The following is a 229740-nucleotide window of genomic DNA, read 5'->3' as shown; positions in this document are numbered from 1 at the left end:
TGGCTCGACGAACCGGACAGCCACGGCGAGTCCACGGCCTGCTTCTGGCCCGACCCGCGTGACTACACGGCGGCCGCCTCGCTGCTGGCGGCCCACGGTGTCCCGCTGGTCACGCACGCCATCGGCGACGCCGGAATCAGGTACGTGCTGGACACCTACGCCGAACTCGCCGCCACCCGGGTCCCGCACCGGGTCGAACATCTGGAGACCATGCCGTCCGAGCTGATCGGCCGGTTCGCCGAACTGGACGTGACCGCGAGCATGCAACCCACCCACTGCACCAGCTACACCCGCGCCGACCACACCGACAACTGGTCCAGCCGCCTCGGCAAACGCCGGGCCGACCGCGCGTTCCGGGCCCGTGACCTGCGTGACCGTGGCGCCCGCCTGGCCCTCGGCTCGGACTGGCCGATCGCGCCGTTCGACCCGCGCGCGATCCTGGCCGCGGCCCGACTGCGCCGCCCGGCGGGGGAGCCGGACGTCGAACCGGTCCTGCCCGAGCAGGCGCTGACCGCCCGGATGGCGCTGGAGGGTTACACGAGCTCGGCCGCCGCGGCCGCCGGTCTGTCCCGGTCGTCCGGCCGGCTGCTCCCGGGCTACCGCGCCGACCTGACGGTCTTCGCCCTCGACCCGCTGACCACCGGCCCCGACGAACTGGCCGAGTCCCCGATCCCGCTGACCGTCGTCGCCGGAACCATCGCCCACCGCACCGGATAGCCGGGACGGGCGCCCAGTAGGTTCGGTACCGTGCCCCGACCTGTCGCCCCGCTGCTCTCCCGGGAGCAGATCGCTTCGGCCGCCCTCGACCTGATCGACGAGACCGGCACGTTCACGCTGCCCGGCCTGGCCCGGCGGCTCGGCGTGAGCGCCTCATCGATCTACCACCACTTCCCGGGCGGCCGGGAGGCGATCATCGAGGCGATCCGCGGCCATCTCACGGCCGGTCCGGCGCCCGCGACCGGCACCGACTGGCAGACGTACGCCCGGGAATGGGCCCGCGAATACCGCCGAGCCTTCGCCCGGCACCCGAAGGTCGTGCCGATGCTCACCGCGCAGACCGTCAGCGACCCGCGCACCCTGGCGACCTACGAGGCCCTGGCCCGGGTGCTCCGGGACGCCGGTTTCCACGAGGAGGAACTGCTCCACGCGGTGACGATCCTGGACTGCTTCATCCTGGGTTCGGCTCTGGACGCGGCCGCCCCGCTGGACGTCTGGGCCGCCTCGGACGATCCGGAGTCGGCTCTCGGCGCCGCGATCCGGACCGCGAGCCCCGAGCCGGAGAGACGTTCCGAGCGCTCCTTCGAGATCGGCCTGCGCGTCCTGCTGACCGGTCTGGCCGATCTCCGCACCTGACCGGGTCTTCTCAGCCGGGCGGGTCCTGGACGGCTGCCCTGATCCGGGCAGCCTGCTCCAGCTGCATCGTGCGGCCCAGTTCCAGGAAGCCGGTGACCAGGCGTAACTCCTCGACGGTGTAGCGGGTCAGCAGGCGGTGCCCGGCCTCGGCGATCGGACCGTAGAGCCGGTCGACCACCTCGACGGTCTCCGCGGTGACGGTGACGACCGCCCGGCGACGGTCCTCCGGGTCGGTGTCACGGCGCAGATGACCGGCCGCGACCAGCCGTTGGATGGCCGCCGTGGTGGCGGCCGGGCTGAGCCGGGCGGCTCCGGCGAGAGCACCCGCGGTCATCGCTCCGGCCGCTTCGACCAGCCCGAGAATCCGCAGGTCGGTGCGGTTGACCCCGAGCACCCCGGCGGCCGCCTCGTCGACCTCGTCGGTGGCCGCTCCGAAGCCTGCGGCGGCGTCGGCGGCGGCCTCCAGCGGGGTGCGTTCACCCGGCGGCCCGGCGGGCCGGCGACCGGTCAGAGATTGTTTCGACACTCGAAGGAATATACCGTACGGTTGGCGAAAAGCTTCGATCGTCGAAAGGTTTTCCGATGGCCACCGCTCTGCGCCTGCCCGGCTGGCTGCCCGCCGCCAATCGGGTGGTCCGGGTCCTCAACCGGCTCGGGCTCCGTCTCGGCACCGTGCACGTGCTCACCGTCCCGGGGCGCCGCTCCGGCCGGCCCCGCCCCACGCCCGTCTCGCCATTGACCGTCGACGGCCGTCGCTACGTCGTGGCCGGGCTCCCCGACGGCGACTGGGCCCGCAACGTGCGCGCGGCCGGCCAGGGCGAACTCGCCTCCGGCCGTCGCCTGGCCCGGGTCCGGCTGGCCGAGATCACCGATCCGGGGGAGCGGCGGGCGGTGGTGCGCGCGTTTCCGGCCGAGGTTCCGCACGGGGTGCCGTTCTTCGTCCGGATCGGCCTGGTCGCCACCGGGACCGCGGACGAATTCGCGGCCGCCGCCGACCGGGTGGCCGTCTTCGAAATCCTCACTATTCCGACCTAGTGGACAAATGATCTCTAGCCTGTAAGAATGGCGCTCTCAACCAGCAGAAAACTCACGTTCCCCGCCGTTCTCGCTGTTTCCGCCGGGCTCGGCCTGACCTCGATCGGCGCCCTGCCCACCCCGGCACTCGCCGCGACATCCGTGATCGCGGGCGTGCCCAAACCGCCCGACCGGCAGAAGCAGCTGGAGAAGGCACTGATCACCGAGAAGGACGTGCCGGCCGGCTACCTCAAGCAGGACACCGGCGGGTTCGCCGAGATCATCGCCGAAATGCTCCTGGCCCAAGACCCGGAGACCAACCCGTGCGAAGCGGCCGGCAGCGTCTCGTCCCTGTCGGCGACCGGTCCGGCCGTCGGCGCGGGCGACCCGGTACCGACGATCCCACCCGGGACCACGCCGGCCACATCCGCCCCGTCGGCCCCGGAACCGATCAAGGCCAGCCCGCCCCCGCCGCCCGTGGTCGAACCGGACACCGCCGTCCCGCCGACCGCCAGCGCCGTCTTCGTCCACGACAAGACCGGCGCCGTCGCACTCGAACTGCTGTCGGCGGTCGGTGACGACGCGGCCGCGGCGACGGTCGACCAGGTCCAGGAGATCCTGGACGAGTGCCCGCAGATCGAGGTCGAAAGCTTCAAGATCACGACAAAGCCGCTGTCCTGGAATCCGTCCCTCGGCGACGAATCGATCACCGCCACCCTGGACCTGCAGGCGCGCTTCTTCGGCATCGACATCTCGGCCCACTTGGCGTTCGCGCAGGTCGCATACCGCGACGTCGCCCTGTCGGTGGCCTTGATCGGCGCCGACGACCCGAAGGACCGCGAACTCAAGAAGATCACCCGAACCGCCGTCCGCAAACTGGTCACCACGTCCGGCATCCACACCGCCGGCTGAACCCCGAAACCCCGAAGGACACCCCGCACCGGGGACGCTCGGCAACAACGGTGGGGCTCTCCCCGCTGTCTCAGAGGCCTTGAGGCGGCGGGGAGAGCCTCACCGCATTTCGGGCCGCCGCCCACCCGGCCGGTCTCGCCCACGTCCGCTCGCCGCGCCTTTCGTCCCTTGCTGTGGCGCCCCGCGTTGGGCCTGCCGCGTCATGTCGTCCTTCTCGCTTCGCGGTGTGTCCTCTCCGCGGTGTGCCCTTTGCTTTGCGCTTCCTGCGTTCGTCCGCTTGGGGCATTCTCGGCGTCTCGCCGGGGCTGCCTGTCGCCTGTGCGTCTTGCCTCGCCGGCTGCTCGCCGCTGCTGCATTCGGGTGGCGAGTGATGGCGGCGGCGCGGTGAGTGAGAGGGCGGAGCCGGGGTGCGTGGCTTCTGGAAGGTATCCGTACTAAAACCTTCGGTGACCTGGGCCGATACCAGGCGCGACACGCGAATGTGATCGCTCTCACTTCCACTGTGTTGAATGCCTGCACCGGGGCCTGACACCCTGTGGCCGCTGCCCGGGAGGCGTGGTTCGGCGTCGGTTTTGCGCCAAGATACTGCGCGGCGGTCGATGGGTCGCCGGTTGATCGAGCTGGAGGAGTCCGGGTGGACGGGCGTGACGGCGGGCTGCCTGTGGATCCGGTCTCCGGGGAGCAGCGCAAGCCCTCGCGGGCGGACAGTCTGCGGCTCACCCGCATGCCACAGATCCCGCGGAGCACACCGTTTCCCGGCCAGACAGGTGGTGCGGCGAATCCACCGACTCCCGCCCGATCGGTTCCGCAATCCGACACGGCAAGCCCGCAGCAATCCGAGGAGCCGGATCCGAGGCGGCGGGCTGCGGCGGCAGGTGTGGAGTCGGTCGCCGGGGCTGGGCGCCGACGCCCGTGGGGGTGGATCGTGGCAGGCGCAGCGGTTCTGCTTGCCGTGCCGATCGTCCTGGTCGGCGTCTATCGCAACGTGAACCGGGAGCCCACTGCGGCAGCGGGCCCGCTCGGCTCGGTCGAGTCGGCTCTCGATGCGGCGGCGCCGGGCGCACTCCCATCGGCGCCGGGTGTCCTCCCCACGGTCACGAGTGGCGCGCCCGCAGCGTCCGGCCGGCCGTCGGCCGGGGGACCGTCGGGTGTCCGCCCGTCGGGTGTCGGTGGGCCGTCGGTCAGCGCGTCGACAGCCGGTGCTGCTCCGAAACCGAGCGTCACCGGTAAACCGAACCCGTCCGGGGCGAACCTGGCTCTGCAGGGCACGGCGACGGCCTCGGCGTCCGAAGGTGACCCGTGGCAGCCCGCGAACGCCATCGATGGTGATCCGTCCAGCCGCTGGTCGAGTGGCTTCTCCGACGACCAGTGGATCCGGGTCGACCTGGGCGGCAACTGGCAGATCTCGGAGATCGTCCTGGTTTGGGAGCACGCCTACGGAACCGCGTACCGGGTGGAGACGTCGCGCGACGGCATGGCCTGGACCCGCGCCTACGCGACCACCACTGGGACCGGCGGCACCGTGCGGATCGCCGAGAAGTCGGTCGCTCGATACGTGCGGATGCACGGCACGAAACGGGTCAGCATCTACGGATACTCCCTCCTGGAGTTCGAGATCCGCTGATCACGACCCGCCCACCCTAGCTCGCCGAACGCCAGTCGACACATGTGACCGTCCGTAGTGGAGCGCTGCCCGTCAAGCATCTCCACCCTGCGTGACCATCGATGGGTACCCCATCGAGGGGTGCCCGGAATATTTTTTCGGGCACTTTTCATACGTGCTCTGAGCTGCGGTTTTGGCGCTCCCCGACGAGGCGATTCGGGATGCTTCCGGACGAGAGCATTGAACCCCTCGGCGTCTGTCGCCCGTATGGCCCCCCGACCGACGGCATGGACGTCCAACGACGAGGAGTGATTATGAGGGCGCGCTCGTACCGACGTAACAACCCGGACAACCGGCGGAAGACGATCGGCGCGGTGGTGGTCGCCGGAGTTCTCGTGGTCAGCGGTGTGGCAGGTGTCCAACTCGCCAACGCCAGCACCGACGCGAACAAGGGCGCCCAGGCGAAGGCCGCCGATGTGATCACGGTGAACGGCCAGCAGTTCGACGTCGCCCAGTGCACCGAGCTCCAGATCGACGGCGCAGACGTGATCTGCAACGGCGAGAAGCTCGCCCCCGTCGAGCAGCAGGCTCCCGGTGAGGCGGCCGCGGAGGCGGCGGTCGCGCTGGAGGCGGCATGTGACACGTTCGCCGCCGATGTGGCCGCGGCTGCCGGTGAGGCCGGAGCCGAGGACGCCGCCGGCGCCGCTGAGGAGGCCGCCGAGGACCCGGCCGCCGCCAAGGCCGCGAACCGGGCGCTCGCCAAGAAGTACGTCAAGATCTTGAAGGCCGCCAAGAAGGAGAAGGAGAAGAAGGGCAAGGGCAAGAAGGAGGAGGCTGCCGAGCAGGGTGCCGCCGAGGAGCAGGGCGCGGCCGAGGAGGGTGCCGCCGGTGCCGGTGAGGTGGCCGACGCCGCTGCCGCTGTCACCGCTGCCCAGCAGGCGTTCCTGCAGTCCTGCCTGACCCTGGCCGACGCCAAGGCGGTGGCCGCCGCGGCCGGTGCCGGTGACGCGGGCGCCGAGGAGCAGGGTGCGGCCGAGGAAGGTGCTGCCGAGGAGCAGGGTGCCGCCGGCGAGGGCGCTGCCGAGGAGCAGGGTGCCGCCGGCGAGCAGGGTGCGGCTGAGAAGGCCAACGGCCAGGCGGCGGGCACCAAGCGCGGCTGACCTGGTAATACCCCAAATACCGTGACGGTGGTCCGGGCGACGAGGCGGCGCCCGAACCACCGTCACATTTGTCTGTCCGCAATCGGAACGGGCAGCGGTCGGGAAGGCCGGCCGCGGCGGCGGTCGGGAGATCGGAACGGGCAGCGGTCTGGAGATCGGGTCCGGCGGCGGCCGGGAAGGTCTGACCCGGCGGGCGGTTAGGAAGGCCGGGACCAGCGGCTCCAGCCCGGCGGTCGCGTTTCGGCCGGGTGCCGGGCCTGCCTCGCGTGGATTGCCACGGTTCTTTTCGTAGCCGTACCAAATCCTTGGTTTGGCATCTAAGATTTCAGTTGTGGAGAGCATCGGACGTCACCTGCTGAGAGATGCGGCATATGGGCGGCTGCGCGGCGCGATCGTCGACGGCACGCTCGCGCCCGGGGCCGCGTTGCGGCCGGATGACCTGGCCGAGCGGCTGGGGCTGTCGCGAGCGCCGATCCGGGATGCGATCGCGCGTCTGACCAGCGAGGGGCTCGTCGAGACGAAGCCGCAGAGCTACACCCGGGTGACCGAGGTGGTGGCCAAGGACGTCGAGGACGCGGCGGCGGTGCTCGGGGCGATGCACGATCTCGCGGTGCGCAACGTCGCCGCGACGCTCACCGAGGACCTGGTGGCGGCGATGCGGGCGGCCAATGCCCGGTTCGCCGCCGCCGTCGCCGAGGGCGACGTCGAGGCGGCTCTCGCCGCGGACGACGAGGTGCATGCCATCCCGCTCGCTGCTTACGGCAACGCCGCGGCTTCGGGCACGGTCGACAGATACACCTCTCTGGTACGCCGTGCCGAGCGCCTTCTTTTCACATCACCGCAGGCGGGCCGTTCCGTCCGGCTGCACGACGACCTGATCTCCGCGCTGGCCGCGCACGACGTGGCCCGGGCCACCGCGGTGAACGCCGAGATCTGGAGCCATCTCCATCCGCTGACCGAGGGGCGTTCATGAGCTTGTCCGATTTTCCCCGTCATCCGCTGCTGTTCGGTCCGTCGCCGGTGCATCGGCTCGACCGGCTGACCCGTCACCTGGGCGGCGCCGAGATCTGGGCGAAGCGGGAGGACTGCAACTCCGGCATCGCGTATGGCGGTAACAAGACCCGCAAGCTGGAATACCTGGTGGCGGACGCGATCGCGCAGGGCGCCGACACGCTCGTGTCGATCGGTGGTGTGCAGTCCAACCACACCCGGCAGGTCGCCGCGGTCGCCGCCGCCACCGGCCTCAAGTGCGTGCTCGTGCAGGAGAGCTGGGTCGACTGGCCGGACAGTGTCTACGACAAGGTCGGCAACATTTTGATCAGCCGGCTCGCGGGCGCCGACGTGCGGCTGGTCAAGGCCGGGTTCGGCATCGGGTTCAAGGAGAGCTGGGAGGCCGCGCTGGCCGACGTCGTCGCCTCCGGCGGCACGCCTTACGCGATTCCGGCGGGCGCGTCCGATCACCGTCTCGGCGGGCTGGGGTTCGCCGGTTGGGCGTACGAGGTGATCGCGCAGGAGCAGCAGCTGGGGGTCTTCTTCGACACGGTCATCGTGTGTTCGGTGACCGGAAGCACCCAGGCCGGCATGATCGCCGGGTTCTCGGCCGCCGGTGGGCGCCCACGCCGGGTGGTCGGGATCGACGGTTCGGCCAAGCCCGCCGAGACACGCGAGCAGGTGGCCCGGATCGCCCGGAGCACCGCCGCGCTGATCGGCGCCCGGGAGCTGACCGAGGACGAGATCATTCTCGACGAGCGGTACCACGCCGGGGTCTACGGCATCCCGGATGAGACGACGCTCGACGCGATGCGGCTGGCCGCACGGACCGAGGGCATGGTCACCGACCCGGTCTACGAGGGCAAGTCGATGGCCGGGCTGATCGACATGGTCGAGCGCAGGGAGATCGGGGCCGATTCCAAGGTGCTGTATGCGCATCTCGGCGGGCAGCCGGCGCTCAACGGATACTCCGCGCTGTTCTCCTGATCGCTATCTTTGCGGGATGCCGGTTCGTCATGCGGTTCCCGGGGACGCCGTCGCGCTCGCGAGGGTGCATGTCCACACCTGGCAGGCGGCCTATGCCGGGTTGATCCCGCAGGACTATCTGGATTCGCTCGATCCCGCGCAGCGCGAGCCGGGGTGGCGGCAGTGGCTGGAGGGGATCCGGCCGCCCGGCGCCATCCTGGTCTGGGCTGACGGCACGGCGCCGCCGGTCGGGTTCGTGGCGATCCAGCCCAGCCGTGACCCGGGTGCGGAGGCCGGCGAGATCACCGCGATCTACCTGCTGCCGGCGTATCAGGGGACCGGCGCCGGGCGCGAGTTGATGACGGCGGCGGTCGACCATCTGACCGCGGCCGGGTTTCGCCGGGCGACGCTGTGGGTGCTGGCGACGAACGTCCGGGCGCGGCGGTTCTACGAGGCTGCCGGGTGGCTTCCGGACGGCGCGTCGAAGGTGGACTCGTCGCGGGGGTTTCCGCTGGACGAGGTGCGTTACAGCCGTGGCCTGACGCCTCAGGGCTTGCGGCCGACCGCTCCGTAGATGGCCACCTGCTCGGCCGGTGGGCGCTGGTGGGCCGGGACCTCGGGCAGCCACTCGGAGACCGGGACGATGCCGGGGCCGATCAGGCCCAGACCGGTGAAGAACTCGGCGAACTCGGCGCGGGTGCGCGGATGCGCGTCGGACCGGCCCTGGGCGATCATCTGGCGGGCCACGGCGGCCGTCTCCGGGCTGCTGTAGTCGAGCGTGAAGTTCGACGCGGCCAGGTAACTGCCGGACGGCAGGGCGGCCAGCAACTCTCGGACGACGTCGCGGGCCTGCTCGTGATCGGCGATGAAGTGCAGCACCGCGATCAGGACCAGCGCGACCGGCCGGCCCAGGTCGAGGGTCTCCTTGAGCTGCGGGTGGCCGAGGATGGCGCGCGGATCACGCAGATCGCCCTGCAGATAGCGGGTGGCGCCCTCCGGGTTGCTGGTGAGCAGGGCGCGGGCGTGCACACCGACCATCGGATCGTTGTCGACGTAGACGATCCGGGCGTGCGGAACCCGGCGTTGCGCGACCTCGTGCGTGTTGTCCGCGGTCGGCAGGCCGGTCCCGATGTCGAGGAACTGGTCGACCCGCGCCTCCTCGGCCAGGAAACGCACCGCACGTTGGAGAAACGAGCGATTCTCCCGAGCCGAGAGCCGGACCGTGGGGTGGGCCCGCTCGATCATGTCGCCGGACTCGCGGTCGGCGGCGAAGTTGTCCTTGCCGCCCAGCCAGTAGTTGTAGCGGCGGGCCGGATGCGCCGTCGACGTGTCCAGCCCGGCCGGCACCGTCTCGTCCACCACAGATGCCCCCTGATCCGTGTCGATGTCCCGCGACTTTACCGTAGATCCACTTTGGAGCCGAGGTTTCTTTCTCGTTGCACGCTGATGACTTCCGGCCTACTGTGCCGGTATCCCCTCATTCGACAGTCATCGATTCCCCGATCGAGTGTCGAAGCGCTTCGACATCCCCGAAGGAGCACCCGTGCGCAGACTCCGTCTCGCCCTGTCCCTGCTGCTCGCCGGCGTCCTGCTGGTTCTCGGGCAGGCCCCCGCCCAGGCCGCCGTCTGGTGGTCCTCCGACCAGTGGGGCAACTGGACCAGTGGCGGCTACACGCTCTACAACAACATCTGGGGCAGCGGCGCCGGACCGCAGACCATCTGGGCCAACTCGACCAGCAACTGGGGCGTCTGGGCCAACCACCCGAACACCGGCGGCATCAAGTCCTACCCCAACGCCAGTCGTAGCGTCGGCATCAAGCTCAGCGCCCTGCGCAGTGCCACCAGCAGCTTCAACGTAACCGTGCCGACCAGCGGGGTCGCGTTCACCACGGCCTACGACATCTGGGCCAACGGAACCAGCTACGAGATCATGCTCTGGATGAACAAGTACGGGGCCGTCGGGCCGCTCGGCACGTTCCAGACCGCCGTCACCGTCGGTGGTCACAGCTGGAACGTGTACTCCGGCTCCAACGGTGCCAACCAGGTCTTCTCGTTCGTGCGGACCAGCAACACCAACGCCGGCACGGTCGACATCCGCGCGGTCCTGAACTGGATCAAAACCCGCGGCTGGTACGGCGACGTCACGCTCAGCACGATCCAGTTCGGCTACGAGATCACCTCGGCGAGCGGCGGCAAGGACTTCGTGACCAACAGTTACTCGGCCTCGGCTAGCTGACGCACAGTTCATCCATAGCCTCCAGTGTTTGCATGGTGGCGTAACACCCACCGAGCGGCATATCGGAGGAAACGTGACTTCAAAGCACTATCCGACGCATCAGGGGCGTCCGCTCCCCAATCCGGACGAGGAGGTCTTCGACCAGGGCCTCGGTTTCGACCTGGACACCCTGATGGGTCGGCGGCAGATCCTGCGAGCCTTCGGCATCGGCGCGGCGACCCTGGGTCTGGCCGCCTGCACCTCCCCGTCCTCGTCGTCCGGCACGTCGTCGGCCGCCTCGGCGACGGCGGGTTCCTCGGTCTCGGCCGACGAGATCCCGGACGAGACCGCCGGCCCCTATCCCGGTGACGGCTCCAACGGCCCTGACGTGCTCGAACAGAGCGGGATCGTGCGCAGCGACATCCGTACCAGCTTCGGCGACGCCGACGGTACCGCCGAGGGCGTCCCGATGACCCTCGAACTGACGATCAAGGACCTGGCCAACGGCGGCGCCGCGTTCGCCGGAGTGGCCGTCTACGTCTGGCACTGTGACCGGGCCGGGCTCTACTCGATGTACTCCGAAGGCGTCACCGAGGAGAACTACCTGCGTGGCGTGCAGATCGCCGACTCGGCCGGGAAGGTGAAGTTCACCAGCATCTTCCCGGCCTGCTACACGGGGCGGTGGCCGCACATCCACTTCGAGGTCTACCCGGACGAGGCCGCCATCACCGACTCGACGAAGGCGATCGCCACCTCGCAGGTCGCCATCCCGAAGGAGTACTGCGACACCGTCTACCAGGAGAAGGGCTACGAGTCTTCGGTCACCAACCTGGCCCAGCTGACCCTCGCCACGGACAACGTCTTCGGCGACGACTCGGGCGCCAGGCAACTCGCCACGGTCACCGGTGACGTGGCCGGCGGGTATGCGGTGTCCCTCAGCGTGGGGGTCGACACCGGAACCACCCCGGCCGCGGGTGCCGCCCCGCCGGGAGGTGGCGGGCAGCCGGGCGGTGCGCCGCCCAGCGGTGGCCCCGGCGGCGGCCCGGGTGGCGGCGGCCCGGGCGGGACCCCGCCGTCGGGCGCACCGCCGGCGTGATCTCTCGGCCGGCTCGGGCACCCGCCCGGGCCGGCCTGCTCGTGGTCAGAGGACCTTGGTGCCGTACATCTCGCCGAGCGGGTCGGCGATCAGTTCGATGCGGGCGCCGTCCGGATCCCGGAAGTAGACCGAGACGTCGTTGTGGACCGCGTGCTCGACGGCCGCGGCGGTGAGGCGCTGGACGATCTCGGCCCAGCGGCTCGGTTCCACCGAGATGGCCAGGTGGTGCAGGCCGCCGAGGACCTCGGCGTAGGGGCCCAGGTCCAGGCCGGGCAGGTCGAAGAAGGCGAGCAGATTGCCGTTGCCGATGTCGAAGAAGAAGTGCGACGAGCCCGGATAGTCGCGGTTCTCGATCAGCTCGGTGAGTGGGAAACCGAGCAGGTCCTGGTAGAAGCGGACGGTCTGCTCCACGTCGCTGCTGATCAGCGCGGTGTGGTGGAGGCCCCGGGCGGTGGACTGCGGGCGCTCGCCCGGCGGCCGCAGGTGTTCCTCGCGGATCCGGTGGCGCGTGGCCTCGAGCGCGGCGAGATCGGTCTGAGTGTCACCCATCCCTGGATCTTGCCTCGTCGGACGCCGTCCGGTCCCGGCGAGGCCGGACTTCGGCGGCACCCGGTGATAACGACGCGGGCCACGGTTCCGGAAATCGTTCGGAACCTTGACAGAACATTGGCGTCGGTGGATGAATGTGTTCGACCCTGTGTGAGCCCGTTCGGTCTTGCGGGGTTCCGGTCGTCCTGCCGGTCCTGTTCGTCCGCTCTCAGCCTCCGTTGTCCGGCCTGTCCGCCGCGGCCAGGCGGTTCATGGTCGCGCAACTCGGTGTGCCCGTTCCCCTGAGGAGTCCGATGCGCCGATTCGTCGCCCGTACCTCCGTGTTGCTCGCCATGGCCGCCACCGGCCTGGTCGGCTTCGCCGCGCCCGCGGCGGCGGTCGTTCCGAAGACACCGCCACTCACCACGCCTTGGACCAGCCAGGTCTCCACCACCAACCCACTGCCGGAGTACCCGCGGCCGCAGATGACCCGTCCCGACTGGCAGTCGCTGAACGGCGAGTGGCAGTTCCTCAACCCGGCGACCGACTCCGCCGGCAACGTCAACCGCAACGCGGCACCGCCGATCGGGCAGACCCTGCCGGAGCGGATCCTGGTGCCCTATCCGGTCGAGTCGGCGCTGTCCGGGATCATGCGCAACGACAACCGTGACCTGATGTTCTACCGACGGACGTTCACCGTGCCGTCGGGCTGGGCCGGCCGGCGGGTGCAGTTGCACTTCGGCGCGGTCGACTACGAGGCCACCGTGTGGGTCAACGGCACCCAGGTGACCACGCACAAGGGTGGTTACGACAGGTTCGAGGTGGACATCACGCCGCAGCTCAACGGCGGGACCAACGAGATCGTGGTCCGCGTCTACGACCCCACGAACGGCCGTGGGGAGGAGCAGCCGTCGGGTAAGCAGGTCGACAACCCGAGCGGGATCTTCTACACGCCGACGTCCGGCATCTGGCAGACCGTCTGGCTGGAACCGACCCCGGTCTCCTCGATCTACTCGGTCGACATCTACCCGAACATCACCGCGAACACGGTTCGGGTGCGTGTGTTCACCCGCGGGAACGTCACCGGGCACAGCGTGTTCGCCGAGTCCATGGCCGGGACCACGGTCGTGGGCAGTGCCACCGGCGGATTCACCGACTTCACCGTTCCGGTGCCCGATGCCCGGCGGTGGTCGCCCGATGATCCGTACCTGTACCACCTACGGGTCTCGCTCCGTGACTCCGGTGGCGTCGGCGTGGACCAGGTGACCAGCTACTTCGGGATGCGCGAGGTCGGCACCAGACTGGTCAACGGCGTACTGCGGCCCACCTTGAACGGGGAGTTCGTCTTCCAGGCCGGCACCCTCGACCAGGGCTTCTGGCCGGACGGGCTGTACACCGCTCCGACCGACGCCGCGCTCGCCTTCGACCTGCAGAAACACAAGGACCTGGGCTTCAACATGGTGCGCAAGCACATCAAGGTGGAGCCCGCCCGCTGGTACTACCACGCGGACCGGTTGGGCCTGCTGGTCTGGCAGGACATCCCGTCCGGCGGCGACGACACCAAGTCGGCCGCGCAGATCGCCGAGTTCGAGACCGAGGCCCGGGAGATCGTCGACGAGCACCGCTTCTCGCCCGCGGTCATCACCTACGTGCCGTTCAACGAGGGCTGGGGCGAGTGGAACCTCGCCGAGACGCAGCGGGTCACCCGGAATCTGAAGAACTACGATCCGACCCGGCTGATGAACGCGCACTCCGGGTTCAACTGCTGCGCCTCGAAGGGTGATCCCGGCACCGGGGACATCATCGACTGGCACGTCTACACCGGGCCGGACGCGCCGCTGCCGTCGTCGACGCGGGTGTCGATCCTCGGCGAGTTCGGCGGGCTGGGCCTGCGCACTCCGGGGCACGAGTACAGCCCCAACGGACAGTTCTTCGCCTACGAGCAGATGTCGAGCAACGCGCAGCTCAACGACCGGTTCACCGGGATGATCCGGGACTCCGAGCGCCTGATGACCGCCAAGGGCCTCTCCGGTTTCGTGTACACCGAGATCACCGACGTCGAAGGGGAGTACAACGGGCTGCTCACCTATGACCGTCAGGTGCAGAAGGTGGACACCGGCCAGGTGCGCGCCGCGATGACGAGCCTGATCCGGGCGTCACGGAACCAGAACTCCGCGGCGCCGCTGACACTCGGGCAGGTCCGGTCGTTCCAGGTGACGACATCCGGCTACACCGATCGTCATCTGCGGCATTCGAACTCGGTGGCCCGGACCGACGTGATCAGTGGCGACGGGGCCCGGCAGGACGCGTCGTTCCGTACCGTGGCCGGGTTGTCCGATCCGCGGTGCTACTCGTTCGAGTCGGTGAACTTCCCGGGCCGCTACCTGCGGCATGCGAACAGCCTGGTCCGGATCGACGCCGACACCGGTGGTTCGTTCGCGGCCGACGCCACCTGGTGCTCCCGGCCGGGCCTGGCGGCCGGCGGGGTCTCGTTCGAGGCGGCCAACCAGCCCGGTCAGTACCTGCGGCATGCCAGTGAGCAGGTGCGGATCGACCCGAACACCGGTGGTTCGTTCGCGGCCGACGCGACCTGGAATGTGTCGAACCCGGCGTTGTGGCGTAGTTCGGTGCTGCTGCCGTTCGATGTGCGGCGGTCGTTGCAGGTGACCACGTGGGGATACACCGACCGATACCTGCGGCACGCCGACAGCCTGGGCTGGACCGAGGTGGTGAATGCCGGCAGCAGCGCGCTGCTCAAGGCCGATGCCACGTTCACCCTGCGCCGGGGCTTGGCCGACTCGTCCTGCTACACCTTCGAGTCGGTCAATCTGCCCGGACAGTACCTGCGGCATTCCGCCAGCCGGATGCGGCTGGCGGCGAATGACGGGTCGGCGTTGTTCGCGGGTGACGCCACGTTCTGTACACGGCCGGGGCTCGGCGGGGTCGGCGTGACCTTCGAGTCGATCAACTTCCCGGGTCGGTACCTCCGGCACTTCGACGCCCAGGCCTGGATCGCATCCGGCACCGGATCCGGATTCGACCGGCCGCTGACCCTGAGCGCCGACAGCAGCTGGACCGTCGCCGCTGCCTGGACCCCATAACCGGCCATCCCCTCCGGAACGGCCGCTCGCGCGGGTCGCGGGCGGCCGTTCGGCGTGGCGGGCGTGGAGCGAAAACGAAGAGTCTTTTCGGACTGGTCCCATCGAGGTGTCGAAGCGGTAAAATGGGCGACCATGGGAGCGCTCCCAAATCTGCTCCCATGCCGGCCGGCGACTCCGCCGGGTGGCTCCGACTGCGACGGGGGAGGACCTGTTGCGCTACGGGCAATTCGACGATGAGCAGCGCGAGTACGTCATCGAGAGGCCGGACACACCGCTGCCGTGGATCAATTACCTCGGCACGGACGCCTACTTCGGGATCGTGTCCAACACCGCGGGTGGCTACTCGTTCTACCGTGACGCCCGTCTGCGGCGGCTCACCCGTTACCGCTACAACAACGCGCCGCTCGATGTGGGCGGCCGTTACGTCTACGTACGCGACGACGTCAGTGGTGACTACTGGTCGCCGTCCTGGCAGCCCACCCCGGAACGCGAATTGGACGACTACGAGTGTCGGCACGGGCTGTCGTACACCAGGATCGGTTCGTCCCGGCGCGGGATCCGGGCCGAGACGCTCTATTTCGCGCCGCTGGGGGAGACCCTGGAGGTCTGGCGGGTCCGGGTCACCAATGAGCGCACCGACAACGCCGAGTTGTCGCTGTTCTCGTCGGTGGAGTTCTGCCTGTGGGACGCGCAGGACGACGCCACGAACTACCAGCGGAATTTCAACACCGGCCAGGTGGAGGTCGTCGACGGCGTCATCTACCACAAGACCGAGTACCGGGAACGCCGCGACCACTTCGCCTATTTCGCCTGCTCGGAGCCGCTCGCCGGGTTCGACACGCAGCGTGAGGCGTTCCTCGGCGCGTACCGGGGCTGGGATCGGCCGGTCGTCGTAGAGAGCGGTCTCTCGAAGAACTCGGTCGCGCACGGATGGCAGCCGATCGGCAGCCACCACGTCCGGCTGCGGCTCGCGCCGGGTGAGACGCGCGAGGTCGTCTTCGTCCTCGGCTACGCCGAGAATCCGAAGGACGACAAGTTCGATCCGCCGGGCTCGCAGACGATCAACAAGACCCGGGTCAAGCCGGTCATCTCCCGGTGGCTGCGGCCCGAGGTCGTCGATCAGGGGTACGCCGACCTGCGCGCGTATTGGGACCGGCTACTGAACACCCTGCACGTGACCACGCCGGACGGCGACACCAACCGCATGGTCAACGTGTGGAACGCCTACCAGTGCCTGGTCACGTTCAACATGAGCCGGTCCACGTCGCTCTATGAGACGGGCATCGGCCGTGGCATGGGCTTCCGCGACTCGAACCAGGACCTGCTCGGGTTCGTGCACATGATCCCGGAGCGGGCTCGGGAGCGGATCCTGGACATCGCCGCCACCCAGAAGGAGGACGGCGGCGCCTACCACCAGTACCAGCCGCTGACGAAACGCGGGAACAACGACATCGGCGACGGCTTCAACGACGACCCGCTGTGGCTGATCCTGGGCGTGGCGGCGTATCTCAAGGAGACCGGCGACCACACGTTCCTGGACGAGCGGGTGCCGTTCGACAACGTGCCGGGCAGTGAGGTCCCGCTCTACGAGCACCTGCGCCGTTCACTGAAGTACACGCTGGATCGGCTGGGCCCGCACGGCCTGCCGTTGATCGGCCGCGCCGACTGGAACGACTGCCTGAACCTGAACTGCTTCTCCGACACTCCGGGCGAGCCGTTCCAGACGACCGAGAACGCGTCCGGTGGGGTCGCCGAGTCGGTGTTCATCGCCGGCCTGTTCGTGCTGGCCGCCAAGGAACTCGCGGTGATCGCCGGGCTGCGTGGGCAGGACGGCGAGGAGGTCGTCTACCGGGCGGCCGCCGAGAAGATGGCCGGCACGATCACCGAGCACGGCTGGGACGGGGCCTGGTTCCGGCGGGCGTACGACTTCTACGGCAACGTGCTCGGCTCGGGCGAGAACGACGAGGGTCAGATCTTCATCGAGCCGCAGGGCATCTGCGTGCTCGGCGGGGTGGGCCTGGAGGACGGGCTCGCGGTGAAGGCGCTGGACAGTGTGGCCGACCGGCTGGCCACCCCGCACGGGATCGTGCTCCAGCAGCCGGCCTTCTCCAGTTATCGGATCGAGTTGGGGGAGATCTCGTCGTACCCGCCCGGGTACAAGGAGAACGCCGGCATCTTCTGCCACACCAACCCGTGGATCATGATCGCCGAGACGATGGTCGGCAACGGGGACCGGGCGTTCGACTACTACCGGCGGATCAACCCGTCGGCCCGGGAGGGGATCAGCGAGACGCACCGCACCGAGCCGTACGTCTACGCGCAGATGATCGCCGGCCGGGACGCGCCCACCCACGGCGAGGCCAAGAACTCGTGGCTGACCGGCACCGCGGCCTGGAACTTCGTGGCGATCAGCCAGTGGATCCTGGGCATCCGGCCGGACTTCGGCGGCCTGCGGATCGACCCGGTGCTGCCCACCGGCTGGCCCGGGTTCACCGCGACCCGCGAGTTCCGTGGCGCGACCTACGAGATCACCGTGACCGGTAGCGGCCGGGTCGACCACCTGCTCGTCGACGGTGTACGGGTGGAGGGCGCCCTGGTCCCGCCGGCCGAGCCGGGCGCCGTGGTCCGGGTGGAGGCGATCCTGGGCTGATTCCATTCACGCCGGACCGTTATCTTCCTCGCGGTGGAACGGCGTGTCGCGAGCCGGATGCGCACCGTACCGTGTGGAGGGTCGGACAGTGCCGTCGGCGGGTATGGAGGGGCACCCGGCTCGCGGAGGAACCAGTGAACGAATGGACCAGATTCGGTGCGAACAGTCCGATCCCGGCCCGGTTGCGCAGCCGCCGTCGGCCGGTGATCTGGCTGTTCGTGGGTGTGCTGCTGATGGTGGGCGCGATCCGGCTGATCGGTGAGCACAAGCCCGCCGCCGCCGGTGTGATCGGGTTCGCCGGCGGCGTGACGATCCTGGTCCAGACCGGCAAGCTGATCTCCCGGACCAGGACGCTGCGCGGGCGGCCCCGGCTGGCCGCCCGCCGCGGCTGGACGTACCGCGCGGAGGATGCCGCCCTGCCCGCCTCGACTCGGCTGGAGCAGTTCCTGCGGGATGCGCCGCCCGCGTTCGCGGTGCTCACCGGCACCGAGAACGGGGTGCCGTTCGTGGTCTTCGACCAGACCCGCGACATCGGCGGCCACGACACGTTCTACCTGGCCAGGCTGCCCCGGCCGCTACCGGTGGGCCGGGTGTCGATCGCCGACGGGCAGTTGATCGGCGGTGACATCGGCACACCGGAGGTGGCGGCGCTGTTCACCCGCGAGCTGTTGCAGCGGATCGAGGAGGCACTGCCCGGCTGCGGTTACGTGGTCACCGGCGAGTGGGTCAACACACCGGTCACCGCTCTGCTGAGCCCGCGGCCCCGGGAGATCGAGCAGCGGATCGACGCGATGACCCGGGTCGCCGCCCTGCTGTCCGACGCCGCCGACGAGTTGACCGCGGCGGGGTGATCCTCAACGCCTGGGCCTGCCGTCCCGTCAGGGCCGATCCGGGGCGCCGGCTCGACTAAATCTCAAGACCGCCGTGCGGTCGTCGAAGAGCACCGGTGTGCGCCGGCCCGGGAACCTCCTGACCGGCCGGGACGCCACGTCGTTCCGGCCGGCCCCGGCGCGCGTCGGCCGTACCGTATCGGTGGGTTTCGCCGTCGTGGCGGTGAGTTTCGCGCTCGGGTACGTGTACGGCGGGGCGTCGGTCCGCACCGGTCTGATGTTGCTCTCCGGCATGGTCGCCGCGGTGGCCATCGCGGTCGGCCTGCGCCGGCACCGGGTCACCGACCAGCGGCCGTGGGCGCTGGTGATCATCGCACTGCTGCTGCTCACGACGGCGAACGCGGCCTGGTTCCACGCCGCGCTGGAAGACATCGCCAAGCCACCGGATCTCCTGGTCGTGCCGCCGCAACTGGGCGGCTACGTGTTCATGCTGGCGGCCAGCCTGCTGATCGTGCTGCGGCACGCGCCCCGCGACGCGAGTGGCACCATCGACGCCGCGGTGTGGGGGATCGCCCTGGCCGCCCCGTTGTGGGAGTTCGCGTTCCGGCCGCGCATGCTGGGCGCGGGCATGGGCACGGCGGGACTGTTCCTGGTGCTCACCCAGCTGTTGGTGCTGCTCGGCATCTGCGGCGCGCTGCTGCGGGTGGCCCGGACCAGCGCGGCCGGCCGAACCTGCATGAACTACCTGTTCGCATCGCTGGGCTGCACGATCCTCGGCATCGCACTGGTCAACATGGGACCGGTCTCCGGCGAGAACGCGTCCCTGCCGGCCCTGTGCTTCGCGATCGGCTACCTCGCCCTCGGCGCGGCCGGACTGCATCCGAGCGTGAAACAGCTGAGTGAGCCGGCCCCCGACCTGGCGCCGCCCACCCCGCGACTCCAACTCGGGCTGCTCGGCACGGCGCTGCTGCTGATCCCGCTGTGCGGCGGCCTCGGCCAGCTGCTGGGCCAGCCCGCGGACGGGCTGCTGTTGACCATCGCGCCGCTGCTGAGCATCCCGCTCGTGCTGGTCCGGATCAGCCGGCTCAAACACGCGCTGCTCTACCAGGCCACCCACGACGAGCTGACCGGCCTGGTGAACCGGCGGCACCTGTTCACCGAGATGCAGAAGGCGATCGCCGCGCACGCCGGTGGGGCGCCGGGTGACCTGGCGCTGATCTACTGCGACCTGAACGGGTTCAAGCCGATCAACGACGAGCACGGGCACGAGGCGGGCGATGCGATCCTGCGCGCCACCGCCGCCCGGATCACCGACGCGGTCCGGGCCGGGGACGTGGTGGCCCGGATCGGTGGCGACGAGTTCCTGATCTTCTGCGCCGAGGCGGACGACGCCACGGCCCGTGCGCTCGGTGACCGGATCGCCCGGTCGATCGCGGTGCCGGTGGCGTGGGGCGGCCGCGACCTGGTCGTCACGGCCGCCGTCGGCACCGTCACCCGGACCGAGCGCCGCATCGTCGCGCCGGACGAGCTGCTCGCCGCCGCCGACGAGCGGATGTACGCCGACAAGCGCGGCTCAGCGCAGCGCCGGCAGCACCTTCGCACCGAACGCCTCGACGAACGGGCCCAGGTCCTGCCCCACATGGTGCAGGTAGATCCGGTCGAAGCCGAGGGCCGCGTAGCCTCGTAGCCACTCGACGTGCCGTTCCAGATCGGCCGAGATGTTCACGACCTTCGCCACCTGCTCGACCGTGACGTTCTCGGACACCACGTCGAACTCCTCGGCGGTGGCCAGGTCCCAGCAGACCGGCGGTACGAAGATGTTGCTGCGCCACTGGTCGTGGGCGATCGTCTCGGCCTCCTGCTGCGAGCCGGCCCAGCTCAGATGCACCTGGAGACAGATCGGGCCGCGGCCACCGGCGTCCCGGTAGGCGGCGATCATCGCGCGCAGATGCTCCTCGGGCGCGTTGACGGTGACCAACCCGTCGGCCCACTCCGCGCACCAGGCGGCGGTGGCCGTGCTGATCGCGGCGCCGATCAGCGGCGGGGTGACCTCCGGCCGGGTCCACAGCCGGGCCCGGTCGACGGTGATCAGCCCGTCGCGGGACACCTCCTGCCCGTCGAGCAGGTCACGGATGACGTCGACGGACTCGCGCAGGCGGGCGTTGCGGACCTCCTTGCGCGGCCACTTGGCCCCGGTGATGTGCTCGTTGCTGAACTCGCCGGACCCCAGCGCTGCCCAGAACCGGCCCGGAAACATACTGGCCAGAGTGCCGATCGCCTGCGCGATGATCGCCGGGTGGTAACGCTGGCCCGGTGCGTTGACCACCCCGAACGACAGGTTCGTGGCCTGGAGCGCGGCACCCAGCCAGGACCAGGCGAAACCCGACTGGCCCTGGCGGGAACTCCACGGCGAGAAGTGATCGGAACACATCGCGGCGTCGAAGCCGGCGCGCTCGGCCGCGATCACCGCGTCCAGGAGCGCGCCGGGTGGGATCTGCTCGTGCGAGGCGTGGATGCCGTACTCGGTCATGGCACGCCTACATACCCACTACTCCGGTGCCATGACCAGGATTCCGAGGCACATCTCGTCGCTGGTGCCCTCGCCCCACACCACGTACCGCGAGGGCAGTTTCTGCAGCTGGGGCAGTTGCTTGCGCAGCGTCGCGTCGTGGGTGCAGGTCACCCGTACGTCATCGCCCTTATTGATCTTGATGGGCTTGGCCAACGGCACGAGCGCCTGATCGTCGAAGTCGTACTGCGGGACGTCGAGCAGGGTCTGCGCCTCGGCCGTCCCCGGGTTGAGCTCCACCTTGATCGCCCGGCCCAGCAGGTGCATGTGGCCGGCCGCCAGGTAGACCGTGCCGCCCTGCTCGACCGGCTGGTCGCAGCTCTGCGTGTTGCCCGGTTTCGGGGGCGCGCCCTTGTTGCACCACTGGTTGAGCTGCTGGACCTGCTCCGCCGAATCGGCGCCGAACCGCTTGCCGACATCGGCGACCGCGGTGTCCCGGTCGCAGAGCGCACCCGTCCCGCCGGGCTCGCAGGGCAGCTCGATCGGGGCCATCACCAGCCCCGTCTCCAACGGCTTGAGCCCGGCCGCCGAGGAGATGCGCATCTGCATGCCCGACGCGTCCGAGCCGGGGCCGCCGGCGCCCGCGCCGAGCAGGTTGTAATGCACCTGCATGACCAGCTTGCTACCGGGCGGCATGGTGAAGCCGAACCCGGCCGGCATCAGCGTCTCGCCGGCGCCCGGCGCCCAGTGCGCCACCCAGGCGGTCTGACCGTCCACACCGCTGTCGCCGAAACAGGTCCAGCCCTCACCGGCCGTCTCGGCATCCACCTTCTCCGCGGCCTTCGCCTGCTCGGGGTCGAGCCGGTAGAAGATCGCGTGGTGCACGATCGCCGCGTTCTGCGGACGGAACTGACTGCCGGTCAGGTAGGCCGACTCGGTCAGCCCCGGGTCCACCAGGAAGCATCGATACTCGTCGGTGCCGCCGTTCGGCGCGGCCGGGGTGTACGGCGTCTTCAGCCCCACCTCGATGAAACGCTCGCTCGCGCGCAGCGGACTGGCCGGTGGCGCGGAGCCGGAGGCGCTGTGGCCGGTGTGCGGACTGGCCGGCGGCGCGACCGAGGTCGGCTCCGGATCGGTGGTGCCGCACGCGGCCAGAAGCAGAGTGGCGGCGACCGCGGCGGCGGTGGCGGGACGGGCGAACCTCATGCTGGCCTCCACATGGCCGGACGGTGAGTCCGCCTCATCCTTTCAATCGCCGCCCTCCACCGCATATCCGTGGTAACCCGGACGATACCCTGCGAATGGATCATCAGGGTGGTTTCAGGGTCCTACACTCGGCTGCACCTCTGCTGTCTGGATCGGCGCGATCTCCGGCTCGGTGGGAGCGGTGTCGCTGCGGGCCAGTGTGAACGCCCCGACGCAGAAGAGGATCATCACGATGGCGGCCACCACGCCGAGCACCACCCAGAGCGCGGTGCGCGAGGTCGGCCGGTGCGGCGCCGGCGGGACGGCCGGTGCCGTCGGATACGGCGTGGCCGCGGTGACCCGCGGCAGGTCGGTCTGGGTGTCGGCGGCGGCCACGATGCTCTCCGGGTCGCCGAGCCGCTCCAGGATCGTGCGGACCTCGGCCTCCGACTCCGCGCCCGACTCGGCCCGCGCGATCTCAATGTGCTCGCGCAGGTCGCCGAGCAGCTCCTCACGACGCCCGGCGGGCAGCCGGCCGGCGGCCCGCTCCACCCGTGCCAGGTAGGCGGTGACCAGTTCGTCGGTCTGGGTCATCTCAACTCTCCGTTCCCAGGATGCGGTCCACACCGCTGCGGAAGGTGACCCACTCGGTGCGGAAGTGGGTGAGAGCCGCTTCGCCGTCCGCCGTGAGGGTGTAGTAGCGCCGCGGCGGGCCGGCCGGAGCCTCCCGCCAGGTGGTCGCGATCCGGCCGTTGCGCCGCAGGCGCGACAGCAACGGATACATCGTCCCCTCGCTGGTGATCATGCCGAGACCGTTGCTGAGCTGCTGAACCAGCTCGACGCCGTAGAGCTCGCGCTTGTCCAGAAGCGCGAGCACGCAGTACTCGATGGTGCCCCGGCGCAGGGCCGTGGTCAGTGCCGCTTCATCTGTCACGCCCACAAGGTACCTTGCGTCGCAAGGTACTCGCAACAGCAAGAGGGGCCGCCCCGGCGGCCCCTCTTGGCGGATCAGCCGGTGATGCGGAACGTGGCGTCGGCCTTCTCGGTGGTGGTGCTGATCGGGTCGATGCGCAGCAGGTAGTTGTAGTGCCGCAGGTAGCGGGTCGGGTAGTTGTACGACTGGAACGACGACCAGGAACTGTCGGCGAGCCCGGCCACCTGCTTGAACGTGGCGTCCGCGGCGAACGTCGCGGTGCCGTCGTTCGCGGCGAGCTGCCCGTCGTAGGAGTAGTGCCGCAGGTAGTAGCCCGGATAGTTGACCGACTCGAAGGAGACGTAGCCCGAGCTGTTGGCGAGGCCGGGGACGATCCGGAACTGCGAGTCGCGCAGCGGGCTCACGTCGGCGTCGATCCGTACGTCGAAGTTGGCGTGCCGTACGTAGCGGGTCTGGTTGTTGTAGGACTGGATCCGCTTGAGTGTCGTCGTGCTCGCGCCCCACTTGGCCAGCACCCGGGTCTCCTCGGCGGCGGTCAGGTTCAGGATCGAGCCGTGCCGCTTCTTGGTGGTGCCGAGGCTGTAGTCGGTACGGGTGGCGAAGTTCGCGGTGCTGCCCAGGTTGGTGGACCGCACCGGCATGTACCCGCGGCCGGTGGCGTACTGGTCGACCCAGAGATGCCACTCGTTCGCGCCGTTCGTCTGCGCCCACATCGGGCCCTCGACGACGTTGCCGCCGGTCGCTCCGTTGGAGATGCCGAGGTGCTGGAGGTCGCCGATCTTCGTCCAGGTGCCGAGGATCGAGTTGCCGCCCTCGACGGTGATCTGCCCGTCGGCTGACGCCCGGTAGTAGCGGTAGCCGCCCAGGCTGTTCGCCACCTCGATGATCTGGGTGTCGATGATGCCCTGGCCGGATCCCCTGTCGATGTAGAGGGTCGGGGCCGTCACGGTACGGAAGTCGCTGGTCCGGACGTACCAGATGCGGTGCTTGGTGACGCCGTTGAGCAGCGAATTGGTCGCCCAGTAGATGACGTAGTCGTTGGTGGCCGGATTCCAGATGGCCTCCGGCGCCCACGCGTCACCGGCGCCGGAGATGCCGCCGGCCACGTTGATCAGCCGCGGGACCGACCAGTTGACCAGGTCGGTGGACTCCCAGACGACCAGGTTCTTGCTGCCCTTGCTGGAGGCGTCACCCCACGAGGTGCCGCCGGCGATCCGCAGGTCGGTCGCGATGATCCAATATTTGTCGCCGTTGGGGGAACGGACGATGGCCGGGTCGCGGACACCCTTGGTGCCGACCGTGGACAGCAGCACCGGGCCGCCCGCGTTGAGGTCGGTCCAGTTGCGACCGTCCTTGCTGTGGGCGAGGTAGATCTGCTCACCCTGCGCCGACTCGCCGATGAAGTGGGCCATCAGGTAGCCGGTGAACGGGTCGAGGGCGCTGGCGGGGGCGGCCAGGCCGGCGATGACGAGGACGAAGGTGGCCAGTAACGCGCTGATGCGACTGAGGACTCGGGGCATCGAAACTCCGATTGTTAGCGCTAACGCACGGGGGAATGTTTCGAAGTGTTGATGCCCGTAACTTTCTTGTCAAGAAGTGGGCTGTTCTGACGTCAGCACTCGGTCACGTTCACCGCGAGGCCGCCCCGTGCGGTCTCCTTGTATTTGTCCTTCATGTCGGCGCCGGTCTCCTTCATGGTCTTGATGACCTTGTCGAGGGAGACGTGGTGGCGGCCGTCGCCGCGCAGGGCCATCTTCGCCGCGGTGACCGCCTTCACCGCGGCCATGCCGTTGCGCTCGATGCACGGGATCTGCACCAGGCCGCCGACCGGGTCGCAGGTCAGGCCCAGGTTGTGTTCCATGCCGATCTCGGCGGCGTTCTCCACCTGCTCCGGCGTCCCACCGAGCACCTCGGCGAGCCCGGCCGCGGCCATCGCGCACGCCGAACCGACCTCACCCTGACAACCCACCTCGGCCCCGGAGATGCTGGCGTTGCGCTTGAACAGCATGCCGATCGCCCCGGCCGTCAGCAGGTAGCGGACCACACCCTCCTTGTCGGCGCCCGGCACGAAGTCCAGGTAGTAGCGCAGCACGGCCGGAATGATCCCGGCCGCGCCGTTGGTCGGGGCGGTCACCACGCGGCCACCCGCGGCGTTCTCCTCGTTCACCGCCATCGCGTAGACCGTCAGCCACTCCATCGCCAGCTCGCCCCGATCGCCGGCCACCCGCAGCTGACGGGCCGTCGCGCCGGCCCGGCGCCGGACCCGCAGGCCGCCCGGCAGCACACCCTCGGCGTACAGGCCGGCGTCGATGCAGTCGCTCATCACCTGCCAGATGTCCAGCAGGCCGGACCGGATCTCCGACTCGGTGCGGTGCACACCCTCGTTCGACAGCATCAACCGGGAGATCGACAGTCCCGTCGCGTTCGCGTGTTTCAGCAGCTGAGCGGCCGTGCCGAAGACGTAGGGGACGGTCGTGGGCTCCGGACGTACCACCGAGAGGTCGTCCGCCACGACGAACCCGCCGCCGACCGAGAAGTAGACCCTGCGCAGAATCTCCGCGCCGTCGGCGCGCAGCGCCGTGAACAGCATCCCGTTGGGATGCCCCGGCAGCACCTTACGGCGATGCAGGACCAGATCGACGCCCACCTCACGCTCACGCAGCAGCCGCAACCGGCCGTCCGCCCGGATGCGAGCGGCCCGCGCATCCGCGGTGATCACGTCCACCGTCTCCGGGGTGTCACCCTCGAGACCGAGGAGTACGGCCTTCGGTGTGCCGTGCCCGTGCCCGGTGGCCCCGAGAGACCCGAACATCTCGGCGCGAACCGTGGTCACATGATCGTTTCCGGCCAGATGACCGGCGAAGAGGCGGGCCGCCCGCATCGGCCCCACGGTGTGCGAGCTCGACGGGCCGATGCCGACGGAGAACAGGTCGAAGACGGAGATGTGCTGCTCAGGGCTCACGATGCACTCCTTTGTGCGTCGACGGCCGGGGGAAGCCGACGGGGATGGTTACGTGAGCGAGGGTGTTCTCGGTTCAGCGGAGGTCAGTCGCAGACGCTGGACATCGGGTTCTTGCGGGCCACCACGATCGGCAACTCGTGCCGCCGGTGATGGTCGGCGTGCAGCCAGCGCATCATCGGGTACATCACCAGCAGGAACCGGGCGGTCATCCAGGCCCGGGCGTACGAGCCACGCCGCAACCGCCCGATGTGCTGGGCGTAACCACGCTCGGTCATCAGCAGGTAGTGGCGGAAACCCATGAAGTCGCCCTTGACCCGGCGGGACGACGTGCCGGCCACCAGTGTCCGGGCGTACCGCACCGAGTAGCCGCCCTCCCGCAGGTGGATGCCGAGATCCAGGTCCTCGTGGAACTGCTCGTCGGCGCAGAGGGTCGCCGCCACCGCCAGCCAGGTCGGGCGGCGGATCGCCATGTTCGCGCCGAAGACCCAGTCGAGCCGCCCGTTCGGAACCGTCCACAGGCCGCGGATGATCGCGTCGCCGCGGGCCGCCACGCGGGGCAGGGTCACGTCGTAGTAGCGGACCGGGCCGGTCGCCGCGTCCACCGACGGATCGCCGAACGTCGCCTCCACCGCGGCCAGATGACCCTCCGACAGCCTGGTATCCGCGTCGATCCGGACGATCACATCACCCGTCGCCGCGTTCAGCCCCCGGTTGCGGGCGTGCTGCACACCCTGCCGGTCCTCGCCGAGGACGATCACCCGGTCCTGGAAGCCGCGCAGGATCTCGGCGGTCCGGTCGGTCGAGTTGTTGTCGACCACGATCACCTCGTCGGCCGCCCGGGACTGCGCCAGAACGGCCTCCAGGCAGGCGCCGATCATCGATTCTTCGTTGTACGCGGGAATGACGACGGAAATGCGCAGCCCTGACATCGATCCTCCGATGCTCGTCTTGGCGAGCATGATTCCGCGCAGGTCGTGGACGCGGCTACCGCCGCCGGGCGACCAGTGGGTGGAGGTTGGATGAGCGGCCGGAGACCCGTGGGGTCAGGCGGTGATCGGTGTCCAGGTGGCGAATTTCGGGAGACGGTTGTCTCCGGACGAGCGGCCGCGCAGGCGCCGGTTGATCCACGGCAGGACGTGCTCGCCGTAGTAACGCGCCTCGCCCAGGATGCGGAAGGCCGGCGTCGGGCCCGGGTCGAGAGCGTGTGGCGCCGCCGGGTGGCCGAGAGCGCGCAGCACCAGCGAGGCGACCCGGCGGTGGCCCGCCGCGTTCAGATGGAGGCGGTCGGCCGACCAGTAGACCCGGCGGCGCAGCTCGATGTCGCGGAAACAGTCGACGAACGTCACGTCATAGCGGGGGAGCAGCTCGGACACCGCGGCCGTGAGGATCTCACCGCGCTGCCGGAAGGTGCTGCCGAACGGCAGGTGGTCGGACGGATCGGCGCCGCTCAGCACGACCAGGCGCACCCCGGCCGCGGCGCAGCGCTGGACGGCCTGCTCGGTCAGCTCGATCAGACGGTCCAGCGAGACGCCGCGGCGCAGCATGTCGTTGCCGCCGCCGTTGAAGGTGATGAGCGTCGGGGCGGGGGCCAGCGCCAGGGCGGCGGGAAGCTGATCGTTGACGATCGGCTCCAGCAGGCGGCCGCGGATGGCGAGATTCGCATACTCGACCGGGCTGTCCGAGATCTCGGAGAGGCCGGCCGCGACCAGATCGGCCCAGCCCCGCTCGGTGCCGTCGGGGAGGGTGTCACCCAGGCCCTCGGTGAAGCTGTCGCCGATCGCCACGTACCGCGTCATGGGATGGACGCTATCCGACCGAACGGTCGCAAACCCAGGGGTCGGGACGGCGACCTGCGTCACGAATGCCACAGGTCGCCGTCGTGGGAAAGTCAGGCGGGCCAGTCCACGCTGAGGTACTGCGTCTCCTGGAACTCGCGCAGCCCGTCCCGGGCGCCCTCCCGGCCCAGGCCACTCTGCTTGACGCCGCCGAACGGCGCCGACGGATCGGAGACCAGTCCGCGGTTGATGCCGACCATGCCGGCGTCGATCGCCTCACCCAGACGCAGGGCGCGGGCCAGATCACCGGAGAAGACGTACGCCGCGAGCCCGTACTCGCTGTCGTTGACCCACTCCAGCAGCTCGTCCTCGTCGGTCCAGGTGGTGATCGCCGCGACCGGCCCGAAGATCTCCTCCTGCAGGATCGCCGCGTCGGCCGGCACGTCGACCAGCACGGTCGGCGGGTAGAAGTGGCCCGGCGCGTCGGGCAGGGTCGCCTGGTGGCTGATCCGGGCGCCGGCCGCGACCGCCTCGTCCACCGTGCGGGTCACCCGGCGCAGCGCGGCGGCGCTGATCAGCGGCCCGATGGCCGACCCGTCGGCGGCCGGACCGACGGTCAGCTTCTCCACGGCCGCGCCGAACCGGGCCACGAACGCCGTCTTCGCCGAGGCGTGCACATAGAACCGGTTGGCCGCGGTGCAGGCCTGCCCGCCGTTGCGGAACTTCGCGATCATCGCCCCGGCCACCGCCGCGTCCAGGTCGGCGTCGTCGGCGACGATGAACGGCGCGTTGCCGCCCAGCTCCATCGACGAGTTGACGACCCGGTCGGCGGCGTGCCGCAGCAGCACCCGGCCGACCGCGGTGCTGCCGGTGAACGAGATCTTGCGGACCCGCTCGTCGTTCAGCCAGGCGCCGACCACCCCGGCCGAGTCGGTGGTGGTGACCACGGTGATCACGCCGTCCGGCAGGCCGGCCTCGGTGAGCAGGGCGGCGATGGCCAGTGCGGTGAGCGGGGTCTCGGCCGCCGGTTTGACCACCGCGGTGCAGCCCGCCGCGAGCGCCGGGCCGATCTTGCGGGTGATCATCGCGGCCGGGAAGTTCCACGGCGTGACCAGCGCGGCGACACCTACCGGGCGGTGCGTGACGAGGGTACGGGTACCACCGGCCGGGGACTCGCCGAAGTCACCACCGGGCCGGACCGCCTCCTCGGCGAACCACCTGAAGAACTCGGCCGCGTACGTCACCTCGCCGGCCGCGTCGGTCAGTGACTTGCCGTTCTCCCGGCTGATCAGGGTGGCCAGCGAGTCCCGGTCCCGGATCATCAGCTCGAACGCCCTGTGCAGGATCTCCGAGCGGCGGCGGGGCGGGGTCCGGGACCAGGAGCGGAAGGCCTGGTGGGCCGCGTCGACAGCGTGCCGCGCGTCGGAGATGTCACCATCGGCCACGGTGCCGACGACGTCGAGTGTCGCCGGGTCCACCACGGGGAACGTCATCGGATCTCCTCGAAAGCGGCCGCGATCACGTCGAACGCGTCGTTGAGCAGGGCGTCGCCGATCGTCAGCGGCGGCAGGAAACGCAGCACGTTGCCGTAGGTGCCACAGGTCAGCACGATCACGCCCTGACCGTGGGCGGCCCGCGCGACGTCCCGGGCCAGTCGCGGGTCGGGTTCCGTGCCGCCGGAGCGGACGAGCTCCACGGCCAGCATGGCGCCTCTGCCCCGTACCTCCCCGATCCGATCGTCTTTGTCCTGGATCGCCGTCAGGCGGGCCTTGACCAGCGTCTCGATCTCCCGCGCCCGTTCCACCAGGCCGTCCGACTCGATGGTCTCGATCGCCGCGAGCGCCGCCGCGCAGGCGATCGGGTTGCCGCCGTAGGTGCCGCCGAGGCCACCCTCGTGCGGGCCGGACATGATCTCGGCCCGCCCGGTGACCGCGGACAGCGGCAGCCCGCCCGCGATGCCCTTGGCCGTGACGATCAGGTCCGGCACGACGCCCTCACGCTCGCAGGCGAACAGGTCGCCGGTCCGGGCGAACCCGGTCTGCACCTCGTCGGCGACGAACACCACCCCACCGGCGCGGCACCACGCGGCCAGCGCCGGCAGGAACCCGGGGGCCGGCTCGATGAACCCGCCCTCACCCTGAACCGGCTCGATGACCAGGGCGGCCAGGTTCTCCACGCCGATCTGCTTCTCGATCTGGTCGATGGCGCGGGCCGCGGCGGCCGCACCGTCGACGACACCGTCCCGGTACGGGTACGACCCACCGACCCGGTAGACCTCCGGCGCGAACGGCCCGAACGTGTGTTTGTACGGCTTGTTCTTCGCGGTCATGGCCAGGGTCAGGTTGGTCCGGCCGTGGTAGGCGTGGTCGAACACCACCACCGCGTCCCGCCCGGTCCACGCCCGCGCGATCTTCACGGCGTTCTCGACGGCTTCGGCGCCGGAGTTGAACAGTGCGCTGCGCTTGTCGTGGTCACCCGGGGTGAGCCGGTTCAGCGCCTCGGCCACGGCCACGTACCCGTCGTACGGCGTGACCATGAAGCAGGTGTGGGTGAACGCCGCGACCTGCTCGGTCACCGCCGCCACCACCCGCGGGTTCGCCGCGCCGACACTGGTCACGGCGATGCCGGAGCCCAGGTCGATCAGCTGGTTGCCGTCGACGTCGACGACGATGCCACCGTCGGCGCGGGCCGCGAAGACCGGCATCGTCGTGCCGACGCCACCGGCGACCGCCGACGTCTTGCGGGCCATCAGTTCCTGGGACCGTGGGCCGGGAAGTTCGGTGACCAGCCGGCGCTGTTGCTCGATACTCACGCGTCCCAGTCTCGGGCCGGGTGCCATGCCCGTCCATTACCGTTGTGGCAGCCTGACTATGCCTGGGAGGCATGATGGAGCTGCGGCATCTCCGCTATTTCGTGGCGACCGCCGAGACCGGCACGGTCAGTGGCGCCGCCGCCCGGCTCCACCTCACCCAGCCGGGGCTGTCACGTCAGCTGCGTCAGCTGGAGAAGGACCTCGGCGTGGCACTCTTCGACCGCTCGGCCGGCCGGCTGGAGCTGTCGACCACCGGGCGCGCGCTTCTTCCGCAGGCCCGCGACCTGCTGCAACGTGCAGATGATCTGAAGGTTGCGGCGTCCTTCCACGCGGTCGGTCGGTTGGCGCGACTGACCATCGGTGCGCCCACGGTGACGTTGACCGACGTGGTCGCGCCGTTCATCGCCACGCTGGCGCCGGACGATCCGACCACCGATGTGCTGGGCGCCGACGGCCTGTCGCCGGCGGACACCTTGCGGCAGGGTGCCGACCTGGCGGTCGGGACGATTCCGGCGTCCGCACCGTTTCACGAGATGCCGCTCGCGGTCCTTCCGGTCTGGGCTTACGTCCCCGCTGATCATCCGTGGGCCGGCCGGGGACGGGTGCGGGTCGCGGACCTGCTCGAGGAGCCGCTGATCCTGCTTCCCCCGGCGTTCACGGCTCGTCAGGCCTGGGAGTCGGCGGTCCAGGGGGTGCCGCGGGAGGGGATCGAAGCCGCCAACGGGACCGTCGCCCAGGCTCTCGCCGCCGCCGGCCGGGGGATCGCCGTCGCCTCCGACGACCCGCGGTTCGGCCTGGTCCCGCTGGCCGTCGAGGCGGACGGCCGTCGACTGTCGATCAGGCTGCGCGCGGCTTGGGACTCCCGCCACGCCGCAGCCGTCACGATCGAGGGCTTCGCCGCCCGCCTGGGCCGCTTCACCCGCGACCGCTACGACGCCCCCGCCTCTTGACCTGGCGAATCGCCGCTCATATCGTTTGGGTCCAAACAAAAGGAGGGCCCGTGACGATCGACCTGGTCGTACTGGAAGCCGACCGCGCCGCCGACGACGTGGTGGCCCTGCGCCTGGCCCGCCCGGACGGCGCCGGGCTGCCCGCCTGGACCCCCGGCGCCCACATCGACCTGCACCTGGGCGAGGACCTGGTACGTCAGTACTCGCTCTGCGGCGACCCGGCCGAGACCACCGCGTACCGCATCGCCGTCCTCGCCACCCCGGACAGCCGAGGCGGCTCCAAGGCCGTGCACAACCTTCGCCCCGGCGACCGGGTCCGGGTGAGCGAGCCCCGCAACCACTTCCCGTTCGAACCCGCCGACCACTACGTCTTCGTCGCCGGCGGCATCGGCATCACTCCACTGCTGCCGATGATCAAGGCGGCCGAGGCCGCCGGCGCGACGTGGGAGCTGGCTTACGGCGGCCGCCGCCGTTCCTCGATGGCGTTCCTGGAAACCCTTCAGTCGTACGGGCCACGCCTGCACGTGGTCGTGCAGGAGGAGGTGGGCCCGCTCGACCTGAACGAAGTGCTCGCCGGTTATCGGCCCGGCGCCCGGATCTACGCCTGCGGCCCGGAGCCCCTGCTGGCCGCCCTGGAGGAGCGCTGCACCGGTCTGCCGCTACATCTGGAACGGTTCACCGCGGCCACCGTGGACACCAGCGACGACACCGAGTTCGAGGTGGTCCTGGACCGCTCCGGCCGGACCCTGACCGTCCCGCCCGGCCGTTCGATCTTCGAGGTGGTCCGTGCGGCCGGAGTGAACGTCCTGGGTTCCTGCCTGGAGGGCACCTGCGGCACCTGCGAGACCGAGGTTTTGGACGGCGCAGTCGACCACCGGGACACGGTCCTGACCGCCGACGAGCGCGAAACCGACGAGTGCATGATGATCTGCGTCTCCCGAGCCCGCTCCACCCGCCTGACCCTCGACCTCTGACTTTCCGCGAGCCGACCTCAGGTCGGGCCCGGGGGTGCCGATTCGCTCCGGCATGGATCGCGTTGACCTGGACGGCCGCTGGTTCGGCTCGGGACACAGCACCCTGACCGACCCGGCCGCGGCCGGCACCGAGGCGGCCATCGCCGCGCTCGATGGCCGTACCCCCGTGGTGGTGTTCGTCTTCTGTTCGGTCGGCTATCACGTGCCGGAACTCTTCGACGGCATCCGGGAGCGGTGCGGGCCGGACACCGTGATCGTCGGGTGCACCACGTCGGGGCAGCTCGGCGGCGGTTCGGTGAGCCGGGACGGGGTGTCGGTCACCGCCTGGGGCGGGAGCGGGTTCGCCGTACGCACGCATGTCTCCCGGAACGTCAGCGACCGCCTGCGGGACGCCGGGGTGGAGGCGGCGTCCTGCCTGGGTGCCGTCGACCAGCCGCACCGGGCGCTGCTGATGCTCTGCGACGGGCTGACCGGCAACCAGCACGAGATCGTCCGCGGCGCGTTCTCGGTGGCCGGCGCGGTCGTGCCGCTCGTCGGCGGGTGCGCCGGCGACCATCTCACCTACGTTCGCACCTACCAGTTCCACGGCGGCCGCGACGGTGTCGAGATCCTCTCCGACGCGGCCGTCGGTGTCGCGATCGGCTCGGACGCACCGCTCGGGGTCGGCATCGCCCACGGCTGGCGCAAGCAGGGCGACGCGATGATCGTGACCAGCAGCCGCGAAGGACGCGTCTACGAACTGGACGGCGAACCGGCCCTGGACGTCTTCCTGCGCCGGCTCGGCATCGACGAGTCGATCCTCGACGACGACGAGGCGTTCCGGCACGCGGCGTTCCTGCACCCGCTCGGTCTCTCCCGCCGCAGCGGCGAGGACATCCGGGTCATCCACGACGGCGACCGGGCCGACCGTTCGCTGTTCTGCCTGGCCGACGTGCCGCAGGGCGGTCTGGTGTGGCTGATGGAGAGCGACATCGGAGCACTCACCGACGCGGCCGGGCAGTCCGGTGAGCGGGCCGTCGACGCGCTCGCCGGCAACGAGGCGCTCGGGGCGATCGTCTTCGACTGCGCGGCCCGGCGGGTGACCATCGGCGAGGACGGGATCGGCGCGGAGAACGACGGTATCGCCAAGGCGATGCCGAACGTGCCGTACGGCGGTTTCTACAGCACAGGTGAGATCGCCCGGGTACGCGGCGCGCTGGGTATGCACCACTTCACCGTGGTCACGCTCGCGCTGTCCTGAAAGGGGGTCGAGGTGAACCACTGGTCCACGCATCAGCTCACCGAGTTCTTCGCCGCGGTCTGTGAATCCCAGGATGAACGCGCCGCCATCACACTCGCCGTGGAACGCGCCGCCGAGGTGCTGGAGGCCGAGGTCGGCGCGGTACTCCGCGGCGACCGGGTCGAGGTGGCCCGCGGCGTCGACCGCGACCTGCTCGACGGCGCCCTGCCGACCGGGCCGGAGGCCATGCTGTCGCTGCCCGGACTCGACGACCTCAACATCTGGTCGGCCCGGTTCGGCGCCGAACCACGCGGATCCCTGATGGTGGCCCGCGCCGGCGACCCGCTCGATCCGGAGGAACGGCAGCTTCTGCAGGCCATGGCGCAGACCCTCGGCCTGGCCCTGTCGAACATCGCCCTGCTCACCGCGGAACGCCGGCTGCGCGAGGAACGCGAACGGGAGTCCGCCGAACGCCTGGCCCTCGTGCAGTCGCTGCGCGAGGCCCGGCACGACTCGTTGACCGGCCTGCCGACCCGGGTGCTGTTCCTGGAGATCCTCGCCGAGAAGCTGTGCCAGGCCACGCCGACCACGGTGCTCTTCATCGACCTGGACCGGTTCAAGGCGGTCAACGACAGTCTCGGCCACCGTGCCGGCGACGACCTGCTCGGTCACGTCGCCGCCCGGATCCGCGACTGCCTGCGGCCGGATGACACCGGCGCCCGGCTCGGCGGCGACGAGTTCGCGGTACTGCTCGACGACACCGGCCCGGAGACCGCGGTCCCGGTCGCCTGGCGGATCATCGAGGCGCTGCGCCGCCCGTTCCGGATCACCGGACGCGACGTCTTCATCGGCGCCAGCATCGGCGTGGCCACCGGCACCTCCGGATGCGACGCCGACGACCTGCTCGGCAACGCCGACGTGGCGATGTACCGGGCCAAGAAGGACGGCCCCGGCAAGGTCGTCGTCTTCGAACCGGCCATGCACGCCGAGGCCCTGGCCCGTCTCACCCTCACCGCCGACCTCAAGCAGGCGCTCGCCTCCGACCAGTTCCGGCTCATGTACCAGCCGCTCATCCGGCTCGGCAGCGGCCGGGCGACAGGTGTCGAGGCGCTGATCCGCTGGAACCGGCCCGGCTTCGGGCAGGTACCGCCAGCCGGGTTCCTGCCGTTGGCCGAGGAGAACGGGATGATCGCCGACATCGGTCGCTGGGTGCTCCGGGCGGCCGGCGAGCAGGCCGCACGCTGGCGGCGCACCATCCCGGAACTCACCCTCAACGTCAACGTCTCCGGACGGCAGCTCACCGATCCGCGGTTCGCCTCCGACGTCGAGCAGACCCTCGCCGACTGCGGGCTGCCGGCCGCCGCGGTCACCCTCGAACTCACCGAGTCGGTGCTGATGGCCGATCCGCGTACCGCGGTGGCCTGCCTCAGCGACCTTCGCGACCTCGGGGTCGGCCTGGCCATCGACGACTTCGGTACGGGCTACTCGTCGCTGTCCTACCTCCAGCGGCTCCCGGTCGACGAACTCAAGATCGACCGGGCGTTCATCAGCCGGGCCGAACCCACCGCCGCCGACCTGGCGGTCATCCGCACCGTCGTCGAACTGGCCCGCACGCTCAAACTGCGTACCGTCGTCGAGGGCGTCGAAACCGAGGAGCAGCACGTGGCCATGCGTGAGCTGGGCTGTGACTACGGCCAGGGTTATCACCTGTGCCGGCCGATCGAGCCGCAGAACGTCCCGGCCGCCTTCGTGGGGCCGCTGACGACCTGACGCGGGACCCCCGTCGATCGTTCCCGGTGATACGTTGCGGTGATCATCGATGGACGGGGGAGTCCGATGGAATTGCTGAACAGGCGTGGCGTGCTGCGTGCCGGGGTGGTCGCCGCCGGGGTGGCGGGCGGTGTCGCGGTCACCGCGGGCCCGGCCGCCGCGGCCGCGGCCGACAAGGGCTGGATCTCGGTGCTCGACCACTACCGGGACGCGCAGGGCGGGGAACGTGACGACGCGGGCGCGATCCAGGCGGCGATCTCCGCGGCCACCGCGATGCGGCCGGTGCGCAGTGTGCTGCTGCCGCCCGGTGACTACACGGTCGACCGGGAGATCCTGGTCCGCGGGCTCGACGACGCGGCGATCAGCGGGCACGGCGCGACGATCACCCTGACCGGGGCGGCCGCCACCACGAGCGGCGCCAGTGCGGTCCTCAAGATCACCGACAGTCACCGGTTCGAGATCTCCGGGCTGACCATCGTCGACACCGAGGGCACCCAGCCGTACAACGGTGTCAGCATCGCCCGGAGCAGTCGCGGCACCCTCGACGGCGTGACCGTGTACGGGGTGAAGTGGACCGGCCTCGGCGTCTTCGACACCACCCCGGGCGCGTCCACCGACATCGCCATCGTCAACTGCACCGTGGTGGGGACGAAGTTCGGCATCTCCACCAACGGCCACGACGTCCGGATCATCGGCAACCATGTGGCGATGTACTGGCCGTCGACCGCGGAGGCGGCCGCCAAGGGTGGCGTGTGGAGTGCGCCGTCGGACTACTACGACGGCATCAACGTGCTGTCCGGCTCGGACCGCACCACGGTCACCGGCAACACCATCACCGAGTGCGGCCAGGCCGGGGTGTACACACAGGACTGCACGAACCTCGTCGTCTCGGCCAACACGGTCACCGGCTGCCAGCTGCGCGGCATCGAGATCGACGGCGGTACCGGCGTCGCCGTCGGCGTGACGATCAGCGGCAACACGGTGGCCGACTGCAAAGGCCAGATCAACCTGGTCCGGGGCCGTGACGTCAGCGTCGTCGGCAACCGGCTCACCAACACGTCGTCGGCCCGGGCCGCCAGCCTGATCGCGGTCAACATCGGCAGCTCGCACGTCACCGTCGTGGGCAACCACGCGACCCAGGCCCACCCGACGTTCCCGGCGGTGTACGTGATCGCCGACGCCACCGACGTGACGGTGGCCGCCAACGAGGTGGTGGCCGGGACGCCGTACCAGGTCCCGGCCTCGGTGGCGCTGCTCTACCGCAGCGCGGCCGGCCAGTTCACGGTCGGCGGCCGGCTCGTCGCGACCAAGGGCCTGGGTGTCGGCAACGCCGTCGCGGCGACCACCCCGGGCAAGGTGGTCAGCAAGGTCGAGGTGTTCTCCGCCACCGGCGCCAGCCTCGGCTTCGTGCCCGTCTACCAGTCGATCTCCTGATCGGCGCCGCCGGGCCGGCGACGGTACCGGCCCGGCGGCATCCCGAACCGGCGCTTGAACGCCGCCGCGAACGCGAACTCCGACCGGTAGCCGACCCGCCCGGCCACGGTGCCGGCCGTCAGGTCGGTCCGCCGCAGCAGCCCGGCCGCCACGGTCATCCGCCACCAGGTCAGATAGGCCAGCGGCGGCCGCCCGAGCAGGCGGTGAACCGGCGGGCGAACGGCGCCCGGGACAATCCGCCCTCCGCGGCCAGGGTGGCGACCGTCCAGTCGCGGCCCGGATCGCGGTGCACGGCGTGCAGCGCCGCGGCGATCACCGGGTCGGCCGGCGCCGCCGCCCAACCCGCCGGGCGGTCACCGTCGCCGGACAGGCAGGTCCGCAGCAGGTGTACGAGCATCGTGTCCAGCAGAGCCGGGATCAGCGAGTCACTGCCCGCCCCGGGTTCGGTCAGCTCGGCCGGGTGTCCGGTGTGTCGGCGAGGGTGTGGCCGTCGCCGTGCGGGCGGAAGACGATGTCACCCTCACCCCAGCTTCACCGGCTCGGACCGGGCCCGCAGCAGCACGCACGAACCCCGCAGCATCACGTGGAACCCGGCCGAACCCGGCATCGGCGCGAACTCCCGGGCCCGTCCCCGGGCCCGGCGAGGTTCTGCTGCGGGTGGCCGCCACCACGTTCAACCCGTCCGAAGCCGGTCTGCGCCGTGGGCTGCTCCGGTCGATCGTGCCGGTCGAGTTGCCGTCCACGACGAGGCCGAGAACGGCCGCCTCCCCGGAAAGACACTGCTGCTCCCGTAGCGGCTACCCGGCGTGCGCCGCAGCGGCGTCGACCAGCTCGGCGAACAGGGGTGAACCGGTGTCCTCGGGATGCCACTGGACACCCCGGTACCAGCCGAAACGGCCGGACAACCGGATCGCCTCGACGGTGCCGTCGGCGGCCCGGGCGGTGACCTCCAGGTCCTTGCCGAGCCGGCCGAGCGCCTGATGGTGGTAGCAGGACACGGTCTGCCCGCCGACCTCGTGGATCAGGTGGCGGTGCGGCACCGGCATGTCCTGGATCAGGTCACCGCCGCGGGCCACGTTGACCACCTGGGTGCCCCGGCAGATCGACAGCAGCGGCACCCCGCCGTCGATCGCCACCCGGGCCACGGCCAGGTCGAACGTGTCCTGCACCTGGTCGACGTCGTAGAGCGAGGGGTGATCGGCCTGCCCGTACCAGCGGGCGGCCAGGTCGCCACCGCCGGGCAGCAGCACGCCGTCGGCGACGGCGAGCCGGGCCCGGACCTCGTCGTCCGCGGCGATCGCCGGATGGATCACCACCGGCTCGCCGCCCGCCTCGAAGATCGCCTCCACCAGGGCGGACGCGGCCACCTCGGCCCGGTACCGCAGCGCCGAGGCGCTCGCCGAGAACCGGGCCGGTACGGCGATCACCGGTCTAGCCATGGTTGATCCACACGGTCTTGAGGTCGGTGTACTGGTCCATGGCGTGCCGGGACTTGTCGCGGCCACTGCCGGAGAGCTTCACCCCGCCGAACGGGACGGACATGTCGCCCTCCTCGTAGCAGTTGACCCAGACGGTTCCGGCGCGCATGGCCCGGGCGACCCGGTGCGCCCGGCCCAGGTCGGCCGTCCACACCGCGGCGGCCAGGCCGAACTCGGTGTCCCGGGCGAGTTCGATCGCCGACGCCTCGTCGTCGAACGTCTGCACGGCCAGGACCGGCCCGAACAGCTCCTCCCGGACCAGCACGTTGTCGGGCCCGGTGTCGGTGACGACGGTCGGCTCGAGATAGGAGCCGCCGCGGCGGGACTCTCCGCCGCACCTGATCGTGCCGCCCTGGGCGATCCCGGTGGCGAGCCGCCCGAGCACCCGGTCGAGGCCACGACGATCGACGAGCGGGCCCATCACGGTGTCCGGCAGCAGCGGGTCGGCGGGCCGCCACCGGTCCGCGGCGGCCACCACCGCCTCGACGACCTGATCAGAAACGGACCGGTGGACCAGGAGACGGGCTCCGGCCGTACACATCTGGCCGGCGTTGAAGAAGACCGCCCACGCCGCGGCCGCCGCACCGAGATCCGGCGCGTCCGGGAAGACGATGTTCGGTGATTTGCCGCCGAGTTCCAGGTGGACCCGTTTGAGATTGCTGTCGCCGGCGTAGCGCAGAAAATGCCGTCCGACAGGTGTGGAACCGGTGAAAGTCAGCACGTCGACGTCCGGATGTTCGCCGAGCCGCCTACCGACGGTGACGCCGTCGCCGGACAGCACGTTGAACGCGCCGGCCGGCAGTCCGGCTTCGGTGCCGAGCGCGGCGACCTTCTGCATCGACAGCGGCGACTGTTCCGCGGTCTTGAGCACGACGGTGCATCCGGCGGCGAGGGCGGGCGCCATCTTCCAGCCGCCGATGGTGAGCGGGAAGTTCCACGGCACGACGGCCGCCACCACCCCGGCCGGCTCGCGGGTGACCAGGGCGATCTCGCCGTCGACGGTCTGCGGGGCCTCGCCCGGGATCTTGTCGGCGAGGCCGCCGTAATACCGCAGGCACCTGATCAGCGCCCGCAACTCGATCTCCCACGCGTGCCGGATCGGCTTGCCCATCTCCAGCGTGACCAGCAGCGCCAGCTCGTCCCGGTGCTGTTCGACCAGATCCGCCCAACGCAGCAGGGTCTCACCCCGTTCCCGGGCGGCCAGTCGTGGCCACGGTCCGTGATCGAAGGCTCGCCGTGCGGCGGCGACCGCCGCATCGGCATCGGCCGCATCCGCCCACGCCAGCTCGCCGAGCGCGGCACCGTCACGCGGCGTGACGATGGTGCGCGAGGTGGCTGCCGCGCGTTCCTCTCCGCCGATCCACAGACCCCGCGGCGGTCGTACGGCCTCCGCACGCTCGATCCAGGAAACGTGATCCATGCTCAGAACGTCTTCGACAGGTCGGGCTTGCGGATGCCCCGGAACTCCCAGTCGCCGCCCTGAGCGGTGGAGAGCACCTCCTCACTTTCGGTCGGCTGGGCGCCGACGTCGGTCCGTACCCCCGACGGGCCCTCAATGATCTTGTTGCGAAGCAACCCGAGCCCTTCCACCTCGACCTCGACGACGTCGCCGGGGTAGACCGTCCGGGAGATCGCCGGAGTGCCGGAGAGCAGCACGTCCCCGGGCTGGAGGGTGATCGTGCGGGCGATGTCGGCGACGAGGTAGTGCATGTCCCACTTCATCTCGTCGGTATTGCCGTCCTGTTTGGCGACGCCGTTGACGAGCGTGCGGATGCCCTTGCCGCGGAAGTCCCAGCCCTCGACCACGCCCGGGCCGAGCGGGCAGAGCGTGTCGGCGCCCTTGACCCGCAGCATCGACCCGGAGTCGGTGTCCCGGAAGTCGTGCAACCCGTAGTCGTTGCCGACGGTGTAGCCGCGGATGTAGTCGCCGGCCTCGGCGGGGGAGATGTTGCGGGCGGTCCGGCCGATGACGATGCCGATCTCGCCCTCGTAGTTGAGCCACTTGCAGCCCAGCGGTCGGACGACGGCCGAGCCGTGCGCGTTCAGCGCGGAGATCGGCTTGTGGAAGTAGGTCGGCGCGGGCGGCAGTTTCGTCATCATCTCGGCGACCCGCGACGAGTAGTTCAGATGGACGCAGATGATCTTCGACGGGGCGACCGGCGGGAGGTGTCGGGCCTCGTCCACGCCGATCGACCGGCCGTCCCCGGCGACCAGCGTGTCCCCGTGGCGGACGACGTCGACAGCGGTGCCGTCGAGCAGGATGCGGCGGGTCTCTCTCACAGTGAAGTCCTTTGCGGAGCGGGGAAGGGGCCGTCGAACCAGACGTGGACCTGGCCGGTGCCGACGGAGTTCTCGTACTCGCCGTACTGCCTGCCGCGCGCGGTGCAGTCGCCCTCACCGAGCGCGCCGAGCATCATCAGGTAGTGCCCGAACCGGGCCTCCGGCTTGAACCGGTAGTACTCCGGCATGGTGTCCAGCACCCGCCGGTGGTCCCCGGCGGTGAACCAGTCGAGTCGTTCCATGTCGGCGGCGTACGCCTCCGGGGTGAAGATGTGTTCCACCCCGGCCGCCTCGTGATCGCGCAGCTGCCGAAGCGGCCAGAAGGTGTGCGACATGGCCCCCGAGGCGATCAGCAGCACCTTCCGGTCGGACTCCCGGATCGCGTCGCCGAGGGCCCGGCCGAGGCGCAGGTTGTCCTCGGTGTCGGCGGTCTGGCACACCCCGATGGAGATCCACCGCTTGTCCGGCAGCCCCTGCCCGAGGAACTCCCACACGTTCGTGGTGGCGTAGAAGATCGGCAGGTGGTCGTCGTCGATCGGGGTGATCCAGGTGCCGTGGTCGTCCGCCTTGCCGGCGATCAGGTGTGCGAGGTCCGGGTCGCCCCGGAAATCGTAGGGTCGCCGGCACATTCCGCGCGGCAACTCCTCCGAGGTGAACAGCCCGTGCCGCCGTTCCTGGGCGGTGACGACGAACTCGACGGTGGTCGCCCAGTGCGAGTCGAGCACCACGACGGTGTCGTAGTCGACGACGTCGAAGACCTCCTTCCGCAGCTGCTGGAGGCCGGTGACCAGGGTGCTCTCCCGGCCGTTGTTCAGCTCCCGGCGGGTTTCCTCGGGCAGCACGATGGTGGGCACGTGGGCGATCAGCCCGGCCCCGACGATCTCGCCCATGTCAGGCCTCCTCGGGTGCGATGACGGTGTTCTTGACGTCGCAGTAGAAGTCGAACGACCAGGTGCCGCCCTCCCGCCCGATCCCGGACCGCCCGTTGCCGCCGAACGGCGCGCCCAGGTCGCGGACGAAGAAGCAGTTCACCCAGACCGTTCCGGCGTTCAGCCGGGCCGCCTTCGACGGGTCGGCGGTGACGAGTGTCGCGGCCAGTCCGAACCTGGTGTCGTTGGCCATCGCGAAGCCCTCGTCCTCGGTGGCGAACGTCTGCATGGTCAGCACCGGCCCGAACACCTCCTCGGTGACGATCTCGCTGCCCGGCTTCGGATCGACCAGGATCGTCGGCCGGAAGTAGAGGCCGCCCAGTTCCTCGTTGGGGCCGCCGCCGAGGACCACCCGTGCCTCGGCCCGTTCGACGAAGCCGCTGACCCGGTCGAAGTGCGCCCGGCTGATCAGCGCGCTCACGTCGGTCCGCTCGTCCCGGGGATCACCCTGGACCAGCGCTTTCGCCCTGGTGACGAGCCGGTCCAGAAACTCGGTCGCGAGTGACTCGTGCACGATCAGGCGGAACGCGCCCAGACACACCTGGCCGGCGTTGTCGAACTGCTCGACCGCCAGTCGCACGGCCAGGTCCAGGTCGGCGTCCTCGAGGACGAGCAGCGGCGACTTGCCGCCCAACTCGAACGAGAGCGGCACGATGTTGGGCGCCGCCGCGGCCGCGACGGCCCCGGCCGTCGGCACCGACCCGGTGAAGGACAGCCGGTTGATGCCCGGGTGGCGGGTCAGCGGTGCGCCGGCTTCCCGACCGGTTCCCTGTACGACGTTGAGCACGCCCGCCGGCAGTCCGGCGTCGTGGGTGATCTCGGCGAGCAGGGAGGCGGTCAGGGGCGCCCATTCCGGTGGCTTCAGCACCACGGTGTTCCCCGCGGCCAGTGCCGGGCCGATCCGCCAGGTGGCCAGCATCAGGGGGGCGTTCCACGGAGTGATGACCGCGGTGACGCCGGCCGGATCGTAGGTGATCTTCTGCCGGTGTCCGCGTACCTCCATGTCCGGGTGTCGAAGTCGTTCGGCGTAGTCGGCGAAGAACCGGAAGTTCATCGCCACCCGGGGCATCACGCCGCGCCGGTGTGAGCGCAGCAGCGAGCCGTTGTCCCTGGTCTCGACCCGGGCCAGGTCTTCCAGCCGGTCCTCGATGCCGTCGGCGATCCGCCGGAGGACCGCGCCCCTTTCCGGCGCTGTGCGGGCGGCCCAGGCCGGAAAGGCCTCCCGGGCGGCTGCCACCGCGGCGTTCACTTCGGTCTCTCCGCCGGCCGCGATGTCGCCGAGGTACGCCTCGTCGATCGGCGAGAAATCGGAGAATGTCTGATCCGAGGCGATCCGGCGGCCGCCGATCCAGTGCCGGGTGTCGACCTTGACGCCCTCGACCTCGATGAATGTCATGCCAGCCTCGCCAGGGTCGCTCCGCCGTTCCAGACCACACCGACCTGCCGGTAGTAGCCGCCGATCACCTCGTGCACCTCCAGTCGGGCCAGCTCCTCGGTCGGCGACTCGAAGAGCTTCAGATCCACGTCGCCACGCCAGGCCTGCCCGCCGGCGAACTCGCTCGCACCGGACGAGATCAGCTCGGCGAAGGCGTCGTCCCCGGAGTCGATCCCCGGATAGACCCGGTGATGGGCCATCGGATGCCCGTTGACGAAGCCGTTGGTCGGTGACTCCTCGCGCAGCGTCAGCACCGCCTCGGCCAGTCGCCGGTCACCCGCCGCGAGCGTCGCGCCGAACAGGCCACCCGGCCCGATCTGCGGCGCCGCATGTGCGAACGGGTGCGGCCGGGTCTGCCACATGCTGCCGAGCTTCTTCGGGTAGCCCTGGTGCACTCCGCGGGCGACGGCGAAGTCCTTGTCGACCCAGATGAAGACGCAGCGCGAGAAGGTCTGCTGCTGGAACTTGCAGCGGACCACCACGAAGGCCTCCTTGTACTGCGAGCGCACCGGGTCGAGCAGTTCCGCCCGATCGGTCGAGCAGGACTGCCAGTCGGCCCAGATCAACGCGACCGCGCCGGGGTCGGAGTCGGCGAGTTCCAGCGGCGCCGGCAGCAGCTCGGCGACGCGGGCCGGGTCGGTGCGGTACTCGACGGTGAGCAGGTCACCGGAGTAGTGCCAGGGCGGGCTCGGGATCAGGCTCGAGGACCCGGTGGCGGTGCGCGGATAGAAGAAGCCCCGCATGACCGTCCCTTCAATCGTTTGGATGCGAACGATAGGCTGCGGAAGGGCTCGCGGCAAGGTCTGGGCAGGGGCTTCACTTCCCGCTATCGTACGGGTCCAAACGAAAGGGGTGGCCATGACGGTGCCACTGGAGGACGTCGACCTGGACGACCTGGACCGGTTCGCGAACGACGAGGCCTGGGGGCAGTTCGACACCCTGCGCCGTGACTCACCGGTGCACTGGACCCCATCGTCGCTGGGTGACGGGTACTGGTCGGTGACCCGGTACGCCGACATCGCCACCGTCGACCGCGACCCGGCCACCTTCACGTCGATGAAGTTCGTGAACCTGGAGGACGTCGACGACGACCTCCAGGACCTGCGCCGCTCGATCCTGGAGACCGACGGCACCCGGCACACCGCGCTGCGCAAACTGATCCAGCGCGAGTTCAGCGCCCGCAACCTGCGCCAGTACGAGGACTTCCTGCGCGGTCTCACCCGGGTCACGGTGGACAACGCGCTCGCTCTCGGCGGCTTCGACTTCGTCAAGGAGGTCAGCGCCGACTTCCCGATCCAGGTGCTGGCCCGGCTGCTCGACGTGCCCGAGTCGGACACCGGGCAGCTGATCGACTGGGGCAATCAGCTGATCGGCAACACCGACCCGGATTACTCGGAGTTCCTGCTCACCGACCCGGGCAGTGACCGGTACAAACACCTGCCGTTCCGGTCACCGGCCTCGATCGAGGTCTTCGAGTACGGCCGCGAGCTGGCCCGTGAGCGCCGCGGCGGCGACGGCCGTGACCTGGTCAGCGTCCTGGTCAACCGGGTGCCCGAGGACGGTGAGCCGCTCACCGCGACCGACTTCGACAACTACTTCCTGCTGCTGGTCGTGGCCGGCAACGAGACCACCCGGCACACCATCAGCCACGCCATGCACGCGCTCATCAGCAACCCGGCGCAACTGGCGCTGTTGCGTGACCAGCCGGAACTGATCCCCGGCGCGGTCGAGGAGTTTCTGCGCTGGGCGTCACCGGTCTACCACTTCCGGCGGACGGCCACCCGCGACGTCGAACTCGGCGGAAAGCAGATCCGCGAAGGTGACAAGGTCGTCATGTGGTTCGCCTCCGGCAACCGCGACGACACGGTCTTCGACGACCCGTACCGCTTCGACGTGACCCGGAAGAACGTCGACCACCTGTCGTTCGGCCGCGGCGGCCCGCACCTCTGCCTCGGCAACAGCCTGGCCCGCCTGGAGATCCGCCTGATGTTCGAGGAGCTGATCCCGCGCATCACCGACGCGCACCTGGACGGCGAGGTCCGCCGGGTCCGCAGCAACTTCGTCAACGGCATCAAGACTCTGCCGGTACGGCTGACGCCCGCCTGATCCAGCTCGACGCCCAGTTCGGCCCGCGCCCGGTCGACACCGCCCCGGCAGCGTCGGGACCGGCTCAGGCGCGGGCTCGCCGGGGCCGCTCCGTGGGTGGCCGCTCGGTGAGCTCCCATCGGTCGCCCTGCCCCGCGGCGATCATGACGGCCTCGATCGCCCGCCGGAAGGCCGCCCGATCGTCGCCGTGACCGAGGGCGGTTGCGAGATCGATCGGCTGCTCGTCGTGGAGGCTCGCGGCGAGGGCGATGAGCTTGCGGTCCCGGTCCGGCACGTCGTTCGTCGTCGCGAAGGCGACCACCGCCGACCAGTCGGTGACCTGGCCCATCAGCACGGTGTCACCCATGTCCCACGGCAGATCCAGCAGGCCGACGAGGCCACCGAACCCCGGCTGATCCGGGATCGAGGTGAAACCGAGCAGATGGACGGCGGCCCGCCGCCCGGCCGAAGCCCCGGTGGCGATGTCGGTCCTCAGTACGCTCCGGATCTGGTCCCCCGTGTAACCGGTGGCGACATCCGGCCGCCGGGGCCGCAGGTGCAACCGCAGTCGCGACGCTGTCCGCGGATCCTTCAGCAGCTCGGCGACCCGCAGGCACTCCGCGCACGCCGGCAGTTCGTCGATGTCGATGTAGTCGTCCCGCAGGCCCATGTCGTAGGCGATACCGATGGCGTACGTGTCTTCGGCGTGCACCCTGCGTTCCGGGCTGGAACAGAGGGTGTACCCCGAGGACCCGCCGTCGCCACCGGGCACGTCGTCGAGATCCACGGACAGGTGCCGCAGGGTGCCGTCAGTACACGGTCGAGGTGTCATGGAACCCTCCATGTCGAACTTCGCCACCGATCCCCGTGAAGCCGAAGCGTATCGACGTCCCACCACCCGCAGGCGGCCTGCACCGGACGATCCCGCCCGCGCCGGAGCGGTCACCGCGTCATCCCGCGGCGGTTCGGGCCGGCCGGGTCAGTCGAGGGTGGCGGCCTGTAGGTCGATGTTGCCGCAGGTCGGGTGGTAGACCGCGGTCGCCGTCCAGGTCACGGTCAGTCTGGTGCCGGCCGCGGCCCGGTAGCGGATGTCGAAACGGGCCGTTCGGATCGCGTTCCGGTTCTCCAGCGTCTGGGTGGCGGTCGCGGCTCCGGGAAGGGTCACGGTCAGGCGGCCCGCGGCCATCCACACGCCCGCGTAGACACGCAGTGTCCGGGTGGTCGGGGACGCCGGGACGCGCAACGTGAAGGTCGCGCCCTGGCCGCAGGTGTAGACGCCGGTCGGGGTGCGCGCCGCGGCGTTCGTCGGGCTGCCGCCGGTCCAGCTGTACAGCTGCGGATTGTTGTCGTAGCGGCCCCGGGGTGTGCCGCCCAGGTCCTCGATCGCGGTGCCGCCCCGGCGTCGATTGACCGAGGCGGCGTCGGTCAGGCCCCAGTGCATCCAGTCCTGGCCGCCCTCGGCGCCCAGGTCGACGACGGCGGGGATCGAGGCGGCGGTGACCGAGACGGTGGGGGTCACCGGTTTCGCGGGGGTCGTCGGAGTCCGGGACGGCGTGGTCGGCGGGGCCTGGGTGGCCACCGGGACCGAGGGGATCGCGGTGGGCACGGGCGGAGCCGACTCGGCCGACGGCTCGGGGGCGATCGACACCGGCGGGGTCGGCGGCGCCCACGGTTTGCCGGTCCAGAGCGGCAGAGACGTGTCGGCGGTGGCGCCGGGATCGGAGTCGTCGGCGATCTGCACGGCGGCGATCACCCCGAGCACGGCGGCGGCCGATGCGGCGGCCAGGCGCCACCAGCGGCGGACCTCACGGTGCCGGCCGGTGTGCACGGTACCGGTGGTGGCGGCGCCGGCGGGCACGGGCCCGGGGGCGGCGGGCAGGGCCAAGGGCCGGGTCGGGCCGGTGAGGGCCCGGCTGTCGTCGATCGGCCGGCGGCCCGGCTCGATCCATCCGCCGATCCGGAGCTGATCGGGCTCCTCGCCGTTACCGTGCACTGCGGCGACTCCCCACGTCGTCCGATCGAAAAGCCGAGAACGCCGACTAACATACGGCCTGCGTACGCTTCTGTCGATCACGTGGGTCCGGTGGTCGAAGGCTTCCGCCCGGCGTTCGCGGCAGGGCCTTGACCAGGGAAAACGTCGCGTGGTAGGTGAGTGCGGGAGTAGCTCGTACAATTAAGGTTGTTTATCTTTCAGGTCTTCGATATCGGTGACGATGGTGCGCAGGGACGCCGTGAGGTCCTTTTTCCGGCGCTCGGACAGGCCGCTGACCACGCGCGATTCGATCGCGTTGAATCGTGGGAAGAGCTCTTTCATCAGGTCGATGCCGGCCGGGGTGAGGCGCAGGTCGACGAGTCGCCGATCGTCCTGGCGCTGCTGCTTGGTGAGTAGACCGCGACTCTCCAGGGTCTTGACGACGCCGGTGAGCGTGCCCTTGGAGATGGCGGCGGCCTCGGCGGCGTGCCGGGTCTCCAGGCCGTCCCAGATCCAGACGACCCAGAGCACCACGAAACCCGTCCAGCTGAGGTCGACCGGGCGCAGGACCTCGTTGGTGACGTGCGCCCGGACGGCGTTCGCGGCCCGGTAGATGCTGGCGACGGCCTGCGCCGACTCGAAGTCGAGGGCCGGGTCGAGCTGCTCCATGTGGGCGCGCGCGGCCCGCTCGGTCGCCACGAGCGAGTACTGGTCCGTCATGTGGGCGATCGTACGGGTCAGAGGTGGTACGAGTATTCGCGGAACTCCCAGTCGGTGACGTGCCGATGGAACCTTTCCAGCTCGTTGCGCTTGTAGTCGAGGAAGGTCTTGACGAATTGGGGACCGAGCAGCGCGCCGAACTCGGTGTCCGCCGCCAGCGCGTCGAGGGCCGTCCCGAGGTGCTGCGGCAGGAGTTCGGCCTTGGACCGGTCGTATCCGTAACCGGCGAGCGGGGGCGGTGGAGCGAGGGCGTCGCGGATGCCGAGCAGCGCCGCGGCGAGCATGCCGGCGATGGCGAGGTACGGGTTCGCGGTCGCGTCGCCCAGGCGGAGTTCGAGGCGGGTCGCGCCACCGCGCTCGGGTGGGATCCGGATCATGGCGCTGCGGTTGTCCAGCCCCCAGTCGATCAGCCAGGGCGCGAGCGTGTCCGGCCCGAACCGCTTGTACGAGTTGACCGTCGGGTTGTTCAGTGCGGCGAGAGCGGGCGCGTGCGCGATGATCCCGGCGATGGCCGACTCGGCGAGCTTGGACAGGCCGTCGTCACCGGAGAAGGCGTTCCCGCCCGACTGATCCAGTGCCGAGAAGTGCAGGTGGAAACCCGACCCGCCCTCGTCGTTGAACGGCTTGGCCATGAACGTGGCGAGCCGGTCCTCCATCCGGGAGAGCTCCTTGACCGCGGTCTTGAACCGGAACGCCCGGTCGGCCGCGTCGAGCGCCGCCGAATGCCAGAGGTTGATCTCGAACTGGCCGCTGGAGAACTCGTGGTTGGCCGCCACCACGTCGAGCCCGTACCCGTCGAGCTGCCGCAGCTTGCGGATCAGGATGTTCTGCGGGTCGCCCTTGCGCCCGGTGACGTAGACGTTGCCGGTGGCCTCGCCGTACCGCCGCCAGCCGCCCGACCCGTCCTTCTCCAGGACGTAGAACTCCAACTCGGGGCCGACGACCGGGTCGAGGCCGAGCGTGTGGAACGCGTCGACCACCCGTTTCAGCACGTTGCGCGGGCTGGTCTCGCAGAGACCGCCGTCGGCGTCGTGGATGTCGGCGATCACGTGCGCGACACCCTCCTCCCACGGCACGTCGTGCAGGGTGGCCAGGTCGGGGACGGCGATCACGTCGGGCAGGCCGTCACCGATGCCGCCGTCGATCGGGATGACGTCGCCCATCGGGCTGGTCGCGAAGACCGACTTGCAGAACGCGACCCCGCCGGCCGCGGCCCGGGGAAGGTGGGTGACGAGCAGGTCGCGGCCGCGTTCGGCGCCGGTCAGGTCGGCGTAGCCCACCCGGAGTACGTCGATGCCGCGCGCGGTGAGCTGTTCGGCCGTCTCGGCCAGGCGAGCGGGGTCGAGGAACACGGCGCCTCCCAGGGTCGTTTGGACCCGTACGATAGGAGTCGAAGGTCCCGTACACAAGGGTCGCCGGTAACAACCGCGAGAATTCGGCAAACCGTTGACATGGGCGAGTGCGGCAGCGCACTCTTCGGACCCAAACGTTCGTAGCCGAACGACCTGGAGCCCGAATGAGCGTCTCGACCGATCGACTGAAACCCAACGCGCTGGGCGTGGTGGGCATCCTCTTCTTCGTCTTCTCCGCGCAGGCCCCGCTGACCGGCATCGCCGGCGCCGCCCCGCTCGCCATCGTGCTCGGCAACGGCGCCGGGCTGCCGATGGCCTACCTCGCGGCAGGCCTGATCATCCTGCTGTTCTCCATCGGGTTCGTGGCCATGGGCCGGCATGTGGTGCACGCCGGGGCCTTCTACGCCTACATCGGCCGCGGCCTGGGGCAGGCCACCGGAATCACGTCAGCGGCAGTCGCTTTATTCGCATATAACGTGATCCAGGCGGCCATGTACGGCCTGTACGGCGTGATCGTCGCGGGCCTCTTCGGGTTCGGCCCGTGGTGGGTCTGGACGCTGCTCACCATGGCGATCGTGCAGGCCCTCGGCGCCCTCGGTATCGACATCGGCGCCCGCGTCCTGGCCGTCCTGGTCGCCGCCGAGTTCAGCCTGCTCGGCGCGTTCGCCCTGGTCACCCTCTTCACCGCGGACAACCTCACCGCCGGTGAGGTGTTCTCCCTGGACACCGCCCTGTCCGGGGCGCCGGGCGTGGCCCTGATGTTCGCCATCGCCTCGATGTTCGGGTTCGAGTCCACCGCCATCTACGGCGAGGAGGCCCGCGACCCGCAGAAGACCGTCCCCCGTGCCACCTACCTGGCCGTCGTCATCGTGTCCGGCTTCTTCGCGTTCGTGACCTGGATGCTCGTCGCCTACTACGGCCCGCAGAACGTGGTCGGAGCGGCCGGCGCGGCCCTGGACGCCGGGGACGGCGCCGGTTTCGTCTTCGCCGCGGTGGGCGGCCAGCTCGGCGACTGGACCGGCAAGGTCCTGGAGATCCTGCTCGCCACCTCACTCTTCGCCGGCATTCTGGCCTTCCACAACTCGATCACCCGCTACCTCTACTCGCTCAGCCGCGACCGGGTGCTGCACCACTCGGTCGGCCGCCTCAACCGGCGGCACGCGCCGGGCCTGGCCGGTGCCATCCAGACCGCCTGCGTGCTGCTGCTCGTGCTGCCGTTCGCGCTCCTGGGGCAGGACCCGGTGCTGACCCTCTTCTCCTGGTTCAGCGGTGTGGCGGTGGTCGCCATGATGGTCAACTACTTCCTCACCAGCGTCTCGGTGATCGTCTTCTTCCGCCGCGAGGCGCCCGGCAGCCCGGTCCTCACCACCCTGATCGCGCCGCTGCTCGGCGCGATCGGCATCGCCCTGGCCGTCTGGGTGATCATCGCCAACTTCACCACCCTGATCGGCGGCACCACGGCCACCGCGGCCTGGCTGATCGGCACCGTACCGGCGGTCGCGCTGGCCGGCTTCGCGGTCGCGATCGCCCGCCGCCGGGTGATCAACCCGCACGTGGTCGACTGACGAGATCCCACCGGTCCATCGATACGGTGGGCCGGTGGGCAACCTTCTGGCGCTGGCCGCCGCGGCGTTCTGCTACGTCGCCACGGAGACGATGCCTATCGGCATCCTGACCCTCGTCTCGGGAGACCTCGGCGTCCCACCCGAGGCGATCGGTCTTTTGATCACCGGGTACGCCGTACTGGTGGCCGTGGTGACCATCCCTCTCACCTTCGCCACCCGGAACGTGCCCCGGCGCCGCCTGATGATCGTGCTGGTGGCCGTGCTGGTGTTGGCCAACCTGTGCTCCGCGCTGTCGCCGTCCTACCCGGTCCTGCTCGGCGCCCGCCTGCTGGCCGCCCTCTCCCAGGCGATCTTCTGGGCGGTGGTCGGCCCGGTGGTGGCGGCCATGTTCGACGTCACGGTCCGCAGCCGGGCCGGCGCCGTGGTCTTCGCCGGCGCGTCCCTCGGCCCGATGCTGGGCGTCCCGGCCGGCACCTGGATCGGTCAGCAGTACGGCTGGCGGGCCGCCTTCCTCGCCCTGTCCGTACTGGCTCTCGCCGCGTTCCTGGCCCTGGTGGTCGGTATGCCCGCGGTCGAGGTGTCGGCCACCCACGCGGCCACCGGCACCCACCCGGACCGACGGCGGTACACGATCCTGGTCGCGGTCACCACGCTCGCCGTGGCCGGGCTGTACGCGTCGTTCACGTACACCGAGGTGTTCCTGACCCAGGTGACCGGCTTCGCGGCCGCCGCCGTGGCACCGCTGCTACTCGTCCGGGGGATCGCCGACTTCGGCGGCATCGCGGCCGGTGGCTGGGCCGGCGACAGATGGCAGCGCGGCGCGGTGACCGGGTCGGTGGCCCTGCTGGCCGGCGCCCTGATCATCATGTATCTGACCGCCTACGACCGGCCCGCCACCGTACTCCTGCTGGCCGTCACCGGCTTCGCGATCGGCGCGCTCACCCCGGCACTGCAGAACCGGGTCCTGGAGGTGGCGCCCGGCAGCACCGACATGGCCTCGGCCGGCAACTCGGTGGCCTTCAACATCGGCATCGCGGCCGGGTCCCTGCTCGGCTCGGCGGTCCTCGACGGGCCGGGCGCACGGGCCACCACCCTGGCCGGTGGGGTGCTCGCCCTGGCCGCACTGGCCCTCTTCCTGGCCGAACCGGTGCTCACCAGGCGTACCCCCGGGGTCGTCCGCGGGTGATCGCCCTGGCAAGCTTCGGCAGGTGGAAGCACTGCGGCTGATTCTTCTCTTCATTCACCTGGTCGGTTTCGCCCTGCTGCTCGGCGGCGCCGTCACTCAGTTCGTGTCCGGAAAGTTCCGGATCAACCCGGCCATCCTGTGGGGCTCGATCATCCAGCTCGCCAGTGGCATCGCCCTGTCGGCGCCGCTGCGCGGAGGCGGCGACGACGAACCGAACCCGGTCAAGCTCGGCGTGAAGCTGCTCTTCGCCGTGCTGATCTTCATCATGGTGTTCATCCCACGTAAGCGCGAAGAGGTCAACAAGGGCCACTTCATCGGGATCATCACGCTGACCCTGGTGAACGCCGCGGTCGCCGTCTTCTGGCACTGAGCGCTAGGGACAGTATTCCTCCGCGCCCGCCTCGAAGCCCCGGTCGAAGCCGAGGTCGAAACCGCGGGTGTAGTCGGTGGCCTCGTAGGTCTGGGCCCGGATCGGCTTGGCACAGTCGGTCCGGGCGGCCTCCCGGCCCCGGTCGAAGCCGTCCTGATAGCCCTGCTTGAACTGGCGGCCGTCAGCCGGAGCGGCGACAGCGGGCGCCGGAGCGACCGGGCCCAGAACCGCCGTGACCAGCAGCAGCGCGATGCCGAATCGTCTCGCTTTCATGACCTTCAGAATCTACGCGGCCTGCTCGCCCCCTGTGCGGCGAACGGAAGAACCCGCGAATGAGTGTGATGCGGACGGCGTGGGCGTGCGCGGCGCGGCGGGCGCCGGTAGTCTCGGTCGGATTCTTGTGGGTAGGAGGCCCGCTCGATCACGCCCACGGCAGGGGCACCGGGCCGTTGCGTAGGATTTCTGGCCGCACGACCCAACCAAGGGAACCGAGGAGCACGATGCCGCTCACTCCAGCAGACATTCACAACGTGGCGTTCAAGAAGCCGCCGATCGGGAAGCGCGGATACGACGAGGAAGAGGTCGACGCCTTCCTCGACGAGGTCGAGTCCGAGCTGACCCGGCTCCTGGAGGAGAACGGCGCCCTCAAGGACCAGCTCCAGCGCGGTGGTGGCGGTGGCGGCGGCAACCCGGCTGCGACGATGGTCCTCAACAACGAGTTCGCCGACCTGGCCGCCCAGCTGGAGCGGTTGCAGGAGGCCCGGGCCCGGGCCGAGCAGAACGCCCGCAACGTGCAGGACCAGCTCCAGCGCGCCCGTAGCCAGGCGCCGTCGGGGGCGCTGCCGGCGCTCAACGCCGCCGACGACGACCGCAACTCGCGGGTGCTGATGATGGCTCAGCGGACCGCCGACGAGCACATGCGTGACGCGCAGCGTGAGTCCGAGACGCTGATCACCGGCGCTCAGGGCAAGGCCGACCAGCTGGTCAGCGAGGCCCAGATCAAGGCGGCCACGATCGAGTCGGACGCCCGGCGCAACCACACCGAGGCGATGGACAGCCTGGTCGAGAAGCGGGCCGCGGCGCTGGACGAGATCGAGCGGCTCGGCCAGCTCGCCACCAGCTACCAGGAGGCGCTGACCAACCACGTCCAGCAGCAGCTGATGGACCTGACCGCGGCGCCCGAGCCGGGTGGCCGCGACATCTGACGCTGTTCTGAACAGGCCCGCCCCGTCGCCGGGGCGGGCCTGTTCACGTCAGGACTCCGGGTGGTGCGGCTCGTGGCCGCCGTCACCGGTGTTGAACGTGCCCTGCGGTCCGGCCGGGGCCGGCAGCTTGAACGGCTTGCCGGGGACCGGCTTACCCTTCACACCGTTCACCGACTCGGTCGAGTAGGCGTAGGTGAGCTGCGCGAACGCGATCAGGTCGCTGTTCACCTCGAGGGCCTTGCGGTCCAGGTTGGTGATGTCGTCGCCGGCCGCGTGGTAATTCGGGTCGAACGACGCACCCGCCGTGCCGCCCCAGATCGTGGCCTGCTGTTCGGTCTTGACCACCTCGGCGCCGGTGAACAGTCCGCCGGACGGGATGCCCGCCTCGATGAACGCCTGGTAGTCGCTGCGGCCGGAGAACTCCGCGTCGTCGTACGGCAGCTTCTTCCACGTGTAGTACGACTCGAAGAGGTCCTCGAGCGCGGTCGAACCCGCCGGCACCACGACCGGGGCCGGGAACGACGACTCGTCCGCGTCGTACACCTGGAAGATGTAGTTCGGCGAGCCGACCATGTCGTAGTTCAGGTAGAGGGCGATCTTGTCCTTCTCCGCCTGGGACAGCTCCGCGACGTACGCCGCCGAGCCCAGCAGTCCCTCCTCCTCGGCGCCCCACCAGGCGAACCGGAGAGTGTTCTGCGGCTTGACCTTGGCCAGGGTCAGCGCCGTCTCCAGGATGGCGGCCGAACCGGAACCGTTGTCGTTGATGCCCGCGCCGGCGGTGACGCTGTCCAGGTGCGAACCGGCCATCACCACGTTGTTCCGGTTCTTACCGGGCAGCTCGGCGATCACGTTGACGTCGGTCCGGGTCTCGGTCGGCAGCACCCGCACGTGCGCCGTCGAACCGGCCGCGGCCAGGGCGGCCCCATCGGCGAAGCTTGCGCCCACCACCGGGACCGTGACACCCGGGTCGTCGCCGAGCGTGCCGACGATCAGGCCCTCCCGGGTCGGGTCGTTGCCCTGGTTGAACAGGACCACGGCCTCCGCGCCGGCCGCCTCGGCCAGCTGCGCCTTCACGACGAAGTTGCAGGTACCACGCTGGACCAGGGCGATGTCGGCGGTCCCGCTGAAGTCCAGACCGGTGAAGTCGGTCGCCTCGCAGCCGCTGCTGCTGGCCCGGTCACCGGTCAGGTTGACGTCGACCGGGATGACCTTGCCGGTCACGTCACCGGACGGGCTGTTGGTGAAGGCGCCCGTCTCGTACGAGGCCGCGGTCGGGGTGATCTGGTCCAGCACCGCCGGGAAGGCGAACTGGAACTCGAACGGGTCCAGCGTGACCTTGTAGCCGGCCTTACGCAGCAGCCCGGACACGTACTTGACGCTGTCCGCGTAGCCCTTCGTGCCGGCCGCCCGACTGTCCGGGTAGACCGGGTCGGTGCTGCGGTCGGCGATCTTCTGGAATGCCTTGAGGTGCTTCAGCACGCCGTCCACCGTCACGCACTTCAGAACTTCTGCATAGGTGTCGTTGACCTGCTTGGCGCACGGGTCGTGTCCGCCGTGCCCATGGCCGTGACCGCCTGCCGATGCGGCGGTGGCCGGGGCGACGGTCAGTACGGTGGCGATCGCCGCCGCACTCAGGACACGGACCGAACGGCGCCGGGTCGGCGCCACGTCGTCGTGACTCATCTACGGGTTTCTCCTGTCCATTTCGGAGCTCGCATCACCGTAAGAGAAGGCGGGTGTCGATGGCCACCGGCTGAAATCGGCCCGTCCTGCGTGATATGCGGCGGACCGGGACTGCCTGTCGTGGGTTTCGGCCGCCGTCACTGATTACGGGAGGTGTATCGGGTTCTCGGTTAATCATGACAAACAGGTCATTACCGTCCGCATGGAGCTCTGGGCGACCCGGTGTCCGGTCGCGGCGGGCGGTGGGGAGCTGAGGGGCGGCTGAGAAGTACCGCGAATGCGGTATGCCGGTGGCCCGCGCTGGGAGGACGACGGGGCGGCGGTCGGCGAGCAGGCTGATGGCGTGACGTCGATCGTGGAGAGTGCCGCCCGCGGGCTATCGCCGATCGGCCGGCGGTGGCTGCGGGTGGGGCTGATTCTGCTGGTCGGGGTGGTCGCCGTGGTCGCTCTGCGCGGGCGGATCCCGGATGTCGCCGACGTCGGGCGGATCCTGCTCGCGGCCGATCCCTGGTGGACCGTGGCGGCGGCCGGAGCGGCGCTGGCGTCCCAGATGGCGTTCGCGGCTCAGCAGCGGCGGCTTCTCGCCGGACTCGGAGTGGACCTGCCGCCTGGGCGGGCGGTGGCCCTGACACTCAGCCGGTCGGCGATCAGCATGGCGGTTCCGGCCGGGTCGGCGGTGTCGGCGGCGTTCGCGTTCCGGATCTACCAGCGGCACGGGGCCAGTGGCACCGTCGCGGCGATCGTCACGGCCGTCTCCGGGATCCTGTCGGCGGCGGCGCTCGGGCTGCTCTACGGTGCGGGCTGGCTGGTGGCCGATCCTTCGATGATCGGGCTGGTGGTCGGTGGGGGCGCTCTGGCCGTACCCCTGCTGGGGTTGATCTGGAGTGGTCAGCGGGACCGGATCGCTCGCGGTGCCCGGCGGATCGCTCGTCGTCGGCCGGCCCTCGGGGCGGCCCTGCGGGGGCTGCGTGACCTGCCGCGACGTAGCTGGCTCGGCGCCCTGCGGGCGGCCCTGGTGAACTGGTCCCTCGACATGTCATGCCTGGCCGCGGCGGCGGTGGCCTGCGGTGGCGAGCTCGGGTGGGGGCGGCTCGCGTTGATCTATCTGGCTGTTCAGGTGGTCCGGCAGGTGCCGATCACGCCCGGTGGGGTCGGGCTGATCGAGGCGAGCATGCTGGCCGGTCTGATGGCGGCCGGGATGCCCGAGGCGACCGGGGCGGCGGTGGTGCTGCTCTATCGGCTCGCCTCGTTCTGGATGATGCTGCCGCTCGGCCTGCTGGGATGGCTCCGGCTGCGGACTCCGGTCTGGAGTTCCGGCTGATCGTCGATCATCATGGTTCGTCATGGCGGACATCGACGGGATCATCGGTTCCCTGCTCATCGCGGTGGTCTTCGGGTTTCTCCTGGTGAGCACCGTGCTGGGCGTGATCAGGGGGCCGCAGCTGCTCGCGGCGGTGGCCCGGGACCGGGCGAGGTTCTTCCGCAACAGCATCCTCACCATGATCGGGCTGGTCGTGAACGGGCTGCTCGCCGTGGCGATCCATCCCGATCTGACGTTCGGCGACGTCGGGTGGCGGGCGCCCGAGGGGAACTGGCAGGACTACCTCTACACCGGGTACTTCCTGGTGCTCCTGCTGGTCGTCTACCTGCGGTCACGGAAGGGTCCGCTGTCACCGTCGGTCACGGCGCTGCTGCCCCGCACCGGTCGGGAGCGATGGCTGGCCGGTGGGACGGCGGTCGCGTTCGGGATCGGGGAGGAGTTCCTGTATCGCGGGCTGCTGCCGGCGGTGGGCACCGAGCTGCTCGGGCTGCCGCTGTGGGTCGCGGCGGTCGTCGCATGGGTGCTGTTCGTGGCGGGGCACGCCTACCAGGGCCGGCGTGCCCTAATCACCATCGGGGTGCTCGGGCTGCTGTTCACGATGATCTACGTGAGTTCGATGAGCCTGGTGCTGCCGATGCTCGTGCACACGCTCTGGGACGCCGTCGTGTTCCTGCTGATCAAGCCACGACCGACGGTGGTGGACGCGCCGGTGGTGCAGGCCCCGGTGGCGGAGACGCCGGTGGTGGAGACCCCGGTGGTGGAGGCGCCGCTGCGCCTGCGGGCCGCCGCGCCGGACTGAAATCGATCGGGAAAGCGGAACCGGAACGTCCGGAATGGTTTCTAGCATCGCCGGTATGGCTATCGCACGTTTCCCCACCATCGTCATCGACTGCCCGGACCCGGCCGCGCTCGCCAAGTTCTACGGCGAGATGCTCGATTGGAAGGCGGAGGCCTCCGAGGACTGGGTCGACCTCAAAGCCGACTACGGGCAGTGCATCTCGTTCCAGCAGGTCGAGAACTACCGTCCGCCGGTCTGGCCGGGGCAGGAGGTGCCGCAGCAGTTCCACCTCGACGTGGTCGTCGACGACCTCGACACGGCCGAGGCCGCGGTGGTCGCGCTCGGCGCCACCAAGCACGCCCACCAGCCCGGCACCACGTTCCGGGTCTTCCTCGACCCGGCCGGGCACCCGTTCTGCCTCTGCCTGAACTGACGGATGCGGGCGCCGGCTCGAGGACCGGCGCCCGCGTACCGCCTCAGCGCTTGTGGACGAGGGTGATCCGGTAGGTGGCGGTGACGGTCCCGTCCTCACTGGTGGTGACGACGGTGCGGGTGGTGCCCGAGCCGGTGACCGTCGCGGTGGCGTACGGGTCGGTGGTCTCCACGGTCACCAGGGCCCGCTTCGGTTCGCCCGCCGGCACCCGCCAGGTGGTGACGGCCGGGTCGAAGTCCTTGATCGGCACGTCGTCGACCAGGATCGACGAGGCCGACGCATCGCTGCCGACGCCGGGCGCCTTGGCGTACACCTGAAGCTCGGAAACGGTCAGGTAGCCGTCCGGGGTCGGGGTGAGACGCAGGCAGAACGCGCCGGTGGTGCCGGGGGTGAGCGGGATGTCCACGACGGGCGAGGTGACCTTGATCGGCGACCCGACGACCTCGCAGCCACCGCCGGCGACCGGGGTGCCGGCCTGGACGGTGGCGGCGATGCCACCACCCGACGAGTTGTCCGGGTAGAAGTGCAGCACCGCCCGGCCCGCCGATCCGCCGGCCGGCAGGGTCGCGGTCAGGGTCTCGACCGGGTTGCGGCCCGACCCCTTCCAGTTCGACCAGGCCTTGTCGGTGAGGTTGCCGTTGGTGAGGCCGACCGTCGAGTAGCCGGGCTCGGTGAAGGAGGCGCCCACCGTGACCCCGCTGAGCAGGCCCTCGGACGGTGTGGTGACCTGCACCCGGGCGGTCGCCGGCAGCGTCTGGCCGGGAACCACCGTGGCGGTGCCGGTCACCGTCACCACGCCGAGCTTGCTGTAGTCGCCGGAGCCCCAGGTGACGGGCAGGGTGGCCAGGCTGCCGTTCCGGCCGTAGGCGGTCACCGTGGTGGGCATCTCCGGAATGCCACCGACGTAGGTCTTGGCCCGTGCCGGTCCGGTCCACGTCCACACGTCCACGGCCACCTTGGCGGTCGCGTCGACGGCCTGGCCGAGCGCGTCGGTCGCGGTGCCCCGGACGAAGACGGTGCCCGGTTCACGCCACTCCGACGCGTCGGGCAGCGTCCAGGTGACCGGCAGGGCGCGGTGCTCACCGCTGGGGAGGATCGCCGTCACCGTCGCCGGGAGCGCGGGGGCCTGTCCGGGCACGGTGTGCGCGAGCGCGATCTCGAGGTCCCCGACCGTCTCGTCCTTGAGCGTCCACCGCTGGTTCGCCCCGGAGGTGGGCAGGTAGATCCCGACCCGCGAGCCGTTCGTCGTCGACTCCCCGTTCACGTCGAGCAGCCGCCGGGCCCCCACGTTGATCAGCGTGTAGGAACCGTCCCCGGTGGTGGAGAACAGCCAGCGCGCGGCATCGTCGTCGTCCGGTGCGGCGGCCTCGACGACCGCGTTTCCGTCCCGGACCGCCAGTCGCTGCCCGGTGCCCGCGTTGATCAGCTGGTAGTGCTCGTGGTCGTCCTCGGCCCGTACGGTCCACAGCTGGTCGGTGGCCGTCGTGCTGTTGTCGCGGATCACCAGGCCGGTGCCGGACGGGGTCAGCGAGCGCCGGCTGGGCACCCCTTCGAATCGGTAGGTGCGACCCTCCCGCAGGTGCGACGTGCCCGGGTCGGTGAGCGAGCTGACCAGGAAGGTCGTCACGGACTGGGCGGGAACGGTGAGGGTGGCCTGCTTGTCGGTGACCCGTACCGCGGTGCCCTTGATCAGCTTGCCGCTCGCGCTGGTGACGACGGGGGTGATCGTGGCGCGCTTGCCGACGTGGAACCTCGACAGGTCGATGGTGACGTTCTCGGCCGTCGCGGCCGGGTTGGCGTGCACGACGGTCAGGTCGTCGTTCGCCGAGAGCGCCGCGACGCTCCGGGTTCCGTCGACCTTCACCAGGTGGTCGCCGGGGCGGATGTAGTGGGTGAAGTTCCGGATCGTGTCGAACTTGGTGTTCGTCTGGATCGGGCACGTGGCCAGGGTGTCCGTCGTCGTGCAGTCGAACGGGATGTGGATGGCGCCCCACTGGAGGTTGCCCTCGGCGATCATGTTCTTGGCGTCCTCGACCGGCTGCCACAGCACCCAGGCCGACGGCTCCAGCTCACGCAGGTCGTCGATGATCCGCTGGGCCATGCCGAGGCCGGAGTCCATGCTGGTGAAGTCCTTGCCCCAGCTGCCCTCGACCTCGCTCATCCACAGCGGCTTCTGCTCGGCCTTGGCGATGTCGCGCACGCTGGTCCGGCGCCCGGTGCCGTAGGTGTGCACGTTGATCCGGTCGACCGCGGCCTGGGCGGCCGGGGTGAGGCCGTACCAGTCGGTGACCAGGGTCCCCGGGTTGGTCTCGTCCGGCGCCGCGATGGCGCGGTCCGGCGCGACGCGGTTCAGCGCCTCGATCACCGCGGCCTGCGAGGCCGGTCCGGCGTGGGCACCCTCCTGGCGGCCTCCGGTGGGCTGGCCGTTCGGACCCAGGGTGGTACGCCAGTAGTTCGTGTTCGGCTCGTTGAGCGGCTCGATGGTGTCGACCGTGATCTTGTGTGTCTTCTCCAGGAACTCGGTGACCCGGGTGAGGTAGGTCGCGAAGTCGTCGAGTGTCTCGGGCCGGATCTGGTCGGTGTTCGGGTCGAAGCCGCCGCTGACGTACCCGCTGACGGTCTGGAACCAGGGTGGCGAGTTGCTGAACGTCTCCCAGTGGTCGACCCGGCTCTTGACCTTGTCGACCCACCAGCGCTGGTTGGCGTCGGCCTGCCAGTTCCAGTGCTCGGGATTGTCCGGATCCCACCAGTCCTTGTCGGCCGGCGTGTAGGTGGCCGGCGCCTTCCACCAGCCCGGCACGGCGCCGCCGGGCCGCAGGTAGGGCGCGACCGTCGGCGCGTTGCCGCCGCCGATGTTGTAGCGGGCGATGTTCAGGTTCAACCCGTTCGCCCCGAAGAGCATGTCGGCGAGCCTGTTGCGGATCTCGTCGGGGTAGCCGCCGGTCACGTCGGCGAACCAGGCGAGGCTGGTGCCCCAGCCCTCCCACTCCGGCCCGTGGTAGCTCGGGTCGATGGTGATCGTGGTGGCCGCGGCCGGAGCGGCCGCGGCGGCCGCGGGTGGTGCCCCGGCCAGGGTCGAGACGGCCAGCGCCGTGGCCGTGAGGAGCGCTCGAATCTTCATCGCAGTCCCTCGGTTGGTCGGCCGGCCCGGGAGCTGTCTTCAGACGGCTCCGAGGACCGGCCGGGTGGGATGGTTACGTAAACATTTGGTGATATGGATGTCAACGGGGAGCGGGCCGGGGATCCCCGACCCGCTCCCACCGCGTCAGGAGACGATGCCGCCGCCGTCCAGGTTCGCGTCGCTCACCTCATGGACGACCTTTCCGGTACGGGTCTGCCAGACCCTGATGTAGATCCGGTCCTTCCGCCCGTCCACGGCGGTGATCAGCACGCTGTATCCGGCCGCGCCGTTCCACGTACCGCTGCCCAGAAGCAGGCCGGTCGGCCCGCAGACCAGCGCCGGAGTCAGGTTCGCCGACTCGAGGACACCCTTCGGCGTGCTGATCCACGCCTTCCCGGTGGCCTTGCCGGACCGGGCCACGAACGCGAAGTCGGTCGTCCCGCTCCAGCCGCTGCCCGCCACCTGACCGGCCTTCGGCTGGTAGACGGCCACGAACGGCAGGACACCACTCGCCGTCGCCCCGTCGTCGTCGCTGACCGTCACCGACGGCCGGTACAGCCCGGCGGTCGTGTACTGGTGCCGGACCGTGCAGACGCCCGCGGTCACCGACCCGGCCGACGTCGAACCGTCGCCCCAGGTGGCCGTACAACTGAGGGTGTCGGCGCCGGGGTCGCGGACCGGAACCTTCCGAACGATCTCGGTCCTGATCGCGACCGGCGCGTCGGGCGCCGGGCGACCGGCCGGAACGGTGACCGTCGGAGCCGCGTTGACCACCGTGATCGTCGCCGAGTCGCGGCTGCTCCCGGCGGTCAGCGTGACCGTGTAGGAACCGTTGTCGGTGCAGGTCAGCGTGGTCGCCGCGGCATGCGGGTCGGCGATGGCGCAGGCGGTCGAGTTCACCGTCCACGTCGGCCGGTTGGCGCTGTTGGAGACCGTGCCGGCCAGGGCGATCGCGCTGCCCTCGGGTCCGCCGGTGTCCGGTCCGGCCCCGGCCACCGTCACCGGAGCGATGCTCTCCAGCGTCGGCACGACCGGCTTGATCGCCCCGTCCGCCGCGAACTCGAGCCGGTCGATCGTGGTCTCCCGGTGTGTGCCGTCCCCGCCGGGGATCGCGAACCGGTGATAGGCGGTGTACCAGTCGTCGGAACCCGGAACCCGGACCACCGAGTGGTGACCGGTGCCGAGGATGCCCAGCGACGAGTCCTTCGACAGGATCACGCCGACCCGGTCACTCCACGGCCCGAGCGGTGACGAACCGGTCGCGTACGCCACCCGGTAGTCGGCGCTGCGGGTGTCGTTCTCCGACCACATGAAGTAGTAGACGCCGTTGCGCTTGATGACGAAGCTGCCCTCGTTGTAGTTCGTGGGCTTGTACGTCTTCACCAGCGCGGGGTCGAACGAGACCATGTCGTCGTTCAACGGCACCTGGTACGAGTTGCCGTTACCCCAGTACAGGTACGACTTCCCGTCGTCGTCGGTGAACACCGCCGGGTCGATCATCTGGCCCGGGTAGGTGCCGCCCGCGACCAGCGGCTTGCCGAGCGCGTCGACGAACGGGCCGGCCGGGGAGTCGGCCACCGCCACACCCAGGTGCTTGGCCGTGTTGCCGGTGGCCAGACCGCCGGAGAAGTAGAAGTAGTACTTGCCGCCACGAGAGGCGATCGTCGGCGCCCACGCGCTGTTGTCGGCCCAGCTCACGTCCGGCCCGAGGTCCAGGATCACGCCGTGGTCGGTCCAGTCGACCAGGTTCTTCGAGGACCAGGCGTGGAACTGAGTGCCGGACCAGCCGGCGAACCCGTCGGTGGTGGCGTGGATCCAGAACGTGTCGCCGAAGACCGAGATGTTCGGGTCCGCGTTCAGCCCCGGCAGGATCGGCGACTTCATGACCAGGGCGCTCACCACCCACGTCCGTTTGGTTCCGTCGGCGGCGGTCACCGTGTAGGTCACCGGCTTCGTGAAGTCCTGCGGCGTCGCCGGGTCGATGCTGCTGCCCTTGGCGAGGGTGAAGGACGGAGCCAGCCGCGTGACGTCGGTGCCCGGCTTGACCGGCAGCTTCACCGTGCCGGCCGGGTCGTCGATGAGCGCGTCGGCCTTCAGCTCCGGCAGCGTGACCCCGCCGATGCTGGTGGTACGGCCGGCCAGCTCCAGGATCTCCGAGGCCGACAGTGCGACGTCGTAGATCCGGAAGTCGTCGACCTCACCGGCGTAGTACGGGTCGGCCGAGTAGAGCGAACGCCCGACGTAACCGCTGTAGTTCTTCGACGCGTCGTACAGGTCGGACGGCTTGACCGTGACCCCGGTGGCGGCCGCGACCTTCGTGCCGTTCAGGTACATCGCCGCGTTCGACCCGTCGATGGTGACCGCGAGGTGCTGCCAGCTGCCGCCGGGCAGCGCGGCACTGTGCGACATCTGCTTCTCGGCCTGCCAGGACCCGGTGGTGATCGCCGAGAAGAGCACGTTGCTGCCGTTGCGCGGCCCGGTGAACAGGTACTTGTTGCTGTCCGGGCCGAGCGCGTAGATCCACTGGTTGATCGTGGTGGAGGCGGTCCACTTGGCCCAGATCGACACCGTCACGGCGCTCGCGCCCTTGAGCACGCCGTTCGGGATCGTGACGTACGGCGAGTTCGTGCCGCCGGACATCTTGAACGAGCCGTCCTGGACACCGGTGCCCCACGCCGGGGTGCGTACGTACGTGCCGTTGAAGTCGTTGCCGGAGGTGTCCCGGACGACGGTGCCGCTGGTCTCGTCGAACTGGTAGCGCAGCCGCAGGCCGATCGACGGGGTCGGCGGTTCCTCGTACTTCGCCGAGATCCGGTCGTACTCGGTCTTGGTGACCGGCAGGATGGTGCCGTGGCGCGGACGCGACGGCATCGTATACGTCGGTTCCGGCGTCCACACCCCCGAGTTCAGGTCGGTCGTCGAGAACGGGACGTAACCGCGGCCGCCGTACTCGTCGATGAACAGGTACCACTTGTCCTCGGTGTTCGACTTGAACACCAGCGGGCCCTCACCCTGGCTCAGCGCGCCCGAACCGATGCACTCGGCCTGGAAGTCCCAGTTCGTGCTCAGCAGGTCGGTGGACTTCTCCTGGATCAGGAACTTGCTGCACGGCGAGTTCGACGAGTTGTTCCGCTCGTCCTTGGTGATCCGGTGATAGACACCGTTGTGCTCGATCACCGTCGAGTCGATCACCGAGTAGCCGGGGTCCTTCCACACCTTCGGCTCACTGAACGTGCGGAAGTCCCGGGTGGTCGCGTACATCATCTTGTTGTAGGTGCTGCCGGTGTGGTTCGGGTCGTTCTCGGCGTACAGCTTCGACGCCCAGAACACCACGTAGGCGCCCAGTTCCGTCGAGTAGAACGCCTCCGGGGCCCAGGTGTTGCCGGCGGTGTCCGGGGAGACCTTGACCAGGCGCTGGTCGGTCCAGTTGACCAGGTCGGTGGACTCCCAGACCATGATCGACTTACTGCCGGTGCGCTGCGAGGCGTCCCAGTCGCCGTTGCCGTAGATCTTCAGGTCGGTGGCGATCTGGTAGAACTTGTCACCCTCCGGCGAGCGGATGATGAACGGGTCCCGCAGGCCCTGGGTGCCCAGTGTGGACGTCAGCACCGGGTTGCCATTGTTGATCTCGCGCCAGCTCAGCGGGTTGTTGCCGTTGCTCAGCGCGTTGTAGACCTGCTCGCCGTTCGAGTAGCCCTCACCGGTGAAGTAGCTGAACAGGTAGCCCTCGAACGCCTCCTTCGCCGGCAGCGGCGGGACCTTCGCGGTGAACTCGCGGGTCGCCGTGGCGGTTCCGACGGTGACGGTCGCCGTCAGCGTGACCGTTTTTGATGCCTCGCCGGTGGCGGGGCGGTGCACCACGCCGTCCGTTGCGATCGTCGCCGGGTCACTCGACGTCCAACTCGCCGACGTGGGCAGGGACAGGTTGCCCCGTACATCGTCGAGGTTGTGGATCGTCAAAGCCTTGACCGCGGCCTCCGCATTGGCCGCGTCGTCGAACGCGGCCTTGACCGTCACCTCGAAGGTCTTGGTTCCGGTCCGGTCGCCCCGGCTCAGCGTGGCCGTCAGCGTGGCGTGCGCGTCCGGCTCACCGGCCGGCGGGCGCACGATCTTCCCGGCGTCGCTGATCACGTCACGGTCGCTGGAGGTCCAGGTGACCTTCGAGCCGTACGGGGCGGTCGCCGGCAGATTCAGATCAGCGATCAGGCCGCTCGTGTCGCCCAGGTCGAGAGCCGCGACGTCGGCCGTGACCGCCTCGGCGTTCGCGCTCGCGGCCAGAGTCTCCACCTCGCCCGCGTTCAGTGCCCGGTCGTAGACGCGGACGTCGCGCATCCGGCCCTTCAGCAGCCGGTCGCCGGTGTAGTTCGACTTGCCGAAGTAGTTCGCCGTCGTCGTGCCGCCGCCGATCGCGCTCGGCAGGACGCTGACCGCGGTGTTCACGGCCACCGCGACGCCGTCCTCGTAGAGGGTTCCGGTCGTGCCGGTCTGCGTGTACGTGACCGTCTTCCATGTGCCGCGGGCCAGGTTGTGGCCGTCGGCCGGGCGGGTGTTCTGCTCGCCCGTCCAGTTGCTCAGGGAGATCGCGTTCCGGTAGCCGTTACCCGTCGCGAACAGGTAACCGTTGCCGTAGCCGGTCGACGTGTCGGTGTTGCCGAACCCGTAGAGGAAGTACGGGGTGCTCTGCGTCGCGTCGATCTTCACGTCGAACGACACACTCACCGAGTCGAGCGACTTCAGAAGATCATTAGGGGCTTTGAGGTACGTGTCGGAGCCGTTCAGCCCCAGACCCTGCCCCTGCTCCCAGGCCGGGGTGCCGACGACGGCACCGTCCCGACCGTTTCCGGACGAGTCGACAGCCACCGATCCGGAGGCTTCGTCCAGTTTGTACCAGAGGACCAGCCCGTCGGCGGCTTTCGCGGGCGACGGAACAGTAAGGAAACCGGCCACAACGGCCAATGCGGTGAGGGGCGTTAACACAAAAGCTCTGCGGCGCCCGGAGCGCCTGCTCATCAGCATGTTTCTCCCAGCCGAGGACGACCGCGCACACCAGCCGAGACCAGCGCGCGCGTAACGGGGGTGTTGCCAGAGTGTTAGCGCTCACAGCCTCGGCGTCAAGAACTTGTCACGCCCTTTGTTTCTCCAATGTGTCCCACCTGCCAGACGATCGGTGGGGCGTCAAGTGGGGAGGCCGGACCATTGGCGCCACTGTCTGATCGCGGGGAGGAGCTCCTGCTCCCGGGCGTCGGCCATCATGCGGACCCACATCGACTGGTAGGCCACGTCCAGGGCCGGGGCGGTCAGGACCTCTTCGAACAGCATTCGCGTGGCGGACGTGGCCTGGCTCGCCATCGCCATGTCGCGGGCGCCCCGTTGTGCCCTCGGGTCGTCGGGGCCGTCGAACGGGAACGTCACGATCAGTGCCATCAGCTCGTAGTAGTCGCCGAACGCCAGCATTCCGGTGGCGGTGGTCAGGTAGCGGACGTGGGTGGGTTCGGGCGCGTCCGGGGGCTCGGCGCAGAGCACTCCGACGGCCCGCAGACGCATCCGTGCCGCGTGGTGCAGCTGGGTGGCCCGCAGTTCGCGGCCGGCCCCGGTGGTGGCCAGTCGTGTCGCGTCGGGACGGTCCACGGACCGTAGCTGGAGCAGGTGCAGTTCGGTGAGATCGTCGAGCAGCAGGGCGGCGATGCGAGCGATCTCGGCGTCCAGTGGGGTGAGCGTCGCCGGGAGGTCGGCCTCGCGGCCGGCTATCGCGATCTTCAGCTCGGTGAGCGCCTCGGCCCGACCGTCCGGCCCCGCCTCATTCAGCAGGGCACGCAGGCTCCGGCTCGTCCACGACGCCATTTCCCTACGGTACCGCCCGAAGCGTCCGCATTCGAGTTTCATCTATGTCTCGGCGGTGGGCCCGGCACTGCCGCGCGGTGGGCGGAGGAGTCGTCGAGTGGGCCGGCCGGACCGGCCTTATCCTCGACGGTTGTGGCGGTGAATGACAACTCGGCGAAGCTTGCGGTTCTGATCGACGCGGACAACGCGCAGGCGTCGATCGTCGACGGGCTGCTCGCCGAGGTGGCGAAATACGGGACGGCGCACGTCAAACGGGCCTACGGTGACTGGACCGGCACGAGTCTGCGCGGCTGGAAGGACCAGTTGCTGGCCCAGTCGATCCAGCCGATCCAGCAGTTCTCGTACACGACGGGCAAGAACGCCACCGACGCTGCGATGATCATCGACGCGATGGACCTGCTGTACACCGGCCGGTTCGACGGGTTCTGCATAGTCTCCAGCGACAGTGACTTCACCCGGCTGGCGTCGCGGATCCGCGAGTCCGGCCTGACCGTGTACGGCTTCGGGGAACGCAAGACCCCGAAACCGTTCGTGGCCGCCTGCGACAAGTTCATCTACACCGAGAACCTCTCCGAACCGGAGGACGTGCCCGCCCCGGCGCCGAGCCCGGTGTCGGCGTCGGCCCAGCTCCGCGGCGACACCAGCCTGATGAACCTGATCCGCTCCGCGGTCGAGGCCGCCTCCGGTGACGACGGCTGGGCGCCGCTGGCCGCGGTCGGGCACATCATCACCAAGCAGCGTTCCGACTTCGACCCGCGCAGCTACGGCTATCCGAAGTTGGGCGGCCTGGTCACCGCGATCGGCCTGTTCGAGATCGACCGGCGCGACTCGGGCGACGGCAAGCCGGCGATCATCTGGATCCGCGACAAGCGCCGGTCGGGGAAGAAGGCGGCCGAGTGACCACGCGGGGCCGACGGCGGGACGCCGAGGAGAACCGGGACCGGATCCTGCGGGCGGCGCGCTCCCTGCTGGCCCGGCAGCCGGCGGCGAGCATGGACGACCTGGCGCAGGCGGCCGGGGTGGTCCGGCGGACGGTCTACGCCCACTTCCCGAACCGGGACGAACTGCTGGCCGGGCTGGCCGACAAGTGCTCGGCCGACCTGCTGGAGGCGCTGGGGCGTACCGACCGATCGGGTCTTGATCCGGAAGTCGCCCTGGCCGATTTCGCCCTCACCCTGTGGACCGCGGGCGAACAGTATCGCCTGCTCATCTCGCTGGCCGAGAGCAATCTCGGGATGGCCGGGCTGCGGGAGTTGCTGCATCCGATCGCGGCGCAGAGTTTCGCGTTGCTGGAGCGGGCGCGGGACACCGGCCGGTTCGCCACCCATCTGCCGCTGCCGGTGCTGAGTGCCGCACTGCAGGCGATGACCCTGGCCATGATGCAGGCGGCGAACGACGAGTTGTGGTCCGACGACGGCACCCGGGCGGCGACAGCGGTCCTGATCGCGGCCGGGTTGCCGGGAGCCGCCGCCGAGGAGGCGATCCGGCGAGCCATGTCACAGGATGTTGCACACGAGTGAGCATGAAAATTAGCCTCGTGGGGTGAACACCATGCTGGCCGGCATCGTCATCATCTTCTTCGGCGTCCAGGGCATCGCCCGCCTCACCGCCGCCCCGGAGGATCAGCGCGCCGCGGCGTACCACTTCGGGGTCTCCCTGTCCGAATACCGCAAGGTCTCCGGGCTGATGATCCTCGGCAGCGCCGGGGTGGCCGCCGGTCTCGTGGTGCCGGCGCTCGGCATCGCGGCGGCGGTCGGTCTGGTCGTCCTGATGGTGCTCGTCGCCGGGCTCCGGCTGCTGTGCCAGGACGGTGCGCTGCGGGTCGCGGTGCCGCTCGTCGTCGCCGTCCTCACCGCCGGAACCATGGTGTGGTGAGAATTCCCGATGGCGGCTCGGTGAACGCCATTGCGTCCGGCGTGGACGGCCGGTACTCACCTTAGAAATGAAGCGTCTTCTCTACGCCGCGCTCCTCGGGGCCGCGCTGATCACCGTTCCGACCCCGGCGCTGGCCGGCTCGTCGGGGGTGCGTTTCGCGACATACAACCTGTCGCTGAACCGGGCGTCCGAGGGTCTGCTCCGCGAGCACCTGGCCGACCCGAGCGTCGACGACGTCTACCGTCGGCAGGCCCGCAACGTAGCCGAGGTCATCCAGCGGGCCGCGCCCGACGTGGTGCTGATCAACGAGTTCGACTACGACCCGGAGGCGGCCCGGCTCTTCGCCGACAACTTCCTCGCCGTCGGGCAGAACGGCGCGCCCGCCCAGAAGTACCGGTACCGCTACGTCGCCCCGTCCAACACCGGCATCTCCTCCGGCTTCGACCTCAACAACAACGGCGTCATCGACACCACGCCCGGCGACGGCTCCTACGGCGACGACTCGTACGGGTACGGCATCTTCCCCGGCCAGTACGGCATGGTCGTCTACTCCAAATATCCGATCGACTACCAGGCGATCCGTACCTTCCAGCTGTTCAAGTGGAAGGACATGCCGGGCAATCTGATCCCGGCCGACTTCTACTCGCCGGAGGAACAGGCCGTGCTCCGCCTGTCCTCGAAGAGCCACTGGGACGTGCCGATCAGGATCGGACGCGAGACCGTGCACTTCCTGACCTCGCATCCGACGCCGCCCACGTTCGACGGCGCCGAGGACCGCAACGGCCGTCGCAACCACGACGAGATCCGGTTCTGGGCCGACTATGTGACGCCCGGTGGGTCCTCCCGGTACATCTACGACGACCGGGGGCGGCGAGGTGGCCTCCGGACCGGCGAGCAGTTCGTGATCGCCGGTGACCAGAACGCCGACCCGAACGACGGCGACTCCACCGGCGGCGCCGTCGAGCAGCTCCTGGGCCATCCGCTGATGAGCACCCGGGTCACCCCGGACAGCGCCGGCGGCCCGGAGGCGACGACCCTTCAGGGCGGCGCCAACCTCACCCACACCGGGAACCCGGCGTACGACACCGCCGACTTCGCCGACACCGCCCCCGGTAACCTGCGTGCCGACTACGTACTGCCGCGTGTCGGCCTTCAGGTCCGCGACGCCGGCGTGTTCTGGCCCGTCCAGGCCGACCCGCTGTCCCGGCTCAGTGGGGTATACAGCCCGGCCTGGTCGGCGGTCGGCGGCTACCCGACATCCGATCACCGTCTGGTCTGGGTGGATCTGAAGATTCGCTGCTGACTGTCCAATTCTCGCCAGTACGTTCTCATGACGGTCGATTGAGGGGAACCTGGATCGTCATGGACGTACTTGTGGTGGGTGGTGGCATCGCGGGCCTCGCCACGGCGCGGGCGCTGCGCCGCCGGGACGTACCGGTCACCGTCGCCGAACGTGGCGACGGTGACGGCGGCGGCCTCGGGATCAACCTGCCGGGCAACGCGGTCGCCGCGTTCGCGGTGCTCGGCCTCACCGACGGCCTCCACAAGATCGGCCGTCCGACCGGGCGTCGCGAATACCGTTCCAGCCGCGACCGGCTCCTCTTCCAGGTCGACGAGGACGCCTTCTGGGGCCCGGAGGCTCGGCCCCGGTGTGTGCGCCGGGCCGATCTGCTGGCCCTGCTGACGGACGGCCTGGACGCCACAATCCGACGATCGCTTCCGGTCACCAGAGTGCAGCCGATCGCCGGTGGTGCGGATGTCGAGTTCGGCGACGACACCGGGCAACGGTTCGGGTTCGTCGTCGGGGCGGACGGGGTGCGCTCGGTGGTCCGCGCCACCGCGATCGGGGCCGGCGCCACCCGAGAAGCTCTCCTCAGTCCCGCCAGCTGGCGTTTCATGGCGCCGAACCCGGGTGTCGACTGCTGGACGCTGTGGACCGGGCCGGGTGGCGCGTTCCTGCTGATCCCGGTCGACGATCAGCAGGTCTACGGGTACGCCTCGGCGACCGGCGGTGGACCGGTCAGCGCCGACCCCGATTGGTTACGGACGTCCTTTCGGGACTATCCGGCACCTGTCCGGCGCGTTCTCGACGGCATGACCGACCTCTACCACTCACCTGTCGAGGAGGTTCGTACGAGGTGCTGGTCCGCCGGACGCTGCGTCCTCGTCGGCGACGCCGCACACGCCACCGCCCCGGTCTGGGCGCAGGGCGCCGCCCTCGCCGTGGAGGACGGCCTGGTCCTGGCCGATCTCCTCGCCACCACCGACTGGGATGATGCCGGAGCCTGCTATGAACGCCTCCGCCGCGACCGCGTCGCCCACGTCCAGGCCGCCACCGACCGCTTCTCCCGCGCCGCGGCCCTCCCCGCGTGGCTACGCCACGCGCTGCTGCCGCTGATCGGCCCGCGCTCCTACCGCGACACCTACAACCCGTTGCGTCACCCTTTTCCCACACCCTGATCGGGTACGGCCGGTGGCGCTGTCAGTTCGGGGTGAAGAGGCCCTGGAGGCCGACGACGATCGCGATGATGCCGAAGACGGCCACCAGCAGGGCGGGGCCGGCGAGTTCGGCGGGGCTCGGAGCGGGGGCGGCCGCCGGCTCGGGGGACCCGGCACCGGCGGAGGCGGCTCCGGAGGCGGTGGCGGCCGGGACCGGGACGAGCGGGCGGCGGCCGGTGAGACGCTCCCAGGCGAGGATGACGCCGACCGCGATGCCGACGACCTCGAAGTGGAACAGGTGCGGGCCGGAGATCAGGTGGACGATCAGGAAGTAGCCACCGGCCACCAGCGCGACGATGCCGACCAGCCAGCGCCACGGGGCGATCCGGGCGGTCAGCCGGGCGATCACCGGAAAGCGGCCGAGCAGGGGAATGGCGAGCAGCAGGCCGCCGATGATGTTGGCGGCATCGAGCAGCAGGGCCATCAGCATGGGTGTCCGTCCTTCGGTCAGCGTCCCGCCGCAAGGGTAACTTGGAGCGCTCCCATCCGCATCGCGTCGGCGGCCGCACGCGATCGGGGTCAGCGGGGTGCGGCCGGTGCGCGCAGCAGCGGCCGCGTCGCGTAGGTGGCCAGCAGGGCCACCAGGCACAGGGCGGCCAGGCTGAGGAAACCGGCCCGGAACGAACCCGTCGCGTCCTTGACCGCGCCCAGGGCGTACACCAGGGCGAAGCTTCCGAGATTGGCGCAGAAGTTACCGAAACCGCTGATCAGGCCGGCGTTGCGGTCACCGAGGACCTGGAGTGGGAGGGCGAACAGCGGCCCGAAGTAGACCTGGATGGCGAGCGAGATCAGCGCCACCACCCCGAGCACCCCGAGCATGCCCGGTACGTAGGTGAGCAGGGTCAGCCCGAGGGTCAGAAGGGTGAGGGATCCTCCGATGACCAGCAGCGGACGGTTGAGGCGATCGGACAGGTACCCGCCGAGGTAGTTGACCGGCGCGCTGATCGCGGCCGCCACCGCCGCCACGAGACCGGCGGTGGCCAGGGACTGCCCGCGGTCGACGACCAGATAGGTCGGCAGCCAGAACGTGAAGCCCTGGGCGACGGCCAGTCGGGTGAACTGGATCACCCCGGTGAGCTGCACGATCCTCTGTCGGACGAGGTGGGGCAGTTCGGTGAACCGTACCGTTGAGGAGGCCTTGCGAAGCGGCGCCGGACCGGCCAGGAACCGGTAGAGGACCAGCGACAGCAAGCCGAAACCGGCGAACAGCAGGAACAGCGTCCGCCACCCGAGCGGGCCGACCAGCAGTGGCCCGATGGCGCTGAGCAGGATGTTCGACGAGAAGCCGCCGACCACGTAGAGGCCCATGGCGGTGGCCCGCCGGCCCGGCGGGAACAGCCTGGTCATCAGAAGCATGCCGGGCGTGAAGACCAGGGCGCGGAAGAACCCGGCGAGCGCCTGATCGAGCAGGAGCAGGGGGTACGAGTCGAGCACCGCGAACAGCATCGCCAGCAGGTTCATGCCGAGCAGCCCGATCATGAACAGCCGCCGTGGGGTGAACCGGTCGGCGAGGTAGCCGGACGGGACCTGCATCAGCGCGTAGGTGAGATTGCTCGCCGCCGCGAGTGTGCCGGCCTGGGTGAAGCTGAGGCCCAGATCGGTGCGGATGAGCGGCAGGAACAGCCCGATCCCACCGAAGATCAGGCCGATGCTGCTCTGGCAGACGACCAGAACGGTGATGACCGGCCGCCGGGACCGGGTGTCGCTGATCGTCACCCGTGGATCGTATGCGGCTAGCGTGTGCGCATGCCCGACACCATCGACGTACCCGGTTATCTCGCCCGTCTCGGCCTGCCCGAACTGGCTGGTCACGAGCCGTCCGTCCAGGCGTTGCGGGCGCTGCACCGGGCGCATGCCGAGCGGGTGCCCTACGAGTGTCTGGAGATCCACCTGGACCGGCCGACCACGGTCTGCCCGACCGAGTCGGCGCGGCGGATCATTTCCGGTCGTGGCGGTTACTGCTTCCATCTGAACGGCGCGTTCTCGGCGCTGCTGCGGACGCTCGGATACCAGGTCCGGCGGCATGTCGGCGGCGTGCAGGGCAACGCCGATCCGGCGCCCGAGATCACCGGGAACCACCTGGTGGTCACGGTTTCCGGTCTGCCGTCGGCCGAGTCGCCCGAGGGCGACTGGCTGGTCGATCTCGGCATGGGCGACGGCCTGCACGGTCCGCTTCCGCTTGTCGCGGGTCGATATCAGGATGGGCCTTTTCGGTACGGGCTCCGCGCGTCAGTGGTCGAGCCGGGCGGGTGGCGGTTCGACCATGACCCGCAGGGGAGCTTCAGCGGGATGGACTTCCGGTCCGCACCCGCTCGCATGTCGGACTTCCGGGACAAGCACCAGGAGTTGACCACTTCGCCGGAGTCGAGTTTCGTCCGGGTGGCGGTGGTCGCGCGCCGGGACGCGACCGGTGCCGACGTGTTGCGCGGGCTGACCCTGACCCGGATCGGCGCTGTTCCCTCGCGGACCGTACTGCTGACGGAAATCACCTATTTCACTGCGCTGGCCGACATCTTCGGCATCGTTCTGCCGGGTCCGGATCGGGCCGTTCTGTGGCCGCGGGTACTCGGCGCCCACCGCCGATGGGAGCGGGAGCAGGCGGATTTGCCAAGGTGAATGGCCCTCTGATCAATAGGGCGACGGGTCCACGCCGTCGATCTACATCTGACCGACCACAGCGAACCGTCGGTTGAGGACCGTCTGCGTTGGACCGCCGAGGCGCCCGGCTTCCAGGCCGCACTCGGCTACGTGGACGGTGAGCTGGTCGGGGCCGTGATGGGCTGTCCACTCCCGCCGGAGGAACGCGTCTCACTCGCTCACTCCTCGCGCTGCGCCGTCCGCCGTCTCCGGCGGGGTCCGCCCCCGCCGGAGAAGTCCGCGGCCGAGTGCCCGGGCCGGGGCGCGGCTGGATCTCCCGCTGCTTCTCGATCAGGTGGCCGTCCGTGCAGGTGACGGCCAGGTGCAACTCGGCACCGCAGTCCCGGTGGGCGTACTGGATGGGCGGCCCCTCGGCGTCGGCCAGGTAGCGGTTGCCCCACTCGGCCAGCGCGATCATCACCGGGTAGAGATCGAAGCCCTTGTCGGTGAGTCGGTACTCGTGGCGGACCCGGGAGCCCGGTTCGCGGTACGGCTCGCGGCGCAGCACCCCGTGCTCCACCAGGTTGTTCAGCCGGTTGGTGAGCACCTGCCGGGGGATGTGGGTGCGGATCCGCATGTCGTCGAAACGTCGGATGCCGGAGAACACCTCACGCAGCACGACGAGCGACCACTTCTCACCGAGGACGCCCATCGCGCGTTCGATCGTGCAGTTGTCGACGGACCAGTTCAGGGCGGGGGGAGTGGCCATGTGAGGAAGGCTAAGTCTCGTTGACAGACTCATCAAGTCTCTGCAAGCCTGCATCCATGACGCAGACCCAGGAAGACATGCGTACCCGGACGTTCGGCTGGACCGACCCGGCCGAGCACGCGAGCCAGATCGGCCGACGCGGCGGGCTGGAGCTCCTCCAGGCGATGTCCGCCGGTGACTTCCCGGCACCGCCGATCATGCACCTGATCGACATCGTCGGCATGCGGGTCGAGGAGGGCAGCGTCACCATCGAGCTCGACCCGCAGGAGTTCCACTACAACCCGCTCGGCACCGTGCACGGTGGAGTCCTGTCCACCCTGCTCGACACCGCGGCCGCCTGCTCGGTGCACAGCACGCTGCCGGCCGGGGTCGGCTACACGAGCATGGACCTCAACGTGAAGTTCCTACGCCCGGCCACCATCGCCTCGGGCCGGCTCACCTGCACCGGTGGCGTCCTGCAGCGCGGCCGGCGGACCGCGCTCGCCGAGGCCCGGATCACCGACTCGGCCGGCCGGCTGATCGCGCACGCCACCTCCAGCTGCATGATCTTCGAGATCCCCGTCGGCTGACCTACTCCGGCGGATCCTCGCCGGTCAGGCCGTCGACCGACTCCCGGATCAGGTCGGCGTGACCGGCGTGCCGGGCATACTCCTCGATCATGTCGATCATCATGCGGCGCAGGCTCGGCGTACGCCCGTCGGGCCAGGTGAAGTCGGCCGGCGTGTCCAGCCCGCCGGCGCCGATCGCCTCGGCGATGTTGGCGCGGGACCGGTCCACGCACTCCTGCCACAGCTTGTAGAGGAACTCCGGGCTGTCACCGGCCGCGCTGCGCCACTCCCAGTCGGTCTCGTCGTCCCAGTCGACGTTCCGCCACAGCGCCGCCGGTTGCCGGCCGAGCCGGATCGAGAAGTACAGGTCCTCACAGAGCGCCAAGTGTTTGAGCAGGCCGCCGAGCGTGATCGTGCTGGCCGCGACGGTAGCGTTCAGACCTTCGGAGTCGAGCCCGCCGGCCTTCCAGGCGAAGATGCGCCGCTGCCGCTCCAGCGAACCGACCAGCGTCTCCACCTCTGTGCCCGCCGCGGGCGGTCCCATCGGAATCATGCCCGCACGCTAACCTCGGTTCCGGACGATAGGCGTCCGGATTCGAGATTTCCGACGGGTTCGGGGTTCCGGCAGGGGGACTGGATCGTGGAGAGCCCGACCGCGCGGGCGCTGATGGCGTTCGAAGCCGTGCAGGGTAGCCCCGGCATCACCGCCGACCGGCTCGCCGAGCGCCTCGGCGGCATCTCCGAACGGGCCGCCCGCCGCTACATCGCCATCCTTCGCGAAGCGGGCATCCCGATCGAATCGGTCCGCGGCCCGTATGGCGGCTACCGCGTCGGCCGCGGCGCCCGCCCCGCGCCGCTGATCTTCACGCAGGCCGAGGCACTGGGTCTGGTGATGGCGGTCCTCGACGGCCACCACGCGGCCGGGGACACCACGAATCCGGTCGGCAGCGCCCTCGGCAAGATCGTCCGAGTTCTTCCCGAGGCGCTCGGCGCGCAGGTCGAGGCGGTCCGCCGCACCGCGGCGCCCGCACCCGACCGCGCGGCCGCGCGACCCGACCCCGAGATCACGTCCCGGTTGGTGCAGGCTTGCGCCCATAACCAGGTGGTACGGGTGAGCTACCGCTCAGAAGCAGGCAACGACTCCACGACCGACGCGGACCCGTGGGCGATCGTGGTCCGGCACGGCCGGTGGTATCTGCTCTGCCACGCGCACCGCCCCGCCGCCCGTCGCGCCTACCGGATCGATCGGGTCACCCGGGCCGACATCCTCCCCGAGACGTTCGTGCCACCCGCCGACCTGGACCCGATCGCGGTCCTCGACGAGCACCTGGCCACCGGCTGGGAGTACCACGCCGAGATCCTGATCGAAGCCACACCCGCCGAGGTCGCCGAATCCGCCGGCACCGCCCTCGGCACGCTGGCGCCCGGCCCTCGACCCGGGACCACCCTGCTGACCGGCACCACGAGCGCCCCCTACTGGTACGCCCGCCAGCTCACCGCGATCCCGGTCCCGTACCGGATCCTGGGCGGCCCGGAGATCCGCACCGCCGCCCGGCACATCGCCACCCGGATGCTCGACGCCACCCGCCCGGCCCAGCCGTAGCTCCGACGTTGCCGCGCGGTCCGGAAATGTCACAGCCCCCGGGTAGCGTCCGCGGCATGGCTGATCCCGAGAAGAGCCGAGACACCGGGCCGGTCAGCCCGGACCGTCATCGTTGCCTCGGCGGGCCTGGGACGGTGCGGGCCGTCGGCTGGGCGTCTTCCACCGCTGTGCGTCCAGATCCGGGTGCACGCGGCTTCTCGGCGTCGCGCGGGAAGGAGGCTGTCCGAGGTCGCGGTGGAGTTTCGGTCGGGCGGCGGGACGGCGCGGCGGGGCGCTGCCGCTTGGGCGGGATCTCGGGCGAGCGCCGGGGCGCGGGTGAGGGGGAGGCGGCGGGTGAGCGGCGGGGTGGGGGAGGGGACGCGGTGGTGGGTGCGCGGTAGAGGGAGGGTGCTGGAGCGGCTGCGGTAGGGGGAGCGGCGGCCGGGTGCTGTGCTGGGCCGGGCCGTGACGGGGGTGGGGCGGCGTGCGGTGCCTGGCGGCGAGGGTGGCGATCGGGTGGGTGGGTGAGTAGCTGGTTCAGGGTGGCGGTCGCCGGGGGTGGTGTGTGGCGTCGGCCGCCTGTCGTTCGGCGGTCGGACACCGGGGCGCCCGGGGCGGCGAAACGGCCACTGAACCACGCGGTGAACGCGGCGGCCACCAGGCCGAGCAGTTCGAGGGTGAGTAGGGGAGCGGAGGCGGTTCGGTGTGGGTCGCGGACTCTTGTCAAGGTCAGGACGGCGTAGATGATCAGGACGCCCACGTCCAGGAGCAGGGCCAGGACGAAGATCCGGACGCCGGCCGGGCCGGTCGCCACCACCGCGTCGGTGATCGCGGCCGCGGTGGCCAGCAGTCCGCCGCCCAGACCGGCCACCAGGTTCCAGAAGGCGACCGTGCCCAGCAGCGACGGCGCGCCCATCAGGACGGCCAGGTCGAGGACGAAGGCCATCCAGAACAGGCCGAGCGGGAACATCAACAGCAACGGCTGCATCCCGTGGCCCGCGAGGCGGAGCCGGCTCTCCATGCGACGGTCCCCCTGCCGTGCTCGGCCCGCCTGCGACGGCCGCTGTTGCCGGGCGTGGTCCTTCCAGCGACGGATGCCGCTGCGGCCTGCGGGCGCCGGTGGCGGCGCATCCGGAACGACGGCTGTCGCTGCGTTCTTCAACGACGGCTGTCGCTGCCGGGCATGGTTCCTTCAACGATCGTTGCCGCTGTCGTGTTCGGTCTTACCCAGTCTGGGGGGAAACGTCCGGAAACGGACGGTCTCGTGCGGGTGATTCGATGTGCGGCCGGGTGATTCCCCCTGCCGCGGGCGGGGGTGCGTCCGGGAAAACCTCAAGGGCGGTGTGGCTTCGCCGATGAGTGCGGGGTCCAGCTCAGCCAGGGAGGTGCCGTGTCGTGAAGCGCCATTCCCTCGGTACGGTCCAGCGGTCGCGCCGCCAGTCGTTGCGAGCTTCGGCCGCGTACGGCGCGGTGCCCGCGGTGCTGGGGATGGCGTATTCGATCGGCACCTGGGACGACCCCTATCGGTTGCCGATGCTGCTGGTCACAGCGGTGATGGTGGCTTTCGCGATGCTCGGCTGGGTGGCCGCGGGACGGATCGCGCGCACCAGGTGGTGGATCTGGATCCAGCTCAGCGCGGCCGCGGTCAACATGGCCGGGTCGGCGGCTCTGGGCATCCTGGACAGTGGGGTGGCCGGGCCGCTCGGCACGTTCATCCCCCTGTCGGTGGTGCTGCTGGCGATCGTCACGCCGCCCCGGGCGTTCCTTGTGACGGCCGGGTTGGGGCTTTCCGCGTACACCTCGGTCATGGTCTTGGGTGACCCGCCGCCGGCCGGATATCCGCTGGTCCATGGCCTCGCGTTCGCCTGCGTCGCGTTTCTCTGCCTGCGTCATTCGGCGGTGCTGGCGTCGCTGCGGCGGCGCCTGGCGGACAGTTCGCGCACCGACCCGTTGACCGGCTGCCTTAACCGGCGCGGGTTCGACGAGCGGATGGCGGCCGAGCTGGCCGACGCCGAGCGGGGCGGCAAGCCGGTGACGCTGGTGCTGCTGGACCTGGACCATTTCAAAGAGGTCAACGACACGCTCGGCCACCGGGCCGGTGACGAGCTGCTGGCCTGGACCGGTCAGGAGCTGCGGGCCGACCTGCGGACGCACGACGCGGTGGGGCGGCAGGGCGGCGACGAGTTCGCGATGCTGCTGCCGGGCACCGACGCGGCGGACGCCGAGGGTGTGGTCGAGCGGCTGCGGGAGCGGTTGCGGGTGTGTTCGCCGGCCAGTCTGGGTTCGGCGACGTTCCCGGATGACGCGCGCGATCTGGCGGGCCTGTTGCTCGTCGCCGACCAGCGGTTGTATCGGGACAAGGCGGCCCGGGTGCGGCGCGCGCCGAGCGCGGAGGCGGTGGCCGGGGCGCGGGACGGGGTCCGGCCGTCCGGTCCGATGGCGGCGGTGGAGGCGCGGGAGCGGCGGCGGCACTCGATCGCCGACCCGGGCTGGATGTCGATCACCCAGACCGTGGTGGCGTTGGTCTACGTCATGCTGGTGGCCAACGATCACGTGCACCGGGCCGGCATGGTGGCGTTGTCGCTGTGGGGTTTCGGTACGGGTCTCGCGGTGGTGCTGGGCGCCGACTGGTTGAGCCGGTCGCGGCTGGCCCGGCCGTTGATGCTGGCGTTCGCGTTCAGCGCGTTCGTGAGCTGCGCGGCGATCGCCACTCTGGACGGTGGGGTGGACCAGCCGCTGGGTGTCGGGGTGCTGATCTCGATCCCGCTGCTGATGCTGGGGATGCGGCCGGAGGTGGCCGGGCCGCTGGCGCTGGCCGCCGGTGGTCTCTATCTGCTGGTCGGGCTGCGGGTCGGCGATGCGTCCGGCTGGTATCTGACGGTGCAGATGCTGGGTACGGCGGCCGCGGCGACGGCGTGCGCGTTGCAGGGCCGGTCGGCGGCCCGCCAGCGCCGGATGCTGACCCGTCTGTCGCGGGTGGACGTGCTGACCGACGTGCTGAACCGGCGTGGTTTCGCGGAGCGTTTCGCGGCCGAGGTCGCGGACAGCCGGCGGACCGGCCGGGGTGCCGCGCTGCTGGTGCTCGACCTGGACGGGTTCAAGCTGCTCAACGACGCCCAGGGGCATGCCGCCGGGGACGAGCTGCTGAAGTGGGTGGCGATGACGTTGCGGTCCGAGGTGCATCCGCACGACATCGTGGGCCGGCTCGGCGGCGACGAGTTCGTGGTGCTGCTGACCGACGGCGACGCGTTCGACGTGGCCGACAACCTGCGGACGGTGCTCGGCGCGCGAACCGGGGCGAGCATCGGTGTGGCGGTTCTCGACGCCGACGGCGAGGACTTCGACGGGCTCTACGCGGTCGCGGACGCCCGCCTCTACCAGCAGAAGAAGCCCGCGCAGCGGTACGTCCGGAGCTGACCGCGGTGGCAACCGGACGGCAATCGGCGGCCACCCGGGACGGCACCTGAGCCGATCACAGAATGGGGCCTCCCTTCGATCGATCGGACCCCCGAATGAAGCGCGTACTGCTCCTGCTCGCCGCGGTGTCGACGCTGGTGGCGGCTCAGCCCGGGGTGGCCCTGGCGGCCGCCGGAAGCGCCAAGGCCTACGCCTTCATGAGCCAGTCGCACGGCACTGCGTTGATCGCCCGCTGGAACCCGTGCGCCGGTGCCCTCGACTACCGGGTCAATCTGGACCGGGCGCCGAAGGATTCGCTGGCCGAGGTGAAGACGACGTTCAGCCGGATCTCGGCGGCCACCGGCCTGACGTTCCGCTATGCCGGGACGACCGATGTGATCCCGCAGGCGAAGTCCGGCTACAAGGGCGCCTACCCGGCGGGCACCGAGATCGTGATCGCCTGGGCGACGCCGGGTAAGCACAGCAAGTGGCTGCCGTCGGGGACCCGGGTGCTGGGCATGGGCGGCGGTTCGTGGCAGACCGCGTACGCGGCGGACGGCTCGGACGCGCTGATGATGCTGACCGGCGCGGTGGTGCTGAACGCCTCGTCGGTCAAGTCGCTGGACCGTGGGTTCGGGGCGTCCGGCCATGGCACGACGGGCGCGGTGCTGATGCACGAGATCGGACACGCGATCGGCCTGGCCCATCCGGAGCAGAACGACCAGAACCAGATCATGTACCACACGATCACCGCGAAGAAGGCCGTGTGGGGTGCCGGTGACCTGACCGGGCTGCGCAAGCTGGGGAAATCGGCGGGCTGTCTGTATACGCAGCGCCCGGCATAGCGGGTTGCAGATTGTGAACAAGTGATTACCGTCAATACATGCGGGCCTTCTTCCTGGCACTTCTGCTGGTGATAGCGGGTATCGTGGCGCCGGCTCAGCCGGCCGTCGCCGCGGTACCGACCGACGCCCATGGTCGCGAGATCGTCCTGCGCGGCTTCAACGTCTCGGGCAGCACCAAGCTGTACGAGAACGGACTCCTCCCCTTCCGCAGCACCGCCGACGCCGCGACCGCCGCGGCCCAGATGCGCGAACTCACCGGCGCCAACGCGATCCGCTTCCTGATCAGCTGGGAGGGCGTGCAGCCGGCCCGGGACCGGATCGACACCGCCTACCTGGACCGGGCCGCCGATCAGATCCGCCAGTTCACCGACCGGGGCATCCGGGTGCTGCTCGACTGGCACCAGGACCTCTACTCGTCGCACCTGTTCGACCCGGACAGCTGGTACACCGGCGACGGCGCGCCCAAGTGGGTGATCGAGGCCGGGACCTATCCCGACGAGTCGTGCGGCATCTGCCTGCTGTGGGGGCAGAACATGATGAACAACGGCGCGGTGCGGGCCGCGATGTACGACTTCTGGCGCAACCGGTACGGCGTGCAGGACGCCTACCTGACGCAGGCCCGCGCCGCCCTCACCCACCTGCGGTCCCGCGTCGACTACAGCATGATGCTGGGCGTCGACCCGTTCAACGAGCCGTTCGACGGCGGGCTGGACGGCGCCTCCGGGACCACCTGGGAGACCACCTATCTGCTGCCGTTCTACCAGCGGTTCCGGGCCGTGATGGACGCGACCGGCTGGTCGTCGCTCCCGCTCTACGCCGAGCCGCTGGTCTTCTGGAACACCGGGTTCTTCGAGCAGGGCGGTCTCGGTACGGCCGGCCGGCTGGGCTCGCGGTACGTGTTCAACAGCCACTACTACGACGGCGGCCGGATGACCCTGGACCCGTCGGCGGCCGGGGACGGCACGTACAACTCGGCGATGAACCGGATCCGGGACCGGGCCACCGCACTCGGCACCACCGCTTTCGTCTCCGAGTTCGGCAACGCCATGTCCGGCACGAGCAGCAGCTCCCGTACGCCGTGGATGGTCCGTTCGATGTATCAGAGCCTGGACTCGCGGGTGTCCGGTGGCTCGTACTGGAACAGCGCGGCGAACTCCGGCCAGGTGCTGTCGTCGACCCAGTGGCACTGGGACGTCTACAACGGCCGGCACAACGAGCTGATGAACTTCAACCCGGACAAGGTGCAGACCGCCGGGGACGCCTGGAACGGCGAGGACCACTCGGTGATCGCGAACGGGGCGCTGCGACTGGACCGCCGGGTGCTGGACCGGCTGTTCCCGAGCGCGGTGTCCGGGACGACGATCGGATTCGCCTACGAGGATCTGGCCCGGGACGGTTTCGCCGGTGCGGGCCGACAGCAGGCGTGGCTGACCGTCCCGTCCCGGCTGCCGGCGATCGCCGGGCTGGTCGCCGGCCGGCAGTACGGCGTGCTGGTCTGGCGGGAGCCGGCCGCCCCACTCGGTGCGCCGACCGAGGTGCACCTGCCCGGGTCGTTCCCGTCCGCCCGTACCGTCGTGGTGTCCGATCTGGGGGTGGTCTCCGGGGTGCCGGCGACCGGACCGGTCGCGGTGACCACCGAGGTCGGGGCCACGACCGCCCGGCGGTTGCTGCTGGACGCGACCGGGTCGGCGGCCGGGAAGGTGCACGTGGCGCTGGTGGTGAACGCCTCCGACGTGGCCTCGGTGCCGGCCGCCACCCTGACCGCGGCCCGCACCGAACTGCTGAACTGGGCGGCCGGATTGTGATTGGTTCTCATCTATGACATGACTTCTGCGACTGTGAGCGCACCCGGGACGGCTGGGATCCTGGTTCGATGAACGTCCAGGTCCTGCCGATCACGTCCACCGACGTGTCCCGGGTCGCTCAATTCCTGAACGCCCATCTGAACTCCCGCCTCGGTGTCGACGTGTGGGCCCGTGCGCTCACTCCGCCGTGGAAGGCGGCCGCCCCGAACCACGGTTTCATGCTTCTGGCGGCGGGTGTGGTCGTCGGTGTCTACCTGGCCTTCTACGCCGAGCGCACGGTCGGCGGGACACGGCAGCGGTTCTGCAATCTGGGCGGCTGGTGTGTGCTTCCGCAATACCGGCTGCTGAGTGTGAAACTGCTGCGAGCCCTGCTGCGACAGGAGGGTTATCACTTCACCGATCTGACGCCGAGCGGCAGCGTCATCGCGATGAACGAGCGGCTCGGGTTCCGTCATCTGGACAGTGAGCTGGTGGCCGTACCCAATCTGCCGTGTCCGCCGTCGCCCGGGCGGCTGGTCACGTCGGATCCGCGCCGCATCGAGGACCTGCTCGCGGGCGACGACCTGCAGCTCTATCTGGATCACCGGGAGGCGTTGGCCGCCCGGCACGTGGTGCTGGCCGACCGGTCCGGGGTCTGTCATGTGGTGTTCCGGCACGATCGTCCGCGCAATCTGCCCTGGTTCGCGTCGTTGGTGCACGTCAGCGACCAGGCGGTGTTCCGCCGGATGTTCCGGGCGTTCACCGGGCACCTGTTGATCCGGCACCGGCTGCCGGCCACCCTGCTGGAGCCGCGAGTCGCCGGATTCCGTCCACGCGGGGCGATCCGGGTGCCCACCGACCGGCGCCGGATGTTCCGCAGCGACACTCTGGAACCGGGTCGGATCGATCTTCTTTACAGTGAGCTGGTCTGCGTGCCGTTCTGAGGTTCGCCATTGTTGGCTCGGTCACCGTGTCATCGGGATTTCGGCTCCCGGACACATTTCCCGAGTACGACTTCAGGTATGACCGACCCGCGTTACGAGATCGACCGTACGAACCACCGTACGGGTTCCACAGTCCACCTGCACCTCATCGGCGCCTTCGACCGGGACGCCCACCGGGTCCTCCGGGCCGCGATGCGGGACGCGTTCGCCTCCGGTCGCCGCGGTCACGGTGTGATCGTCGACATGGCGCGGGTGGAGACGATCGGCAGCGAATGCATCGAATTGCTGCTGATCGGCTACACCCGCGCCCTGCGTGGCGGTCACGGGTACGACATCGTCCATGCGGCCGGCCACGTGCGGCAGGCCCTGGCCCTGACCGGTCTCTGCGCGGCGGAGACCCTCTACAGCACCGTGACCGTGCCGGTGTCCAGGTCGTAACGAGCACCGACCACCTGCGCGCCACTGTGCGCGACGATCTCACTGCGGGTGACCAGAGCCGAGACCTGGGCCCGGACGTTGGCCCGGACCGCCTTCTCGACGCCGTCCGGGTCGTCGACGAACGGCTCGACGATCGGGGTCAGTGCCTCGACGATGGCCGCGATGTGGCCGGGCACCTCGGCGCCGGTCTTGATGGCGTTGAGGGTGGCCGACACCGCGCCGCAGCGCTCGTGTCCGAGCACCATGATCACCGGCGGGGCGAACTCCTCGACGGCGTACTCGATGCTGCCGAGCAGCAGGTCGTCGACGATGTTGCCGGCCACCCGGTTGTCGAAGAGGTCACCGACGCCCTGGTCGAAGAGGATCTCCGGGGCGACCCGCGAGTCGGCGCAGCCGAGGACGATCGCGAACGGGTGCTGGCCGGCGGCGATCTCCCGGATCCGGGCCGGGGACTGGTGCGGGTGCCGGCCGTGGCCGGTGACGAACCGGCGGTTGCCGGCCAGGAGTTGTTCCAGGGGGGTGCCCGCGGGGTGCGAGGCCTGGGCGGCCGGAGCGAGTGCGATCGATCCGGCGAGAGCGCCGCCGACAGCGAAGAGTGACCGTCGGCGAACAGGTGAGTCCTGCATCTTCTACTCCAAAAGAGAGAGGGACGCGGACCATCATGCTCCGGTTGATCAAGGGCGCCCAGGGAGTATGGCGATCAAGACATCCAGATGCCGCAATGGCGGGCAAATCGGACGCATGACGCATTTCTCGAAGCGTCCGGGGGTTATTCCCCCGGACGCGTGACGCGAGAAAGAGCCGACGTGTCTTATCTTCTTTCAGCGGGTCCTGCGGCCCGTTGCCCGGTCGCACGCGAAACCTTGCGCCGGGCCGTTTTTCGTACCTGCGCGCGATTTCCGCATTGACAATTGTCGCCGATCCGACCGTGGTTTCGAGAGAAACACATTCGAAACAACTCACCGGAAAGCGGGAATCGGCGAGATCGACTTGAATATGCCGCCACCGATCGCGATATGGTCGGCGCGCTCCATTTCTGGTGGCGTAATTCCCTCATTGCTGAAAGGCGACGACCTTGGCTGCCGCCGTCATGATTCTGATTTCCGTCGTGCTGGCCACGTTCGCGGCGGTGACCCTCTGGTGGACGATGCACGCGTGGCGCACCCCGGAGACGCTCGCCGGGACCCGCTTCGCGGAGCCGGACGGTGACCACCGACTGACGTTCTCCCTGCTGCTGCCGGCCCGGCACGAGCAGGCCGTGCTGGAGCACACCATCCAGCGTCTGCTCCGCTCCACCCACCAGGGCTACGAGATCATCGTGATCGTCGGCCACGACGACCCGGACACGGCGGCGGTGGCCCACGCCGCGGCCGAGAAGGCTCCGGGCCGGGTGCTGGTCGTCACCGACCACAACGAGGTGAAGAACAAGCCGCGTGCCCTGAACACCGCGCTGCCGTTCGTCCGCGGCGACGTGGTCGGTGTCTTCGACGCTGAGGACCAGGTGCACCCGGACCTGCTGGAGCACGTCGACCACGCGTTCCGGTCGACCGGCGCGGACGTCGTCCAGGGTGGCGTCCAGCTGATCAACTTCCACTCCAGCTGGTACAGCCTGCACAACTGCCTGGAGTACTTCTTCTGGTTCCGCAGCCGGTTGCACCTGCACGCCGACAAGGGCTTCATCCCGCTCGGCGGCAACACCGTCTTCGTCCGCTCCGACGTGCTGCGCACCGCCAACGGCTGGGACGGCACCTGCCTGGCCGAGGACTGCGACCTCGGCGTGCGGCTGTCCAGCCGGGGCGCCAAGGTCACCGTCGCCTACGAGGCGTCGCTGGTCACCCGCGAGGAGACCCCGGACACCATCGGCAGCCTGCTCAAGCAGCGCACCCGCTGGAACCAGGGCTTCCTCCAGGTGCTGCGCAAGGGAGAGTGGCGGCGGCTGCCGACCTTCGGGCAGCGGCTCCTCGCCCGGTACACCCTGCTCGGCCCGTTCTTCCAGGCGTTCTCCGGCATCGCGATCCCGATCGGCATCGCCGCCGCGATCTTCGCCGACCTCCCGATCGGCATCGCGCTGGCCACCTTCGTGCCGGTGGTGCCGATGGCCGCCAACATCGTCTTCCAGACGGTCGGTCTGCGCGACTTCGGCCAGCAGTACGACCTGCGGATCAAGCCGGTCCACTATGCCCGGCTCATCCTCGGCGCGTTCCCGTACGCCCTGGTCCTCAGCGTTGCCGCGCTGCGGGCCGTGTGGCGCGAATACACCGGCCGCCGTAACTGGGAGCTGACCGCGCACGTCGGCGCCCACATCAACGCCAACGCCGAGGTCGGTGCCGCATGACCACCACCGGCACCGCCCTCATCCCCAAGGCGCGAGGCCCGCGGGCCGAGACGTCGCCGACGCGCGCCCTGGTTCCGATTCCCCAACCCCCGGGAGGGGTACGGCGACGCGAGCTCACCGGCGGCGAGGGCCTGCTCGCCGGTCTGCTGACCACGCTGGTGATCGTCGTCCTGACGGTCAACATCAGTGGCTTCCCGATGGCCAGTGACGACGAGGGCACCTACCTCGCACAGGCCTGGGCGGTCGCCACCGGCAAGGGCCTGGCCCACTACACCTACTGGTACGACCACCCGCCCCTGGCCTGGATCCAGCTGGCCGCCCTCTCCTGGATCCCCGACCTCTTCGGGGTCACCGGCCCCGCGGTCACCACCGGCCGGGTCGCCATGATCCCGGTCGTCGCGGCCTGCCTGCTGCTGGTCTACCTGATCTGCCGTCGGCTCGGCATGGGTATCCGCGCGTCCGCGATCGGCCTGCTGTTCTTCGGCCTGTCCCCGCTGACCGTCACCATGTACCGCGAGATCTACCTGGACAGCTTCGCCGTCGCCTGGATGCTCGGCGCGCTGGCCCTGGTGCTGTCCCCGCGCCGCAACCTGTGGCACTACACCGCGGCCGGGGCGGCCACCGCGGTCGCCGTGCTGAGCAAGGAGACCATGCTGGTCACCCTGCCCGCGGTGTGCGTGGCCCTGTGGCAGAACGCGGCCCGCAGCTCGACCCGACCGTGGGCGGTCGGCGGTTACCTGAGCGGGCTGGTGCTGGTCGGCGTCTTCTACCCGCTCTACGCGGTGTTGCGCGGCGAGCTGTTCCCCGGCCCGGGGCACGTGTCGTTGATCGGCGCGTGGCAGTTCCAGCTGGCCAACCGGTCCGGCACGGGCAGCGTCTTCACCCCGGGCTCGGGGTCGTACGAGCTGGTCCAGTCGTGGCTCTTCTACGACCCGGTGATCCTGGTCGCCGGGTTGCTGGCCACGGTGCCGGCGCTGTTCGTCCGCCGGCTGCGCCCGGCCGCCCTCGCCGCGCTGATCCTGGTGCTGGTCGCCATCCGTCCCGGCGGCTACCTGCCGGCCATGTACGTGGTCCAGTTGCTGCCGTTCTTCGCCATCGTCACGGCCGGGATGCTCGACGTGGCGGCCCGGGCCGTACCCCGGCACCGCCGTTGGTGGCGGCCCGCGCTGGCGGCCGTGGCGGTACTGCTCGCGGCGATGCTGATCGGTCCGCGCTGGGTGGCCGGCAACCACCGCAACCTGACCGCCGACGACAACGCCGGGTACGCGGCCGCGGCCGCATACCTGCGCACCTCGGTTCCGGACCGGTCGAACACCACAGTGGTCACCGACGACGTGCTGTGGCTCGACTGTGTCGAGGCCGGGTTCCCGGAGGAGCAGGTCATCTGGTTCTACAAGCTCGACCTCGACCCGGCCGTGCAGTCCCGTCTGCCGAACGGCTGGCGCGACGTCGACTACCTGATCTCGACGCCCGCGCTGCGCCAGGACCCGAGCACGCTGCCGCTGGTCACCGCCCTGCTGACGAACTCGACGCTGGAGGCCTCGTTCGGCCCGGCCGACGCCCGCATCGAGATCCGCCGCATCGACAAGGAGAATCCATGACCACCCAGGCACAGGGCCGGGCGGCCGTCGGACTGCCGCACCAGGCCACCGTCACTCCCGGCGAGAAGACGCTGTCGCTGAAGGCGTTCCGCGGTTCCGGGCGCACCCGGGCCGTGCTGCCCGGCGAGATCGGCGTCCGCCCGAATCCGGCCACTCTGCGGCAGAGCGTCATCGTGCCCACCTACAACGAGCGCGACAACGTGCCGACCCTGCTGGCCCGGCTGGCCGCCGCCCTGCCGCACGACGACACCGAGATCGTCTTCGTCGACGACAGCACCGACGGCACCCCCGAGGCCATCCGGGAGGCGGCCCGGGACCACCCGATCGCGATCACCGTGCACCACCGCGACGAGAGCACCGGTGGGCTGGGCGGCGCGGTGGTCGAGGGTATGCGGCTCGCGCGGGGCGAGTGGATCGTCGTGATGGACGCCGACCTGCAGCACCCACCGGAGATCGTGCCCGACCTGATCGCAGCCGGCCTGCGGGACGGCGCCGACCTGGTCGTCGGCAGCCGCTACGCCGGCGGTGGCGACACCGGTGGGCTGGCCGACGGATACCGCAAGCTGGTCTCGCGGGGCTCGACGCTGCTGGTCAAGACGCTGTTCCGGAACAGTCTGCTGGCCGTCAGCGACCCGATGAGCGGGCTGTTCGCGATCCGGGCCAGTTCCCTGGACACGGCCGCGCTCCGGCCGCTCGGCTACAAGATCCTGCTGGAGTTGATCGTCCGCAACCGGCCCGGCCGGATCGTCGAGGTGCCGTACGGCTTCCAGGCCCGGCACGCCGGCGAGTCCAAGTCGACAGCGGCCGAGGGCGTCAGGTTCCTCAAACACGTCGCCGGGCTGCGGTTCGGCCCGGCCCGGCTGCGGATGCTGGCGTTCGCGCTGATCGGGCTCTCCGGGCTGCTGCCCAACCAGGCCGTGCTGTGGGCGCTGCTGCACCTGACCGACGTGCACTACACGGCGGCCGCGGTGGCCGCCAACGTGGTCGCGGTCGGCTGGAACTTCGCGTTGACCGACACCCTGCTCTACCGCAACCACCGACGGCGCGGCCCGGCCAGCCGGTTCGCCCGGTTCTTCCTGATGGGCAACGCCGACCTGCTGTTGCGCATCCCGCTGCTGGCCGTGCTGGTCAGTGGCCTGCACCTGGGCGTGCTGGTCGGCAATCTACTGACCCTCGTCGCGTCCTTCGTCATCCGATTCCTGATCTCCGACAGGCTGATCTACCGAGCGGGAAAGAAGCCATGAACCGATCACGTCCGCTGATGAGCCGCAGCAACCGGCTCCACATAGCCCAGTTGATGGTGCTCACGCTCGTACTCTTCCTGGCGCTTCCGGATCGTCCGGCGTCGGCCGGTGCCAATCTGATCGCCAACCCGGGCCTGGAATCGCTGGCCGCCGACGGGTTCCCGGTCTGTTGGGAGCAGTCCGGCTGGGGCGCCAACGGCCACACGTTCGCGCTGAGCACCGACGCGCACAGCGGCGCCCGGTCGATGTCGGTCACGTTGACCACGGCCGGCCAGGGTGACCGCAAGGCGATGATGCTCGAGGACACCTCGTGCGCGCCGAACGTCACGCCCGGGCACCAGTACGACCTGTCCGCCTGGTACAAGACGACCACCCCGAACACCGTGATGACCGTCTTCCGGCACGACGTCGCGCAGGGCTGGGTGTACTGGACCGACCTGGCCACGCTGCCGGTCACCGACGTGTGGACCAAGCGGACCGTGCGCACCCCGCAGATCCCGGCGAACACCGACCAGATCGTCTGGGGCGTCACCATCTACGGCAACGGCACCCTGAAGACCGACGACTACACCATGGTCGACGCCACCCAGACGGTGCCCGACGAGTCGTGCAGCGCCGGCGACAAATGCGTCAAGGGCGACTGGCAGGTCATGCCGTTCCAGTCGTCGGTGCGGGCCATCCACGCCGTCGTGCTGCGCAACGGCAACGTGCTGCTGATCGCAGGCTCCGGCAACGATCCGGCCGCGTTCGCCGCCAAGACCTTCACCACCGCCATCTACAAACCGGGCACCGGGCAGTTCACCGCGGTGCCGACGCCCGAGGACCTGTTCTGCTCCGGGCACGTGCAGCTCAAGGACGGCCGGGTGCTGGTCATGGGCGGCAACAAGGACTACCCGGCGGCGGACGGGAGCCACGGCTACAAGGGACTGAAGAACTCGTACATCTTCGACCCCGCGACCAGCACCTACACCCGGGTCAACGACATGACCGCGGGCTCCTGGTACCCGTCGGCGACAGTCCTCGGCAACGGTGACGTGATCTCGCTCGGCGGCCTCGGCGAGGACTCCCACGGCATGGTCGCCACCCAGTACTTCAACTCCACCCAGCAGCGCTGGCTCGGGCTCAACGAGGCCAACCAGACCTGGAACTTCTGGGGCCTCTACCCGTCGATGATCCTGATGCAGGACGGTCGCCTCTTCTACACCGGCAGCCACGTCTTCGGCAACGGCACCCCGGGCACCGGCTCGTCGATCTACGACTACGGGACCAGCACCATCACGCCGGTGCCCGGCCTGCGGAAGAAGGACGAGCGCGACCAGTCGATGAGCGTCCTGCTGCCCCCGGCCCAGGACCAGAAGGTGCTGACCATGGGCGGCGGCAACATCGAGACCAACCCGGACGCGCACCGGCTCACCGACATCATCGACCTGAAGCAGGCCTCCCCGGTCTACACCGCCGGGCCGCAGATCCCGCAGGGCACCATGACCGGCGGCGTCCCGCAGACCGGCGACCAGGGCAAGATGTACGTGTCGGCGGTACTGCTCCCGGACGGCAAGGTCTTCGAGACCGGCGGCGCGCTGCACAACCGGGCCGACCCCGTCTACGAGGCGTCGATGTACGACCCGGCCACCAACACGTTCACCGCCGGGATGGCCACCGACCCGGTGCCGCGCGGCTACCACTCGTCGGCCTTCCTGCTGCCCGACGGCCGGGTCATGGCGGTCGGCGACAACCCGGGTAACGGCACGTTCGACAAACGGGTGTCGGTCTACTCGCCGCCGTACCTGTTCAAGGGCGCCCGACCGCAGATCACCGGGCTGTCCACGCCGAACTGGGCGTACGGCAGCTCGAACACGATCACCGTGGACTCGCCGATCCTGAAGGCCGAGCTGATCCGCCCGGCCGCGGTGACCCACTCCAGCGACCCGAACCAGCGGTTCGTCGACCTGCCGATGACCGTGAACGGCAACTCGATCAGCCTCAACCTGACCAGCAATCCCAACCTGGCGCCGCCCGGCTGGTACATGCTGTTCGTGGTGGGCACCAACGGCGTCCCGTCGGTCGCGAAGTGGGTGAAGGTCGGATGACCAGGACACGTATCGCCGCGCTGACCCTGGCCGCGGTCGCCCTGGTGGGCGGCACGACCTGGGCGGTCACCACGGAGACCGAGCCCGCCGAGTTCGGCGCCGCCACCGAGGTCGCCGCGCAGCAGACGCTGCCCGTGGTTCCTTCGCTGAGCCCGGCACCGGTGGCGGAGAAGAAGGCCCCGGCGAAACCGGCCGCGGCCACGACCGCGCCGGCCAAACCGGGTAGGCACGCCACGCCGGCGCCGTTCGTGCAGACCTTCGCCGCCCAACCGGGCGCCACCAGGCAGAAGGCGAAACGCAAACCGACGGCGCCGGTCAAGGTGGCCCCGACGGTCGACGGATGCGACCGCAATTACGGTACGGTCGCGCACTGCATCCCGATCCGGTTCCCGGCGGGCGTCACCGACAAGTGCGTCTGGTTGCGTGATCACGGGTACCGGAACGTCAAGGTCGCGGCCAAGGACCGGCAGGGGCTCGACCCCGACCGCAACGGCATCATCTGCGACAAGTGAGAGCCGGGTGCGGGGCACGCCCATCGTGCCCCGCACCCTTCACCGCCCGGCGCTTTCCGGTTTTACTGCCGGCGTCGTCCGGCTTCACCGCCCGGCGTTTTCCGGTTCACTGCCCGGCGCCCTCCGGTGGGCCCGTCCCGGCGAGATCGGTGCCGTCCAGGCGGACGAGCCTGTCGAAACTCGCGACGGCCGCCGGCTCCGGCCCGGTCCAGCGGACCCCGTGGAACCGGCTCCACAACACCAGCCCGTCACCTGACCGCAGCAGCCAGACGCCCACCCCGATCAGGACCGCTCCCGGCCGCCCGTCCGCAGGCGGGGGCACCTGTGCGGTCGGGGCCTCGCGATCGTCCAGGTCGCGGTAGCCGAGGCCGGGTGTCCAGGTGATCCGGTCGGCGAGCAGGGTCTCGCCCGCGCCGAGCGGAATCGTGCGATTGGTCCCGTGGTAGGTGTCCACGATCTCGACTCCGTCCTTGACCGGGATGGCCAGCTCGTCGTCGCGGATCGGCTCGGTGAGGTCGCAGGTCGTCGGGATCTCCCGCGTCCAGATGACCTTGCCGAGATCGGTGCCGCGCAGGACCGCGGAACAGCCCGGCCGCGTCGGCGGGGAGAAGAGGATCAACCGGTACAGCGCCGGGATCAGGCGCGTCACCCCGGGTGGCCGCGCCATGCTCCAAGCGACCCGGCCGAACTCGTGGCCGATGGCGCTGATCGTGCGCTCGCCGAGCAGGAACACACACGCGCACTGGTACGGCCCGGAGAGCACCGGCTCCACCCGCTCACCGGTCTCGTGTGACCACTGCCGCTCACCCCGGTGGAGGTCCCACCCGGACAGCTCACAGCCCGAGGTCCGGCACTCGGCGAGCAACAGCCCGTCCCGGTCGGCCACCACCGTGCCCGTCGACTCGCGCTGCCAGAGCACCGCCCCGTCGTCGAGGCCCACCACCCGGAACCCGCCCGGCCCGCGGACCAGCACCGCGCGGGCCGCCACCGACGTCGACTCCCGGGTGACCCGATAGCCCTCCGGCAGGTCGATCGACCAGCGCAGTGCGCCGGTCGACGCATCCACCGAGATGAGCCGCCGGCCCTGCCCGATCAGGCCGAACCTCGGGTCGGTGAAGTCGGTGAGATCCCAGCCGGTCACCGGCGACGGGATCCGCCACCGGTCCACCAGCTCGACGTCGTCGCCCAGCCCGGGCAGGTCCGGGTGGATGCAGCCGGTGAGCAGCAGCAGAGCGGCCAGGAGCAGCGATCTGAGCGGGCGGCGTGACATGGATTCAGCATGGACGATGGGTGCGACAAATCCGTCGCGCGGCGGGTCGCGCTGTGTGATCGTGAGCGGATGCCACAACCTGTCCTGCGCACCGAGCGGATGCTCCTGGTGCCGCTCTCCGACGAGCACCTGGAGCTGGAGGTCGAGCTGGACGCCGACCCCGAGGTGCTGCGCTATCTCGACGGTCGGGCCCGCACCCGCGACGAGGTCACCGAGTTCCATGTGACGCGGATGGAGCGGGGTCGCCGGGTCGACGGGCTCGGGTACTGGGTGGCGTTCGGGCCGGGTGACGAGTTCATCGGCGTGATGATGCTGCCGCCGGGCGCGGACGAGTCGGCGGCCGAGCTCGGTTACCGCCTGGCCCGGCGGCACTGGCGGCGGGGCTACGCCGCCGAGGCGTCCCGGGAGCTGCTGCGGCACGCGTTCGAGACGGCCGGGCAGAGCCGGGTCTTCGCGCAGACCATGACGGTCAACGCCGGCTCCCGGGCGGTGATGGCCAAGGTCGGGCTGCGCTACCAGCGGACCTTCTTCCCGGACTATCCGCCCATTCCGGGGTCCGAGGAGGGTGAGGTGGAATACGCGATCACCCGTGACGAATGGCTCGCTCTCACCCGTACGCCCGAGGTCGGCGGGGTCTGATCTTCTGGGACACTACTTTCCCGTGTGAACGGGTGAGTTCGGGTACGGGGTGACGATGGCAGCGGTCCAGGTGTATTTCGATCTGCCGCGTGACGGTGCCGACTGGCCACCGGTCGAGGTGGAGAGTCTCTGGGCCGACACGGTCGGCGACGGTGTCGTGCGGCTGACCAATGTGCCCTGGTTCGTGCGCGGGGTGGCCAGCGGTGATCTGGTCCGGGTCGAGGCCGACGCGGACGGCGTGCTCTGGGCCGCCGAGCATCTGGAATGGTCCGGCAACTGCACGATCCGGGTCGTCCCGTTCCGCAGCGGGCCGCTGCACGGCTCCCGCCGGCGGGTGCTCGACGCGTTCGAGCCGTTCGGCGTGACCGGTGAGGACATTCAGCAGTACGGCCTGGTCGCGCTGGAGGTGCCGCCGGGTGCTGACCTGGCCGGTGTCCAGCGGGTGCTCCGGGCCGGCGCACGCGACGGCTGGTGGGACTACGAGGAGGGCTGCGTCAGCGAGGAGTGGACCGCCGCCGCGTCAGCAAAACCGGTTCAGTGATCCGGTGTAGGGAGCGGGCTTCGCGGGCATCCATGTACGCATGTCGATTGATCGTGAGGACCCGGTGAACTGCCCCGCCCGTGTCACCCTCGACGCGGCACAACTGGCCTTCTTCGACTCGCTCCCGGCCGAGGCGCCCAGCGTGCAGGCCGAGCTGGGCTGCGAGCTCGAGTTGGGTCACGAGGGCTCACACGCCGCTCTCGGCCAGCAGGTCGACGCGACGATGTGGTGGATCCAGTGGACGCTCAGCGCGTCCGAGGTCAACCCGTACACCTGGTGCCCGGGCCGTGGGGGCGCGCCCGTGGTGAACCGCGACGAGCTGGACTGCTCGCTCTTCCTCGGGCACCCCGGTGAGCACTCGCCGGCCCGGCGCTCCGAGCAGGCCAGTCACGCCTCCTGAAGCGATTCAGTTGGAGTTGGCCGTCCGGGGCCACCGTGGCCCCGGACGGCCCGCGGATCAGCGGTCGGCGAAGAACTCGGCGAACGGCTCGACGACCTTCGGGGTGGCCCGGGCCAGGCCGTCGTGGGTGCTGCTCGGGATCTCCAGGGCGCGGGCGTTCGGAATCGCCGCGGCGAGCGCCCCGTGGATCTTCGGATAGTAGGGCGGCCCGCTCGCGCCGCAGACCAGCAGCGTCTCGGCGGTGATGCCGGCCCAGCGTGAGGCCGGTCCGATGAGGTCTCTGATCGCCGCCGACTCGTCCAGTGTCATGGCCACCAGGTCGCCCATCGTCCGGCCGATCGGTGTCCGCAGGAACATCTTGGTGATCGCCACCTGCACGCGGATCGGCAGCTTGCCCGCCGCCGACTGGGTGTTGAGGCCGGCCCCGGTCAGCGCCAGGGCACGGGCCGTGTCGCCGGCCCGCGCCGCCGCCTGTGCGGCCGGCAGCCAGTCGGTCGGGAACAGGCCGTCGACCGGGAGCGGCACGTCGTAGACCGCGAGCCGCCGCATCGGCACCTGCTGTCGGGCCGCCTCGATCGCGACGACCGCGCCGCCGCTGTGGCCGAGCACGTTGACCGCGCCGGTGTGCGCGAGCACCTGAGCCAGGTCGTCGACATCCTCCTGGATCGAGTAGGGGACGCTGCGCGGCGGCGCGTCGGCCCGGCCCCGGCGGTTGTAGAGGTGGACGGTGAACCGGTCGGCGAGCCGGGCGGCCAGCCGCCGGTAGATGTCGATGGTCACGCCGCCGCCGTGCACCACCAGGAGGTCCGGCCCGCTGCCGGTGGTGTGCAGGGGGATCTTCGCCCCGTCTCTCATCTCGATCATCTCGGCCCCTTTCATCGCCGGTAAACCGCGAACGCTGTTCGCAGTTTACAGTAGTGCACGTGAGCGACGCACCTCCGATCTGGTTCAGGCCCGAGCGCGGCAGCCGCGGACCGCAGCCGGGGCACAGCCGGGACGAGATCGTGGCGGCCGCCGTCGCGCTGGCCGACGCCGACGGGCTGGCCGCGGTCTCGATGCGGGCGGTCGCCGGGGCCCTCGGCACCGGCGCGGGCAGCCTCTACCGCTACCTGTCGTCGCGTGACGATCTGCTCGACCTGATGACCGACCGGGTGATCGGCGAGCTGCGGCCGTTCCCGGCGATCGGGCCCGACCCGATGACCGCGCTACTGGGGCTGGCCGGGCGGCAGCTCGACCTCTACCGGCAACACCCCTGGCTGATCGACCTGCTCACCCGGCCCAGCGGTCTGGGGCCCGAGGGGCTGGCGTGGTTCGACCACTGCCTGCACGTCCTCGAGCCGGTGCGCTGCGGCAGCGCCGCCAAGTTCGAGGCGCTCGCGATGATGACCGGGGTGGTGACGCTCTTCGTGCGCCAGGAGCGGGCCGCACCGCCCCCGGCCTTCACCGGGTTCGACCTCACGGCGTACCCCCATCTGATCGCCGCCTTCGGCGACCCGGGCGCGCCCCGCGAGGATCTCTTCGAACGGACCCTGCGCGGTCTTCTCGGCGCCCTGCTCAGTTAGCGCGTTTCGATCGCCGCCACCGGTGGAGCGGAAACGCCCCGCCCGGTCGGCGTGCTCAGCCGGCGCGTCTCCACTCGCCGCAACCGGCCGAGAGGAACAGGGTGTCGCCGGTGCGGACGGTGACCGTGGCCTTGGCGCCCGGCGCGACGAACCTGCTCTCCACGACCTTGCCCGAGCCGGACTGCCGCTCCCAGTAACAGCCGTCCTCGTCGACCGCGGTGTAGGTGCCGGCCTTGACCAGTCGGCCGACCCGATGCGGGCCGTCACCGACCGCACCGCCGGCCGTGGCCGGTCGGTCCTCCCGCTGGATGAGCTGGCGCCACTTGGCCGACAGTGGTTGATCCGGGCAGAGGACGAGAGCGCCGGTCAGTTCGCTGACCTGGGCGGTGGTCATCTGGTAGCCCGGTTTGAGGAAGTCCTCGGCCGGGTTCACGTCGGCGCAGATCGCGAACAGGCTGGCGATGTCGTCGTCGGCGTACTCGCTGGCCCGCAGGGCGGTCTGCTCCCGGTCGCTGACCGGGTTGACGATCTCCAGCTGGCTGCCGCCGACCTCGATGACGTCACAGAAGTAGCCCTCGGCGTTCCAGGCGGGGCTGAAGTCGTGCCGGCCGTTGCGGTCCGGCTTGATGGTGAAGTTCTCCCGGGGGCCGACGTTGCTGGCCAGGAAGCAGCTGACGCCGACCGTGTTGCCGGTTTCGTCGTCGGCGGCGGTGGTGATCCCGCGGGCCGGGGTGGGGACCGCCGGCGGGGCCGCCGGGGTGGTGGTGGCCGGCTCGGGGAGGGCGGCGACCGGCTCCGGCTCGTCGCCGTTGGTCAGCAGGAAGAAGACGGTGCCGCCGACGGCCAGCAGGGCGGCGGTCAGGGCGACCGGGAAGAGCCAGGCGGCCCGCTTCGGAGCCGGGGGAGGGGGCGTAGGGGTGTAGTAGGGCTGATGGTGTGACGACAAGGCACGTCTCCCCGGGGGGCTTGGGGTATCGATCGACGCATCAGCATGTATGCCGCTGTCCTTCCGGGGCCAGTACGGCGGGATGATCGTCGGCGGAAATGATCCGTTCGGCCGACCTGCACGCAGAGTTCACCAAGGGTGACTCGGTGCAGATGATCGGAAAAGGAAACCTAGGATGATCGGCATGAGTGATCCAGCGGACGGTCCGGTCACGGCGGCGCGGGTGGAGTGGACCGGCGCGCGATACCGGATCCATCTGGTGCGCGGCAGCGGCGGCGGGATCAGCGTGGTCGACGGCGGCGCGCGGCCGGCCGAGGCGATGGCGGCGCTGACCGCGCGCGGGGTGCCGGCCGAGGAGGCGGAACACTGCGTCCGCGAGGTCGAGCCCGGTTTCCGTTCACGTGGGCCGGCCTCGTAGGAGACCGGCCCGTTCGCGATGCGGACTCAGGAGTCGAAGGAGAACCCGAAGGCGTTCGCCGCCTTCAGGATGAAGCCGTCCCGGCCGCCGTTGCGGTCCGAGCGGGCGATCGCGTTGCGGATCACCTGCACGGCGGGGTAGAGCACCGGCTCCGGCGGGATCGGCAGCGGCTTCCGCTTGGCCATCTTCACCCGGGTACGGACGGTGTCCTTGCCGTCCAGCAGGTCCAGCATCACGGTCGCCCCGTAGCGGGTCGCGGCCACTCCCAGCCCGGTGAACCCGCTGCTGTAGGCGACCTTGCCACCCATCGCCCGGCCCTGGAACGCGGCCAGCTGGGTGCACATGTCGATCATGCCGCCCCAGGCGTGGCTGAACTTCACGTCACCGAGCTGCGGGAACGTCCGCATGAAGTGATCGGCGAGCCGGGTGAACGTCTCCGGGTTCTGGTCGTGCTCGGGCCGGATCGCGCCGCCCTTGTGGTAGACCGCGTCGTAGCCGCCCCACAGGATCCGGTTGTCCGAGGTCATCCGGTAGTAGTGGAACTGCCGCGAGGTGTCCGAGATGCCGAACCGCCTGGTCCAGCCGATCTCCGCCACCTGCGCGTCGGTCAGCGGCTCGGTCATCAGGACGTAGTCGTAGATCGGCACGGTCAGCAGACGGTTCCGTTTGAGCAGCGACGGGAAGCCGTTCGTGGCCAGCGCGACCTTCCGCGCCCGGACGCTGCCGGCCCAGGTCGCGGCCCGTACCGTCGCGCCCTGGTCCTTGATGTCGGTGACCGGGGTGTTCTCGAAGATCCGCACGCCCAGGCGCAGGCAGGCCGCCTTGAGGCCCCAGGCCAGCTTGGCCGGGTGCACCAGTGCGGCGCCCTCGTGCTGCATCAGGCCGGCCCGGTAGAGCGGCGACTTGACCAGCGCACCCAGCTCGGCACCCTCGTAGAAGGTGGTGCCGTCGGTGATCGCCTCGCGCAGCTCGTCGACCTGGTGCGGCTCGGTGGCGACGGCGAGCACGCCCTCCTTCTGGAACTCGGCGTCGATGCCGTGCCTGGTCAGCGTGGCTTCGAACCCGGCGAAGTTCTCCGCGGCCAGCGCGTCCAGGATCGGCAGTTCGTCGGCGAAGTGTCGGCGCCCGTTCTCGGTGCCGTGGGTGAGGCTGGCCTCGACGAAGCCCCCGTTGCGTCCGCTGGCGGCCCAGGCGATCTCGTTGCCCTCGACCAGCACCACGTCCAGTGACGGGTCGGCCTCCTTGGCGATCAGCGCCGTCCAGAGCCCGCAGTAACCGCCGCCGACGACCAGCAGGTCGGCGTCGGTGGAGCCGTTCAGCGCGGGCTGGGGGGCCGGCCGACCCGGGTCCTCCAGCCAGAACGGGGTGCGAGCGGCGCCGGCCAGGGCCTTGCGGATGCGCTGCTCGTCGGTGCGGATTGCCAGATCGTAAGCGGGGGGTGTGGCCGCCATGGTGAGTCCCTTCAACTCTCTCGAGATCTCCCGGGTGTCGGCCGGTGGAGATCTCGTGAACAGATGAAACCGCCCCCCGCACGCTTATGTCAATGCGTTGACATAAGAGACGTCTAAGGTGGGTGAGTGCCTGGAGTGGAACGTGTGCGCAGCGTGGGGGCCCGGCGACGGAAGACCCGCACCGGGGTCGTGCTGACCGCCGACATGATCGTCGACACAGCTCTGCGGCTGATCGACGCGCCCGGCGGCGACAAACTGAGCGTCCGGCGGCTCGGTGCCGAGCTGGGCGCCGACCCGACCGCGGTGTACCGCTACTTCCGCGACATGGACGCGTTGCTGCTGGCCCTGGCCGACCGGCTGATCGGCGACGCGTTCGCCGAGTTCGTCCCGCGCGAGCACTGGGCCGACTCCCTGCGCGACCTGGCCGCCTCGCTACGCCGGTCGATGCGACTGCACCCGCGCCTGGCCCACCTGAGGGCCATCCGGGTCACCGCCGGACCGCACGAGATGCGGGTCGTCGACACCGGCATCGGCATCATGCTGAGCGCCGGCTTCGCCCCGGCCGACGCGGTGCGCCACTACCGCGACTTCGTCGACACCGTGCTCGCGGTGGCCGCGGTCGACGCGGCCGAGCTCACCGAGGAGCAGGAGGCGGCCGAGCAGGAGGCGTGGTCCCGGGTCTACACCTCGCTGCCGGCCGACGGTTACCCCAACGTGCACCTGGTCCGCGAGCACCTGCCGTCGATGTACAACTCGGCTTTCCCCGGGACCATCGACAAGCTGATCGACGCGCTGGTTCAGGCGGCTCCCACGCCGGCGTAGGTTTTGGTTCAGGCTGCGCCGGACGCCGGCGTTGGTTTTGGTTCAGGCCGCGCCGACGCCGGCGTAGGCGCCGTAGCGTTCCGGGTGCTCGACAGGCTCGGTGGGCCGCCATAGCGGGATGTGCACGAGACCGGGATCGATCAGCGGGAACCCCGCAAACCAGGACGCGATCTCGGCGTGCGACCGCAGCACGATCCCGGTACCGGTCCGCGACGACAGCCTCTGCGCCGCCACCACCTCGGGTGGCTGGCCGTCTGCGGTGGCGTGTGAGATCAGCAGATACGAACCGGGCGCGGTGACCCCTCGCAACGCGGCCACCAGACCGGCCGGATCATCCTCGTCCGGAACGAAATGCAGAACACCCGCGAGGAGTACGGCCACCGGCTGCCCGAAATCGATCAGCTGCGCGGCCTCCGCCAGGATGGTGCCGGTGTCCCGCGCGTCGGCCAGCACCACACCGGTCCGCTCCACCCCGGCCAGGATCGCCCGGCTGTGCCCGACCGCCACCGGATCCACGTCGACGTAGACCACCGATGACCCGGATGCCTCCGCCTGCGCGATCTCGTGCACGTTCCCGGACGTCGGGATGCCGGAACCGACGTCCAGGAACTGGCGGATCCCGGCCCCGGCCAGGAACCGGACCGCACGCTGCAGGAACTCCCGGTTGGCCCGCATCGTCGCGCCGATGTCCGGGGTCATCGCCTCGATGTGGCCGGCCAACTCCCGATCCACCGGCAGATGGTGCGTGCCACCGAGGAAGTAGTCGTACACCCGGGCGGCGCTCGGCCGGCTCGTGTCGATGCCCGCCGGCACCCAATCGATTCCAGTCATGCATCGAGGTCTATCGCTTGTGGACGGCCGCGGCAACCGCATCGGCGAGCCGCCCGGCCGCCCGCATCAGATCGGCCGCGGGCAGGTGCGAGAAACTCAGCCGGATCCGATCCCGGCCACCCGACCCGTCGGCCCAGAACCTGGTGCCCGGCACGAACGAGACACCGTGCTCCTCGGCGATCGGCAGCAGGCCGTCGGCCTCCACCCCGACCGGCAACGGCACCCACAGAAACCACCCGCCAGCCGGCGACTCGACCCCGGCGATTCGCTCCCGCAAGGCGTCGACCAGGGCATTTCGCTGGGTACGGTACTCGCCCCGGAGAGCCACGAGATGCCGGCCGAAGGCACCGTCGGCGAGGAAACCGGCCATGGTCACGGCGGTCGCGTGGTTGACCCCGCCACCACTGTGCACATACCCCAGCCGGACCAACCGCGTGATGATCTCCGGCTCGGCGTTGATCCAACCCAGCCGCAATCCCGGCGCGACGGTCTTGGCAAATGATCCCAATCGGACGACCGGCCCACCGCCGGCCACTTCCCACAGTGCCTGCGGCGCCACCCCGTCGTAGACCAGCTCCCGATAGGTGTCGTCCTCGACGAGGAGGATCCCCTCCTGCCGGGCCACCTCGATCAGCTCCCGGCGGCGATCCGGGGGAAGGCTCCGCCCGGTCGGATTCCCGAACGTCGGCACCAGGTAGAGGAACCGCGGCCGGCACGCCCGGATCAGTGCCCGCAGCGCGTCCGGAGCCAGCCCCTCGGGAGCGTGGACCGGGCGCAGGCCGCGGTCGGTGAGGATCGGAAAGGCCAGGTGGTACGTGGGGGAGTCGACCAGCACCACGTCGCCCGGAGCGGCCAGCACCTGGGTGAGCAGCGCCAGTCCGTGCGACGTCCCACCGGTGACGAAGGTCCGCCCGACCCCGCCGAGCGCCTCCAGCAGCGCGGGGGGCCCGGCGTCGGCACCATAGGTCAGCGCACGCCAGTCCAGCCCGGCGCCGGCGGCCGCCCACTCCCGGACCGGGAGCAGGTCGGGCCGGGGATGGCCCCAGGAGAGGTCGAGGATGCCGGGACGCTCCTCGAACTGGATCACTGGTAGCCGAACATCTTCGCCGCCAGGTCGACCATGATCTCGGTGGCGCCGGCTCCGATGCCCAGGATCCGGGTGTCCCGGTAGTTGCGCTCGACCTCCGACTCGCGCATGTAGCCCGTACCGCCGTGCAGTTGGACCGCCTCGTCGACGACGTGTTTGCAGGTCTCCACCGCGGCGTTCTTGGCCAGGCAGACCTCACCGATCATCGCCTCGCCGGCCGCGTGCCGCTCGGCCACCCAGCGGGTGTACTGACGGGAGTGGTCGATCCGCATCTTCATGTCGATCAGCTTGTGCCGGACCACCTGGCGGCTGATCAGCGGACGGCCGAACGTCTCCCGGTCGCGCACATACTCCAGGGTGAGATCCAGCGAGCGCTGCGCCACCGAGTAGGCGTGCACCGCCGCGATGATCCGCTCGGCCACGAACGCCTGGCCGATCAGCGCGAACCCGAAGTTCTCCGGCCCGACCAGGTTGGCGACGGGCACCCGGCAGTCGGCGAACGACAGTTCCGCGGTGTCCGAACAGAGCCAGCCCATCTTGTCGAGCTTGCGGGACACCGTGAAGCCGGGTGTGCCCTTCTCGATCACCAGCATGCTGATGCCGGACGCGCCGGAACCGCCGGTACGCACCGCGGCGGTCACGAAGTCGGCCCGGACCCCCGAGGTGATGAACATCTTGGCGCCGTTCACCACGTACACGTCGCCGTCGCGGACCGCGGTGGTGCGTAGCGAGCCCACATCCGACCCGGCCTCCGGCTCGGTGATGCCGAGGGCGCCGATCATCTCCCCGGCCAGGGTGGGGCGGACGAACCTGTCGATCAGGCTCTCGTCACCCGAGGCGATGATGTGCGGCAGGGCGATCCCGTGCGTGAAGAGCGCGGCATGCGCCCCCGACGAACCGCCCGCCTCCAGGAACGCCTCGGTCGCGATGACCGTGTCGACGCTGTCGCCACCGTCGCCGCCGTGCTCCTCGGCGAACCCGATCCCGTAGAGACCGGCCTTGGCCAGCTTGGCGTGCACGTCACGGGGGATCTCGCCGGTCCGCTCCCAGTCGGGCAGGTTCGGGTGGATCTCGCGGGACACGAACTGTCTCATCGAGTCGGCGAGGGCGGCACGTTCCGGGGTCAGGCTCATCAGCTCTCCTTTGAGCGGGCACGTTCGACGAGGGTGGACGGGTCACGGCGGCCGAGCAGGATCGCGGCCGCCCGTTTCCAGCGGCGGATGAGCAGCTCACGGCGGCCCAGGTCGCCGCTGACGATGCCGGTCATGGCCAGGCCGGTCAGCACCTCGTAGCTGAACTCGACCACGGTCGGCACCCTCGGGTCGCCTGGTGAGCTCTCGGTGAGCAGCGTACGGGCCCGGTCGTGCAGAACGGCGAAGATCTCCTTCTCCACCGGCAGCAGCGCGGTCCGCACCTCGGCGTCGGTGCGAGCCGCGTTCCACAACTCGAGCGCCGCCCAGAACAGCGGGGACGAGAAGTGCCGCCAGATGATGTCGATCAGCGACTCCAGCCGGTCGGTGTCGGCCGGGATCGCCGCGAGCTCGGCGGTCAGCGCCTCGACGCGCCGGCCGGCGACGTAGTGCACCGCGCCGACCAGCAGATCCGCCTTGGTGGGGAAGTGGTGCAGCAGCGTGCCCCGGGGCACGTCGGCGCGGGCCAGCACCTCGGCGGTGGTGGTCTCCGCGTAGCCGCGCTCGACCAGGCACTGCAACGTGGCCTCCAGGATCTTGCCCCGGGTGGCCCCGCTCCGTTCGGCCTGCGTTCGTTTCACGACATTTACCGTACGGCTTGACGGTTAGTTGCGTCCATACAGGTTGTTCTCAGTGATCGGCAGGCTCTTGCCGTGACCCAGGTCACCCCCTTACCGTCACGTCAGACTGTTAGGGGAGCGTCGATGCCCGCTGTTGTACCACCCCGGCTGCGTGCCGGGCTCGCCGTCGTGCGCGCAGCCGCCGGGAGCCTGCTGAGCCGGACCCGGCCGGAACCGGTCGCGCCGCCGGCGGCGATCGAACCGCCCCGCCGGTTCGCGCACCCGTGCAGCGTCCAGGTGACCACGACGGCCGCGGCGGCACAGGTGTTCGCGGTGCTCGCCGACCCGGCTCGGATGCCGGACTGGGTGCTGCAGCACACCGGATGGATCGACGGAGCACCCGCCTCGTTCGCCGAGGGTGAGCGGTTCCGGCAGCGGATCAAGCTGATGGGGGTGCCCAGCGAGGTCAGGTGGACCGTCGTCGGCCTCGTGCCGGGGCGGGCCGTCTGGTTCGAGGGCACCGCGCCGATGGGCATCTCGGTCGGGTTCTACCTGTCGGTCACGCCCGCGGGTGACGGGTCGGTGGTGCGGTTCGACGGCGGGGTCGAGGGCGGGTCGGCGGAAGGCCCGCTGGGAGCGATGGTCGCCCGCAATCTCGCCGACGCCATGCGCAAGTCACTGGACGAACTCGGTGCGGTCGCGGCGGCTGCCGGCGGTACCCCCGCGTCCCGATCCTCGTCGAGCACGTCCGGCGTCGGCACCCGCTCCGCGGCGCGGTCGGCCGCGTCTCGCGACGGCTCCCGTTCCGCGAACCGGTCGGCCGCGTCTCGCGACGGCACCCGTTCCGTGGCGCCGTCGGCCGCGTCAAACACCGGCTCCCTTTCCGCGGCGCCTTCTGTGCCGCCTCCCGGGCCTAAGCCGGCGCCGATCGTTTTCGGTCGAACCGGTGAGGAGATCGATGCCTGGACGCCGGTGATCGTCGGGGTCGGGCAGGTCTCCGACAGATCCACCGAGCCGGCCGGAGGCGACCCGGTCTCCCTGGCCGTGCGGGCGCTGCGACTCGCCGCCGCCGACGGCGGGAATCCGGAGATCCTTCAAAAAGCCGATCTCGTGGGGTACGTGGCCAGCGTCTCGTGGTTGTACCCGGACGGCGCCGCCCTGCTCGCGGGCCAGGTCGGCGCGCACCCGAAGCAGACCGTGCAGACCACCCTCTTCGGCGGCGACGGCTCGCTGCGACTGCTCAACGATGTCGCTGGTGTGATCGCTTCCGGTCACGCGGCTATCGCTCTGCTGGGTGGTGCCGAAGCTGCCTCGACCGCGGCTGCCGCCGACCGGGCCGGCCGCGACCTCGACTGGCCCCGGCAGCCGGACGGCACCCGGCCCGGCCGGATCGTCGGTGGTGACGCACCGGCCAACAACGATCCGGAGACCACGGCCGGTCTGGTCGCGCCGATCTACCTCTACGCGCTGATCGAGTCGGCGGTCCGGGCCCGGCTCGGGCTCAGCCCGGCCGAGCATCGGGAACGGATCACCCGGCTCTGGGCCGGTTACTCGGAGATCGCCGCCGGTAACCCGCACGCCTGGCAACCGACCGTGCACACCGCCGTCGAACTGGCCGAGCCGACCGCCGCCAACCGGATGATCTCGGCACCCTATCCCAAGCTGCTCACCGCGAACGTGCAGGTCAATCAAGGTACCGGCATCATCGTGTGCAGCGCGGCGGCCGCGCAGGAGGCCGGGATCGACCAGGACCGGTGGGTGTTCCTGCACGCCGGGGCGCACGCCACCGACGAGTGGTTCGTCACCGAGCGTGCCGATCTAGCCGCCTCGCCCGCGATCAAGGCGGTCGGCGACGCCGTTCTCGGGCATGCCGGGATCGGCATCGACGACGTCGAACACATCGATCTGTACGCCTGTTTCCCGTCCGCGGTGCAGATCGCCGCGCTCGAACTCGGGCTCCCGATCGACGACCCGACCCGACCGCTGACCGTGACCGGCGGGCTGACCTTCGCCGGTGGGCCGGGCAACAACTACTCCAGTCACGCGATCGCCAACCTGGTGCCGCGGCTGCGATCAGATCCGGACGGCTTCGGCCTGGCGACCGCCCTCGGCTGGTATCTCACCAAGCACGCGGCGACCGTCCTGTCGGCCCGGCCGCCCCGCGCGGCATACCGCGACATCGACGCCGACCACCGGTTGCGGCGGCCACCGGCGCGCCGGGCGCTCGGTTCGTGGACCGGCCCGGCGGTCCTGGAGGCCTACACCGTCCCCTACCGTCGAGACGGCGTCCCCGAGGCGACGATCATCACCGCGATCACCCCCGACGGCGACCGGGTGGTCCTGCGTCTGCCGGGCGACACGTTCCTGCGCACCGATCCCGACCCGGCCGCCCGTGACGTCGCCGACCGCCTCGGCTCCGGCGACATCGCGAACCTGGTGGGTTCCTGGGTCGACATCGCGGGCACGACCCTCATCGCCGCCGGGGACATCGCCGACGTCGCGCTGCCGGCTCCGCCCGAGCCGCCGCTGGTCGTGGAATGGCACGGCCCGGTCACCGTCCTCCGGCTCAACCGGCCCCGGGTCCGCAACGCGATCGACCTGACCACCGCCCGTGCGCTGGAGAAGGCGATCGACGACTTCGAGGCCGACCCGGATGCCCGGGTGGCGATCCTGACCGGCTCGGACACCGTGTTCAGCGCCGGCATGGACCTGAAGGCCGCCGCCCGCGGGGAGTACCCGGTGACCGAGACCCGTGGCCTGCTCGGCATCACCGCCCGGCCGCCCACCAAACCGCTGATCGCCGCGGTCGAGGGCGCCGCCCTGGCCGGCGGATGCGAACTGGCCCTGGCCGCCGACCTGATCGTCGCCGCCGAGGACGCCGCGTTCGGCATCCCCGAGGTGAAACGCGGCCTCGTCGCCGCGGCCGGCGGGGTGCTCCGGCTCGCACAGAGTCTGCCCCGCGGCACCGCCCTGGAACTGGCCCTCACCGGTGAGCCGATGCCCGCGCGTCGGCTTCACGAACTCGGGCTGATCAACCGCGTCACGTCACCGGGCGCAGCGTTCGGCACCGCGCTGCAACTGGCCCAGGACATCGCCGCGAACGCGCCCCTCGCTGTACTGCTCTCGAAACGCATCGTCGACGAACACCGCGACTGGGGCGCCGCGGAGGCCTTCGACCGTCTCTCCGACATCGCCGGCGAGGTGATCGGCTCGGCGGACGCCCAGGAGGGCATCCGCGCGTACGCCGAGAACCGGACCCCCATATGGAAGGGCTGATCGTGAGCGCTCTCGAACATCTGCAGGCGGTTCTGCGGATGCATCAGATAGGCATCGTCAACCTCCTGCGCCCGGACCGGCTGATCAAGGCGGCCGGGAACAATGCGAAACTCGGCCCCCAGGCGGCCCTCACCGAGAAGGCCGCCAACGAGCACCCGAACCTGCCCGCACTCACCGACGAACGCGGCACCTGGACGTACCGCCAGTTCTTCGAGCGTTCGAACGCCCTCGCCCACGCACTGCGCAAAGTGGACCTGCCGCCGAAGTCGGTGATCGGCGTCCTGGCCCGCGACCACCGCGGCCTGGCTCTGGCCATCACCGGCACGGCCCGGGCCGGCCTGCGCCTGGCCATGCTCAACACCGGGCTCGCCGCCTCCCAGTTGGCCGAGGTGATCAAGCGGGAGAACGTCCGGTTCCTGATGTACGACAGCGAGTTCGCCCCCGCCGTCGACCTGCTGCCGGACGACATCCCGCGATACCTGAGCTGGACCGACGACGACTACGAGCGGCCCGCCGCGGTGCTCACCGTCGAGGAGTTGATCGCGGCCGAGCCGACGACCGTACCGCTGCCGATCCCGGAGAAGCCGGGCGGTTTCATCATCCTGACCAGCGGTACCACCGGCCTGCCCAAGGGCGCGCCGCGGACCAAGGTGTCGCCGCTGGCCAGTGCGTTGATCGCGGATCGGGTCGACTTTCCCCGGCAGGGTGCCGCGGTGATCGCGTCGCCGCTGTTCCACAGCACCGGCTTCGGCGCCTGGACGGTCGGCCTGTCGCTGTCGAACCATGCGGTCCTGCTGCGGCGCATCACCGCGGAGGGGATCCTCGCCGCGATCGCCGAGCACCGTGCGCACATGCTGGTGGCCGTACCGACCATGCTGAACCGGATGCTCGCGCTGGGCCCGGAGGTCATCGCCAAGTACGACACGTCGTCGCTGAAGACCGTCTTCCTGGCCGGGTCGGCGCTCGCGCCCGAACTGAGCACCCGCTTCCAGGACGTGTTCGGTGACGTGCTGTACAACGTGTACGGCTCGACCGAGGTGGCCGTCGCGTCCGTGGCCCAGCCGCACGAGCTGCGCAAATCCCCGGGTACGGTGGGGAAACCGCCGGTCACCGTGCACGTGGCGCTCTACGACGCCGAGGACAAACCGGTCACCGAGGTGGGGGCGAAGGGGCGGATCTTCGTCCGTACCGGCATCCCGTTCGAGGGCTACACCGACGGCCGCCACAAGCAGGTCATCGACGGGTACATGGCGACCGGTGACCAGGGGCACTTCGACGAGGACGGCCTGCTCTACATCGACGGCCGCGACGACGACATGATCATCTCCGGTGGTGAGAACGTCTACCCCCTGGAGGTGGAGAACCTGCTCGCCGAGCGGGCCGACGTGATGGACGCCGCGGTGATCGGCGTCGACGACGCGGACTTCGGCACCCGACTGCGGGCCTTCATCGTGCCCACCGAGGATTCGGCGCGGGACCCGCAGGAGATCCGCGAGTTCGTCCGGGCCAACCTGGCCCGCTTCAAGGTGCCGCGGGACGTCGTCTTCGTCGACGAGCTGCCCCGCAACCCGACCGGCAAACTGGTGCGCCGGGAGCTTCCGACCGGGCCGCTCGACGAGGCGTGACGCGGGTCGTCGTTGCGACCCGCCTGTTCGGGTCGCAACGACGCACCGATCGCGATTTCGGGAACAAGGCTTCCAAGTACCACTTAACGGACGTGAGTATATTCCCGCGAAAGGGATTTAGGCCCTCATATCTCCTTGTCTGCACGACGCAGATAGCGGTGTGCTGACAGGAAAACGTCGAGTGCCCATTGCTGACGGCTGAATCCCTGCCCACGATAGGTGGCAAGGAGGGTGGTCACCATGGCAGTCAAGCCGGAGATCTGGGTCATCGTCTACTACCGCGGTCCGGGCATCGTCGTCACCAGTCACTACATCGAGACCGGGGAGGCGCGGCACCGCATCCGCGACCTCCGGGCGATCCGCCGGGCCGAAGCCGCCGAGCGGTACGCGCATCTGCTGGCGCTCGGCCTCGGTGTGGTGGAGGTCGGCGCGTCCGCCGGGCTCGCCGTCGCCTACGCCTCGCCGCTCGTCGTCGTGGCCGGCCTGGTCGCCGCGGCGGCCACGGCGACCGCTCTGATCCTCGGCGAGCGACGCGGCTCCCGGTGGGCGACCCTGGAGGCGACGAGCGGCAACCGCCGGGTCGTCCTCTACCGCTCCCGGAGCAGCCGGGAATTCCAGCGGGTCCGCCGCGCCGTGATCCGCGCGGTCGAGGCCGATCGCGACCCGCGCCCGTGACCCTCTCGCCGGGCCGATCGCGATTCGGCCCGGCAAGCCCGTGTGCCGCAGCCCGGCGGATCGGCCGGCCGAGGGTGAGGCTTGCCCGGCAGATCGGCCGCCGCGTGAATGAGGCTCAGGCTCCCGGCAGGGCGGCCCGCCTCTCGCGGATCATGGCCAGCGCGTCGTCGCCGGTCAGGCCGTACTGAAGCAGGTCCTGGAAGATCGTCCGGAAGAGGCCCGTCTGCTCGTCGTCGGTGGTGAGCGAGTCGGAACCGGCCGCCGTCTCCACGAACAGCACATCGCCGTGCTCGCCGGCGAACTGCAACAACTCGAAGGTGCCGCCGACCCCGGAGTGATGCGCGAGGCCGAGCGGGGTCACGCCGATGGTGTAGATGTCACGCTGCTCGGCCAGGGCCAGCAGGTGATCGAGCTGCCGGCGGAGCACATCGGGGCCGCCGAGCGGCCGGTGCAGAACCGACTCGTCGATGACGGCCACGATCCGCGGTGCGCCCGGTTGCCCGAGCCGTTCGCGGAACGCCTTCTGCCGGTCCATCCGCAGTTTCACCTTGGCCAGCACGTCCCGGTCGCCGGGACTGCGGCGCATGGACAGCGCGGTGACGGCCGCCGCATACTCCTCCGTCTGGAGAAGGCCCGGCATGAGCAGCACCTGCCAGATGTTGATCACCGCGGCCTCGTGCTCGAACGCCACGAACCGCTGGAAGTCGCCGGCCAGCCGATAACGGCTGTACCACTGACGGGTCCGGGATGCCTGCGACAGTTTGGCCAGCGTGTCGACGACATCCTTGTCCTCGACGCCGTAGAAGCGCAGCAGCGCCCGCACCTCCAGCGGCTGAACGGTGACGTCCCCGCTCTCGATCCGGTTCAGTTTCGACAGCGACCAGCCGGTCAGCTCGGCGACCGTCGCGGGGGACAGCTCACTGGACTCGCGCAACTCCCGCAACCGCTGCCGGACGAGGTGGCGGGCGATCGTCGGGCCCACCTCCATCGGGGACTCAGCCGACGCGGACACGGCCGGCCCTCCCGAAATCTGCGTGATGCAAGTGGCCGTTCTCCATCTGCCGAACCCTATCGTAGGCGCCCATTTGTGCCCGAATGCGCAGGCCATCCATCAGCCTGGATTTCCGGTACTGTGTGTGTTTGATCGGCTCCACTGAGGTGCTTGATCTACGGGAGGTGTCATGACTGACCCGGATCTGCTCACGTGGCGAAAGAGTCGTAGAAGCGCCAACGGCAACTGTGTCGAGGTCGCGAACCAGGACGGTTCGGTCTTCGTGCGAGACTCCAAGAATCCGTCCGGACCGGTCCTGGCCTTCGACGTCACCGTCTTCCGGGTCTTCCTCGCCCACCTCGGGCGGCAGCGATGACGGCGGCCTCATAGCTCGTCGCTGATCTTCTCCAGGAGCTGCCGGGCGGCGGAGCCGGTCACCGATGTCGCGGCGAGGCCCTCCACCAGATCCCGGTGTGCCTGCACCCGATCCTGATCGGAGACGACGAGCTCGTCGCCGGCGGCGCCCTCGAAGAAGAGCGCGGACTGGTCGTCGGCTGCCTCGTGCACCTCGAACGTGCCGGCCTGGCCACGATGCGCGCCCGCGCTGAACGGCAGGACCGCGAGGCGCACCGTCTCCAGTCGGGAGAGCTCGATCAGGTGGGCGATCTGGTCGCGCATCACCTCGGCTCCGCCGACCCGCCTCCGTAACGCGGCTTCGTCGATCACGACGAGCAGCTGCGGCGGGTTCGGCCCGCGGAGGCGCTCCTGGAAGGCGGTGGCGCGGCGTAGCCGCAGATTCACCCGCTCGGTCAGCTCCGGGTCGCCGGCCGGCAGGCCGGTGATCCCGCTGAGGATGGCGGCGGCATAGGCGGGCCGCTGCAACAGCCCGGGCAGGAAGGCCGGCTGATTCTGGGTGATCTTCACAGCCTGCTGCTCCAGCTCGATGAGCTGGGTGAATGCTCCCGGGCCGCGGGTGTCGTGCGCCTTTGCCGAATCCCCGGCACTCATCATCATCAGTCCCCTCATCTGTCCGGCCCGGAGAGTGTAAGGCCGACAGCTGTCAGCAAGTAGCGGAACGCAGATTACAGGTTATGCCCGATTCCCCGGTCCTCGGGTCCGAGGCGGGCCAGGCGATCGGCGTTGGGGCGATCTCGCTAAAGTTCCGGGTCATGGCCAGATGGACCGTCCCCGGGCTTCTCGTCGCGGGTCAGCTCCTCTTCTGGCCGTTGCTGCCGTGGATCGGCGGCGATCCGGTGGGACCACTGGCCGCCTTCGTGGTCGTCGCCGCGTGTCTGCTCGCCGGGGCCGGGCTCGTCCCGCGCCGGGAGAAACCGATCACCGCGTTGGCCGTGGTGCTGGCCGGCGATGTCATCGCGGTTCTCGGCGCGCCGGTCGACGCGCAGTGGATCGAGGTCGGCGACGCCCTGGTGATCCTCGCGATCACCCCGTTCGTCGCGCTCTTCAGCGTCGCCGTGCACGCCCCGACCCGGCTGCTGCCGGCCGCGTTGGCGGGCACCGTCGCCGAGCAGACCCTCGCGTCGATCGTCCAGGACGGGGAGCCGGGCGTCGACTGGACCCACCAGGCGCAGGCGCTCGCCCTCGGGGTCCTGATCTGCGGCCTGATCGTCCTGTTCGGCCGCCGCCGGCGGCGGTTCCACGCCGAGCGCGCCGAGGCGGCCCGCCGGTTGGACGCCGCACGGCAGGCCGGGCTCGGGGCCGCCGACACCGAGCGCCGCCGCCTCGCGCGCGAGCTGCACGATGTCACCGCACACCACCTCACCTCGATCGTGGTCAACTCGTCGGCCGCCGAGATGCTCGGAGACCAGCGGCCTGAGCTGCGGGCCGAGGCGTTGGACTTCGCGGCCCGCACCGGGCGGGAGACGCTCGACGCGCTGCGCCGGCTGGTCGCGATCCTGCCGGTCACCGCGGGCCGCGACGACACCCCGTCGCTCGGTGACCTGGCCGACGGCTTCCGGGCGCTCGGGCAGCGGATCACCGTCGACCTTCCGGACGGCGATCCGCCACCGGAGCGGGCCGCGGCGATCTACGGCATCGTCCGCGAGGCGCTGACCAACACCCTGCGGTATGCGCCGGGCGGTCACGTGCTCGTCCGATACACCACGGCCGAGCTGCTGATCGAGGACGACGGCGGGGCCGCGCAGGTCACCGGGCTCGGCGGTGGGCGCGGGGTGAGCGGGATGCGGGAGCGGGCCCAGTCGCTCGGCGGGGACTGCACGGCCGGGCCCCGCGAGGGCGGCGGCTGGCGGGTGCACGTCGTGCTGCCGGGCGAGGGCGGGACCGTGCGTACGGCGTACCCCTGGTTGCGGGGTCCGCTCGCGGCCTCGGCCGCTCTGGTCTTTCTGTTGATCCTGGTCCAGGCCGGCATCATGACCCTCGCCGACGAGGACGGCCTGCCCCGGACGGCGGTGGCGCTGATCCTGCTGGCCCAGGTCGTGCACGCCGTCCCGCTGTTGTGGCGGCGGCGGACCGCGTGGTGGGCGTTCGCCGCGGTGGTGCTCACCGGTCTGCTCGGCCCGCTGCTGGTCGTGCCCGGCCCGGTTCCCGCCCAGTACGGTTACCTGCTCCTGCTCGGCTGTGTGGTCGATTTCGCGGCGGTGCACGCGGTGGCGGCCCGCGGCGACCGGCCCGGCCTGAGTTGGCTAACGGTGCCGGCCGGTGCCGGGGCGCTCGCGTTCGTGACGGCCGTGCTGCTGGCCGTCGACGACTCCGACAAGGAGGTCGCGCTGAGCGGGGCGGGCGAGCGGGTGGCGTTCGTGACCGTGATGACGCCGCTGATCGCGGTGCTGTTCGCGATTCCGGTCGGGGCCTGCTGGGGGTTCGGCTTCGCGGGCCGCCGACGCCGGGACCGGCTGCGTGAGCGGGAGGCCGACGGGCTGGCCAACGAGCTGGAACAGGCCGCCTTCCAGGCCCTGCTGGAACGGCACCGGATCGCCAACGGCCTGCACGAGGACGTGCTGCGGCACGCCGCCGAGGTGCCCGGTGCGGCCGAGCGGGGCGACCTGTCCGGGGTGCTGGCCGCGGCTCGCCGGGCCCTCACCGCGATGCGATCGTTGCTGGACGGCCTGGGTGGCCGGGCGGAGACAGCTCCTACACCGGAGGTGACGTCATCACGGTCCGAGTGATGGTCGTGGACGACCAGGTGATGGTCCGGGCCGGCCTGGCCGCCATCGTCGGCTCGCAACCCGGCCTCGAGGTGGTCGGCGAGGCGGGTGACGGTGCGGCCGCGGTCGAGTTGGCGGGCACGCTGCGGCCGGACGTGATCCTGATGGACATCCGGATGCCCGGGGTCGACGGGCTCACCGCGACGGCCCGGCTCACCTCCGGCCCCCATCCGCCGCGGGTGCTCGTGCTCACCACGTTCCACCACGACGCGTACGTCTTCCAGGCACTCCGGGCCGGCGCGTCCGGGTTCCTGCTGAAGGACTCCGAGCCGGCCGAACTGGTGGCCGCCGTCCGTACCGTCGCGGCCGGTGACGCCATGCTCAGCCCGGCGGTGACCCGCAGCCTGATCGACGCCTTCGCATCGGGCGCGGTCTCGGCCGTGCCGGAGGCGGACCCGCGCATCGAGGCGCTCACCCCGCGCGAGCGGGACGTGTTGATCGCCGTCGCGCGGGGCCTGTCCAACGCCGAGATCGGGGTCCAGCTCGGCATCACCACGGGCACGGTGAAGGTGCACGTCAACGCCCTGCTCGGCAAGATCGGGGTGCGGGACCGGGTGCAGGCGACGATCGTGGCCTACGACACCGGGCTGGTCAGCCCCGGTCCCCGCTCTTCTTGAGCAGGGCGTCGATCAGATCGCGCAGCGGCGGCACCAGATCCTCGGCGGTCGCCGACGCCAACGGCTCAAGGCCCGATTTGGTACGCAGAAGCGCGATCCCGGTCGCCGCGGCCAGCACGATCTGGGCGCGGAGCAGCATCGTCTCATCGTCCTCAGGCCACCCGGCGGCGACGGCCAGCCGCTGACCATACGACCGGAGCACGTCGAGGCGGATCCGGTCCACGGCCTCGTCACCCGAGGAGCGCAGCAGCAGCACGAGGTGGTGGGGGAGGCCCTCGGTGCACGGCCCGGCGATCTGCTCGGCGATCACCTCGGGGGTGCGGCTCAGCGGGGTGTCGCCGGTGGTCCGCCGGACCTCGGCGACGCTGCTGGTCAGGCACGCCTCGAAGAGCCCCTCCTTGGATTTGAAGTAGCGCGAGATGAGGGCCACGTTGACGCCCGCGTCGTCGGCGATGTCGCGCACCGTGGTCGCGGCGTAGCCGTCGCGGGTGAACCGCTGCATGGCCGCCTCCAGCAACAACTGCCTGGTTTTCGTGGCGTCCCTGCGGCGCGGTGAAGTCGCGTCCACAGCCCTCCCTTCCGCTTAGTCGTGCCAGCTTATCCGGCGTGTCGATGTGACGTAAACGTCTGTTGACCAGATATGCCGTACGCCGGTACGGTTTTTAAGTCAACATCTGTTTACCAAGTACGGGACCACCCATGACCACGCTCGTGGAGAAGGCGCCGCCACGACGGATGCCCCGGATGCCCTGGGCCGTCGGGGTGATCGTCGCCGCCGTCCTCGGTGCCGAGCTCGTCCTCGGCTGGCGCTCCCTGGCCGACGCCGTCACCCACCTGCGTACACCGCACCTCGGCTGGCTGGCCGCGGCGCTGCTCGCCGAGACCGCCGCCATGCAGGCCTACGCGCGGATGCAGCGCCATCTGCTGCGCTCGGCCGGCGTCCGGGTGTCGATGCTGCGGCACACGGCGCTCGCCTATGCCGCCCACTCGCTCAGCGTCACCCTGCCCGGCGGGCCGGCGTTCTCCACCGCGCTCAACTACCGGCAGATGCGCCGGTTCGGGGCCTCGCCCGCGGTCGCGTCCTGGTGCATCGCGCTCTCCGGGATCCTGTCGGCGGCCGCGCTCGCCGTGATCACCGCGTTCAGCGCCGTCACCACGAACGGCACCCCTGATTGGCACACCTTCGCCGCCCTGGCCGTGGCCGCACTGCTCGCCACCATCGGGGTTCGCCGGCTGGCCCGCCACCCGGAGAACCTGACCACCGTCACCCGGCCGGTCCTGATCCTGGTCAACCGGCTGCGACGGCGGCCCGCCGACCACGGGCAGGACCGTGTCGTCGGCTTTTTCGACCAGTTGCGAGCGGCCCGGCTGACTCCCGGGCACGGGGCCGGCGCGGTCACCTTCGCCCTGCTGAACTGGCTGCTCGACGCGGCCTGCCTGTGGTTCTGCTGCATCGCCGTCGGTGGCGGCACGATCAGCGCCGGGCAGTTGCTGCTCGCGTTCTGTGCGGGGATGGCCGCCGGGACGATCACCATCGTGCCCGGCGGCCTCGGCATCATCGACGGCGCCCTGATCCTCGGCCTGATCGCCGGCGGGATCGGCACCGAGATCGCGATCGCGGTGGTCGTCCTCTACCGACTGATCACACTCGGCTTCATCATCGGCGTCGGCTGGCTCTCCTACCTGGCCATCCGCCCACCGACGGACGGTGCTAAGCGAAGTCGCGATACTTGATCTTGGCGCGGCGGCCGTCCGGGTGGTGCCAGACGATGCCCTCCTGCTTCGGGTGCGCGAGCAGCCACGCGCGGAGTCCGGCCAGGTCCCGAGGGACTTCCAGGCGCTCCGCCTCAGCATGAGCCACGAGCAGGTGTCCCCGTACCCCCTCGGGATTGCCGTTGATCTTCTCCCCGATGAGTTCGTAGGTGCCGGGCTGCCGGGCCTGCGGCGACCCGGCGACCGCCTCGGCGTGGTAGCGGGCATAGCTGGACTGTTCGATCGGTTCCCAGCCGACGGTCTTGCCGGTGTTCTCGTCGGTCATCACCGGCCGGTAGCCGGGCGGCCGGGTGCGCCCCGGTCGGACCTCGCGCCGCGCCCACCAGACGCCGTCCGCGTCGAGCAGCACGCAGGTTCCGTCGTATTTGCGGGTGGCGATCCCCTCGCCGTCGAGGACCCACCGGCAGGCGGGGTCGGCCTCGGGCAGCACGCGCTTACGGTCGTCCGGGTCGCGCTGGAACAGCGTGGGAATCTTCTCCATGAACGTCATCTTCGCAGCGAGACAAAACGGATTTCAGGTTCCGTTCATCTATGATCATCGATAATGTGGCGCATGCGAACCCTCTCCCTCCGCGTCCTGGCGACCACCGTCGCCGCGGCCCTGGTCACCGGTGTGGCCGCCACCCCGGCGCACGCCGCGGCCCTGCCCTCCCGAGCCACCTGGCTGGCCGACGTGCAGGCCGTCACCGACCAGGCCGCCGCCTACCTCGACGGGCGGCTCCCGGCCGCCGGCATCCGCGCGGCCATCGTCCTCGACATCGACAACACCGCACTGCAGAGCAGGTACAAGCCGTACGACGCGACACCCAGTGTGCTCGCGCTCGCCCGGCAGGCCCGCGCGGACGGGGCGGCGGTGTTCTTCGTGACCGCCCGGCCGGAGATCATCGAGGGCGCCACCGAACTCAACCTGAGCATCGTCGGCTATCAGTGGACCGACATTTACACCCGGCCCACCTTCGACTTCTCCGACAACCAGACCCTGAAGACCAAGGCCCGCACCGACATCGAGAAGCGCGGCTACACGATCGTCGCCAACGTCGGCAACAGCGCCACCGACCTGGGCGGCGGCCACGCCGAACGCACCTTCAAGCTGCCCGACTACGACGGCCAACTGGACTAACCCCCGGCTCGGGCCCGGCGGAGGTCCCCCGCCGGGCCCGAGCGCTCCCCGTTATCGTTCGCTGGTGACCGCGATCGAGGGCCAGACACTCCGGCAGCTCGGACCCACCGTCTACCTGCCGTCCGCGGTCTTCTCCACCGGGATCGGCGCGGTCGCCCCGGTCATCGTGCTCACCGCCACCGGCCTCGGCGCGTCCCCGGCGGCCGCCGCGGTCGTCGCCGGACTCCTCGGGCTCGGCCAGATCAGCGGCTCCCTGCCCGCCGGTGTGCTGATCTCCCGGGTCGGCGAGCGACGCACCATGCTCTTCGCGTCCGCCCTCGCCGTACCCGCCCTGCTGGCCTGCATGTTCGCCGCGAACGTGCTGCTCCTCGGCGCGGCCGTCGCCCTCCTCGGCGTGTGCGGTTCGGCGTGGGCGCTGTCCCGGCACGCCTACCTCACCGAGGCGGTCCGCCCCGAACTCCGCGCCCGCGCCATGTCCACCCTCGGCGGCGTGGGCCGGATCGGCACGTTCACCGGCCCGTTCCTCGGCGCCGGCGCCATGCACCTGGCCGGACTCGACGGCGCCTACCTGGTGGCGATCGCCGGAGTCAGCCTGGCCACCGTGGTCCTCGTCGTGCTGCCGCCGGTCCCGCACGACCGGGCGGGGCGGCCCGGCACCGAACGACCCACCCTGTGGACCGTCATCCGCACCCACCGGCGCACCCTGCGAACCCTCGGATTCGGTGTCCTCCTGGTCGGCGCCCTGCGCGCGTCCCGGCAGACGATCCTGCCCCTGTGGGGCGTCTCCCTGGGCCTGTCACCGGCGACGATCGGCCTGATCTACGGCGTCTCCGGCGGCATCGACATGCTGCTGTTCTACCCCGCCGGCAAGCTGATGGACCGCTACGGCCGCCGCGCCGCCGCCGTCCCCGCGATGACCATCCTCGGTCTCGCCCACCTGCTGCTGCCGCTCGCCGGCGGCGCGACCGGGCTGACCGCCGTCGGAGTGCTGATGGGCCTCGGCAACGGCCTCAGCGCAGGCCTCGTCATGACCCTCGGTGCCGACGCGTCACCCTCATCCGGCCGCGCCGAATTCCTCGGCGCCTGGCGCCTCTGCTCCGACATCGGCCAGGGCGGCGGTCCGCTCCTGATCGGCGCGATCACCGCGGCGGCCACTCTCGGCACGGCGGCCATCACCGTGGGTGGTTCCGGTCTCCTGGCCGCCTACCTGCTGAATCGTTGGATAACACCACCGCGGCCGTACGTCTGACACCGCTCCCCACCGCACCACTTCGCCCCGCCGGTCCCCGCGACGCAGGCCCACCGTCCCGGCCGACCAGCGACCGCCGGGCCGAATGCGTCCCTCACCGTTCCCCCACACGCCGCGCCGCCCCCGAGCCTGCCCGCGCCGCCTGCCCGCGCCGTCCGTCTGCCCGCGCCTGCCCGCGCCGTCCGTCTGCCCGCGCCTGCCCGCGCCGCCCGCCTACGTTGCCTGCGCCGCCCGCCCACCTGCGCCGCTCGCCCACCTGCGCCGCTCGCCCACCTGCGCCGCTCGCCCACCTGCGCCGCTCGCCCGCCTGCGCCGCTCGCCCGCCTGCGCCGCTCGCCCGCCTGCGCCGCTCGCCCGCCTGCGCCGCCCGTTCGTGGCGCCCGCCCGCGCCAGCCGGTCGGTGGTACGGATCGGGCCGGCAGTTCGCCGTTCGGGCGTCGCCGCGTTGTGTGCCAAGATGGTGCAAAACGGTGCAAATTCCCTGCCGGCGGCGAGGTCGCGGGACTGGGTCGGAGCCTTGAGGGCGGCCTGCGGTGGCGGTGCGGCCCGCGGTGAGTGGAGGGTGTGGCCTGAGAAGGGTGGCGCGGGTGGGGCAGACTGCCGCGGATGGCTGAGGAACCCGGGTCACACGCGGACCGGATGCGGGCGCGATTTCTGGCGGCGGCCGAGACTCGGGCGCCTGAACCGTGGGGCGATCGTGTCGTGGTGGCTGTCGGCGGGCTGCTCGGAGTGGGGTTCGCGAGTGACCCGGACAATGGGCGTGACCTTCTGCTGGTGGGTTCGGGCAGTGGGCTCGGGCTGCTCGACGCGAGGGGTGTCCGGGTGGCTCGGGAACACGATGACGAGCATGGGTGGCCGGATGGGGAATTGACCTGTCCGGGGATCGGGCCGCTGGCCGGGGTACGGGTTCGGATGGCCGGGCTGCACGGTGGTGGGCTGCACACCGTGACGACGGACGGCTGGGGTCTGGAGGTGGTCGGGCCGGACTGGCCGCACCACCGGGTGCTGCTGTCCGCGCCGTGGCAGAGCCCCTGGGCGGGGGAACACGGGGAGACCTGGTGGCACGTCTACCACTCGAAGCACATGCCGCTGCGGGCGGCCGGATTCTCGCCGAGCGGCCGGACCCTCGCGATCGCGGTGGGCAGCGACGTCACCCTGTGGAGCCGCCCCTGAACCCGTCGCCACAGTCGTGAGTCGGGAGAGCAACCGACCGACCGTCGGGGACGGGCCGGGAAAGGCAGGTCGTCGCCGCGGGAGGGCGTCAGGGTCTGAGTGGCAGGCCGTCGCCGCGGGAGGGCGTCAGGGTCCGAGTGGCAGGCCGTCTCCTCGGGAGCGGGTCAGGGTTCGAGTAGCAGGCCGTCGCCGATCAGCTTGACGTCGGGGATTCGGGTGTCCGGGAGGTAGGGGACGACGGTCAGGGTGCGTTCGCCGTCGATTCGGAGCTGCCGGCCCGGCTCGAGGACGTGCCCCTCGGCCAGCATCCCGGCCAGCTGGTTGAGGATCTGGGCGGCCTCGCCGATCTCGTCCCGAGGCACTCCCATGATCAGGTCCGGGCGACCGAACTTGAGCATGCCCCGAGTGTGCACCGCATGCCCGAAGCCGGGAGACTCGTCGCTCTCGGCGACCACACTGATCTCCCGCAGTACCGTGAACGGGCGGTTCGGGTCCAGTCCGGCGATCGACGAAGCGAGCGACCAGTCGTGGGCGAACACGTCGAGCACCGCGGTGGCTCCGGCCCGGCACGCGGCCGCGGCCACCGCCCAGGCGAGTTGCAGGTGGGTCAGGTCGGCCGGGTCCGGCATGCGCACCTGAACCGAGTAGCAGCAGGTCGCGTCGTCGATCAGCCGCAGATCGGGGAGCTCGCGTGCGGCCAGGTCACGCAACGGCCCGCTGCGGAACCCGTCGACCCACTCCGGGTTCTCCGAGTGCCGGTGCAGGCGTACGTCGAGCGCGTCGACAGGCGCCCCGGCCGGAACCACGCCGGTGAGATCGAGGCCGGTCAGCACCTCGTCGACGGCGAAGACGACCAGGAGCACCGCGGCTTCCCGGCCAGAACCAGAGCCGGAGCCGGAAGAGCCAGAACCAGAGCCGGAGCCGGAAGAGCCAGTGCCGGAGCCGGATAAGCCGGAGCCGGAAGGGCGATGAGCGGGCCGCGGCCAGGGCTCGACACGAAGATCCACCCGCCCATCCTGTCATCTACCCGGCGAGTCCGGTCGCCTCGGCGAACCGGATCACCCCGTCCCGATTCAGGCGGATGGTCCGGTCCCAGTAGACGTCCAGGATCCGGCCGTCGCCGAGGTCGACCCGCATCTCGCCGCCGTCCCGGTTCTTCCGGTAGCGCCCGTTCGACCCACCGACGGTGACCGGCTCGGCGTCCGGGAGCGGCTGGAGCCGGTCCGGCAATCTCGGTAGATAGGCGCAGATGCCGGAGGGCGGGACCACCTCGGCGGCGATCTCCGGCGACGCCAGGCACATGATCCACGGGCTCTGCTGCTGGAGGGTGAGACCGGGCGGCACCTCGGCGAATCCGAACGGAGCCGCCGACGACACCGACCCGGGCCGCAGACCGCGGGCGAACCGCAGGATCTCGTCCTCGGTCGAGTTGCCGTCGACCATCAGCCACCGCCCGTCGGGGAGCTGCCAGACCACACCCACGGCGTTCGGCGCGGTGCGCACGGTCGCCGGTCGCCCGCCGACGTCGGCCGGATGTTCCTCGACGAGGTCGATGGTCCATTTCGGGCTGCGGCCGGCCACCGTCGCGTTGATCATCCGATCGCCGGTCGAGAATTCCGCGGTCACCTGCGGGCCGCTGACGAAGATCCGCGGCGCGCCCGCCGGTGTGGACGGCTCGAACGGGAACACCGGCGCCGCCCAGTCCGGCGGATCCCAGCGGGGTGGCGGCTCGTCGCGCAGCAGCCGGGGCACGAACACGAGCAGGCCGACCACCACCGCGATCGCCCCGCCGGCGGCCAGCAACCGGCGTAGCCGGATCTCACCGGGCGTCAGGTCGCTGTGCTGCTCCTCGTCGGCCGGTTGTACGGCGTCGCCGAGCTCGGCATAGCTGCCCACGGTTGCACTCCGATCAGGGTTCGCCGGTCCATGGGCTGATCGCGACTTCGCCGGTGTTGCCGGCGTCGACGTGCAGGGCGAGCAGGTGCTCGGCCCGCCCATCGCCCGGGGCGACGCGCACGAACCGGCCGACCGCCACCGTCTCGGCGTCGGTCGTCAGGTTGCGCCACACCAGCAGCGCGGTCGCCGACGCGCCGGGCGCGATCGTCACCTGTTTCGGCTCCACCTGCCAGGGCGGCAGGGTGGCGACCTCGCCGACGCCGTGCAGGACGCGCAGTTCGAGCGGTCTCCGATCCTCATCGAGGATCTTCACCACCGGATAACCCTTGATCTGGTACGGCTTCCCGCCGCAGTTGCGCAGGTCGAGACCGACGGCGCGCAGCCCGGAGGCGGCGTCCTTACCACCGATGGAGATCTCCAGGCCGTCGATGCAGCGCGGCACCGGATCGGCGGTGCGGGTCACCGACGGCGACGGCGCCGGCCGGGCCGGGGTGGACCGGCCGGTCTCGGGTGTGGCGCCCGGCGCCGCGCACCCGGTGAGCGACAGTGCGGTGAGCAGCGCTCCGGCGAGCAGCGGTGGCGTGACGTTTCGACGGATATTCATTGGTACCGCGGAGGATAGCCGGATTACGGTGTCCGCCGTGACCCCGTGCATCGAGGTGAGTGCCGGTTGAGTCAGCGGCGTGTCTACTACCTGCTGACCGCGGTGTCCGGCTTCCTGTGGACCTTCGCGTTCACGCTGCTGCTCGTCTTCCACGTGCGGGTGGCCGAGCTGTCGCCGGTCCAACTGGTGCTCGTCGGCACCGTCATGGAGATCACCTGCTTCCTGGGCGAGGTGCCGACCGGTGTGCTCGCGGATGCCAGGTCGCGGACTCTGTCCGTACAACTGGGACTGCTTTTGATCGGTCTTTCCCTGCTGCTGCAGGGTGGTCTTCCGGTGTTCGGCGGGATTCTCGCGGCGCAGGTCGTGTGGGGGATCGGGTACACGTTCACGTCCGGGGCGATCGAGGCGTGGATCGCCGACGAGGTCGGGGAGGACCAGCTCACCCACGTTTTCCTGCGTGGCGAGCGGCTCGAGCTGGGCGCGATGATCCTCGGTTCGGTGGCCGCCGGCGCGGTCGGCGTGGTCGATCTGCGGCTGCCGATGCTGCTCGCCGGCGCCGGGTACATCGTGCTCGCGTTCGTCCTGGTGGCGCTCATGCGGGAGCCGCACTTCACCCCGGCCGCGGCGGACCGGCGGCTCACCTTCGGGCTGATGCGGACCACCCTGGCGGCCGGGCTGCGACAGGCTCGCGAGCGGCCGCTGGTTCGTTCGTTCCTGCTGGTCAGCCTGCTGGTGGGGTTGTCCGGTGAGGCATTCGACAGGTTGTGGACGGCGCACCTGCTGCCGTCGCTTCCGGACGTGTTGCCGGCGGCGGTCTGGTTCGCCGGCCTGGCCATCGTCGGCCAGCTGATCGGGTTGGCCGCCAACTACGCCGGCGAACGAGCTGGTCTGACCGGAAACGACCATCCTGGCCGGCTGCTCGCCGTACTGACTCTGGTCCAGGTCGCCGGAGCGGCCGTGTTCGCTCTGGCCGGGACGCTGTGGGTGGCGGTCGGCGCGTTGTGGGCCCGGAACGCGGCGGGCGCCCTGTCCGGGCCGCTGCAATCCGCGTGGCTCAACCGGGGCATCGAGTCGTCGTCGCGGGCCACCGTGCTCTCCGTCAACAGCCAGTTCGACGCGATCGGGCAGGTGGTGGGCGGGCCGCCGCTCGGTGCGCTGGCCGGGCGTACCTCGATCCCGGTGTCGTTGCTGGTGTCGGCCGGTCTGCTGGCGCCCGCCGCGTGGATCTTCGCCCGGCTGGAGCGTCGGGCCGATGCGGCGTTATCCGCGCCTTAACTTTCACACAGCGCGCCCATAGTGATCTTCCCGCGAGAGTTCTCCCTGTCCGGAACACCCGGACGGACGAACACCCGAGGGGGAGCACGATGAAGGTCAAGAAGAACGTCGCCGCGGTGATGATGACCGCGGGCCTGCTGGCGGCGCTGGGATTCGGGGGCGCGGCCCTCGCTTCCGGTGGATCCGACGACAACCGCCCCTCCGCCGCGGCCTCCCCGTCACCAGCGGATGACTCGGCGAGCCCCTCGGAGTCGGCGAGCCCTTCGGAGTCTGCCAGCCCTTCCGAGTCGGCGAGCCCTTCGGAGTCGGCCGGCCCTTCCGAGTCGGCGAGCCCTTCGGAGTCGGCCGGCCCTTCCGGATCGGCCGACCCGTCCGCGTCGACCGCCTGGGATGATTCGGCGGGTTCGTCCTCGTCGGCGACGGCCGGTACCGTGGTCACCGCCGAGCAGGCCAAGACGATCGCGATCCGGGCGGCCGGCGGCGGCCGGGTCGAGTCGATCGAGCGGGAGACCGAGCACGGCCGCCTTGTCTGGGACGTCGACGTGATCGTCGGCGGCGTCGAGCACGACATCGACATCGACGCCGCCACCGGCCAGGTGACCCGACACCGCACCGACGACGACCGGGGCCGAGGTCGCGGCAGCGACGACAGGAGCAGCACCCACCACGCCCGCGGCACCGACGACAAGGGTGGTCAGCGGGATCGCGGCAGCGACGACAAGGCCGGTGACGACAACGGTGGCCGCGGCCGAGGCGGTGACGACAAGGGCGGCCGTGGCCGAGGCGGCGACGACTGACAGCTGAATCCAGCCCTCAAGATCCGGCCCGCTTTCCAGGCGGAGCCGGATCTTGCTGTTGCGGCCACCCAGTCCCGATCAGGAGGGTGGGGGTGCGGGGAGGGTCAAGTGGATCGAGGCGCCTGCGGTGCCTGGTGGGCTCGTCTTGAAGGACGTGGCTATCTGGCGGGCGATGTCCAGGCCCAGGCCGGTGGAGTCGCCGCCGGAGGTGCCCCGGCCGGTGGGCAGGGCGGCCGGGAAACCGGGACCGTCGTCGGCGACCGTGAGGGACACGTCGCCGCCGGGTCGGGCGGACAGGCTCACCGACAGGGCGGTCCCGTCCGGGGTGTGCGCGAACACGTTGCCGAGCAGCGCGTCGAGTGCCGCCGCGAGGTCGTCGGCGGCGACCGCGACCGGCGTCGGCCCGGACGGCAGTTCCTGGTGCAGGGCCCGGCCGGTGTCCTCGGCGAGGACCGCCCAGAAGGCGACCCGCGCCGCGACCACCGCGGTGGCGTCGCAGCCCTCCGCGGCGGCGGGCGTGTCGGCGCGGCGGGTCTGCTGGATGACCGCGGTGACCGCCCGGGCCAGCTGGTCGGCGGCGGCCGCGACCCGGGCCGACTCGTCCGGGTCGCGGAGCGATTCGGCTTCCAGACGTAGCGCGGTGAGCGGGGTGCGCAGGCGGTGGGACAGATCGGCGACACGTTCGCGTTCGGCGGCGAGCAGGTCCTGGATGCGGCCGGCGAGATGGTTGAGCGCCCCGGCGACCTCCCGGAGCTCGGGCGGACCGGCCGGGTCGGCGCGGGCGGTGAGCTCGGCCCGGGCGAGCCGGTGCGAGACCGCGGACAGTTCGGTGATCGGACGGACGATGGTACGGGCCAGCCGATCGGCGACGAGCAGGCCGAGCAGCACGAGCGTCAGCCCGAGCCCGGCGAGCGTGGCCCAGGCGCGGGTCACACCGCGGGTCAGTTCGGCGTCGGTGACCAGGGTGCGGATCACCACGGTGGCGCCGCTCGCGCCGACGACCGGCACGACGAGTTCCTGGCCGGCGCCGGTGGTGACGGTCAGCGATCCGTGTTCGGCGGCGGCGAGGAGGACGGCCGGGGTGGGCGTGGCGGGTGTGCCGAGGACGGTGCCGTCCGGCAGGAAGACGGTCACCGGTACGGTCTGCGCCTCCACGGTCAGCCGGAGCGCCCCGATGTCCCCGGTGGCGGCCAGTGGAACGATCGACTGGACCACGTCGTCGGCCCGCCCGAGCGCCCGGTCCTGGGCGACCTGCCGGACCAGCACGGCGAGCGGCACCAGGAAGGCCAGCAGTACGAGCACCGTCGTCGCCGCGACCAGCAGCGTCAGCCGGGCTCTCACACCGGCTCACTGAGTTTGACGCCGACCCCGCGGACGGTGTGCAGGTAGCGGGGTTCCTGCGCGGTCTCGCCGAGCTTGCGGCGCAGCCAGGACAGGTGCACGTCGACGGTCTTGTCGGCTCCGCCGTACGGCACCTGCCACACCTCGCTGAGCAACTCCCGTTTGGTGACCACCTGCCCGGGCCGCAGCGCGAGGTGGTGCAGCAGGTCGAACTCGCGCGGGGTGAGTTCCACGGCTGTCCCGTCCAGGGTGACGGTGCGGGCGGCCGGATCGATGCGCAGCGCGCCCACCTCCAGAACCGGGGAGGTCTCGGTGCTGCCGCCGCGCCGCAGCACCGCCCGGATCCGGGCGTCGAGTTGGGCGGCGGTGAACGGTTTCACCACGTAGTCGTCGGCGCCCGCGTCGAGTAGTCGGACCATTTCGGTCTCCTCGTCGCGGGCGGTCGCCACGATCACCGGGATGCGGCTGACCGCACGCAGCATGCGCAGCAGCTCACGCCCGTCGAGGTCGGGCAGGCCGAGGTCGAGCACGATCAGGTCGGGCCGTTCGGCGAGGGCGGTCTGCAACCCTTCCATCGCCGCGGCGGCCGCGGCCACCGCGTGCCCGCGTTCCCGCAGGGCCCGTAGCAGGGTGGTCCGGATCGCCGGGTCGTCCTCGATGAGCAGGAGTCTCGCCACGGCTGCACGGTAGCCGCTGGACCGCACCGAAATGCCGTTCTTAACCTTCCCTTAGCGGTGTCCGGTGCCCGACTTAGCGTCCGGCGGCGGATAGTGACCGGGTGCGTCTCATCGACCGGCTGGGCCGGCTTCCCCTGGTCATCGTCCTCGGCTGGATCGTCGCGGCGTTCCTCGCGGTGATGGTCGGCGTGGTCGGGATCGGCCTGGTCGGGTCGGGGCTGCTGACGTCCCGGCCGGGTGATCCGGTCAGTGAGGACGAGGTGCGGCGGGCCTTGGCGGAGACGGTCCGGCCGACCGGTACGGCGCCATCGGAGGAGCCGTCGGCGGCGGTCACCAGCCGGTCCTTTCGGACCTCGGGCGGAACTGTGGTCGCCGAGTGCGGGCGGATCCTGTCGATGTCGCCGGGACAGGGCTTCGAGGTGCACGAGCAGGACGACGACGAGGGCGAGTTCCGGGCGTTCCGCGGCCGGGACCGGGTGAAGGTGGAGCTGACCGGATGCGTCGACGGGGTACCGCAGCTGCGGGTCCGCGACGACGACTGATCAGGACGCGGGCAACCAGGAGGTGTCCGGCTCCGGCCCGAGGACGATCTCGTCCATGATCCGGATGAGTTCGGCGCGGCTCACGTCGTACCCTCGGCCGATCTTGACCCGGAGAATGCGACCGCCCTCGAATTCGACTCGGGCGAAGGCCGGAAGTATCGGACATGTCTGCTCGGTGCCGGGGAGATCGGGGCAGCCGACGTTCGGGTCGCCGAGGTAGACCGACCCGGGCCGGCCGCGCATCGTCGCGGGATCGCCCTTGGAGGTGGACCATTCCCAGAGCAGTTCCGCCTCGACGATGGCGAGCGGAGCACCCACGCTGATGCCCTCACGCCACATGCCGGCCGTTCCGCTCAGTTCGGCGGTGGCCGGGCCGGTGAACCGGGAGGGGAGCCAGCCGAACGACAGCGACACCGCCGCGACCGCGCCCGGCTCCGGCTCGATCGATGCGGCGATCCGCTGGGCGATCCGGCCGTCCGGGTCGGACAGCGGCACCGACACGCTGATCATGAGGCCGCCGTCCACCTCCACCCACACCTTGCCCGGCCCGGGCAGCACCCAGGCTCGGCGGCCGCCCAGGGTGGCCGGTCGGTACCCGGCACCGTCGAAGCCCGATCGGGGTACCAGGAACAGCAGGATCCGCTGGTCGTCGCGCTGCCAGGTGCGGGTCTGCCGGGTCGGGCCGGTGCCGGAGCGGCTGACCTCGACGAATCCCTCGGGCAGCCAGGTCGGCCGGTAGGTGATCGGCAGGCCGGACGAGGGGGTGGGGAGCACGGCCGGCGGCTGCGGGGCGTCCCGCCGGGGCCACAGCGCCACCGCGCCGACCACCCCGGTGACCGCCGCGGCCGACGCCACGAGCAGGCCTCGGCGCTGTCGGTGTGTGCGGGCGCGGGCCGCGATCCCGGCCGCCACCGGTCCCGGGTCGTGGGCCCGGTCGGCGATCGTGGACAGCGCGTCCCGGAGCATGTCTTCGTCCCTCATCGAACCTCGGCCTCCCACCGGAGCTTGGCCAGCGCGGTCGACGCCTGTGCCCGTACCGTCGACGCCCGGCTTCCCATCAATTCGGCGATCTCCTCGAAGGTGTGGCCCTCGAAGTAGCGCAGCACGATCACCGCCCGCTGGCGGGCCGGCAGCGCACCCACCCGGCGGACCAGTTCGTCGCGTTCCTGCCGTTCGGCGAGCGGGTCGACGGTGGCGGCCCGGCTGTCGAGCTGTTCGTGCGACATCGGGACGACCCGCCCCCACCGGCGCCTCAGGGACAGGAACTCGTTCAGGACCATGCGTTTCACGTACGCCTCGGGCTGATCCATCGCGGCGATCCGCCGCCACCGGCCGGCGGCCCGGACCATCACCTCGCCGACGATGTCGTCGGCCTGATGCGGGTCACAGGTGAGCACGGTCGCGTAGCGCAGCAGCGCCCCCAACCGGGCCGCGACGAAGCCCTCGAACGAACTGTCTTCACCATGGCGGGGCCGTGCCTGCCGTTCGCATTCCAGCGACCCCGAGCCTTCCGGCTCGATGCCAGGTTGAAAATGGTTCGCAGACATGCCCCTACAACGCTCCCGATGGTCGAAGTGCTTAGCGGACAATCGGAGAATGCTGCGTGTGGATCACGGTGTCGTCTCCGGCACCTTCAGCCTGGACGGTCAGACCTTCGACGTCGACAACAACATCTGGGTGGTCGGCGACGACGAGGAGTGTGTGGTGATCGACGCCCCGCACGACGTGGACGCGATCCTGGCGGTGGTCGGTGACCGCCGGCTCGTCGCGATCGTCTGCACCCACGCCCACGACGACCACGTCCGGGTGGCCCCGGAGTTGCGCGACCGGACCGGTGCGCCGATCCTGCTGCACCCGGCCGAGTGGCCGCTGTGGGAGCTGACCCACGGCCGGGACGTGTGGTGGAACATCGATCTCGCCGACGGCGCCCGGATCGAGGTCGGCGGGTCGTCGCTGGAGGTGCTGCACACGCCGGGGCACGCGCCCGGTGCCGTCTGCCTGTACTCGGCGGAGCTGGGCCAGGTCTTCACCGGTGACACCCTGTTCAACGGCGGCCCGGGCGCGACCGGCCGCTCCTACTCCGACAAGGATCTGATCGTCGACTCGATCCGCAAGCGGCTGTTCGCGTTGCCGCCGTCGACCGTGGTGCACACCGGGCACGGCGACGACACGACGATCGAGGCGGAGGCCTCCCGCCTGTAGTCGACGCTTCCCCCTACCATCGGCAGCACTCGCCGACGGAGAGGGGCGTCGATGTCCGACCGTGGTCGTCTGTTGCGTTCGCTGTTGACCGCGGACGTGCTCCTCCGGGTGGCCGCGGTCGTGCTGGCCGGTCTGATCGTGGTGCGGTCGCTGCTCGCCGGCGCGGCCGGTTTCTGGTCGATCGTGCTGGTCCTGGCCTCGGCGGTGGCCCTGTGGGCGCTGCTGAGGCTGGGCACCCGGGTGCGTGCGGCGCTGTCCGGCGCGGCTGTCGACGCGCCCGGCCTGCCGGCTTTCATCGCCGACCGCCCCCGGTCCCGGCTGGCTGCGATCCTCGCCCTGCTGGTGCTGATCGTGCACGCCGGGATCACCGGCTACGTCGGGGTCTGGACGATTCTGGTGACCGTGGCGCTGGCCGCGATCGCCACCCTGCTCAGCCCGAACCTGCGGCTGGTCCTGGTGCTCGGCACCACGGCCGTGGTCTTCGCCGCCGCGACGGTCTTCGTGGCCACCTTCTTCCAGGGCAGCACCGAGGCCCGGGCACTGGCGGTGTCGCTGGCCGCGGTGATCCTGCCGGTGCTGGTGTCGGACAAGCTGGTCGGCCTGTTCAAGCAGCCCGCGCTGACCATCACGCATCAGGCCGTGCTGGCGGTGCTGACTCTGCTGCTCGGGTTCCTCGGCTGGACCCGGGCCGACTGGCTGCCGGGTGTCATCCACGACTGCTACACGTTGCCCACCTCGACCGGGATCACCGTGTTGCGGGCGACCGCGGACGGCAGCCGCTGCTACGGCCTGCTCGACACCACCGACGCCGGGGTGTTCGCGGCCACCGCGTTCGGGCGTGACCCGGTCACCACCAGGCTGGAGCGGGCGATCCTCGACGCCAACCAGCCGCTCGCCGAGGGTGACCTGACAGTGGTCTGGCTGGGCGCGCTCTCCTGTGATCCGCCGCCCGGCGGCGGGACCGGGTGCGCGGACGGCCGCGACTACCCGTCCGAGCGGGACCAGTTGCGGGCCATGCTGTTCGCGCAGAAACACATCGAGGACACCACCGATCACCGTCTGCACGTGGTGATCGCGGACGCCACCCAGGACGTCCGGCACGCGGGCGACATCGCCAAGATGATCATCGAGCAGCGCGACGCCCTCGGCGACCGGCTGGTGGTGATCGGCGGCGGTGACAGCCGGGACACCACGCAGAGCGCGATCGACAGCCTGCTCGCCGCCGGGATCCCGTTCATCGCCCCGAACCTGCTGGCCGATTTCGGGGCGCCCGGGCGCCCGTTCGTCGACCGGGCCGGCTATCTGCAGCTGGCCCCGCCGAACCTGGAATACGCGAAGGACACCGCGGAACGCCTGGCCGACGAGTTCCCGGACGGCTATCGGCTCGACATCTACCAGCAGCCCAATGCCACCGACTTCTACACCACGTCGCTGGTCAACGACCTGCTGGCCGCGGTCGACCCGAACGACAAGGCCAGTACCCGGCACGTGCCGGCCCTGGAGCGGATGGACGAGAGCATCTGCGCCGGCGCCCCGGGGCTGCCCACGGTCATCTACTTCGCCGACCGCTGGACCCGCTTCGCCGACTTCGTCCAGCGGATCAAGGAGGTGTGCGGGCACGCCCGGCCGCGCCTGGTGATCGCCGACGGCTCGGTCAGCCGGTTCATGGCCAACTACCAGATGCGCGCGGTGAGCATGGCCGACTTCCCGGTCGACTACTACGTCGGCGGTCCCGGCTGCTCCGCGCTCACCGATCCCGCGCTGGACATCCTGACCAGGCAGATCGAGCACTTCCACGACCTGTTCGGGATGGCGAAGGGTGAGCGTTTCACCTGCGCCGACCGGGCTCCCGAGGCGGCCGCCAGTGGCGAACTGCGCGACGCCTGCACCCTGGACGCCGCCGCCAAGTCGACCAGCCAGCCCTGCCACCCCAACGACCTGGGCGGGTTCCTGCTGCCGGCCTGGGACGCGGTGCTGCTCGCCGACGCGATGCTGCCGGCGATCGGCCGCGACGATCGGCCGCCGCCCGCCGAATACCTGGCCGGTCTGAAGATCAGTGGTCTTCAGCTCTCCACGAAGGGCTCGGTCGCCACGGTCACCGAGGGCCGCCTGGCCGAGGCCACCGTTCCGGTGCTGCTCTGGCACGTCGACCCGCTCAACGACCCGGCCCGCGTCTGGGAGCGGCCCAGCCCCACCCTGCTGCTTCCCGAGGAGAAGACCCCTTAGGCGGTCCGTTCAGAGATGCGCCGCGATGGTGTTCGCGACCGCCACCCGCATCGGGTCGGGGTTGGACCAGGACCAGTTGGGATGTGCCCGGTTCGTGAGCAGCGCCAGCACGAGCCGCCGACCGGGGTGCACGAGCAGCGAGGTCCCGGTGAAACCGGTGTGCCCGAACGACTGCGCCGACGACAACCGGCCCATGAACCACGGCTGGGCCAGCGTCACACCGAGCCCATGCGCCGACGGCCGTCCCGGCCGTTCCGGGTCGACCGCGGGCAGGCCACGGTTCTGGTCGGTGAGCATCTCCGCGACGATCCCGGCGGACAGCAGCCGCTTGCCGCGGAAGACGCCGCCGTTACGCAGGAGTTCACCGATGATCGCCACCTCGTAGGCGGTGCCGAAGATCCCGGCGCTGCCGATCACTCCGCCCATCTGGGCCGCGACGTCGTCGTGGACGACACCGCGGAGCAGGCCACGGGAGCTGCGGGCGTCGGTGGCGGCGATCCGCGCCTTGCCCGGCAGCCACTTCAACGGGTTGAACCCGGTCGAGGTGAGCCCGAGCGGCGTGCCGATGCCCGATTTCAGGGCCGCGTCCAGGCTCTTCCCGGTGACCTTCTCGACGATCTGGGCGGCGACCATCAGGCCCACGCTCGAGTACCGGTAGCCGCTGCCGGGACGCACGCCCTTGATCAGCGGGGTGCGGAGCACGGTGGCCCGCTTCGCCGCCAGGGTGGGTAGGCCCTTCACGGTCGCTCCCACCGGCAGCCCGCTGGTGTGGGTGAGCAGCATCCGTACCGTGATGGCGCTCTTGCCCGTCCCGGTGAAGCCCGGTAGATAGCGCACGACCGGCGCGTCCAGATCGACGAGACCGCGGTCGACCTGCTGGAGCAGCAGGATCGACGTGTAGATCTTGGTCAGGGAGGCGAGGTCGAAGATCGAGTCGGTGCGCATCGCGACGCGCTGCGCCGCCGGCAGTTGGACCGGCCCGGCCCGGTACCGCAGCGCATGCCCGACGGCGACGCTCGCGGTGACCCGCCCGTCGACCATGACCACCGCGGCGGCCCCGGCGTACACCGGATGCCGGGGATTCGCCGTCGTCGGTTTGAGATGGCGGGTGAGCGCCGTCCGCAATGGTCCGACGTAGGCGGGCTGCGCCTGGGCGACGGGTTCGAGGGCGGGCGTCGGTGTCGGTGTCGGTTCGGGGTGGGGTGTGGGCTGGGAGGTGCACCCGGTGAGGGCGGCGAGCCCGCCTCCGAGCAGGCTCCGGCGAGTCAACGACACGATCGACATCATGCCGGACGGCGCGTTCAGTGTCCTCGTCCGAAGAGGCCGCCGCACTGTTTCCCGAACTCCCATGCCTCTCCGAATTGTTTCGATTACGTTGCGTTTCGGCACGCGGACGGGTCATCGGGGATCCGCCCGCAGACCGAGGGGAGAAACACCATGAGCACGGCTACGTACGCGCCGACCAATCCGGCGACGGCACTCGGCGATCCGATGCGCTCCGCTTTCGGCGGGCAGTTCCTCGGCACGGCGTACGGCCCGGGCTTCGGGCTCGACCCGCTGATGGGGCAGTACGGGCAGCAGTTCGGCCAGCAGGTTCCGCAGTACGGGCAGCAGTTCGGCCAGCAGGTTCCGCAATTCGGCCAGCAGTTCGGCCAGCAGGCCCAGTACCCGTTCCAGCAGCAGCACCTCCAGCACGCCATCGCCCAGCACGTTCAGCAGGCCATCGCCAACCAGGTGCAGCAGGCCCAGATCCAGCAGGCGATCGCCCAGCAGATTCAGCACCAGCAGATCCAGCAGGCCATCGCCCAGCAGATTCAGCAGCAGCAGATTCAGCAGGCCATCGCCCGGCACTGGCAGCAGGGCCACCCCGGCGCCATGTACGGCGGCATCGGCTCGCCGTACGGCCAGCAGATGTGGAACTGATCCGGAGCCGACCGTGACCTATCTCAGCACGATGCCGTTCGGGCCGATGACGGAGCCTCCCGTCGAAGCGATGCGGCAACCGGCGGCCGCGAGTATTCAGCGGTGCTACCGCTGGCTGGAGGCGGCCTCACCGGTCCTGCCGCAGGTGGCGGCCCTGGCGCCGGGCCTGGTCACGGCAGTTCAGCAGTACGCGGCGCAGCAGTACGCGGCCAGCCTGCACCAATCGGCCGCGGTGCTCCAGACGGTGCAGCATCTGCGCGCCACCGTCCCGGGGCTACCCGCTCTGTAACGCATCGAATCACCGCGGCCGGATCCCGTACCACCGGGTCCGGCCGCACCCCAATCGAACCGGAGCTTGACCATGACCGACCACAACTCCGCCGTCCCGGTCGGCTCGCGGCGCGAGCGCTACCTGGTGGCGCCGCTCGGCGCCCCGCCCGACGCCGACCGCTTCTTCGCCCAGCTCGGTGAGGACTCCGCCACCACCGTGCATCGCGTCGTCACCTCCGCGCCCAGTTTCGCCGTGGTGGAGATGGACGCCGACCGGGCCGCCATGCTGACCGCCTCCGGCGCCGCCCACGTCGAACCGGACCTGCCGCTGCGTTACGCCGGCCCGATGCCCGACCCGTCGGTGTCGCCGCCCGGCGCGGGAGCCCGCGTCCCGTTCCTGGTCACCGGCAGCGACGGCCGTCCCCTGGAGGGCGCCGAGGTCTACCTGACCAACGAGACGTTCCTGCTGCGCGGTGTGACCGGCGCGGACGGGACCGTCACCATCGACACCCCGGCCGGGGTGCTGCACGCCCTCGACGGGGTGCACGTCAAACCCCGCCAGGACTACTGGGCGGTATGGCTGGGCCGGCCCGCCCTCACCGTCGACGCCCCCAACCTGGTGACCTGCCCGTCGTTCGCCGAGACGTTCCCGGGTTTCCCGCAGCGGCCGTTGGACGGCTGGGCCCGCCGGGCCATGCGGTTCGACGCGCTGCCGCCGACGTTCCGCGGTGACGGGGTGCGGATCGCGATCGTCGACTCCGGTGCCTCCGTCGAGCATCCCGACCTGGCCGGCCGGGTCGTCGGCGAACGCGACCAGTGGGAGGACCCGGTCGGGCACGGCACCCATGTCGCCGGGATCATCGGCGGCGCCGACGACGGGCACGGCATCGTCGGGGTGGTGCCGGAGGCGGTACTGCACGCGTGCCGGATCCTGCCCGGCGGCCGGTTCAGCGACCTGATCGAGGCGATCGACAGGTGCATCGCCGAACACATCGACGTGATCAACCTCAGCCTCGGCAACGCGCAGCCGTCCCCGCTGGTGGCCCGCAAGATCGAACAGGCCCGCCAGGCCGGGATCGCCTGCGTGGCGGCGGCCGGCAGCACCGGCGGCCCGGTGATGTTCCCGGCCTCGCTGCCCACGGTGCTGGCGGTCGCGGCGGTCGGCCGGCTCGGCGACTATCCGCCGGAGAGCTATCACGCCACCCGGGTGTACGGGGTACCGACCGTCGACGGCTATTTCTCCGCCTCGTTCACCTGCCACGGGCCTGAGGTCGACGTGTGTGCGCCGGGTGTCGCGATCGTGTCGTCGGTGCCGGCGTCCGGGTATGCGGCCTGGGACGGAACGTCGTTCGCGGCGCCCTATGTGACGGGGCTCGCCGCCCTGCTGCTGGCCCACCACCCGGACTTCCGGGGCCGGTTCGCCGGTCGGGACAGCAGCCGAGTCGACCGCCTCTTCGATTTGATCAGGACCAGTTGCCGCCCACTGGCCCTCGGCGACCCGACCCGGAGCGGCGCCGGCCTGCCCGACGCGGTGGCCGCCCTGGGCCTGGTCCCGCCGGTGACGACGAGCCCGCCCGCACACCCGATCCTCGCCGAACTCTGGACCATGATGGCCCAGTCCGGCCTCATCCCGGTCTCCGTCCCCACCGTGGGCCACCCCCACTTCGCCCAGCTGGGAGCCCCGCTCCCCACCGGCATGGGCGCTCCGATGGCCACCGGGATCGGCGCTCCGATGCCCGCTGGCATGGGGGCTTCGATGGCCGCCGGGATGGGCGCTGCGATGGGCGCGTCGATGGGCGCCGGGCTGGCTGCCGGGATGGGCGGGCCGTTCGGGGGTCAACCGGGCGGTCTGATGGGTGGCCACCCGAGTGCGCCGATGGGCGGCCGGTCGGGCCACCCCGACACGAGCGCACCGATGGGATATCCAGGACATTTCGACGGTTCCGATCCGGTGCGGGACGGCGACCAGAACAGGCCCAGCCGGATCACGCTGACCGCCCCGGCCGGTGAGCCACTCGACCCGCTACGGGCCGCCATGCGTTCCGCCGGCCTCCTCCCTAAGAACCGCTGAAGATCAAGTCCGGTGGGGCTCTCACCGCCCGTCTCGGGCCGGCGGTGAGAGCCCCACCGTTCTGAGGTATCCACACTCGCGTGCCGTGAGACCTTTCGGCGTCAGGCTCCGTGCGAGAGCGCCGGCGGGCAGCGGGGAAGTGCCGGCGGGCGGCGGAGGAGTGCCGGCAGAGGTGTGCGGGAGCGGGGCCGGCGGCTTTCGTCGCGCGAAACGGCCACCTGACGTCGACTGGGGCGGAGGGGCGGGTTAGGCTGCCCTAACCTCTTCAGGGGCGGGTGGACATGGCGCAACCGGAAACGCTGGCGGAGTTGCTGAACGGGCGGCGCGCCGCGGTGGACGCGTCGTTGCCCGCGGTCGGGTTCGTGGTGGGCTGGCTCGCCTTCGGGGATTCGATCTGGGCCGGTGCGATCGCCGCGGTGGTCGTCGCGGTCGGGCTGTCGGTCTGGCGGCTGCGTAAAGGTGACAAACCGCGGGCCGTTCTGATCGGGCTCCTCGTGGTGTGTGTCGCCGCGCTGATCGCCCTTTACACCGGCAAGGCGGAGAATTTCTTCCTGCTGCAGCTGCTCAGCAACGGCGCCAGCGCTCTCGTCTGGATCATCAGCATCGTCGTCAGGTGGCCGCTGCTCGGCGTCGTGGTCGGTACCGTGCTCGGCCAGCGGACCCGGTGGCGACGTGACCCCGCGCTGCTCAAAGCCTATTCGCGGGGCAGTTGGGTGTGGGTCGTGCAGTATGTGATCCGGGTGGCCGTGTTCCTGCCGCTCTATCAGGCCGGATATCTGGCGGCGCTGGGCACCGCGCGAGTCGTGCTGTCCGGGCCGCTGGTCGCGGCATGCCTGGCGGTGAGCTGGTGGGTGATCCGCCGCAACCTGCCGGCGGACCACCCGGGCCTGCGTCACCCGGTCATCGACGAACCGGCCCAAAAGGCCGCCTCGTAGCGGTCGCGGCGACCGCTGGGCCAAGCGGGCCGGTCGCGGCGACGGCTCGGCTCGGAAGACCGGTTGCGGTGGCCGTTCGGTTCAGAGCGTGCCGGCCGCGGCGACCGTTCGGCTCAGGAAGACCGGTGGCGGTGGACGTTCGGTTCAGAAGGCCGCCTCGTAGAGTTCTCGCAGACCGATGGAGTCGGCCTCGCCGCTGTAGCCGCAGATCAGCACGCTGCCCTCGGCCGCCGACACCAGATAGTCCCGGCCCATCTCGAACTTGCCGCTACCGAGCATCGTCTCGGAGCTCTCACCCTCCTGCGCGACCTCGACCTGCCCGACCGTCGAACCCCGGAACACGCGGGCGACCGCGAGAGTGACGCGACCGTTTTCGATCTTCTGCACGGTGCCTTCGAAAGCGAAGTCGGCGGACTCCGCGAGGCGCGTGGCCTCCGGCTCCCGGCACTTGGCCTGCATGCCGGTGGTGAAGAGGACGACGGAGCCGGCGGTGGCGGCCGGGGCGGATGCCGACGAGGCCGGGGCGGCCACCGGTTGCGGCGCCGATGGCCTGGTCGCCGCCCATGCGGCGCCGCCGACGAGAAGTACCAGGGCGGCAGCGACGGGCAGCGCCCACCGTCGGGTGTTGCGGGACATGGTTTCCTCCACGAGATGCGCGACCTGGGCGGGGGATGCCGGTTCCAGCGCGGCGGCCGGGTCGGCGCGCCGCAGTCGGGCCCGCAGATCGTCGTCGTCGGTCACGGCCGGCTCCCCTCTGTCGACTCCTCATGTCCGGGAACGGTCATGGTCTTTCGCAGTTTCTCCTTGGCCCGGTGCAGGCGGATCGACGCGGCGTTCGCGGTGATCCCGAGGACGACGGCGATCCCGGCCGGGGTCAGGTCCTCCCACGCCCACAGGCGCAGGATCTCCGCCTCCTCGGGCCGTAGCCGGCGCAGTGCCGCGGCCAGGTCGTCGTCGGCGGGTGCCGGGCCGTCGACGGTCTGCGGTGGCGGGTCGAGCCGGGAGATCCGGGCGAGCAACCGGAACTGGCGGCGCTGCCCGCGTTCGGCGTTGGCCAGGCAGAGGCGGGCCACCCCGTACGCCCAGGGCAGGTGTTCGGCGGGCATCTCGTCGAACCTTCGCCAGCAGATCAGCAGCGTCTCGGAGAGCACGTCGTCGGCGGTCGCCGGGTCGGTGCGCCGGGCCAGGTAGCGCCGGACGGCGTCGATCACCGCCGGCGCCAGGGTCTCGAACCGCGCCCGGCGCGAGTCGACGTTCACGAGGTCCACCCTGTCTCATGTCCGGCACCGGGGTCGTTCTTTCACGGCGAGCGTCCGGCAACGGGGACGTTCATCACGGCGAGCGTCCGGCGCCGGGCGTGTTCTTTCGAGGCCGGTTCCGGGGGTGTTTTTTCACGGCGAGTGCAAGGATACTGGCCGGTAACCCAGCGTCGGGAGAGAGCCATGCGAACCGCGTACCGGACATGCCCGTTCTGTGAGGCCGCCTGCGGTCTCGAACTGACCGTCGACGGCGACCGGGTGACCGCCGCCCGCGGCGACCGCGAGCACGTCTTCAGCCACGGCTTCGTCTGTCCCAAGGGCGCGACGTTCGCGCAGCTCACCCACGATCCGGACCGCCTTCGGCAGCCGTTGGTCAACGGCCGCGAGGCCTCCTGGGACGAGGCCTTCGACGCGGTCCGGGCAGGCCTTCGTCCGATTCTCGAGCGGTACGGGCCGAACGCGCTCGCCGTCTATCTCGGCAACCCCAACGCGCACACCATGTCGGGCGGGCTCTACGTCACTCCGCTGCTGCGTGCGCTCGGCAGCCGCAACGTCTACTCGGCGAGCACCGTCGACCAGATGCCGAAACACGTGTCGTGCGGGTACCTGTTCGGCAATCCGCTGATCATTCCGGTGCCGGACGTGGACCGTACCGACTTCATGCTGATCCTCGGCGCCAACCCGTGGGAGTCGAACGGCAGCCTGGCCACCGCCGCCGACTTCCCCGGCCGGCTCAAGGCGTTGCAGGCCCGCGGCGGCCGTTTCGTGGTCGTCGACCCGCGTCGCACGGTGACCGCCTCGCACGCCGACGAGCACCTGTTCATCCGGCCCGGTGCTGACGCGTTCCTGCTGTTCGGCATCGTGCACACGCTGTTCGCCGAGGGCCTGGTCGATCTGGGTGACATCAGCGGGCACGTCAGCGGGATCTCCGCGGTGCGGGAGCTCGCCGCCGACTTCGCCCCGGAGACCGTCGCCGCGGCCTGCGGGATTCCGGCCGACCGGATCCGTGGCCTGGCCCGGGAGTTGGCCGCCGCTCCGACCGCGGCCGTCTACGGACGGATCGGCACGTGCACGGTCGAGTTCGGCACCATCGCGAGCTGGCTGGTCGACGTGATCAACATTCTGACCGGCAACCTGGACCGGCCCGGCGGTGTCATGTTCCCGCTCGCCCCGCACCTCTCCGACGAGGCGAAACGCGGCAAGGGGTTCCGGGTCGGGCGCTGGCACAGCCGGGTCCGCGGGCTGCCCGAGGTGAAGGGCGAGCTTCCGGTCGCCACCCTGGCCGACGAGATCGAGACACCGGGTGACGAGCAGGTCCGCGCGCTGCTCACGATCGCCGGGAACCCGGTGCTGTCCACTCCGAACAGCGGCCGGCTGGACCGTGCCGTGGCCGGGCTGGACTTCATGGTCAGCGTGGACCCGTATCTGAACGAGACCACCAGACACGCCGACGTGGTGCTGCCGCCGACCGACGCCGCCCGCAAGGGCCACTACGACTTCTCGTTCCTGGCGCTGTCGGTGCGCAACTTCGCGGCGTACTCCCCGCCGGTCCTGCCGCCCGACCCGGCGGTTCCCGACGAGTGCGACATCCTCGCCCGGCTCACCCTGATGGTCTCCGGGCAGCCCGACGGCGATCCGGCACTGCTGCACGACTTCCTGCTTCAGCAGGCCCTGGCCAAGGCGCCGGCCGAACTGCACGACCAGATCACCGGTGATCATCCGGCCGAGCGGCTCCTCGACGTGGCTCTGCGCACCGGGGCGTACGGGCTGAGCCTCCAGCAGCTCATCGACCACCCGCACGGTATCGACCTCGGCCCGCTGCGGCCGCGGATCCCGTCGGTGCTGCGTACCCCGTCCGGGACCGTCGAGCTCGTGGTGCCCGCACTGGTCGAGGAGACCGCCCGCCTGCATGCCGCGCTCACCCGTCGGCACGACGAGCTGGTCCTCGTCGGCCGTCGCCACCTGCGTTCCAACAACAGCTGGATGCACAACGTCCCGGCCCTGATCAAGGGTCGGGACCGGTGCACGCTGCAGGTTCACCCGGCCGACGCCGACCGGCTGTCGCTCACCGACGGGGAGCCCGCCCAGGTCACCTCGCGGGCCGGTTCGCTCACCGTCCAGGTCGAGGTCACCGACCGGGTGATGCCCGGTGTCGTCAGCCTGCCGCACGGCTGGGGTCACGACGCCCCCGGCACGCGGCTCTCGGTCGCCGCCACCAGTCCGGGCGTCAACTCCAACATCCTCACCGACGAGCTGATCATCGACCCGCTCTCCGGTAACAGCGTCCTCAACGGCATCCCGGTCGAACTGAAACCGGCGTAGATCCGGCCGGCCCCCAGGGCTGTTCGGCCGCGCCGGAACAACCTTGGGAACCGGCCGTGCATGACGGTGAGCGGGCAACCGGCCCGGCGGTCGCCGCCGGGCCGTGCGCCGGGACGACGTCGCGTCGTGGCCACGGGCGGTGTGGGTTGCGGTCGTCGGCGGCCCACGGCGTACCGAGTCAGATCCATCCCATGCGTTGAGCCTGGTGGATCGCGGTCAGCCGGTTGGGCGCACCGAGTTTGGTCATCGCGTTCGAGAGATAGTTGCGGACCGTGCCCTCGGTGAGGTGCAGCCGGGTCGCGATGTCGGCGACCGAGGCGCCGGAGGCGGCGAGGGAGAGGGTGTCGCGTTCGCGGTCGGTGAGCGGGCTTTCGCCGGCCATCATGGCCGAGGCGGCGAGCTCCGGGTCGAGGTAGCGGCCGCCCGCGTGGATGCGGCGGATGGCTTCGGCGAGTTCGGCGCTGGAGGCGTCCTTCGGGATGAAGCCGCGCACCCCGGCCGCGATGGCCCGGCGCAGGTAGCCGGGCCGGGCGAACGTGCTGAGGATGAGCATGGCCCGGCCGGGGAGCCGTTCGGCGACGGTGAGCCCGTCGAGACCGGGCATCTCGATGTCCAGCACGATCACGTCCGGGTCGTGGGCGGTGACGGCCGGGATCACGTCGTCGCCCCGGCCGCACTGGGCGACCACCGTCAGGTCCTCCTCGAACTCCAGCATCATGGCCAGCGCCTCCCGGATGAGGTGCTGATCATCGGCGAGCAGAACACGGATCATGCGGCGACCCCGGACGGTGCGGTGGCGCGGACCAGGAAGCGGCCGTCGCCGGTGGGCTGGGCGGTGAGGGTACCGCCGACGGCGGTGAGACGTTCGGCGAGACCGGCCAGGCCGGTGCCGCCCTGATCGACGGCCGGGCCGGCGCCGTCGTTGACCACTTCGAGGACCGCGGACCCGTCGGCCGCGAACAGGGTGACCGTGCACCAGCTGGCCGAACTGTGCCGCAGGATGTTCGTGGCACTCTCCCGGACCACCCAGGCGAACGGCCCGGCCGCCTCCGGGTCGACGGCGCCCTCCGGCAGGTCGACCTTGCAGCGGATGCCGTCGGCCTCCAGGATGGCCTGCACACTGGCGATCTCGGAGGCCAGGTCGAGGATCCGGTATCCGCGGACCGCCGACCGGATCTGCCGCAGGCTGTCCTGGGCCAGCGCCCGCACCTCGGCCATCTGCGCGGCGGCCCGGTCGGTGTCGATGCCGGTGAGCTTGCCGGCCAGTTCGCTCTTCACGGCGATCACCGACAGGCTGTGGCCGACCAGGTCGTGCAGGTCACGGGCGAACCGTAGCCGTTCCTCGGTGACGGCGAGCCGGGCCTCGGCGTCCTTGCTGTGGTGGGCCTGCTCGGCGAGGTCGAGGATCCAGATCCACAGCTTGTTCGCCCACGGCAGGGTCAGGCACATGACGCCGTAGATGACCGCGTAGGCGCCGATCGGCAGGGCCTGCGGACCCGGGTTGAGGAGCCCGATCCCGATGCCGACGACGGCGGTGCCGAGCGCCAGCAGGATCGTCATGAGCCGGCTGGCTCGGACCGTGACCAGGCTGATCCAGGCGATCGCGATCATGCCCCAGCCGGCCGGGTTGGCGTCCTGGGCCAGCAGGATGGTGAGGACGGCCGCCCCGGAGATCACGGTGTCGATCCGGCTGCGGCGGGCCAACCGCGGCCAGAAGATCGACACTGCCCGGAGCAGCCGGACCATCGACCAGGTGAAGACCAGCATCGCCGCGAACGCGATGGTCAGCCGGGGCGCCGACAATTGGTTCTCGGTCGCGTAGAGGCTGAGGCCGGCCAGCGCACCGAACCAGGCCAGGATCAGGCTGAAGCTCAGGCTCCACATGGTGATCCGCTGGGCCCGATGGATCGCGCCGCTCATGTCGACACCCTAACTTTCAGCCGCGCCGCGGGTCCCAGCGGAAGAACCGCCGGGCCAGGACCGCGGCTACGGCCACCCAGGCGGCCAGCAGACCCAGCGACGCCCATTCGAAGGAGGCACCGTATCCGGCCCGCACCAGGTCGGCCACCGCGGTCAGCGGCAGGAAGTCGGCGACCTGCTGGAGCCGGTCCGGGAAGACGTCGGCCGGCACGATCACCGGGGAGAGGATCAGACAGACGAGCATCACCGGTACGGTCGCCAGCTGCGCCAACTCACCCGACGAGCTCAATCCGGAGATCGCCATCGACAGCAGCGCGAACACGGCCGCCCCGCCGAGCGCCGCGATCAGCACGAGCAGCGGGTTGCCGGGCAGCCCGAAGCCCATCACCACCAGCGCGACCCCGACGGCGAGGGCCTGCAGCAGGTAGACCGCGGTGGCGCCGGCCGCGCTGCCACCGAGGATCGCGGTCGCCGAGGCCGGTCCGCCGAGCAGCCGTTTCAGCACGAGCTCCTCACGGCGGCTGGTGTAGAAACCGGCCAGGTTCACCAGCGGGGCGAACATCAGCAGTCCGGCGATCTGTCCGGTCAGGAGGAACTCGACGGCGTCGCGGTCGCTCTGCCCGGCGCTGAACACCAGGAACGCGACCACACCGAGTGGCATGAGGACCGCGTTGGTGAGAGCCGACCGGTTCCGGAAGATCATCGTCAGGTCGAGCCGGGCCAGCCGGTAGATGTGCGCGAGGTCGGTCTTCACTGGTTCTCCACGATGCTCAGAAACACGTCTTCGAGGGAGGCGGGGCGGACCGACAGCCGGTCCAGCGTGACGTTCTGCGCGGCGGCCCAGGCCACCAGCGTCGCCACCGCGCGGTGGGCCCGGCCGTCCGGGTCACCCTGGATGACCGTCCAGCGTGCGGCCGGGTGGCCGTCGGTCACGGCGATCTCCGGGGGCAGGCCGTCGAGCCGGGGCAGGGTGTCGATCGGGGTGTGCGCCGGGACCCGGAAGGCGATCCGGTCCCCGTGCCCGGCGACCACCTCGGGGACCGTTCCGGCGATCCGGATCTCGCCCCGGTGCATGATCGCGATCCGGTCGGCGAGCCGTTCGGCCTCTTCCAGGTAGTGGGTGGTGAGCAGCACGGTGGTGCCGCCGGCGACCAGCTCCTGGATCAGTTTCCAGGTGGCGATCCGGGCCTCCGGGTCCATGCCGGTGGTCGGCTCGTCGAGGAACAGCACCTCGGGCCGGCCGACGATGGCGAGCGCCAGGTCGAGGCGGCGCTTCTGACCGCCGGACAGTTGCCGTACCGCGGTGCCGGCCTTGTCGGCCAGGTCGACCCGTTTCAGGGCCTCGTCCCGGGACAGCGGGTTCACGTGCAGGTCACGCCAGAGCGAGACGGTCTCGGCCACCGTGAGGTCGCCGATCAGCCCGCTCTCCTGGAGCATGATCCCGACCCGGGGCCGCAGCGCCTTCCGGTTCCGGTACGGGTCCGCGTCCAGCAGGCGCACGGTCCCCGACGCGGCCGGCCGGAACCCTTCGAGCACCTCCATGGTGGTGGTCTTACCGGCCCCGTTCGTGCCGAGCAGGGCGAACAGTTGCCCACCGCCGACGCTGAAGTCGATGCCCCGTACTGCCTCGAAATCCCCGTACCGCTGGCGGAGGCCGTCCACTTCGATCGTCTGTGTGCTCATGCGTCAATGGTTCGCGATCCGAACCGTGACGGGCAGTCGCCGGAGTCAGCGATCAGCCATGACAGATGTCATGTGACATCGTGGCGAACACCTTGTGCAGCAGATCGCCACTGGTGAACGGCTTCTCGATGAAGGCGATCCCGTCGTCGAGCACGTGCGTGGTGCCGAGCAGCCCGTTGCTGTAGCCGGACATGAACAGCACCGGCATGTCCGGGTGCTCCCGGCGGACCAGCTCGGCCAGTTTCGGCCCGGTCATCTCGGGCATGATCACGTCGGTCAGCAGCAGGTCGCAGCCGTTCTCCTGGAACACCCGCAGCCCCTCGGCGCCGTTTGTCGCCGTCCGCACCCGATACCCGGCGTTCGACAGGATCCGGGTGATGATCCGGGCCAGCGCCACCTCGTCCTCGACCACGAGCACGGTCCGCCCGTCGCCGAGCGGCGGGCTGCCGACGTGGGTCGACGCCGGGGTCGCCCCGGCCTCCGCCGAGATCGGCAGATAGATCCGGAACGTGGTGCCCACCCCGAGTTCCGAGTAGACGTTGATGCTGCCGCCCGCCTCGGCGACGATCCCGTACACGGTGGCCAGGCCCAGACCGGTCCCGCGGCCGCGCGGTTTGGTGGTGAAGAACGGCTCGAAGATCCGCGCCGCGGTCTCCGGCGCCATGCCCTCGCCGGTGTCGCTGACCAGCAGCCGCGCGTACGTCCCGGCCGGTAGCGGCGGCTGCATGTTCAGCTCCTCGCCGTCCAGGGCGGCCACGTTCGCCTCCAGCACCACGGTTCCGCCGTCGGGCATCGCGTCCCGCGCGTTGATCGCCAGGTTCAGCAGGATCTGGTGCACCTGACCGGGGTCGGCGTGCACGCACACCGGCTCCGGCGCGGGCACCGCGATCAGCGTGATGTGCTCGCCGATGGTGCGTTCCAGGACGGCGTGCACCTCGGCGATCGCCCCGTTCAGGTCGACGTCGCGCAACTGGATGGTGTCACCGCGGGTGAACGTGAGCAGCTGCCGGGTCAGGCTCGTCGCCCGGTCCACCGCGGTCCGCACATGCGCCAGATCGGCCTGCACGTGCGGCAACTCCCGGGTCTCGTCGATCACGAAGTCGGTGTAGTTCGCGATGATCGCCAGGATGTTGTTGAAGTCGTGCGCCACCCCGCCCGCCAGATTACCCAGGCTCTCCATGCGTTTCGCCTGGTCACTGCGCTCCTGCACGGCACGTTGGCGTTCCGCGGCCTCCTTCTCGGCGGACACGTCCCGGGCGATCACCGACACCCCGATCACCGCGCCGGTCGGGTCGGTGATCGGGGTGACGGTGAACGCGGCCTCGACCGGGCGGCCGTCCTTGCGGAGGCGGCGACCCTCATACGAGAAGCTGCCCTCCCCGGCTCGCATCCGGGCCAGCATGTCCGCCTGCTGCCCGGCGCCGTCCGGCCCGGCCAGGAGTGAGGCCGGCTGCGCCAGCGCCTCGGCCGCGGTCCAGCCGAAGATCCGTTCGGCACCACCGTTCCACGCGTTGATCGTGCCGTCCGGGGTGAGCCCGATGATCGCGTCGGCGCTGTCCTCGACGACCGTCGCCAGCGTCGCCTGGTGCGCCTCGGCCAGATCCCGGGCCGCCCGCTCCCGCGCGTCCGCCTCGTCCAGCCGCATCTGCCCCCACGGGTCGACGTAGATCGCACCCTTCTGGAGCAGTACGCCGTACCCGCGCCGCAGCGTCCAGTAGTAGACACCCACCGCCGCGGTGCACGCGTCCCAGACCGCCGACGCCGTCGACCAGCCCGGCCCGGCCCCGTGCACATGCGTCTCCCGCAGCACCACCAGCGCCTGGAACGCCATCACCGAGTGGAACCCGTGCCCGACGGCGCAACTGAAGAAGATCAACGCGGTCGCGGTGGCGAGCTTGTTCGATCCCAGTTGCCCGGCCCGGTGCACGGGTACCACGATCGACACCATGATCGCCGCGTAGGCGACCATGATGACGAGGTTGGCCAGCAGGAACAGTTGCGGCACGTCTTCCCGATCGGACGCGCGCGTGACGAACTGAGGGTTGCATCCGTCGATAGGCTCATGATCATGAGGCTGACCGATGTGCTGACCCGTGCCGCGACCATCGCACCAGGTCAGGGCATCGTTCACGCGGACCGGTTCGTCAGTTACGCCGAACTGTTCGCCGACGCGCTGCGGATCGGCGGCGGCCTGCGCGAGGCGGGGGTGGCGCCCGGCGATCCGCTGCCGATCGTCGCCGACGACGGGGCGGACTTCCTCGGCCTCTTCTGGGGTGCGGTGGTGGCGGGTGCCGTACCGGTGCCGCTGCCGCCGGAACCGAACCGCCTCGCCGCCGTCTGGCGTCACCTGGGCGGCCCGCCGTTGGCGGGCGACACCGCGACGCCCGGCGGCACCCTGCTGTCCCCTCGCGACCTGCGGTCCGCGTTGCCGTTGACGACCCCTCATCCGGTACGGCCGGACGACCTCGCCTTCCTGCAGTTCTCCTCCGGGAGCACCGGAACGCCCAAAGGTGTCGAACTGACCCACGCCAACGTCGTGGCCAACCTCGCTCAGGGCGCCCAGGCCGGGGCGTTGACCAGCGAAGACGTATTCGTGACGTGGATGCCGTACTTCCACGACATGGGCCTGATCGGCACCCACCTGGCCCCGCTGTACGTGCGCTGCCGCCAGATCCGGATCAGCCCTCTGGCGTTCGCGAAGCGCCCCGCGGTGTGGCTGGCCACCGCCTCCCGGCACCGGGCCACCGTACTGTCGGCCGCGAACTTCGCCCTGGCCCTGGTCAACCGCCGGGTCGCCCAGCCCGACCTGGACGCCCTGGACCTGAGCAGCGTCCGCCTGCTGATGGTCGGCGCCGAACCGATCTCCCCGACGGTCTGGGACACCTTCACCACCCGCCTGAGGCCGGCCGGTCTGCGCCCGGGAGCGATGCAGCCGGTCTACGGCCTGGCCGAGGCGACTGTCGCGGTCGCCTGCCCCCCGCTGGGTGAACCCGCCGTCCCGGTGACACTGAGCCGGGCCGCCCTGGCCCGGGGCGTCGCCCTGCCCGTGCTCTCGTCCGCTTCCGGGGTTTCGTTGATGGACCTCGGCCATCCGGTGCCGGGCTGTGAGCTGCGCATCGTGGACGACGAGGGGCGGCCTCTGGAGGACGGTCTCGTCGGCCATCTCCAGGTCCGTGGCCCGAACGTCACCCGCGGCTACCACGCCGATCCGATCGCGACGGCCGCGGCCTTCGACGGTGCATGGCTCCGAACCGGTGACATCGGTTTCCTCCGGGCCGGCCGCCTGGTGGTGACCGGCCGGCACAAGGACGTCCTGTTCCTCAACGGCCGCAACTTCCACGCCGCCGACCTGGAGGAACTGGCCGCCGCCACCCCGGGCCTGGCCGCCGGCCCGATAGCCGTGGTCGGCGCCACCGACCCCGTCACCGGCCACGAACGGGTAGCCGTCTACCTCTCGATCCCCGCCGTCCGCTCCGACCCGGCGGGCCTGCCCGCCCAGGTCCGGGCCCGGGTGGCCGAGGCGCTGGCCCACGACGACGTCCGGGTGGAGGTCTTGCCGAACGGCGCCTTCACCCGAACCACCAGCGGCAAACTACGTCGCCACCCGCTACGCGAACGCCTGACCGGTTCGTCGACCTCAGCACCGCCCACTCCCGAACCCCCGACCCGTTCGTCGACCCCGCCATCGCCCACCCCCGAACCCCCGACCCGCACCGCATCCCGACCAGCTCAACCCTCCGACAACCCCCTATGCCACACCCCCGAAACCCTCCCCGGCCGGTCCCCGGAGCCGCCGAGCCGCCCAGAAGACAGCCCCGATCACCGGCCCGGCGCCGGCTTGTCGTCAGAGCTGTCCGATCATGGCGGGGACAGCTCTGGAGGCCGGCCGGTTCCGGTGGGGGGCAGCGCGACGTCGGCTGAGGAAGCCGGCGGGGCGCGGGCGGCGATCCCGTTCGGGCGGGCTGACGTGGAGCGGGTCGTCCGGGAAATCTGGGCGCGGGTGCTCGGCGTTTCGGAGGAATCGATCGGGCCGGATGATCGATTTCTGGCTATCGGTGGGTCTTCGCTCAAGGCCATGGAAGTGCTGGCGGCGTTGGAGGACGCGTTCGGCCGCACCCTCGAACCGTCGATGCTCCGGGATTGCGCGACGGTTCCGGCCCTCGCTGATCGGCTGATGGTCGACGAAGCGGCCGCAACCTCTCTGCCGGCAAGTGCGGCGGCAACAGCGGCCGGAACGTCGGCAACGACGGCGCGACCTGCAACGACGGCGCGACCTGCAACTGCGGCGGCAACGGCGGCGGGACCTGCAACTGCGGTGGCAACGGCGGCGGGAATATCGGCGGGACCGGCAACGGCGGCGGTAGGAATGTCGGCGGGGCTGACGACGGCGGCGGCGGGGACGTCGGTCGGAGCGGCCGCGGAGATCGGGGCTGCGGGGCGGGTGTCGGTGGCTGCCGGTCGGGGGCCTGGGGCGTTGGCGGTCATCGGGATGGCCTGCCGGTTTCCGGGGGCGGATACGCCTGAGGAGTTCTGGGCGAACCTTCTGGCCGGGCGGGACAGCGTCACACCCGTGACTCGGTGGGCCGACGGCGGGCATGGTGCGTTTCTGAAGGACCCGGCATCCTTCGATGCCGGATATTTCGGGATCGGTGAGGAGGAAGCGCGGCTGCTGGACCCGCACGCTCGGATCTTCCTCGAGCTCGCCCACGAAGCGCTGGAACGATCCGGATACGCCGGCGCACGGCGCAAATCCCACAAGATCGGCGTCTTCGCGGCCGTCGGTGAAAGCGGCTACTCAGAGATCATCGCCGAAGCCGAAGCCGAAGCCGAAGCCGAAGCCGAAGCCGAAGCCGAAGCCGAAGCCGAAGCCGAAGCCGAAGCCGAAGCCGGAGCCGGAGCCGGGGCCGGGGCCGGGGCCGAAGCCGGGGCCGGGGCCGGGGCCGGGGCCGGGGCCGGAGCCGGAGCCGACGCCGGGGCCGGAGCCGACGCCGGAGCGGGAGCCAGAGCGGGAGCCGACGCCGACGCGGGAGCGGGAGCCGGGCCGCGCGGCGGGATTCGGGTGGGTGGTGCGTATGCGCTGACCGGGAGTCTGCGGAATCTGATCGCCGCCCGCGTGGCGCATCTCCTGGATCTGCACGGCCCGGCGATCGCCGTGGACACCGCCTGTTCGTCGGCTCTGGTGGCGCTGCATCTGGCGAGGCGCAGTCTGGCCGCCGGGGACTGTGACATCGCGATCGTCGGCGGCGTCAACCTGAACCTGACGGCCACCGGCGAGACCCTGCTGAACGCCGCCCAGGCGCTGTCACCCACCGGGCGTTGCCGGGCGTTCGACGCGGAGGCGGACGGGTTCGTGCCGGGGGAGGGCGGGGCCGCGCTGGTTCTGACCCGGCTCGCCGATGCCGGCGAGGATCAGATTCTCGCGGTGGTACGGGGAAGCGCCGTCAACAACGACGGCCGTTCGTTGAGTCTGATGGCGCCGAATCCGCTGCTCCAGCGTGCGGTGATCGCGGAGGCGTACCGGGAATGCGGTGTTGATCCGGTCGTGGTCTCCTATGTGGAGGCCCACGGCACGGGCACGGCGGTGGGCGACCCGATCGAGGCGCGATCTCTGGCCTACGCGTTCCCGCCGCGCCCCGACGGTCGTCTCCGGATGCTCGGTTCGGTCAAGACGAACATCGGCCACCTGCTGAACGTGGCCGGTCTGCCCGCGCTGGTGAAGGTGATCCTGGCCCTGCAGCACGGGGAGTTGCCGCCGTCCCTGCACCACGACCGTCCGTCCCCACGGTTCGACCTGGCGGCGGCCGGTTTCGAGGTGCTCACCGAGCGACGCCCGTGGACAGGCCCGCGTGTCGCGGGCGTGAACGGCTTCGGCTTCGGCGGCACGAACGCCCACGTGATCCTGGAGGCCGGCGGGAACGTCGAGGTGGTCCGGGAGGTCGGCGGAAACGTCGAAGTAGCCGGGGAGGTCGGCGGGAACGTCGAGGTGGTCCGGGAGGTCGGCGAGGACACGGTCGGGTCTGGGGCGAAGAGTGGGCCACACCTGCTGACCCTGTCCGCCCGATCCGGGCCCGCCCTCCGCGCGGCGGCCACCCGGCTGGCGGCCCACCTACGGAACCATCCCGGCCTGCCACTGGCGGACGTCTGCGCCACCGCGTCGACCGCGCGGGACGACGCCCCGTACCGCATAGCGATCTTGACCGAGAATGATCTCCCGGAGCAGTTGACCGCGGTGGAACCCGGACCGCCGTCGACCCGTCCCGCCCGGGTGGCCTTCCTGTTCGGCGGTCAGGGTGGCCAACGCCCCGGCCAGGGCGCCGACCTGTACGAAACGGCTCCCGTCTTCCGAGCCGTCCTGGATCAGGTCTCGGCCGCGGCCGGTCCGGTGGCGGGCCGTTCGCTGGTCGAATGGTGCACCGATCGGACCGTCCCCGAGTCCGATCTGGCCCACACCGAGGTGACCCAGCCGCTGGTGGTCGCGTTCGCGGTGGCGCAGGCCGCGCAGTTGATCGCCTACGGGATCCGGCCGGCCGCGGTGACCGGCCACAGCCTCGGCGAATTGGCCGCAGCGGTGACCGCGGGCCGATTGACCGCGGTGGAGGCGGTGATGCTGGCCGCCGAACGGGGCCGCTTGACCGCCGCCCGAACCGAACCGGGCGCCATGCTCGCGGTCGCCGCCTCAGCCGCCCGGGTCACCGAGATCACCGGCGGAACGGGCGTGACGATCGCCGCCCTGAACGCACCGAATCGGGTGGTCCTCTCCGGCCCGCACGACGCGATCACCCGAGCCGCCGCCGACCTGGCCGACAATGGCATCACCACCCGGCGGCTGGCGGTTTCGCACGCTTTCCATTCCCCGGCGATGACCCCGGTGGCCGAGGCGTTGAAATCTCTCGCGCCGCCGGAACGCGCGACCACGATCCCGCAGATGAGCACGGTCACCGGTGAGTGGGATCCGTCATTCGACGGCGCCTATCTGGCGGCTCACGCGCTCGACCCGGTTCGTTTCGCGGACGCGATCGAGCGGCTGCGCGGGGCCGGCTTCGACACGATGGTCGAGGTGGGCGCGTCGGTCACCCTTTCTCCTCTGGTACGCGGAACGACCGTCCGCCACGCCGGAAACGACGCATCGGTGCTCCTGAGAACGGTCGGCGACCTGTGGATGCGGGGTGCCCTCCTGAACCGCGAGAACCTCGACGCCGGAACCCGCCGAGTGGCCCTCCCGACGTATCCGTTCCAGCGCCGCCGTTTCTGGGTGACCGATCCGCCGCGCCCGAAACTGTCGGTCCCGAATTGGATCCCGGCCGCAGCGCCGGCTCCCGGAGAATCGATTCCCGCGACGATCGTGATCGCCGATTCGGACGATCCCGGCGATGCCCTGGCCGCGATCACCGCGACCCCGCGAAACGGTTTCCTGCTGCTGGTGACCCGTGATCTGTTCGCGACCGGCGACAACGAACCGGACCCCCGGCATGCGGTCTGGTCCGGCTTGGCGATGGCCTTCGCCGACGAAAACCCGCAGGCGGCGGTACGGCTACTCGATCTCACCTCCGCCGACCCGGAGGAGTCCCGTCGCTCCGCTCTGCGACAGGAGGCCACCGATCCACCCGCTCCCGGTCCGGCCGAACTCGTGGCCTGGCGCAACGGCCACCGCCTGACCCGTTCGTTCGCCCCCGTGACGACCGGTGATCCGTTGCTCCCGCCGCCGGACGGCAGTTACCTGATCGTCGGCGGTGCTGGGGCGGCCGGCGCGGAGATCGCCCGCCACCTGGCCCGCCGTGGCCGTCCGACGTTGCTGCTGGCGGGCCGTTCCGCCGAGCCGGTCGCCCTGCTGGCCGAACTTCGCGAGCTGGGTGCGACCGCCGACTACCGGATCGCCGACGTGACGGTCGAGGAGGACGTCACCGCACTGGTCGCGAACCGCGATTTCGACCTGGTGATCCAGGCCGCCGGGGTGGCCCGGCCGGGCAGCCTGCGAGCGAAGTCCGCCGAGGAGATCACCGCCGGTCTGTCCGCGAAGGTCCACGGAACCGTCCTGCTGACCCGTGCGCTGGGTGATCGACGCCCGCCGGTGATCGCGTTGTCGTCGATCTCGTCGGTCGTTCCGGGGCTGGCCGGCGCGGTCGGCGACTACGTGGCGGGTAACGCGTTCCTGGACACGTTCGCGGCCACCGAGCAGGCCGCCGGTCGCCCGTTCGTCGCGGTCAACCTGCCCGCCATCACCGGGGGTGGCCTGGCCGGCACCCACGGCCCGGCCCGCTCCACGGGTGTCCTGCCGATCGAACAGCTGCCGGAGACCCTGTGGGCCGCGGCCGCCCTGGGCGCCCCGCAGGTCCTGGTGACCCCAGCGGTCGGCGGCGCTGTCCGCCCGAACTCCGGCCGCCCAGACTCCGGCCGCCCAGACTCCGGCCGCCCAGACTCCGGCAGCCTGACCGTGGCACCCGCACCGGGCGGCGTGGGTGCCACGACCGCGACGGCCGAGCGGGACGAGCTGGTCGCGGTCGTGCGGGAACTGCTGGCCGGACCGCTGGAACGGGAACCCGGCGCCATCGGCCTGGACGAACCGTTCCTGGTCCTGGGACTCGACTCGCTCACCGCCGTCGACCTGGTCAAGGAGCTGGAGAAACGCCTTGGGCGGACGCTGTCGACGACGCTGTTCTTCGAACACCGCACGATCGGCGAACTGACCGCCCACCTGGCGATCCCGCAGGACCGGGCCCGCACCGACGTGGTGTCGCCGGTGCGGGCGGGGGAGTTCCCGTTCAGCCCGGTGCAGCGCGCGTTCGTGACGACCGGCCGGCTCTATCCGGAGGTGCCCGCCTACGCCTATGTCGGGCAGACGCTGGCCGGGCCGGTCGACGCGGAGCGGCTGGCGGGTGCGTTCGCCGAGCTCGAACGTCGCCACCCGATGCTGCGGGTCCGGTTCGGTCCGACCGGTCAGTACTTCGCCGCCCCGACGGCCGGCCGACCGACCTGGTTCACGGACGGGCCGGCGGAGGGGCGGGCGGACTGGGAGGTGGAGCTGCGGAACCGGCCGTTCGATCTCGAGCGGGAAGGGCCGATCCGGGCGGTGCTCGCGACGGGGGCCGGGGTGACGCGGCTCGTCGTGGTGGTGCACCACGCGGCGGCCGACGGGTACAGCCTGGCGGTTCTCGGGGACGAACTGTGGGCGCTGTACGACGGTGGTGGGCTGGCGGCGGCACCGGTGGCCACGTTCGCGGAGCATCAGGCCGGGCCACGTGCGGCCGATATCGATCACTGGCGTGCGGTCCTGGCGGGGTATCCGCGGCTGTCCCTGCCGTTTGACGGGGATGCCGCTGACGAGCCTCGGGGGCCGTACCTCGTACACCAGAAGGCCCTTGATCCGGAAGTGAGCCGGCGGCTGGCCGGCACCGCGCGAGAGGCCGGGGTTTCGCTCTTCCACCTGCTCCTCGCGGGGTATGTGCGCTGCCTGGCGCGTTGGAGCGGGCAGGTCGACGTGCCCGTCTCGGTGGCTCGGGCAGGACGGGAGGATCGGCTGCCGGGTGTGGACCGGATGGTCGGGCCGTTCGCGGACACGCTTCCGGTGCTGGTCCAGGTTCGGCCGGGGGAGACCGGAACCGAGCTGGCCGGGCGGATCCGGGAGTTGTGGCTGACGGCCGAGCGGCACGGTTCGGTGTCCACCGTCGATCTGGCCCGTCTGCTCGCCGCGGACGGGGCGGGGCCGCGCACGGCGAGCCCGGCCGGGTTCAGTTTCGCCCGGTTCCCGAACGCCGGGGTCACGGCGGCGGGTGTTCTCGCCACGACTGCGGGGACGGCGTCGGCGGCCACCCGACTCGGCCTGGTCTGTTTCGAGGCGCACGGCACGCTGCACTTCTCCTGGAACCATCCGGCGGCTCTGTTCACCACGGCGACCATCGAGCGTCTCGCCACCGAACATCTGGCCGAGATCACCGCGCTGGCCGGACCGAACGCCACCACCGGTACGGGACGGCGTGGCGGGGTGGTCGAGCGGATTCGGGAGCAGTGTCGCCGTACCCCTGAGGGGATTGCGGTTTTGAGCGATGGCGTGCCGCTCACCTATCGCGCGCTGAATGCCGCATCGGATCGCCTCGCGGGGCGGCTCGTGGCCGGCGGTGGCCGCCGGATCGGGCTGCTGACCGGCCCGGGAGCGAGCACCGTGATCGGCGTCGTCGGAATTCTCCGGGCCGGTGCGACGTGGGTGCCGATGGACGCCGCGCACCCGCCGGCCCGGATCGCGGGGCTGCTCACCCGGGCGGGGGTGACCGAGGTCGTCCACGACTCCGGGACCCGGGCGGTCGCCGAAACGCTCGGGCCGGAGTTCACGCTGGTGGACGCGGCGGCGCCGGGCGGGTCGGCGGCACTGCCGGCGGATACCCCGGGTGGTGACACCGCGTACATCATCTTCACGTCCGGGTCTACCGGGCGGCCGAAGGGCGTCGCGGTCGGGCACCGGGCGATGGCCGACTATCTGGACTGGGCGATCGGTGCCTTCGGCTACCGGGCAGGCGATCGGCTCGCCCAGACCGCTTCGATCTGCTTCGATGCTTCGGTACGGCAGATCCTGGCTCCGTTGCTGGTCGGAGCGACAGTCGTGGCCTGGGATCGGGACACGGTTCGGGACCCCGAGTTGCTCGTCGAGCTCCTGGTCCGGGATCGGGTGACCGTGTGGAGTTCGGTTCCGACGCTGTGGGAGCGGCTGCTGACCGCTGCCGAGAAGACTCGCCCCGATCTCTCCCGGTTACGCTGGGTGCATGTTGGTGGGGAGGTGCTGTCGCCGGCGCACGTCCGGCGCTGGTTCGACCTGCTCGGCCCGGGTCAGCGGATCACCAACCTGTACGGACCCACCGAGACCACGATCAACGCGACCTGGCACCTGATCACCGAGCGCCCCGCTGACGAGGTGACCCGGCTGCCGATCGGCCGCCCGATCGGCGGTGCGGAGATCGAGATCGCCGGACCGGACGGGGAGATCTGGATCGGTGGCGCCGGGCTGGCCGACGGATATCTCGACGACCCGGAGCAGACCGCGGCGGCGTTCGTGGAACGGGACGGCCGGCGCTGGTACCGCAGCGGTGACCTCGGGGAGTTGGATGCCGACGGGGTTCTCTGGTTCCGTGGGCGGGTCGACGACCAGGTGAAACTCCACGGGTACCGGATCGAGCCGGGCGAGGTCGAGGCGGCGTTGCGGCGGCATCCGCGGGTGGAGCGGGCGGTGGTGCTCGTCGACGGCGGGCGGCTCGTGGCGTGGGTGCAGTCGTCGTCCGTTGACGGTCCCGCGCTGCGTGCCCACCTGACCGGTCTATTGCCCGGATATCTGGTGCCGTCACGGTTCGAGGTGGTGGGGGAGTTGCCGCTCACCGCGGCCGGCAAGATCGACCGTTCTCGGCTGAGGGGCGGCCCGGCGGGTTCCGGCGTCGGCGAGGGCGGTCCGGCGGCGACCGCGACCGAGCGGCTCCTCGCCGAACTCTGGACCCGGCAGCTCGGTGTCGCGTCGGTCCGGCGCGAGGACGACTTCTTCGCACTCGGCGGCGACTCGATCGGGGTGCTGGAGCTCTTCGCCGGTCTGAGCGAGCACCGGACCGCACTGCCCCGACCCACGGTCGTCTACCGGCATCGCACCCTGGCCGCACTCGCCGCCGTCCTCGACGCGACGATCGATGACGGCACCCCGCCCGGTGACCCGGTGGGCGGCGTCTCGCTCGGTGGTCCGGTGGGTGGCGTCTCGCCCGGTGATCCGGTGGGCGGCGTCTTGCCTGGTGATCCGGTGGGTGACGTCTCGCCCGGTGACCCGGTGGGCGGCGTCTTGCCTGGTGGCCCGGTGGGCGGCAGGGATTTCCCGGTGACGTCGACCCAGCGGGGGTTCCTTCTCGCCGACGCGGTCGGTGCGCCGCCGACCTGGCTGGCGGCTCCTCGCCTGCACGGGCCACTCGATCTCGAACGCTTCCGCCGAGCCGTGGACCTGCTGGTCGGGAGGCATCCGATGCTGCGGACCGTGTTCCCGCGGGACGCCCGGCCGCCGGTGCAGCGGGAACTCCGGTCGGTGACCCCGGTGGTCGGCTACGAATCCGCCCCGCGACCGCTCGACGAGGAGCTGGCGGCGGAACGGGAGTACCGGTTCGATCCGGCGGAGTGGCCGCTCGTGCGGTTGCGGCTGCTCCGCTACGGCTCGGAGGAGCACGTGCTGATGGTGCACGCGCACCACCTGGTCGGGGACGGCTACAGCGTGGCGCTGCTGATGCGGGAGCTGTCGGCCGTCTACGACGGAGCCGAGCTCGAACCGATTCGGGCGACATTTCGGGAATATGTGTCCCGGTTGGAGGGAATGCCGTCGGAGGTCGCCCCGCACGACGGTGGCCCGATCCGCGTCGGCGGGGCGATCACCACCGCCGGATTCACCGTGCACACGGCCACCGAACTGCGGGACCGAGCGATCACCGCCGGGGTGACCCCGTTCGTGCCGGTGCTGGCCGCCTACCACCGGGCGCTCGCGTCGGCGACCGGCCGCCCCGACCCGGTGATCGGGGTCGCGGTGACCGGGCGCGACCACGCCCTGGCCGACCTGGGCCGGATCTTCGGACCGTGCGCCACCGCGGTGGCCGTCCGGCCGGGCTCCGATGCGAGCCTCGCCGAGGTGTCGGCGGCCGTTCTCGACGCCCGGACCAGGACGTTCACCGCGCCGCAGGGCTGGCAGCACTTCTTCACCTACCTGGACTTCGGTGCCCTGGGCGGCGTACGGGGCGAGACGCTGCGGTTGACCTGGGACGACACGGACGCCGAACTCGCCGTCCCACCGGGCACCGAGGTCCTGCTCGCGGTCCGCCCGGTCGAGGCCGGCCTCCGGCTGACGCTCCGCACCGTCCTCCCGCAGGCGGTCACCGACCGCCTGGCAACCGAGATCGCCGCCGAGCTGCGCCGAATGACGGCCGTTGTCGAGCCGGGCCGGCTGGCCGCCGACGTCGAGCCGGGCCGGCTGGCCGCCGACGTCGAGCCGGGCCGGATGCCCGACGGCGTCGAGTCGGGCCGGATGGCCGACGGTGTCGAGCGGGCGACGCTCAGCGCCGGACTTGTCGGATATCTTCCGGGGCCGGAGCAACTCGCGGCACTGGCGGGCGCTCTGCCCGAAGACGTCCGGCGGATGTTGCCCGGCCTCGACCGGGAGACGATTCGCGGGCTGATCTTCCCGGGCCGGCGGGCGCGGCTGCTGGAGACCGTCGACACCCCGCTGGGCCGGTCCGGGTTCGTCGCGGTGCCCCGCTTCGCCGACGAGTTGGGACGCCCCGGCCTGGCCGAACACGTCGCCGCGGCCGTCGATCTGGCCGCCGGTCTGGGCGCGCGGACGGTCTCCCTCGCGGGAATGATTCCGGCGAACACGAATTACGGGGTGGCCGTCTCCCCGTACCGCCGAAGCGACGCCGACCTCACCACCGGCCATGCGGTGACCGCGGCCGCAGTGGTCCGCACCGTTTTCTCGGCCCTGGCCGCCCGCGACCGTAAGCTGCCGGACTGTGTCGTCGCCGTCCTCGGTCTGGGTTCGATCGGGACGTCGTCGCTGAGCCTGCTGCTGGCCCGCGCCGAGGCACCGGCGAGCCTGATCCTGTGCGATCTGCCGGCCGCCGCATCGCGCCTGACCGAGCTGGCCGCGACCCTGGACGTCCCGACCGAGGTGGCGACCGGCGCCGACGCGGTCTACCGCGCCGACGTGATCATCGCGGCGACCAGCAGCGGGCCCCGCACCCTGGACGTGGATCGACTGCGTCCGGGCACGATCCTGGTCGACGACTCGTTCCCGCACTGTTTCGACACGTCCCGAGCCCTGAACCGGATGCGCACGCGCGGCGACGTCCTGATCGTCGGCGGCGGCCTCCTGGACTGCGGCGAGACCGTCCGGAACGCGGCTCCCGGCCTGCCGGCGATCGACCGCCACCTGCCCGGGTCGATCGCGTCGTGCCAGTTGGAGTCGTTGCTGCACGCCGCCGTTCCGGGATTGCCGCTGGTCGACGGCCCGGTGCGCGCGGAACAGGCGGCCGCCTACTGGGACGCGCTGGACAGCGCCGGCATCGAGGCCGCCCCGCTACACCTACTGAACGAGCGGCTCGACCCCGAATGCGACGTCTAGCCGGTAGCGGTCGCCGGCGTAGCGGGACTCGCTGAGCTCGAGCGGCCGCTCGTTCTGATCGAGGATCAGCCGTTCCTCGATCAGCAGCGCCGAACCGACCGGGACGCCCAGCTCGTGGGCGTCCTCCCCGGTGGCCGCCTCGGCGCGGATCGTCGATGTCCCGTGGACCGGGGTGTGACCGAGTTTGACCAGTGCCTCGTGCACCGAGCGGGACAGGTCGGCAGCGAGCAGGTCGCCGACGGTCCCCGGATACATGGCCCGCTCGAACGCGATCGGCTCGTCGTCGGCGAACCGGACCCGGTGGATCGCGAACACATCGCCCTTGCGCAGCCGCAGCCGGGTCGCCTCGATGGCGGTGGGCGGGCGCAGCTCGGCCACGACCACCTTGGCCCATGGTCGTTTGCCCTGCTTGCGGATCTCCTCGCTGAGCCGGATCAGGTGGTCGGCGCGGCGTGGCCCGCTGGGCACGGCGACGAACGTGCCGCGGCCCGGCGCCCGGTAGACGAGACCGTCGTTGACCAGCTGGGTCACCGCGGCGCGGGCGGTCATCCGGCTGACGCCGTGCTCGCGGGCGAGCTCCGGTTCGGACGGCAGCGGGTCGTGTGGCCGGGACTTCGCGATCTGTGCGCGCAGCGCCTGTTCGATGCGGAAGTAGCGCGGCGAGAAATCGGGATCCCCGGACATGAGGCACACCCTACCGACACCTCCAGACTGTCTAGACAACCACCTGTCTAGACAGCTACTGTCCGGTTCCATGAACTTCACCGTGCCGCAGATCGCGAAGATGATCGACCACTCCATCCTCCGGCCCGAGTTCACCCTGGAAGACCTGCGCGAAGGCTGCGCGATCGCCAAGAAGTACGACGTCGCCTCGGTGTGCGTCCGGCCGGTCGACGTGACGGTCGCGGTCGATCTGCTGCGCGGCACCAACGTCATGGTCGGCACGGTCGTCGGCTTCCCACACGGCGACACCCCCACCTCGGTCAAGATCGCGGAGACCGAGCTCGCCGTGCACCAGGGCGCCAAGGAGATCGACATGGTGCTCAACATCGGCTGGCTGCGCTCCGGTGACATCGCCGCCGTCGAACACGAGATCGGCCTCATCGTGAAGGCCGCCGGCAGCGCGCACGTCAAGGTCATCCTCGAGACGGCGTACCTCACCGACGAGCAGAAACTCGCCGCCTGCTGGGCCGCCGAGCGCGCCGGCGCGGCGTTCGTGAAGACCTCCACCGGCTTCGCCCCGAAGGGCGCCACCATCGACGACCTCGCGCTGATGCGCTCCGCGGTCTCCCCGAAGGTGCAGGTCAAGGCCTCCGGCGGGGTGCGGACCCTGGACGCGATGATCGCGATGGCCGGCGTCGGCGTGACACGTTTCGGCACCTCCGCCACCAGCGAGATCCTGCAGGACCTGGCCCGCCGCCAGGTCTCGGTTCCGGGTGGCCGGGCTTAGATCTCTTCCGCGGTACGGACGAGCCGGCCCCGACCCGAACGGGGCCGGCTCGTCATTCCTCGCCCTTGCTCGCCCGCCGGTCGCATTCCCTTCCTCGCCGGTAGGCTGGGCCGATGCTTCAGCGGTACGACGAGCGCAATGCCGGTATCCAGTACTGGGTCAACGGGAACCTGCTGCACCGTGACCAGCCCGGCCTCTCCCCGTTCGACTCGGTGGTCCAGGGTGGTGACGCGGTCTGGGAGGGTCTGCGGCTCTATCGGGGCGCGATCTTCGGGCTCACCGAGCACCTGGCCCGGCTGCGGCGGTCGGCGCTGGCCCTCGGGTTCACCGACATCCCGGCCGACGACACGATCATCGAGGCGATCGTCGCCACGCTGCGGGCCAACGAGATGACCGACGGGGTGCACCTCCGGCTCACGCTGACCCGTGGGGTGAAGGTGACCAGCGGCATGGACCCGCGCCTCAACCGGGCCGGGCCGACCCTGATCGTGCTGGCCGAGCACAAGCCACCGGTCTACGACACCGGCGGACTCAGCCTGGCCACGTCGAGCATCCGCCGCCCGTCCCCGGACGTGCTGGACCCGAAGATCCACCACAACAACCTGATCAACTCGATCCTCGCCAAGATCGAGGCGAACGCGGCCGGCGCCGACGACGCCCTCATGCTCGACCAGCGGGGCTTCGTCGCCGAGACCAACGCCACCCACCTGTTCGCGGTGACGGACGGTCGCCTGGTCACCCCCACGACCGCCGCCTGTCCGGAAGGGATCACCCGCCAGACGGTCCTCGACCTGGCCGCCCGACACGACATCCCGGCCGTGGTCCGCGACGTGTCGCTCACCGAGATGTACACCGCCGACGAAGTCTTCTGCACCGGCACGATGGGCGAGATCGCCGCGGTCACCACGATCGACGGCCGCCGCGTCGGCGACGGGTCGGTGGGCCCGCTGACCGCCCGGGTGGCCGAGATCTACCAGGAACACGCCAGCACCAACGGCGTCCGCCTCCTGGACGCCTGACACTCCCGTCGGCGTCGCTGGGCGTCAGCGGGAGCTGATGCCCAGCGCGGCCAGCAGTTCGGTGAAGGTCTCCTCGGCGAAGGTGTTCTTCGCGGTCAGTGCGGCCCGGACCGCCTCCGGGTCGGCGACGAGTCCGGCTTCGGTGGACCAGGCGACGGCCAGTTCGACGATCTCGTCCGGGGAGTGCGGCAGCGGCGGGGCGCCGAAGGCCTCCGCGTTGTCGGGGTGCAGATAGGCGGCCCAGTCGACACCGGCCGGACTGAGGGCCTGGACGTGCGCCATGTCGCTGTCGAGCACCACCGCCACCAGCGCCGGGGCACCGGTGGCGGTCACCAGCCCGGGGAGCGCGGAGCTCTCCGGAAAGCCGTCGAGCTGCAGCTCGTGCCAGCCGTCGGGGAACTCCTTCGACCACAACACGTCCAGGTCGCCGACTGCCGCCGGCCGCTCGGCCTTCGCCACGTAGATGCCCCCGCTGTACCCCATGCCCGCTCTCCTCGATCGATGGATGCGAAATCATTGCACGGGAGTACGGGTCGCGGTCAGAGGCGGTGGGCGGCCAGTTCCTCGTAGTAGGGGAGGGCGGCCTCGACCAGCGGACGCAGGCGGTCCGGGACCTCGGCCGGGGACGGGTTGTAGGGGGCGAAACCGGTCGAGGAGTGCACCGAGGCGTACCAATGTGGCGCCCACACGCCGTCCTCCGGTCGCGGGCCCGGCGCCCAGGCGAGCATCGCCGGGTCGAAGGCGAAGCCGAGGCCCTCGCAGAGAAGACGTAGCGTGCGTTCGGGATCGCGGAGCACGTCGGCCGAGTCGACCACCGGCCCGCCGAACGTACGGAAGATCTCCACCTGCTGCGGGTAGCCGAGGTCGTCCAGGGTCGGCTCGCCGCGCACCTTCGAATACGACGCCACCACGTGTGCGGGGTCGCGGATCAGGAAGGCGTGGGTGAGTTTGCCGAGCCAGTCGCGCCCGATCCGGGGCAGCAGGTGGTGGGCCATGTGCTTCTGGTAGAAGACCGCCGGGTCGCCGGGAATCGAGCCGGTCAGCGTGTCGGCGACGTCCTCCCAACGCTGCGGCTGGGCGGCGAGGATCCCGTCACGGCCGGGGTGGTCGAGGCCGGTTTCGGCGAGGTAGTGGGCGTACAACGGCTCGTCGGTCACCACGGTGTCGGCGCGCGAGCCGAAGCTGCGCATCATCGCCGTGGAGATGTTGCGGGGACCTGACCACATCGCGACCCGGATCGTCATGCCCCCATCGTCACACCTGTTACAGGTGTGGTGACTCCGACGAGCCGATCGCCACGGGGCCCACCCATTTCAGGTCGGGGACGTTGACGACGATCGCCTCCTGCGTGGTCCGGGAGATCACCACGACCGCCTCGTCGTCCGGGTCCGGGTTCTCCTCGCGGTGCGGCACCCACGGCGGTACGTGGATGTAGTCGCCGGGTTTGGTGTCGACTCGGATCTCGCCCTTGTGGACGCTGACCTCTTCCGGCAGTTGCTGCGCCGGCACGCCGCGGCAGTCGTGGTGATCACCGCGCCCGGCGAACCGGCCACCGGATTCACCGCGACCTCGTTCACCTCGGTCTTTCTGGACCCGCCGCTCGTCTCGTTCTGCCTGGCCGAGTCGGCCTCGGCCTGGCCCGCGGTGGAGGCCGCCGACACCGTGGCGGTGCACGTGCTCGGGCAGGAGCAGGAGCGGGTGGCGCGTACGTTCTCGACCAGTGGGCAATGGCATCCGTGACTGCAGGGTCGGCCGTGACCGTTACGGCGGTTGCGGTGGCGGATCAGGAGGTGCCGGCGTCTTGCCAGAGGTAGGCGGCGAGGCCCAGGGCGGCTAGGGCGATGACGATGCGGAGTGGGCGTTCCGGGGTGCGGCGGACCAGGGCCGGGCCGATCCAGCTGCCGATCAGGCAGCCGAATCCCAGCAGCGCGGCGGCGGTCCAATGGACCGGGGCGATGAAGGCGTACAGGATTGCGGCGGCGGCGTTCGAAGCGCCGAGGACGACGCTCTTCACGGCGTTGGTCACTGCGAGCGGCTCGACCATCGACATGGACATGACGGCCAGCATCAGCACGCCGGCGGCTGCCCCGAAGTAGCCGCCGTAGATGCCGATCAGGAAGATCGCCAATCCGAGCGGCGGCTGCGCGAACCGTCCCTTCGGCCGCGTGTACCAGCCGCGCAGCCGGTCACGCATCAGCAGGACCACCGCGGCCACGCCGATCAGCACCGGCACGATCCGCTCGAACACCGCTGACGTCGTGTTCATCAGCAGAATCGCACCGGTGGTGCCGCCGAGCAGCGCGAACACACTCTGCCGGAGAATCCTTCGGCCCTGGCCGCGCAGCTCCGGCCTCGATCCAGCGGCTGACCCGGCGCCGCTGGCGAGCAGACCGACCGAGTTGGTCACGTTGGCGGCGATCGGCGGGAGCCCGACGGCGAGCAATGTCGGGTAACTGATCAGCGAAGCCAATCCCGCCATCGAACCTGTCAACCCGGAACCGACACCCCCGGCCAGCAGTAGTACCGCATGATCGAATTGCACCCCTCAGAGTCTGGTGTGAAGCACCCCGTCGATCCGTCGCGGAACGCTGTCGTATTCGTCACGCAACTCCGGCGGGAGCAGGTCGGCTGGCGCGTTCTGCCAGGTCACCGGCCGAAGGAACCGACGGATGGCGGTTGCTCCGACCGACGTGTGCTGCGTGTTGGTGGCCGGCCATGGCCCCCCGTGATGCTGCGCCCAGGCAACCGCCACGCCTGTGGGGTACCCGTCGTAGACGAGACGCCCGGTCCGGGAACGCAACCGGTGGGTCAACTCGGCCGGCAGGTCCGTCTCGCCGGACCCTCGGTGCACAGTGGCGGTCAGGGAAGGTGGCAGCCCGTCAAGGGCCGCGAACAGTTCCGCCTCATCGGTCCATCGGGCCACCACGGTGACAGGCCCGAAGCACTCCTCGGTCGCCTCCGGCGGAAGCGCCGCCGCCGAGGCGGTGAACAGAAGCGGTGTGGCTCTGGCCGGTTGGTCGCTCACCGTCTGATCTCGGGTGTCCCCTGGCGTTAGTTGAGAGTGGGCCGAGGCACCTGCGGCGGCGGCCGCCAGCGCGGACGTGCCCTGCTGGTAGGAGGTGGCGATGCCGTTGTTGAGCATCACCATCGGTTCCAGGTCGGCGATTGCTTCCTGGATCGCGGTGACCAGGCGGTCTCCGTCCGCGCCGGCGGGGACGAACAGCAGACCGGGTTTGGTGCAGAACTGGCCGGCTCCCAGGGTGAACGATGCCGCGAACTCAGCGCCGATCCGCTCGGCCCGGTCGGCGACGGCCGCCGGGGTGACGATGACAGGATTGAGGCTGCTGAGTTCGCCGTAGAAGGGGATCGGCTCGGGGCGCTGTTCGATGATCGCGAGCAGGGCACGGCCGCCGGTGACCGAGCCGGTGAAGCCGACCGCCCGGATCGCCGGATGGGCGACCAGGTCGGCGCCCGCCCGCAGGCCGTGCACGATGCCGAAGGTGCCTTCCGGGGCGCCGGCCTTCCGACTGGCCTCGGCGAGGATCTCGTAGCAGAGCTGCGACGTTGCCGGATGGGAATGGTGTGCCTTGAGGACCACAGGGCTGCCCGCAGCGATGGCCGAGGCCGTGTCGCCGCCGGGGACCGAGAAGGCGAGCGGGAAGTTGCCGGCGCCAAAGACCGCGACCGGTCCGATCGGCACGAGCATCCGCCGCAGGTCCGGGCGCGGCCCCATCGGGGTGTCTCCTGGACGGTCGATCGTGACCTCGAGATATCCGCCGTCACGCAGCACCTCGCTGAACAGCCGCAGCTGGTAGCAGGTCCGGCTCAGCTCGCCGTTGAGCCGGACGGTCCCGAGCGCGGTCTCCCGATCGGCCACCTCGACGATGCGGTCCCGCTGCGCCTCCAACGCTGTGGCCAGATCGTCGAGCAGTGCCGCCCGCCCGTCGCGGCCCAGGTCCTCGAGCGGTCCGGCAGCCGCGAGCGCGGCTGAACAGATCGCGCCGACCTGCTCGGTCGTGGTCTCCTCGGCGACGATCTCCACGGTCCTGCCGCTGCGCGGATCGATGCTGGGAACGCCGGTCATTCTGTGCCCTCCACGAGATCGAGGTTGAGGCCGGGCCTGCTGCCCAGACACATCGGTGTTGCCGTCGCGAGTCCCAGTCTGGTCCGAAGGCGGTCCGGTGCGCCACGTGAACGATTCACGATCGGGTCGCCCGTGGCGCGCGAAGCCGTTACCGCCGGAGCGGTGACCAGCCGGACGTTGAGGGCCTTGACCGGTGGCGCTGTGTGAGGCTGCGACGTCAGGCGGCCGGTCGAGCGATGCGGCCCTGTGGTGGGTGACGGTCGGTTGATCATGGCGGGGTGCCGAGGTCGGCCCGGTCGACGGTCCACTGGCGGGCCTGGTCGCTGATGGTCACGCCGAGGCCGGGACGATCGGAGAGATGGATGCGCCCGTCGCGGATCTCCAAGCGCTCGTCGAAGAGCGGGTGCAGCCAGTCGAAGTGCTCGATCCACGGTTCGTGGGGATATGCGGCGGCCAGGTGGGCGTGGATCTCCATGGCGAAGTGCGGCGCCATGATCAGGTTGGCGTGCTCGGCGAGGCCTGCCAGCCGCAGGAACTGTGTGATGCCGCCGATCCGGGGCGCATCCGGCTGGATGATGTCGACAGCGCCGTGCCGGATCAGCTCGTGATGCTCGGCCACGCTGGTCAACATCTCACCCGAGGCGATCGCCGTGTCCAGGCTGCGGGCCAGCGCTGCGTGCCCCTCCGCGTCGTAGGCGTCGAGTGGCTCCTCGATCCAGACGAGCCCGAACTCCTCCAGCGCTCGCCCGATCCGCTGTGCGGTGGGCCGGTCCCACTGCTGGTTGGCGTCGACCATGAGTGGTGTCTCGTCGCCGACGTGCTCACGCACCGCCCGCACCCGGGCCAGGTCGACCGCCGCCGACGGATGCCCCACCTTGATCTTGATGCCGCCGATCCCGGAGGCGAGGGAGGCGGTGGCGTTGCTCAGCACCTGCTCGATCGGCTCGTGCAGAAACCCGCCCGAGGTGTCATAGCAGCGCACCGAGTCGCGGTGGGCGCCGAGCAGCTTGGCCAGCGGCAGTCCGGCCCGTTTCGCCTTGAGATCCCAGAGCGCCACGTCGATCGCCGCGATCGCCTGGGTGGAGGCACCGCTGCGCCCGACCGAGGCGCCGGCCCACACGAGCCTGGTCCAGAGCCGCTGAATGTCGTTGGGGTCCTGGCCGAGCAGCTCGGGCGCGACCTCCCGGGCGTGTGCGAACTGGGCCGGCCCTCCGGCTCGTTTGCTATAGCTGAAGCCCACACCCTCCAGACCGGACTCGGCACGGATCTCCGCGAAGAGGAAGGCGACCTCCGTCATCGGGCGTTGCCGACCGGTGAGCACCTTGGCGTCACTGATCGCCTGTTTCAGCGGCAGCGTGACGGAGGAGAGCGTGATACCTGTGATTCGGTCAGTCATGGGTCACCGCACCAGACAGGGGCGCTTGGGGTCGAAGCGCCAACCGGGTAGGAGGTACTGCATGGCCGTGGTGTCGTCGCGCCCGCCGAGCCCGTGTTCCAGGTAGAGCTCGTGGGCCGCGGCGAGGGCGTCGCGATCGAGATCGACACCGAGACCGGGGGTGGACGGTACGGCGATGGCACCGTCACGGATCGGGAGCGGCTCACGGGTGAGCCGCTGACCGTCCTGCCAGATCCAGTGGGTGTCGAGTGCGGTGATCTCCCCGGGCGCCGCAGCGCCGACGTGCGCGAACATCGCCAGCGATATGTCGAAGTGGTTGTTGGAATGCGAGCCCCAGGTCAACCCGAAGTCGTGGCAGAGTTGGGCGACGCGGACCGACCCTCGCATGGTCCAGAAGTGCGGGTCGGCGAGCGGGATGTCGACGGCGTGTGCGCGGACGGCATGGGCCATCTGTCGCCAGTCGGTGGCGATCATGTTGGTAGCCGTGCGTAACCCGGTGGCACGTCGGAACTCGGCCATCGTCTCCCGCCCGGACAGGTCGCCCTCGGCCCCGACCGGATCCTCGGCGTAGGCCAGCACACCGTGCAGGTCACGGCAGAGCGCGATGGCGTCCTCCAGCAGCCAGCCGCCGTTGGGATCCAGCGTGATCCGTGCGTCGGGAAACCGCTCGGCCAGGGCACGCACCGCCTCGACCTCCAGCTCTCCGGCGAACACGCCACCCTTGAGCTTGAAGTCGTGGAACCCGTAACGGGTTTGGGCGGCCTCGGCGAGCGCGACGATCGCCGACGGGGTGAGAGCGGGCGCGCGACGTAGTCGTTCCCAGTCGTCGGCCGGGTCGGTCTCGTGCTGGTAGGGCAGGTCGGTGCGGGACGTGTCACCGATGTAGAAGAGGTATCCGAGCACCGGCACGCTGTCTCGTTGCCTGCCCTCACCGAGCAACTCGGCGACCGGGACCCCCAGATGCCGGCCGAGCAGGTCGAGCAGTGCCGACTCCAGTGCGGTCACCGCGTGGATGGTGACGCGTAGATCGTACGTCTGAAGGCCCCGACCACCGGAATCCTGCGCGGCATGGATCTCGGCGAAGCTGCGCAGCAGCGAGGCGAACTCGGCGACGGGTCTGCCGATCAACAGTCCACCGGCGGTTTCCAGGGTGCGGCGGATCGCCTCGCCGCCGGGTGCCTCGCCCAGCCCGGTGCGGCCTTCGCTGTCGGTGAGGACCACCACGGTACGGGTGAAGAACGGCCCGTGAGCCCCGCTGAGATTGAGCAGCATGCTGTCGTTACCGGCGACCGGCACCACTTCGATGCGCTCCACTGTGGGTTTCATGACCTGACCTTCTCGATCAGCCGGCTGAGGTCGGAGCGTTCGTCCTCGGTGAGGTCGGTGAGCGGGGGCCGCACCCGGCCGCCGTCGCGCCCCACCGCGGTCAGCCCGGCCTTGATGATCGAGACGGCATAGCCGCGGGCCCGGTCACGAATGTCGAGATAGGGGATGACGAAGTCGTTGAGCATCTCGTAGACGGCGACCCGGTCCTGGGCGCGCACCGCGGCGTAGAAGCGCAGCGCGAACTCGGGCAGGAAGTTGTAGAGCGCCGACGAATAGGTGCTGACGCCGAGCTGAAGCAGGGGAAGCGCGAAGGTCTCGGCCGTCGGCAGACCGCCCACATAGATCAGCCGGTCGCCGACCCGGGCGTAGGTGCGGGTCATCCGCTCGATGTCGCCGATCCCGTCCTTCAGGCCGATCAACGTGGGGTTTCGGTCGGCGAGCGTCGCGACCGTGACGTCCTCGAGGACGGCGTTGGCCCGGCTGTAGACGATCACGCCCAGCCCGCTGGCCCGGCAGACCGCCTCGACATGGGCGATCAGACCGGACTGGCTGGCCTCGGTCAGGTAGGGAGGAAAGAGCAGCAGCCCGGCGGCACCCGCCGCCTCGGCCGCCTGTGCCTGGGCGACCGCCTGCGCGGTGCTGCCGGTGGCCGGCGCGATCACCGGAACCTGCGACCCGACCTCGTCCACCGCCGCCCGGACCACGGTGTCGATCTCGGCGCTGGTGAGGGAGAAGCCCTCGCCGGTGCCGCCGGCGGCGAACAGACCCGCCACGCCGAAGCTCGCCTGCCACGACAGGTGTTCGCGGTAGCGGCTCTCGTCGAAGGCGAGGTGATCGTCGAAGTGGGTGACGGGGAACGACAGCAGGCCCGAGGCCAGCCGGGCGGCCAGGTCGAGAGGGGGAATCGCGTTCACGAAGCAACCGTAGGAACCGACCACGATGCCTGTCCAAGAGTGTTTCGGCATCGATTGATACCGTCAATGCATCAGAAAACTGAGGGCCGAGATCGCCCTCGGCAGCGCCGGATTGTCGGATCGCCGGGGCCACAGCAGGTGCAGCTCGACCGGATCGACGATCGGTGTGGCGATCGGCAGATAGTTGACGTGCGGAATCCCGATCAGCCGCGCCGACTCCGGGACGAAGGCCACCCCACGACCGCCCGAGACCAGCCACAACATGGTGATCACCTGGCTGACGGTGTGGATGACCCGCTCCTGGGCGAGTGGCACCATGCTCACCACCAGGTCGTAGAAGTACCGCGCCTTCTGCTGGGAGTGGAAGATCAGCGGCTCCCGGACCAGGTCCGCGGGAACCACCGGCCGGCGCAGCTCGGACAGCGGATGATCCTCGTGCACCGCGAGGAGCAGCGCCTCCCGGTGGAGCAGCCGGGACTCGAACAGCTCAGGGTCGAAGGGCGGCCGGGCCAGCCCCAGGTCGATGTCGCCGGCGGTCAGCGCGTCGAGCTGTTCACGGGTGACCATCTCGAAGAGCTCGATGTGCACCTCGGGCAGGTCCAGGTCGAGGTGATCGAGGATCCGGCCGAGGACGCCGAAGGTCGAGGCCGAAGTGAAGGCCAGCTTGATCACGCCGCGCATGCCGGAGGACACCCGCTGGGCCAGAGCCGGAGCGGCCTCGGCGATGACCAGGATGCGGCGGGCCTCGTTGAGGAACACGTGGCCGGCCGGGGTGAGCCGGACCCGGCGGTTGTCCCGTTCCAGCAGTTGCACCCCGACAGCTGCCTCCAGCTTCTGGATCTGCCTGCTCAACGGAGGCTGGGTCATCCGCAGCCGGACCGCTGCCCGGCCGAAGTGCAGTTCCTCGGCGACGGCGATGAAACCTCGCAGCTGTTCGAGGGAGTAAGTCATGCCGTCAAGGTATCAATCGATGCACTAATTGGCTTGGACATGCATTACTGCCCGGTCATAGGCTCGCGGCACCAGTGACCCCCCTCACAAGCGGGAGATTCCCGATGAAAATAACGCTCCCCGCGATCGGCCTGGCCGGCCTGCTCGTGCTCGCCGGCTGTGGCGGCAACCTCGGCTCCGACGGCGACAGCGGCTCCACCGCCGCCTACCCGGAACGGGCCGTCACCCTGCTGATCGGCCAGGACGCCGGCGGCAGCACCGACCTCATCGGCCGCGCCCTGGCCGATCCCGCCGGCAAGGACCTCGGGCAGGCCGTCACCGTCCAGAACCGGCCCGGCGCCAACGGGGCGGTCGCGGCGAAGGAACTGGCGTCCGCCAAGCCCGACGGCTACACGGTCATGGTGTTCGTCGGCTCGCTCGCCTACATCACGCCCCTGGCCGTGCCCGCCGACCAGGCCGTCGACGTCAACGACTACGAAGTGATCACCGGGATCTCGCAGGACGACTTCGTCCTCATCGCCAATCCGCAGACCGGGTTCAAGACGGTCCAGGACATCGTCGCCGCCAAACGGCCGATCAAGTTCGCCACCACGGGCGTCGGCACCGGCAGTCAACTCACCCAGACCCTGCTGTTCGCCCAGGCGGGGGTGGACGCCACCGCGGTGCCGTTCAACGGGGGAGCACCGGCGCTGACCGCGGTCCTCGGCGGCCAGGTCGATGTGGCGGCGGTGCAGCTCGGCGAGGCGAAGGAACAGATCGAGGCGGGCAAGGCGGTTCCGCTCGTCACGTTCGCCACTCAGCGACCCAGCTACATGCCGGACACCCCGACCGCGACCGAGGCCGGGTTCAACGTGCCGGTCCAGCAGTCCCGGGCGATCGTGGCGCCGAAGGGCACCCCCAAGGAGGTGGTGGACCGGTTGCGGGCGGCCTTCCAGAAGGGCTTCGCCGATCAGGCGTACAAGGACTTCAACACCAAGCGGCTGCTGACCGCGAACGAGGTTGACGGTGCCGCGTTGCTCCAGCAGTGGAACGGTTCGCTTCAGACGTACCGTGACCTGGTGGCCCAGCACAAGATCGACCTGAGCGCCAAGTGACCACCGAGCCCGTTGACGACCGGCCGCCCGCGGCCGGTCCGTCGGCCAACCTGATCGCCGCCGTCGTCGTGATCGCGCTCGGGGCTGCGGCGGTCGTCGGCGCCGCCGGGCTCGGATCCGGTCCGGGCACCTGGCCGATGGTCATCGGTGTCGCCCTGGTGATCCTCGGTCTGGCGCTGGCGGTGCAGGCCCGCCGCGCCGAGCCCCCCGAGCGGTTCACCCGCAGCAGTCTGCTGGTCGTCGCCGCCGTCACCAGCATGATCGCCTACGTCGCGGTGATCGCCACCATCGGCTTCGAGATCCCGACCGTGCTGCTCGCCTTCGCCTGGCTGCGTTTCCTCGGCCGGGAGAGCCTGCGGACGTCCATCGCCGTCAGCCTCGGCATTGTCGTCGTCTTCTATGCGCTGTTCGTCGGCGCGCTCGACGTCACCATCCCCCACCTGTTCTGATCCCCTGGAGGACCGTTGTCCTCGGTCATCGACGGCTTCGCGGTCGTCCTCGAACCGGCGAACCTGCTGTACTGCCTCGTCGGCGTCGTCATCGGCATGCTCATCGGCGTCCTGCCCGGGCTCGGTCCGGCCGCCACCATCGCGATCCTGCTCCCCGTCACCTTCGGTCTGGAACCGGTCACCGCGGTGATCATGCTGGCCGGCATCTTCTACGGCGCCCAGTACGGCGGCACCATCACGTCGGTTCTGCTGCGGCTGCCCGGCGAGGCATCCTCCGTCGTCACCGTCTTCGACGGCCACGCCCTCGCCCGACAGGGCAGAGCCGGCACCGCCCTCGGCATCGCCGCCATCGGGTCCTTCGTCGGCGGGACCCTCTCGATCGTCGCGCTCACTCTCGTCGCTCCGATCGTCGCCGGTTTCGCCCTCGACTTCGGCCCACCCGAGTACACCGTGCTCGCGCTGCTCGGCATCATGCTGGTCAGCACGATCAGCAGCGGTGGCCGCATCCGCGCCCTCACCGCCGCGGCGATCGGCCTGCTGCTCGCCACTGTCGGCCGCGACGACTTCACCAGCGCCGAGCGCTTCACGTTCGGCAACCTTTCGCTGGCGGACGGCATCGACTTCGTACCCATCGCGATGGGCCTTTTCGGTCTCGGCGAGATCCTCTACAACCTGGAGGAGCGCCACCGCGCGGTGCAGGCGCCCACCAGGGTCACCAACGTCTGGCCGAGCCGTGCCGACCTGCGGCAGTCGTCCGGCGCGATCGGCCGCGGTTCGGTCATCGGCTTCGTCCTCGGCATCCTGCCCGGTGGCGGTGCGGTCCTCTCGTCAATGGCCGCCTACGCGCTGGAGAAACGCCGATCCAAACATCCGGAACGCTTCGGGCAGGGCGCCATCGAGGGCGTCGCCGCGCCGGAGACCGCCAACAATGCGGCCGCGACCTCATCGTTCATCCCGCTCTTGTCGCTCGGCATTCCGGCCAACGCGACCATGGCGGTGATCTTCGGGGCGCTGCTCATCCAGGGGGTCACACCCGGGCCGCAACTGGTCACTGAGCATCCGGAGTTGTTCTGGGGCGTCGTCAACTCGATGTATCTCGGCAACGTCCTACTGTTGATCATGAGCATCCCGCTGCTCGGCGTCTTCGTCCGGATCCTGCGGGTACGAGCGGCGGTGCTGGCGCCGATCACTGTGCTGATCACACTGGTCGGGGCCTACACCGTCAACAACAGTGTCTTCGACATCGGCCTGGTGATCGGGTTCGGCGTCCTCGGCTACCTGATGAAGAAGGCCGGCTTCGATCCCGGGCCGATGGTGCTCGCGTTCGTCCTGGGCAGCCTGCTGGAGACGTCGCTGCGCCGCTCGTTGCTGCTCTTCGACGGCGACCTCACCGGTTTCCTGACCCGCCCGATCTCCGGAGTCCTCGCCGCCGCCTTCCTCGCGGTGATCCTGTTGCCCCTGGCGCGGGCGCTCCTTCACCGACGTCGTCCCAAGCCACCCCTCCCGGACGCGACTGAACGGGACGCGGGCGCCGCGGGCCGGGACGCGGGCTCGGGTGCGGCGGGACGGGAAGCGGGCGCGGCGGGTCGGGACGTGGGCTCGGGCGCGGCAGGTCGGGACGCGGGCTCGGGTGCGGCGGGACGGGAAGCGGGCGCGGCGGGACGAGGCGCGGACGTGGGCGCGGCTGGATCCGACGCGGGCGCGTCTGGGCGTGACGCGGATGCGGCTGGACGTGACGTGGGCGCGGCTGGATCTGACGCGAACGCGGCTGGACGTGATGCGTCCGCGGCTGGATCTGAAGCGGATGCGGCGGGACGTGACGCGGATGCGGCTGGATCTGGCGTGGCGGATCGTCGGAAAGCTGAGCCTGTGTCCCAGTCCGTCCGTCGTGATCTTCATCCTGAGGAGTCGGAATGACCGTCCTGGTGGGATATCTCCCTACCCCGGAGGGCGAGGCGGCCTTCGCGGCCGCGCTCGACGAGGCAACCCGCCGATCCGAATCGGTCCTGTTGATCAACTCTCCACGTGGCGGGGCACCCGTCAGCGGGGACGTGGCCGCGCCCGACGATCTTGCGGAGCTGACACGGAGAGCGGCCACCGCCGGCGTGCCCCTGGAGATCCGTCAGGCCGCGCATACGGGTCAGTTCGCTGACGTGCTGCTGGACATCGCGCGCGAAAGCCGGGCCTCCGTGATCGTCATCGGCCTCCGCCGCCGGAGTCCGGTGGGCAAGCTGTTCCTGGGCAGCACCGCGCAGCAGATCCTGCTCGACGCGGACCACCCGGTACTGGCGGTCAAGCCGAAGCGCCACTGACCCTTCACAGTCCGGGGGCCGGCAAAGACCACCGGCGGAGCAACAGCCGGGTCGCCTGCCGCGCAGTGAGTTCGGCTGTGGGCGCACTGCGCGAGCTGGTTGCGGGGCTTACCGCGGGGTGGGGCTGGTTGCGGGGCTTACCGCGCCGTGGGGCTGGTTGCGGTGACCCAAACGCATGACAGAACGACGGCACTTACTGCTCGGTGAATCCGGCTGCGGGCTCGCCGCGTGGTGGATGCGGTTGCGGGCTTGCTGCGTGGTGGATGCGGCTGGGTGGTGGGTGCGGCTGTGGGCTTGCTGCGTGGTGGATGCGGCTGGGTGGTGGGTGCGGCTGGGCTTGCTGCGTGGTGGATGCGGCTGCGAGTTCACCGCGCGGCGAATCCGGTTGAGGATTCACTGCGCGGTGGGGGCTGGTTGCGGGCTCGCCGCGCGGTGGGGGCGGGTCAGGGCAGGAAGAGTGGCATCGCCTTGCTGAGCATGCCTCGCCAATCCGGCAGTGGCGCGACTCCGGTGCCCGCCCACCGGTCGTGGCCCAAGACGCTGTAGGCGGGGCGTCGGGCCGGCCGTGGAAACTTGTCGCTGGTGGTGGGGCGGACCCGGTCCGGGTCGAGCCCGGCCTCCAGGAAGACCGCCCGGGCCAGGCCGAACCAGCTGGTGGAACCGGCCGCGGTGCCGTGGTAGGCACCGGGCGCGGCCCGGCCCGCCACCGCGGCGTGCGAGAGATCGACGAGGAGTTGCGCGAGGGCGTACGACCAGGTGGGCGGCCCGACCTGGTCGTCGACCACGTCCAGGGTGTCCCGGTCCTCGGCCAGCCGCAGCATGGTCCGCACGAAGTTGGGGCCGTGTTCGCCGTACAGCCAAGCGGTCCGGACGATGTAACCGCCGGTGGCCAGAACCGCCGTCTCGCCCACCGCCTTGCCCCGGCCGTAGGCGTTGAGCGGCGCGTGCGGGGTGTCCTCCGGGTACGGCGTGGTCGCGGTCCCGTCGAAGACGTAGTCGGTGGAGACGTGCACGAGACGACTGCCCGCCGCGGCGGCGAGGACGCCGACGCCGTGCCCGTTGATCGCGGTGGCCGCCTCCTCGTCGGTCTCGGCGCCGTCGACGTTCGTCCAGGCGGCGGCGTTGAGCACGATGTCGGCGCCGTCGACCGCGTCGCGCACCTGTGACGCCGAGGTGATGTCGAGGTCACCGCGGGTGGCGGCGACCACGTCGGTCTCACCGTGTTCGGCGAGGACCCGTCGCAGGTCCTGGCCGAGCATGCCGCCGGCCCCGGTGATCAGCCAGCGCATCAGAGGCCGGCCCGAGACTTGAGCGGCTCCCACCAGGCGCGGTTGTCGCGGTACCACGCGACGGTCGAGGCGAGTCCCTCGTCGATGGTGACCTGTGGCGCGTACCCCAGCTCTTCGCTGATCTTGGTGATGTCGAGCGAGTAGCGGCGATCGTGGCCCTTGCGGTCGGTGACCGGCCGCACCATGTCCCAGCCGGCACCGCAGGCTTCGAGAAGGCGTTCGGTCAGGGAGCGGTTGGTCAGCTCGGTGCCGCCGCCGATGTTGTAGACCTCACCCGCCCGGCCCTTCTCCAGGACCGCCTGGATGCCACGGCAGTGATCGGTCACGTGCAGCCAGTCACGGATGTTGCCGCCGTCGCCGTAGAGCGGGATCTGCTTGCCGTCCATCAGGTTGGTCACGAAGAGCGGGATGACCTTCTCCGGGAACTGGTACTCACCGTAGTTGTTCGAGCACCGGGTGACGACGACGTCCATGCCATGGGTGCGGTGTGCGGCGAGCGCCATCAGGTCGGAGCCGGCCTTGGAGGCGGCGTACGGCGAGTTGGGCGACAGCGGCCACGTCTCGGTCCACGAGCCCTCGTCGATGGAGCCGTACACCTCGTCGGTGGAGACGTGCACGAACCGCTGGACCCCCGTGGCGCGGGCCGCGTCGAGAAGTGTCTGGGTGCCCAACACATTCGTTGTGACGAACGGCATAGCGCCCGAAATCGACCGGTCCACGTGTGATTCGGCGGCGAAATGCACTACCACATCGTGTCCGGGAAGTAGTTCCCGCAACAGGTCGGAATCGGAAATGTCGCCCTGTACGAATCGGAGTCGGGGATCGGACACCGGGAGGTTGTCACGATTTCCTGAATAGGACAACAGATCCAGAACGGTCACCGATGCACCCGCCGCACCTGCGTACTCGTCCTGCAAGAGGGCCCTGACGTAGGCCGATCCGATGAAGCCGGCACCACCGGTTACGAAAATCTGCACGGGTGGCGAGTGTAGACGTAGGCGGCGACTGTTTAGGGTCAGCCGGTGCGCGGAATTCTTCTCGCCGGTGGTACCGGTTCCCGGCTCTGGCCGATCACCATGGCCATGTCCAAACAGCTCATGCCCATCTTCGACAAGCCGATGGTCTACTACCCGTTGACCACGCTGGTGTCCGCCGGGATCTCCGAGATCCTGGTGATCACCACCCCCGAGGACCAGCCTCACTTCGAGCGACTGCTCGGTGACGGAAGTCGGTTCGGGCTCGACCTCCAGTACGCGGTGCAGCCGAAGCCGGACGGGATCGCCCAGGCGTTCCGGATCGGCGCCGACTTCATCGGGGACGAACCGGTCGCCCTGATCCTCGGCGACAACATCTTCCACGGGGTGGGTCTGGGCCGGCAGCTCGCGCGGTTCGGTGACGTCGACGGCGGGCGGGTGTTCGCGTACCCGGTGGCCGACCCCGAGCGGTACGGCGTCGTCGAGTTCGACGAATCGGGCAAAGTGCTCTCGATCGAGGAGAAGCCGGAGCATCCCAAGTCGACGTACGTGGTCCCCGGCCTGTACTTCTATGATGCCGACGTGGTGAAGATCGCCGAGAATCTGGAGCCCAGCGCCCGCGGCGAACTGGAGATCACCGCGGTGAACGAGGAGTATCGACGCCAGGGGCGGCTCGAGGTCACGGTCCTCGACAGGGGAACCGTCTGGCTGGACACCGGGACCTTCCAGTCCATGGTTCAGGCCTCGGAGTACGTCCGGGTGATCGAGGAGCGGCAGGGTTTGAAGATCGGTTGTGTGGAGGAAGCGGCCTGGCGGCTCGGCTTCATCTCCGACGACGAGTTGCGCGCGGTCGCGCAGCCGTTGCTGAAGAGCGGTTACGGGCAGTATCTGTTGCGGCTACTGGATGGTGGTCTGCGGTGAAGATCCGCCCGCTCGGTATCGAGGGCGCCTTCGAGGTGACCCCGGTGCAGCACGGTGACAGCCGGGGCCGGTTCCTGGAGTGGTACCGGTTCGACGCGCTGGAGGAGGCGGTCGGGCACCGGCTCGACCTGGCGCAGGCGAACCTCTCGACGTCGGCCAAGGGTGTGGTGCGCGGCATTCATTTCGCCGATGTTCCGCCCGGGCAGGCCAAGTACGTGACGTGCGTGTCGGGCGCGGTGCTCGACGTGATCGTGGACATCCGGGTCGGGTCGCCCACGTTCGGTTCGTGGGAGGCGGTGCGCCTGGACGACGAGGACCGCCGGGCCGTCTACCTGGCCGAGGGGCTGGGGCACGGATTCTGCGCCCTGACCGAGGGGGCGACCGTGGCGTACCTGTGCTCGTCGACCTACCGCCCCGGTCATGAACACGGAGTGCATCCGCTTGACCCCGAACTCGGCATTGCCTGGCCGGTGTCAGACCCCGTACTGTCCGGCAAGGATGCCGAGGCTCCCAGCCTGGCCGAGGCCGGCGTGAACGGTTTGTTGCCGCGTTACGACGCGTGCCACAGCTTTGTCGAATCGTTGCGTCGGATTGACGACAGTCGATAACACTTGTTTCCTGGCCGTCCTAACTGGACACCTCCGCCACTTCGCTTACGGCATCATCCGAATCGCCATGGCTGTCGAACGGAAAGATGTAGCGCGAACGTGGTCGCGTTGACAGTCTGTCTTCTGTGTCTCGGTGGTTTCCGGCATGGGGCGTTCGTGGTCGGGTGTGTCCGAGCACACCACAGATCTGGATCATCATGAGTCGGTCGCAGCCGATGTTGGGGGCCTGGCGTGCAGACAATTGAATCCGTGGAGACCGTTGACCTGGCGGCGACGGCCGCGCAGCTCAAGGCGCGCTCCCGGGCGACGAAAGCGCGAGCCGGCTGGCAGAGCCGCTATGCGCTGACGCTCTATCTCCTAGACTTCCTGGTCGCCCTCAGTGCCGCCTCGTGGGCACTGCTGATCCGCTTCGGCAGCGAGGGCATCGCGCCGTATCAGCGTGACTACCTTCTGCTCACCCTGCTATTGCCGGTCGCGTGGATCGCCTGCCTCGCGTTCAACCGAGCGTATGAGCCTCGTCACCTCTTCGTGGGCACCGAGGAGTATGCGCGGGTTTTCCGGGCCGGATTGGCGCTGACCGCCGCCATCGCCATTGTTTCGTTCGCATTCGACCTGCGTTTGGCTCGCGGTTATGTGAGCATCGCGATGCCGCTGGCGATCGCCGTCGACCTCGGTGCGCGCTTCTTCTACCGGCAGCGCCTGCACCGGGCCTGGGCCCGCGGGCAGCGCCTGCACCGGGTGGTCCTGGTCGGACACGAGCGGGCCGTCCTCGACATGACCCGCCGCCTCAGCCGCGAGCGTTACCACGGTCTCGGCGTCATCGGCGCGTGTCTGCCGCCGGGCATGGTCCGCAGCCACGCGGTCACCGGCATGCCACCGATCTACGGCACCTTCGACGACGTGGCCACCGCGGTCGCCCGGTCCGACGCCGACACCGTGATCGTGCTGTCCTGCCCGGAGATCGACGGCCCGGCCGTCCGCCGGCTGGCCTGGCAGTTGGAACGCGACGACATCGACCTGATCGTGGCCAGCACCCTGGTCGACGTGGCCGGCGACCGCACCACCATCCGCCCGGTCGACGGCCTGCCGATGCTGCACGTCGAGCACCCCCGGCTCAAGGGCAGCGCCCGCGTGGTCAAGGAGATCTTCGACCGGATCGGCGCGATCCTGCTGATCATGTTGGCCTCGCCCGCCTTGGCGGTGGTCGCGCTGCTGGTCAAGTTCGGCAAGGGCGGCCGCGGCCCGGCGATCTTCACGCAGGAGCGGGTGGGCCGCGACGGCAAGCCGTTCACGCTCTACAAGTTCCGGACGATGACGGTCGACGCCGAGGCCCGCCTCTTCGAGCTCGGCAACCTCAACGAGACCGACGGCGCGCTGTTCAAGATGCGTTCGGACCCGCGGATCACCCCGGTCGGCAAGTGGCTGCGCCGCCTGAGCATCGACGAACTGCCCCAGCTGATCAACGTGGTCAAGGGCGACATGTCGCTGGTCGGCCCGCGTCCGCCGCTGGCCAAGGAGGTCGCCGACTACCCGGCCGACATGCTGCGCCGGCTGGTCGTCAAACCCGGCCTGACGGGCCTGTGGCAGGTCTCCGGGCGTTCCGACCTGTCCTGGGAGGAGTCGATCCGCCTCGACCTCACCTACGTCGAGAACTGGTCACTCGCCATGGACCTGGCCATCCTCTTCCGCACGGTCAGCGCCGTCGTCCGCAGCTCGGGCGCCTACTGATCCTCCGTTTCACCGGTGACCCAGGGACGTCTCCCTGGGTCACCGTTCGTTTTCCGCTTCCTCTTCAGACCTTTGCTTCGGTACGGCCACTCCTTCCCTGTCCGACCGGGTGCGGGCCGGTAGCCCCAGTACTCGCCGAAGGCCCCCAGCTCGCCCGTTCGACCGCCACCATCGGCGTCCCGGGAAGGGTCTTGAGGGGTTTCGGCGAGCAAAAAGGAACCGCCCCGGCACCCGCGGGGAGCGGGCGCCGGGGCGGCGAGGGGGACGGTGCGTCTACTTCTCCGTCGGGTGGTGCAGTGAACTGCCGTCCGACGTGATGCCCACACCCCGCAGGACCGGGCCGGCGCCGCTCGTGGTGCGGGTCAGTTCGGCCCGGTACTGGACGTAGCGGGAGCCACCGGTCACCTTGCCGTTCTGGCCGACCGCGGTCCATCCGGTCCAGCTGCCGTCCGGGGTGGTGGTGCTCCCGGTCCGCACGTAGACCTTCAGCGTCGCCCCGGCGGGCACGGTCGCCTGATAGCCGAGCCGGTCCCAGCGGACCATCTGCTGGGCGTCCATCACCCGGGAGACCAGGCTGCCGCTGCGGGCCGAACCGGCGAGCCGGACCCCGTCGTCGGTGACCGTGACCCCGGACTCGACACCGGTCCGCTGCTGCGGGGCGGTGTAGTCGGCGACACCCACCACGGACGACACGAACGTCGCCGCCGGCCGGTTCAGCGCCGGCCACGTCGAGACGTTGCCCGCCGCGTCGACGCTGCGTACCCGGTACCGGTAGGTGGTCCGCGGTTCCAGGCCCGTCACGACGGCGCTGAGCCGGGTTCCGTCCTGGGTTCCGGGCCACTTCGCCAGTGCGTCCGCCGAGGTGCCGACGAGCAGGGTGGCGTCCGCCGCCTCGTTCGCCTTCCACGTCACCTGGGCGGTGCCGTCCGGACGGGCGGTGACGGTGACCCCGGACGCGACCGGGCCGGTGCGGTCGGCCGCGCGGGTGGTGACCTTCTGCACCGGGCCGGTGGTGGTTCGACCGTCCGGGGTGGTCACCTTCGCCCGGTACCAGTACGTGGTGCCGGGCGCGAGTCCGGCCAGCTGGACGGTCCGCTTACTGGCCTGGGTGCCGTCCACCGCCTTGCGGGTCAACTCGGTCGGCTGTGTCCCGTACTCGATGACGGTTTTTGCGGCGCTGCTCGTCGCGACCGTGACCGATGCGGTGGTCCCGCCGGTCTCGGCCGCGGCCGAGGCGGTGAGCGTCGCAGTGGCCGCGGCCGCGTATCCGGCCGTGTACGCACCGGGTCCGGCGGTGAAGAACGCGTACTCGACACCCTTGATCGTGGTCCTGGTGAACGGGACCGCGACCCCGGCCCGGGTCAGGGTGGACAGCGTCCGCCCGCCCGGTCCGGCGGTCGGCACCATGCCGGTGAGGCCGTTGGCGCCGGTGCCGACGTTGACCGAGAACGTCAGGTCGTTACCGGTCCAGGCGATGTTCGAGTAGGACGAGGCGTTCCGCCCGTCCAGCCAGGTGAGCAACTGGTGCCCGGTGACGATCGGCACGTTGTGCCGCAGCGCCGACGCCAGTACCTGGTCGCTGTCGTAGGTCGTCGCGTAGTCGGTGTGCATGTTGGCGGTGAACGCGCCGTAGTAGCCCAGCGTGCCGAGAGCCGCGTCGAGCAGCGAGTCCGTGGTGTACGGGTAGCTCTGCCCCGACTCGTCGGTCATCTGGGTGGCGGCCTGGTAGATGTCGATGAGCCCGCCGTTGGTGTCGGCGAACCGCATCGGCATGCCGGAGCCGGTCATGAAGCCCGGCCGGTCGGCGACCCAGGTCTCCGGCCAGTAGTAGTAGTTGGTGTCGAGCCGGATCCCGTTGGCGGTCTGCAGGCTGGCCTGGGTCGACCAGTCGGACCAGACGATGCAGTGGGTCCGGTTGGTGTCCGGGGCGCGGACCGAGCCGTACTTGGTGCGGAACGTCGCGAGCTGGTCGGTCAGGTTGGCCCCGAGCGACGTCGCGGTCCAGTTGGCACACCCGGTGTTCAGGTGCAGCCCGACCTCGAACCCACGGTTCTGGTACGTGCTCGCCTGGCTGTTGGTCAGCGGCGTGTCCGGGAAGATGTACGAGGTGAACCGCGGGCACTGCCAGTCGTCCACCACACATCCGGCCGGGCTGTTGGCGAGGTACTGGTCGAACCGCCCGGCGGTGCCGCCGGTGGCGTGGTCGTCACCGGTGGCGACGACGACCGCCTTGAGGCTGCGCGGGAAGTACCAGAACCGCGGCAGCGGCTTGCGGTCCGCGTTCATCGCCCCGATCAGGTTGGCCAGCAGGCGCTGCTGCTCGTCGGCCTGCGGAACCGCGACCTTGGTGAGGTCGACCCAGTCGGTGGCGCTGCCGCCGAAGTACAGGTCGTCCGAGCGGATCGGCGCGCGACCGTCCCGGTCCTGCTTCTCCCACGCCGGGTTGCCCTGACGGGTGTAGACCAGCGACCGCGGCAGGTCGAAGGTGAACGCCGCGGCCTGCCCGCCGGCGGTGCCGACGTCGGTCAGCGACACCGCCGGGTTGACCGTGGCGGTGGTGCCGTTGGAGTACAGCGTCGCCACCGATCGGGCCCCGGACAGGGTGTAGCGGTCGGCGGTGCTGTGGTACTGGATGGTCTGGCCGGTGATGCCGGCGCCCGGCGACGTCGACGTGTCGACCCGCAGGTAGCCCTCGGCCAGGGTGCCGGTGGTGGAGGTCAGGCCGAGCAGGCCCGCGAGCTGCTTGTCCGGCCGGAAGGCGATCAGGTTGCCGCCGCCGGTGACCCAGGTGGTGAACGTGCTGACCTGGGCCGCGGTGAGCGGGGTGGAGCCGAGCAGGACCACGTCGTACTGGGCGAGCAGCGCCGGGGTGACCGCGGACAGGTCCACGGTGGCGAACTCGTTGAGGCCCTCGGCACGCAGCACCTCGGCCGCGAACGAGGTGAACCCGCTGGCTCCGGAGACCGCCGACTTGACCACCAGGACCGGACCGCCCGGGCCCTGGTCCGGCGGCGGCGGAGGCGCCGCCGACGTGGTGAACGACCAGGTCACCGGGGTCATCACGTTGCCCGTGGCGTCCCGGGCCCCGCTGACCGTCGCGGTGTACGAGGTCGAGTAGGCCAGTTGCGCGGACGGGGTGAAGACGGCCGTGGCGGTGGTCGCGTCGTAGGTGGTGGCGCCGGGCACCGTACCGGACGGGCCGGTCAGGACGATCGAGGCCGCGGTGACCGGCTCGGTGAACGCCGCGGTGACCGCGGTCGTGGCGGCCACGCCTGAGGCTCCGGCGGACGGGGCCCGGCCGGCCAGGGTGGGCGCCTGGGTGTCGGCCGCGGTGGTGTCGAAGACGACGTCCACCCAGTAGTTGGTGGCCTGGTACGTGCTGGTCGGGAAGCCGCTCGCGCCGTACCGGTAGACGCCGTTGCCGCCGTCGGTGCCGCTGGCCAGGGCGGTCAGCGGGCTACGGGTGACCGCTGCGGAGAACCCGTTGGCCGTCACCGAGTAGTAGCCGGTGTCGGTGTGGTACGACGCCACGTACGTGGTGTTCGCGGTGACCGGTACCGGCCCGGGGAGCGTGACGGTCTGCCAGCCGGAGGCCGACTCGCCGGTGAACGTCACGTTCGCCAGCCGGGTGCCGGTGCTCGACCAGAGCGAGCCGGTGTGCGTGCCGGTGTTCTGGCCGCCCTTGTAGAACTTGAGCCCGGTGATGTAGCCGGCCGTCGAGGTCCGGAACTTCACGCCCAGTTCGACCGCCGAGTTGTCGTTGACCGTGCCGGTGGCCGGTACGGCCGTGGCCGGCCAGATCGAGCAGGGACACCCGGATCCGCCGGCCGCCGCCGTGGTGAACGACCAGGAGACCGGACTCATCAGGTTGCCCGCGGTGTCACGTGCGCCGGAGACGGTGGCCGTGTAACTCGTGGACGCGGCGAGCGACCCGGGCGTGAACGTCACCGTCCGGGTGGACGCGTTGTAGGCGGTCGTGCCGGTCACCCCGGCGACGGTGAGGGCCGGCGTTCCGGTCTGCACCGCCTCGCTGAAGACCGCGCTGACCGTGGCCGTGGTGGCCACCCCGGTCGCTCCGGCGGCCGGGCTGGTGCTGGTCACCGTCGGTGGCGCGGTGTCGGTGACGCCGGTGGTGAACACCACGTCGACCCAGTAGTTGGCGCCCTGCCAGGTGCTGTTGGGGAAGCCGCCGCCGGTGCCGTACCGGTAGACGCCGTTGCCGCCGTCCTCGCCGCTGCGCAGCGCGTGCAGCGGCGCGTTGTCCACGCCGGCCGACAGCAGTGCGCCGCTGTCTCCGGCGTACCGGCCGTTCGGCGCGTAGTACGAGGCGACGTACGTGGTGTTCGCGGCGATCGTGATCGGGCTGGCGAACGTGGCGGTCTGCCAGCCGGACGCGGTCTCGTTGGTGAACGTGACGGTGCCCAGGTTGCCGCCGGCGGAGTTCCACAGGTTGCCCACGTGGGTGCCGGTGTTGGCGGCGCCCTTGTAGAACCGGACGCCGGTGATCTGCCCGGCGACGTCGGACCGGAACTTGACGCCGACCTCGACCGCGCTGTTGTCGGAGTCGGAGGGGCTGCCCGGGGTCGCCGACGCGTCGAAGATCGAGCACGGACAGGTCGCGGCCGCGGCTGGAGCCGCGGGCGCGACGATGAGCGCGGCCGCCGCCAGTGCCAGGCACAGGAGGAACGACCGGAGTTTCGGTAAGGTCAAAACGCGCTCCTAGCTTGCCGGGGTGAACACGACGTCCACCCAGTAGTTGCTCGACTGCCAGCTGTCGGTGGGGAAGACTCCGCCGGTTCCGTAGCGGTAGACGCCGTTCAGTCCGTCCACGCCGTTGCGCAGTGCGTGCAGGGGGCCGTTGTCGACGCCGGCCGTCGCGAAGAACCCGCCGTCGAAGGCGTACCGGCCGTTCGGCGCGTGGTACGACACCACGTACGTACTGCCCGCGCTGATCGTGACCGGGGTGGCCAGGGTGGCCTGCTGCCAGCCGGTCGCGGTCTCGCCGCTGAAGGTCACGCTGCCCAGCAGGGTCCCGGTCGACGACCAGAGCCGCCCGACGTGGGTGCCGCTGTTGCCGCTGCCCTTGTAGAACCGGATCGCGGTGATCCGGCCGGCGACGTCGGAGCGGAACTTCATGCCGAGTTCCACCGCGGCGGTCTCGCTGTCGGCGGGTGAACCGGGTGTCGCCGAGGCCGGCCACACCGAGCACGGGCAGTTCGGCCCGGTCGGTGTCGCGGCCGTGGTGAACGTCCACGACGTGCCGGTCATCGTGTTACCGGCGGCGTCGCGCGCCCCGCTGACGGTGGCCGTGTACGTGGTGGACGCGGCCAGCGCGGCCGACGGCGTGAACGTGACGGTGTTCGTGCCGGCGGCGGTGCTGCCGGTCACCGCGCCGGACGGGCCGGTCAGGGTGATCGCGGCCGCCGAGACGGCCTCACTGAACGTCGCCGACACGGTGCTCGCGGCGGCCACTCCGGTCGCCCCGGCGGCGGGGGAGCGGGTGGTGACGGTCGGTGCCGTGGTGTCCGGGCCGGTGGCGTCCGGGGTGAACACGACGTCCACCCAGTAGTTGGCGGACTCCCAGGACAGGGTCGGGAAGCCGGTGCCGAACCGGTAGACGCCGTTGGCGCCGTCGACACCGTCGCGGAGCGCGTGCAACGGGCCGCTGTCCACGCCGTTCGCCGCGAAGTAGCCGACGTCCCCGGCGTAGCGGCCGTTCGGGGCGTAGTAGGAGGCGACATAGGTGGCCCCGGCGGTCAGCGAGACCGGGGTGGCGAACGTGGCGGTCTGCCAGCCGGTGCTGGTCTCGCCGGTGAAGGTGACCGTGGCCAGCTGGGTGCCGGTCGCGTTCCAGAGTTTGCCGACGTGCGTGCCGGTGTTGCCCGGGCCCTTGTAGAAGCGCAGGGCGGAGACCTTGCCGGCCACGTCGGCGCGGAACTTGACGCCGACCTCGGTTCCGGTGCTGTCCGGGTCGCTGGGTGTGGTGGGCACGTCGTCGACGGTCCACAGGCTGCACGGGCAGGTCTGCCGGCCGACCGTGATCGACCGGCTGACCGCGGCGCCGATCCGGCCGCTGTCGTCGATCGCCCGGGCGCGGATGTCGATCGGGCCCTGCGTGGTGGGGGTGGTGAACGAGTACGTCCAGGTGCCCCGGCCGCTCGCCGGTTTCCAGCTGGTGCCGCCGTCGGTGGAGACCTCGATGCCGCCGACCACGCCGCCGGTGTCGGTGGCGGTGCCGGAGACGGTGACCCGGGTGCCGCCGGAGACCGTGCTGCCCGCGGCGGGCGTGGTGATGACCGCGGTCGGCGCGACGGTGTCGGTGGAGGCGGTGGCCGCGGTCAGGCCGGACTGGATGGTGGCCGGCTGCGCGCCCATGTCGGCGAACAGGTTGACGGTGGCCTGCTTCATCGGGGTGCTGGCCGCGCCGGAGCCCCGGTCGTGGTTGCTGTCCAGGCCCCACGACCACTGCACGGTGCCGGCGCCGAAGACGAGCGCCCCACTGGCCACCCGGTACATGGTCAGGTTGTGGGTGGCGGTGCCCGAGGTGTAGGTGGAGCCCTGGTCGGTGAGGATCTCGACGCCGCTCGCGGTGGTGGTGGAGAGCCGGATCAGGCCCTGCGGGCGGGCCGCGTTGACCAGGTCCTCGTCCCACTCGTACCCGAGTGTGCCGGTGCCCAGGGTGGCGGTCGCGCCGGCCGCCTGGGTGGCCACCGTGGTGCCGCGCCACAGACGCATCTTGCCGTCGGCCGCCGGGACCTGCAGGTTCACCGTGCCCGAGTTGACCTCGAAGGCGGTGCCGGTGAGCCCGTTCTCCGGGCGGCCGCCGTTCTTCGGCGGGCTGAACCGCGGGTCGCGCCAGGTGCCGGTCCACTCGGTGGACGGGTCGATGGCCGCGTTGGCGTGCGTCTCCTTGTAGCAGACCAGGGTCCGGTACGGCGTACCCGAGCCGTCCACGCTGGTCTCCCAGCGGGTCTTCCAGAACACCTCGTTGCCGCTGAAGAACGCCAGGTTCAGGCCGGCGTCGCGGGCCGCCTCGATGTTGGCGCGCTGCTGCCCGGACCAGTACTCGTCGTGCCCGACCGACAGGAACGCCTTGTGGTTGCGCAGCAGCGAGCCGCGCCGGTCGGTGTCGATGCCGGAGATGTAGCTGACGTCGTAGCCGTTGGCCTCCAGGAACCGGACCATCGGGTACTCGGCGTTGAAGACGAAGTCCTCGGCTCCGGTGCCGCGGGTGGTGATCGGCCGGTTGTAGGAGATCTTGTACGCGCGACCGGCCGGCGACCCGACGTAGAAGCTGTTGCCGCCGTACGTGTTGTACGCCTGCCAGGTGGTGTCGGAGGTCTGGAAGACCACGTCGGAGTGGCCGGCGTCGTCGCGGACCACGAACATCACGTGGCTGGCGCCGGCGGTGCCGTCGGTCCGTACCAGGCGGGCGAAGTAGATGCCGGACACCGCGGTCGCGGGCACCGGCCACGAGGCGGAGACCGCCCAGTTGCCGCAGTCGACGAGCCCGGTGGTGGGCGCCGAGATGCAGGCCGGCTGGGTCTGTCGGCCGACCGGGTTCACCGTGGTGATGAACCGGGCGCCGTTGCCGCCGTAGTAGCCCATCCGGTAGATGTCGAGCCGGTACGACGTGGCCGTGGAGTCGATCTTGAAGTTGACCGTCTCACCGACGTTGACGCTCATCTCGGTGGTGAAGCCCTGCAACGCGGCGCTGCCGGACCCGCTGACGTCCCAGGTGGCCTTGGGGGTGCCGGTCTTGGTGTTCTCGCAGGCGATCGGATTGACCACCGGAGCACACGGGTCGGCCGCGCTGGCCGGCCCGGCGGACGGCAGGAAGAGCGCCGCCGCGACGAGGGTGAGGACCAGCAGTGATCGCTGCCGGAAGAGCCTGAGGTCTCGCAAAGGGAATCGCCTCCCCGCCGCGCGCCCTGCGCTACGGCCGTCGACAAGATAGAGCCGGCCCCGGCCGGCGGAGCTTAGTGCGATCATCTAGATAGAGGGCTGAACATATCTATCGCTTTGCCGACACCGAAGGGCCCCGCGGCTGGATCGATCCTGTCGGCGGAGGAACTCTGGCACCTACCTGTTTCGACTGGTCACCGAACGGATCGAAGCCCCCGCCCGTTCGGGTATCCGGGTACGGCCGGGGCGTACCGGGATGACGGATTCCGACACCCGCGATGGCCGACCGGCGGTACCGGCGTTCCCGCGCGGACGGCAGGATGATCGGCGTCCGTGAGACCTGGGGAGGACAAGTTGGACAGCACGCCCGAAACTGTGGCGGTGGTCGTGGTCACGTACAACAGCGAACGATTGGTCCCCGACCTGATCGCATCGCTCGGACCGGGCCTGGAGGGCGTCGACTGGCAGTTGATCGTCGCGGACAACGCGTCCGCGGACGACTCGGTGGGCACCGTGCGCCGGCTCGCGCCGGATGCCACGGTCGTCGAGATGGGACGCAATGCCGGCTATGCGGCCGGTATCAATGCGGCCGTGGCCAAGGCCGGGCCGTTCACCGCGGTCCTGGTGCTCAACCCGGACGTACGGCTCACCCCCGGCTGCGTGCGGACCCTGCTGGGTGTGCTGCGCACCGAGGGGACCGGCATCGCGGTGCCGTTGCTGGAGGACGGCGACGGGGAGCTCATCCACACCATGCGCCGGGCGCCGTCGGTCCGGCGGGTGCTCGGGGACGCGTTGATGGGCGCGGTCCGGGCCGGCCGCATCCCGGCGTTCGGCGAGATGGTGACCGACGAGCGGCTCTACGCCGACGAGCGGGTCGCCGACTGGGCCGAGGGGTCGACCGTTCTGATCAGCGCCGAGTGCTGGAATCGGATCGCGCCGTGGGACGAGTCGTTCTTCCTCTACTCGGAGGAGACCGACTTCGCGCTGCGGGCCGGTGACGCGGGCCTGGCGACCAGGTTCACGCCGGCCGCGAAGGCGGTGCACCTGGAGGGTGACTCGAAGGTGTCGCCGGCTCTGTGGACGCTGCTGACGCTGAACAAGGTGCGGCTCTACCGGCGGCGGCACAACGCGCTGCTGGGCGCCGCGTTCTGGGGTGCGCTGGTGATGCGTGAGGGCAGCCGTGCGGTGCTCGGCAAGGGCCCGAGCAAGCTCGCGGTCCGGGCGCTGCTCAGCCCGTCGAGGCTGCGGGAGACGCCGGGACCGGACACCGTCCGGCGCGACGCCTCCCGCTGACTCTCAGCGGATCCGCTTGACGACTCCGACCGCCTCCAGCTTGAGGCGGGTCAGCGCGCCGGGGCCCACCAGGGCCTCGGCGCGCAGTCCGTCCACGGTGTCCTCGCGGCGCAGGCTGTAGCGCGGCTGCAGCCAGTCCTCGGAGCGGGCCCGGCGGCGGTCGCTGGTGAACACGCGCCGGTAGCCGAGCTTGCGCATCCGGGAGAGCAGCCGACGGTCGTACCGGCCGAGTGGGCAGGCCGCCTGGTCGACCGGGACCCCGACGACCTCCTCGATCTGCCGTCGGGCCGTCTCCAGCTCGTCCCGGCTGGTCTCGGCGTCCATGCCCCGCCACGGACGGTGCCGCATGCCGTGTGTGCCGATGGTCATACCGGCGCCGTGCAGCTTGCGGACGTCCTCCTCGCTGAGGCTGCCGCCCTTGCCGAACCGGGACGACAGCACGTAGAACTCGGCGGTCAGGCCGCGCTCCAGCAGGGCCGGCAGGCCGATCTCGAGGTCCGAGGCGTTGCCGTCGTCGAAGCTGATCCGGACCGACGGCCAGGTGCGGATCTCGTCGAGCACCGCGTGGAACAGCTCGACGCTGATCCAGTAGCGGTCCTCGCCGAGTTCCAGGTCACGCTGTGGCGTGCCGATGCCGTGGAAACAGATGTTGATGACGTCGCTCATGACTTCCTATCGCTCTGCCGCGGACGCGCCGTCGGCGATCCGGGACGACTCGTCGCGGCCCCAGGCGGCACCGCCGTCACCGGCCCGTTTGGCGGCCAGCGCGGCCCACACGGTGATGCCGACGTAGCAGACCGCGGCGGGCGCCAGCCAGGGCCGGGGGACGACCACGTCGCGCAGCCACGAACTGCGGGCGGCGGGGCGTACCGGCACGGTGATCTCGCCGCGGGCGGCGGCCGCCCGCATGGCGGCGTTGCCGCCGCGGACCCGGATCAGGCGGCGGATCAGGTCACCGGTCTTCCGGGGGGTGGCGACCTTCGCGGCGTACGCGTCGACGTGCGCCTTCTCCTCCCGCGCGAACTGCGAGTCCAGGAACAGGTCGTCGGCGACCAGCTCGGGGAACCGGCCGAACCGCGCCCGTCCCTGCTCGGAGAGCGCCACCACGCCGCGCCCGAACAGCCCGTCGCGCATCACCGGCAGCCGTCCGTGCACCGCGAAGTAGGCGCGGACCAGCAGCGGCCGCCCGGCGACGTCGAGTTCACGCCCGACCGTGGCCGACGGCGCCCCGGACACCAGCACCTCGGTGAGGGCCCGGACCGCCGCGGTGCTGAGCACGATGTCGGCGTCCAGATAGATCCGCGGGAAACCGACCGCGGCGGCGTCACCGGCGTTGAGGGCGCCGGCTTTGCCCGGCTCGGGGAGATCCAGCACCCGTACGCCCGGACGGGCCCCGGCGATCCGCACGGTGTCGTCGGTGCACCCGTTGGCGACCACCGTCACGTCGAGTTCGCCCGGTTTCGCGTCGGCCAGCAACGCGTCCAGGCAGCGGCCGATGACCGCGGCCTCGTTGTGGGCGGCGATGACGATGCTGGTCACGGCTGGTCCACCCGGGACGGCGCGTCGGAGCCGGTCCGCTGGCGCGGGATGTGCGGCGTCGTCGGGGTCTGGGCGGGCAGGCGCTTGGCCAGCAGCCGCTGGAACACCGAGGCGTACGGCCCGGCCTGGTGTTCCCAGGAGAGCATGCTGAGGAACCGGTCGCGGCCCAGCTTGCGCATCTGCCGCCGCCGGTCCGGGTCGTCCAGCAGCTGGTCGATGACCGCGGCGAACTCCTCCGGGGCGCCGGTCGGCACATACGCACCGGCCTCGTCCAGGGTGCGGCGGGTCTCGATGCCGTCGGCGGCGACCACCGGCAGGCCCCGGCCCACGTATTCGACCGTCTTCGCCATCGTGGACAGCTGGTTCATCCGGGTCGGCAGGTCGGGCTGGATCGCGATGGTGGCCGAGCGCAGCACCTCGTCGACCTGGGCGCCGTTGAGCCAGCCGGTCAGCTCGACGACGTCCGAAAGGTTCTTCTCCGCGACCAGGGCACGAACCGACGGCATGCTCTCGCCGTCACCGGCCAACACGATCTTCCAGCCGTCGCGGCCCCGCAGCTTGATCAGCTCGTCGGCGGCTCGCACCACGCCCTCGACGTTGTCCTGCGGGCCGAAGACGCCGAGGTAGACGATCCGGTGCAGGCCGTCGGCGTTGACCGGCTCCTGCGGGTCGCCGTCGACCGCGATCTCCTTCAGCGACGGGCCGTTGCGGACCACCGTGACCTTGTCGGGGTGCACGCCCTTGCGTACCGCGTTGTCCTTGAACGAGTGGTTGGTGGCGACCACCTCGGTGGCGGTGCGCAGGGTCAGCCACTCCAGCGCGTTGAGCACGCGCAGCACCAGCTTGTCGGGTTTGCCGTCGCCGCGGGAGATGTAGACCTCCGGGCACAGGTCGTGGTGGTCGAAGACCCACGGCCGGCCGATGGCGCGCAGCAGCAGGGCGAGCGGCCAGTACACGTCCGGCGGGTTGCAGACCTGCACGGCGTGGGCGCGGCCGGCCAGGATCTCGCCGATCAGGCGGACCGCGATGCAGAGGAAGGACCAGCCGAACTCGACCGCGAAGGTGAGCAGGCCGCTGCCGTACACCTTGACCGGGTACGGCTTGAGCCGGGTGTTCCGGCTGCCGGGGAGGATCTTCAGGGTCTTGTCGCCTCGCGGTGCGATGACCGTGACCTCGAAGCCCTTCTCCTCCAGAGTGAGACATTCCCGGATGACGCGGCGATCGCGCTCGGCCGGCAAGTTGGCGATGAGGATGGTGACATGGGTGTTACGGGCCATCGTTGCGGTCCGTCTCCTTCGGTTACTCCGGACCGTGAAGACACTGTCGGATGACATGTCCTGACAGCAACCGGCCATTAGGGCACCGTAAGGGTCATCCGTTCAATCCAGCGGGGTAAATGCAACAAATATGTGATGTATCGCCTTTGAAGCATTTATCCGGATCGAGGAGTATGTCCGTTCGAATTAAGGTGATCTTGGACTGATAGTCCTATTTGCGCGTCCGATAGAATGAGCACCCACCCCGGCGGAACTGCATGTCGGTTTTATGACAGGCTCTGCAAAGGCGCGCGATTCTGTACGGATGGCCGGGTGCCTAAGATCGATGGCGGATGGACGGCTCGCGTCGAGTCGTGCAGGGTCGTGCACTGGCCCGTTTCAACGAGAGGGAAACCGTGGACCTCTGGGACCTCACCAGGCTGCTGCTCCGCCGGTGGTACTTCGCCGTGCCGATGCTGCTGGTCACGGTCGGGGCGGTGGTGCTCGCCGCCAAATCGGTGGCACCCGACTACAAGGCCATGGGATACATGCAGCTGATCCCGGCGCCCAGCGCCGGCAAGCAGCCCGACCCCAAGGCCAAGCCCAGGCCGGCGAACCCCTGGCTGGACCTGGGGTATGCCGCGCTGGGCAACGCCGCCGCCATCACCGTGACCGACCCGACGAACATCGAGAAGCTCGACAAGGAGGGTCTGTCCGACAGCGTCACCGTCGTGCTCAGCGAGCGGACCCCGCTCTTCGAGATCGAGGTGATCGGTGACAGCGAGCAGCAGGCCACCGCGACGGTGCAGCGGGTCATCAAACTGCTGCAGGACGACATCGCCGGCAAGCAGAGCCAGTACGGCGCCCTCGAAGAGGACACCATCTCGACCCTGGTGATCAACGACGGCAGTGCACCGCTGCAGGACACCGGCATGCGTAAGCGGGTGCTCATCGTGGCCGCCGGCCTCGGTGTGCTGGTGACCACCGCGTCCACGATCATCCTGGACTACTGGTTGCGCCGGCGGTCCCGGGCGAAGGACGGCGACGGGCAGGACTCGTCCGGCGCGCCCCCGGAGCAGCCCGCGACCGGCAAGTCGCAGCCGATCCGCAGCACCCCGCCGGACGACACCGAGCGGACCCAGGTCCTGCGGCCACAGCCCCGACAGAACAACGGTTTCGCGCCCGACCACAACGGGTCCGGCGCCAAGCCCCGGGCGGTCGCCCGCCCGCCGGTGGTCCGCCCGCCGGCCGGCCAGCCGCCGAAGCCCGCGCCGCAGGAGGAGTCCCTGGACGCCACCATCGTCCTGCCGTCGCCGTCGTTCCAGCAGCGCCACGGCAAGCGGTCCTGACCGGCTGCTCCTCGGCCGTTCGGCTGACCATGAGCCCGATCCTCGGGCTGTCCGGCGCCTCCTACGGCCATTTCAGTCTGGATTGGCGGACCACGTCGCGTAACCGACAGGCTCCTGTGTGGAAAACCGGCGACACGCTACCTTCGTCCTGCTCTTCCGGCGATTCGTGCCCACCGATGGGTGGTGCACCGTGAAAGGGGTAACGGGTGACCCCAACACCCATGGCGATGGCGTCGCAGGTGATCCGCACCGCGCGTGAGCGTCGCGATCTGGCCGGCAGACGTCCACCCCGTTTCGGTACCGGCGAGGACACCGGAGGGCCCGCGCGGGTCTTCTACCTGTCGCCCGACCTGGACAAGCCGAGCGGCGGGGTCCGCAACATCTACCGCCACGCCGACGTGCTGAACACCCTCGGCATCGAGGCGGCGGTGGTGCACTCGCGCAGCGGCTTCCGGTGCACCTGGTTCGACAACCGGACCCGCGTCGAGGCGGCCGCCGACGTCCGGCTACGGCCGCGGGACGTGCTGGTCGTCACCGAGTGGCACGGGCCGTGGCTGCACGCGCTGCCCGCCGGGGTCCGGAAGATCGTGTTCAACCAGGGGCCGTACTGCACGTTCGACGCCACCCCGTACGAGGGCAGCCGGGCCGGCGCGCCGTATGCCGGGGTCGAGGGCCTGGACGGGCTGTTGACCGTCTCGGAGGACGGCGAACGACTGCTGCGCTGGACGTTCCCGTCACTTCCGGTCCACCTGGCGCGCCCGGTCGTCGATCGGGCGGTCTTCCACCCGGGCAGCGGGCCGCGCGGGCGCCGGATCGGTTACCTGTCCCGCGGCCGCCGGGCCGAGGAGCGCGAGATGCTCCTGCACATGCTCCGCTCCCGGGGCCTGCCGGCCGGCTGGGAGCTGACTCCGATCAGCGGCTCAGAGGCACAGGTCGCCGCCGCGATGCGGGAGTGCGCGATCTTCCTGTCCTTCGGTTTCCGGGAGGGCTTCGGCCTGCCACCGGCCGAGGCGATGGCGAGCGGCTGCTACGTCGTGGGCTACGCCTCGCTGGGCGGCGCCGAGTTCTTCGATCCGGCCTACTGCACGCCGGTACCGGAGTGCGACCTGTTCGCCTACGGGCAGGCCATCGAGGACGCGATCCGGCGATACCAGGAGACACCAGACGAGATGGACGCGGTGCGACTCAAGGCGTCGGACGCGATCCTCGGCCGCTACTCCGTCGAGGGCCTGACCGGTGACCTGTCCACTTTCTACTCCGCGCTGCTGACGCAGGCCGTCTAGAAGTTCGACCGATATGAGCCAATCGACGATGCCGGCGGAGCATCCGGTCGACTTCGAACCGTCCCTGGTCGCTCCGAACCTGTACTCCTCGCGCCGGGCCTCCCTGCGCGTCGACGTCGCCGCGATCTGCAGCGTGGTCATCGTCCTGCTGTACTGCATCCCGGCGCCGCTGATCGTCCCGCAGATGACGTTCGCCGGGCGGCCCGCGCTGCTGCTCTCGCTCGGCCTGTTCGCCTGGTGGTTCATCGCCCGGCTGAGCCCGTCGCTGCTGCTGGTCGGACGGCAGCCGCTGCGCTGGGTCGCGCTGCTCTACCTGATGTCGATCCTGCTGGCGTACGTCGCCGGCCTGGTGCGTGGACTGCCGACGCTGGAGTCCAACCGGCAGGACTTCACGCTGCTGATGACGTTCGAGTTCCTCGGCCTCATGCTGATGGTCGCGGACGGCATCCCCAACTGGCGCCGGCTGCGCATGGTGCTGAAGATCCTGGTCTGCTCGGCCGCGTTCATGGCGTTCCTCGGCATCCTGCAGTCGATCTTCGCGTACGACGTCACCCAGTGGCTGGTGGTTCCGGGGCTGGAACTGAAGGGCACGCTCACCGACTTCCAGGCGCGTGGTGAGGGCGGCCGGTTCCGGGTCGCCTCGACGACCGTGCACTCCATCGAGTTCAGCGCGGTGCTGGCGATGGTGATGCCCTACGCCATCCATTTCGCGCGGTACGCCCGGAGCAAGGCGGGACGCCGTTTCTACGGCCTGCTGACCTTCGTCATCGCCGGAGCGGTGCCGATGGCGATCTCGCGTACCGGCATCCTGGCCCTGGGCATCTCGATGGCCATCATGTTCGCCCTGGCCTGGAACTGGCGCTTCCGGTACAACTTCCTGATCCTGGCGGCCGGTCTCACCGGTGTCCTCGTGGTCGGCCGGCCCGGTCTGCTCGGCACGCTGACCTCGATGTTCCTGTGGGCTGACGCCGACCCCAGCGTCGACGGCCGCACCGAGGACTACGCGCACGTCTCGGCCTGGTTCGCCCAGCGGCCGTGGCTGGGCCGCGGCCCGGGCACCCTGATCCCCGACCTCTACATGATCCTGGACAACCAGTGGCTGCTCACGCTGGTCACCGGTGGGATCGTCGGCGTCGTCGCACTGGCGGCGCTGCATCTCACGTCCCTGTGGCTCGCGGTGGTCGGATTCCGGCGGTCCACCTCGGAGGAGGACCGCCATCTCTGCGCGGCCCTGATCTCCACCCAGATCCTCGCGATCCTCGTGGCGCTGACCTTCGACTCGCTGGGCTTCACCACCTTCTCGTTCACCCTCGCGCTACTCAGCGGGATGTGCGGAGCGGTCTGGCGATTGACCCATCCGGCTCGAACCGTCCGGACGTCCACGGTGCGACGTTTCCTCGAGTAACCCGACTTTGGAAGGCTGATGGAAGTTCGATGGTGACGAGAACCCGACCGCAACCCCTTCGCGGGCGGCCACGGGTCTCCGTGGTGGTTCCCTGTTACAACTACGGTCATTTCCTGCCGGACTGCGTGCAGGGTGTGCTGAGCCAGGACGGCGTGGACGTCGACGTGTTGATCGTCGACGACTGCTCACCGGACGGCAGCGCCGAGGTGGCCCGGCGGCTCGCCGACGAGGACCCACGGGTACGCGTGATCGTGCACGAGGTCAACGCCGGTCACATCGCCACCTACAACGAGGGGCTGGCCGCCGTCGACGGCGACTACGTGGTGCTGCTGTCCGCCGACGACCTGGTCACGCCCGGTTCGTTCCAGCGCGCGACGGCGCTGCTGGAGGCGCACCCCGAGGTGGTCATGGTGCACGGGTTCGCGCGCACGTTCACCGACGTGCCGCCACCCGCGCGTACCGAGGTCAAGTCGTGGACGGTGTGGCCCGGCGCGGAGTGGATCGGCCGGGTGTGCCGGGCCGGTGGCAATCCGGTGGCCACGCCCGAGGTGATGCTGCGCAACGAGACGATGCGCAAGCTCGGCGGGTACGACACCCGGGCGCCGCACGCCGGTGACTTCCTGATGTGGCTGCGCGCCGCGGCGCTCGGCGGCATCGGCCGGGTCAACGGGGTGGACCAGGCCTACTACCGGGTGCACGGCAACAACATGCACACGTCCCAGTTCGCCGGCGCGGACACCGATCTGCGCAAACGGCACGAGGCTTTCGAGATCTTCTTCGACGAGGACGCCGGCGCGGTGCCGGACGTCGACGGGCTTCGCAGCGCCGCGAGCCTGGCCGTGGCCCGGGAGGCGCTGGCCATCGCCTGCTCCCTCATCGAGGCCGGGCCGTCGGAGGACGACCGGGCACTGGCCGGGCGGCTGGTCGCGCTGGCCGAGGAGATCTATCCGCCGGCGGCTTCCAGTCGGCTGCGGCAACGGTACGGGCGTCTGGTGCAGCGCGACGCGGAGGGCAAGGGTCCCCTCGTCCCGCGCGGTGTCAGCGCCTTCAACAAGCGGGTACGCGATCACGTCGAGTGGCGGCGCTGGCGGCGTAACGGAGTAGAGAGCGCGGTGAAGCTGCCATGAGCGGCCCCGAACACGACGAGGACGACGTCATCGTCCTGTCCGGTCTGACGAAGTTGTACGAACCGACCCCGAAGTGGATGCGCGCCTTCGCACGCTCGCACCTCACCCAGCCGATCAAGGCGCTGGACGGCATCGACCTGGTCGTCCGGGCCGGCGAGATCTGCGCGGTGGTCGGCCCGAACGGTGCCGGCAAGACCACCCTGTTCCGGATCATCATCGGTCTCACCGAGGCGACCTCCGGGCACGGCAGCGTGCTCGGTCTGGACGTGGCCCGCGAGTCCGAGCAGATCCGCCAGGTGGTGGGCTGGATGCCGGCCGAGGACCGCAGCCTGCTGATGCGCGCCACGGTCCGGGAGAACCTCCAGCTGCACGGCCGGCTGCAGGGCATGACCCCGGGCGAGCTCGAGGCGCGGATCCCGTACGTGCTGGAGACGGTCAACCTGACCCCGCAGACCGACGTGGTCATCGCCAGCCTCTCGGCCGGTATGAAGGCGCGGGTCCGCCTCGCCCGCGCCCTCCTGCCCGGCCCCCGCGCGCTGATCCTGGACGAGCCCACCGGCGCCGTCGACCCGATCGCCGCGCACGGTCTGCTCAACCTGATCATGGACCTGGTCAAGCAGGAGCGCCTCGCGGTGCTCATCTCCTCGCACCGCCTGGAGGAGATCGAGGCGCTGCAGTCCAAGGCACTGCTCATGGACGGCGGCCGGATCAAGTACTCCGGCGACCTGGACAGCCTGCGCCGGCAGTGGGACCGGCCCCAGCTGGAGCTGGTCCTGGCCACCGAGGCCGACGCCCGTCTGGTGGCCGACGGCCTGCACGCGCAGGGCCTGGAGGTCACCGTGGACGGCCTCACTCTCACCTGCCAGCTGGCCGGCGACCTGACCATCGGCGCCGTCCTCGGCCGCCTCGGCGGCGCGGCCGCGTCGATTCAGCACATTCGGGAGACACCCATGCCCCTGCGGGACCTCATCGCCCACGTCTACCGGCTGAACCCGGCCGCCGGGGGTGCCGCGTGACGACGGCGCACGTCTACCCGAGCGCGGTACGCACCCGCAGCCGGTCGCGCAAGGTGGTCGACACCCTCGGCGCCTACATCCGGCTCGACCTGGTCGAGGAGCGGATGTTCCCGGCGACCAGCATCATGCGCTACATCGCCGTGGTCTTCCCGGTGCTGCTGTACTTCTACCAGAGCTCGTTCCTGGGCGCCGGGCCCGAGGTCTTCGCGGTGATGCTGATCGGCACCGCGGTGACGGCCGGCCTGCAGGACGCGCTCACCCAGCTGACCGCGCGGCTGAACTTCGCCATGGAGCGCGGCACCCTGGAGACCTACCTGGTCGAGCCGGTGCCGTGGGTGCTGATCCCGATCGCCATGAACCTGTGGCGCAGCTTCACCGGTGGTCTGCTGGCCTGCTTCATGATCTTCGTGGGTTGGCTGCTGGGCATGAAGATCGACCCGGCCGGCATCCCGCTCGGCCTGCTCGTGCTGTTCCTCGGCATCCTGGCCTGTAACGCCCTGGGCACGCTGGCGGCCAGCTTCCTGGTGCTCTTCAAGCGGGGTGACCCGGTGGTCATGCTGTTCCACCTGGCGGCCAGCGTGCTCGGTGGCGCGCTGTTCCCGATCAGCACGCTGCCGGACTGGATCCGGTGGGCCAGCTATCTGATCCCGCACACCTATGTGATCAGCGCCGAGCGTCAGCTGCTGATGCCCACGCCGCCCGCCGGCGAGCTGAGCGTCGGCCTCTCGATCGTGGCGCTGACCATCATGTGCACGGTGATGCTCGGTGGTGGCCTGTTCGTTTTCGACAGGTCGCTGAAGCTGGCCCGCAAGCTCGGCATCCTCAGCATTTAAGGAACTCCTGAGCTGACCTGAAGAAAATGGCCCCGGCGGATGCCGGGGCCATTTTCTGGTCATGTATCGATCAGCAACTGTTGAGCTTCTTGGTCTCCTTCAGGATCACCCCGCGGTCGAAGTCGTACGTGACCTCCGCGTTGCCCGACCAGGTGCCGATCTTCGAGCAGTCGACGTCGATCGGGCCGTACTCGGCGCTCTTGGTGACGATCTTGTTGCCGGTCACCGTGGGGAACGAGCCGCCGGACAGGCGCAGGGCGTAGCCGCCCCCGGCCAGCAGGTTGTCGGTGACCGTGCCGCCCGCGTTGTCCTGGTCCGGGATGAAGATCGGCGAGGTCGGGCAGTCGTCGCCGCGCTGGTCGATGGTGTTGTGGCGGATCGTCACGGTGGGACCGCCGTAGCCCTGGATGCCGTCGCCGTGCGGGTCGGCCGTCTGGCACAGGCCGGCCGGTACGGCGAGTTGCGCGTAGGAGTCCTCGATGACGACCTGCCCGGCGCCGGAGTAGTTGCCCGCGCCGACGCGCCAGCCCTCCATCCGGTTCACGATCTTGCAGCGGCGGCAGGTGTAGTTGGCGACGCCGAACGCGTACTGCTGGACGCTGGAGACGTCCTCGCCGGGCTTCGGCACGACCTCGGTGTCCTCGATCGTGAGGTGCCCGTAGATCTTGTCGCCGAGGAAGTTGTCGATGGTGCCGTAGACCCGGGTGCGGCGGATCGTGACGTCCGCGGCCTTCACGTAGATGCTGCCGGTGACGAGCTGGTCGGAGATGACCGTGCCGGCCTTGACGACGGTCAGGTCGCCCTCGACCGTGCGTTTCGGCGACCAGCCGGCCGGAACGCCGGTGCAGTCCGCGGTGGGGTACGAGGGGAGGACGCAGTCGCCCTTCGCCACCGCCTTCGTGGTCGCCTCGTTCGTCGGCTTCTTCGACTCCGGGCTGGACGCGGACGGCGAGACCGGCGCCGAGGCGGTGGCCGCCGAGGGTGGGATCGACTGCACGGGTGCGGGCTGCCCGTCCGGCGTCGACGGCAGCGTGGCCTCGGCCTGGGATGCGTTCTCCGGCGTGCGATCAGCGCGTCCGGTCGAATACCAGGTGAATCCGGCGGCAATCAGAATCACCACGCCGAATGCCGAGCAAACGGTGACGGCTCGGCGGAATCCGGTTCCGGTGAACAGGTTGCGGCGGTGCTTCATTTCGGGGTGCTCCTCGAGTCAGTCAGCTGACCGGCTCGGACGATAATACGGATCCCGGTGGGCGACCGAGTAGCCTGTTCAGATCAATGTGGAATATGGTCGCGGATTGTTCGCGTCAAATAGGGATTTGCGTCGCGACAGGATGTCCGGAATCTGACAGATGTCGCCTCTGCGCCTGCGGTCGAATACGGTGTCAAGCGGCTGTTCGGGTCGGAGTGCGGGTCCGGTCAGGACGGCCCGCGCGGATATCGGTCCGAACCCATGACAATATCTGGCACAACGGCCTGTCCCGCGGGCACGGACGATATCGTCGTGCGGCAGGTTCCACGGTAAATGTCAGGGAGTTCAAGTGACCGACCGCGTCGGCTATGTCCGATGGGCCGTCTGATGGCAGTCCGGGTCGAGCCCATCACCACCGTCGACGTTCCCGCGGTGGCCCGGTTTCTGCACACCCACCTCAACAGCCGGGTCTCGGCGGAGGCCTGGGAGCGGGCGGTGCAGGTGCCGTGGAAGGTGCCGGCGCCCAACCACGGTTTCCTGCTCCGCGACGACCACGGTGCGGTGGTCGGTGCGTACCTGGCGTTCTACTCCGAGCGCACGATCCGCGGAGAGACCCGCCGGTTCTGCAACCTCGGCGCCTGGTGCGTGCTCCCGGAGCAGCGGTTCCACAGCCTCAAACTGCTGAAGGCCATCCTCAAGCAGGAGGGCTACGAGTTCACCGACCTGTCGCCGAGCGGCAACGTCGTGCCGATGAACACCCGGCTGGGATTCGCCTTCCTGGACACCACCACCGCGGTCGCCCCCAACCTGCCGTGGCCCGGGCTGCCCGGCCGGGTCAGCGCCGACCCGGCGGCCCTGGAGCGCACACTGACCGGCGACGATCTGCAGATCTACCGCGACCACGCCGGTACCGCAGCCGCGCGGCACGTCCTGCTCACCCGCGGCGACCGGTACTGCTACGTGATCTTCCGCACCGACCGCCGCAAGAACCTGCCGTTCTTCGCCTCGGTGCTGTACGTCAGTGACCGGGAGCTGTTCCGGACCATGCAGCGGCGGTTCCAGAGTCACCTGCTGACCCGGCACGGGATCCTCGCCATGCTGGCCGAGATCCGGGTGACCGGCCACCGGCCCGCACTGTCGCGGCTGCTCGGCAATCCGCGCCGCAAGATGTTCCTCAGCGCGGAACTGACCGAGCCGGACATCGACTACCTCTACAGCGAGCTGACCTGCCTGAGCTGGTGACGGCAGCCGACGTACCACCGACACACCGATGAGGGAAACCCAACAGATGCGCATCCGATTGCATGACCTGCTGGCCGGCGCGGCCGGCCGGTCCGGCGACGCCCCGGCTGTGACGTACCGCGACGACACCCTGTCCTACGCCGACCTCTGGCGTGACGTCCGGTCCGCCGGCGCCGGGCTGCGCGAGCTGGGTCTCGCGCGCGGTGAGCGGGTGGCGGTCTATCTCGATAAGCGGGTCGAGACGGTCACCGCGATCTTCGCCACGTCGGCCGCGGGCGGCGTGTTCGTCCCGGTCAACCCGGTGCTGCGGGCCAAGCAGGTGGCCTACATCCTCGCCGACTGCGACGTGCGGGTGCTGGTCACCACCGCCGAGCGGCTGGAGGCACTCGGCGAGGAACTGGAGCAGGTCAAGTCGCTCGAGCGGATCATCCTGGTCGGCGGTGGAGGGGCCGGCGGCCGTCTCCCGGTGACCGCCTGGGCGGACCTGCTCACCGGCGGTGACCTGCCGGAGAGCCCGGCGATCGACGTCGACATGGCGGCGATCCTCTACACCTCCGGCAGCACCGGCAAGCCGAAGGGTGTGGTGCTCTCGCACCGCAACATGCTGGCCGGGGCGGAGAGCGTCAGCTCCTACCTGAGGATGACCCCGGACGACGTGGTGCTGGCCGCTCTGCCGCTCAGCTTCGACGCCGGGTTCAGCCAGCTCACCACGTCGTTCGCGGTCGGCGCGCACGTCGTCCTGGTCAACTACCTGTTGCCCCGCGACGTGGTGCGGCTCTGCACCAAGCACGGGGTCACCGGTCTGACCTGTGTACCGCCGCTCTGGATCCAGCTCGTCGAGCAGGACTGGCCGGAGGAGACCGGCCGCCGGCTGCGCTACTTCGCCAACACCGGCGGGCGGATGCCCAAGACCACTCTGGACCGGTTGCGGTCGATCTTCCCCGAGGCGAAACCCTTCCTGATGTACGGGTTGACCGAGGCGTTCCGATCGACCTACCTCGACCCGTCCGAGGTCGACCGGCGTCCCGACTCGATCGGTAAGGCGATCCCGAACGCGGAGATCCTCGTGCTGCGCCCGGACGGCAGCGTCTGCGACCCGGGCGAGGAGGGCGAGCTGGTGCATCGTGGCGCGCTGGTGGCCCTGGGCTACTGGAACGACCCGGCCCGTACCGCGGAGCGGTTCAAGCCGCTGCCCGGCGTGGAGGGCGCGCTCACCACCGAGCTGGCGGTCTTCTCCGGCGACTCGGTGGTCCGTGACGAGGAGGGTTTCCTCTACTTCGTGGGCCGCACCGACGACATGATCAAGACCTCGGGGTACCGGGTGAGCCCGACCGAGATCGAGGAGATCGTCTACGGCACCGGCCTGGTCCGCGACGCCGTGGCGCTCGGCCTGCCCGACCCCAAGCTGGGTCAGAAGATCGTGCTGGTCGTCAGCCCGGCCGCCGGTGAGCTCGACGTCGACGCGCTGCGGGCGGCCCTCAAGAAGGACCTGCCGCTCTACATGCTGCCCAAGGACGTGCTGGTCCGGCCCGAGCTACCGCGCTCGCCGAACGGCAAGTTCGACCGCAACCTGATCCGCTCGGAGGTCTCCGCATGAGCGAGTCATCGGCCAGGGGCTTCGAGCAGATCGACGGCGAGCTCGCGGTCGGCGGAGTGCCGGTGTCCCGACTCGCCGCACGGGTCGGCAGCACCCCGTTCTTCGCCTACGACCGGCGGCTGCTCACCGAGCGGGTCGCCTTGCTGCGCCGGCACCTGCCGGCCGACCTGCAGCTCAGCTACGCGATCAAGGCGAACCCGATGCCGGCCGTCGTGCAGCACATGAGTGGGCTGGTCGACTCGTTCGACGTCGCCTCGTCGATCGAGATGGGCGTCGCGCTGGACACCACGATGCCGTCGAACCGGATCAGCTTCGCCGGGCCCGGAAAGACCGACGCCGAGTTGCGGCAGGCGGTCGCGGCCGGCGTGACGATCGAGCTGGAGTCGGAGAACGAGGCGGCCCGGGTCGCCCGGATCGGCTCGGAGCTGGGCATCCGGCCGCGGGTCGCGGTGCGGGTCAACCCGGATTTCTCGGTCAAGGGCTCGGGCATGCGGATGGGCGGCGGGCCGCAGCAGTTCGGGGTCGACGCGGAGCGGGTTCCCGCGCTGCTCAAGGAGCTGGCGAGCACCGACCTCGACGTGCTCGGCTTCCACTGCTTCGCCGGGTCGCAGAACCTGAAGGCGGACATCATCGCCGAGGCGCAACGGCGGACCGTCGAGCTGCTGCTACGGCTCGCCGAGGACGCGGTGGCACCGGTCCGGTACCTCAACCTCGGTGGCGGGTTCGGTATCCCGTACACCGAGAAGGACGTTGCTCTTGATCTTGAAGTGATCGGCGAGAACCTCGCCACGCTGATGCGCGACGAGGTGCGGCCGCGCCTGCCGGAGACGCGGGTGGTGACCGAGCTGGGCCGGTTCCTGGTCGGCGAGGCCGGGGTGTACGTGACCCGCGTCATCGACCGCAAGGAGTCGCGCGGCAAGACCTACCTGGTCGTCGACGGCGGCCTGCACCACCAGCTCGCCGCGTCCGGCAACTTCGGTCAGGTGATCCGCCGTAACTACCCGATCGCGGTCGCCAACCGGATCGACCGGGAGCCGGCCGAACAGGTCACCGTGGTCGGCTGCCTCTGCACCCCGCTCGACCTGCTGGGCGACAACGTGACCCTGCCCGAGGCCGGCGTGGGGGACCTGGTCGTCCTCTACCAGGCCGGGGCGTACGGTCTGACCGCCAGCCCCACCGCTTTCCTGAGCCACCCGGCGCCCGCCGAGGTGCTCCTGTGACACTCTCCGGAGGTAAGTAGATGGCCCTGACCGGTACCACGATCGACGACGTCAAGGCGGTGCTGGTGTCCGTCCTCGGCATCGAGGACCGCGCCGCGACGATCGACGCCGGCACCCAGCTCCTCGGCAACCTGCCCGAGCTGGACTCGATGGCGGTGCTGGAGCTGGTCGCCGCCCTCGAGGAGCGGTTCGGCGTGACGATCGACGACGACGAGGTGACCGCCGACGTGTTCGAGACCCTCGAGTCCCTCGCCGGGTTGATCGACTCCAAGCTCTGAGTTCCGCCGCCGACACGAAGTCGGTGACACGAGAGAAGGCCCTCACCTTTCGGTGAGGGCCTTCTCCGTGGTCAGCCGATCAGCTGTTCGGCTTGAACCGCACGTCCACCCAGAAGTTGTGGTTCGTGATCGTTGCGGGGAACCCGTCGCCCGGCCGGTACACGCCGCCACGGGTCTCCACGTGCAGCGGAGGCGTGTCGAAGCCCTGCGAGGCGAACTGGTTGAGGTTCACCGCGTACTTGCCCGCGGAGGACCAATAGGCGACCGTGTACGTCTCACCGGGAGTGATGTCGACCGCCGGGCTGAACGTCACGCTCTGCCATCCGGACGCCGTCTCGCTCGTGAACGGTGCGCTGGCGACGGGTGCGCCGGCGCTGTTGTAGAGCGTTCCGGTGTGGATGCCGGTGTTCTGCGGGCCCTTGTAGAACCGCATTCCGGTCACCTTGCCGGCCACGTCCGAGGTGAACTTGACACCCACCGTGATGGAGTCGTTGTCGTCCCAGTTGGCGTGGTCCGGAGTGGCGTCCGCCGTGAAGATCCCGACCGTGCTGCCGTCCGGCGGCGTGGTGGGGGTCGGACTCGGGCTCGGGTCCGGGTCGGGATCCGGGTCCGGGTCGCCGGTGGTGTCGGCCACGAACAGCGCGTCCACCCAGTAGTTGGTCGAACCGTACGAGCTGGTCGGGTAGCCGTTCGTCCCGTACCGGTAGACGCCGTTGGCGGTCGTCGCCGGTGTGCTCAGCGGTCCCCGGGTCCAGAGCGAGCTGAAGAACCCGGGTGTGGCCGAGTAGTGACCGTTCGGCGCGTAGTACGACACCGTGTACGTCGTCCCGGCGGTCACCGCGACCGACGAGTCGAACCGGACACTCTGCCATCCGGACCCGGTCTCACCGGAGAACGTGGCCCGCGCCATGACGCCGCCGGTCGGTGACCACAGGGTGCCGGTGTGCGTGCCACCGTTGCCCGGGCCCTGCCAGAAGCGCACCCCGAGCACCTTGCCGTCCTTGGCGGGGATGAACTTCACGCCCAGCTCGATCGCGCTGTTGTCACTGTCGGCGGCGATCTGCGGGGTGGCGTCGTCGGCGAACAGCGTGGCGATCTGCGAGGTGGAGTCCGTGGTGAACGACCACACCGTCGGCTCGTCGCTCGGCGTGCCACCGGTGTCGCTGGCCAGCACGGTCGCGGTGTACTTGGTGGAGGCCTCCAGCGGGACGCTCGGCGAGAACGTGACCCGCCGGTCGTCCGCGTCGTAGGAGAACCCACCGGGCACCGCGACGCCCGCGGCGGACTTCAGACCGAACTCGATCGAGTCGTGGTCGAGCGGCCGGCTGAACTTCACCGACGGCTCCGCGCTGAGCGGGACGACCGTGGCGCCGGCCACCGGCGAGAGCGACACCGGTGACGGCGCGCCCTTGTCGCTGGAGACGAACATGACGTCCACGTAGTAGTTCGTGTCACCGTACGAGTGGGTCGGGAAACCCGCGTTGTACGCGTACACGCCGTTGCCCTGGGTGAGCGTGGACTTCGGTGCGTTGAGCGGCGACGAGTCCACCCCGGCCAGGCTGAACGCCGAGCCGTCGGCCGCGTAGTGCCCGTTGGGGGCGGTGTACGAGGCCACGTACACCGTGTTCTTGCTGATCCGCTCGGGATTCGCGAAGGTCAGCTTCTGCCAGCCCGCACTCGACTCGTTGGCGAACGTGCCGGTGGCGAGCCGGTCGCCGTCGGCCGACCAGAGGCTGCCGACGTGCGAGCCGGTGTTGCCGGCGCCCTTGTAGAAGCGGATGCCGGTGATGTAGCCGTCGTCGGTGGCCTTGAACCGGATGCCCGGCTCGATCGCGCTGTCGTCGTCGGCCGCCGGGTTCTCCGGCACCTTGTTGCCGAAGATCGTGGTCGGGCCGGTCAGCTTCAGGTTCACGACCGTCGACGGCTCCTGGATGTTGGCGCTGTCGTCGATGCCGCGCACCCGGACCGCCTGCAGTCCGGCGCCGCTGGTGTAGAAGCTGTACGACCAGGACGTGGTCCCGTCGGCCGGGTGCCAGGTGGAGCCCGAGTCGGTGGAGACCTCGACACCGGCGACCTTGCCGCCGCCCGCGTCGGTGGCGGTGCCCTGCAGGGTGACCTGCGAGCCGTTCGTCACCTTCGCGTTGTTCGCCGGGCTCGTGATGGTCACGGTCGGCGCCTGCGTGTCGTTGGACGCGACGGCCGCGTCCAGGTTGCTCATCCGCGTCGCGGGCTGGTTGCCCATGTCGGCGAGGATGTTGACGGTCGCCTGCTGCATCTTCTCGTCGGCCGGCTGCGGGTCCACGCCGTCGTGCTTCTGGTCCAGACCCCAGGCCCACTGCACGGTGCCCGCACCGAAGACCAGGGCGCCGCTTTCGGCCTTGTACAGCGTCAGGTGGTGCGTGGTGGTGCCGGCCAGCGTGACGTTGCCGAAGTCCTGCAGGTACTCCGGGGTCGGCCCGGTCGTGGTGGACAGCCGGATCAGGCCCGCCGGTCGGAAGCCGTTGTCGATGTCCTCGTCCGACTCGTAACCGATGGTGTGCGGTGCCAGGGTGGCCGTCGTGTTGGCGGCCATGTCCTCCAGCCCTGTGTTGCGCCACAGCCGCAGCTTGCCCTGTGCGGCCGGCACCTGCAGGGCCAGGTCGGTGTAGTTGGCCATGTACAGGGTGCCGGTCAGTGCGTTCTCCGGCAGGCCGGCGCCCTGTTCCTGGGTGGCGAACCGCGGGTCACGCCAGGTGCCGGTCCACTCCGGGGTGGTGTCGTCGATCTTCGCCTTGCCCCAGGTCTCCTTGTAGCAGACCAGCGTGCGGTACGGCGTACCCGAACCGTCCTTGCTGGTCTCCCAGCGGGTCCGCCAGTAGACCTCGTTGCCGCTGAAGAACGCCAGGTTCACCCCGGCGTCGCGGGCGGCCTCGACATGCGCGCGCTGCGCACCGGACCAGTACTCGTCGTGACCGACGGAGAGGAACGTCTTGTGGTTCTTGATCAGCTCGCCGTGCCGGTCGGTGTCGACGTCCGTCGTGTAGCTCATGTCGTACCCGTTGCGCTCCAGGAACCGCAGCATCGGGTACTCGTTGCTGAACAGGAAGTCGCGGCCGTGGTCCGAGCCGCGGGTCGCGAACGGCCGGTTGTAGCTGATCTTCAGGGCCCGGCCGTTGACCGGCGCCTGGTAGAAGTCGGCGCCGCCGTACAGGTTGTACGCCTGCCAGGTCGCGTCCGAGGTCTTGAAGTACAGGTCCGAGTGGCTGTTGTCGTTGCGCACCACGAAGGTGATATGGCTGGCCTCGGTGGTGGTGATGTCCGTGCGCTTGAGCCGGGCGACGTAGATGCCGGACACCTGCGTGGTCGGGACGTTCCAGTGCGCCGACACGTGCCAGTTGCCGCAGTCGAGCAGCTGGAGGTCCTCGTCGGTGATGCAGTTCTCCGGCTGCGGGTCGTACGAGGTCGGGTCGACGTCGGTGATGAACCGGGCGCCGTCGCCGTCGTACCAGCCGAGGCGGTACACCTTGATCGAGTACGCGGAGGCCTCAGTCTTGATCTTGAAGTCGATCCGCTGGCCCGCGTTCACGCTGATGTCGGCGGCGAAGCCCTGGATCGTGTGATCACCGGCGCCGCTGATCTCCCACTCCGAGGACGGGCTGCCGTCCAGAGCGTTCTCACAGACGATCGGATTGTCGCCGCACGTCTCCGCGGCGGCGGGCGTCGAGCCGCCGACCAGTGACGCGGCGACCAGTGTCACGGCGACGAAGGCGCCGACGAGGGAACGCCGGGGCTGTTGGCTGATCCGGCGTATCCAGCGCGTTATCTGTGGCATCGGGGGGCCGGCCGCCCCTGGTGCCACCGGCTCCGCCCCTTGTTTGTCCATTTCTGCCGGACACCAACCTTTCCAAAGGGAATCAACTCGCACGATTCGCCGGTGAGAGCCCGGATGTGCAGTGTGAAAATAGGAGATCAAGCGCCGTTAAGGCATCGGTGAGGGCTTTCGATGTGGCCGCCGCCTGGTCGTTGTTGATCATCCGTTCGGCTGGACCGCATCGCACAAAGGGCCCCTCACCTCATCGGACGACCGCCGGTGACCACGCGTCACTGATCAGTACTTCCGGCTTTCCGGACCCGTCGGCGGGCACTTTCCAGACATCACTCGACGCCGAACCGTCAGTATTGTGTGACAGGCCGTAAAGGATGGTCGAGTCGTCCAGCCACTCGGCCTGGTCGTCGATGCTGCGTGTTTCGGCCAGTTCGATCTCCGTTCCGGTCCGGAGATTGTAAACAGCCAGCCGCCACTTACCGGCGGGCAGGTCGCCGTGCTTCTTGAAGGCGATCCGGGTCTTGTCCGGCGAGAGCGACGGGCATTCCACGTCACCGCGGATCGAGGTGACCGTGCGTGCTTGCAGGCTGCCTTCGACGAGCCAGGTCTTCCCGCCGGACGCGGCCGTGGCGAAGAAGCGGTCGTTGTCGTCGGCGAACGTGACGCCCCACAGGTTCTTGTCCGAGGCGGTGATCACTTTGCCGTCCACGACCAGCTTGAACTTCTCGATGTCGCCGACCACCTCACCGTCGGTGCGGGTCACCACCGTCCGGGTGGAGAACTGGCCGGGGTTGGCGTAGGAGTCGCCGTAGACGAACGTCGTGGTGGCGACCAGCGAGCCGTCCCGGGACAGGCGGGCGCGGCTCGGCAGCCCGGTCAGCGGCAGTTCGCGGGCCTCGTTCCAGCCGGCGTCCAGCAGCCGTGACTGATAGGTGGTGACCAGTCCACGCTGGGCGGACAGGCAGATCGTGTCGGCCGACGTGGCGTACACCCGCTCGCAGGAGGCCGGGGTGAACGCCCGCGGCCCGTTCGGCGCACTGAGCGGGACCACCGCCACCCGGCCGTAGGTCTCCCCGAGGGCGTTGCTGCGGAACACGATGTGCGGCTGGGTACGCAGTGACTGCAGATCACCGCCCTGGTCGACCGGCGGTGCCGAGGCGAGCGTCTCGGCCTGACTCTTCCGGACGTTCCAGACGTATCCGCCGGCACCGATCAGGGCTGCCAGCAGGACGGCGACGAGCGCGATGACACGATTGCGGCCGCTCACGCGGTCGCCTCGGCGTCGACGCCGCGCAGCAGCCACGCCACCGCGGGTATCGCGGCCGTCAACAGACCGGCGAAGAGCAGCAGCGACCAGCTCGGGCCCTGCAGGCTCCAGAGCAGACCGAAGGCCAGCGACGAGGCGAACCGGGCCAGCGCCACGACGGTCTGCGCCGCGGCGATGCCGCTGCCCCGCGCCTCGTCCGGCACCAGGCGGCTGACCAGGGCGGGCAGGACCCCGTCGGTGGCCGCGTAGAAGACGCCGAGCAGCAGCAGGACGACCAGGGTCAGCCCGAGCCCACCGGCCGGCAACGCGGCGACCAGGTAACCGGCGAGCAGCGCGCCGTGTCCGGCGATCAGCACCCGGGCCCGGCCCACCCGGTCGGCCAGCCGGCCCAGAGGCACGGCGAGCGCCAGGTACGCGATGTTCGTACCGACGTAGAGCAGCGGGAAGTAGACGGCGGCGAAGTCGTCGCGCTCCTGCAGCGACAGGTAGAGGAACCCGTCGCCGATGGTCAGCAGGCCGAGCACCCCGGCCGCGATCAGTGGGCGGCGCAGCCTGCGGCCGGACACCGCCCGGAACGTGCGTCGCAGACCGATCCGGGCCGAACCGGCGGCGGTGCGCAGATTCGGCACGAACAGGACCAGCACCGCGACGCCGACGATGGCGAACGCGAACGACACCACCCAGATCGAGTCGTAACTACCCGGGACGGCGGCGAGCAGCGCGAACGCCACCAGCGGGCCGAGCGCGGCACCGATCGTGTCCAGCGTGCGGTGCACACCGAACGCGCGGCCGAGCATCTTCGGGTCGGAGGCCTCGGCGATCAACGCGTCCCGGGGCGCGGTGCGCAGCCCTTTGCCGAGGCGGTCGACGGTCACCACCGCGGTGATGGCGGCGAAGCCGGTCGCCACGAGCATGGCGATGCGGCTGATCGCGGACGCGCCGTAACCGAGAACCGCCACCCACTTGGGCTGGCCGCCGCGGTCGCCGGCATAGCCGCCGGCGATCCGCAGGAAGGCGCTGACGCCCTGATACATGCCGTCCAGGAAGCCGTACGCGACCGGGCTCAACCCGACCGCGGCGGTGAGATACAGCGGGAGGACCGACGCCACCATCTCCGACGACACATCGGTCAGCAGGCTCACCACACCGAGGAGCACGACCGTCGACGAGACCCGCCGGATGGTCCCGGATTTTCCGGAGTCGGCTCCGGGCCGGTCCCGCAAACTCACATACATGGTGCTTTCTTCCTGATCAGGGCGTGATGGTGCTCGGTGCGGGGGTCTGCACCGGACGGGTCCTGCTCCCGGAGAACCACCGCATCGCGGGCTTCTCCACGATCTGGTACAGCGCCCATGCTCCCACCAGCGACAGCGCCAGCATGGCGAATGCCACCAGCATCCCGGCCGGGTGCGACCAGGTCTGCGCGCCCAGCGCCCGCTCGACCAGCCGGATCGCCAGCTGATGGACCAGGTAGAAGGCGAACGACACCTCACCCAGCCAGATCATCGTGCGGCGCCGCAGGAAGGTGCTGGTGCCGCGCAGGTCGCTGACGGCGACGGCGGGGATCAGCAGCGCGAGCGGGATGACGGTGCCCGCCACGTAGGCGAAGCCGAGCGGCAGGAAACCCGAACCGAAGTACGCGGCGACGGCGAGCAGCGCGGCCGGCACCACGGTGAGCCGGATCCAGAGACCGTCGCGCACGATCCGGGCCAGCAGGATGCCGACGACGAACTCCAGCATCCGCACTGGCGGGCTGACGTAGATGAACCAGTAGCGCAGGTCCTCCGGAAGGCCCAGCGCCACGGCCGGCATCAGGCAGACCGCGGCCAGCACGGCACCGGTCAGCGGCCACAGCCAGGGCCGGGGCAGCCGGTCGACGACCCGCAGGATCAGCGGGAAACAGAGGTAGAAGAACGCCTCGACGGAGAGCGACCAGCTCGGGGTGTTCAGCCCGTAGTAGACCGACTCCACCGGCACCCACGCCTGCAGCAGCAACAGGTTCGCCACCACCGACCCGGCCGAGACGGCGGTGCCCGCGACGACCACGACCGCCAGCGCGAACAGGGCCGTGGCCAGGTGGTTCGGGTACACCTTGGCCGCGCGTCGCCGCCAGAAGCGCCGCATGGTGTCACCGGGCCGGGCCGACCAGCAGAGCACGAAGCCGCTCAGGATGAAGAAGAACGACACCCCCGTCGCACCCTGCCGGAACACCACGTCCAGCACACCCGGTACGCCGCCGTCCTCCGTGAAGAGGTCGGCGACGGACACGTGGAAACCGAAGACGGCGAACGCCGCGATGAACCGCAGGCCGGTCAGCGAGGGTAACCGGCGGTCACCGCCGCCGGTGACGATCGCGGCGTCTGCCATCTGACGAACCTCCTCAGGACGCGCGCAGCGCGTTGGTCAGTTCCTCGGCGACCCGGGCCTGCTGGTCCGCGGTGATCTGCGGGTAGATCGGCAGCGACAGGATCTCCGGCGCGACGGTCTCGGCGTTCGGGAAGGAACCGCCCAGGTCCGCGAAGGCGCCGGTCTTGTGCACCGGGATCGGGTAGTGGATGGCCGCGCCGACACCGGCGGCGTTCAGCTTCGCCAGCACCTCGTCCCGGTTCGGCACCCGGACGCAGTAGATGTGCCACACGGGCACGTTGCCGTCCAGCGTGACCGGGCGGACCACCTGCTCCAGGCCGGACAGCAGCTCGTGGTAGCGGGCGGCGGCGGCGCGGCGCTGCTCGTTCCAGCCGGCCAGGCGGGCCAGCTTGGCGCGCAGCACGACCGCCTGCAGGCCGTCCAGGCGGCTGTTCACGCCGACCAGGTCGTGGTGGTACTTGCGCAGGCCACCGTGGCTGCCCAGGGTGCGGACCGTGGTGGCCCACTCCTCGACGGCGGTGGTCACCGCGCCGGCGTCACCGTAGGCGCCCAGGTTCTTGCCCGGGTAGAAGCTGGTCGCGGCGATCCCGTCGACGCCGGAGCCGAGGCCGTGCCGGGTGGCGCCCTGCGACTGGGCGGCGTCCTCGACGATCACGATGTCTCGGCCCGCGAGACCGGCTTTGAGCTGGTCGACCGGGGCGAGCTGGCCGTACAGGTGGACCGGCGCGATGGCCCGGGTGCGCGGCGTGATCGCGGCGAGCGCGGCGTCCACGTCGATCAGGTAGGTGCTCGGGTCGCAGTCGACCAGCACGACCTGCGCACCGGTCCGGGCGACCGCCTCGGCGGTGGCGATGAACGTGTTCGCCGGCAGGATGACCTCGGTGCCCGGGCCCACGCCGACCGCCTTGAACGCCAGCTCCAGCGCGTCGGTGCCGTTGGCCACCCCGATCGCGTGCGGCAGCCCGGAGAACGCGGCGTACTCGCTCTCGAACGCGGCCACCTCCGCCCCGCCGATGAAGGCCGTGTCGGCGATGATGCGCTTGAAGCCGGCCTCGACCTCCTCGGCCACCTCCGCGTGGGCGGCGGCGAGGTCGACGAGCGGGATGCGGGTCATGAGGACTGCCTTTCCAGGACGGACGGGACGGTCGGGACGTTCTTCAGGAAGCGGGCCGGGCTGCCGGCCCAGATCTCGCCGGTCGGGACGTCGTGCAGGACGACCGAGCCCATGCCGACCAGCGCCCAGGCACCGACCGTGACACCCTCGCGGATCATGGCGCCGGAACCGACGTACGCGCCGGTCTCGAGGATCGCCCCGCCGCCGAGTCGGACCCCGGAGGCGACGGTGGCGTAGGAACCCACCAGGTCGTCGTGGGTGAGCACGACCTGCGGCATGACCGCCACGTGCGCGCCCACCGTCACGTCGGCGGTCAGCACGGTGCCGGCCAGCAGTACGGTGCCCTCGCCGACGGTGCTGCCCGTGCCGATCGACACCGACGGGTGCAGCACCGTGGCGTACCGGGCCGGGTCGAGGCCCAGCCGTTCCACGATCTGCTGCCGGACCGTGAAGTTGCGTGGATTGCCCACGCACACCACGACGTCGGCGTCGAGCCCGGTCACGTGGTCGACCGGGCCGAGGATGGGCAGGCCGGAGCGGACGGTCCCGTGCAGGTCCGGGTTGTCGTCGACGAACCCGAGGACCCGCCGGCCACCCGCGAGAGCGGCCGCGGCCGTCTCCCGGGCGAACCCGCCCGCCCCGACGATGACCAGGTCTCTCACCGGATGGCCAGCTCGCGCAGCACGCCGATGATGTGGTCCTGGTCTGCTTCGGTGAGCTTGTGGTGCAGCGGCAGGATCAGCGACTCGCGCGTGATCCGTTCGGTGACCGGCAGCGGTCCCGGCGTGGCGTCGGCGTAGGCCGGCTCCAGATGCGCCGCCATGATGCCGCGCCGCGCGGACACTCCGCGAGCGGCCAGTTCGGTCAGGACCTCGTCCCGGCTCGCCCGGAAGCCGTCGAGCAGCACCCAGAACGACTGGTAGTTGGTCTGCCCGTAGGCCGGGTCACGGACCGGGACGAGCCCGTCGATGTCCGACAGGAGCTCCTGGTAGCGGGCCGCGAACTGCCGGCGCTGAGCGACCAGCCCGGCGAGTTTGCCCAGCTGCACCAGGCCGACCGCGGCCTGGATGTCGGTCATCCGGTAGTTGTAGGCGGTCTCCAGGTACGCCTCCAGCACCGGCTGCTTCGACGCGTGCCGGTCGGCGGCGGAGACGTTCATGCCGTGCTCACGGAGCCGCTTGAGACGGGTGGCGGCGTCCGCCGAGTCCACCGTCACCATGCCGCCCTCACCGGTGGTGATGAGCTTGCGCGGGTGGAACGACCACGCGGCCACCCGGGCACCGGTGCCGGCCGGTGCGCCGTACGCGGTCGAACCGGCCGCGCACGCGGCGTCCTCGACCAGCCCGATGCCCCAGCCGTCGGTGGCCTTGCGCAGCGCCGCCGTGTCGAACGGCACCCCACCCTGGTGCACCGCGATGACCGCGCGGGTCCGCTCGGTACGCACCGCGTCCACCGTCTCCACGGTGACGTTGCCGGTGGCCAGCTCGACGTCGGCGAAGACCGGGGTGGCACCCACGTAGCGGACCGCGTTGGCGGTGGCGATGAACGACAGCGACGGCACGATGACCTCGTCACCGGGCTTGATGTCGAGCAGCACCAGAGCCAGGTGCAGGCCGGTCGTGCAGGACGACACGGCGACACCGTGCCCGGCGCCGACGGCGGCCGCGAACTCCTGCTCGAACCGCGCCACCCGCGGACCCTGGGCGACCCAGCCGGAGCGGATCGCCTCGGCCGCGGCCTGGGCCTCCTCTTCCCCGAGGTCGGGGATCATCACCGGGATCACTTGGACGACCGCCACCAGTCGACGAGACCCTGCAGGCCCTCGTGCAGGGTGAGCTGCGGCTTCCAGCCGAGCTTCTGCTCCGCCTGGGTGATGTCGGCGAGCCGCCGGGTGACGCCGTTGACCGCGCGGGCCGGGCCGTGCTCCGGGACGAGGTCCGACTTCATCACCGCGCTGAGCGCGGCGGCCAGGTCCTTGAGGCTGGTCTCCTCGCTGGCGGCGATGTTGAAGACCTCGTCGGTGACGTCCGCCTGGGCGGCCAGGATGTTGGCGCGGGCGATGTCCGCCACGTGCACGAAGTCCATGGTGGCCAGGCCGTCGCCGAGGATCAGCGGGGGAGTGCCCGACTCGATGCGCTCCATCCAGCGGATCAGCACCTCGGTGTACAGGCCGTAGATGTCCATCCGCGGGCCGTACACGTTGAAGTAGCGCAGGGCGACGTAGTCCAGGTCCTTCATCGCCTTGAAGCTGCGCAGCGTGGCCTCGTTGAACGCCTTCGCCGCACCGTAGAACGTGTCGTTGTTGTACGGGTGGTGCCGCTCGGTGGTCGGGAACTCCTCGGCCAGGCCGTAGACCGACGCCGACGACGACGCGATGACCTTCTTGACCCCGGCCTCGGCGGCCGCCTCGATCACGTTGAAGGTGCCGTCCACCAGGACCTCGTTGGCGAGCCGGGGCTCCTCCGCGCACTGGGTGATCCGGATCGCCGCCAGGTGGAAGACGAGATCCTTACCCTCGGTGAGCGAGCGGACCAGCTCCCGGTCGCGGATGTCGCCCTCGACCAGGTTGATGTCGCTCTTGTTCGCCAACGCCCAGGCCAGGTTCTCGCGCCGGCCGCGCACGAAGTTGTCGAGCACGACGATCTCCGCGGCCCCGCCCCGGACGAGCTCGTCGACGACGTGCGAGCCGATGGTGCCCGCCCCGCCGGTGACCAGGGCCTTGGTGCCCTCGATCGATACTCCAGTCACGCCGTGTGCCCTTCGTTCAGCTTGATCATGGTGCCGCCCTCGGCGAGGCTACGCGAGGCGGCCTGGAGGATCTCAAGGACCCGAAGTCCCGATCGACCGTCGGTGAGGGCGGGGGTACCGGTCGTGATGGCCCGTGCGTACTCGTCGACCATGGTCCGCAGCGCCTCACGCTCGGTGAGCGCCGGGGAGACCACGTCACCCGAGCGGTACGACACCAGGATGTCCCGCCGCTGCTCGTCGCCGAGCTCGTCCGGGGAGGCCACGTCGACGCCGCGGTCGTAGATGGACAGCCGCTGGCTGGGGTTCAGGTCGTCCCACACCAGGGTCCGTTTCGACCCACCGAAGATCGCGGTGCGTACCTTGACCGGGGAGAGCCAGTTCACGTGGATGTGGGCGATCGCGCCGGTGTTCAGCTGGAGCGTGAGATACGCCACGCAGGCCCGGCCGGCGCCGATGCCGTCGGCCCCGTGCGCGGCGACCGCGACCGGGCGCACCGACGGCGGCAGCACGAAGTCGAGGATCGACAGGTCGTGCGGCGCCAGGTCCCAGATCACGTCGATGTCCCGCTGGACCAGGCCCAGGTTGATCCGTACCGAATCGAGGAAGTGCAGTTCGCCCAGCTCGCCGGCGGCGAGCAGATCGCGGATCCGGAGCACCGCGGGGGTGTAGCAGTAGGTGTGGTCGCACATCAGCGTCAGGCCGCGCTTGTCGGCCTCCTCGACCAGTTTCAGGCCCTCCTCGTGGGTGGCCGCGAGGGGCTTCTCGACCAGCACGTGTTTGCCGGCGCGCAGCGCGGCCATCGCGACCGGCAGGTGCGTGCCGGCCGGTGTGGCGATCGCCACGGCGTCGACCGACGGGTCGGCCAGGACCTCGTCGAGGTCGGCCGAGACTCCGACCGTCGAGTAGCCGCCGAGGACCCGCTGGGCCCGCTCGACGTCGAGGTCACAGAGCCAGCGCAGCCGGAAGTTCGGGCTGCTCTGGAAGTTGCGGACGAGGTTGGGGCCCCAGTAGCCGGCGCCGACGACGGCCACACCGATGGGAGCGGGGAGCGGAGAAGTCACGAGCATCCGTTTCGTCGGAGATTGGGCGGGAACGCGTCCGCGCAGAGTGGACGGACGGTGCCGACGCAGTCCGCCCGGAAAGCTATCGATTCGCCGCAACCGAGCGCCAGTCAGCGAATGGATTTCCGACGTAGCTGCGGGGTCATCGCGTCCCTTCGGCTGATCGGGGTACGCCTGTCGGTCAGCGATCACGCAACCCAACGGTCAGTTCGGCGGAGAACGTCGTCTTGCTGACATCGATTCGGAGTCTCAGCAGCTAGCCTGTGCCCCGATTCTCGCCGATCTTCCGGAAGGCTCCACATGACCGTCAATGTCGCCCCGACCGCCGATGTGGACGAGCGGGCCTCGATCGGCGCCGGCACGCGGATCTGGCATCTCGCCCAGATCCGGGAGAACGCGACGCTCGGCACCGACTGCAACGTGGGCCGTGGCGCGTACGTCGGCCCCGGCGTGGTCATCGGCGACAACGTGAAGCTGCAGAACCACGCGCTCGTCTACGAACCGGCCCGCCTCGGCGACGGCGTCTTCATCGGCCCGGCCGCGGTGCTCACCAACGACGAGTACCCGCGCGCCGTCACCCCCGACGGGCGCCTCAAGACCGGTGACGACTGGACCGCGGTCGGTGTCACCATCGGTGAGGGCGCTGCGATCGGCGCCCGCGCCGTCTGCGTCGCGCCGGTCACCGTCGGCCGGTGGGCCCTGGTCGCCGCAGGCGCGGTGGTCACCAAGGACGTCCCGGACTTCGCCCTGGTGGTGGGGGTTCCGGCGCGCCGGGTCGGCCGGGCCGGCCGACCGTTGGTCGCCAAAGACGGAAACCTCTGGGTCTGCCCCGAGACGTCCGCCGAATACGTCGAGGCGGACGGCACCCTCACCGAGCGTTGATTCGGTACGGCTACGAAGAGCACCGTCCCCTACGCCGCGACGGAGGCGGGAGTCAGGGCCTCCACCGCGACCGCCGGGCGTGTGCGGTGGCCGCGGGACCGGCGTCGACCGGCACTCACCCGCGGCTCACCGCTTCCGCCACCCCGGACGGCTTCGCCGCCCGAAACGCCGGTCGGGGTCACTGGCGGGCCAGGCGGCGGGCCAGGACCCGTTCGGTCAGGGCCACCAGGACGGTCTTCACCGAATCCCGCTGGCGGGCGTCGCACTCCAGCAGCGGCATGCCCTCCGCGACCCCCAGCGCGTCGCGGATCTCGGCCGGGTCGAAGCGGCGGGCGCCCTCGAAGGCGTTGATGCCGATGATGAACGGGATGTCGTGTTCCTCGAAGTAGTCGATCGCCGGGAAGCAGTCCTCGATGCGGCGGGTGTCGACCAGCACGATCGCGCCGAGCGCCCCGTGCACCAGGTCGTCCCAGAGGAACGCGAACCGGTCCTGCCCCGGCGTCCCGAACAGGTAGAGCAACAGCGACTCGTCCAGGGTGATCCGGCCGAAGTCCAGGGCCACCGTCGTGGTGGTCTTCGCGGCCACCGCCGTGGTGTCGTCGACGCCGATCGACCGTTCGGTCATCTCGGCCTCGGTCACCAGCGGCTCGATCTCCGAGATCGCGCCGACGAAGGTGGTCTTGCCCACCCCGAAACCGCCACTGATCACGATCTTGACAGCGACCGGTGACGGGGCCGCCACCGTGCTAGAGCGCCCGAACACGATCCCTGATCCTCTCGATCAACGCGGTGGTCAGCTCACCGGGCATCTCACCGGCCTGCAACAGTCCCTGCGTCATCAGGTCCGCGACGATCACCCGGACCACCCCGAGCGGGGCGCGCAGCGCCGACGACAGGTCGGCCACCGACATCGGCCGCTGGCAGAGCTCGACGATCCGGCGGGCCTCGAACCGCAGCGGCGCGGACAGGGCGGCCGGTGCGGCGTACAACTGGGTCTCGATCCGAAGTCCGTCGTGCAGTGGCTGGGTGCGCCCGCCGGTCAGCATGAACGGGCGCACCACCGGTTCCTCGGCGTCGTGGTCTCTCATCGGGGGAGCTGCTGCCGCGATTCGGCGATCAGGGCCGGGGTCAGCAGGTCGCCGAACCGTTCGGCGAGCATCGAGATCTCGTACCCGACCAGGCCGAGGTCACTGTCGCCGGAGGCCACCACGCCGAGGCAGCTGCCGCCGGGGATCACCGAGATCACCAGGAAGCCGCGCAGCATCTCGATCATGATGAGTTTGAGGCCGTCGAAGTCGTAGCGGCGGGACGCGCTGCGGGCCAGGCTGGCCATGCTGGACACGATCGCCCCGAGCTGGTCGGCCTCGGCCCGGGCCAGCCCGTCGGACGCGGCGATCAGCAGGCCGTCGGAGGAGACGGCCACGGCATCGCGTACGCCGTCGGTCTGATGGACGAAGTTGCCGAGCAGCCAGTTGAACTGATGCCGGTCGGCCTGGGCCTCGACGCTCACGGGATCTCCTCACTGATGAAGCTGGGTTCACGACGACGAGGCAGGCTCGCGCCACCGGGCTCGATGCCGGGCTGGGAAAGGCCGACCGCGTGCCGGCCCATGCCGCTTCCGCGCTGGATACCGGCGCGCAGGGCGGTCAGCCGGTCCCGGACCGCCTCCGGTGACGCGGTGACCGGGACGGTCGGCTCGGCCGCGACCGCGGGAAGCGGCATCGTGGTCTCGGATCGGTTCCGCTGTGCACGGGGGGTGCGCCGACGCAGGCCGTTGACGGTGTGTTCGGCGTGCGGAAGCCCGGCTTCCACGGGCCGGCGTGGTGCGGGTACGGCCGGTTGCTCGTCCAGCACCACGTAGTCGACCTGGAGCGGCTGCGACGGGGGCTCCGGCGGCTGCAGCGACGGGAGTTCGGCCGGTTTCGGGCCGGTGACCGCCGGTACCTCCGGTTTCGCCGGGGGCACACTTCGCAGCGGGGACGGTTTGCGGGCCTCCGGCGGACCGTTCAGGGACGCGGCCGGCGCGGCCAGCATCTCCGCCGGTAGGCAGACCCGGGCGGTCACCCCGGTGACCGGCGACCGGGCCAGCTGCACGCTCACGCCCATCTCGGCGGCCAGCCGGCCGACGACGTAGTGGCCGAGGAACCGGGCCGGCGCGGTGAGGAAGTCGCCCTCGCCCCGCAGTCGCTGGTTGGCGGTCTCCAGCTCCTCCTCGCTCATCCCGACGCCCTGGTCGCAGACCGCGATCAGGTAGCCGTCGTCGACGATCCGCCCGTGCAGTTCCACGTCGAGGTCCGGGGGCGAGAAGGCGAGGCCGTTCTCGATCAGTTCGGCGAGCATGTGGGCCAGGCCGCTCGCGGTCGAGCCGGAGATCATCGCCTCGTCGAGCCGGCGTAGCGACACCCGCCGGTACTCCTCGACCTCGGAGACCGCGGCCCGGATCACGTCGGTCAGCGGCAGCGGCCGGGACCACTGCCGGGGACTGGCCGCGCCGACCAGCACCAGCAGGCTCTCCGCGTTGCGCCGCATGCGGGTGGCCAGGTGGTCCAGTTCGAACAGGTTGGCCAGGCCGGTCGGGCTGGACTCCTCCTGCTCCAGCTTGGTGATGAAGCCGAGCTGGCGACGCAGCAGGTTCTGGTTGCGGCGGCCGAGGTTGGCCAGTGACTCGGCGCCCGCCCGGCGCAACTCGGCCTGCTCGGTGGCCAACGCGTAGGCCGTCGCCTGGACCCGGTCGAACGCGTCGGCCACCAGCCGGACCTCGGAGCTGGCCCGCTCGGCCACCCGCACCGCGCCCGGCGGCCCGGTCGCGTCACCGGAGACCGCCCGCCGCACGGCCTCCGGCAGCCGTTCGCCGGCCAGCCGGTTCGCCTCGTCGGCCAGCGCGGACAGCGGACTGGCGATCGAACGGGCGGCGACGGTGCCCAGGTAGACCGCGATGCCGACGCAGACCAGGACCACCGCGGCGAGCCCGGCGAGCCGCAGGTTCGCTTCGTCGAGCAGCTCCTGAGCGCGTTGCTCCAGACTCGCCCCGATCTGCCGGGCCAGCGCGGACATGTCGTCGAGCACCGGGCCGGTCGAGGTCCACCAGAGTTGCGCGTCGGCGCGGAGCGTCTTGCCGTCACCGGAGCGCAGTGCCCGGTTCTCCAGCTGCTGGGCCCGTTTGGCCGGTCCGCTGGCCAGGAACTGGTCCTTCGCGGCGAGTGCCTGCGGAGTCGCGTACTCCTCGAACTCGGCATAGGCCGCGTCCAGGTCGGCGCGCAGCTGGACGTACCGCAGGAACTCGCCGTCGGCGAATCCGCCCGCTGAGAAGACGCCGTTGAGGAAGGCCCGCTGCCGGGCGGTCGCCTCCTTGGCCAGGTTGAGCATCGCCAGCGACTCGGAGCCCAGGCGCATGGTGGCGTCGGCCGCGTTGTCCAGCGCGAAGTAGACCTCGCCCAGCTCCTCGACGACCTCGTTGTAATCCTCGAAGGTCTCGGTCCGGTCGGCCACGCCGCCGTCCACCTCGCCGCGGATCGAGGCGAGCACCTGCGCCTGTTCCAGGGCCTCACCGACCTGCCCGTCCAGGTCGCCGCGCTGCTCGACGAGCTGTTCCACGGCGGCTCGCTGGGCGTCGACGCGTCGCCGGGCCGGGGTGATCTCGGCGCTGAAGTCCTGATTGCCGGCGAGGAGACCGACGGTGACACCACGTTCGGTCTGGACCTCCTGGGCCAAGGCCTGCACGGCCAGGTCGAGGGCGACGGCATGGCCGGTCCGGGCCGCCAGCCGGTAGGTGGCGAACTCCTCGACCACCACCACGGTGAGTAGCAGCATCATCGCCGCGACCGGCAGCGCCAGCATGCGGACGACGCGGCCGCGGATGGTCCGGCTCCGATCGGTGCGCCCGTCCCGCCCCATCAGGTCTCCTCTGCTCTCGCGACGCGGGACCTCAGCTCTCGCGACGCGGGACAGAATTGACGGACGCAAAGATGGCGGTCAACACCTCTATCGGGCGACAGCACCGCCGCGGGCGCGTCACCTCCGGTTCGACCGGAGCACGTTCGGGACAGGTACTACGAACGAGTGGTCAGGTGGTGAGGGTGGTGATCGCCCGCTCGAGGAGCGCGGTCAGCTGCTCGCGCTCGGTGTCGGTGTAGGCGGCGGCGAGTGACCGCTCGATCCGGACGGCCGCGGCGTCGGCGTCGGCGAGGAGCGCCGCGCCGGCCGGGGTGAGCCGGTTGACGACGACCTTCTGGTGCAGCGGGGACTGGTCGCGCCCGATCAGGCCCTTGGTTTCCAGGTTGGTCAGCACGGTGGCCATCGTCTGCGGGGTGACCAGGGACTCCCGGGCCAGTTGGGCGGCGGACATGCCGTCGCCGGTGGAGAGCAGGAGCAGCGCCGCGTACTGCGGGACGGTCAGGCCGAACTCGCGCAGGGCGGCGGTCTTGCGGGCGATCAGGGCCTGCTCGGCCCGTTTGATGACGAGGCCCAGCCGGTCTTCGAGGCTCAGCCGGTCATCGATCGCGCTCATGACGGCATTCTGCCACGGACCCGGGTTGTCTAAGAACCCTGTTGTATGACAGAGTCCTGTCACATGAGCATCATCCCGGACAGTCACACCGACCTGCTGGAGCGGCCGCTCTTCGGTCACCTCGGCACCGTGCGCGACGACGGCGAGCCGCAGGTCAACCCGATGTGGTTCGCCTTCGACGGCGAGTTCCTGCGGTTCACCAACACGACCACGCGCCGTAAGTACCGCAACGTGGTGGGCGAGCCGCGGATCAGCCTCTCGATCAACGATCCGGAGCAGCCGTACCGCTATCTCGAGGTCCGCGGCACGGTCGAGCGGATCGATCCGGACACCGAGGGTGTGTTCTTCGCCGAGCTCGCCCAGCGGTACCGGCTCGACATCGCCCTCCCGCCCGGCGACGTCGAGCACCGTGTCGTCTACGTGGTCCGCCCGACGGCGGTCAGCTTCCAGTAGTCGGCACGTCCGGCGGACGGCGGGCGGCAGGGGGTGCCTGCCCGCCGTCCGCGCCCGATTCATTGTCCGACGTGGATATCGACCATAGTCTTTCTCTCGCGAGGATCGTCATCCCGACCGGGCTGGGCGATCCCTTTCAGCGAGGGGGAGTCTTGGACACACCAGGCCAGAAATCTTCACTGAGCAGGCGCCGGATGCTGACGGTCGCCCTGGGCGGCGCGGCCGGCGTCGCCCTACCGGCACCCGCGTGGGCGGTCGGCGACCGGCGGCCGGGTGCGGCCGGCCCACCCACCCTGACCGCCGGCGACGAGCGGGTCGCGGCCCGGGTCTCGGCCGAGCGGGCCCTGTGGCACCTGCAGGTGCTGTCGCAGGGCATCGGCCCACGGATCGGCGGCACCCGCTCCGAGCACCGGGCGGCCGACTACCTCTCCGGCGTCCTGGACGGTCTCGGATACGAGGTGACGCGCCAGCCGTTCACCGTGGCCGACAAGTTCCTGGCCCAGCTCGACGCCCACCACGGCCTGCCCCGGGACCTGTGCTGGCAGGCCGGTGCCTCACCGCACGCCGCTCTGGACGTCAAGGTCCGCGGCGACGTCGTGGACGTACACGCCGGTGCCGCCGCCGACTACCCGGAGGACGTGACCGGGAAGATCGTGCTGATCGACTACGTGGCCGCCGACCGGGAGGCCCTGGTCGCCACCGCTGTCGCCAAGGGTGCCTCGGCCGTCGTCCTGCTGCCGATCGACCTGGTCGAGCCGCGCCGGGCCGCCGCGTTCAGCCCCACCCTGCCCGGGTCGGCGACCACCGGTGTGCCGATCCCGGTGGTCGGTGTGGCCCAGGCGCAGAAGCACCGCCTGCGTGACCTGCTGGCCGCCGGCCGACGCCTGCGACTGACCGTGTCGACGGCCGCCCACCGTGGCCTGACCTCGCACAACGTCCTCGCCGAGCGGCGCCGGGCCAGTGCCGACGGGCCGGTCGTGATGGTGAGCGCCCACTACGACACGGTGATCGGCGCGCCCGGGGCCAACGACGACGGCTCCGGTACGGTCCTCTGCCTCGAACTGGCCCGGGTGCTGCGCAAACTGCCCACCCAGGCGAACATCCGGTTCGCGCTGTGGGGTTCCGAGGAACAGGGTCTGCTCGGCTCCCGCTACTACGTGGCGCAACTGCCGCAGGCCGAACGCGACCGGATCGTGGCCGTCTACCAGAACGACATGGTCGCCACCAGCTGGGACCCGGCCACCAGATACTGGCTGCTCTCCTTCACCGGCCTGGCGAACCGGGCCACCGACGAGGTGACCGCCGCCGCGACCCGGCTCGGCTACCAACCCCGGATCTCCCCGGTCACCCTGCGCGGCTCCAGTGACCACCAGTCGTTCCAGGAGGTGGGGATCGCCGCCGCCAACTTCTCCTGGCGCGGTGAGGCGAGCCCGGCCCTGCTGGAGCCGCCGTACCACAGCCCGGAGGACACCATCGCCAAGAACATCAGCCTGGAACGCCTCCAGGTGTCGATGGAGCTGATCGGTTCGGCCGCCTACGCCACCGCCGGTCCGGTGTGACGCCGCGGCGGGAGGGGTCAGGCCCCTCCCGCCGTGACCAGCCGGGGCAGCAGTCCGTGACGCGGCGCGAGTAGCTGGACCAGCAGGAACGCCGCGGTCAGGGTCAGCACGATCGTCCCGCCGGTCGGCAGATCCCACGACCAGGACAGGTAGAGGCCGATCGTCGCGCATCCGGCGCCGATCACCGGCGCCAGCCACATCATCGTCGGCAGCCGGTCGGTCAGCAGCCGGGCGGTGGCCGCCGGGGTGACCAGCAGCGCCAGCACCAGGATGTTGCCGATCGTCTGGACGGCCATCACCACGGCCACCGTGACCAGCACGTACAGGGTGACGTCGAGCCAGAGGACACGGAGCCCGAGAGCCCGGGCCATCTCCCGGTCCAGGGTCACCGCCACGAACTCCTTGTGCAGCAGCAGGGTGGCCAGCAGCACCGCGCCCGTGGCGCCGCCGACCACGTACAGGTCCCGGTCGGGGATGCCGGTGATCGACCCGAAGAGGAACTGCTGCAACGAGCCGGCGTACCCCGGGGCCCGCGAGATGATCACGATGCCGAGGGCGAACGCGGCGACGAAGAAGATCCCGATCACCGAGTCCTCCTTCAGCCGGCGGTTCTGCGCGAACAGGCTCACCAGCAGGGCGGTCACCACTCCGGCGACGGTGCCGCCGAGAACCAGGCTGCCGGAGAACAGGAACGCGATGGCCAGGCCGGGGAAGACCGCGTGCGCGACGGCGTCGCCGATGAACGCCATCCCGCGCAGCACCACGTAGCAGCCGACGACACCGCACATCACCGCGGCCAGGACCGCGATCAGCAGCGCCTTCGGCAGGAACGCCAGGTCCGGATTGAGCAGGTCGGCGAGGAACTGAAGCGGGGACACGTCACACTCCGAGAGCTTTGAGCAGGTGGCTGCCGGGACCGACGGAGAACGTGCGCATCCAGATCTCCGGATCACGGATGTCGGCCGGCGGTCCGGAGGCGATCACCGTGCGGTTGAGCAGGACGAGCCGGTCGCAGGTGTGTACGGCGGCCACCAGATCGTGGGTGGCCATCAGCACCGCGCGGTCCGCCGACAGTTCGGCGAACAGCTCCGACAGGGTCTCCTGGGCGGGCATGTCGAGGCCGGTGAACGGTTCGTCGAGCAGCAGCACCGGCGGTGACAGGACCAGGGCGCGGGCCACCAGAACCCGCTGCCGCTGGCCGCCGGAGAGCTCGCCGACCGGCCGTTTGCGCAGGTCGGCCAGGTGTACCTGATCGAGGGCCCGCCACGCCGCCTGCCAGTGCTCGACCCGGGGCCGCCGGAGCAGGCCGATCCGGCGGACCAGACCGCTGAGCACCGCCTCCTCCACCGAGGCGGGGAAGTCCCAGGTGAACTCGTGACGCTGCGGGACGTAACCGGCGCCGCCGCCGGTCACGGTTCCGGCGCGAAGCGGGACCAGGCCGAGGGCGGCGCGGATCAGGGTGGTCTTGCCGGCGCCGTTCGGGCCGAGCAGGGCGGTGAACTCACCTTTCCGCAGGCGGACCGTGACGTCGCGCAGGACGGGGCGGCCACCCAGGTCGGCGTCGACACCTGTCATCTCCAGGGCGATCACCGGGACTCCTCGGCTCGGCGGCGGGTACGGCGTTGCTGCAGGAGCACTCCGCCGATGGTCAGGACGGCGGCCACGACGCCTATCGCGCCGAGAGGGAACGCGTAGCCCGTACCGGAAAGGGGTGGGGAAACCGACGCGGACGGTGACGGAACGGAGTAGGCGGCGCCGAAGGCGGCCGCCGGATCGGTGGCGTCGCCGACCGCGAACCGCAGGACCGTGTCGGTGGCGGCGGTGGAGCCGTCCGGGAGTTCGGCGGTGACGCCGACCGCCAGCAGATAGACGCCCGGCGCGCCGAACACCCAGTTGGCGTGGGTGTGCGTGTTGCGCTCCACCCAGAGGGGTTGCGGCACGGGCCGCGCCGAACTCCACAGCACCTGCGGCGCGCCGAGGTTGCCGGACTGCAGGAAGACGGTGACCGGGCCCGGACCCTGTACGCCACGGAGAGTCATGGTGATACCCCTACCGGCCGTGGCCAGTACCCCGGGATCCTGCGTGTTCCAGCCGATCCAGACCACACCCGGCCGTTCGGTCTGCGGCACGACATGCACCGTCGAACCCGCCGCCGCACCGAGGAACGCGTAGTTCTCGTCATCGGGAACGACCAGCTCAGCGGTGTCGAGGACACGTAGCACGGTGTCCGCCGGCTCCCGCCACACCGACGGCGCCGCATGGTCGTCGTGGATCTGGATCGTCCACTCGCCGGCACGGACGCGCGGGCCGATGTCGACGTGACCGGTCTCCAGCACGGCACGGCCCGATGCCGACGGCTGGTCCGGGTCGAGCGACGGACCGGGCGACACCACCAGCAGAAGCGCGAGAAGGGTTCTCATGAAAGGGGTTTCCTCAGGTCAGGCAGGTACGGATGGAGTCGGCGTTGAAGCGCATCATCGACACGTAGGAGGTCACCCGGTCGTCGAACGCGTCGCCGTAGATGTCGCAGACCCGTACCCCCAGCCGGCCGGCCACCTCGACGAGCGTGGACGAACGGGCCCGCAGGTTCGGCTCCAGGAAGACCGCCCGGATCCGCAGATTGCGCAGCGTCTCGGTGAGCCGCCGCCGGTCGGCCAGGCTCGCCTCGACGGCCGGGTTGGGGGTGACGAAACCGGCGACCGGGATGTCGTAGGCCTTCGCCAGGTAACCGAACGCGTCGTGGGTGGTCACCAGATAGCGGTCCGACCGCGGGACGGCGTCGATCGCGGCCCGCACATGATCGTCGAGTTCGGTGAGTTCCCGCAGGTAGCGGTCGGTGTTGGCGGAGTAGGCGGCGGCGCCGGCCGGGTCGGCGGCGATCAGCGTGTCCCGGATCAGTTCGGTGTAGGCCTGCGCGTTCCCGACGTCCTGCCACAGATGCGGATCGATCTCGCCGTGCACGTGCCGGCCGAGCACGGCCTGCGGCAGCTGATGGATCCGCGTGCCGGGACGGCCCAGGAAGCGGAACCCCGGACCCGCGGGCACCTCCCGCAACCCCTTGGCCGGGACCTCGATGACGGTACGGTCGAACGCGTCCCGCCGCCCGTCGTCGGAGTAGAGGTACAGCTGTGACCCGTCGACGTCGACCGTGATGTCGGTGTGCCCGTCCCGCAGCACCGCCGCTCCGGGAAGCACGCCGTACGGGTCGACCCCGACCGCGAACGTCACGGTCCCCTCGCCGAGCCGGATCGCCCCACTGTCCGCCCGCAGGCTCAGCCGGTAGACCCCCGGTTCGGTGAACGCCCAGCTCATGTGGGTGTGCGCGTCGGGCGGCAGGTCCATCGCACCGGCCCCGCCGGACACGAACACGGCCGGCTCACCGAACGACCCGGTCAGGTAGGCGATCAGCTCACCCGGCCCGCTGACCCCGGTGACCGACAGCCGCACGTCGGTCGACCGGGTCATCCCGTGCCGCTCCCCCCGGCCCGCGACCCGCAGGCCCAGCCAGATGGTGTCCAGCGAGACGTCCTCGACCAGCGGGATGATCTCGGCGGCGTACTTCGTGGCGCCCTCGGCGAGCGAGATCTGCTCCACCCCGTCCGGCAGGTTCGCGTCCAGCGCCTTGATCACGCTCTGCGCCTCCAGCATCAGGTAGTTGCTGAACGCGACGTCGGCGTAGACGATGTTGCGCACGTCGCGCAGCGTCGGCTCGTAGGCGTGCGCGTCGGCGTTGTCCGGCACGATCGCGTCGACCACCACCCGGTCGCCGCCGACGTTGCGGACCAGGTCGGCGAGGATTCCGGTGGTGGTCACCACCTGCACCCGGCCGTCACCGGCCGACAGGGCCGGCGGCGGCGAACATGCGGTGGTCACGGTGAGCAGGGCCGCTGCGGCGATCAGGCGTTTCATCAGGCTCCGGGGGTACGGTGAAACGGGCCCGCTCCAATTCCGGTGGAGCGGGCCCGACTTCACGGGAGGACGTCGAAGGTGAAGGCCTTCGCCCCGCTGGTGACGGTCGCGCCGGTCGACGCGAGCTTGCCGGTCACCTCGAACGTGACCGTGTACGTGCCGGCCGCGGTGAAGCCCCAGTTGGCGTGCGCGTGCACGTTACGGGCCACGGTGCGGGTGTCGGGCAGGCCGTCGCTGGAGTCGTACAGCCTGGTCGGCGTGCCCGCCGAGACCGTGTAGACGCTGACGTTCCCCGGCCCGGTGACGCTGTTCAGCCGGAACGTCACACTGTTGCCCTGCAGCACCCCGCTCGGGATCTCGGTGGTGTTCCACCCCGCCCACAGCAGCCCGGCCGTGCTGGACTGCGGCAGCACCCAGGCGGTCGCGCCCGGCGCACCGAGGAACGACCAGCCACTGCCACTGGGCACGGCCACCTTCGCCGCGGCCGGAACCTGCAGGACCACGTCGGCCGGGTCGCGCTCGGCCACGTCGTCGTTGACGGTGAGGACCAGAGCCCCGGCGTTGTAGTCGACGTCCAGGACGTCGACGTGCCCACTGGTCAGCGTGACCGTCGCGGCCTGCGCCGGGGTGGCCGCGAGGACGGCCACGGCCGCGGCGGTGATCAGCGCGGCGGCGGCCCTCACGGCTGCACCACGATCTTGTAGGTCGCCGGGTCGGAGGTGACCGTGGTGCCGTCGGTCAGGGTGCCGGTCGCCCGGACCTTGACCAGGTAGACCCCGGCCTTCGAGAACGCCCAGCTGGTGTGCAGGTGCGTGCCGGTCTCCAGGCCGACCGCGTCGGGCAGCCCGTCCGCGCTGTTCACCAGTACGTCCGGGGTGCCGAGCGCGTTCTCGGTGAAGATCGCGAGACGGCCGGAGCCGGTCACCTTCTCCACGTTCAGCGTCACCGTGTCACCGGCGAACACGCCGTCCGCGATCTCCTCGGTGGCGATGCCGGGCCAGAGCAGCTCCTCGTTCTGGATCTCCGGCAGGATCCAGGTCGGTTTGCCGGCCGTACCGAGGAACCCGTAGGCCGGGTCGGCCGGGACCGCGGTCTTCGCGGCGTTCTTGACGAGCAGGACGACGTCGTCGGCGTCCCGTTCCACATCGGGCTCGACGGTCTCGTCGTGCAGCCCGATCTCCAGTGCACCGTCCTCGTAGGCCACATCGACGACGTCGACATGACCGGAGCTCAGCACGACGACCGGCGAGGCCTGGGCGGGCACACCGCCGCCCAGAAGGGCGGCGACGAGAACGCCGCCACCGATGAGCAGTCTTCGCAAGGTTTCCACCCTTTCGTGGTACGCCGGACGCGTGCCCGGCGACGTCCTAATGCTAATGGTTTTCATTTTCATTAGGAAGGGTGGGTCAGGTCGCTCCGGCGTCGGCGGGTGGCGACCATCGCGGCCGCGCCCACGGCCAGCAGCGCGATGCCACCCGCGGCGATCGTGATGACGTCCACACCGGTCTTGGCCAGGTCGTCGCCACCGCCGGTCTGGTCGCCGCCACCGCCACCGCTGTCGCTGCTGCTGCTGTCGCTGCCGGCCGGGGTCTCGGTGCCGTCGCCGACCGCGAAGGTCAGCGTCCGGGTGTCCGAGACGCTCTCGCCGCCGGTGGTGGTGGCGCTCATCCGCACGGTCAGCCGGTACACGCCCGCCTTGGTGAACGCCCAGTTCCCGTGCGCGTGCGTGTTCGGCGCGACGGCTAGTTGCTGCGGCATCCCGTTCGCCGAGTCGAAGACCACCTCGGGCGTGCCGAACGAACCGGTCCGGAACAGCTTGAACGCCCCCGGCCCGGCCACTCCGGTCAACTGCCAGGTGACGTTGCCGCGGGTGCCGCCGACCACCGACTCGTGCTGGGTGTTCCAGCCCGGCCAGACGATCCCGGCCTGCTGCGACTGCGGAAGCAGGAAGACCCGGTCGCCGGCCGTACCGAGGAACGCGTACCCGTTCCCGTCCGGCACGTCGATCAGCGCCTGGTCGGTCACCTTGAGCAGCACATCGGACAGCTCCCGCCACACCGCCGGGGTGACCGAGTCGTCTTTCAGCCGGATCACCAGGTCGCCCCCGATGAGCTGGGGCCCCATGTCGACATGCCCGTCCGAGATGACCTTGCGCCCGCTGCCCGTCTCCGTCGTGGCCGTCGCCGTCCCACCCCCGGCCGCGATCCCCGCGCCGGCCGCCGTCCGTGCGCCGGCTGCCGCCCGTGCGCCGGCTGCCGCCCGTGCGTCGGCTGCCGCCCGTGCGTCGGCCGCTGTCCCCGCGCCGGCCGCTGCGCCAGGGTCGGTCGTCGCCCGTTCGCCGGCCGGCCGGGTCGCCGTGCCGGTCGGGATGGGTGCCGGTTCGCCCGGCGGTGCCGGAGCGGGGGTGGGCGGCGCGGTGACCTCTCGGCCCGGCACCGTGACCCGGTATGTCACCTCGTCCCGTGCGGTCCCCGCGGTGGCCCCCAGCGTGACGCGATAGTCACCGGGCGCCCCGAACATCCAGACCAGTCCGCCGAGCCGCCGCCCGTGCGGAAGCACCACACTGCGCTGCCCGTCGCTGTCGAGCAGGAGTTCCGGCCGCCCCCAGGCGGAGAGCCGGTAGGCGGCGAACGCCCCGGGCCCGTCCACCCCGGCGAGCGCGAGAGTGACGTCGCCGGAGACCTCCGTGGTGTCGATCGCCGGGAGCCCGGAATCGGCACCGCCCAGCGACCACACCGGCGCCCCGGGCTCCCCGAGGAATCGGAACGCGGCATCCTCCGGAACCACCCCGGCCGGCTCGGACATCGCCGTGAACCGCAGCGCCTCCGGCCCGGTCCCGCCTCCACGACCCCCTTCCCGGAACCGAATCCGCAGCTCACCACCGCTATCGGTGAACGAGACGAGATCCGCCCCGGCGACTTCGGGCGGCCCGGGCTCGGCACTCGCGGGCACTCCGGGCAGTACCGCGAGCGACAGCGCTGCGATCCCTCCCACGGCGTTCAAGGTCCGACGAGTCATCACGTTCCTCTCAAAGATGTGGTTGGTTCCCAGGGCTGCCGCAGAGCCCGCGAGGCGACCCTGAAGGCCGGCCCTCAGGGCTGCCGATGTGTGCGCGGGACCGCCCTGAGAGCCGGCCGAAGGTGGGGGTCACGAGGGAGGGGACTGGCGGCGGCCCCGGGCCTCGGCGGCGGTGATCGCTTTCTGGAAGCGGCGGCGGGCGCGGCGGCGGATGAGCAGCCCGGCGGTCACCAGGGCGGCGACCAGGGCGAGCAGGGCCAGTTGCGGCCAGGGGATCAGCCACCGGGACTCGTCGACGGTGGCCGGGAGCGGGGCCGGGTCGATCGGGCGACCGTCGGCGGCGGCCGGGATGACCGTGACGGTCAGTTTCGCCCGCATCAGAGGTGGCACGTCGGTGAGTCGGACGGTGGTCCGTACCGAACCGCCCGGGAGGATCTGCGGCACGGTGGCGCCGGTGGCGTCGCGGGTGCCGAGGCCGAAGGGACCACTGATCCGGGCCGAGGGCTGGGCCGACAGGCGCACGTTCCCGGTGTTGGCGACGGTGAGGGTCGCGGTCAGACGGGGGAGCCGGAACGGGTTCCACGAGGTGACCGCGGTGACGTGCATGTCGGTGACGGTCAGTTCGGGGCGGAGTGGGCCGGTGACCCGCAGGTGCACCCGGGTGCCGACTCGATGGTCGACGGTGACCCGGCGTCCGGTGGTGTCCTCGGTGAGCGACGCGACGATTCCGGCCGCGTGGTCACCCGGGGTGGCGTTGCCGGGCACGGTCAGGGTGAACGGGACGACCGTCCGCGACGACGCCGGCAGGGTC

Annotated in this window: 199 protein-coding genes and 1 pseudogene (2 of these 200 cut by a window edge); 97 read left to right on the top strand and 103 right to left on the bottom strand. The window is 70.5% G+C overall.

What is annotated here, in order from left to right:
- Both Q0Z83_RS33875 and Q0Z83_RS33870 read left to right on the top strand, forming a co-directional pair.
- Nucleotides 1-717 carry the final stretch of an amidohydrolase gene (locus Q0Z83_RS33875; RefSeq protein WP_317787312.1) on the top strand. The gene continues 891 nt to the left of window position 1, outside the view, so only the last 717 of its 1608 coding nucleotides appear in the window; its start codon lies beyond the left edge, outside the window; it ends in the stop codon at nt 715-717.
- A 30-nt stretch (nt 718-747) separates the two neighbouring features.
- The gene (locus tag Q0Z83_RS33870) at nt 748-1353 is read left to right on the top strand and encodes a TetR/AcrR family transcriptional regulator (RefSeq protein ID WP_317787311.1); all 606 of its coding nucleotides are present in this window, start codon (nt 748-750) and stop codon (nt 1351-1353) included.
- A gap of 10 nt (nt 1354-1363) precedes the next feature.
- Here Q0Z83_RS33870 and Q0Z83_RS33865 read toward each other — a convergent pair whose 3' ends face one another.
- Nucleotides 1364-1879 carry a MarR family winged helix-turn-helix transcriptional regulator gene (locus Q0Z83_RS33865; RefSeq protein WP_317787310.1) on the bottom strand — a complete coding sequence of 172 codons (516 nt, stop codon included), beginning with the start codon at nt 1877-1879 and terminating at the stop codon, nt 1364-1366.
- Nucleotides 1880-1935: 56 nt separating this feature from the next.
- On the opposite strand from Q0Z83_RS33865, the gene Q0Z83_RS33860 reads away from it, so the two are divergent.
- The 7 genes from Q0Z83_RS33860 (at nt 1936) to Q0Z83_RS33830 (ending at nt 8572) form a co-directional block, all read left to right on the top strand.
- Nucleotides 1936-2388, top strand: a complete 453-nt coding sequence (locus Q0Z83_RS33860; protein WP_317787309.1) for a nitroreductase/quinone reductase family protein — start codon at nt 1936-1938, stop codon at nt 2386-2388.
- Between the two features lie 27 nt (nt 2389-2415).
- Nucleotides 2416-3279 carry a hypothetical protein gene (locus tag Q0Z83_RS33855; RefSeq protein WP_317787308.1) on the top strand — a complete coding sequence of 288 codons (864 nt, stop codon included), beginning with the start codon at nt 2416-2418 and terminating at the stop codon, nt 3277-3279.
- Between the two features lie 925 nt (nt 3280-4204).
- A complete protein-coding gene (locus Q0Z83_RS33850) occupies nt 4205-4903 on the top strand; it encodes a discoidin domain-containing protein (protein ID WP_317787307.1) in 699 nt (232 codons plus the stop codon).
- 293 nt (nt 4904-5196) lie between these two features.
- Nucleotides 5197-6042 (top strand): hypothetical protein, encoded by an 846-nt coding sequence (locus tag Q0Z83_RS33845; protein WP_317787306.1) that lies wholly within the window; start codon nt 5197-5199, stop codon nt 6040-6042.
- 331 nt (nt 6043-6373) lie between these two features.
- On the top strand, nt 6374-7015 hold the full coding sequence (locus Q0Z83_RS33840) for a GntR family transcriptional regulator (RefSeq protein WP_317787305.1): 642 nt from the start codon (nt 6374-6376) through the stop codon (nt 7013-7015).
- Complete coding sequence (locus Q0Z83_RS33835; protein ID WP_317787304.1) at nt 7012-8019, top strand: 1-aminocyclopropane-1-carboxylate deaminase; 1008 nt, start codon at nt 7012-7014, stop codon at nt 8017-8019. Before Q0Z83_RS33840 ends, Q0Z83_RS33835 begins: the two co-directional genes overlap by 4 nt.
- Nucleotides 8020-8035: 16 nt before the next feature.
- Nucleotides 8036-8572, top strand: a complete 537-nt coding sequence (locus tag Q0Z83_RS33830) for a GNAT family N-acetyltransferase (protein ID WP_317787303.1) — start codon at nt 8036-8038, stop codon at nt 8570-8572.
- Here Q0Z83_RS33830 and Q0Z83_RS33825 read toward each other — a convergent pair.
- Nucleotides 8545-9360 carry an SAM-dependent methyltransferase gene (locus Q0Z83_RS33825; RefSeq protein ID WP_317787302.1) on the bottom strand — a complete coding sequence of 272 codons (816 nt, stop codon included), beginning with the start codon at nt 9358-9360 and terminating at the stop codon, nt 8545-8547. The genes Q0Z83_RS33830 and Q0Z83_RS33825 overlap by 28 nt on opposite strands.
- A 181-nt stretch (nt 9361-9541) precedes the next feature.
- Here Q0Z83_RS33825 and Q0Z83_RS33820 point away from each other — a divergent pair, with 181 nt between their 5' ends.
- Nucleotides 9542-10234 carry a GH12 family glycosyl hydrolase domain-containing protein gene (locus tag Q0Z83_RS33820; protein ID WP_317787301.1) on the top strand — a complete coding sequence of 231 codons (693 nt, stop codon included), beginning with the start codon at nt 9542-9544 and terminating at the stop codon, nt 10232-10234.
- Between the two features lie 73 nt (nt 10235-10307).
- Nucleotides 10308-11309 (top strand): intradiol ring-cleavage dioxygenase, encoded by a 1002-nt coding sequence (locus Q0Z83_RS33815; RefSeq protein ID WP_317787300.1) that lies wholly within the window; start codon nt 10308-10310, stop codon nt 11307-11309.
- A gap of 45 nt (nt 11310-11354) precedes the next feature.
- On the opposite strand, the gene Q0Z83_RS33810 is transcribed toward Q0Z83_RS33815, so the two are convergent.
- Complete coding sequence (locus Q0Z83_RS33810) at nt 11355-11858, bottom strand: VOC family protein (protein WP_317787299.1); 504 nt, start codon at nt 11856-11858, stop codon at nt 11355-11357.
- Nucleotides 11859-12151: 293 nt separating this feature from the next.
- On the opposite strand from Q0Z83_RS33810, the gene Q0Z83_RS33805 reads away from it, so the two are divergent.
- The 4 genes from Q0Z83_RS33805 to Q0Z83_RS33790 all read left to right on the top strand — a co-directional run bounded on the left by Q0Z83_RS33805 (nt 12152) and on the right by Q0Z83_RS33790 (nt 20105).
- Nucleotides 12152-14938, top strand: coding sequence for an AbfB domain-containing protein (locus Q0Z83_RS33805; RefSeq protein WP_317787298.1), 2787 nt, complete (start codon nt 12152-12154; stop codon nt 14936-14938).
- Between the two features lie 211 nt (nt 14939-15149).
- A complete protein-coding gene (locus Q0Z83_RS33800) occupies nt 15150-17588 on the top strand; it encodes a GH36-type glycosyl hydrolase domain-containing protein (RefSeq protein WP_317787297.1) in 2439 nt (812 codons plus the stop codon).
- Between the two features lie 134 nt (nt 17589-17722).
- On the top strand, nt 17723-18439 hold the full coding sequence (locus tag Q0Z83_RS33795; protein WP_317787296.1) for a hypothetical protein: 717 nt from the start codon (nt 17723-17725) through the stop codon (nt 18437-18439).
- Between the two features lie 97 nt (nt 18440-18536).
- Nucleotides 18537-20105, top strand: coding sequence for a GGDEF domain-containing protein (locus Q0Z83_RS33790; protein ID WP_317787295.1), 1569 nt, complete (start codon nt 18537-18539; stop codon nt 20103-20105).
- On the opposite strand, the gene Q0Z83_RS33785 is transcribed toward Q0Z83_RS33790, so the two are convergent.
- The 10 genes from Q0Z83_RS33785 to gabT all read right to left on the bottom strand — a co-directional run bounded on the left by Q0Z83_RS33785 (nt 19992) and on the right by gabT (nt 30622).
- Nucleotides 19992-20948: a TIGR03885 family FMN-dependent LLM class oxidoreductase gene (locus Q0Z83_RS33785; protein ID WP_317787294.1), complete on the bottom strand. Its 957-nt coding sequence runs from the start codon at nt 20946-20948 to the stop codon at nt 19992-19994. The genes Q0Z83_RS33790 and Q0Z83_RS33785 overlap by 114 nt on opposite strands.
- 18 nt (nt 20949-20966) lie before the next feature.
- Nucleotides 20967-22133, bottom strand: coding sequence for a monooxygenase (locus tag Q0Z83_RS33780; protein ID WP_317787293.1), 1167 nt, complete (start codon nt 22131-22133; stop codon nt 20967-20969).
- 114 nt (nt 22134-22247) lie between these two features.
- Complete coding sequence (locus Q0Z83_RS33775) at nt 22248-22706, bottom strand: HAAS signaling domain-containing protein (RefSeq protein WP_317787292.1); 459 nt, start codon at nt 22704-22706, stop codon at nt 22248-22250.
- Between the two features lies 1 nt (nt 22707).
- On the bottom strand, nt 22708-23046 hold the full coding sequence (locus Q0Z83_RS33770) for a PadR family transcriptional regulator (protein WP_317787291.1): 339 nt from the start codon (nt 23044-23046) through the stop codon (nt 22708-22710).
- A gap of 74 nt (nt 23047-23120) precedes the next feature.
- The gene (locus tag Q0Z83_RS33765; RefSeq protein WP_317787290.1) at nt 23121-24566 is read right to left on the bottom strand and encodes a glycoside hydrolase family 43 protein; all 1446 of its coding nucleotides are present in this window, start codon (nt 24564-24566) and stop codon (nt 23121-23123) included.
- A gap of 92 nt (nt 24567-24658) precedes the next feature.
- Entirely contained in the window at nt 24659-26008 is a 1350-nt protein-coding gene (locus tag Q0Z83_RS33760) for an L-serine ammonia-lyase (RefSeq protein ID WP_317787289.1), read from the bottom strand.
- A gap of 83 nt (nt 26009-26091) precedes the next feature.
- Entirely contained in the window at nt 26092-26937 is an 846-nt protein-coding gene (locus tag Q0Z83_RS33755; protein ID WP_317787288.1) for a glycosyltransferase family 2 protein, read from the bottom strand.
- Nucleotides 26938-27051: 114 nt separating this feature from the next.
- Nucleotides 27052-27804, bottom strand: coding sequence for an SGNH/GDSL hydrolase family protein (locus tag Q0Z83_RS33750; protein ID WP_317787287.1), 753 nt, complete (start codon nt 27802-27804; stop codon nt 27052-27054).
- Between the two features lie 92 nt (nt 27805-27896).
- Nucleotides 27897-29276 (bottom strand): NAD-dependent succinate-semialdehyde dehydrogenase, encoded by a 1380-nt coding sequence (locus Q0Z83_RS33745; protein ID WP_317787286.1) that lies wholly within the window; start codon nt 29274-29276, stop codon nt 27897-27899.
- Nucleotides 29273-30622 carry a 4-aminobutyrate--2-oxoglutarate transaminase gene (gene gabT, locus Q0Z83_RS33740; RefSeq protein ID WP_317787285.1) on the bottom strand — a complete coding sequence of 450 codons (1350 nt, stop codon included), beginning with the start codon at nt 30620-30622 and terminating at the stop codon, nt 29273-29275. Before gabT ends, Q0Z83_RS33745 begins: the two co-directional genes overlap by 4 nt.
- Nucleotides 30623-30669: 47 nt before the next feature.
- On the opposite strand from gabT, the gene Q0Z83_RS33735 reads away from it, so the two are divergent.
- From Q0Z83_RS33735 to Q0Z83_RS33715, 5 genes are all read left to right on the top strand, one after another.
- On the top strand, nt 30670-31545 hold the full coding sequence (locus Q0Z83_RS33735; RefSeq protein ID WP_317787284.1) for a LysR family transcriptional regulator: 876 nt from the start codon (nt 30670-30672) through the stop codon (nt 31543-31545).
- A gap of 50 nt (nt 31546-31595) precedes the next feature.
- Nucleotides 31596-32519: a PDR/VanB family oxidoreductase gene (locus tag Q0Z83_RS33730; protein WP_317787283.1), complete on the top strand. Its 924-nt coding sequence runs from the start codon at nt 31596-31598 to the stop codon at nt 32517-32519.
- Nucleotides 32520-32571: 52 nt separating this feature from the next.
- On the top strand, nt 32572-33759 hold the full coding sequence (locus tag Q0Z83_RS33725; protein WP_317787282.1) for an FIST signal transduction protein: 1188 nt from the start codon (nt 32572-32574) through the stop codon (nt 33757-33759).
- 12 nt (nt 33760-33771) lie between these two features.
- A complete protein-coding gene (locus Q0Z83_RS33720) occupies nt 33772-35508 on the top strand; it encodes a putative bifunctional diguanylate cyclase/phosphodiesterase (RefSeq protein ID WP_317787281.1) in 1737 nt (578 codons plus the stop codon).
- Nucleotides 35509-35574: 66 nt separating this feature from the next.
- Nucleotides 35575-36942, top strand: coding sequence for a right-handed parallel beta-helix repeat-containing protein (locus Q0Z83_RS33715; RefSeq protein ID WP_317787280.1), 1368 nt, complete (start codon nt 35575-35577; stop codon nt 36940-36942).
- Here Q0Z83_RS33715 and Q0Z83_RS33710 read toward each other — a convergent pair.
- From Q0Z83_RS33710 to Q0Z83_RS33675, 8 genes are all read right to left on the bottom strand, one after another.
- Nucleotides 36924-37100 carry a helix-turn-helix domain-containing protein gene (locus tag Q0Z83_RS33710; RefSeq protein ID WP_317787279.1) on the bottom strand — a complete coding sequence of 59 codons (177 nt, stop codon included), beginning with the start codon at nt 37098-37100 and terminating at the stop codon, nt 36924-36926. The genes Q0Z83_RS33715 and Q0Z83_RS33710 overlap by 19 nt on opposite strands.
- An 11-nt stretch (nt 37101-37111) precedes the next feature.
- A complete protein-coding gene (locus Q0Z83_RS33705) occupies nt 37112-37339 on the bottom strand; it encodes a hypothetical protein (protein WP_317787278.1) in 228 nt (75 codons plus the stop codon).
- A 400-nt stretch (nt 37340-37739) separates the two neighbouring features.
- A complete protein-coding gene (locus tag Q0Z83_RS33700) occupies nt 37740-38381 on the bottom strand; it encodes a gamma-glutamyl-gamma-aminobutyrate hydrolase family protein (protein ID WP_317787277.1) in 642 nt (213 codons plus the stop codon).
- Complete coding sequence (locus Q0Z83_RS33695; RefSeq protein WP_317787276.1) at nt 38374-39840, bottom strand: aldehyde dehydrogenase family protein; 1467 nt, start codon at nt 39838-39840, stop codon at nt 38374-38376. Before Q0Z83_RS33695 ends, Q0Z83_RS33700 begins: the two co-directional genes overlap by 8 nt.
- 2 nt (nt 39841-39842) lie before the next feature.
- Nucleotides 39843-40700: a fumarylacetoacetate hydrolase family protein gene (locus Q0Z83_RS33690; RefSeq protein WP_317787275.1), complete on the bottom strand. Its 858-nt coding sequence runs from the start codon at nt 40698-40700 to the stop codon at nt 39843-39845.
- Entirely contained in the window at nt 40697-41590 is an 894-nt protein-coding gene (locus Q0Z83_RS33685; RefSeq protein ID WP_317787274.1) for a DODA-type extradiol aromatic ring-opening family dioxygenase, read from the bottom strand. The genes Q0Z83_RS33690 and Q0Z83_RS33685 overlap by 4 nt, the downstream gene beginning before the upstream one ends.
- A gap of 1 nt (nt 41591) precedes the next feature.
- The gene (locus tag Q0Z83_RS33680) at nt 41592-43025 is read right to left on the bottom strand and encodes an aldehyde dehydrogenase family protein (RefSeq protein ID WP_317787273.1); all 1434 of its coding nucleotides are present in this window, start codon (nt 43023-43025) and stop codon (nt 41592-41594) included.
- Nucleotides 43022-43807 (bottom strand): acetoacetate decarboxylase family protein, encoded by a 786-nt coding sequence (locus Q0Z83_RS33675; RefSeq protein WP_317787272.1) that lies wholly within the window; start codon nt 43805-43807, stop codon nt 43022-43024. Before Q0Z83_RS33675 ends, Q0Z83_RS33680 begins: the two co-directional genes overlap by 4 nt.
- Before the next feature lie 115 nt (nt 43808-43922).
- On the opposite strand from Q0Z83_RS33675, the gene Q0Z83_RS33670 reads away from it, so the two are divergent.
- Nucleotides 43923-45170 (top strand): cytochrome P450, encoded by a 1248-nt coding sequence (locus Q0Z83_RS33670; RefSeq protein ID WP_317787271.1) that lies wholly within the window; start codon nt 43923-43925, stop codon nt 45168-45170.
- Nucleotides 45171-45234: 64 nt separating this feature from the next.
- Here the strand turns inward: Q0Z83_RS33670 and Q0Z83_RS33665 are convergent, their stop codons facing one another.
- The 4 genes from Q0Z83_RS33665 to Q0Z83_RS33650 form a co-directional block, all read right to left on the bottom strand.
- Nucleotides 45235-45936, bottom strand: a complete 702-nt coding sequence (locus Q0Z83_RS33665) for a hypothetical protein (RefSeq protein WP_317787270.1) — start codon at nt 45934-45936, stop codon at nt 45235-45237.
- Between the two features lie 192 nt (nt 45937-46128).
- Nucleotides 46129-47142: a hypothetical protein gene (locus tag Q0Z83_RS33660; protein ID WP_317787269.1), complete on the bottom strand. Its 1014-nt coding sequence runs from the start codon at nt 47140-47142 to the stop codon at nt 46129-46131.
- 180 nt (nt 47143-47322) lie between these two features.
- A complete protein-coding gene (locus Q0Z83_RS33655; RefSeq protein WP_317787268.1) occupies nt 47323-47841 on the bottom strand; it encodes a MarR family winged helix-turn-helix transcriptional regulator in 519 nt (172 codons plus the stop codon).
- A gap of 17 nt (nt 47842-47858) precedes the next feature.
- Nucleotides 47859-49193 carry a glutamine synthetase family protein gene (locus Q0Z83_RS33650; protein ID WP_317787267.1) on the bottom strand — a complete coding sequence of 445 codons (1335 nt, stop codon included), beginning with the start codon at nt 49191-49193 and terminating at the stop codon, nt 47859-47861.
- A gap of 164 nt (nt 49194-49357) precedes the next feature.
- Between Q0Z83_RS33650 and Q0Z83_RS33645 the strand changes: the two genes are divergently transcribed.
- Genes Q0Z83_RS33645 through Q0Z83_RS33635 form a run of 3 tightly spaced genes read left to right on the top strand, consistent with a single transcriptional unit; the run spans nt 49358 to nt 52314 of the window.
- Nucleotides 49358-50758, top strand: a complete 1401-nt coding sequence (locus Q0Z83_RS33645; RefSeq protein WP_317787266.1) for an APC family permease — start codon at nt 49358-49360, stop codon at nt 50756-50758.
- 34 nt (nt 50759-50792) lie between these two features.
- Nucleotides 50793-51944 (top strand): MFS transporter, encoded by a 1152-nt coding sequence (locus Q0Z83_RS33640; RefSeq protein ID WP_317787265.1) that lies wholly within the window; start codon nt 50793-50795, stop codon nt 51942-51944.
- Nucleotides 51945-51966: 22 nt separating this feature from the next.
- The gene (locus Q0Z83_RS33635; protein ID WP_317787264.1) at nt 51967-52314 is read left to right on the top strand and encodes a hypothetical protein; all 348 of its coding nucleotides are present in this window, start codon (nt 51967-51969) and stop codon (nt 52312-52314) included.
- A gap of 3 nt (nt 52315-52317) precedes the next feature.
- Here Q0Z83_RS33635 and Q0Z83_RS33630 read toward each other — a convergent pair whose 3' ends face one another.
- The gene (locus Q0Z83_RS33630) at nt 52318-52587 is read right to left on the bottom strand and encodes a hypothetical protein (protein WP_317787263.1); all 270 of its coding nucleotides are present in this window, start codon (nt 52585-52587) and stop codon (nt 52318-52320) included.
- 227 nt (nt 52588-52814) lie between these two features.
- Between Q0Z83_RS33630 and Q0Z83_RS33625 the strand changes: the two genes are divergently transcribed.
- Nucleotides 52815-53519: a DivIVA domain-containing protein gene (locus tag Q0Z83_RS33625; RefSeq protein WP_317787262.1), complete on the top strand. Its 705-nt coding sequence runs from the start codon at nt 52815-52817 to the stop codon at nt 53517-53519.
- A gap of 48 nt (nt 53520-53567) precedes the next feature.
- Here the strand turns inward: Q0Z83_RS33625 and Q0Z83_RS33620 are convergent, their stop codons facing one another.
- A complete protein-coding gene (locus Q0Z83_RS33620; RefSeq protein WP_317787261.1) occupies nt 53568-55202 on the bottom strand; it encodes a M28 family metallopeptidase in 1635 nt (544 codons plus the stop codon).
- Nucleotides 55203-55479: 277 nt separating this feature from the next.
- Here Q0Z83_RS33620 and Q0Z83_RS33615 point away from each other — a divergent pair, with 277 nt between their 5' ends.
- The 3 genes from Q0Z83_RS33615 to Q0Z83_RS33605 are packed head-to-tail and all read left to right on the top strand — an operon-like array spanning nt 55480 to nt 57734.
- Nucleotides 55480-56523 (top strand): lysylphosphatidylglycerol synthase transmembrane domain-containing protein, encoded by a 1044-nt coding sequence (locus tag Q0Z83_RS33615; protein WP_317787260.1) that lies wholly within the window; start codon nt 55480-55482, stop codon nt 56521-56523.
- Nucleotides 56524-56545: 22 nt separating this feature from the next.
- The gene (locus Q0Z83_RS33610; RefSeq protein WP_317787259.1) at nt 56546-57322 is read left to right on the top strand and encodes a CPBP family intramembrane glutamic endopeptidase; all 777 of its coding nucleotides are present in this window, start codon (nt 56546-56548) and stop codon (nt 57320-57322) included.
- Between the two features lie 55 nt (nt 57323-57377).
- Nucleotides 57378-57734 (top strand): VOC family protein, encoded by a 357-nt coding sequence (locus Q0Z83_RS33605; protein WP_317787258.1) that lies wholly within the window; start codon nt 57378-57380, stop codon nt 57732-57734.
- Between the two features lie 43 nt (nt 57735-57777).
- On the opposite strand, the gene Q0Z83_RS33600 is transcribed toward Q0Z83_RS33605, so the two are convergent.
- The 3 genes from Q0Z83_RS33600 to Q0Z83_RS33590 form a co-directional block, all read right to left on the bottom strand.
- Nucleotides 57778-60855: an RICIN domain-containing protein gene (locus Q0Z83_RS33600; RefSeq protein WP_317787257.1), complete on the bottom strand. Its 3078-nt coding sequence runs from the start codon at nt 60853-60855 to the stop codon at nt 57778-57780.
- A gap of 144 nt (nt 60856-60999) precedes the next feature.
- On the bottom strand, nt 61000-65802 hold the full coding sequence (locus Q0Z83_RS33595) for a family 43 glycosylhydrolase (RefSeq protein ID WP_317787256.1): 4803 nt from the start codon (nt 65800-65802) through the stop codon (nt 61000-61002).
- A 228-nt stretch (nt 65803-66030) separates the two neighbouring features.
- Nucleotides 66031-66696 carry a hypothetical protein gene (locus Q0Z83_RS33590; RefSeq protein WP_317787255.1) on the bottom strand — a complete coding sequence of 222 codons (666 nt, stop codon included), beginning with the start codon at nt 66694-66696 and terminating at the stop codon, nt 66031-66033.
- A 138-nt stretch (nt 66697-66834) separates the two neighbouring features.
- On the opposite strand from Q0Z83_RS33590, the gene Q0Z83_RS33585 reads away from it, so the two are divergent.
- From Q0Z83_RS33585 to Q0Z83_RS33565, 5 genes are all read left to right on the top strand, one after another.
- Entirely contained in the window at nt 66835-67596 is a 762-nt protein-coding gene (locus Q0Z83_RS33585) for an NYN domain-containing protein (RefSeq protein WP_317787254.1), read from the top strand.
- Nucleotides 67593-68216: a TetR/AcrR family transcriptional regulator gene (locus Q0Z83_RS33580; RefSeq protein ID WP_317787253.1), complete on the top strand. Its 624-nt coding sequence runs from the start codon at nt 67593-67595 to the stop codon at nt 68214-68216. Before Q0Z83_RS33585 ends, Q0Z83_RS33580 begins: the two co-directional genes overlap by 4 nt.
- Before the next feature lie 31 nt (nt 68217-68247).
- Entirely contained in the window at nt 68248-68571 is a 324-nt protein-coding gene (locus tag Q0Z83_RS33575) for a DoxX family protein (RefSeq protein WP_317797182.1), read from the top strand.
- A gap of 67 nt (nt 68572-68638) precedes the next feature.
- Complete coding sequence (locus Q0Z83_RS33570; RefSeq protein ID WP_317787252.1) at nt 68639-69874, top strand: endonuclease/exonuclease/phosphatase family protein; 1236 nt, start codon at nt 68639-68641, stop codon at nt 69872-69874.
- A gap of 59 nt (nt 69875-69933) precedes the next feature.
- Nucleotides 69934-71031 (top strand): FAD-dependent oxidoreductase, encoded by a 1098-nt coding sequence (locus Q0Z83_RS33565; RefSeq protein ID WP_378078797.1) that lies wholly within the window; start codon nt 69934-69936, stop codon nt 71029-71031.
- Between the two features lie 22 nt (nt 71032-71053).
- Here Q0Z83_RS33565 and Q0Z83_RS33560 read toward each other — a convergent pair whose 3' ends face one another.
- A complete protein-coding gene (locus Q0Z83_RS33560) occupies nt 71054-71500 on the bottom strand; it encodes a hypothetical protein (RefSeq protein ID WP_317787251.1) in 447 nt (148 codons plus the stop codon).
- Between the two features lie 89 nt (nt 71501-71589).
- Nucleotides 71590-72786, bottom strand: a complete 1197-nt coding sequence (locus tag Q0Z83_RS33555; RefSeq protein ID WP_317787250.1) for an MFS transporter — start codon at nt 72784-72786, stop codon at nt 71590-71592.
- Nucleotides 72787-72816: 30 nt separating this feature from the next.
- On the opposite strand from Q0Z83_RS33555, the gene Q0Z83_RS33550 reads away from it, so the two are divergent.
- Nucleotides 72817-73686, top strand: coding sequence for an arylamine N-acetyltransferase family protein (locus Q0Z83_RS33550; RefSeq protein WP_317787249.1), 870 nt, complete (start codon nt 72817-72819; stop codon nt 73684-73686).
- Between the two features lie 460 nt (nt 73687-74146).
- Here the strand turns inward: Q0Z83_RS33550 and Q0Z83_RS33545 are convergent.
- Nucleotides 74147-74359: pseudogene (locus tag Q0Z83_RS33545) on the bottom strand (winged helix-turn-helix transcriptional regulator); the annotation flags it as partial.
- A 113-nt stretch (nt 74360-74472) separates the two neighbouring features.
- Here Q0Z83_RS33545 and Q0Z83_RS33540 point away from each other — a divergent pair.
- Entirely contained in the window at nt 74473-74985 is a 513-nt protein-coding gene (locus Q0Z83_RS33540; RefSeq protein WP_317787248.1) for a PaaI family thioesterase, read from the top strand.
- 1 nt (nt 74986) lies between these two features.
- Here Q0Z83_RS33540 and Q0Z83_RS33535 read toward each other — a convergent pair whose 3' ends face one another.
- Complete coding sequence (locus Q0Z83_RS33535) at nt 74987-75517, bottom strand: DinB family protein (protein WP_317787247.1); 531 nt, start codon at nt 75515-75517, stop codon at nt 74987-74989.
- Between the two features lie 87 nt (nt 75518-75604).
- Here Q0Z83_RS33535 and Q0Z83_RS33530 point away from each other — a divergent pair, with 87 nt between their 5' ends.
- A complete protein-coding gene (locus tag Q0Z83_RS33530) occupies nt 75605-76567 on the top strand; it encodes a helix-turn-helix transcriptional regulator (protein ID WP_317787246.1) in 963 nt (320 codons plus the stop codon).
- A gap of 106 nt (nt 76568-76673) precedes the next feature.
- Here Q0Z83_RS33530 and Q0Z83_RS33525 read toward each other — a convergent pair whose 3' ends face one another.
- Nucleotides 76674-77567, bottom strand: a complete 894-nt coding sequence (locus Q0Z83_RS33525) for a DUF2231 domain-containing protein (RefSeq protein ID WP_317787245.1) — start codon at nt 77565-77567, stop codon at nt 76674-76676.
- 374 nt (nt 77568-77941) lie between these two features.
- Here Q0Z83_RS33525 and Q0Z83_RS33520 point away from each other — a divergent pair, with 374 nt between their 5' ends.
- The 5 genes from Q0Z83_RS33520 to Q0Z83_RS33500 all read left to right on the top strand — a co-directional run bounded on the left by Q0Z83_RS33520 (nt 77942) and on the right by Q0Z83_RS33500 (nt 83953).
- Complete coding sequence (locus tag Q0Z83_RS33520) at nt 77942-79963, top strand: GGDEF domain-containing protein (protein WP_317787244.1); 2022 nt, start codon at nt 77942-77944, stop codon at nt 79961-79963.
- Nucleotides 79964-80058: 95 nt separating this feature from the next.
- Nucleotides 80059-80787, top strand: a complete 729-nt coding sequence (locus Q0Z83_RS33515; protein WP_317787243.1) for a matrixin family metalloprotease — start codon at nt 80059-80061, stop codon at nt 80785-80787.
- 38 nt (nt 80788-80825) lie between these two features.
- On the top strand, nt 80826-82592 hold the full coding sequence (locus Q0Z83_RS33510; RefSeq protein ID WP_317787242.1) for a cellulase family glycosylhydrolase: 1767 nt from the start codon (nt 80826-80828) through the stop codon (nt 82590-82592).
- A gap of 68 nt (nt 82593-82660) precedes the next feature.
- Nucleotides 82661-83515, top strand: coding sequence for a hypothetical protein (locus Q0Z83_RS33505; protein ID WP_317787241.1), 855 nt, complete (start codon nt 82661-82663; stop codon nt 83513-83515).
- Between the two features lie 78 nt (nt 83516-83593).
- Nucleotides 83594-83953 (top strand): STAS domain-containing protein, encoded by a 360-nt coding sequence (locus tag Q0Z83_RS33500; protein WP_317787240.1) that lies wholly within the window; start codon nt 83594-83596, stop codon nt 83951-83953.
- Here Q0Z83_RS33500 and Q0Z83_RS33495 read toward each other — a convergent pair.
- Nucleotides 83917-84579: a carbonic anhydrase gene (locus Q0Z83_RS33495; protein WP_317787239.1), complete on the bottom strand. Its 663-nt coding sequence runs from the start codon at nt 84577-84579 to the stop codon at nt 83917-83919. The two genes, Q0Z83_RS33500 and Q0Z83_RS33495, sit on opposite strands and share 37 nt — an antisense overlap.
- A 464-nt stretch (nt 84580-85043) precedes the next feature.
- Between Q0Z83_RS33495 and Q0Z83_RS33490 the strand changes: the two genes are divergently transcribed.
- The 5 genes from Q0Z83_RS33490 to Q0Z83_RS33470 are packed head-to-tail and all read left to right on the top strand — an operon-like array spanning nt 85044 to nt 91732.
- Nucleotides 85044-86288, top strand: coding sequence for a glycosyltransferase (locus Q0Z83_RS33490; RefSeq protein WP_317787238.1), 1245 nt, complete (start codon nt 85044-85046; stop codon nt 86286-86288).
- Nucleotides 86285-87889, top strand: a complete 1605-nt coding sequence (locus tag Q0Z83_RS33485; protein WP_317787237.1) for an ArnT family glycosyltransferase — start codon at nt 86285-86287, stop codon at nt 87887-87889. Before Q0Z83_RS33490 ends, Q0Z83_RS33485 begins: the two co-directional genes overlap by 4 nt.
- Nucleotides 87886-89133, top strand: coding sequence for a glycosyltransferase (locus Q0Z83_RS33480; RefSeq protein WP_317787236.1), 1248 nt, complete (start codon nt 87886-87888; stop codon nt 89131-89133). The genes Q0Z83_RS33485 and Q0Z83_RS33480 overlap by 4 nt, the downstream gene beginning before the upstream one ends.
- On the top strand, nt 89130-91220 hold the full coding sequence (locus Q0Z83_RS33475) for a galactose oxidase early set domain-containing protein (protein ID WP_317787235.1): 2091 nt from the start codon (nt 89130-89132) through the stop codon (nt 91218-91220). Before Q0Z83_RS33480 ends, Q0Z83_RS33475 begins: the two co-directional genes overlap by 4 nt.
- Nucleotides 91217-91732: a hypothetical protein gene (locus Q0Z83_RS33470; RefSeq protein WP_317787234.1), complete on the top strand. Its 516-nt coding sequence runs from the start codon at nt 91217-91219 to the stop codon at nt 91730-91732. The genes Q0Z83_RS33475 and Q0Z83_RS33470 overlap by 4 nt, the downstream gene beginning before the upstream one ends.
- A 106-nt stretch (nt 91733-91838) precedes the next feature.
- On the opposite strand, the gene Q0Z83_RS33465 is transcribed toward Q0Z83_RS33470, so the two are convergent.
- The gene (locus Q0Z83_RS33465; protein WP_317787233.1) at nt 91839-93002 is read right to left on the bottom strand and encodes an outer membrane protein assembly factor BamB family protein; all 1164 of its coding nucleotides are present in this window, start codon (nt 93000-93002) and stop codon (nt 91839-91841) included.
- Between the two features lie 69 nt (nt 93003-93071).
- Between Q0Z83_RS33465 and Q0Z83_RS33460 the strand changes: the two genes are divergently transcribed.
- From Q0Z83_RS33460 to Q0Z83_RS33450, 3 genes are read left to right on the top strand one after another with little or no spacing between them, the layout of a single operon-like run.
- A complete protein-coding gene (locus Q0Z83_RS33460; RefSeq protein WP_317787232.1) occupies nt 93072-93641 on the top strand; it encodes a GNAT family N-acetyltransferase in 570 nt (189 codons plus the stop codon).
- Between the two features lie 55 nt (nt 93642-93696).
- Nucleotides 93697-94182: a DUF4265 domain-containing protein gene (locus Q0Z83_RS33455; RefSeq protein WP_317787231.1), complete on the top strand. Its 486-nt coding sequence runs from the start codon at nt 93697-93699 to the stop codon at nt 94180-94182.
- Between the two features lie 40 nt (nt 94183-94222).
- Entirely contained in the window at nt 94223-94582 is a 360-nt protein-coding gene (locus Q0Z83_RS33450) for a hypothetical protein (RefSeq protein ID WP_317787230.1), read from the top strand.
- A 57-nt stretch (nt 94583-94639) separates the two neighbouring features.
- Here Q0Z83_RS33450 and Q0Z83_RS33445 read toward each other — a convergent pair whose 3' ends face one another.
- Entirely contained in the window at nt 94640-95446 is an 807-nt protein-coding gene (locus tag Q0Z83_RS33445; RefSeq protein WP_317787229.1) for an alpha/beta fold hydrolase, read from the bottom strand.
- 59 nt (nt 95447-95505) lie between these two features.
- Between Q0Z83_RS33445 and Q0Z83_RS33440 the strand changes: the two genes are divergently transcribed.
- Nucleotides 95506-96144, top strand: a complete 639-nt coding sequence (locus Q0Z83_RS33440; RefSeq protein ID WP_317787228.1) for a TetR/AcrR family transcriptional regulator — start codon at nt 95506-95508, stop codon at nt 96142-96144.
- Between the two features lie 55 nt (nt 96145-96199).
- Here the strand turns inward: Q0Z83_RS33440 and Q0Z83_RS33435 are convergent, their stop codons facing one another.
- Complete coding sequence (locus tag Q0Z83_RS33435; RefSeq protein ID WP_317787227.1) at nt 96200-97090, bottom strand: hypothetical protein; 891 nt, start codon at nt 97088-97090, stop codon at nt 96200-96202.
- A gap of 184 nt (nt 97091-97274) precedes the next feature.
- Here Q0Z83_RS33435 and Q0Z83_RS33430 point away from each other — a divergent pair, with 184 nt between their 5' ends.
- Complete coding sequence (locus tag Q0Z83_RS33430) at nt 97275-97508, top strand: hypothetical protein (RefSeq protein WP_317787226.1); 234 nt, start codon at nt 97275-97277, stop codon at nt 97506-97508.
- 26 nt (nt 97509-97534) lie between these two features.
- Here the strand turns inward: Q0Z83_RS33430 and Q0Z83_RS33425 are convergent, their stop codons facing one another.
- Complete coding sequence (locus Q0Z83_RS33425; RefSeq protein WP_317787225.1) at nt 97535-98959, bottom strand: NAD(P)/FAD-dependent oxidoreductase; 1425 nt, start codon at nt 98957-98959, stop codon at nt 97535-97537.
- 126 nt (nt 98960-99085) lie between these two features.
- Here Q0Z83_RS33425 and Q0Z83_RS33420 point away from each other — a divergent pair, with 126 nt between their 5' ends.
- Nucleotides 99086-99781 (top strand): TetR/AcrR family transcriptional regulator, encoded by a 696-nt coding sequence (locus Q0Z83_RS33420; protein ID WP_317787224.1) that lies wholly within the window; start codon nt 99086-99088, stop codon nt 99779-99781.
- Nucleotides 99782-99823: 42 nt separating this feature from the next.
- On the opposite strand, the gene Q0Z83_RS33415 is transcribed toward Q0Z83_RS33420, so the two are convergent.
- From Q0Z83_RS33415 to Q0Z83_RS33400, 4 genes are read right to left on the bottom strand one after another with little or no spacing between them, the layout of a single operon-like run.
- Nucleotides 99824-100612 (bottom strand): SAM-dependent methyltransferase, encoded by a 789-nt coding sequence (locus Q0Z83_RS33415; protein WP_317787223.1) that lies wholly within the window; start codon nt 100610-100612, stop codon nt 99824-99826.
- A gap of 10 nt (nt 100613-100622) precedes the next feature.
- Nucleotides 100623-101699, bottom strand: coding sequence for an aminotransferase-like domain-containing protein (locus Q0Z83_RS33410; protein ID WP_317787222.1), 1077 nt, complete (start codon nt 101697-101699; stop codon nt 100623-100625).
- Nucleotides 101696-102832 (bottom strand): acyl-CoA dehydrogenase family protein, encoded by a 1137-nt coding sequence (locus tag Q0Z83_RS33405; protein ID WP_317787221.1) that lies wholly within the window; start codon nt 102830-102832, stop codon nt 101696-101698. Before Q0Z83_RS33405 ends, Q0Z83_RS33410 begins: the two co-directional genes overlap by 4 nt.
- On the bottom strand, nt 102832-103470 hold the full coding sequence (locus Q0Z83_RS33400; protein ID WP_317787220.1) for a TetR/AcrR family transcriptional regulator: 639 nt from the start codon (nt 103468-103470) through the stop codon (nt 102832-102834). Before Q0Z83_RS33400 ends, Q0Z83_RS33405 begins: the two co-directional genes overlap by 1 nt.
- Before the next feature lie 123 nt (nt 103471-103593).
- On the opposite strand from Q0Z83_RS33400, the gene Q0Z83_RS33395 reads away from it, so the two are divergent.
- The 3 genes from Q0Z83_RS33395 (at nt 103594) to Q0Z83_RS33385 (ending at nt 109025) form a co-directional block, all read left to right on the top strand.
- Entirely contained in the window at nt 103594-106725 is a 3132-nt protein-coding gene (locus tag Q0Z83_RS33395) for a type II toxin-antitoxin system Rv0910 family toxin (RefSeq protein WP_317787219.1), read from the top strand.
- 2 nt (nt 106726-106727) lie between these two features.
- Nucleotides 106728-108350, top strand: coding sequence for an acyl-CoA synthetase (locus Q0Z83_RS33390; RefSeq protein ID WP_317787218.1), 1623 nt, complete (start codon nt 106728-106730; stop codon nt 108348-108350).
- A gap of 240 nt (nt 108351-108590) precedes the next feature.
- Complete coding sequence (locus Q0Z83_RS33385) at nt 108591-109025, top strand: DUF6232 family protein (RefSeq protein WP_317787217.1); 435 nt, start codon at nt 108591-108593, stop codon at nt 109023-109025.
- Nucleotides 109026-109140: 115 nt separating this feature from the next.
- Here the strand turns inward: Q0Z83_RS33385 and Q0Z83_RS33380 are convergent, their stop codons facing one another.
- On the bottom strand, nt 109141-110037 hold the full coding sequence (locus tag Q0Z83_RS33380; RefSeq protein ID WP_317787216.1) for a helix-turn-helix domain-containing protein: 897 nt from the start codon (nt 110035-110037) through the stop codon (nt 109141-109143).
- Between the two features lie 169 nt (nt 110038-110206).
- On the opposite strand from Q0Z83_RS33380, the gene Q0Z83_RS33375 reads away from it, so the two are divergent.
- The gene (locus Q0Z83_RS33375) at nt 110207-110392 is read left to right on the top strand and encodes a DUF397 domain-containing protein (protein ID WP_317787215.1); all 186 of its coding nucleotides are present in this window, start codon (nt 110207-110209) and stop codon (nt 110390-110392) included.
- 8 nt (nt 110393-110400) lie between these two features.
- Here the strand turns inward: Q0Z83_RS33375 and Q0Z83_RS33370 are convergent, their stop codons facing one another.
- Entirely contained in the window at nt 110401-111030 is a 630-nt protein-coding gene (locus Q0Z83_RS33370) for a DUF5753 domain-containing protein (RefSeq protein ID WP_317787214.1), read from the bottom strand.
- A gap of 155 nt (nt 111031-111185) precedes the next feature.
- On the opposite strand from Q0Z83_RS33370, the gene Q0Z83_RS33365 reads away from it, so the two are divergent.
- Entirely contained in the window at nt 111186-113159 is a 1974-nt protein-coding gene (locus Q0Z83_RS33365) for a sensor histidine kinase (RefSeq protein ID WP_317787213.1), read from the top strand.
- A complete protein-coding gene (locus Q0Z83_RS33360) occupies nt 113159-113815 on the top strand; it encodes a response regulator (RefSeq protein WP_317787212.1) in 657 nt (218 codons plus the stop codon). Before Q0Z83_RS33365 ends, Q0Z83_RS33360 begins: the two co-directional genes overlap by 1 nt.
- On the opposite strand, the gene Q0Z83_RS33355 is transcribed toward Q0Z83_RS33360, so the two are convergent.
- Nucleotides 113790-114383, bottom strand: a complete 594-nt coding sequence (locus Q0Z83_RS33355; protein ID WP_317787211.1) for a TetR/AcrR family transcriptional regulator — start codon at nt 114381-114383, stop codon at nt 113790-113792. The two genes, Q0Z83_RS33360 and Q0Z83_RS33355, sit on opposite strands and share 26 nt — an antisense overlap.
- A gap of 131 nt (nt 114384-114514) precedes the next feature.
- On the opposite strand from Q0Z83_RS33355, the gene Q0Z83_RS33350 reads away from it, so the two are divergent.
- Entirely contained in the window at nt 114515-115549 is a 1035-nt protein-coding gene (locus tag Q0Z83_RS33350) for a lysylphosphatidylglycerol synthase transmembrane domain-containing protein (RefSeq protein ID WP_317787210.1), read from the top strand.
- Here the strand turns inward: Q0Z83_RS33350 and Q0Z83_RS33345 are convergent.
- Nucleotides 115527-116069: an RNA ligase 1 family protein gene (locus Q0Z83_RS33345; RefSeq protein WP_317787209.1), complete on the bottom strand. Its 543-nt coding sequence runs from the start codon at nt 116067-116069 to the stop codon at nt 115527-115529. The two genes, Q0Z83_RS33350 and Q0Z83_RS33345, sit on opposite strands and share 23 nt — an antisense overlap.
- Nucleotides 116070-116141: 72 nt before the next feature.
- Here Q0Z83_RS33345 and Q0Z83_RS33340 point away from each other — a divergent pair, with 72 nt between their 5' ends.
- The 3 genes from Q0Z83_RS33340 (at nt 116142) to Q0Z83_RS33330 (ending at nt 119130) form a co-directional block, all read left to right on the top strand.
- Nucleotides 116142-116708 carry an HAD family acid phosphatase gene (locus tag Q0Z83_RS33340; RefSeq protein ID WP_317787208.1) on the top strand — a complete coding sequence of 189 codons (567 nt, stop codon included), beginning with the start codon at nt 116142-116144 and terminating at the stop codon, nt 116706-116708.
- Between the two features lie 64 nt (nt 116709-116772).
- Nucleotides 116773-117957 carry an MFS transporter gene (locus Q0Z83_RS33335; RefSeq protein ID WP_317787207.1) on the top strand — a complete coding sequence of 395 codons (1185 nt, stop codon included), beginning with the start codon at nt 116773-116775 and terminating at the stop codon, nt 117955-117957.
- A gap of 606 nt (nt 117958-118563) precedes the next feature.
- On the top strand, nt 118564-119130 hold the full coding sequence (locus tag Q0Z83_RS33330) for a hypothetical protein (RefSeq protein WP_317787206.1): 567 nt from the start codon (nt 118564-118566) through the stop codon (nt 119128-119130).
- 164 nt (nt 119131-119294) lie between these two features.
- Here the strand turns inward: Q0Z83_RS33330 and Q0Z83_RS33325 are convergent, their stop codons facing one another.
- The 3 genes from Q0Z83_RS33325 to Q0Z83_RS33315 form a co-directional block, all read right to left on the bottom strand.
- Nucleotides 119295-119993: a hypothetical protein gene (locus Q0Z83_RS33325; RefSeq protein WP_317787205.1), complete on the bottom strand. Its 699-nt coding sequence runs from the start codon at nt 119991-119993 to the stop codon at nt 119295-119297.
- A 160-nt stretch (nt 119994-120153) separates the two neighbouring features.
- Nucleotides 120154-121026, bottom strand: coding sequence for a hypothetical protein (locus Q0Z83_RS33320; RefSeq protein WP_317787204.1), 873 nt, complete (start codon nt 121024-121026; stop codon nt 120154-120156).
- A gap of 13 nt (nt 121027-121039) precedes the next feature.
- Entirely contained in the window at nt 121040-121630 is a 591-nt protein-coding gene (locus tag Q0Z83_RS33315; protein ID WP_317787203.1) for a DUF4232 domain-containing protein, read from the bottom strand.
- Between the two features lie 66 nt (nt 121631-121696).
- On the opposite strand from Q0Z83_RS33315, the gene Q0Z83_RS33310 reads away from it, so the two are divergent.
- Together Q0Z83_RS33310 and Q0Z83_RS33305 are read left to right on the top strand one after the other, a co-directional pair.
- Entirely contained in the window at nt 121697-122905 is a 1209-nt protein-coding gene (locus Q0Z83_RS33310; RefSeq protein ID WP_317787202.1) for an MFS transporter, read from the top strand.
- Nucleotides 122906-122994: 89 nt separating this feature from the next.
- Nucleotides 122995-123702: a PepSY domain-containing protein gene (locus tag Q0Z83_RS33305; RefSeq protein ID WP_317787201.1), complete on the top strand. Its 708-nt coding sequence runs from the start codon at nt 122995-122997 to the stop codon at nt 123700-123702.
- Nucleotides 123703-123780: 78 nt separating this feature from the next.
- On the opposite strand, the gene Q0Z83_RS33300 is transcribed toward Q0Z83_RS33305, so the two are convergent.
- The gene (locus tag Q0Z83_RS33300; RefSeq protein WP_317787200.1) at nt 123781-125043 is read right to left on the bottom strand and encodes a sensor histidine kinase; all 1263 of its coding nucleotides are present in this window, start codon (nt 125041-125043) and stop codon (nt 123781-123783) included.
- Nucleotides 125040-125720, bottom strand: coding sequence for a response regulator transcription factor (locus Q0Z83_RS33295; RefSeq protein ID WP_317787199.1), 681 nt, complete (start codon nt 125718-125720; stop codon nt 125040-125042). Before Q0Z83_RS33295 ends, Q0Z83_RS33300 begins: the two co-directional genes overlap by 4 nt.
- A 101-nt stretch (nt 125721-125821) precedes the next feature.
- On the opposite strand from Q0Z83_RS33295, the gene Q0Z83_RS33290 reads away from it, so the two are divergent.
- A complete protein-coding gene (locus tag Q0Z83_RS33290; protein WP_317787198.1) occupies nt 125822-126262 on the top strand; it encodes a hypothetical protein in 441 nt (146 codons plus the stop codon).
- On the opposite strand, the gene Q0Z83_RS33285 is transcribed toward Q0Z83_RS33290, so the two are convergent.
- Both Q0Z83_RS33285 and Q0Z83_RS33280 read right to left on the bottom strand, forming a co-directional pair.
- Nucleotides 126263-127243: a hypothetical protein gene (locus Q0Z83_RS33285; protein WP_317787197.1), complete on the bottom strand. Its 981-nt coding sequence runs from the start codon at nt 127241-127243 to the stop codon at nt 126263-126265. It lies immediately after the preceding gene.
- The gene (locus Q0Z83_RS33280; protein WP_317787196.1) at nt 127240-127809 is read right to left on the bottom strand and encodes a SigE family RNA polymerase sigma factor; all 570 of its coding nucleotides are present in this window, start codon (nt 127807-127809) and stop codon (nt 127240-127242) included. The genes Q0Z83_RS33285 and Q0Z83_RS33280 overlap by 4 nt, the downstream gene beginning before the upstream one ends.
- A 49-nt stretch (nt 127810-127858) precedes the next feature.
- Here Q0Z83_RS33280 and Q0Z83_RS33275 point away from each other — a divergent pair, with 49 nt between their 5' ends.
- Nucleotides 127859-128464, top strand: coding sequence for an MBL fold metallo-hydrolase (locus Q0Z83_RS33275; RefSeq protein WP_317787195.1), 606 nt, complete (start codon nt 127859-127861; stop codon nt 128462-128464).
- A 51-nt stretch (nt 128465-128515) separates the two neighbouring features.
- Entirely contained in the window at nt 128516-130690 is a 2175-nt protein-coding gene (locus tag Q0Z83_RS33270) for a type 1 periplasmic-binding domain-containing protein (protein WP_317787194.1), read from the top strand.
- A gap of 9 nt (nt 130691-130699) precedes the next feature.
- Here the strand turns inward: Q0Z83_RS33270 and Q0Z83_RS33265 are convergent, their stop codons facing one another.
- A complete protein-coding gene (locus tag Q0Z83_RS33265; RefSeq protein ID WP_317797180.1) occupies nt 130700-131974 on the bottom strand; it encodes a serine hydrolase domain-containing protein in 1275 nt (424 codons plus the stop codon).
- A gap of 153 nt (nt 131975-132127) precedes the next feature.
- On the opposite strand from Q0Z83_RS33265, the gene Q0Z83_RS33260 reads away from it, so the two are divergent.
- The 4 genes from Q0Z83_RS33260 to Q0Z83_RS33245 all read left to right on the top strand — a co-directional run bounded on the left by Q0Z83_RS33260 (nt 132128) and on the right by Q0Z83_RS33245 (nt 135889).
- Nucleotides 132128-132613: a hypothetical protein gene (locus Q0Z83_RS33260; RefSeq protein ID WP_317787193.1), complete on the top strand. Its 486-nt coding sequence runs from the start codon at nt 132128-132130 to the stop codon at nt 132611-132613.
- Between the two features lie 46 nt (nt 132614-132659).
- The gene (locus Q0Z83_RS33255) at nt 132660-132902 is read left to right on the top strand and encodes a hypothetical protein (protein WP_317787192.1); all 243 of its coding nucleotides are present in this window, start codon (nt 132660-132662) and stop codon (nt 132900-132902) included.
- A gap of 72 nt (nt 132903-132974) precedes the next feature.
- A complete protein-coding gene (locus Q0Z83_RS33250) occupies nt 132975-134954 on the top strand; it encodes a S8 family serine peptidase (RefSeq protein WP_317787191.1) in 1980 nt (659 codons plus the stop codon).
- A 281-nt stretch (nt 134955-135235) separates the two neighbouring features.
- Nucleotides 135236-135889, top strand: coding sequence for a DUF3159 domain-containing protein (locus Q0Z83_RS33245; protein ID WP_317787190.1), 654 nt, complete (start codon nt 135236-135238; stop codon nt 135887-135889).
- Between the two features lie 144 nt (nt 135890-136033).
- Here the strand turns inward: Q0Z83_RS33245 and Q0Z83_RS33240 are convergent, their stop codons facing one another.
- Both Q0Z83_RS33240 and Q0Z83_RS33235 read right to left on the bottom strand, forming a co-directional pair.
- Nucleotides 136034-136630, bottom strand: a complete 597-nt coding sequence (locus Q0Z83_RS33240; protein ID WP_317787189.1) for a hypothetical protein — start codon at nt 136628-136630, stop codon at nt 136034-136036.
- Nucleotides 136627-137148, bottom strand: coding sequence for an RNA polymerase sigma factor (locus Q0Z83_RS33235; RefSeq protein WP_317787188.1), 522 nt, complete (start codon nt 137146-137148; stop codon nt 136627-136629). Before Q0Z83_RS33235 ends, Q0Z83_RS33240 begins: the two co-directional genes overlap by 4 nt.
- A gap of 183 nt (nt 137149-137331) precedes the next feature.
- On the opposite strand from Q0Z83_RS33235, the gene Q0Z83_RS33230 reads away from it, so the two are divergent.
- Entirely contained in the window at nt 137332-139470 is a 2139-nt protein-coding gene (locus Q0Z83_RS33230; protein ID WP_317787187.1) for a molybdopterin oxidoreductase family protein, read from the top strand.
- A 178-nt stretch (nt 139471-139648) separates the two neighbouring features.
- Here Q0Z83_RS33230 and Q0Z83_RS33225 read toward each other — a convergent pair whose 3' ends face one another.
- Genes Q0Z83_RS33225 through Q0Z83_RS33205 form a run of 5 tightly spaced genes read right to left on the bottom strand, consistent with a single transcriptional unit; the run spans nt 139649 to nt 145078 of the window.
- Nucleotides 139649-140242 (bottom strand): response regulator transcription factor, encoded by a 594-nt coding sequence (locus Q0Z83_RS33225; RefSeq protein WP_317787186.1) that lies wholly within the window; start codon nt 140240-140242, stop codon nt 139649-139651.
- On the bottom strand, nt 140239-141390 hold the full coding sequence (locus Q0Z83_RS33220) for a sensor histidine kinase (RefSeq protein WP_317787185.1): 1152 nt from the start codon (nt 141388-141390) through the stop codon (nt 140239-140241). The genes Q0Z83_RS33225 and Q0Z83_RS33220 overlap by 4 nt, the downstream gene beginning before the upstream one ends.
- Nucleotides 141391-141406: 16 nt before the next feature.
- Nucleotides 141407-142144: an ABC transporter permease gene (locus Q0Z83_RS33215; RefSeq protein WP_317787184.1), complete on the bottom strand. Its 738-nt coding sequence runs from the start codon at nt 142142-142144 to the stop codon at nt 141407-141409.
- Nucleotides 142141-143073: an ABC transporter ATP-binding protein gene (locus tag Q0Z83_RS33210; RefSeq protein ID WP_317787183.1), complete on the bottom strand. Its 933-nt coding sequence runs from the start codon at nt 143071-143073 to the stop codon at nt 142141-142143. The genes Q0Z83_RS33215 and Q0Z83_RS33210 overlap by 4 nt, the downstream gene beginning before the upstream one ends.
- Nucleotides 143074-143125: 52 nt before the next feature.
- The gene (locus tag Q0Z83_RS33205) at nt 143126-145078 is read right to left on the bottom strand and encodes a response regulator (RefSeq protein ID WP_317787182.1); all 1953 of its coding nucleotides are present in this window, start codon (nt 145076-145078) and stop codon (nt 143126-143128) included.
- A gap of 63 nt (nt 145079-145141) precedes the next feature.
- Here Q0Z83_RS33205 and Q0Z83_RS33200 point away from each other — a divergent pair, with 63 nt between their 5' ends.
- Entirely contained in the window at nt 145142-157189 is a 12048-nt protein-coding gene (locus Q0Z83_RS33200; RefSeq protein WP_317787181.1) for a non-ribosomal peptide synthetase/type I polyketide synthase, read from the top strand.
- On the opposite strand, the gene Q0Z83_RS33195 is transcribed toward Q0Z83_RS33200, so the two are convergent.
- Nucleotides 157151-157873: a GntR family transcriptional regulator gene (locus Q0Z83_RS33195; RefSeq protein WP_317787180.1), complete on the bottom strand. Its 723-nt coding sequence runs from the start codon at nt 157871-157873 to the stop codon at nt 157151-157153. The genes Q0Z83_RS33200 and Q0Z83_RS33195 overlap by 39 nt on opposite strands.
- Before the next feature lie 70 nt (nt 157874-157943).
- Between Q0Z83_RS33195 and deoC the strand changes: the two genes are divergently transcribed.
- The gene (deoC, locus tag Q0Z83_RS33190) at nt 157944-158639 is read left to right on the top strand and encodes a deoxyribose-phosphate aldolase (RefSeq protein ID WP_317787179.1); all 696 of its coding nucleotides are present in this window, start codon (nt 157944-157946) and stop codon (nt 158637-158639) included.
- A 113-nt stretch (nt 158640-158752) separates the two neighbouring features.
- Entirely contained in the window at nt 158753-159658 is a 906-nt protein-coding gene (locus Q0Z83_RS33185) for an aminotransferase class IV (RefSeq protein WP_317787178.1), read from the top strand.
- Between the two features lie 24 nt (nt 159659-159682).
- On the opposite strand, the gene Q0Z83_RS33180 is transcribed toward Q0Z83_RS33185, so the two are convergent.
- Genes Q0Z83_RS33180 through Q0Z83_RS33170 form a run of 3 tightly spaced genes read right to left on the bottom strand, consistent with a single transcriptional unit; the run spans nt 159683 to nt 161167 of the window.
- The gene (locus tag Q0Z83_RS33180) at nt 159683-160141 is read right to left on the bottom strand and encodes a hypothetical protein (RefSeq protein WP_317787177.1); all 459 of its coding nucleotides are present in this window, start codon (nt 160139-160141) and stop codon (nt 159683-159685) included.
- Nucleotides 160142-160197: 56 nt separating this feature from the next.
- Entirely contained in the window at nt 160198-160902 is a 705-nt protein-coding gene (locus Q0Z83_RS33175) for a sulfotransferase-like domain-containing protein (protein WP_317787176.1), read from the bottom strand.
- Nucleotides 160903-160921: 19 nt separating this feature from the next.
- Entirely contained in the window at nt 160922-161167 is a 246-nt protein-coding gene (locus Q0Z83_RS33170; RefSeq protein ID WP_317787175.1) for a cupin domain-containing protein, read from the bottom strand.
- Between Q0Z83_RS33170 and Q0Z83_RS33165 the strand changes: the two genes are divergently transcribed.
- Nucleotides 161153-161398, top strand: a complete 246-nt coding sequence (locus Q0Z83_RS33165) for a flavin reductase family protein (protein ID WP_317787174.1) — start codon at nt 161153-161155, stop codon at nt 161396-161398. The genes Q0Z83_RS33170 and Q0Z83_RS33165 overlap by 15 nt on opposite strands.
- Before the next feature lie 43 nt (nt 161399-161441).
- Here the strand turns inward: Q0Z83_RS33165 and Q0Z83_RS33160 are convergent, their stop codons facing one another.
- The 6 genes from Q0Z83_RS33160 to Q0Z83_RS33135 form a co-directional block, all read right to left on the bottom strand.
- Nucleotides 161442-162200 carry a sulfite exporter TauE/SafE family protein gene (locus Q0Z83_RS33160; protein ID WP_317787173.1) on the bottom strand — a complete coding sequence of 253 codons (759 nt, stop codon included), beginning with the start codon at nt 162198-162200 and terminating at the stop codon, nt 161442-161444.
- Between the two features lie 3 nt (nt 162201-162203).
- Nucleotides 162204-163742: an aldehyde dehydrogenase (NADP(+)) gene (locus Q0Z83_RS33155; RefSeq protein ID WP_317787172.1), complete on the bottom strand. Its 1539-nt coding sequence runs from the start codon at nt 163740-163742 to the stop codon at nt 162204-162206.
- A 268-nt stretch (nt 163743-164010) separates the two neighbouring features.
- Complete coding sequence (locus Q0Z83_RS33150) at nt 164011-165138, bottom strand: L-talarate/galactarate dehydratase (protein WP_317787171.1); 1128 nt, start codon at nt 165136-165138, stop codon at nt 164011-164013.
- Between the two features lie 3 nt (nt 165139-165141).
- The gene (locus Q0Z83_RS33145) at nt 165142-166464 is read right to left on the bottom strand and encodes an enolase C-terminal domain-like protein (protein WP_317787170.1); all 1323 of its coding nucleotides are present in this window, start codon (nt 166462-166464) and stop codon (nt 165142-165144) included.
- On the bottom strand, nt 166461-167378 hold the full coding sequence (gene kdgD / locus Q0Z83_RS33140; RefSeq protein WP_317787169.1) for a 5-dehydro-4-deoxyglucarate dehydratase: 918 nt from the start codon (nt 167376-167378) through the stop codon (nt 166461-166463). The genes Q0Z83_RS33145 and kdgD overlap by 4 nt, the downstream gene beginning before the upstream one ends.
- A 63-nt stretch (nt 167379-167441) precedes the next feature.
- Nucleotides 167442-168329, bottom strand: a complete 888-nt coding sequence (locus tag Q0Z83_RS33135; protein WP_317787168.1) for a LysR family transcriptional regulator — start codon at nt 168327-168329, stop codon at nt 167442-167444.
- A 104-nt stretch (nt 168330-168433) separates the two neighbouring features.
- On the opposite strand from Q0Z83_RS33135, the gene Q0Z83_RS33130 reads away from it, so the two are divergent.
- Genes Q0Z83_RS33130 through Q0Z83_RS33115 form a run of 4 tightly spaced genes read left to right on the top strand, consistent with a single transcriptional unit; the run spans nt 168434 to nt 172184 of the window.
- Nucleotides 168434-169423, top strand: coding sequence for a tripartite tricarboxylate transporter substrate binding protein (locus Q0Z83_RS33130; protein ID WP_317787167.1), 990 nt, complete (start codon nt 168434-168436; stop codon nt 169421-169423).
- The gene (locus tag Q0Z83_RS33125; RefSeq protein WP_317787166.1) at nt 169420-169872 is read left to right on the top strand and encodes a tripartite tricarboxylate transporter TctB family protein; all 453 of its coding nucleotides are present in this window, start codon (nt 169420-169422) and stop codon (nt 169870-169872) included. The genes Q0Z83_RS33130 and Q0Z83_RS33125 overlap by 4 nt, the downstream gene beginning before the upstream one ends.
- Nucleotides 169873-169887: 15 nt before the next feature.
- On the top strand, nt 169888-171789 hold the full coding sequence (locus Q0Z83_RS33120; RefSeq protein ID WP_317787165.1) for a tripartite tricarboxylate transporter permease: 1902 nt from the start codon (nt 169888-169890) through the stop codon (nt 171787-171789).
- A complete protein-coding gene (locus Q0Z83_RS33115) occupies nt 171786-172184 on the top strand; it encodes a universal stress protein (protein ID WP_317787164.1) in 399 nt (132 codons plus the stop codon). Before Q0Z83_RS33120 ends, Q0Z83_RS33115 begins: the two co-directional genes overlap by 4 nt.
- Nucleotides 172185-172627: 443 nt before the next feature.
- Here Q0Z83_RS33115 and rfbD read toward each other — a convergent pair whose 3' ends face one another.
- Nucleotides 172628-173473: a dTDP-4-dehydrorhamnose reductase gene (gene rfbD / locus Q0Z83_RS33110; RefSeq protein ID WP_317787163.1), complete on the bottom strand. Its 846-nt coding sequence runs from the start codon at nt 173471-173473 to the stop codon at nt 172628-172630.
- On the bottom strand, nt 173473-174450 hold the full coding sequence (gene rfbB / locus Q0Z83_RS33105; protein ID WP_317787162.1) for a dTDP-glucose 4,6-dehydratase: 978 nt from the start codon (nt 174448-174450) through the stop codon (nt 173473-173475). The genes rfbD and rfbB overlap by 1 nt, the downstream gene beginning before the upstream one ends.
- A 45-nt stretch (nt 174451-174495) precedes the next feature.
- Here rfbB and rfbA point away from each other — a divergent pair, with 45 nt between their 5' ends.
- The 3 genes from rfbA (at nt 174496) to Q0Z83_RS33090 (ending at nt 177704) form a co-directional block, all read left to right on the top strand.
- Entirely contained in the window at nt 174496-175368 is an 873-nt protein-coding gene (rfbA, locus tag Q0Z83_RS33100; protein WP_317787161.1) for a glucose-1-phosphate thymidylyltransferase RfbA, read from the top strand.
- The gene (gene rfbC / locus Q0Z83_RS33095) at nt 175365-175976 is read left to right on the top strand and encodes a dTDP-4-dehydrorhamnose 3,5-epimerase (RefSeq protein ID WP_317787160.1); all 612 of its coding nucleotides are present in this window, start codon (nt 175365-175367) and stop codon (nt 175974-175976) included. Before rfbA ends, rfbC begins: the two co-directional genes overlap by 4 nt.
- Before the next feature lie 249 nt (nt 175977-176225).
- Entirely contained in the window at nt 176226-177704 is a 1479-nt protein-coding gene (locus Q0Z83_RS33090; RefSeq protein WP_317787159.1) for a sugar transferase, read from the top strand.
- Between the two features lie 273 nt (nt 177705-177977).
- Here the strand turns inward: Q0Z83_RS33090 and Q0Z83_RS33085 are convergent, their stop codons facing one another.
- Nucleotides 177978-182414 carry a DUF4082 domain-containing protein gene (locus Q0Z83_RS33085; RefSeq protein ID WP_317787158.1) on the bottom strand — a complete coding sequence of 1479 codons (4437 nt, stop codon included), beginning with the start codon at nt 182412-182414 and terminating at the stop codon, nt 177978-177980.
- Between the two features lie 9 nt (nt 182415-182423).
- On the bottom strand, nt 182424-185609 hold the full coding sequence (locus Q0Z83_RS33080; RefSeq protein WP_317787157.1) for a DUF4082 domain-containing protein: 3186 nt from the start codon (nt 185607-185609) through the stop codon (nt 182424-182426).
- Between the two features lie 333 nt (nt 185610-185942).
- Between Q0Z83_RS33080 and Q0Z83_RS33075 the strand changes: the two genes are divergently transcribed.
- Complete coding sequence (locus Q0Z83_RS33075; RefSeq protein ID WP_317787156.1) at nt 185943-186902, top strand: glycosyltransferase family 2 protein; 960 nt, start codon at nt 185943-185945, stop codon at nt 186900-186902.
- 3 nt (nt 186903-186905) lie between these two features.
- On the opposite strand, the gene Q0Z83_RS33070 is transcribed toward Q0Z83_RS33075, so the two are convergent.
- From Q0Z83_RS33070 to Q0Z83_RS33060, 3 genes are read right to left on the bottom strand one after another with little or no spacing between them, the layout of a single operon-like run.
- Entirely contained in the window at nt 186906-187568 is a 663-nt protein-coding gene (locus tag Q0Z83_RS33070; RefSeq protein WP_317787155.1) for a polysaccharide deacetylase family protein, read from the bottom strand.
- A gap of 6 nt (nt 187569-187574) precedes the next feature.
- A complete protein-coding gene (locus Q0Z83_RS33065; RefSeq protein ID WP_317787154.1) occupies nt 187575-188441 on the bottom strand; it encodes a glycosyltransferase in 867 nt (288 codons plus the stop codon).
- Complete coding sequence (locus Q0Z83_RS33060) at nt 188438-189718, bottom strand: glycosyltransferase family 4 protein (protein WP_317787153.1); 1281 nt, start codon at nt 189716-189718, stop codon at nt 188438-188440. The genes Q0Z83_RS33065 and Q0Z83_RS33060 overlap by 4 nt, the downstream gene beginning before the upstream one ends.
- Nucleotides 189719-190113: 395 nt before the next feature.
- Between Q0Z83_RS33060 and Q0Z83_RS33055 the strand changes: the two genes are divergently transcribed.
- The 6 genes from Q0Z83_RS33055 to Q0Z83_RS33030 all read left to right on the top strand — a co-directional run bounded on the left by Q0Z83_RS33055 (nt 190114) and on the right by Q0Z83_RS33030 (nt 196710).
- Complete coding sequence (locus Q0Z83_RS33055) at nt 190114-191046, top strand: YveK family protein (RefSeq protein WP_317787152.1); 933 nt, start codon at nt 190114-190116, stop codon at nt 191044-191046.
- 206 nt (nt 191047-191252) lie between these two features.
- On the top strand, nt 191253-192329 hold the full coding sequence (locus Q0Z83_RS33050) for a glycosyltransferase (RefSeq protein ID WP_317787151.1): 1077 nt from the start codon (nt 191253-191255) through the stop codon (nt 192327-192329).
- A 13-nt stretch (nt 192330-192342) separates the two neighbouring features.
- Nucleotides 192343-193734: an O-antigen ligase family protein gene (locus Q0Z83_RS33045; RefSeq protein WP_317787150.1), complete on the top strand. Its 1392-nt coding sequence runs from the start codon at nt 192343-192345 to the stop codon at nt 193732-193734.
- A gap of 80 nt (nt 193735-193814) precedes the next feature.
- Nucleotides 193815-194861 carry a glycosyltransferase family 2 protein gene (locus Q0Z83_RS33040; RefSeq protein ID WP_317787149.1) on the top strand — a complete coding sequence of 349 codons (1047 nt, stop codon included), beginning with the start codon at nt 193815-193817 and terminating at the stop codon, nt 194859-194861.
- Entirely contained in the window at nt 194858-195877 is a 1020-nt protein-coding gene (locus Q0Z83_RS33035; protein ID WP_317787148.1) for an ABC transporter ATP-binding protein, read from the top strand. Before Q0Z83_RS33040 ends, Q0Z83_RS33035 begins: the two co-directional genes overlap by 4 nt.
- Nucleotides 195874-196710: an ABC transporter permease gene (locus Q0Z83_RS33030; RefSeq protein ID WP_317787147.1), complete on the top strand. Its 837-nt coding sequence runs from the start codon at nt 195874-195876 to the stop codon at nt 196708-196710. Before Q0Z83_RS33035 ends, Q0Z83_RS33030 begins: the two co-directional genes overlap by 4 nt.
- A gap of 70 nt (nt 196711-196780) precedes the next feature.
- Here the strand turns inward: Q0Z83_RS33030 and Q0Z83_RS33025 are convergent, their stop codons facing one another.
- Nucleotides 196781-197830 carry a right-handed parallel beta-helix repeat-containing protein gene (locus Q0Z83_RS33025; RefSeq protein ID WP_317787146.1) on the bottom strand — a complete coding sequence of 350 codons (1050 nt, stop codon included), beginning with the start codon at nt 197828-197830 and terminating at the stop codon, nt 196781-196783.
- Between the two features lie 459 nt (nt 197831-198289).
- Between Q0Z83_RS33025 and Q0Z83_RS33020 the strand changes: the two genes are divergently transcribed.
- Genes Q0Z83_RS33020 through Q0Z83_RS33005 form a run of 4 tightly spaced genes read left to right on the top strand, consistent with a single transcriptional unit; the run spans nt 198290 to nt 202239 of the window.
- Nucleotides 198290-199144, top strand: coding sequence for a hypothetical protein (locus tag Q0Z83_RS33020; RefSeq protein ID WP_317787145.1), 855 nt, complete (start codon nt 198290-198292; stop codon nt 199142-199144).
- Nucleotides 199145-199190: 46 nt separating this feature from the next.
- The gene (locus Q0Z83_RS33015; RefSeq protein ID WP_317787144.1) at nt 199191-200741 is read left to right on the top strand and encodes an acyl-CoA ligase (AMP-forming), exosortase A system-associated; all 1551 of its coding nucleotides are present in this window, start codon (nt 199191-199193) and stop codon (nt 200739-200741) included.
- Nucleotides 200738-201961: a pyridoxal-dependent decarboxylase, exosortase A system-associated gene (locus tag Q0Z83_RS33010; RefSeq protein WP_317787143.1), complete on the top strand. Its 1224-nt coding sequence runs from the start codon at nt 200738-200740 to the stop codon at nt 201959-201961. Before Q0Z83_RS33015 ends, Q0Z83_RS33010 begins: the two co-directional genes overlap by 4 nt.
- A 20-nt stretch (nt 201962-201981) precedes the next feature.
- Complete coding sequence (locus tag Q0Z83_RS33005; protein ID WP_317787142.1) at nt 201982-202239, top strand: acyl carrier protein; 258 nt, start codon at nt 201982-201984, stop codon at nt 202237-202239.
- Nucleotides 202240-202318: 79 nt separating this feature from the next.
- Here the strand turns inward: Q0Z83_RS33005 and Q0Z83_RS33000 are convergent, their stop codons facing one another.
- The 9 genes from Q0Z83_RS33000 to Q0Z83_RS32960 all read right to left on the bottom strand — a co-directional run bounded on the left by Q0Z83_RS33000 (nt 202319) and on the right by Q0Z83_RS32960 (nt 214601).
- Entirely contained in the window at nt 202319-206050 is a 3732-nt protein-coding gene (locus Q0Z83_RS33000; protein ID WP_317787141.1) for a DUF4082 domain-containing protein, read from the bottom strand.
- A gap of 241 nt (nt 206051-206291) precedes the next feature.
- A complete protein-coding gene (locus Q0Z83_RS32995) occupies nt 206292-207311 on the bottom strand; it encodes a TolB family protein (protein ID WP_317787140.1) in 1020 nt (339 codons plus the stop codon).
- Nucleotides 207308-208546: an MFS transporter gene (locus Q0Z83_RS32990; RefSeq protein ID WP_317787139.1), complete on the bottom strand. Its 1239-nt coding sequence runs from the start codon at nt 208544-208546 to the stop codon at nt 207308-207310. Before Q0Z83_RS32990 ends, Q0Z83_RS32995 begins: the two co-directional genes overlap by 4 nt.
- Before the next feature lie 16 nt (nt 208547-208562).
- On the bottom strand, nt 208563-209678 hold the full coding sequence (locus Q0Z83_RS32985; RefSeq protein ID WP_317787138.1) for an acyltransferase family protein: 1116 nt from the start codon (nt 209676-209678) through the stop codon (nt 208563-208565).
- A gap of 13 nt (nt 209679-209691) precedes the next feature.
- Nucleotides 209692-210792: a DegT/DnrJ/EryC1/StrS family aminotransferase gene (locus Q0Z83_RS32980; RefSeq protein ID WP_317787137.1), complete on the bottom strand. Its 1101-nt coding sequence runs from the start codon at nt 210790-210792 to the stop codon at nt 209692-209694.
- Complete coding sequence (locus tag Q0Z83_RS32975) at nt 210789-211454, bottom strand: acetyltransferase (protein ID WP_317787136.1); 666 nt, start codon at nt 211452-211454, stop codon at nt 210789-210791. The genes Q0Z83_RS32980 and Q0Z83_RS32975 overlap by 4 nt, the downstream gene beginning before the upstream one ends.
- Complete coding sequence (locus Q0Z83_RS32970; RefSeq protein WP_317787135.1) at nt 211451-212590, bottom strand: DegT/DnrJ/EryC1/StrS family aminotransferase; 1140 nt, start codon at nt 212588-212590, stop codon at nt 211451-211453. The genes Q0Z83_RS32975 and Q0Z83_RS32970 overlap by 4 nt, the downstream gene beginning before the upstream one ends.
- Nucleotides 212572-213540, bottom strand: coding sequence for an NAD-dependent epimerase/dehydratase family protein (locus tag Q0Z83_RS32965; protein ID WP_317787134.1), 969 nt, complete (start codon nt 213538-213540; stop codon nt 212572-212574). Before Q0Z83_RS32965 ends, Q0Z83_RS32970 begins: the two co-directional genes overlap by 19 nt.
- On the bottom strand, nt 213537-214601 hold the full coding sequence (locus Q0Z83_RS32960) for a Gfo/Idh/MocA family protein (RefSeq protein ID WP_317787133.1): 1065 nt from the start codon (nt 214599-214601) through the stop codon (nt 213537-213539). Before Q0Z83_RS32960 ends, Q0Z83_RS32965 begins: the two co-directional genes overlap by 4 nt.
- A gap of 300 nt (nt 214602-214901) precedes the next feature.
- Between Q0Z83_RS32960 and Q0Z83_RS32955 the strand changes: the two genes are divergently transcribed.
- On the top strand, nt 214902-215483 hold the full coding sequence (locus tag Q0Z83_RS32955; protein ID WP_317787132.1) for an acyltransferase: 582 nt from the start codon (nt 214902-214904) through the stop codon (nt 215481-215483).
- Between the two features lie 178 nt (nt 215484-215661).
- Here the strand turns inward: Q0Z83_RS32955 and Q0Z83_RS32950 are convergent, their stop codons facing one another.
- The 5 genes from Q0Z83_RS32950 to Q0Z83_RS32930 form a co-directional block, all read right to left on the bottom strand.
- Nucleotides 215662-216249, bottom strand: a complete 588-nt coding sequence (locus Q0Z83_RS32950; RefSeq protein ID WP_378079266.1) for a GTP-binding protein — start codon at nt 216247-216249, stop codon at nt 215662-215664.
- Nucleotides 216230-216571 carry a DUF742 domain-containing protein gene (locus tag Q0Z83_RS32945; RefSeq protein WP_317787131.1) on the bottom strand — a complete coding sequence of 114 codons (342 nt, stop codon included), beginning with the start codon at nt 216569-216571 and terminating at the stop codon, nt 216230-216232. The genes Q0Z83_RS32950 and Q0Z83_RS32945 overlap by 20 nt, the downstream gene beginning before the upstream one ends.
- A complete protein-coding gene (locus Q0Z83_RS32940) occupies nt 216568-216993 on the bottom strand; it encodes a roadblock/LC7 domain-containing protein (RefSeq protein ID WP_109592918.1) in 426 nt (141 codons plus the stop codon). The genes Q0Z83_RS32945 and Q0Z83_RS32940 overlap by 4 nt, the downstream gene beginning before the upstream one ends.
- Entirely contained in the window at nt 216990-219377 is a 2388-nt protein-coding gene (locus Q0Z83_RS32935) for a sensor histidine kinase (protein WP_317787130.1), read from the bottom strand. Before Q0Z83_RS32935 ends, Q0Z83_RS32940 begins: the two co-directional genes overlap by 4 nt.
- Nucleotides 219378-219546: 169 nt before the next feature.
- Nucleotides 219547-219990: a MarR family winged helix-turn-helix transcriptional regulator gene (locus Q0Z83_RS32930; protein ID WP_317787129.1), complete on the bottom strand. Its 444-nt coding sequence runs from the start codon at nt 219988-219990 to the stop codon at nt 219547-219549.
- A 63-nt stretch (nt 219991-220053) separates the two neighbouring features.
- Between Q0Z83_RS32930 and Q0Z83_RS32925 the strand changes: the two genes are divergently transcribed.
- Together Q0Z83_RS32925 and Q0Z83_RS32920 are read left to right on the top strand one after the other, a co-directional pair.
- On the top strand, nt 220054-220443 hold the full coding sequence (locus tag Q0Z83_RS32925) for a PPOX class F420-dependent oxidoreductase (protein ID WP_317787128.1): 390 nt from the start codon (nt 220054-220056) through the stop codon (nt 220441-220443).
- A gap of 194 nt (nt 220444-220637) precedes the next feature.
- Entirely contained in the window at nt 220638-222002 is a 1365-nt protein-coding gene (locus Q0Z83_RS32920; protein ID WP_317787127.1) for a M28 family metallopeptidase, read from the top strand.
- A gap of 17 nt (nt 222003-222019) precedes the next feature.
- On the opposite strand, the gene Q0Z83_RS32915 is transcribed toward Q0Z83_RS32920, so the two are convergent.
- The 8 genes from Q0Z83_RS32915 to Q0Z83_RS32880 form a co-directional block, all read right to left on the bottom strand.
- Nucleotides 222020-222880 (bottom strand): anchored repeat-type ABC transporter permease subunit, encoded by an 861-nt coding sequence (locus tag Q0Z83_RS32915; protein WP_317787126.1) that lies wholly within the window; start codon nt 222878-222880, stop codon nt 222020-222022.
- 1 nt (nt 222881) lies between these two features.
- The gene (locus Q0Z83_RS32910) at nt 222882-223592 is read right to left on the bottom strand and encodes an anchored repeat-type ABC transporter ATP-binding subunit (RefSeq protein WP_317787125.1); all 711 of its coding nucleotides are present in this window, start codon (nt 223590-223592) and stop codon (nt 222882-222884) included.
- The gene (locus Q0Z83_RS32905; protein ID WP_317787124.1) at nt 223589-224422 is read right to left on the bottom strand and encodes a choice-of-anchor M domain-containing protein; all 834 of its coding nucleotides are present in this window, start codon (nt 224420-224422) and stop codon (nt 223589-223591) included. The genes Q0Z83_RS32910 and Q0Z83_RS32905 overlap by 4 nt, the downstream gene beginning before the upstream one ends.
- 13 nt (nt 224423-224435) lie before the next feature.
- Nucleotides 224436-225911: an anchored repeat ABC transporter, substrate-binding protein gene (locus Q0Z83_RS32900; protein ID WP_317787123.1), complete on the bottom strand. Its 1476-nt coding sequence runs from the start codon at nt 225909-225911 to the stop codon at nt 224436-224438.
- 59 nt (nt 225912-225970) lie between these two features.
- Nucleotides 225971-226594 (bottom strand): choice-of-anchor M domain-containing protein, encoded by a 624-nt coding sequence (locus Q0Z83_RS32895; RefSeq protein ID WP_317787122.1) that lies wholly within the window; start codon nt 226592-226594, stop codon nt 225971-225973.
- Nucleotides 226591-227232: a choice-of-anchor M domain-containing protein gene (locus Q0Z83_RS32890; RefSeq protein ID WP_317787121.1), complete on the bottom strand. Its 642-nt coding sequence runs from the start codon at nt 227230-227232 to the stop codon at nt 226591-226593. Before Q0Z83_RS32890 ends, Q0Z83_RS32895 begins: the two co-directional genes overlap by 4 nt.
- Before the next feature lie 71 nt (nt 227233-227303).
- On the bottom strand, nt 227304-228905 hold the full coding sequence (locus tag Q0Z83_RS32885) for a TIGR03773 family transporter-associated surface protein (protein WP_317787120.1): 1602 nt from the start codon (nt 228903-228905) through the stop codon (nt 227304-227306).
- A 153-nt stretch (nt 228906-229058) separates the two neighbouring features.
- Nucleotides 229059-229740, bottom strand: the 3' portion of a protein-coding gene (locus tag Q0Z83_RS32880; RefSeq protein ID WP_317787119.1) for a WxL protein peptidoglycan domain-containing protein. 428 nt of this gene lie beyond the right edge of the window; the window shows 682 of its 1110 coding nt (coding positions 429-1110); the start codon falls outside the window, past its right edge — the gene reads right to left on this strand; the stop codon is at nt 229059-229061.

The sequence above is a fragment of the Actinoplanes sichuanensis genome (assembly GCF_033097365.1).
Taxonomy (GTDB): Bacteria; Actinomycetota; Actinomycetes; order Mycobacteriales; family Micromonosporaceae; genus Actinoplanes; species Actinoplanes sichuanensis.
Note: the sequence above shows the minus strand (reverse complement) of the source record. Positions and strands in the feature narration are given on the sequence as shown.

What these genes read in the sequence shown, in the direction of transcription:
- Q0Z83_RS33860 (WP_317787309.1), top strand. Translation starts at nt 1,936, where the DNA reads ATGGCCACCGCTCTGCGCCTGCCCGGCTGGCTGCCCGCCGCCAATCGG.
- Q0Z83_RS33855 (WP_317787308.1), top strand. Translation starts at nt 2,416, where the DNA reads ATGGCGCTCTCAACCAGCAGAAAACTCACGTTCCCCGCCGTTCTCGCT.
- Q0Z83_RS33845 (WP_317787306.1), top strand. Translation starts at nt 5,197, where the DNA reads ATGAGGGCGCGCTCGTACCGACGTAACAACCCGGACAACCGGCGGAAG.
- Q0Z83_RS33835 (WP_317787304.1), top strand. Translation starts at nt 7,012, where the DNA reads ATGAGCTTGTCCGATTTTCCCCGTCATCCGCTGCTGTTCGGTCCGTCG.
- Q0Z83_RS33830 (WP_317787303.1), top strand. Translation starts at nt 8,036, where the DNA reads ATGCCGGTTCGTCATGCGGTTCCCGGGGACGCCGTCGCGCTCGCGAGG.
- Q0Z83_RS33810 (WP_317787299.1), bottom strand. Translation starts at nt 11,858, where the DNA reads ATGGGTGACACTCAGACCGATCTCGCCGCGCTCGAGGCCACGCGCCAC.
- Q0Z83_RS33805 (WP_317787298.1), top strand. Translation starts at nt 12,152, where the DNA reads ATGCGCCGATTCGTCGCCCGTACCTCCGTGTTGCTCGCCATGGCCGCC.
- Q0Z83_RS33785 (WP_317787294.1), bottom strand. Translation starts at nt 20,948, where the DNA reads ATGACCGAGTACGGCATCCACGCCTCGCACGAGCAGATCCCACCCGGC.
- Q0Z83_RS33780 (WP_317787293.1), bottom strand. Translation starts at nt 22,133, where the DNA reads ATGAGGTTCGCCCGTCCCGCCACCGCCGCCGCGGTCGCCGCCACTCTG.
- Q0Z83_RS33775 (WP_317787292.1), bottom strand. Translation starts at nt 22,706, where the DNA reads ATGACCCAGACCGACGAACTGGTCACCGCCTACCTGGCACGGGTGGAG.
- Q0Z83_RS33765 (WP_317787290.1), bottom strand. Translation starts at nt 24,566, where the DNA reads ATGCCCCGAGTCCTCAGTCGCATCAGCGCGTTACTGGCCACCTTCGTC.
- Q0Z83_RS33755 (WP_317787288.1), bottom strand. Translation starts at nt 26,937, where the DNA reads ATGTCAGGGCTGCGCATTTCCGTCGTCATTCCCGCGTACAACGAAGAA.
- Q0Z83_RS33750 (WP_317787287.1), bottom strand. Translation starts at nt 27,804, where the DNA reads ATGACGCGGTACGTGGCGATCGGCGACAGCTTCACCGAGGGCCTGGGT.
- Q0Z83_RS33745 (WP_317787286.1), bottom strand. Translation starts at nt 29,276, where the DNA reads ATGACGTTCCCCGTGGTGGACCCGGCGACACTCGACGTCGTCGGCACC.
- gabT (WP_317787285.1), bottom strand. Translation starts at nt 30,622, where the DNA reads ATGGCACCCGGCCCGAGACTGGGACGCGTGAGTATCGAGCAACAGCGC.
- Q0Z83_RS33735 (WP_317787284.1), top strand. Translation starts at nt 30,670, where the DNA reads ATGGAGCTGCGGCATCTCCGCTATTTCGTGGCGACCGCCGAGACCGGC.
- Q0Z83_RS33725 (WP_317787282.1), top strand. Translation starts at nt 32,572, where the DNA reads ATGGATCGCGTTGACCTGGACGGCCGCTGGTTCGGCTCGGGACACAGC.
- Q0Z83_RS33715 (WP_317787280.1), top strand. Translation starts at nt 35,575, where the DNA reads ATGGAATTGCTGAACAGGCGTGGCGTGCTGCGTGCCGGGGTGGTCGCC.
- Q0Z83_RS33710 (WP_317787279.1), bottom strand. Translation starts at nt 37,100, where the DNA reads ATGACCGTGGCGGCCGGGCTGCTGCGGCGGACCGACCTGACGGCCGGC.
- Q0Z83_RS33705 (WP_317787278.1), bottom strand. Translation starts at nt 37,339, where the DNA reads ATGCTCGTACACCTGCTGCGGACCTGCCTGTCCGGCGACGGTGACCGC.
- Q0Z83_RS33700 (WP_317787277.1), bottom strand. Translation starts at nt 38,381, where the DNA reads ATGGCTAGACCGGTGATCGCCGTACCGGCCCGGTTCTCGGCGAGCGCC.
- Q0Z83_RS33695 (WP_317787276.1), bottom strand. Translation starts at nt 39,840, where the DNA reads ATGGATCACGTTTCCTGGATCGAGCGTGCGGAGGCCGTACGACCGCCG.
- Q0Z83_RS33685 (WP_317787274.1), bottom strand. Translation starts at nt 41,590, where the DNA reads ATGGGCGAGATCGTCGGGGCCGGGCTGATCGCCCACGTGCCCACCATC.
- Q0Z83_RS33680 (WP_317787273.1), bottom strand. Translation starts at nt 43,025, where the DNA reads ATGACATTCATCGAGGTCGAGGGCGTCAAGGTCGACACCCGGCACTGG.
- Q0Z83_RS33675 (WP_317787272.1), bottom strand. Translation starts at nt 43,807, where the DNA reads ATGCGGGGCTTCTTCTATCCGCGCACCGCCACCGGGTCCTCGAGCCTG.
- Q0Z83_RS33670 (WP_317787271.1), top strand. Translation starts at nt 43,923, where the DNA reads ATGACGGTGCCACTGGAGGACGTCGACCTGGACGACCTGGACCGGTTC.
- Q0Z83_RS33655 (WP_317787268.1), bottom strand. Translation starts at nt 47,841, where the DNA reads ATGACGGACCAGTACTCGCTCGTGGCGACCGAGCGGGCCGCGCGCGCC.
- Q0Z83_RS33645 (WP_317787266.1), top strand. Translation starts at nt 49,358, where the DNA reads ATGAGCGTCTCGACCGATCGACTGAAACCCAACGCGCTGGGCGTGGTG.
- Q0Z83_RS33630 (WP_317787263.1), bottom strand. Translation starts at nt 52,587, where the DNA reads ATGAAAGCGAGACGATTCGGCATCGCGCTGCTGCTGGTCACGGCGGTT.
- Q0Z83_RS33625 (WP_317787262.1), top strand. Translation starts at nt 52,815, where the DNA reads ATGCCGCTCACTCCAGCAGACATTCACAACGTGGCGTTCAAGAAGCCG.
- Q0Z83_RS33620 (WP_317787261.1), bottom strand. Translation starts at nt 55,202, where the DNA reads ATGAGTCACGACGACGTGGCGCCGACCCGGCGCCGTTCGGTCCGTGTC.
- Q0Z83_RS33615 (WP_317787260.1), top strand. Translation starts at nt 55,480, where the DNA reads ATGCGGTATGCCGGTGGCCCGCGCTGGGAGGACGACGGGGCGGCGGTC.
- Q0Z83_RS33610 (WP_317787259.1), top strand. Translation starts at nt 56,546, where the DNA reads ATGGCGGACATCGACGGGATCATCGGTTCCCTGCTCATCGCGGTGGTC.
- Q0Z83_RS33605 (WP_317787258.1), top strand. Translation starts at nt 57,378, where the DNA reads ATGGCTATCGCACGTTTCCCCACCATCGTCATCGACTGCCCGGACCCG.
- Q0Z83_RS33600 (WP_317787257.1), bottom strand. Translation starts at nt 60,855, where the DNA reads ATGAAGATTCGAGCGCTCCTCACGGCCACGGCGCTGGCCGTCTCGACC.
- Q0Z83_RS33590 (WP_317787255.1), bottom strand. Translation starts at nt 66,696, where the DNA reads ATGGCGTCGTGGACGAGCCGGAGCCTGCGTGCCCTGCTGAATGAGGCG.
- Q0Z83_RS33575 (WP_317797182.1), top strand. Translation starts at nt 68,248, where the DNA reads ATGCTGGCCGGCATCGTCATCATCTTCTTCGGCGTCCAGGGCATCGCC.
- Q0Z83_RS33570 (WP_317787252.1), top strand. Translation starts at nt 68,639, where the DNA reads ATGAAGCGTCTTCTCTACGCCGCGCTCCTCGGGGCCGCGCTGATCACC.
- Q0Z83_RS33565 (WP_378078797.1), top strand. Translation starts at nt 69,934, where the DNA reads ATGGACGTACTTGTGGTGGGTGGTGGCATCGCGGGCCTCGCCACGGCG.
- Q0Z83_RS33560 (WP_317787251.1), bottom strand. Translation starts at nt 71,500, where the DNA reads ATGCTGATGGCCCTGCTGCTCGATGCCGCCAACATCATCGGCGGCCTG.
- Q0Z83_RS33550 (WP_317787249.1), top strand. Translation starts at nt 72,817, where the DNA reads ATGCCCGACACCATCGACGTACCCGGTTATCTCGCCCGTCTCGGCCTG.
- Q0Z83_RS33540 (WP_317787248.1), top strand. Translation starts at nt 74,473, where the DNA reads ATGACGCAGACCCAGGAAGACATGCGTACCCGGACGTTCGGCTGGACC.
- Q0Z83_RS33535 (WP_317787247.1), bottom strand. Translation starts at nt 75,517, where the DNA reads ATGATTCCGATGGGACCGCCCGCGGCGGGCACAGAGGTGGAGACGCTG.
- Q0Z83_RS33525 (WP_317787245.1), bottom strand. Translation starts at nt 77,567, where the DNA reads ATGGAGAGCCGGCTCCGCCTCGCGGGCCACGGGATGCAGCCGTTGCTG.
- Q0Z83_RS33515 (WP_317787243.1), top strand. Translation starts at nt 80,059, where the DNA reads ATGAAGCGCGTACTGCTCCTGCTCGCCGCGGTGTCGACGCTGGTGGCG.
- Q0Z83_RS33510 (WP_317787242.1), top strand. Translation starts at nt 80,826, where the DNA reads ATGCGGGCCTTCTTCCTGGCACTTCTGCTGGTGATAGCGGGTATCGTG.
- Q0Z83_RS33505 (WP_317787241.1), top strand. Translation starts at nt 82,661, where the DNA reads ATGAACGTCCAGGTCCTGCCGATCACGTCCACCGACGTGTCCCGGGTC.
- Q0Z83_RS33500 (WP_317787240.1), top strand. Translation starts at nt 83,594, where the DNA reads ATGACCGACCCGCGTTACGAGATCGACCGTACGAACCACCGTACGGGT.
- Q0Z83_RS33495 (WP_317787239.1), bottom strand. Translation starts at nt 84,579, where the DNA reads ATGCAGGACTCACCTGTTCGCCGACGGTCACTCTTCGCTGTCGGCGGC.
- Q0Z83_RS33490 (WP_317787238.1), top strand. Translation starts at nt 85,044, where the DNA reads ATGATTCTGATTTCCGTCGTGCTGGCCACGTTCGCGGCGGTGACCCTC.
- Q0Z83_RS33485 (WP_317787237.1), top strand. Translation starts at nt 86,285, where the DNA reads ATGACCACCACCGGCACCGCCCTCATCCCCAAGGCGCGAGGCCCGCGG.
- Q0Z83_RS33480 (WP_317787236.1), top strand. Translation starts at nt 87,886, where the DNA reads ATGACCACCCAGGCACAGGGCCGGGCGGCCGTCGGACTGCCGCACCAG.
- Q0Z83_RS33475 (WP_317787235.1), top strand. Translation starts at nt 89,130, where the DNA reads ATGAACCGATCACGTCCGCTGATGAGCCGCAGCAACCGGCTCCACATA.
- Q0Z83_RS33470 (WP_317787234.1), top strand. Translation starts at nt 91,217, where the DNA reads ATGACCAGGACACGTATCGCCGCGCTGACCCTGGCCGCGGTCGCCCTG.
- Q0Z83_RS33465 (WP_317787233.1), bottom strand. Translation starts at nt 93,002, where the DNA reads ATGTCACGCCGCCCGCTCAGATCGCTGCTCCTGGCCGCTCTGCTGCTG.
- Q0Z83_RS33460 (WP_317787232.1), top strand. Translation starts at nt 93,072, where the DNA reads ATGCCACAACCTGTCCTGCGCACCGAGCGGATGCTCCTGGTGCCGCTC.
- Q0Z83_RS33455 (WP_317787231.1), top strand. Translation starts at nt 93,697, where the DNA reads ATGGCAGCGGTCCAGGTGTATTTCGATCTGCCGCGTGACGGTGCCGAC.
- Q0Z83_RS33450 (WP_317787230.1), top strand. Translation starts at nt 94,223, where the DNA reads ATGTCGATTGATCGTGAGGACCCGGTGAACTGCCCCGCCCGTGTCACC.
- Q0Z83_RS33445 (WP_317787229.1), bottom strand. Translation starts at nt 95,446, where the DNA reads ATGATCGAGATGAGAGACGGGGCGAAGATCCCCCTGCACACCACCGGC.
- Q0Z83_RS33430 (WP_317787226.1), top strand. Translation starts at nt 97,275, where the DNA reads ATGAGTGATCCAGCGGACGGTCCGGTCACGGCGGCGCGGGTGGAGTGG.
- Q0Z83_RS33425 (WP_317787225.1), bottom strand. Translation starts at nt 98,959, where the DNA reads ATGGCGGCCACACCCCCCGCTTACGATCTGGCAATCCGCACCGACGAG.
- Q0Z83_RS33415 (WP_317787223.1), bottom strand. Translation starts at nt 100,612, where the DNA reads ATGACTGGAATCGATTGGGTGCCGGCGGGCATCGACACGAGCCGGCCG.
- Q0Z83_RS33405 (WP_317787221.1), bottom strand. Translation starts at nt 102,832, where the DNA reads ATGAGCCTGACCCCGGAACGTGCCGCCCTCGCCGACTCGATGAGACAG.
- Q0Z83_RS33395 (WP_317787219.1), top strand. Translation starts at nt 103,594, where the DNA reads ATGCCCGCTGTTGTACCACCCCGGCTGCGTGCCGGGCTCGCCGTCGTG.
- Q0Z83_RS33385 (WP_317787217.1), top strand. Translation starts at nt 108,591, where the DNA reads ATGGCAGTCAAGCCGGAGATCTGGGTCATCGTCTACTACCGCGGTCCG.
- Q0Z83_RS33375 (WP_317787215.1), top strand. Translation starts at nt 110,207, where the DNA reads ATGACTGACCCGGATCTGCTCACGTGGCGAAAGAGTCGTAGAAGCGCC.
- Q0Z83_RS33370 (WP_317787214.1), bottom strand. Translation starts at nt 111,030, where the DNA reads ATGATGATGAGTGCCGGGGATTCGGCAAAGGCGCACGACACCCGCGGC.
- Q0Z83_RS33365 (WP_317787213.1), top strand. Translation starts at nt 111,186, where the DNA reads ATGGCCAGATGGACCGTCCCCGGGCTTCTCGTCGCGGGTCAGCTCCTC.
- Q0Z83_RS33360 (WP_317787212.1), top strand. Translation starts at nt 113,159, where the DNA reads ATGGTCGTGGACGACCAGGTGATGGTCCGGGCCGGCCTGGCCGCCATC.
- Q0Z83_RS33350 (WP_317787210.1), top strand. Translation starts at nt 114,515, where the DNA reads ATGACCACGCTCGTGGAGAAGGCGCCGCCACGACGGATGCCCCGGATG.
- Q0Z83_RS33345 (WP_317787209.1), bottom strand. Translation starts at nt 116,069, where the DNA reads ATGGAGAAGATTCCCACGCTGTTCCAGCGCGACCCGGACGACCGTAAG.
- Q0Z83_RS33340 (WP_317787208.1), top strand. Translation starts at nt 116,142, where the DNA reads ATGCGAACCCTCTCCCTCCGCGTCCTGGCGACCACCGTCGCCGCGGCC.
- Q0Z83_RS33330 (WP_317787206.1), top strand. Translation starts at nt 118,564, where the DNA reads ATGGCTGAGGAACCCGGGTCACACGCGGACCGGATGCGGGCGCGATTT.
- Q0Z83_RS33315 (WP_317787203.1), bottom strand. Translation starts at nt 121,630, where the DNA reads ATGAATATCCGTCGAAACGTCACGCCACCGCTGCTCGCCGGAGCGCTG.
- Q0Z83_RS33305 (WP_317787201.1), top strand. Translation starts at nt 122,995, where the DNA reads ATGAAGGTCAAGAAGAACGTCGCCGCGGTGATGATGACCGCGGGCCTG.
- Q0Z83_RS33285 (WP_317787197.1), bottom strand. Translation starts at nt 127,243, where the DNA reads ATGAGGGACGAAGACATGCTCCGGGACGCGCTGTCCACGATCGCCGAC.
- Q0Z83_RS33280 (WP_317787196.1), bottom strand. Translation starts at nt 127,809, where the DNA reads ATGTCTGCGAACCATTTTCAACCTGGCATCGAGCCGGAAGGCTCGGGG.
- Q0Z83_RS33275 (WP_317787195.1), top strand. Translation starts at nt 127,859, where the DNA reads ATGCTGCGTGTGGATCACGGTGTCGTCTCCGGCACCTTCAGCCTGGAC.
- Q0Z83_RS33270 (WP_317787194.1), top strand. Translation starts at nt 128,516, where the DNA reads ATGTCCGACCGTGGTCGTCTGTTGCGTTCGCTGTTGACCGCGGACGTG.
- Q0Z83_RS33265 (WP_317797180.1), bottom strand. Translation starts at nt 131,974, where the DNA reads ATGTCGATCGTGTCGTTGACTCGCCGGAGCCTGCTCGGAGGCGGGCTC.
- Q0Z83_RS33260 (WP_317787193.1), top strand. Translation starts at nt 132,128, where the DNA reads ATGAGCACGGCTACGTACGCGCCGACCAATCCGGCGACGGCACTCGGC.
- Q0Z83_RS33255 (WP_317787192.1), top strand. Translation starts at nt 132,660, where the DNA reads ATGACGGAGCCTCCCGTCGAAGCGATGCGGCAACCGGCGGCCGCGAGT.
- Q0Z83_RS33250 (WP_317787191.1), top strand. Translation starts at nt 132,975, where the DNA reads ATGACCGACCACAACTCCGCCGTCCCGGTCGGCTCGCGGCGCGAGCGC.
- Q0Z83_RS33245 (WP_317787190.1), top strand. Translation starts at nt 135,236, where the DNA reads ATGGCGCAACCGGAAACGCTGGCGGAGTTGCTGAACGGGCGGCGCGCC.
- Q0Z83_RS33230 (WP_317787187.1), top strand. Translation starts at nt 137,332, where the DNA reads ATGCGAACCGCGTACCGGACATGCCCGTTCTGTGAGGCCGCCTGCGGT.
- Q0Z83_RS33225 (WP_317787186.1), bottom strand. Translation starts at nt 140,242, where the DNA reads ATGATCCGTGTTCTGCTCGCCGATGATCAGCACCTCATCCGGGAGGCG.
- Q0Z83_RS33220 (WP_317787185.1), bottom strand. Translation starts at nt 141,390, where the DNA reads ATGAGCGGCGCGATCCATCGGGCCCAGCGGATCACCATGTGGAGCCTG.
- Q0Z83_RS33210 (WP_317787183.1), bottom strand. Translation starts at nt 143,073, where the DNA reads ATGAGCACACAGACGATCGAAGTGGACGGCCTCCGCCAGCGGTACGGG.
- Q0Z83_RS33200 (WP_317787181.1), top strand. Translation starts at nt 145,142, where the DNA reads ATGAGGCTGACCGATGTGCTGACCCGTGCCGCGACCATCGCACCAGGT.
- Q0Z83_RS33195 (WP_317787180.1), bottom strand. Translation starts at nt 157,873, where the DNA reads ATGTCCGGGGATCCCGATTTCTCGCCGCGCTACTTCCGCATCGAACAG.
- deoC (WP_317787179.1), top strand. Translation starts at nt 157,944, where the DNA reads ATGAACTTCACCGTGCCGCAGATCGCGAAGATGATCGACCACTCCATC.
- Q0Z83_RS33185 (WP_317787178.1), top strand. Translation starts at nt 158,753, where the DNA reads ATGCTTCAGCGGTACGACGAGCGCAATGCCGGTATCCAGTACTGGGTC.
- Q0Z83_RS33180 (WP_317787177.1), bottom strand. Translation starts at nt 160,141, where the DNA reads ATGGGGTACAGCGGGGGCATCTACGTGGCGAAGGCCGAGCGGCCGGCG.
- Q0Z83_RS33175 (WP_317787176.1), bottom strand. Translation starts at nt 160,902, where the DNA reads ATGACGATCCGGGTCGCGATGTGGTCAGGTCCCCGCAACATCTCCACG.
- Q0Z83_RS33155 (WP_317787172.1), bottom strand. Translation starts at nt 163,742, where the DNA reads ATGACCGGCGTTCCCAGCATCGATCCGCGCAGCGGCAGGACCGTGGAG.
- Q0Z83_RS33150 (WP_317787171.1), bottom strand. Translation starts at nt 165,138, where the DNA reads ATGACTGACCGAATCACAGGTATCACGCTCTCCTCCGTCACGCTGCCG.
- Q0Z83_RS33145 (WP_317787170.1), bottom strand. Translation starts at nt 166,464, where the DNA reads ATGAAACCCACAGTGGAGCGCATCGAAGTGGTGCCGGTCGCCGGTAAC.
- Q0Z83_RS33135 (WP_317787168.1), bottom strand. Translation starts at nt 168,329, where the DNA reads ATGACTTACTCCCTCGAACAGCTGCGAGGTTTCATCGCCGTCGCCGAG.
- Q0Z83_RS33130 (WP_317787167.1), top strand. Translation starts at nt 168,434, where the DNA reads ATGAAAATAACGCTCCCCGCGATCGGCCTGGCCGGCCTGCTCGTGCTC.
- Q0Z83_RS33115 (WP_317787164.1), top strand. Translation starts at nt 171,786, where the DNA reads ATGACCGTCCTGGTGGGATATCTCCCTACCCCGGAGGGCGAGGCGGCC.
- rfbD (WP_317787163.1), bottom strand. Translation starts at nt 173,473, where the DNA reads ATGCGCTGGCTGATCACCGGGGCCGGCGGCATGCTCGGCCAGGACCTG.
- Q0Z83_RS33070 (WP_317787155.1), bottom strand. Translation starts at nt 187,568, where the DNA reads ATGAGCGACGTCATCAACATCTGTTTCCACGGCATCGGCACGCCACAG.
- Q0Z83_RS33060 (WP_317787153.1), bottom strand. Translation starts at nt 189,718, where the DNA reads ATGGCCCGTAACACCCATGTCACCATCCTCATCGCCAACTTGCCGGCC.
- Q0Z83_RS33045 (WP_317787150.1), top strand. Translation starts at nt 192,343, where the DNA reads ATGAGCCAATCGACGATGCCGGCGGAGCATCCGGTCGACTTCGAACCG.
- Q0Z83_RS33035 (WP_317787148.1), top strand. Translation starts at nt 194,858, where the DNA reads ATGAGCGGCCCCGAACACGACGAGGACGACGTCATCGTCCTGTCCGGT.
- Q0Z83_RS33020 (WP_317787145.1), top strand. Translation starts at nt 198,290, where the DNA reads ATGGCAGTCCGGGTCGAGCCCATCACCACCGTCGACGTTCCCGCGGTG.
- Q0Z83_RS33015 (WP_317787144.1), top strand. Translation starts at nt 199,191, where the DNA reads ATGCGCATCCGATTGCATGACCTGCTGGCCGGCGCGGCCGGCCGGTCC.
- Q0Z83_RS33010 (WP_317787143.1), top strand. Translation starts at nt 200,738, where the DNA reads ATGAGCGAGTCATCGGCCAGGGGCTTCGAGCAGATCGACGGCGAGCTC.
- Q0Z83_RS33005 (WP_317787142.1), top strand. Translation starts at nt 201,982, where the DNA reads ATGGCCCTGACCGGTACCACGATCGACGACGTCAAGGCGGTGCTGGTG.
- Q0Z83_RS33000 (WP_317787141.1), bottom strand. Translation starts at nt 206,050, where the DNA reads ATGCCACAGATAACGCGCTGGATACGCCGGATCAGCCAACAGCCCCGG.
- Q0Z83_RS32990 (WP_317787139.1), bottom strand. Translation starts at nt 208,546, where the DNA reads ATGTATGTGAGTTTGCGGGACCGGCCCGGAGCCGACTCCGGAAAATCC.
- Q0Z83_RS32985 (WP_317787138.1), bottom strand. Translation starts at nt 209,678, where the DNA reads ATGGCAGACGCCGCGATCGTCACCGGCGGCGGTGACCGCCGGTTACCC.
- Q0Z83_RS32980 (WP_317787137.1), bottom strand. Translation starts at nt 210,792, where the DNA reads ATGACCCGCATCCCGCTCGTCGACCTCGCCGCCGCCCACGCGGAGGTG.
- Q0Z83_RS32955 (WP_317787132.1), top strand. Translation starts at nt 214,902, where the DNA reads ATGACCGTCAATGTCGCCCCGACCGCCGATGTGGACGAGCGGGCCTCG.
- Q0Z83_RS32945 (WP_317787131.1), bottom strand. Translation starts at nt 216,571, where the DNA reads ATGAGAGACCACGACGCCGAGGAACCGGTGGTGCGCCCGTTCATGCTG.
- Q0Z83_RS32935 (WP_317787130.1), bottom strand. Translation starts at nt 219,377, where the DNA reads ATGGGGCGGGACGGGCGCACCGATCGGAGCCGGACCATCCGCGGCCGC.
- Q0Z83_RS32930 (WP_317787129.1), bottom strand. Translation starts at nt 219,990, where the DNA reads ATGAGCGCGATCGATGACCGGCTGAGCCTCGAAGACCGGCTGGGCCTC.
- Q0Z83_RS32925 (WP_317787128.1), top strand. Translation starts at nt 220,054, where the DNA reads ATGAGCATCATCCCGGACAGTCACACCGACCTGCTGGAGCGGCCGCTC.
- Q0Z83_RS32920 (WP_317787127.1), top strand. Translation starts at nt 220,638, where the DNA reads ATGCTGACGGTCGCCCTGGGCGGCGCGGCCGGCGTCGCCCTACCGGCA.
- Q0Z83_RS32905 (WP_317787124.1), bottom strand. Translation starts at nt 224,422, where the DNA reads ATGAGAACCCTTCTCGCGCTTCTGCTGGTGGTGTCGCCCGGTCCGTCG.
- Q0Z83_RS32900 (WP_317787123.1), bottom strand. Translation starts at nt 225,911, where the DNA reads ATGAAACGCCTGATCGCCGCAGCGGCCCTGCTCACCGTGACCACCGCA.